Genomic DNA, 225,434 nt, shown 5'->3' with positions numbered 1-225,434 from the left:
AGCTGGCCTGCTCCGTTTCCTCTTTTGCTCTTACACGGTCACGACCTCCTTGCCCCAGCGAAACGCGCTGGCATCAATCCACATGCAATGCAGGACGGTGGCCAGCTTGCGGGCCAGCGCCACTTTCGCCCGTTTCATGCCCCGCCGTTTCGCGACACCCATCGCCCAGCCTTTCAGGGCGGAGAACCTCGAAGCACGCGTCAGCATGATATGCGCGGCCTCGTAGAGCGCGGTGCGCACCATGGCGTCACCGACCCTGGTGATGCCGCCGTCTCTGTCGGTCTCACCGGACTGGTATTTTCCAGGCGTCAGCCCGAAGTAAGCGCCGACAGTTCGGGACTTGGAAAACCGCTCCGGATCATCGACCGCCGAGCGATAGGTCAGCGCCACCAGAGCACCTACGCCGGGTACGTTCATCAACCGATGGCAGACAGGATCGGCCCGGGCGATCTTCAGCATTTCACGATGCAGCCGGGTGAATTCGTCCCACAGGGCGGCCCGGGCCTTCAGTATCGCACTGATCACCGTCGTCAGCATGTCATGGCCTTCGATGAGGTCGCGAATGCGGGCATCAAAACGACCGCGACTTACCTCGCCGACCTTGAGCCCGTAACCACGCAAAATGCCGCGAATGCTGAGTTCGACATCGCGCAGCTTGGCCTGCAGCAGTTTGCGGCCGACCAGCAATGCCCGCACGGCCTGAGCGTCCGCGGATTTTGCATGAACCGGGCGAAACCAGCCCATGCGCAGCAATTGCGCGATCCCACGGGCATCCTTGCGGTCCGTCTTCACGGTCATCGCTGACAACGCCGCCTTCACATGCCGCGTTTCCAGCAGCACCACATCAAAACCCGCGTTGACCAGGCCTTCGCGCAACCATTGAGACAATGGCCCCGCCTCGAGACCGATCCTGACGATCGGAAGCTCAAACTCGGCAAAATACCGAGACAACGCTGCCGGCTCACTCGCCACTTTCGTTTCGCGTACGATCTTGCCCGACGCATCCATCACGCAAACGCTGCACTGTTCCAGCGACACATCGATTCCTGCATAATACTCCATGGCTGTTCCTCGCTTGATGCCTGGGGCCGAAATCAGCGGACCCCGTTTCAACATCATCACTCTGGGGGACAGCCACCTTCATGGCCACCAGAGGAGCGCAGGCCCATAATGGCATCTAGTCGATGAAGGCCAGCATCCGGCCACAGATCAACACCACAAGCCAGATCAGGAGCGAGAGCAGCCCGACACGCCAAAGCCCGATGTTTGGCCGCGCGAAACTATTGGTTGAATGAAACCACACCGCATGGCCTGCACCGCAGGCGATCAAAGTCAGTTTCAGCAAGAACACCCGCATCTGCAGGTAATCCGCGGGCCCGGCCAGAAACAGAAGCAGCCCGGTCATCACGGCCAGCGTCAATCCGGTGGCGGCAACCGGCACGAGAACCTGTGCTAGATCGGGCACGGGAACGGTCGGCCACAGCCCGATCAGCCTTAGATCGAGACTGGCGATCGCGCCAACCAGCAGCGCAATGCCCAGCACATGCCCGGCGCTGACGGCAGCATAGATCCAGCGGCCAGTGCGCATCATCTGCGCTGGATCGCTGACCGCGAGCATCTCGATCAGTGGCTCCACGTCCTAGCTGCGGTCGGGATAGAGTTCGTGCAGATTGCCGTCGAACCAGATACGCTCGGCCTTGAGCAGCCGATCTTCCACCTCCGCCGCAGGCTCACCCTCGATGACGATCTCCCGGCCTTCGGCGAAATCGGCATCGGTCAGACCAGCGCGCTCATTACGCCAGGGCTGACCGACCTCGACCTGCCAGAGCTCACCCTCGACATCAATCTGCAACACGCCATGCGGATTGCCAAGCCGGGCTGATTGGATGATGCCGGTCAGTCGGATGTTTTCGCCGCTGGTCCAGCGCCAGCCGTGATGGGCCAGCGCAGGTGCGGCAAGTCCTGTGATGAGGATCGAGAGGGTCAGTCTGCGTCGCGTCAGCATGGGCATCTCCTTTCCCTGCGGTGAGGATAGACCATGCTGACCCGGCGCGGCAAGTCACAGCTTACGGCGTGAGATATTGCCCCCGCATCCGCAGCAAAACTTGTGGTGAGGGGACAGAGCGATTGTTTGAAGCATTGATGACCGCGCAATATTGGAGCCGATTATCGACCCTCTGCACATCACGCAAACGCCACGCAATCAGCGGGACGTCATCCCCGCTGATCGCAAACCACAGGCAGCTCTATGGGGCCAGAATGGCACTTCTCGGTGCCAAAATGGCAAAACTATGGGTGCAGGTACAAATCAAGCAGCAGCAGCTCACCCGCATTTGGAATGGCCACAGCTTGGACAGGTCATGCAGCCCTCGACCATGCGCATTCCATATTGGCCGCAGCTTGGGCAGGCGGGACCGCGCGGGCGTTCGCCCACGGCCATGACCTCGGCCTGCGGATCCGATTTCAAGCCAAGCCCTTCGCCTTCCAGAAAGCCGGTCGAAATCATGTGCCGTTCGATCACGCTGCCGATGGCGGCAAGGATCGAGGGAACATAGCGCCCCTGCATCCATGCTCCACCACGCGGATCGAAGACCGCTTTCAGTTCCTCGACCACGAAGGACACGTCTCCACCGCGCCGGAACACCGCCGAGATCATCCGCGTCAGGGCGACAGTCCAGGCGAAATGCTCCATGTTCTTGGAATTGATGAACACTTCAAATGGCCGCCGGTGGCCGCCCTGAACGATGTCGTTGACGGTGATATAGATGGCGTGCTCGCTGCCCGGCCATTTCAGCTTGTAGGTCGTGCCCTCAAGCGCGGCAGGCCGGTCCAGCGGTTCGGTCAGATAGACCACATCGGCGCCCTGATCGGCCTCGGGTGCGTCCTCGGTCTTTTCCGAGATCGACAGGACCGAGCCGGTCACCTCGTTCGGGCGATAGGTGGTGCAGCCCTTGCAGCCCAGGTCCCATGCCGAGAGATAGACATCCTTGAATTCCTCGAAGGAGATATCCTCGGGGCAGTTGATGGTCTTCGAGATCGAACTGTCCACCCATTCCTGCGCCGCCGCCTGCATGGCGACGTGATCCTTGGGCGCGAGGGTCTGGGCATTGACGAAATGATCCGGCAGGGGCGCATCGCCATGCAGATCGCGCCACATCTGCACGGCGTAATCCACGACCTCTTCCTCGGTCCGCGAGCCGTCCTTTTGCAGCACCTTGCGGCTATAGGCATAGGCAAAGACCGGCTCGATCCCCGACGAGACATTCCCGGCATAGAGGCTGATCGTCCCCGTGGGCGCAATCGAGGTCAGAAGCGCGTTGCGGACACCATGCTTGGCGATGGAGTCGCGCAAATCCGCGTCCATCTGCGACATGAAGCCGGATTTCAGGAATTCATCCGCATCGAAAAGCGGGAATGCCCCCTTCTCGCGGGCCAGATCGCTCGATGCCTGATAGGCCGAGTGGGCAATCGCCTTCATCCATTTGCGGGTCTGTTCGACCGCATCCGCCGCGCCATAGCGCAGGCCCAGCATCAGCAGCGCATCGGCCAGCCCGGTCACGCCCAGCCCGATCCGGCGCTTGGCCTGCGCCTCGGCTGCCTGCTGGTCCAGCGGGAATTTCGAGGCATCCACCACGTTATCCATCATCCGCACGGCGGTGCGCACCAGATCGTCCAGCGCATCCTTGTCCAGCCGGGCCGCATCCGTGAACGGGTCGGCCACCAACCGCGCGAGGTTGATCGAGCCCAACAGGCAGGCGCCATAGGGCGGCAGTGGCTGCTCGCCGCAGGGATTGGTGGCCGAAATGGTCTCGGCGTAATGCAGGTTATTGGCCTGGTTAATCCGGTCGATGAAAATCACCCCCGGCTCGGCATAATCATAGGTCGCGCGCATGATGCGATTCCACAGATCACGCGCCTGCAGGGTGTGATAGACCTTGCCGTCGAATTTCAGTTCCCATGGACCGTCGGCCTTCACGGCCTCCATGAAATCATCCGTCACAAGAACCGACAGGTTGAACATGCGCAGTCTTGCGCTGTCCTGCTTGGCCTCGATGAATTGTTCGATATCGGGGTGATCGCAGCGCATCGTCGCCATCATCGCGCCACGGCGGCTGCCCGCCGACATGATCGTGTGGCACATCGCGTCCCAGACATCCATGAAGCTCAGCGGACCGGAGGCATCGGCGGCCACGCCCTTCACCTCGGCCCCGCGCGGGCGGATGGTGCTGAAATCATAGCCGATCCCGCCGCCCTGCTGCATGGTCAGCGCGGCCTCTTTCAGCATCTCGAAGATACCGCCCATATTGTCGGGGATGGTGCCCATGACAAAGCAGTTGAACAGCGTGACCGCACGCCCCGTCCCTGCCCCGGCTAGGATACGGCCTGCCGGCAGGAACTTGAAATCCTCGAGCGCAGCATAGAAACGCTCTTCCCATTTCGCCGGTTCCTTCTCGACCCGCGCCAGATCGCGGGCGACCCGGCGCCAGCTATCCTCGACCGATGCATCCACCGGCTGCCCATCGGCGCCCTTCATCCGGTATTTCATGTCCCAGATCTGTTCGGCGATGGGGGCGGCAAAGCGGGTCATCGGGCATCCTTAGTGGCGTTAAGAGAGGGAAATACAATATATAGTTGAAGCGTGGCGGCATCAACCCCGATTATCGGATTCGAGCAGTGCCGTATCAAGTCCATTCCGCACCGATTCTCGGGTCTTTGCAGCCAATGTCTTGCGGGTCTCGCCCGCGACGGGAACCGGCCTGTGCAGCTTTACCTCGACACGGCCCTGTCGCGGCGCAGACAGCACCGCCAGCAGGTGATCGGCCAGGGCCATATCGCCCCACCAGCCGTAAAAACGCGGATCGCTGCCCTCGGGCGCATGATAGGTGACACTCATCGGCTGGATCGCCAGGGCATCGGGCAGCTCGGGATCGAGAAAGCCCTGGAACAGCGTCGGTTTGAAGGGCAGCACCCTGCGGCCATCGGTCGAAGTGCCCTCGGGAAAGAACAACAACCGGTGCCCGGCCCGGATGCGAGCGGCGAATTCCTCGGCCTGCGCGCGGGCGAATTTCGGGTCGCGGATGACGAAATGCGTATTGGTGACGGTAGTCAAGATATTGATGCCCGGCCAGCCGCGCACTTCGGCCTTGGAGACGAAGAATACCGGCAGGGCGGCATTCATCGTCAGTATGTCCAGCCAGCTCGAATGATTCGCCACGATCGCGCCGGGACCGCGCAGCGCCTGCCCCTCTCGCCGCCAACGCAAACCGATGCAGAACAGCACGAGCCGGCATACCATCTGCACATGCGGACCGCTCCATGGGCGGCGGGGGCCGTGGAACAGTTTTTCGATACCCCGCAGGGGCAGGATCAGGATCACACCGATCAGCAGGATCAGAATCGCGGGCAGGCCGCGCCGGATCACCCGCCACCAGCCGCCGATCCCCTTCGGGCGCGGCAATTCAGGGGCTTTGCCCTCGCGCCAGGTCGTTCCATCCCGGCGGGGGTCAGTCGGTGAGACGCGGGTCTCGTTCATTGTCCCTGCCAACGGCCTTCGTAGAATTTCCGGTGCTTTTCTGACATCGCCGCCGTATCCATGAGCAGGAACACATCCGTGGTGTTGAAATCGCGGTCGATATAGGCCCCATCGCCGACACGTCCGCCAAGCCTCAGATAGGCCTTGATCAATGCCGGCATGCCGATCAGCGCCTCGCGCCGCTCCAGGTTCTCGGCGGGGATCAGGTCCATCGGCTGATAGCCCTCTGGCAGGGCCTTGGGACGCAGCGCTTCGGCGGCCAGGTGATTGTGATGCAGCCAGCTGAGCGAAGGCGCCAGCGCCTGCGTATCGGTGCCATGAAAGCTGGCCACGCCGAATAGCAACTCGACCCGCAGATCCAGCACGTAATCGGCAAGGGCATTCCACAGCAGGAACATCCCCGAACCACCGCGATAGGCGGCATCGACGCAGGACCGGCCCAGTTCCAGAAGCGACCGCCCGGATCCGCGCAGCTTCGTCAGGTCATATTCGCCATCGCAATAGAACCGCCCGAACTCCTCGGCCCGCAGCCCCGGCAGCAGGCGATAGACACCCACGACATGATCCAGCTCCTCGGGCGAGCGCCTCGTGTCGATCAGGCAGAGATGATCGACAACCGGATCGAATTCATCGCGTTCCAGCCGTTTCTCGTGATCGACCAGGGCACCGTCGCCGCCCAGTTCCTCGACAAAGACCCGGTAACGCAGGCGTTGAGCCGCTTGCAGATCACGCTCGCAGGTTGCGATGCGGATATCGAAATAGGACGGGTCGGATTTCATCGGGCCTGCCGGGATTGCGGAGGTGAGCTTGGACCGATTGTCTAAGTGCGCAAATGTCGCATTGCAACCATTTGCGCAAATCGGTTACAAGCAGAGGAAGCTATTTACCGGCAGTTAACAACTTTAAATTGTATCATGCTGACCATGAAACCTTACGATTCGTTCCAGCGCAGGATCTCGAGCGTAACGCGCTTGCCATCGATCACCTGCTTGCCGGCCTCGGCAAAATTCACCGTGATGCGGTCGCCGATGCGGGATTGCACCTGCCCCTCGCCCCATTCCGGCGCTCCGGGATGGCGCACGATCATGCCTGGCTCGAGCAATTCATTCATATCCAACCCCTGATACCACGTTCAAAAGGTATGTTTTCATGAGTGCCCATACAATGCGTATCGATCCCCGCCAACTGGCCGCACTGGTCGGGTCACGGTTGTGCCATGATCTCGTGTCACCGCTTGGCGCGATAGGGAACGGCATCGAACTGCTTGAATTGTCGGACGAATTTTCCGGCCTAACGAAGACGCCCGAGATGCGGCTGATCGCGGAATCGGTCAATGCGGCGCGAAATCGCATTCAAGCATTCCGGATAGCCTTTGGTCCTGCGGGCAACAGCCAGCACATCACCCGCGCCGATCTCGAGAAACTGATCGAGGGAATGGCCGAGCAGCGGCAATTTCAGGTTGAACTGATTGCCTATGGCACCTTTCCCCGCATCGAGATCCGCATGGTCATTCTGGCGATGATGTGCATCGAGCACGCCGTGCCGCGAAAAGGGCGGGTTTCACTGCTGCACGGCCCCGCGGGCTGGAAGCTCATGGCACAGGGCGAGCAGATGCGCCCCGATAATGCCCTGTGGTCATGGCTCGATTACTCCGGCACGATCCCTGAACGCACCCCCGCCCCTTCCGAGGTGCAATTCGCATTGCTGCCCGAGGCCGCAGCGGAAGCCGGTCGCACAATCCACTGGAAACTCAACGGGAAAAGCGCCGAAATCACGTTCTGAGCACGGGCGGATCATCCGCCCGCCTCTTCCCGTTTACCGGCGGCGAGCGAGACAGGCTCAGTCCCGGACCGTGCCCTGCCCCGTGACCAGGTATTTGAAGCTGGTCAGTTGTTCCGCCCCCACCGGGCCGCGCGCATGCAGCTTGCCCGTGGCGATGCCGATCTCGGCACCCATGCCGAACTCTCCGCCATCGGCGAATTGAGTCGAGGCGTTGCGCATCAGGATCGCACTGTCGAGACCGGCAAAGAAGCGGTCGGCGGTGGCATCGCTTTCGGTCAGGATCGATTCGGTGTGCTGGCTGCCGAAATGGCGGATATGCGCGATGGCCTCATCCACGCCATCGACCAGCTTCGCGGCAATGATCATGTCCAGGAACTCGCGCCCGAAATCGTCGGGTTGCGCCTTGGTCGTGCCGGGGATTTTCGCCAACTCGCCCTCGGCGCGAACCTCGACACCGGCGGCGAGCAAATCCTCGATCACCGCAGCCCCGTGTTTCGTATAGAACTGCCAGTCGATCAGCAGGCATTCGGCCGCGCCGCAGATGCCGGTGCGCCGCGTCTTGGCGTTCAGCACCACCTGCCGCGTCATCTCGGGATCGGCATCGCGGTCCACATAGATATGACAGATGCCTTCCAGATGCGCGAAAACCGGCACCCGTGCCTCGCGCTGGACAAGCCCGACCAACCCCTTGCCGCCGCGCGGGATGATCACATCGATGAGCCCTTGCGCGCCCAGCATGGCGCTGACCGCCGCCCGGTCGCGCGTCGGCACAAGCTGGATCGATGCCTCGGGCAAGCCCGCCTGACGCAGCCCCTCGACCATGCAGCCATGGATCGCCTTCGATGAATGCAGGCTTTCCGAGCCGCCGCGCAAGATCACCGCATTGCCGGATTTCAGCGCCAGCGCGCCGGCATCAGCAGTCACGTTCGGGCGGCTTTCATAGATCACCCCGATCACTCCGATGGGCGTGCGTACGCGCTGAATATGCAGCCCGGTCGGACGGTCCCATTCGGTGATGACCTCGCCCACCGGGTCGCGCTGCTCGGCCACGGCGCGCAGGCCGTCCTCGATGCCGCGCAGCCGGTCCTCGTCCAGCCGCAGCCGGTCCATCATCGCGTCGGACAGCCCCTTTTCGCGCCCGAACTCAAGGTCGCTTGCATTGGCTTCGAGGATCTCGGGCAGGCGATTGCGGATTTCATGGGCCGCGCCGATCAGCGCCGCGTATTTCCGCTCAGCCGGGGCCTGTGCCAGCTCGACTGCGGCGGCACGCGCGGCGTCGCCCATCTTCGCAATCAATGCATCAGCTTCGACCATGTCCTTCATCGCCCATGACTCCGTTTATCGAATGAAACGCCCGATTTCAGCGCCCCAATATTCCGAGCCCCCTGCATAACCATTTTCGCATCGAAACAGGAGTCCCGAAATGCAGATCCGTTTTTGCCCCATTCCGTCCGATACCGCCCAAGCCTGGCGTGACGGCTTCCCCGACGCCTACGAGCTTGCGCCCGAACGAGTGGAAACCTCGACCGGCAGCGGCACCCCTTGCCGCCACTGCCTCGACCAGGTTCCGGCGGGCCAACCTTACCTGATCGCCGCGCATCGCCCGTTCAAGGGGCTGAACCCCTATACCGAGACCGGTCCGATCTTTCTGTGTGCTCAGGATTGCGTCGCGGGCGGACCCGACTTTCCCAAGCGCTTTCTGGCGTCGGAACAATATATCGTCCGCGGATACTCGGCAGATGAGCGGATCGTCTATGGCACGGGAGCCGTGACACCGACCGGCGAGATCGAGGACAGGTGCAAAGAGCTTTTCGCACGGGACGAGATCGCCTTCATCCATATCCGCTCGGCCAGCAACAACTGCTTTCACTGCCGGGTCGAGCGCGGCTGATCCTGCACGGCTTCCCGACGAAGCAGACAAAGGGTTCATTTCCATCCTGCCGCCGCCCGTGTTCTAATCGCTCGTGCGACCGCGATCACGCCCGGAGGCAGGATGAATTACCAGGATCTGGATATGGACCGGAACGTTCCGGTCATGTTGACAGGGGCAACCGGCTATCTCGCAAGCTGGATCCTGCATGATCTGCTGGAACTCGGCCTGACAGTTCACGCGACGGTGCGCGATCCCGACAGCGCCAAGGCGGCGGCGCTGCGCGACATGGCTACGGGGAAACCGGGCGAACTCAGGCTCTTTGCCGCCGACCTGGCCGATGCGGAAAGCTTCGATGCGCCGATGCAGGGCTGTGCGGTGGTGATCCACACCGCCTCGCCTTACAGGCTGACCGTCGATGATCCGGAAAGCGACCTGATCCGCCCTGCCATCGAAGGCACGCGGCACGTGCTGGCAGCCGCCAATCGCAACGCGGACATTCGCAAGATCGTGCTGACGAGTTCCTGTGCCGCGATTTTCGGAGATGTCGCCGATTGCGCGCAAGCGCCCGGCGGAATCCTGACCGAGGAGATCTGGAACAACTCGTCAGGCATCACCCATAATCCCTATGCCTATTCCAAGACGCTGGCCGAGAAAGCCGCGTGGGACATGCATGACGCGCAGGACCGCTGGTCGCTGGCGGTCATCAATCCCGCGGTGATTCTCGGCCCCGCCGTCGGCACCCCGCCCAAGGCGGAAAGCTTCGACATCATCCGGGGTTTCGGCAATGGCACCCTGAGGACGGGTGTCCCGCAGTTCGAGGTCGGAATGGTCGATGTGCGCGATGTCGCCATGGCGCATATTCTTGCGGGCTTCGGTCCTGCCACCGGGCGGCATATCCTGTCCGAGAAGACGCTGAGCTTTCTCGATATCGCCGAAACACTGCGCCCCCGATTCGGCAAGGATTTCCCCCTGCCCCGGCGGGAACTGCCGAAATGGCTTCTCTGGCTGGTCGGACCATTGGTGGACAAGCGCTTCACCCGCCGTTTCGTCGCGCGCAATCTCGGCCATCGCTGGCAAGCGGACAATCGCAAATCCCGCGAAGGCTTGGGGCTGACTTACCGCGGCGTCGAGCCGGGAATCGTCGAGATGTTCGCGCAGATGGTAAAGGCGGGTCAGTTCGGGAAAGCCGGAAACTGACGGCATAGGGCTTGATCCTGGCAGAAGCGCCCTGAAATCATTGCTTTCATCTGGGAAATGGCGCGGTTGACGGGGCTCGAACCCGCGACCTCCGGCGTGACAGGCCGGCACTCTAACCAACTGAGCTACAACCGCGCATATATCCGGGCGAAAGGGTGAAAGTGGCGCGGTTGACGGGGCTCGAACCCGCGACCTCCGGCGTGACAGGCCGGCACTCTAACCAACTGAGCTACAACCGCACACTTACCTTCCCCGGCTGATCGCCCGCCGGGTGAGCGGGGTTTAAGCGGGCCGTGAAGCCGCGTCAAGATAGCTGAAGAAAAAACATCCGCGCATCGGAGGACAATGCGCGGATGCCATTTGACACCCGCATGGAGGAGAGGCGGGTCATGCCATCCTTTCACGCCACCCGCAGGCGCAAGAGCATATTCCCGACATGTTTCGACCGCATGACGACAGGAGCGGCCCAAGCCCGGAAAAATGAGCCTAACGCGGATGGCTGATCCGTCCGCCGCAGACCGGTGCGGGCACGCCGGTGGTCATTGGTCCCGATATCGGCAGGCCCCGCTGCACGCGCACCGCCAGCCATCCGAAAGCCTGCGCCTCGAGCATGTCACCATCCAGTCCCGCCGACTCGACCGGGCGCACATCGGCCGCGATGGCCGTGCCGAGCGCCTGCATGATGGTGCCGTTATGCCGCCCACCGCCGCAGACCATCAGAACGGTCGGCATCGAGGGCAGCCAGCGCATTCCCGCTGCGACCGATCCCGCCAGCGCCGCGACCAGGGTGGCCGCCGCATCGGCATCTGGCAAAGATGCCACCGCGTCGCTCAGCCCGGTGAACTGGTCCCGGTCCAGCGATTTGGGCGGGGGACGATCGAAATAGGGGTGCCGCAGAAATTCGGCGACGATGCCTTGATCCGCTTTGCCAGAGGCGGCCAGCGCGCCGCCCTCGTCTCTGGCCTGCCTGCGGCGCGCGCGCATCAGGTCATTGATCGGCGCATTCGCCGGGCCGGTATCGAAAGCGACACAGGCACCGGGGGCTTCGGGCGCCGCTGACGCGGTATCCACCCAGGTGATATTGCCCACCCCGCCAAGGTTCAGGAAGGCCACCGGCGCAGGGGGCAGCTTCCCCTCCCTGACCGCCCATTCGGCACAGGCCCAGTGAAAGAACGGGGCAAGCGGTGCGCCCTCGCCGCCCTGCCTGACATCCTCGCTACGGAAATCCCAGACAACCGGGCGATCCGACACACGCGCCAGCGCCGCCCCGTCCCCGGCCTGATGGGTGCCGCGCCCCTGCGGATCATGCGCAAGCGTCTGGCCGTGATAACCGATCAGCTCTGCCTCGGGGAAACCTTCCGCCAGGGCCGCATGGCTGGCCACGGAAATCTCTGCGGCATCCGCCACGCCTTCCTCGCCCGGCCAGCGCCCGAGCGCCGCGTGCAGCGCCGCCGCCTCGTTATCCGAATAGGCGCGGAAAGCGCTGCGGCCGAAACCACCGATACGAACCCCGTCGGTTTCGATCACCGCCGCGTCCACCCCGTCAAGCGAGGTGCCCGACATCATTCCCAAAGCTCGGATCATCATGCCTTTTCCTTTGCCTTCTCAGCCGGTATATCCGCCCCGCACAAGAGGAAACAGCCCATGACCTACCAGCCGAAATCCGATTTCCTGCAAATCATGCTCGAGCGCGGCTATCTGGCCGATTGCACGGATTACGAAGGGCTGGACAAGGCACTGCTGGCCGGGTCGGTCACCGCCTATATCGGCTATGACGCGACGGCGGCCAGCCTGCATGTCGGGCATCTGCTGAACGTGATGATGCTGCGCTGGTTCCAGAAGACCGGCAACCGCCCGATCACGCTGATGGGCGGCGGAACGACCAAGGTCGGCGATCCCTCCTTCCGCTCCGACGAGCGTCCGCTTCTGGACCAAGCCGCGATCCAGGCCAATATCGACGGAATGCAGAAGGTCTTTGCCCGCTATCTCGATTACCGCGAGGATGGCGGCGCGATGATGCTGAACAATGCCGAATGGCTCGACGGGCTGAACTACCTGGAATTCCTGCGCGATATCGGCCGGCATTTCAGCGTCAACCGGATGCTGTCCTTCGAATCGGTGAAATCGCGGCTGGATCGCGAGCAATCGCTGTCCTTCCTCGAATTCAACTACATGATCCTGCAGGCCTATGATTTCCTCGAGCTGCATCGGCGTTACGATTGCAGCCTGCAGATGGGCGGCTCGGATCAATGGGGCAATATCGTCAACGGGATCGACCTGACCCGTCGTGTCGATGATGCGACCATCTGGGGGCTGACCTCGCCCTTGCTGACCACCAGCGACGGGCGCAAGATGGGCAAATCGCAGGGCGGCGCGGTCTGGCTGAACGGCGAGATGCTGTCGGCCTATGATTTCTGGCAGTTCTGGCGCAATACCACCGATGCCGATGTGGGCCGCTTCCTGAAGCTCTACACCGAGTTGCCGGTCGCCGAATGCGAACGGATGGGCGCGCTGGAGGGATCCGAGATCAACGAGGCGAAAGTGCGGCTGGCCAACGAGGTGACCACCCTGCTGCATGGCGCCGAGGCCGCGGCAAGCGCCGAAGCGACCGCGCGCGAAGTGTTCGAGCAAGGCGGCGCAGGCGGCGACCTGGAGGTGGCCCTGCTGCCGTCGAATGCGCTGAGCGACGGGCTGACGGTGGTGCAGATGCTGGTCCAGACCGGCATCACCGCCAGCGGCAAGGAGGCCAAGCGCCTGATCGCCGAGGGCGGCTTGCGCTTGAACAACGACGCCGTGAACGATCCGCAACTACCGGTCGATGCGGCGTTGATCGGCGATGGGCTGAAGGTATCGGTCGGCAAGAAGAAACACCGGATGGTGCGGGTCGGCTGACCGGAAGCAGCTGATTGTTGCGTCCCGCGATGGCCGGGGGCTCCGCCCCGTCGCCGGCAGGTCTCTCGAACCAGTGGCGCACCAACCGGCGATCCCGAGGTATTTTTCCCAAAGAAGAAGAGGAAGCGGGTTCAGGTTTTGCCTGCGCGATCATCCATTCCGATAGGAAAGCAATTAGCCGCATATCAGAAAGATCATCCAGCGAATGGAATCTGTCCCCGCGCCTTGATACGCGAAATCACCGTCGAACCCATCGCCAAGTTTCGTAGCCCTGTGTACGCCCTGTGTACAGGTTGTGCACGCGCGGTGCACGGGTTGTGCAGACGAAAACCCAGCATTTGTTGGGTGAAACGCATCCGCGTTGCGTGGGGTGACAGATGCAGCGCACGCAGGCGTTGCAACTTATAGCGTGATGACCGAGATCAACCGTCCGTAATCCACCTGCCCCTCATGCGTGGAGCGGCGATAGCTGAAGAAACGCTCGGGATCGGAATAGGTGCAATGCCCGGACCATTCCGCCTCGACGCCCGCCCCACGCAGCCGCGACAGGCCGAAAGACGGCAGATCGAACATCGGGTGGCCATTCGGGCCACCGCTGAAAAACCTCGTATGATCAGGATCTTCGAGAAGGAAGTCCTCCATGAAATCCTCGCCGACTTCGTAGGCGCGCTGGCTGATCGTCGGCCCGATCACTGCCCGGATGTCCTGTGCCCCAAGCGCCCGCATCGCCTCGACCGTCGCCTCGATGATGCCGCCCAGTGCGCCACGCCATCCCGCGTGACATGCCCCGACGATTCCGGCCTCCGCATCGGCCAGAAGGATCGGCTGGCAATCCGCGGTCAACACCGCAAGCGCCACGCCACGCCGCATGGTGACCAGCCCATCCGCCTTGATTTCGCTGATCTTTTCCAAGTCATCGCCGTCGTTCAGTGTGACCACATCCGCCGAATGCACCTGCTTGACCGTGGCCAGCCCATTCGCCGGCACGCCCATCGCCTCGGCGACTCTTGCCCGGTTCAGCGAGACCATGTCGCCTTGATCGCTGCTGCCGCGTCCACAATTCAGCCCCGCGAAAAGCCCCGAGGAAGCCCCGCCCTTTCGCGTGAAAAAACCGTGCCTTACATCGGCAAGCAACGGGTTTGTCAGGATCTCAAGCGTCGTCTGCATGATGCCTCAGCGCGTCAAATCCGGGCACCGGCAGCGCCCCTTTCGGCCAGATGGCCATCGCCTTGAACAGGTGACCCATTTCATCCGGGCGGGTCAAGCGCCGAAGCGCATCCATCGCGCCCGCGTCGCCGGCATCCGCCAGCCGCCGTGCCCGTGCCTCGGCCCCAAGCGACAACAGCCAATCGCCCTGATGCAGCGGCCGCGACACCTCTGCCCCGGCCCGGATCGCGGCGGCGGCCAAAGGCGCGAAATCGACATGCGCGGTAAGATCGGCCTCGCCGGGATGGGCCAACGGGTCCTCGGGCGCATGCGCACGCAGCGCCTGAAAGGTGTCGCCATAACCGTTCCAGCCGCCGTAATCGACGATGATCGCCGCCCCGCCACGCGCCGCGATCCGCCCCGCTATCGCCTCGATGATGGCGACAGCGGCAGAGCAATCCTCGACGATATCGCCGATCCGCCCCGCGCGCGGCAGATCGACCGGCGGGGCCAGTCCCATACGCAACCCGTCCTTGTCCAGACCGACGACGCGCTCGGCCCAACCTTCCTCGACCCGCTGGAACTGCCGGACCGGTAAAGCATCGAAAAACTCGTTTGCCATCATGAACAGGGGCTTATCCGGCAATTCCTCGATCCCGTCGAGATGCCGGACATCGCCAAGATTCTCACTCTGCACGCCGCGCAGATGCGGTGAAGCCTCGATCAGCGTGACATCGGCGGCTTTGAACATCCCCGGCACGGCCCGCATGGCCCGCAGCATATCCGCCATCAGCGTGCCGCGCCCCGGCCCCGGCTCGGCCAGCGTGAAGGGCGCAGGGCGGCCCTGATCCATCCAGGTTTGTGCAAGAGCAAGACCGCATAACTCTCCGAAAATCTGCGAGATTTCCGGCGCGGTAGTGAAATCCCCGGCCTGTCCGAAAGGATCGCGGGTAGCGTAGTAACCATAGCGGGGATGGAGCAGGCAAAGCTCCATGTAATCAGCCAGCGTGATCGGCCCGGTGGCCCGGATGCGCTGCGCGATGATCTCGGCTAGCGGGGTCATGCAGCGGTGGCGACCGGGGCACGGCGCCATGCGCGAAGGATAAAGAACAGCCCGACCAACAGCATCGGCAGTGACAGAACCTGTCCCATGGTCAGCCCGATCACCGGCCCGCCGATGACATGGCCAAGCGGGTTGTCGGGGGTGATGAACTGCGCATCAGCAAGTCGGAACAATTCCACGAATATGCGTGCAAGCCCGTATCCGGAAAGGAAAATCCCGAATGCGAGCCCGGGACGGTGCAGTCCTTTGGCCCGCACCACGGCCCAAAGAATCAGCCCCAGAAGCAGCCCTTCAAGCCCCGCCTCGTAGAGCTGGCTTGGATGGCGAGCGCAAAGCCCCTCGATACCGGGGCAGGATTGCGCGGCCTCGCCGGGGAAGATCACCCCCCAGGGCAGATCGGTCGGACGGCCCCACAGCTCGGCATTGATGAAATTGGCGATACGGCCAAAGAACAGCCCGATGGGCGCGACCACCGCCATCGCATCGGCCAGGCGAAGCGGGGGAATCCCGCGCGACCGGCAGAACAGCCATGCCGCCACGATCACCCCGGCAAAACCGCCGTGAAAGCTCATCCCGCCCTGCCAGACCTTTGCGATCTCGGCGGGATTGGCGAGGTAATAGCCCGGCTCATAGAACAGCACGAAGCCCAATCGCCCGCCGAGAATCACCCCGAGGATCACCCAGGTCAGCAGGTCATCGACGGCCTCGCCCTCCATCGGCGCCTTGTCGCCCCAGATGGCGTCGCCCCGCATCATCCGAACCATGATCCGCCAGCCGATCAGCAACCCGGCCAGATAGGCCAGCGCGTACCAGCGCAAACTCAGCGAAAACCCTCCGATCTGGATGGTGAAAATCTCGGGCGATATATCGGGAAAGGGGATCATGCTGCCTCTGGGCCGGTTGTCGAGGCGCACGCTAGCGCCGCGCCCGGCGGTGTCAATATTGAACCCCGGCGCGGCGCGGCCCATATAGGGGGCAAGCAAAGCAAGGGATCAGGCTAAATGGCGACACAGAACAAGTTTTTCGACGATGTCTCGCAATTGATGACAAATGCGATGGGTGTGGCCCAGGGCGCCAAGACCGAGGCCGAGACGGCGATGAAAGGCTGGGTTGACCGCTGGCTGGCGGATCGCGACTTCGTGACCCGCGAGGAATTCGACGCCGTCCGCGAGATGGCCATCAAGGCCCGCACCGAGAATGCCGAGCTGAAGGCCAGGCTGGACGCGCTCGAGGCCGGGCGTCAGGGCGACTGAATCCGATCCTTCAGGCTACCCTCCCGGGTGTAGAGCAGTATCTCTCCGCCATCCGTGACCACCACGATCCAGTCGCGGGCGAAGGTGACGGCCTCGGCCGTCGCGCCTTCGGGCAGGGCTATGCTGTCGGGCAGTTCCGGCAGCATCGGCTGGCCGAGCCGGGTCCATAGCAGCACGACGATCGCCACCATCCCCAATCCCATCACCAGCGTCAGCCCGGTAACCAGCGTTTTCAGGAAGCGCAGTTCGGGAACCGCTTTCGCTGCCTCTTTCCAGTCGCTATCATCATCGCTCATGTCGAACCTTGTCATCACCATCCCGGCCAATCCGCCTGAACGGCTTGATAAGGCCCTTGCGCTGGCAGTGCCAGAGGAAGCGGCGCTGTCGCGGTCCCGGCTTGCCCGGCTGATCGCCGATGGCGCGGTCAGCGGGCCCGGTGGCGTGGCGCGGGACGGCAAGGCGAAAGTGGCCGAGGGGCAGGAATATCTCATCACCCTGCCCGAGCCGGAACCGGTCGAGACCCGACCCGAGGCGATTCCGCTGAATATCGCCCATGAGGATGGCGACCTGATCGTGATCGACAAGCCCGCCGGGATGGTCGTCCATCCCGCGCCGGGATCGCCCTCGGGCACGCTGGTCAACGCGCTGCTGGCGCATTGCGGCGAGACGCTCTCGGGGATCGGGGGCGAACGGCGCCCCGGCATCGTGCACCGGATCGACAAGGATACCTCGGGCCTTCTGGTCGTAGCGAAATCCGACCGCGCCCATCACGGGCTTGCCGCGCAGTTCGAGGCGCATAGCGCGCAGCGCCGCTATCTGGCGCTGGCGCATGGGGTGATCGATGCCGCCGATCCGCGGCTGCGCGGAACCCCCGGTGTCAGCTTCGAGGATGGCGGCGTGCTGAAGATCACCTCGCGCCTGACCCGCCATGCCAGCGACCGGCAGAAACAGGCGGTCTATTTCGACAGGGGCCGACATGCGGTGACACGGGCGCGGATGGTTGAGAGCTTTGGACGCCCTGCCTCGGCCATGCTGGTCGAATGCCGGCTGGAGACCGGGCGAACCCATCAAATCCGCGTGCATATGGCCCATGCAGGGCTGGGCCTGATCGGCGATCCGGTTTATGGTGGGGCGCGGCGGGCATCGGCAAAGGCGCTTGGCGAGGCGGCCCATGCGGCGACGGCATTCCCCCGGCAGGCGCTGCATGCCGCGCATCTGGGCTTTGAACATCCGGTCAGCGGTGTTATGATGGAATTCGACAGTCCGCTCCCCGCCGACATGAAATCCCTGCTGGAAGCGTTGCGGATCGCGAAGACTTGACATGAACGTGAACCGTTCCCACGTTACCATTCCGCAAAATCCAGCCAGAGTAATTTCAAGCCCCAACCTGCCCCACGAAGGGCAAGCGCAATCTCTCGTCGCGGAACCGTGACCGCCTCGTCTGCGTTATCTTTATCTCTGCGAAAGGCCACCGATATGGCTAATTATGGCAATCTTCCCGCCCCCAGTCCCGAGCAGGGTCTGAACCGCTATCTTCAGGAGATCCGCAAGTTCCCCCTGCTGGAACCCGAAGAGGAATACATGCTGGCCAAGGCATGGGCCGACCACGAGGATTCCGAGGCCGCGCACAGGCTGGTGACCAGTCACCTGCGGCTCGCCGCCAAGATCGCCATGGGCTATCGCGGCTATGGCCTGCCCCAGGCCGAGGTGATTTCCGAGGCGAATGTCGGCCTGATGCAGGCGGTCAAGCGCTTCGATCCCGAAAAGGGCTTCCGGCTGGCCACCTATGCGATGTGGTGGATTCGCGCCTCGATCCAGGAATATATCCTGCGGTCCTGGTCATTGGTGAAGATGGGCACGACCAGCGCGCAGAAAAAGCTGTTCTTCAACCTGCGCAAGGCCAAATCCCGCATCGGCGCGCTGGAAGAGGGCGACCTGCGCCCCGATCACGTCGCCCAGATCGCCAATGATCTGAACGTGACCGAGAAGGAGGTGACCGACATGAACCGCCGCCTTTCGGGGGGCGACGCCTCGCTGAACGCGACGGTCGGCTCGGCCGAGGGGGATTCGACGGCGCAATGGCAGGACTGGCTTGAGGACGAAGACGCCAACCAGGCCGATTCCTATGCCGAATCCGAAGAGCTGGACACCCGCCGCCAGATGCTGATCGAGGCGATGGACGTGCTGAACGACCGCGAGAAGGACATCCTGATGGAGCGCCGCCTGCGCGACGACCCGATGACGCTGGAGGATCTGTCCGGTCGCTACGATGTCTCGCGCGAGCGGATTCGCCAGATCGAGGTGCGCGCCTTCGAGAAACTGCAGGACCGGATGCGTGTCCTTGCCCGCGACAAGGGAATGCGGGTGCCTGAAACGGTCGAATGAAGATGGCAAGGCGCCCGACAGGGCGCCGTCATCGGATCACAAATCGACAGGCGACCGGTGGGCACCCCTGCCGGTCGTCAAACCCAATAAAATTATAAAATAAATTATATTCAGCTCATTACTGCAATATACTCGAAAAATTCTTCGCAAGAATATACCGCCCATCCTCCCTTCCGAGCATATCCCGGGCATTGACCAGCCCCGCCACCACGCTATGGTCGTGGAAAACAACAGGCATGACCCAACCCCATGACGGCGCTGACGGAATTCGAACGCCTGGAGGCGCAGGGCTCGTGGCGCGAAACGCCCGAGGCGCGGCTGCGCGAGGTGATCGTATCGGTGGGCGACGCGACGCTCACGCTTTCGGATCCGAAATCCGACCAGCCACTGTCGCATTGGTCTCTACCCGCCGTGACCCGGCTCAACCCCGGCAAGATCCCGGCGATCTACAGTCCCCGCGCAGACGGACCCGACGAAACGCTGGAAGTTGACGATCCGCTGATGATCGACGCGATCGAGCGGGTCGAGCGCGCCATCGCCTCGCGCCGCGCCCATCCGGGGCGGCTCAGGGGCGGGCTCATGCTGATCGCGGCACTGGCCATGGCAGCGGCAGCGGTGATCTGGCTGCCCGACGCCATGACTCGCCACGCCGCCAAGATCGCCCCTCCGGCGCAGGCCCGTGCCATCGGCAAGGCGGTTCTGGCCGATATGACCCGCAGTACCGGCACCACCTGCGAACGCAGTTCGGGGCGGGCGGTGCTTGACTGGATCGCCCCCAAGCTCATCGCCGAAGGGGCAGAAATCCATGTCGTCCCCTCGCCCGTCAATGGCGCCCGCCGCCTGCCCGGCCAGATCTATGTCCTTGGCAATGACATGCTGCTCACCGCCCCCGGCCCCGAAGCCGCCGCGGGCCACCTGATCGCCGCGCAGATGGCCGTCTCGGACCGGGATTTGCTGCTGGACGCGCTGGAATATGCCGGCACCGGCGCGGTCCTGCGCCTGCTGACGCTCGGCACCCTGCCCGAAGATGCGCTCCGCGGCTATGGCGAACGGCTTCTCCAGCGACCCGCCCCCGCCCCGGACGACGAAACACTGTTGGGCGCTTTCGAGGAAAAGGGCATATCGAGCGAACCCTATGCGCGCGCGCTCGATCCCACCGGAAGCTCGCTCATGGCCCTGATCGAGGCGGATCCGTTCCGTGACACCCCTCCCCCGGACCCGCTGCTGACCGATCAGCAATGGCTGGCCCTGCAACAGATTTGCGCGGGATAAACCATCACCCGACGGAACGGAGCCCCGATGACCGACCCCACCCGACTTGACGCCGACGCTCTCTCCCATGCGATGGCAGATCGCAGCCTCAGCGCCGTAGAGGTGATGGAAGCGCATCTGGACCGGATCGAGACGGTCAATCCGCAAATCAACGCCATCGTCAGCCTGCGGCCCCGCGACGAATTGCTGGCCGAGGCACGGCAGGCCGATCAAGCCCCGCGCAAGGGCTGGCTGCATGGCATGCCCGTGGCGGTCAAGGACCTGGCGGCGGTGAAGGGAATCCGCACGACCTGGGGCTCGCCCATCTTCCGCGATCACGTCCCGCCCGCCGACGATGTGGTCGTGGCACGGATGCGGGACGCCGGGGCGATCTTTATCGGCAAGACGAATACGCCCGAATGGGGGCTTGGATCGCATAGTTTCAACGAGGTCTTCGGGGCAACCCGCAACCCCTATGACCCGGATCGCAGCGCCGGTGGATCCTCGGGCGGGGCGGCGGCGGCACTGGCGGCACGGATGGTGCCGGTGGCGGATGGCTCGGACATGATGGGAAGCCTGCGCAATCCGGCAGGTTTCTGCAATGTCTATGGTTTCCGGCCAAGCTGGGGACTGGTGCCGGGCGAGCCTGCGGGCGAAAGCTTCATGTCCAGCCTGGCGACGCTCGGCCCGATGGCGCGCAGCCCGCGCGACCTGGCGCATCTGCTGTCGATCATGGCCGGACCGCATTCGTCCCTGCCCTTCAGCCGCCCCGGCGGTGATTTCGCCGCCACGCTCGACGCCCCGGTGAAGGGAACCCGGATCGGCTGGCTGGGCGATTGGGGCGGCGCCTATCCCTGCGAGGACGGCATCCTGCCGCTTTGCGAGACCGCGCTGGAGAAACTGCGGGAAATCGGCTGCGAGATCGTTCCCCTCTCCCCGCCCTTCCCGGCCGAAAGGCTGTGGCAAAGCTGGATGACCCTGCGCGCCTTCCTGAATGCCGGGGCGAAACGGGCACTTTACGAGGACCCGGCGAAGCGCGCCCTGCTGAAGCCCGAAGCGGTATGGGAGATCGAGCAGGGGCTGAACCTGTCCGCCGCCGAGGTTTACGAGGCCAGCGCGATCCGCAGCCAATGGTATCGCCGCGCCGCCCGGATCTTCGAGCAGGTGGATACCATTGCCCTGCCCAGCGCGCAGTTCTGGCCTTTCCCGGTCGAATGGCGCTGGCCCGAGACCGTGGGCGACAAGCCCGCCGACACCTATCACCGCTGGATGGAAATCGTGGTGCCGGTCAGCCTCGCCGGATTGCCCTGCCTGTCGGTGCCGGTCGGATTCGGCGCGAATGGCCTGCCGATGGGGATGCAACTGGCCGGGGGGGCAGGCAGCGATGCGGCGATCCTGCACCTGGGGCAGGCATGGCATGAGGCCACCGGCTGGACCGACCATCTTCCGCCCGGGCTGTAGCCGGGTGGTTCCTTGCGTCCCGCGCTGGCCGGGGGGCTGCCTGCCCCCCGGTCCCCCGGGGATATTTGCATGAAGAAGAAGAGACAGGTCCGGGTTTTCCCGCCTGGCCGGGATTCTGTCGATGATCACTTATTCCATTATGGAAATAATCAGGCGCGTTGTCGAAAGATTGTGCTTGAAATGGAACCCGTCTCCTGCGCCTCGACGCGTAAAATCACCCTCGAAGCTGCGTAATGCAGGCTGCCGGTGTGCGGGCGGTGTACAGGTTGTGTACGCGCTGTGCGGGCGAAAATCCAGCATTTGCTGGCTGGATCGCGTCCCTGTTGCGGATGGTGCAGATGCGGCGCACGGTGCCGTTGCATGAGGCCCTAGACGAATTGCTCGCGGATCAGCCGTTCCTCCAGCCCGTGCCCCCGGTCGAACAGCAGCCGGTGCGAGATCTCGGCGGCGCTGTGGATATGCACCCGCGTCACATGCCGGATCGAACCCGAATCGGCATCGGCCATGACCGGGCGGCGTTCGGGGTTCAGCACCTCGATCTCGACCTGCGCATCCTTCGGCAAGAGCGCCCCCCGCCAGCGGCGGGGCCGGAAAGGCGCGATGGCCGTCAGGGCCAACACTTCGGAATCTATGGGTAAGATCGGGCCATGCGCGGAATAGTTATAGGCGGTGGACCCGGCCGGGGTCGAGACCAGCGCGCCGTCGCAGACCAGTTCATCCATGCGTTTCTTGCCGTCCACATGGATGCGCAGCTTGGCGGCTTGCGGACCTTCGCGCAGCAGGCTGACCTCGTTGATGGCCAGCGCCTCGTGCAGCGATCCGTCCTGGCAGGTGGCGCTCATCCGCAGCGGGTTGATGATCGTTTCCTCGGCCTCGGCAAGCCTGCGCGGCAGATCGTCCATGCTATAGGCGTTCATCAGGAACCCGACTGTACCCCGGTTCATCCCGTAGACCGGCAGGGCACGCCCTTCCATGGCATGCAGCGTCTGCAGCATGAAGCCGTCTCCGCCAAGCGCCACGACCAGATCGGCGTCATCCGCATCGGCGCAACCATATCGCTCTGAGAGGCTGGCCAGCGCCTCGCGCGCGATATCGGCCTGGCTGGCGGTGAAGTGGATTTTCGGCATCATCTGCTACGGCTGGCTCCTCTTGCCGGGCAGCATCGGCGCTGAATGGGTCGAAGACAAGCCCCGTCGCGCCGCAAGCGGTCCCGAAGCGGTCGTTTTGTTGCTTTTAGCCTGGCCGGGCTTGCGTTATGAGGGCAACATCCCTGCCGCAGCTTAGCCAGAAAGGACGCGTGACAGATGAACGCACCCACCCGCGACAACGGATTTTTCACCGAAGCCCTGACCAACCGCGACCCCGAGATCGCCGGCGCCATCGGTAAGGAACTTGGCCGTCAGCGCGACGAGATCGAACTGATCGCGTCGGAGAACATCGTCTCGAAGGCGGTTCTCGAGGCTCAGGGCACGGTCCTGACCAACAAATATGCCGAAGGCTATCCGGGCAAGCGCTATTATGGCGGCTGCCAATATGTGGACATCGTCGAGAACCTGGCCATCGAACGCGCCAAGAAGCTGTTCGACTGCGAATTCGCCAATGTCCAACCCAATAGCGGCAGCCAGATGAACCAGGCCGTGTTCCTGGCGCTGCTGAAACCCGGCGACACCTTCATGGGGCTGGACCTGAATTCCGGCGGTCACCTGACCCATGGCTCGCCCGTCAACATGTCGGGCAAATGGTTCAACGTTCTCAGCTATGGCGTGCGCCAGCAGGATCAGCTGCTGGACATGGAGGCGGTTGCCGAGGCCGCGCGCCAGCACAAGCCCAAGCTGATCCTGGCTGGCGGCACCGCCTATAGCCGCATCTGGGACTGGGCGGCATTCCGCAAGATCGCCGACGAGGTGGGTGCCTACCTGATGGTGGACATGGCCCATATCGCCGGGCTGGTCGCGGGCGGACAGCATCCCTCGCCGCTGCCGCATGCGCATGTGGTGACCACCACCACGCATAAATCGCTGCGCGGTCCGCGTGGCGGGATGGTGCTGACCAATGACGCCGATATCGCGAAAAAGATCAATTCGGCGGTCTTCCCCGGCCTGCAGGGCGGTCCGCTGATGCATGTGATCGCCGCCAAGGCGGTAGCTTTCGGAGAGGCCCTCGAGCCCAGCTTCAAGGATTACGCGGCACAGGTCGTCACCAATGCCCGCGCCATGGCGGACGAGCTGATGAAGGGCGGCATCGACATCGTGTCGGGCGGCACCGACAACCATCTGTGCCTCGCCGACCTGCGTCCCAAGGGCGTGACAGGCAAGGCGACCGAGGCCGCCCTGGGCCGCGCGCATATCACCTGCAACAAGAACGGCGTGCCCTTCGATCCCGAAAAGCCCTTTGTCACCTCGGGCATCCGCCTTGGTACCCCCGCAGGCACCACGCGCGGTTTCGGAGAGGCCGAGTTCCGGCTGATTGCCCGCTGGATCGTCGAGGTCGTCGATGGCCTTGCCGCCAATGGCGAAGAGGGCAACGGCGCCACCGAGGACAAGGTTCGCGCTGAAGTGGCCGAACTCTGCGCGCGCTTCCCGCTCTATCCGGATCTGTGAGGCCGACACGGCGCCTTGAACGCAGTCTTGGTGACTGGGCGCGGACCCGGCTGCCCCATTGGGCAGTCGAGTTCTCCATGTTCGTGCTCAAACAGGGATGGGCCTGCCTGTTCGGCGGGCTCATGCTGCTCGCGATCCTTGTCACCCGTGCCGTCTGGTCGCCGGACTGGGCGCTGCAACGCTATGACGCGCTGTTCCTGTTCGCGCTGCTAACGCAGGCCGCTTTCCTGATCTTCCGGCTGGAGAGCCTGACCGAGGCCCGCGTGATCCTGCTGTTCCACCTGACCGGCACCGCGATGGAGATCTTCAAGGTCGGTGCCGGATCATGGGCCTATCCCGAGGCGGGGCTGTTCAAGCTATGGGGTGTGCCGCTGTTCTCGGGCTTCATGTATGCCTCGGTCGGGTCCTACATGGCGCGGGTGATCCGTATCTTCGACATGCGATTTTCGCCCTATCCGCCATTCGCCCTGACGGTGCTGCTGGCCGTCGCGATCTATGTCAATTTCTTCGCGCATCATTTTCTGCCCGATATAAGGCTGGTCCTGTTCGCGGCAACGGTCCTGCTTTTCGGCCGGACGCGCATCTGGTTCAGGCTGAACGGCTGGTACTGGATGCCCCTGCCCGTCGCGGCCTTCCTGACCAGCCTGTTCCTGTGGATCGCCGAGAATATCGGCACCCTGACCGGCACATGGATCTATGCCGGGCAGTCCGCGCTGGACCATGTCTCATTCGCCAAGATCGGGTCGTGGTACCTGCTGCTCTATGTCAGCTTCGTGACCGTGACCATTGCCGCGCGAGATGCGATCCGCTCCGCTGCCCCCGAACGCCCGGAACGCACCACGCAGGCCGATCATCCGACCCCGTCCCCGGAAGCCCTCAGCTCTGCCAGCCCGGTTTACGTTTCTCGAAGAAGGCGCTGATGCCCTCGGGGGCCTCCTGCCCTTCCCAGACCGCGACCAGCCGGTCGATGCTGTCCTCGATCTCGGCTTCCGTGATGCGCGGACCGAGAAAGCGGCACTGCGCCTTGGCCGCCGCGATCGCACCTGGCGCGCCAAGAAGGAAAGGCGCGATCTCGGCCTCGACCGCCTTGTCGAGATCCTCCGGAGCAACGACCCGCGCGACAAGGTTCAGCGCCAGCGCCTCGGACGCATCGAAGATCCGCCCGGAAAAGAACACCCGCCGCGCCCGGTCCTCGCCCATCCGGGCCAGCACATAGGGGCCGATGGTCGCCGGGATCAGGCCAAGCTTGACCTCGGTCAGTCCGAATTTCGCGGTCTCGGCGGCGATGGCGATATCGCAGACCGACATCATCCCGATTCCGCCGCCAAAGGCATTGCCATGCACCCGCGCGATCAAGGGCTTGGGCAAAAGGTTCAGCGCCGAAAGCATCCCGGCCAGAACCCGTGCGCCCGCCCGCCTTGTCCCGGCATCGGCGGCGATCTGCTGCTTCATCCAGCCCAGATCCCCGCCGGCGCAGAAGCTGGCCCCCTCGCCCGCAAGCACCACGACCCGCACCGCCGGATCGGCGCCAAGCTGCGCCGCCGCCGCCGTCAGATCCTCGATCAGTTGCTGCGAGAGCGCGTTATGCTTGTCGGGGCGCGCCATCCATAATTTGGCGACGCCGCGCGCATCGGTCTCGATCCGGATCGTCTCAAACATCTTCATCCTCCCGCATGGCACGCGCCATTGCCGCGGCCCTTTCGATCACCTCCATGTCCAGCCCGGTCGCATGACCGACCGCCGCCAGATGCGCCGCCACAGCCTCGGTCGCGACATTTCCCTTGGCACCGGGCGCATAGGGGCAGCCGCCCAATCCCCCGACCGCCGCATCGAACACGCGCAGCCCGCGTGCCAGTGAAGCGTCGATATTCTCGAGCGCCCGGCCAGCGGTGTCGTGATAATGTCCGGCGAGCCGTTCCGGCGGCAACTCGTTCAGAACCGCCGACAGCATTGCGTCGATGGTTTCAGGGCGGCCCTGGCCGATCGTGTCGCCAAGGCTGACCTCGTAGCAGCCCAACTCGCGCAGCGCCGCCGCCACGCGGGCCACATTGGCCGGGGGCGTAGGGCCGTCAAAGGGGCAATCCGTCACGACGCTGATATAGCCGCGCACGGGAATTCCGTCGGCCTGCGCGGCCTCGGCCACAGGGGCGAAGCGTTCCAGCGACTCGGCGATCGTCGCGTTCAGATTGGCCTTGCTGAAGCCCTCGGATGCGCTGGCGAAGATCGCCACCTCGCTGGCCCGCGCAGCTTTCGCCCCCTCGTAACCCTTCATGTTCGGCGTCAGTACCGCATAGCTGACTCCGGGCCTGCGGGTGATCCCGGCCATGACCTCGGCGGCGTCGCCCATCTGCGGCACCCATTTCGGAGAGACGAAGCTGGTCACCTCGATCCGCCGGAAACCGGCCGTCGAGAGCAGATCGACCAGCGCGATCTTTTCCGCCGCCGGGATCAGGCGCTTTTCATTCTGCAGCCCGTCACGGGGGCCCATCTCGAATATCTCGACCGTCTCAGGCATCGGGCACCTCGTAGAATTCCTTGGCATAGATCAACTGATCGCCCGGTTTTGGCAGGGTCGCACGGAAAGCCGGACGCGCCTTGCAACGCTCCAGATAGGCGATCAGCGCGGGGCGGTCATCGAAGCGCACGAAACGCGCGGCGATATAGACGGAATAACCCACCGCGCAATCGACGCCCGAGAAACCCTCGGGCATCAGCCAGTCCTGCCCGGCGACGGTCTGCGCCACCAGCCCGAGCGTGCGCGACAGGCGCGCCGCCTCCAGCCGCATCACGGTGGGCGAGCGCATGTAATCCTCGCGCAGCACGATGTGATGCTGGGTCAGGTTGGCCAGATGCTGTCCCAATGTCTCGGCGAAATGCAGCCAGTTCAGCCAATCGGCCCGCCCCTCGGCGCCGGGCGCGCGCATCAGTTCAGGGGCGCGGGTCTCGCAGAGATACTCGATGCAGGCGCCGGATTCGCGGATCAGGTGCCCGTCCACCTGCAGCGCGGGAACACGCCCCGCCGGATGGATATCGCTATAGGGAGGCTGGCGCATGGACTTGTCGAAGAACGACAATTCGCGCAGCTCGTAATCGCAGCCGATTTCCTCGAGCAGCCAGCGCACCCGCATCGAGCGCGACAGCGGCACATGCCACAGGACGGGATTATCGCTCATTCCTCTTCCTCCTCCAGCCGGATCAGCGGCGCGCCCGCCTCGACCTGATCCCCGGCGCTCGCCATCACCTCGGCCACCACGCCGTCGCGCCATGCGGTCAAGCTGTGCTCCATCTTCATCGCTTCCAGCACGGCGAGCCGGTCGCCCGCCTTCACCGCCTGCCCGGCCTTCACATGCACGGATTTCACCAGCCCCGGCATGGGCGCCAGCGTGACCTCGTCACCCGCGGCGGCGGCATCGCGGGCCAGCGGGTCGAGCGGCACCAGATGCACGGTGCGGCCCCCGAAGACGCTGACCCCGGCATCATGGCTGACGATCCGGTGACGCATCAGGGTCTCGTCCACCCACCAGCGCCCGCCCTGCCAGCGCACCTCGTGGCCGGTGCCGTCCAGCGTGACCCGAGCGGCACCGGGGCCAAGCACCTCCAGCACCGCCTCGCCGCCCTCCCACGCGATTGTCCGGCGCAGCGGCTGCCAGAGCGTCGCCCCGCCCTTCACCTGCGGGTCGGCCAGCCCGGCCAGCCCGACCACCGCCAGCGCCCTGACACGGGGATCGGCTTCGGCGGCGGCGACCAGAGCATCGAGGTCGCTGCCGATCAGCCCGGTATCCACCTCGCCCTCGCGAAAGCCCTCATGCCGGGTCAGCGCGATCAGGAAATCCAGATTGGTGACCGAGCCCGCCACCTCGGTATCGACAAGGGCCGATTCCAGCGCTCGCAAGGCGACCGCGCGGGTCGGGCCATGGGTCACGATCTTGGCGATCATCGGATCGTACCACGGGCTGATCGCATCGCCCTGCCGCACGCCGGTCTCGATCCGCGCGGCATCGGGGAATTGCAGATGCGCCAGCCGTCCGGTCGCGGGCAGGAAACCCGCAGGGACATCCTCGGCATACAGCCGCGCCTCGAAGGCATGGCCGGTGATCCGCAGATCCTCCTGCCGGGCGGGCAAGGGCTCGCCACTGGCGACGCGCAGCTGCCATTCGACCAGATCGATGCCGGTGATCGCCTCGGTCACGGGATGCTCGACCTGCAGCCGGGTATTCATCTCCATGAACCAGAAACCATCGGGCCGCAGCCCCTCGCTGCCATCGACGATGAACTCGATCGTGCCCGCGCCCTTGTAGCCGATCGCCTCGGCGGCGCGGGTGGCGGCGGCGCCCATGACCTTGCGCATCTCGGGCGTCATGCCGGGGGCCGGGGCTTCCTCGATCACCTTCTGGTGGCGGCGCTGCAGGGAGCAATCCCGCTCGAACAGGTGAACCGCGCGATGCCCGTCGCCAAAGACCTGCACCTCGATATGGCGGGGCTGCAGGATGTATTTCTCGATCAGCACATCGGGATTGCCGAAAGCATTCCTCGCCTCGGATTGCGCCGAGGCCAGCGCATCGGCGAACTCGCCGGGATCGTCCACCCGGCGCATCCCCTTGCCGCCACCACCCGCAACGGCCTTGATCAGCACCGGGTAGCCGATCCTCCCGGCCTCCTGCGCCAGGTGGGCGGGGTCCTGATCCGCACCGTGATAGCCCGGCACGACCGGCACCCCGGCCTCTTCCATCAGTGCCTTGGCGGCATCCTTCAGCCCCATCGCCCGGATCGCCTTGGCCGATGGGCCGATAAAGACCAGCCCTGCTGCCTCGACCGCATCCACGAAATCGGGATTCTCGGACAGGAAACCGTAACCGGGATGGATCGCCTGCGCCCCGGTGGCCTTGGCGGCTTCGATGATCCGGTCACCTTGCAGGTAACTGTCAGCCGGAGCGGGTCCGCCCAGATGCACGGCCTCGTCAGCCATGGCGACATGGCGGGCGGCGCGGTCGGCATCGGAATAGACGGCGACGCTTGCAACGCCCATGCGGCGGCAGGAAACAATGACACGGCAGGCGATTTCGCCGCGATTGGCAATCAGGATCTTCTGGAACATGGCAGGTCCTTGGCTTGGCGGCCGCCGGGGGCTTCGCGCCCCCGGACCCCCGCGGGATATTTGCATGAAGAAGAAGAGGTCATCCGAGCGCCTCTTCGAGATACCGGGCAGCAGCGTGGTCAAAGGCGACCAGCGTCACCTGAAAGGATTCGCCATGTTCCCGGATCGTCTCGACGGCGATACGAGCGGCGCGGTCGGGTGGAAAACCGTAGATGCCGGTCGAGATCGCCGGGAAGGCGATGCTGGCGAACCCGTGCTCGCGGGCCAGCATGAGGCTGTTGCGATAGGCCGAGGCAAGCAGGTCGTCCTCGCCCTGATCACCCCCTCGCCAGATCGGGCCGACCGTATGGATGACATGCCGGGCGGGCAGATCGTAGCCGCCGGTGATGCGCGCCTCCCCCGTCGGGCAGCCACCGATCCTGCGGCATTCCTCCAGCAAGCCGGGCCCTGCCGCGCGATGGATCGCTCCATCGACACCGCCGCCGCCAAGCAGCGTCTCGTTGGCCGCGTTGACGATGGCATCAACGGTCAATGTGGTGATATCTCCCTGCCAGACCCGTATCATTCCGGCCCCTTCTTCTTCATGAAAATATCCCCGCCGGAGGCATCCATCATCGCCACAATCACATCCGGAAGACACCGAAGCGCGTCGGTTCAATCGGCGCGTTCAGGCTGGCGCGCAGCGACAGGGCCAGCACCTCGCGGCTTTTCCGCGGGTCGATGATGCCGTCATCCCAAAGCCGCGCCGAGGCATAGAGCGGGTGCGACTGGCGCTCGAACATCTCGATCGTGGGGCGCTTGAATTCCGCCTCTTCCTCGGCGGACCAGCTGCCGCCCTGCCGCTCGATCCCGTCGCGCTTGACGGTGGCCAGCACGCCCGCCGCCTGTTCCCCGCCCATCACCGAGATCCGGCTATTGGGCCATGTCCACAGGAAGCGGGGCGAATAGGCGCGGCCCGCCATGCCATAGTTCCCCGCCCCGAAAGAGCCGCCGACCAGCATGGTGATCTTGGGCACCGAACTCGTGGCGACCGCCGTCACCATCTTGGCGCCGTGGCGGGCGATGCCCTCGTTCTCGTATTTCCGGCCGACCATGAAGCCGGTGATGTTCTGCAGGAACACCAGCGGAATGCCGCGTTGCGAGCAAAGCTCGATGAAATGCGCGCCTTTCTGCGCTGCTTCCGAGAACAGCACGCCGTTATTGGCGACAATGCCGACCGGGCAGCCCTCGACATGGGCGAAACCCGTCACCAGCGTCTCGCCGAAACGCGCCTTGAACTCGTCGAAGCGCGAGCCGTCCACGGTGCGGGCTATCACCTCGCGGATGTCATAGGGTGTACGCAGATCGGCGGGCACCACTCCGAGGATCTCGTCGGGGTCATAAGCCGGGGGTTCGGGCGATTGCCAGAGGACGCTTTCGGGCATCCGGCGGTTGAGATTGCCGATGGCGCGACGGGCCTGCGCGAGCGCATGGGCATCGTCCTCGGCCAGATAATCGGCGACGCCGGACAGGCGGGTATGGACGTCGCCGCCGCCCAGATCCTCGGCCGTCACGACCTCTCCGGTGGCGGCCTTGACCAGCGGTGGACCGGCGAGGAAGATCGTGCCCTGATCGCGGACGATGATCGTCACATCCGACATGGCGGGCACATAGGCGCCGCCCGCGGTGCAGGAGCCCATGACCACGGCGATCTGCGGAATGCCCTTGGCCGACATCTGCGCCTGATTGTAAAAGATGCGTCCGAAATGATCGCGGTCGGGAAAGACCTCGTCCTGGTTGGGCAGGTTCGCGCCGCCGCTATCCACAAGGTAGACGCAGGGCAGATGGCATTCCGCCGCGATCTCTTGGGCGCGGAGGTGTTTTTTCACCGATATCGGGTAATAGGTGCCGCCCTTCACCGTCGCGTCATTGGCGACGACCATCACGTCCTGGCCATGAACCCGCCCGATCCCGGCAATCACACCGGCACCGGGCGCCGCGCCATCATACATGCCATGCGCCGCCGTCGCGCCAATTTCGAGAAAGGGCGAGCCGGGATCGAGCAGGTTCGCCACCCGTTCGCGCGGAGGCATCTTGCCGCGGCTGACATGGCGCTCCATCGACTTGGTCCCGCCCCCGGCGGCGGCTGCCTCGGCGGCCTCGCGAGCGGTGGCGAGCAGGGCCACATGCGCTTCGCGATTGGCCTTGAATGCGTCGGACGTGGTCAGGGCTGCGGATTTGAGTTTCATACGCGGCGGGCTCCGATCTGGAAAAATTCGGTCGTCATCTGGCGTCGGTTGCAGGGACATGCGCTATCCATCGCTGCCTCCCTCGATTTCGGCAATCGCCAGATTCCGCAATTCCCGCCGCATCACCTTGCCGGTCACGGTCATCGGAAGGGCGTCGAGAAAGGCGATCTCGCGCGGGTAGGAATGCGCGGCAGAAAATCGTTTGGCGTGGGATTGCAACTCGGAGGCCAGATCTGTCGATGGATCGAACCCGTCCCGCAACACGATGTAAGCCTTGACGATTTCCGTTCTTACGGGATCGGGCTTGCCGACGACCCCCGCCTGCGCGACCGCGGGATGTTTCAGCAGGCAATCCTCGATCTCGGAGGGGCCGATGCGATAGCCCGCCGATGTGATCACGTCATCGTCGCGTCCCACAAAGCGGATATAGCCATCCTCGATCACGCCACGGTCACCGGTCACCAGCCACTCGCCGCGGAATTTCTCGGCCGTCGCGTCGGGGCGGTTCCAGTATTCCAGCATCATCGACCCGGCCCCGCGCCGCACGGCGATATCGCCCTCGGCATCGGTCGGCTGGCCGCTTTCGTCGATCACCTGCACATCGAAGCCCGGCACGGCCTTGCCGATCGACCCCGGACGGGCGGCGAACATCGACGCGGTCGAGGAAGCCACCATGTTGCATTCGGTCTGGCCGTAGAATTCGTTGATCGTCAGGCCAAAGGCCTGCCACCCCCAATCCAGCATCTCGGCCCCGAGCGTCTCTCCGCCGGATGCGACCGAGCGCAACCCGGTGATGGAGATATCGGCGGCCTTCAACATTTTCAGCGCGGTCGGTGGGAAAAAGATGTTCCGCACCCCGCAATCGGCGATCAGCCGGGTCATTTCGGAAGGATCGAATTTGGGCATCCGGACCGCCACCACCGGCACGCCAAGCGCGAGTCCCGGCATCAGCACGTCGAACAATCCGCCGATCCATGCCCAATCCGCAGGCGTCCACAGGCAATCGCCGGGCTGGCCGAGCAGGTCGTGGCTCATCTCGACGCCCGGCAGATGGCCGGTCAGCACGCGGTGACCATGCAGCGCGCCCTTGGGTGCCCCGGTCGTGCCTGATGTATAGATGATCACCGCAGGGTCTTCAGGGCCCGTCGGCAGGGGGGCGAAGGGGCCTGCCTCAGGCAACCCGTCTTCGGGCACGATCACCCGAAGATCGGGGAAACTGCGCAGCATCTCGCGCCCCTCGGCATCGGCGATCACCGTGCGGACACCGGCATCGCGCAGACGCAGTTCCAGCGCCTCGGGACCGAACAGCTTGAACAACGGGATCGAGATCGCCGCCGATTTCCACACTGCCAGATGCGCCGCCGCCGTCCAGGCCGATTGCGTGCGCAGAACCGCCACCCGCTCGCCCCGCTGCGCCTGCAATGCATGGGCCAATGTCGCGGCCATTTGCGCCAGTTCCGCATAGGTCACGGGATGCGGCGTGCCGTCATATTCGATGATCGCCACGCGCGATCCATGATGCGACAGGCATTGATCGGCCATGTTCAGACGGGCGGGGAAATCCCAACGGAAATCGCGCCGCAGTGCCGGATAGTCATGGCAGGTCAATGTGGTCATTCCCGCATCCCCTCCAGACGGGTATTCAGCAGTGCCCAATGCCGCGCGGCCTCGTCCCTTTGGCATTTCAACCGGGCGAGATCACCGCCTGCCTCGCGCGCTTTGGCCGCTTCCATCGCATAATTGCACAGGCTATCACGGAAACCGATCCAGGCATGCTCGGTCTGGCGCAGCATTTCCTGGGGTTTGATCCCGGCGTCGCCCTCTTTGTCCAACAGCGCCTGATAAATATCGCTCAACTTGGCTTCCCAAGCCTGATGCGAGGCGTCGAGACAGTTCTTCTCGACGAAATCGGGATCGTCCCCAGTATATTTCGTCTCTGCATATTCACGGCAAGCCTGCATTCCGGCATCCGCGCAATCGCCGCCCTCTCCCGCCTCGATGCATTGGTCGATCGCCGCCGGGTCCAACCCCGAGGCATCGCCGGCGAAGACAGGCAACGCGTTGAGGTTGATGGCGAAAGCGGCAATCGTGATCGATCTCGTCAGCTTCATGATGTCCTCCAAACGGCTATGCTCCCCCAACCCCGCCAGACCGCGGGCGTTCAAGCAAAGCCTCGTGAGGCGAGGTCAGTTTCCACCATCCTCACGGCGATACTCCTCCAGCCAGAGCGCCTGCCTTGCGGTCAGGATCATATGGCAATTCTCTCCGGCGGGAATCCGGCCCGAGCCCATGCCCCACCGCGAATATTCATAGGCACAGGCGGCGTCACGAAACTCGATCCAGCGCCGCTGCATATCCTTCAGCAACGGTGCCTGCTCGCCAGCGGGAGAGTCCCCCTCGGCGGCTTCGCGATCCATGTTCTCCGCCGATGCCATCAACGCGGAATAGGAATCGTTCAGACGCGCGTCCCACCAATCCGATTCTTGCTGCAGGCATTGGAACATCCCAGAGGTCGAATAACCGCCCTCTCCTTCCATGCATTGCTCGGCGGCCACGCCGATGCAGCTTTCCGCGTCCTTGTCGTCGCCTTGCTCGGCGCGTAGCGAGGCGTTGTCGAGGCAGGTCTCCAGCAGAGTCGGGTCAAAGGCAGGCAGCTCGGCATCCTGCGCCATCGCCCCACCCGCGATCACCGTGAATGCAATGACGAGTCCCCGCATCAGACCAGCCCCATCAGCTCTCGCCCGATCAACATCCGGCGGATTTCGCTGGTGCCCGCGCCGATCTCCATCAGCTTGGCATCGCGGAACAGGCGGCTGACCACGCTGTCATTCAGGAAACCGGCACCACCAAGGGCCTGCACCGCCTGATGCGCCTGAACCATCGCCTGCTCGGAGGCGTAAAGCACCGCGCCCGCCGCGTCCTGCCGCGTCACCTTGCCCGCGTCGCAGGCCCTGGCCACCTCGTAGACATAGGCGCGCGCGGTGTTCAGGGCGACATACATATCGGCGATCTTGCCCTGCATGAGCTGGAACGACCCGATCGGCTGGCCGAACTGCTTGCGCTCGGCGACATAGGGCATCACCTCGTCCAGACAGGCTGCCATGATCCCGGTGCCGATGCCCGACAGCACCAGCCGCTCGTAATCGAGGCCCGACATCAACACGCGCACGCCACGGCCTTCCTCGCCCAGAACATTCTCAAAGGGGATCTCGCAATTCTCGAAGATCAACTCGCCGGTGTTCGAGCCGCGCATTCCCAGCTTGTCGAAATGCGGGCTGGTCGAGAAACCCTGCATCCCGCGCTCGACGATAAAGGCGGTGATGCCCTTACTGCCGGCATCCGGGTCAGTCTTGGCATAGACCACCAGCGTCTGCGCATCCGGCGCGTTGGTGATCCAGTATTTGTTGCCGTTCAGGACGTAGCGGTCATTCTTCTTCTCGGCCCGCAGCTTCATGCTGACGACATCGCTGCCCGCCCCTTCCTCGGACATGGCCAGCGCGCCGACATCCTCGCCACTGCACAGCCGGGGCAGGTATTTCGCCCGCTGCTCATCCGTGCCGTTCAGCTTGATCTGATTCACACACAGGTTCGAATGTGCCCCATAGGACAGGCTGACCGAGGCCGATGCCCGGGCGATCTCCTCGACTGCGACCACATGCGCCAGATAGCCCATGCCGGAGCCGCCATATTCCTCGGATACGGTCATGCCCAGAAGGCCCAATTCGCCCATCTCGGTCCAGAGCTCGTTGGGAAACTCGTTCTTGCTGTCCACCTCGCCCGCCAGGGGCTTGACGCGTTCCTGCGCCCAACGATGCACCATATCGCGCAACGCGTTCACATCCTCGCCAAGATCGAATTGCATTCCCTGGGTGAACATCGCGCCCCTCCTCCCATTTATTGAACATACGTTCATTTAATATGATTATGCCAAGCGGATGCCTTCCGTCAAGCAAAGCCTGCGCCCGATCCCCCTGCAGGTCAATATTGCAGCTTTTGGACATGACCGGATTGCGCTAGTCCTGCCTGCATTGTGGAATACAGGGATACGGATCCATGCGGCTGAAACTTCTGCGCCATGCACCCCCGGTGACCGGAGGACGGCTGGCCGGGCGCCGCGACGTGGATGCCGATTGCAGCGATTCGACCGTCTGCGCGCGGATGCGGCACATGATCGGCGATCCCGGTCAGGTGATCTGCAGCCCGGCGCAACGATGCCTGCAGACCGCCGCCGCGTTGGGGCTGGACATCGCCGGAACCAATCCCGCCATATGGGAACAGGATTACGGCGATTGGGAAGGGCTGCGCTACGAGGATTTACCCGATCTCGGCGATCTCTCCCCAGAGCAGATCGCCGCCCATCGGCCCGAGGGGGGCGAAAGCTTCGACGACATGACCGCCCGCGTCTTACCCGAGTTGCAGGCTTTGACGGATGATACCTTGATCGTCGCCCATGCCGGAACGGTCCGCGCGGCATTATCGCTGGTCGTGGGACCGGCGGCACTGTCCTTTTCGATCTCCCCGTTATCACTGACGATCATGCGAAACACCGGCAGTGGCTGGGCGGTCGAGGCAGTGAACCTGACGGCGGAGGCAGGATGTTCCCCCTGACCGCCCTGATCGCATTGCTGGTCGATGCGCTTTTCGGCTGGCCCGATGCGATCCATCGCCGCCTTGGCCACCCGGTCGTCTGGATCGGCAACCTGATCGCGCGGTTGGACAACCAGATGAATCGGGGCGCACAGCGCTTCGGCAAGGGAATGGCGGCCAGCCTGATCGTCATAGCTGCGGCGGTCTTGCCCGCGCTGTTTCTGCAATCCTTGCTGGGGCCGGTCATCGCCGGATTGCTCGCATGGCCGCTGGTCGCGGCTCGATCCCTGCATGACCATTTGCGGGCGGTCGAGAGGCCGCTTCTGGCCGACAATCTCGGTGCCGCCCGCGAGGCGACCTCGATGATCGTGGGACGTGATGTCACCCGTGCGGACGAAGCCGCGCTTGCGCGGGCCAGCATCGAGAGCCTGGCAGAGAATGCCTCGGATGGTGTGGTTGCGCCGCTGTTCTGGGCTGCGGTAGCCGGGCTGCCGGGGATCGCCGCCTACAAGGCGATCAACACGCTGGATTCGATGATCGGGCACCGAACGCCGCGCCACGAGGAATTCGGCCGTTTCGCGGCGCGATTGGACGATGCGGCGAACTGGCTGCCGGCCCGGCTGACGGCATTGCTGTTTACGCTCGCTTCGGGTTCGCTGCATCCTTGGCGGATTGCAAGACGCGATGCGGGTGCCCATCGCTCGCCCAATGCGGGCTGGCCCGAGGCCGCAATGGCCGCCGCATTGCGCGTGCGCCTGTCGGGGCCACGCGCTTATGGTCAGCGGATCGCCCAAGAGCCCTGGCTGAATGGCGAGGATCGCGACCCCGTGGCCCAGGATTTCGAGCCGGCACTGGCGCTCTATCGCCGGGCAATCATCGCGGGCGGAATCATGCTGCTGGTGATGGTTTTGCTTTGAGTAAAAATAACGAATATCCGCTGTTTTAGCCGGACTTTCGACCCGCCACTCCGGATACTGGCTCTCGCCATCGCCCCGGTTCGAGGGGCATCACTTGAAAATACCGGCATTTTCGTCGATGAACCCCGTATCAACGGCCACGCGGGGCACGAGACATGGTCGGGCAGCCCCTGCCCGGTTTCGTTGAAGAATACCGAGCGATGACATGTCCGGCCACCAACCACCGGGCAGTTTTCAAGGGAAAACCGATCATGACCGAACATGCCATCATCATGCGCGCCGTGAACAAGTTCTACGGTGATTTTCATGCGCTGGTCGATATCGATCTGACTGTCGAGCGGGGCGAACGGATCGTCATCTGCGGCCCGTCCGGCTCGGGCAAATCGACGCTGATCCGCACCGTCAATCAACTGGAGGCGATCCAGTCCGGCACCATCACCGTGGACGGGGTCGAGCTGACCGCGGGCGGCGACAATGTCGCCAAGGTGCGCCAGGATGTCGGCATGGTCTTTCAAAGCTTCAACCTGTTCCCGCATATGACCGTGCTGGAAAACTGCATGCTCGCCCCGATGAAGACCCGCAAGATCCCGCGCGCCGAGGCCGAGGAAACCGCGCGGCACTATCTGGAGCGGGTGAAGATCCCCGAACAGGCGGAAAAATATCCGGCGCAACTATCCGGCGGACAGCAGCAGCGCGTGGCCATCGCCCGCGCCCTGTGCATGAAGCCCCGCATCATGCTGTTCGACGAGCCGACCTCGGCACTGGATCCCGAGATGGTCAAGGAGGTTCTGGACACGATGATCGATCTTGCCCGCGAGGGAATGACGATGCTTTGCGTGACGCATGAGATGGAATTCGCCCGCGCCGTGGCCGACCGGGTGATCTTCATGGACAAGGGCGTGATCGTCGAGGAAAACGCCCCCGACAGTTTCTTCGGCGCTCCGAAAAATCAACGCCTGCAAAACTTCCTTGGACAAATCGCATGAGCCTTCCACGCATTCTGAGCCTTGCCAAACTCGAACCGCAGGACGTGGCTGATCGCCTGACCACGACTTACCAGGTCATCCGCGACATCGCCGCAGCGACGGATGTCGAGGTGGTGCTGACCACCGGCGGCCTCGGGCTGTCCGCCAAGCAGATGGCGGCGCTGCCTGCCCTGCGGCTGATCGCGGTGAACGGTGTCGGCGTCGATGCCGTCGATCTGCCCGAGGCGCGCCGCCGCGGCATTGCCGTGACCACGACCCCCGACGTGCTGTCCCTCGCCGTGGCCGAAATGGCGCTTGGCCTGGCATTAGCCGCCGGTCGCCGCATCGCCGAGGGAGATCGCTTCATCCGCTCCGGGGCCTGGGCTGACAAGAACAAGCTGCCCCTGGGCATGTCGGTGCTGGAACGCCGGGCGGGAATCCTCGGTTATGGGCGGATCGGGCGCAAGCTGGCCGATCTGCTGCGCGGCATGGGGATGGAGGTTCTTTATACCGCCCGCTCCGAAAAACCGGGGGTGCCCGACAGCTATCGTCCCGACCCGCTTTCCCTGGCGCGCGATTGTGACCTGCTTTTCGTCACCGCCGCCGGAGGAGCCGAAAACCGTGGCCTCGTCGATGCGGAGATCCTGACGGCGCTCGGGCCTCGGGGGGTCGTGGTCAATGTCGCCCGCGGCCCGGTGGTCGAGACCGCCGCGCTGGCGCATGCGCTGCAATCCGGCCAGATCGCCGGTGCCGGGCTGGATGTCTTCGATGACGAGCCGAATGTGCCGCCCTCCCTGCTGGAGGCGCCGAATTGCGTTCTGGCCCCGCATATCGGCTCGGCCACCACAGAGGCGCGGCGCGCGATGGCACAACTGGTGCTGGACAATATCGACGCCTATTTCGCGGGCCGTCCCCTGCCGACGCCTTACGAGCAAGGCTGACATCTGCGGAAGATCGGTTGGCGGGACACCTGCGACCTCATGGTGAAGCGGAACCGGCGCATAGCGGCCAAATCTCGTGTTTCGATCACAGATGACGCATGGAAACGGGTGAACCGAAATTCCCGCCCATCGGTTTGCATCTGGTCGAACAACGCACTAGGCTGGGGTTGAAAGGATGATGAGGCCGTTGCCCTCATCCTTACCGCCGGCGCGCCCCCGGCCGCCCATGTGGCGTCCTTGCGCCACCTTCTTCTCACACAAAAACGATCGAGATATAGACATGAGCCAAGTAAGCAGCGGCGATGTTGTCCGTATTCACTATACCGGCAGACTGCCCGATGGCACCCAGTTCGATTCCTCCTCCGGGCGCGAACCCCTGGAATTCAAGGTCGGCGGTGGCCAGATCATTCCAGGCCTCGACCGCCAGATCGAGGGCATGGCTGTGGGCGAGAGCGGAACGCTCACCATTCCCGCAGACGAAGCCTATGGCCCGCGCGACGAAAACCAGATCCAGACCGTGTCTCGTACAACGCTTCCGCCGGATCTCGAGCTTTCCCTCGGCACCAACCTTCAGGCGACGACTCAGGACGGTGGCCAGATCGCCCTTACTGTCGTTGATCTGACCGAAGAGGAAGTGACGGTCGACGCCAACCATCCGTTGGCCGGCCAGGATCTGATCTTCGACGTCGAAGTGGTGGAAATCGTCGAAGCCTGAACCATTTTGAAACAAGGTGGGCGCGGATTGCGCCCGCCTTACCACCATCCCAACGAGAAATTCGGAGGGGCTTTGCTGTCGTTTCAAGCGGCAAACGCCTGCGATTGCGAGATTGGCCTGGTGATTTCGATCACACCTCCTTCACGCATTTCCTGCATTTTGCCCGACTGCCGACCGAGGCCGCCCCGAGTACATCGGCGGCCTTGGGCTATGGCCGATCCGTTTTCGGCGGGCGAAGGCGACAATCTTGTGTCCCAGGATGCGCCGGAAAGCTGCAAGGCACTGTCGATACCTAGAGCCTGTCGCGTTGGTTCGGAAATGTCGGGCATTTGCGTCCCGCGATGGCCGGGGGCGCTGCCCCGTCGTCGGCAGGTCTCTCGAACCAGTGGCGCGACCTCCCGGCGACCCCCCGGGGTATTTGGATGAAGAAGAAGGGATCGAATCCGGATGAGCGCAACACGCTCTAAAAGACATCGCCCGGATGCGACATTCGGGGCGTGGCTGTAACAGATCGCCGTTTATTAACGTATCAGCAAACAGTCGGCACGAATTACCCGGCCGCGCGTTTATGAACGGGACAGCCCATGATCGAACAAAAATCGGAATCTCATATCTTCACGATACTCGCCGCAGGTGCGCTTGCCACGCTTGCCTTCGATTCATATGGTCAGGCGATCAGCCCCCTGATCGGCATGTCGAAACTGGCACCGGTGCCGCTGGCGACCCAAACTATCCAGGTGTTGACCGGATTCAGGTCCCCCGAGCTCGGCTATCTTCTGCATGTCATCACCGGACTGATCTTCTACCCGCTCGGCTGGTATCTGATCGCCCGGCCCATCCAGCAGAAACTCATGCCCGCCCTGCCATGGATCGTGACGGCTCTTGCCTATGGCGTGGTGCTCTGGGTCTTTGCGCTTTACATCATGGCGCATCTGGTCGCGGGCAACCCGCCCTTCCTGGGCTTTACCGGAATCACATGGGTCGCGCTTATCGGCCATGTGCTCTTTGCCGTTGTCGCTGCGTGGATCATGGAAACACGCGAAGCCGTCATGGTTCGCTGAGACGTTTCCGGGGGCTTTTCAGCCCCCGTATTTCCCGTCAGGCGAACGCGCCCCTTACCCTTCGGGGAAGAAGGCGAAGCGGATCACGAACAGCGCGGCGACGATCCATGTCGCCGCGTGAACCTCGCGCGCACGGCCGGTCAACAGCTTCAGCACCGCGTAGCTGACAAAGCCAAAGGCCAGCCCGTTGGCGATGGAATAGGTGAAGGGCATGGCAATCGCGGTCAGCACGGCTGGCGCGGCCTCGGTCACGTCGTCGAAATCGACCTCGGTCAGTTCCCGCACCATCAACGCCGCCACGTAGAGCAATGCCGGAGCGGTCGCGACAGCGGGCACCGCGCCCGCAAGCGGCGCAAAGAACATCGCCAGCAGGAATAATGCCGCGACAACCAGCGCCGTCAGACCGGTCCGGCCACCCGCCTGCACGCCCGAGGCGCTTTCGGCATAGGCGGTGGTCGAAGAGGTCCCCAGCATCGAGCCCGCCAGGATCGCCGATGAATCCGCCATCAGCGCACGGCCGAGATTCTTGTTCTTATGCGTCGGCCCCTCGGTCAGAAGCCCCCCGCGCTTGGCGACACCGATCAGGGTCCCGGTAGCATCGAATACCTCGACCAGCACCATGACCAGGATCACGTGGAAGATGCCGAAGCTCAGCGCGCCCAGCAGATCGAGCTGCATGAAAGTCGGCGCGATAGAGGGCGGTGCGGACATCACGCCGCTGAACTGGGTCACGCCCAGCAGCATCGCCGCCACGGTAATGACGAGGATGCCGATCAGGATCGATCCGGGAACCTTGAGCGCATCCAGTGCCGCGATAATGAAGAAGCCGGCAATCGTCAGCAGCGTCCCCGTCGAGGTCAGGTCGCCAAGCATGACGAAGGTCGCATCGCTGGCCACGACAATCCCCGACGATTTCATCGCGATGATCGCCAGGAACAAGCCGATCCCGGCGGCAATCGCGCTGCGCATCGAGGTCGGAATGCCCGAGATCAGCCAGCGACGGATTCCCGTCACCGACAGGATCAGGAAGATGATCCCGCTGACGAACACCGCGCCGAGCGCCTCTTGCCACGTAAAGCCCATCGCCCCCACGACGGTAAAGGCGAAAAACGCGTTCAGCCCCATTCCCGGTGCCATGCCGATGGGCCAGTTCGCCCACAGCCCCATGATGGCCGAGCCGATTGCGGCCGCAAGGCAAGTCGCCACGAAGACCGCGTCCCGGTCCATGCCGGTCGAGGACAGGATGTCGGGATTGACGAAAATAATATAGGCCATTGTCAGGAAGGTGGTCACGCCTGCGATCACCTCGGTCCTGATACTGCTGCCATGCTCGGCCAGCTTGAAGTAACGTTCCATGAATTCTCCCTCCGCGCGGCCAGCGAGGCCGCCATGCCGCAGCTTATTGGTGTCGCGATCCGTCCTGCAATCTGCCCGAAACCGGAAGTCTTTCAATGCTGGATTGAAACCGCAACCGATCTTCGCCGTTTCATTGATACAGAATTTCACTCTTGCCCGCTTGCCGGGCCATGCCCCGCGATGTTTGTTGTAGACTGATGAGCCAACCGGAGGACAGGCACGATGCGCTACAGCCGCGACATGCGAGGATATGGCGAAAACACCCCGGATCCGCAATGGCCCGGAGGCGCGAGAATCGCCATCCAGATCGTCGTCAATTACGAGGAAGGCGGCGAGAACAGCATCGAGCATGGCGACGCCGCCTCGGAAGGCTTCCTGTCGGAAATCCCCGGCGCACAGCCCTGGCCCGGCCAGCGGCACTGGAACATGGAAACGATCTATGAATACGGCGCCCGCGCCGGGTTCTGGCGCCTGCACCGCATCCTCAAGGATATCCCCGTCACGGTCTATGGCGTCGCCACTGCCCTGCAGCGCAGCCCCGAACAGACCCGTGCCATGATGGATGCCGGGTGGGAAATGGCCACCCATGGCTATAAATGGATCGAATACAAGGATGTCTCGCGCGAGACCGAGGCCGAGCATATCGCCGAGGCGGTCCGCATCCATACCGAGGTCACCGGCAGCCGTCCCCTGGGATTCTACCAGGGCCGCGCCTCGATGAACACGGTGGCGCTTGGTTGTGAAGAAGGCGGGTTCGAGTATCTTGCCGACACCTATGCCGACGAACTGCCCTTCTGGCATATCCATAAGGGCAAGCCGCAGCTGATGGTGCCCTATACGCTGGACGCCAATGACATGCGTTTCGCCAATGGCGGCTTTACCAATGGCGAGGAATTCTTCATCTACCTGCGCGATGCATTTGACAACCTGTATCGCGAAGGGCTCGAGGGCGCACCCAAGATGCTGTCCATCGGCCTGCATTGCCGGTTGGCCGGACGCCCCGGGCGGGCCGAGGCAGTGCGCCGCTTCATCGAACATGCCCGTGCGCATGAGGGCGTGTGGTTTGCGACCCGCCTCGATATCGCGCGCCACTGGAAGCAGGTGCATCCCTACCAGGACCGCACCCGCCCCTCGCAAATGGACCGCGCCGCCTTCGTCGAATCCTTCGGCGGTATCTACGAGCACTCTCCCTTCATCGCGGAACGTGTCTGGGATGGGGAAATGGGGGCCGTGCATGACAGCGCGGCGGGGCTTGCCGCCCGGATGGCTCAGGTCTTCCGTGCCGCCAGCGACGAGGAACGGCTTGGCGTGCTGACCGCCCATCCCGACCTGGCGGGCAAGCTGGCCGCCGCAAAGCGCCTGACCGCCGAGAGCACCGCCGAACAGGCCAGCGCCGGGCTGGACGCGCTGACCGATGCCGAGCGCACGGAGTTCACCCGCCTGAACGACGCCTACACGGCCAAGCACGGTTTTCCCTTCATCATCGCCGTGCGCGACCATGACAAGGCAGGCATCCTCGCCGCCATGCAGGCGCGGGCGGATAACGACACCCCTACCGAACGCGGAGAGGCCGAGGCGCAGGTCATGCGTATCGCCGAACTTCGGCTCAAGGAGGTCCTGAAATGAGCGATCAGCCGCCAAAAGGTGCTCCGACCGGCGATCCCGCCTCCGTGCCCCGTAGCACGCATCCGACCGGCTCTTATGCCGGTCCCGTGGCGGGGCTGCCTCCACAGGCCGGGCTGACGACCGATACCGCTGTCTTCACCGATGCCTATGCGATCATCCCACGCACGGTGATGCGCGATATCGTCACCAGCTACCTGCCGGGATGGGAAGGAATGCGGATGTGGGTGCTTGCCCGCCCGCTTTCCGGTTTTGCCGAGACCTTCAGTCAATATATCGTGGAACTGGCCGAGGGCGGCGGCAGCGACCATCCCGATGACGATCCCGAGATCCAGCACGCGATCTTTGTGACCGGCGGCAGCTTGCGCGTCACCATCGACGGCACCGCCCATGACCTGACACCGGGCGGTTTCGCCTATGTGCCGCCGGGAACGGCATGGTCGCTGCGCAATATCACCACCGGCGAGGCCGGGTTCCACTGGTGGCGCAAGCGCTGGCAGCCTGTCCATGGCCTCAACCATCCCGACCCGATCGTCGCGCAGGAGCAGGATATCGCCCCCTCGCCCATGCCCGATACCGACGGGGCCTGGGCCACGACCCGCTTCATGGACCCGGCCGATCTGCGCCACGACATGCATATCACCGTGGTCACATTCCAACCCGGCGGCTCGATTCCCTTCGCCGAAACCCATGTGATGGAACACGGGCTCTTCGTGCTGGAAGGCAAGGCCGTCTATCGCCTCAACCGCGATTGGGCCGAGGTCGGACCCGGCGATTTCATGTGGCTGCGCGCCTTCTGCCCACAGGCCTGCTATGCGGGGGGACCGGGACGGTTCCGCTATCTGCTTTACAAGGATGTGAATCGCCACGCGGCATTGTGGCCAAATCGCTGATATCCTCAAGCGAATGGCTGAGGATCGATACTGCCCTGCAATCGTAGCGCCGCGGCCCGTGCGAAATCACGCGTGACCTTGGCGCGCCTCGCCCCGGCAAGGCGCGTCTCGGGGGCCATGCGCTGGATTTCGGCATCATAGGGATCGGCGAGGATCAATCCATGATCCGCGGGCAGCAGGTCGGTCGGGAAATCCGCATCCACCGCCCAGAAATATCGATCGCACCATTCCAGGTAGCCCTGCCATTTCCGATCACTCGAGAAATCCGCCCGGCTGCTCTTGCATTCGACGATCCACAGCTCCCCCTTTGGGCCAAGGCTGATCACATCGACACGCAAACCCCGTATCGGCACGAATTCGGTCAGCACCGCATGATCCATGCTGCGCAACAGCCGCGCGACGCCGCGAGCCAGTCGTTGCCCCGGCAAGGAAGGCAAAGTGTGTTCCATATGAGTAGATATAGAACGAAACAGAAACATCTGACAAGTCGCCCGTTCCATAGCTTTTATGCCCGCGCCGCTTGAAAGCCGGTCCGCCACGGCTTATCTGTCCGTCTTGGCGGGCTTCTGTTCTTCTCGCGAGCGGCCATTTTTCCACTGGCCTATAATTTTTCCGAGGGAGCTGGCTCTGTCGGGGCCTTGGTCTCGTTATCTGGCGCCCACCTGATCGTTCAGGCTTTCGGGAAATCTCAAGCTGCCGCGGTCGCTGCGGTTCCCGCCACCAGATACCCCGCCCCGTCTGTGATGCGTGGCGGGGTTTTCATTATTCCGGTCAAACAAAAAAGAAGGACGGGTTTGCACCCGCCCTTCCCAGAGAGACTACTGATCAGAGGGAACGGATCAGAAGCCGTAAACGACCGCAACACCAAGCGTGTTGTCGGTGCGGATTTCACGATCCGACTGGTACTCGGTGGTGTAGCTGAGACGGGTTGCCAGCTGATCCGACATCTTGAAGTTGACGCCGAATTCGTTGGTCAGAACGTCTCCGCCCTCGCTCGAGGTCAGGTAGTCGGTATCGTTGGTCACGAACACCGTTTCGTTGAAGCGGTGATAGACACGCGACGAGGCGATGTAACCGACTTCGGTTTCCGACTCGTCCTGCAGGTGCTGCAGACCAGTCTGGGTGTAGCGAACGCCGACACCGGCCTGAACGCGCCAGGTGGTCGTGTCGGTGTTGATCACGCGGTAACCCGGACCGAAGCCGAGGAAGCCGTCGCGGCGCAGATCGTCATCCTCGTCAAAATCGCGAACACTCTCATCGGTGTTGTCATAGCCATCGACCAGACCGTCGATATTGATGCGGCCCAGGGCGAAGGCATAGAAGCGATCGTTGAAGTAGTACTGCGCGTCATAGATCGCGCTGACTTCTTCCTTGTCCTTGTTGCCATCGTCATCCTCGCCGAACTCGATCGCGAGACCGATGCTCTGCGCGAAAGGCGCCTGGTTATGCTGAAGACGGCCGGCCAGGGCGAAATCCTGATTCTCGGTGTTGCCGGTACGGCCGGTATAGCTCAGGGACATGTTGCCGAACAGACCCTGACGGCGGTCCGAGGGGCCAAAACGGTCGGGATCGGCCGAACGCTCGAAGCTGTCTTCCACGGCGTCTTCGATATCCGTGATACCGTCATTCACGTCTGCGACGCCGGTCGCGCCGGCACCGGTTGCGATTTCGGTTTGGGCAAAGGCCGGAACCGACAGAGCCGTCAGAATGGCGGTCGCACCGCTGAGAAGGGTAATCTTTTTCATCTGTGAATCCTCATTGGCTGAGTTTCAAATTCCTGACCCCCATCCGGGTGCCAGTGCATCTCTGCTGGAGATCAAATAACGCCGCCTCATTCGGGTTCAAAGCCCTTCGGACGACATCGAATTTTCTCGAAAAAGTGATGCTGCGTGACCGCCAGTGAGGATGGCAGAAAGGTGCCGAAATATTCTTGTGATGGAACAAAAACAGAATTGTTCAGAATGCTTACCAAGCCACTGCCTGACAGTCGATTTTTCTCGGAAGCAAACAAAAAAGTACAAAACGGCTTGTTTTCAAAGTAGAAATATTTTTGTTACCGCCTAAAAAATAGGCAATCACAACCGGAAATACTCTCACCAAGACTGTTGCGCAATCGACACGCAACCATCCGTTACCATGTAAAAATGAACTAAACACGACTGTTTCCGCGAAGGACATATCCTTGTCCGCAAGAAATGACGCGACTCGGCAAGACACATGAAGCACTTTGATTGTGCTTCAGGGAAGCCGCTCATGCAAATCACATCGGGCCATCGGACAATATCCGTTCAGACAGCCGCCCCGCCAAAGGCCTCGGGCCGCAGGCCGCGTGCAACGTGATCGAGAACCGCGTTGACGAATTTCGGCTCACGCCCTTCCGGAAAGAACGCTTCGGCCAGGCGGACATATTCGCTGATCACGACCTTGGGCGGAGTTCCCGATGTCGCCAATTCAGCACCCGCTGCACGGAACAAGGCCCGCAATACCGGATCTATCCGGTCTATCGGCCATTTGGCCACCAATCCGCGATCCGTTGCCTGATCAATCTTGGATTGCCAAGTCACCGCGTCGTCGAGGATGCGAGAAAACAGCGCTTGATCGGCATCGGGGTGAGTACCCTCGTCATCGCTCGCGCCTATCCGGAAATCACGGAACTCACCCATCACCCGATCGATGGACTGCCCGGCAGCCTCCATCTGGAACAATGCCTGCACTGCATAAAGTCGTGCAGCACTGCTCAATGCGCGTTTGTCGGGCCTGCTCATGTCCGTGTCGATCCTTCCAGTTGTCCGGCCAGACGGATTACGTCAAGATCCGTGTCATGGCCACCCGGAACGCTGCGTTTTCCCCATTTGCGGGCGAGCGCGACCAGATGCAGGGCTGCGGCAGCCGCTCCGCCACCCTTGTTCTGCCCTGCCGGATCGGCCCGCACCTCTGCCTGGGTCACGTTCTCGACCGTCAGGATACCGTTGCCGACCGCCAGACCCTGCAGGCCCAAAAGGGTCAATCCACGCGAACTGTCATTGCAAACAGTGTCATAATGCGTTGTCTCGCCCCGGATCACGCAACCAAGCGCGACATAACCGTCATAATTCGCCCCCCGACTGGCCATGCCGATTGCGGCGGGAATTTCAAGCGCACCGGGCACCTCGACCAGATCGACGGCTGCTCCGGCCTCTTCCGCCGTGGCACGGGCGCCCGCCACCAGGTTGTCGGCGATTGCCTTGTAGTAAGGGGCAACAACGATCAACAGTCTCACGGGCGCATCGAATTTCGGCAGGTCGAGCTGGTAATGCTGGGTGTTCGAGGCCATCGGTTCAATCCTTGGGAATAGGCCGGGTGGAATGGATCGAAAGGCCATAGGCATCGAGCCCCACGATCTTTACCGGTGTCGAATTGGTCAGCAGGATCAGTTCCGACAGCCCGAGCGCCGACAGGATCTGTGCGCCCAGACCGTATTGGCGCAAGGTGTGCGGCCCGGTCTCGCCCGGCTGAGGCAATGCATTGCTCAGATCGCGGATCAGCACGACAACTCCCCGCCCCTCTTCGGCGATGGCCTGCATGGCAGAACCAAGGCTACCGGCCTCCTCGCGGCCGACCCCCAGCACATCGTGCAGCGGATCGAGAGCATGCATCCTGACCAGCACCGGCTCGGACCCGGTCAGATCGCCCTTGGTCAGCACGATATGCTCGGCGCCCTGCGTTTCGTCGGCAAAAACCCGCATCATCCAGTCGCCACCGTGGATCGAGCGCACCGCACGCTGCGTGCGCTCGGCGATCAGGTTGTCATGGCGGCGGCGATAGCGGATCAGGTCGCTGATGGTGCCGATCTTCAGGCCGTGCCGCTGCGCGAAGGCCACCAGGTCGGGCAACCGCGCCATGCTGCCATCCTCGTTCATGATCTCGCAGATCACGCCCGAAGGGTTCAGCCCCGCGAGGCGCGCGATATCGACTGCCGCCTCGGTATGTCCCGCGCGGACCAGCACCCCGCCCTCGCGGGCGCGCAGCGGGAAGACATGGCCGGGCGTCGCGATATCCGATGCACCCTTGGCCGGATCGATCGCGACGCTGACTGTCCGGGCGCGGTCATGCGCACTGATGCCGGTCGTCACGCCTTCTCGCGCTTCGATGGACATGGTGAAGGCGGTTTCGTGACGCGACGAGTTCCGGGGGCTCATCAGCGACAATCCCAAGGCATCGATCCGCTCGCCCAACAGCGACAGGCAGATCAATCCGCGTCCATGGGTCGCCATGAAATTGATCGCATCCGGGGTGGCCATCTGCGCGGGGATGACCAGATCCCCCTCATTCTCGCGATCCTCGTGATCGACGAGGATGAACATGCGCCCGTTGCGCGCATCCTCGATGATCTCCTCGATGGGCGAGACCGCCTCGGACAGTTGATTTTCAACCGGGCCGGGCTTTTCATACTGCATGACGCTCTCCCGTGAAATATCGCGTGCCGGTGATGAACCCGGCGAGACCGCCTGCCGCCATCAATTCGCGCTCGTGATCGGTTTCCCCGATCATCAGGACGGCGTCGCCCGGCAGACCCTGTGCCCGCAACCACGCCTTGGCTTCCGCCCGCATCTCGCCCCAATGGCTGCCGAAAGGAGGCAGGCTACGAGCCGATTCTGCCGCGATTCGCTGACCCAAGGCTTCGGCATCCAATCCCGGCCCGACCCCCAGATGCCGGTCTGCGGCCAGGGCGATCAGCTTGTCCCCCCGCCCTTCGGCAAGGGGATGATCGTCACGGAACACCCCAAGCGCGTTGGAGGAAAACAGGAAGGCAATCAGATCGCGTCCGGTCGTGGCACGCACACCGGCATAGGTCTTGTAATCCAATCCCAGGGACTTGGCGCGCCGAACCCGCGTCCGAACGACCTCAACCGGCAGGACCGGCAGCAACTCTGCCCGTGCCCGACGCCAGCAATGCACACGCCATCCGACCGATTTCATCGACGGGCCGCGATTATGTCCGATTCCTGCGTTCATCTTCTTCTTTGCCTAGATCCCTGCCGCATTCGCCTCTGCCAGACGCGCCACATAGCGGGCCAGCGTATCGATCTCGAGATTCACCGCGTCCCCCACTGCAATCTCTCCCCAATTGGTCACCTGCCGGGTATGTGGGATCAGGTTAACGCCAAATCGGCGATCCTGCACCTCATTTACGGTCAGCGAGGTTCCATTCAGCGCAACCGACCCCTTCTGCGCGATGAACCGTGCAAGCGTATCGGGAGCGGCAAATGTCACGCGCAGGCTGTCGCCCTCGTCATGGATCTCCTCTATCATGGCGATACCGTCGACATGGCCGCTGACGATATGACCGCCCAATTCGTCCCCGACCTTCAGGGCCCGTTCGAGATTCAGCCGCCGCCCGACCTGCCAGCCATTCGCCCCGATATTGGTCTTCGAGACCGTCTCGGCCGAGATATCGACATCGAACCAATCCTCGCCCTTGGCGATCACGGTCAGGCAAATGCCGTCGCAAGCGATCGAGGCGCCGATATCCACACCGGCCATATCATAGCCACAGCCGATCCGCGCGCGCATATCGCCGCGCATTTCAACTGCCCGCACCTGCCCGATATCGGTGACGATGCCCGTAAACATGCAATGCTCCCGTCTTTGTCGTGCCTCGCAGTATGGTATCAAATCCGCTCACGCAAGATAAGGAAACAGCAATCCTTCGCCTGAGCCGATTTTCACGCCTCAGATTTCACTGGCATTCAGTCACGTGACATGCAAAATGCAGCTCAGCTAGTTTTACCAAGTTATCTTTTTACTGATTTTGGGGTCGAAATGCTTCACGTCAACCTCGAGCAACCTTTGCCCGACAGAGAAAATATGAAGAACCCCCAGTTGCCAGCATCCCCAGCACAAAGAGTTTTCCTGCTGCTTCAGGGTCCGCATGGCCCATTCTTCGATCGCCTGAGCCGGATTCTGCGGGCATCCGGGGCCGATGTCTGGCGCTGCGGCTTCAATGCCGGCGACGAGTTCTTCTGGTCCGACAAGCTTCGCTTCATCCGCCATACCGGAACGTCAGAGGACTGGCCTGCCCATCTCGAGCAGATCCTGAGCGAGAAGAATGTCACCGATATCGTGCTCTACGGCGATGTCCGCCCGATACATGCGACGGCACGCAAGCTTGCCTCGCAGCGCGGGCTGCGCATTCATGTCTTCGAGGAGGGCTACCTGCGCCCCTATTGGATCAGCTACGAGCGCGGAGGTTCCAACGGCAATTCGGCGCTGATGCATATCCCGCTGGCCGAGATGCGCACCGTGCTACGTGACACGATGAACGAGATCCGACGTCCCCCCGCGCGTTGGGGCGACATGCGCCATCACAAGTTCTATGGGGCTTTCTATCATTTCCTGGTGTTGGTCGCAAACCGGGCCTATCGCCATTATCGCAGCCATCGCACCGTTTCCGTGATGCGCGAATTCCGCCTGAACCTGCGGCGCTTCCTGCTGGGGCCGGTGCATAACATCGCGACCTCCACACAGTGGAACAAGTTCCGCCGCGCGGGCTGGCCCTATTCCCTCGTGCTGATGCAGCTCGAACATGACTCGAATTTTCTCGGCCATTCATCCTTCAGCAGCAATGCCGATTTCGTCGAAACGGTGGTGGAAGAATTCGCCCGCAGCGCGCCGCAGCACCATCATCTGCTATTCAAGGCGCATCCGCTCGAAGATGGCCGGGCCGACAATCGCGCCGCGATCCGCGACGCTGCCGCACGTCACGGAATTTCAAACCGGGTCCATTACTTGCGCGGCGGCAAACTTGCCATGCTGCTTTCTCAGGCCCGCTCGATCGTGACGGTCAACTCGACGGCCGCGCAACAGGCTCTGTGGCGCAGCCTGCCGGTCAAGACCCTTGGAAAGGCCATTTATAACAAACCGGGCCTCGTATCGGAGCAGACGCTGGCCGATTTCCTTGCCCAACCCGATCCCCCGGACCCGAACGCCTACAGAATACTCAGGGATTACCTGCTGCAAACAAGCCAGATCCCCGGGGGATTCTATTCGGAACGTTCGCGCGCCCATGCGCTGCGAATCGTCAGCGATCTGATCCTCGCACCTGAGGATCCTTATCAATCGCTGGCCTCCGGCCCTATTACTCTTCGGCAACAAATAACCGATATAGACAATTAAACCACAACTCATTGTGGTCATGAGTCGGCATAAACGCTAGATTATTAACAAATTCGCATTAATGGCGGAATGAAGATAAGAATACAGGAGCTATCGAGGTGACAGGTCTCACTCTACGCAAACCGACAATGCGCGTCCTCGTGATCGCGGCACTTGGCCTGTTGACGGCCTGCGGCTTGCCGCGATCCGGTCCGAGCAAGAATGAAATCTATGCCGGCGCGGTCGAGCGGGGTGGAAACGCCCAGATCATCTATGTCAACGAACATGTTGCGCGCGCGGCCAATTTCAGCCCGAGCTACGGGTTTTCGCAGGCGTTCCGTTCTACAGCAACCGTCGGCGCCGATGAAATCCGTCCCGGCGATGTCCTGGGACTGTCGGTCTGGGAAAACGTCGATGACGGATTGCTTGCTTCGCTCGGGTCGAGCTCGACCCAATTGCAAGAGATCCAGGTCGACAGTGCGGGATATATCTTCGTGCCCTATGCCGGGCGCGTTCGCGCGGCAGGAAACAGTCCCGACCAGCTTCGCCAGATCATCACCGATCGCCTGAGCGAGCAGACCCCCGATCCGCAGGTCACGGTCGCCCGAGTCGCAGGCGATGGCGCCACGGTTTCCGTGATGGGCAAGATCGTCTCGCAAGGGGTCTATCCGATCGAACGTCCGACCCGCACCCTTTCGGCCATGCTGGCCAAGGCCGGCGGCGTCGCCATCGAACCCGAAGTCGCGGTGGTGACCGTCAAGCGCGGCGGCGAGAGCGGCAAGGTCTGGCTGACCGATCTCTATTCCGCGCCGTCGAACGATATCGCCCTGCGTCCCGGAGACATCATCCTGGTCGAAGAGGATCAGCGCAGCTTCACCGCGCTTGGCGCACTTGGCGGACAGACCCGTGTGCCCCTGGGCAACGAGATGATCAATGGTGTCGAAGCCATCGCGATGGTTGGTGGTCTCAACTCGAATCTTGCCGATCCGACGGGCGTTTTCATCCTGCGCGACGAACCGGCATCGGTTGCGTCCAAGGTTCTGGGCAAACCGGTCCACGGCACACAGCGCATGGCCTATGTTCTGGACCTGACGCGCCCCAACGGGCTGTTCCTGGCGCGCGATTTCCTGATCCGCGACGAGGACACCGTCTATGTCACCGAGGCACCCTATGTGCAGTGGCAGAAAACAATCGGGGCGATTACCGGGGGCCTGAATTCGGCGAATTCCGTTGAGAACCTCTCGAATTGATCTGAACGATGGCACAGCCTGACATGACAGCCGCCGGGGACAATCCCCGGCGGCTTTTCGTCTATAATGGCGGATTCTGGTTCAAGCCACGGTTGAAGCGCATCCTCGAGCTCTCCGGGTGGCAGCTGGCTCTCGGCCTGCCCGGTCCGGGTGACAGGATCGGCATCTGGGGTGCAAGCCCTACGGCATGGCGAGGGCGCATAATCGCCGGACGCCGGGGCGCGGGAGTTGTGACCGTGGAGGATGCGTTCCTGCGCTCTGTCCTGCCGGGCCGGGCGAAAGGCCACCTTGCCCGGCGCGGCCCAATGGGCCTGCTGATCGATACGGATGGTTTGCATTTCGACCCGGCCCGCCCTTCGCGGTTGGAAATGCTTGTGGCCTCGCCGGAGGCCGCCGGGCTGAGCGATGCAGCCCGCGACGGGATCGACCGGCTTCGTCGGTTGGACATGTCGAAATATAACAGCCATCGCCACGATGCCGATCTGCCCAAGGCAGGTTATGTCCTGGTGATAGACCAGACCTGCGGGGATGCCTCGCTGATGGGGGCGGATCGGTCTCGCTTCCTGGAAATGTTGCACGCCGCCCGGGACAAACATCCCGGAGCCCGGATCGTGGTTCGCACCCATCCCGAGACATCCGCCGGGCTGCGTGCAGGCCATCTGACCGCCGGGGATCTCCGCCCGGACGAGCAATTCTGCGACGGGCCGGTTTCCCCGTGGCGGCTGATCGACAATGCCGATGCGGTATACGCTGTCAGTTCGCAGCTTGGTTACGAGGCCCTGCTGGCCGGGCATCGCCCGGTGCTTTTCGGCCAGCCATTCTATGCCGGATGGGGACTGAGCGATGATCGCGCACCGCTGCCTGAAACCCGCAGGGGCATGGCCACGCGTGAGGCGTTATTCGCCGCCAGCCATCTGATTGCCCCGGCCTGGTACGATCCCTGCCGCGACCGGCTGACGGATTTCAACGGTGCCGTGGATCAGCTCGAGGCCGAAACACGCGCCTATCGGCAAGACCGGGATGGCCATCTGGCCTATGGCATGCGGCTGTGGAAGCGGCCATCCATCGCCCGGGTGTTCGGGAACGGGCGGGGGGTCCGCTTCACCGACAAGTCATCGGGGGATGTCACCCTGTCCTGGGCGGGCAAGGCGGAACCCGTGCCACAGGCGATCCGTGTCGAGGACGGGTTCCTGCGTTCGCGCGGGCTTGGCGCCGCACTGGTTCCCGCCCTTTCGCTGGTCGCAGATGATCTGGGCATCTATTACGATCCGACCCGTGAAAGCCGGTTGGAACGGCTGATCGCCGAGGGACCTCCGCCCGAGGGAGAAAGGCGGGCCCATGACCTGATCTGGGCGATCCGGGCGGCAGGGTTGTCGAAATATAACCTGAGCGGGACCGCCCCCGACCTGCCGCGCCGCATGGGCAAGCCGGTGATCCTGGTCCCCGGGCAGGTCGAGGATGACGCATCGATCCGTCTCGGCGCCGGTAAGGAGCGCAGCAATCTTGCCCTGCTGGAACGGGCCCGGGCGGAAAACCCCGAAGCGGTGATCGTCTACAAGCCACATCCCGATGTCGAGGCGGGGCTGCGTCCCGGCATCATCCCCCAAGCGGAGCTATCGCGGCTGGCCGATGATGTCGCCCTGAACGCCGATCCCATCGCCCTGCTGGACAAGGTCGACGAAGTCTGGACGATCACCTCGACCCTGGGCTTCGAAGCCCTGCTGCGCGATGTTCCGGTCACGGTACTTGGCGCACCCTTCTATGCCGGTTGGGGACTGACGCGCGATCTTGGGAATATCCCGGCGCGGCGGCAAGCCCGCCCCAACATCGCCGCATTGGCCTATGCCTGCCTGATCGCCTATCCGCGCTATCACGATCCCGCTTCCGGTCTGCCCTGCCCTGTCGAGGTCACGATGGAACGCCTGCTGGAGCCGCAGGCCAACCCTGAAGGCCCCTTTCTGCGAATTCTGGCCAAGGCACAGGGGGCATTGGCAGGATATTCATGGATCTGGCGGCGATAGGTTCCCCGGCGCCTATTGCCCGGCGCGCCGCCATCGATGGAATAGATCTTCTCCTACCCGGCGGGTCTCGACCAGCCGGAACCTTGCTCCATCCGCGAGGCGCTGCATATCCAGCGAACCAATCGCCGGCCGGCTATCGCCGCCAAGGATCAGCCCTGCGGTATAGCCGACAAGCTGGTCGACAAGCCCCGCGCGCAGCAAACCCGCTGCAAGCTGTCCTCCCCCCTCGCAGAAAACCCGCGTGATGCCAGCTTGGGCAAGTTCTTTCATCACGTCATCGACCGGACCGGCCATCTGCCAGAGTGGGCCAAAATCCGGCCCTTCAGGAGGAAGATCGGGGATCGGGCCATTCGAGACGATGACGCGCACCGGCTGCCGGACCGCGCCCATGCCCCGAACGTTCAGCGAGGGGCGATCCGCGCGCGCGGTTCCGCCACCGACCATGACCGCGTCATGGACCAGGCGTAATCCATGGGAGTGAATGCGGGCGGCGGGACCGGTGATCCACTGGCTCTCACCATTCGCCGTCGCGATGCGGCCATCGAAACTGGTCGCCAATTTCAGCGTCAGGAAAGGCCTGCCCCGCTGTACCCGCATAAGGAAACCGGACTGCATGTGACGGGCCTCAGTTTCGCCGATCCCTTCCGTCACCTCGATGCCCGCCGCCCGCAGGATCGCGTGGCCGCGCCCCGCGACACGCGGGTCAGGGTCGGTATGGGCCGTCACGACGCGGGAAATTCCGGCCTCGACCAACGCCTCGGCGCATGGAGAGGTACGGCCATGATGCGCGCATGGCTCCAGCGTCACATAGGCTGTCGCGCCATGCGCCAAGGGCCCGGCCTGCGCCAGGGCAACGCGCTCGGCATGCGGGCGTCCCCCGGGTTGGGTCCAGCCACGGCCAACCACCCGGCCCTCGCGTATCAGCACACAGCCGACGGCCGGATTCGGCCAGACATTCCCCAATCCGCGCCGCGCCAACCGCAGCGCATGCGCCATATGGATGCTGTCCTCGGGATGTTTCAATCGTTCAGAAGATCAGGACGAAGCTCAGATACGAATTTATCGAAATCGTCGGCATCCTGAAAATTCTTGTAGACGCTGGCAAAACGTACATAGGCGACATTGTCGATCCGGGACAGCGCCTCCATCACGATTTCGCCGATCATCTTGGAGGGGATATCCGTCTCGCCGGTACTTTCCAGCCGCCGCACGATCCCCGAGATCATCTGTTCGATACGCTCGGGCTCGACCGCGCGTTTCTGCATGGCGATGCGGATCGAACGAGCCATCTTGTCGCGGTCGAAATCCTCGCGCTTGCCGTTGGACTTGACGACAATCAGATCGCGAAGCTGAACCCGTTCATAGGTGGTAAAACGACCGCTGCAAGCAGGACAAAACCGTCTGCGTCGGATCGCGGCATTATCCTCGGCCGGACGCGAATCCTTCACTTGCGTATCTATATTTCCGCAAAACGGGCAGCGCATATTGTGGTCCCCTCGGCCCCTGTTTCGCATCCACTATAGGGAACATGGCAGAGCTTGGGTAGCGTTATCCACAGACCACAAAATACGGAAACACGCAACTGTGACACGAAAGCCGCGCTCAGGCCGAAAATTCATCTCTATTTCAAGCGCCTCCATCTTCTGGCAGGGCCTGGCGCGAACCATCCCGGCGGTGGTTCAGCTTGCCTGGAAAATGGCCGCGACCTGTCGTGAATGCGGCGCGGCTCGGTGTTCTACCAGATAGATCCCCTGCCATTGTCCCAGCTGCATTCGCCCCCGCACCACAGGGATTTGCAGGCTGACCGGCAGGATGGCGGCTTTCAAATGCGCAGACATATCGTCGGGCCCCTCATGGCGATGCGTGATCCAGCTCATCGAGGGATGATCGGATGGCGGGGCGAGCCGCTCCAGCCAGGCAAGCAAATCCCGCTGCACATCAGGATCGGCATTTTCCTGTATCAGGAGCGAACAAGAGGTATGCCGCACCATCAAGCTCAGCACGCCGTCACAGGGCGGCAATTCATCGAGCCATGATCCAACCTCGTCTGTGAACTCGTAACATGCGGGCCCGTCGGTCCGGATCATGAAAGCCCGGTTCATTCCGCTGCCCGCCTGTCCATGTCAGGTGCCTCCAGTGCCGCGGTATCGTCACGATCGTGGTCGAGCTCGATCTTCTTTTGCGCCCTGGCCCCGAGTTCGCGCAACATCTCGACCTGCCGGATGACATTGCCGGGACCACGGGACAGACGGTCCATCGCCTGACCATGAGCGCGGGCAGCCTGATCCAGGGATTTCCCGACCGTTTCCATGGAGTCCACGAAGCCGGCGACCTTGTCATAAAGCTGTCCGGCGCGGCGCGCGATTTCCAGCGCATTGGTTTCGCGCCGCTCCACCGCCCAGATATGCTCGACGGTGCGCAGGGTCAGCATCAATGTGGTCGGGGTCGTCAGCCCTACCCCGCGTTCCAGCGCGAAGCTGGCCAGGTCGGGATCGGTGCGCAATGCCTCGGAAAAAGCGCCCTCGACGGGAATGAACATCAGCACGTAATCCACCGAATGATCGTCCATCCGGTGATACCCCTTTTCGCCCAAGGTCGCGATATGGGTGCGGATCGCCGCGACATGGCGGCGCAAGGCGGCCTGAACCTCGACCGGGTCCTCGCTGTTCACCGCCTGCTCGTAATCGTTCAGCGAGACCTTGCTGTCGATCACCATGATCTTCTGGCGCGGCATCTTGACCACGACATCGGGTCGCCACAGCTTGCCCTCTTCGTCGCGCCAACTTGCCTGGATATCGTAATGCGTTCCCGCCTCCAGGCCCGATTCCTCGAGAATACGTTCAAGGATCATCTCGCCCCAGGCACCCTGGCGCTGTTTTTCCCCCTTGAGCGCACGGGTCAGGTTCACCGCCTCGCGCGAGATTTCCTCGGATCGCTTGTGAAGTGAGGCGATCTGCTCGCGCAGCCTTGCCCCCTCTTCGTCGAGGACCTTGTTCCGGGCCTGCAATTCCGTCTGGAACCGATGCACCTGGTCGCGGAACGGGGTCAGCAAGGTGCTGAGTTGCTCGCTTTGCGTCTTCTGCATATCCGCACCCTGAACGCGCAAGGTTTCGGCGGCCAGCAGCTTGAACTGCCCGCTCATCTCGTCGCGCAATTCGCGCAGGGTCTTGATTTCACGCTCAGCCGCTTCACGGTCCTTTTCCGCACGCAGATGCGCCTCGGCCAGTTCCGTCCTGCTATTCGACAACTGTTGCCGGGTCTGGTGCAGGGCATCGGTCAACTCGTCGCGTTCCTCGGCCAGTTCGGCCATGCGGGCGCCCTGCCCTTCCAATCGGACATCCTGCTGACCAAGACGCAATTCCAGCGCGTGGAGCCGTTCGCCCAGATCGGATCGCTCCTGCTCCAACCCGGCGATCCTATCGGCATCACGCCGCGTGGATTGCCGCAGAGCCCCGGTCTCGCGCCGCCAGCGAGCCGCCAGAAGGGCCAATAGCAGCAAGACGACGACCACCGCCCCCAGCAACATCTGAACCTGCCCAAGATCGCTGAACCAGAGACTTATTTGCGCGCCCAAGCCTTGCGGCATAATTCCCCCTGTTCGTGAATGCGAGCCTCTCGGCAGTGTTCACTTTTTGTGCCCGTCACGCAACCCGACAGCTACATAAAATTGAAACGACCGGATGCCTTCACATCCGGTCGTTCGCAATGATAACCGTCGTCACTTGCCATCGCGACGAAACAGCCGCAGTCGCCCCCGCTACTGATCCAGGAAGGACCGAAGCTTGCGGCTGCGCGAGGGATGTTTCAGCTTGCGCAACGCCTTGGCCTCGATCTGCCGGATACGTTCGCGCGTCACGCTGAACTGTTGCCCGACCTCTTCCAGCGTGTGATCGGTGTTCATGCCGATGCCGAAACGCATCCGCAAAACCCGTTCCTCGCGTGGCGTCAGGCTGGACAGAACCCGTGTCGTGGTTTCCTTCAGGTTCTCCTGAATGGCGGAATCGAGCGGCAGGACGGCATTCTTGTCCTCGATGAAATCGCCAAGCTGGCTGTCCTCTTCGTCGCCGATCGGCGTTTCCAGGCTGATCGGTTCCTTGGCGATCTTCATCACCTTGCGGACCTTCTCCAGCGGCATCTGCAGCTTCTCGGCCAGTTCCTCGGGCGTGGGCTCGCGGCCGATTTCATGCAGCATCTGGCGGCCGGTGCGGACCAGCTTGTTGATCGTTTCGATCATATGCACCGGAATGCGGATCGTGCGGGCCTGATCGGCAATGGAGCGAGTGATCGCCTGCCGGATCCACCAGGTCGCATAGGTCGAGAACTTGTAACCGCGGCGGTACTCGAACTTGTCCACTGCTTTCATCAGGCCGATATTGCCTTCCTGGATGAGATCAAGGAACTGCAAGCCGCGATTGGTGTATTTCTTGGCAATCGAGATCACCAGCCGCAGATTCGCCTCGACCATTTCCTTCTTGGCCTGCCGCGCCTCTTTCTCGCCGCGCTGGACCTGGCTGACGATGCGGCGGAATTCCTGGATGTCCACGCCGACATATTGGCCGACCTCGGCCATGTCGTTGCGCAGCTTTTCCACCTTGTCGCGGGAACGTTCGAACAGCGCCTGCCAGCCGCGGCCGGATTGTTGCGACATGCGGTCGACCCAGGTCGGGTCCAACTCGGCACCTCGATAGGTCTCGATGAATTCGCGCCGGTTGATGCGGGCCGCGTCGGCCAGCTTGACCATGCCGCTGTCGATGGTGACGATACGGCGATTGATCCCGTAAAGCTGATCGACCAGCGCCTCGATGCGGTTGTTATGCAGATGCAGCGAATTGACCAGCGTCACGATCTCGCTGCGCAACTTCTGATAGTCGGATTCCGCGACTTCCGAGAAACTGTTATCCTCGTTCAGCGTGGCGGACATGCGCAGATCCTGCATGTTTGCCAGCTTTTCGTAATCGCCGGCAATGATGTCCAGCGTCTCCAGGACCTTGGGCTTTAGGCTGGCCTCCATCGCGGCGAGGGACAGGTTGGCGCCATCGTCCTCCTCATCATCATCGTTGACGATGGGATTGCCGTCGGCATCCAGCTCTTCCTGCGGCTTTTCGGCGGGCTGATTGGACGCGGTCGCGTTCTCGGCGGCACGTGCAAGTCCCACCACATCCTCGCCGTCCTCATCCTCCATCGACTGGCCGAAGGTGGTTTCCAGATCGATCACGTCGCGCAGCAGGATCTCTTCCTCGAGAAGCTCGTCGCGCCACATGGTGATGGCCTTGAAGGTCAGCGGGCTTTCGCACAGCCCCGCGATCATGGTGTTGCGGCCGGCCTCGATGCGCTTGGCGATGGCGATCTCGCCCTCGCGGCTAAGCAGTTCGACCGAGCCCATTTCGCGCAGATACATCCGGACCGGGTCATCGGTGCGGTCGAGTTTCTCGGTCTCGGTCGCAGCGACCGCAACCTCGCGTGAGCCCGAATCGGTCGTCACGACGGCCCCGCCTTCGCCCTCCTCGGAGCCTTCCTCGTCCTCGATGACGTTGATGCCCATCTCGGAGAGCATCGACATCACATCCTCGATCTGTTCGCTACTGACCTGATCGGGCGGCAGGACGGTATTCAATTGATCATAGGTGATAAAGCCACGCTCTTTCGCCTCGGCGATCATCTTCTTGACCGCGGCCTGGCTCATATCCAGCGAATGGGCGTTCTCATCCTTGTCGGTCTTGTCTCGTTCTTCGTCCTTGGTGGCCATCCATGGCTCCTTCTCAGGGCGGTCTTTCGCGGGGCCTGTCCGCGAATCGGGGAATAGAATCGGTTACTTTTATCGCGCTTGGCGGGCGAATCATAGGCGGGGTTGGTTAACGATTCGCTGACCTGATTCGTGTGATTCGCGACAAAGGTCAACGGCGCGGCGGTTTGCGCCAGATCTGCCCGCTGAGAAACTGTTCGAGCTGGGCGGACAAGGCATCGCGATCTTCGTTCAGATCTCCGGTATCCTCCATATCGGGGCGCTCGGCACGGTGCCGGGCGCGGGTAATCTGTTGCATGCGCCAGGTCAGCCCTTCGTCGACCTCGCCCTGGATCTCTGCTTCGGCCCGGGCAAGTTCGGCACCTGCGGCACGTTGCGCCTCCAACCGGTCGAAAAGATTGCTCAGGATCGCCAAGACATTCTCGGCCTCCTGACTTTCGATCAGACTGGGGGTGAGGCCCAAATGGGCGTCGGCGCGCAGCGTTTCAAGGGCGCGGCGACCAGCATCGCTATCGGTTCCCGTCAGCAGGTCATGCAGCAGCGCCGCCCGGTCGGAATCCTGGGGCAAGAGCCGTTCCAGCCGCGTTTCGATCGTCGCCAGCAATTCGGTTCGCAGGGCACATATCAGCAGGCAAGCCCCTTCGAGAAATGTGCCTGTCGCATTGGGTCCGTCTAGCGGAACGGTCGGGAGAGGGGTGAACGAAGCCGGCACCCGACCTGATCCGCGTCGGTCCATTCCGCGACCACCCTTGCCGGGCTTTCTCTGGTCATGCTGGGTGCCACGTTTCCAGTCGCCACTGAACAGGTCACGGCGCTTGCGGCGGATTTCGTCGGTGTAGTGACGGCGGGTCAGTTCATCGGGGATTTTCGCGATCGCCTCTTGCAGGCGGCGATCCAGCGCGGCCTTGCGTTCGGGACTGTCGAAGCTCTGGCCCTCGGTTTCACGTGTCCAGAGCAGGTCGACCAGCGGGCGGGCCTGATCCAGCAATGCGGCCATCGCGCCCTGCCCCGCGGATTTGATTAGATCGTCGGGGTCCTGGCCGGCGGGCAGCAGCACAAAGCGCAGCGCCTGCCCCGGACCGGTCAATGGCAGCGCCAGATCGACCAGCCGCTGCGCGGCGCGCTGCCCGGCAATGTCGCCATCCAGCGCAATGACCGGCTCGGGGCTGATCCGCCACATCAGGCGAAGCTGATCTTCGGTAACCGCCGTGCCAAGAGGGGCAACGGCGCCCTCGAACCCTGCCAGCGCTAGGGCGATCACGTCCATATAGCCTTCGGCCACGACCAGCGGCTGCCCCTTGGCGACAGCAGCACGGGCCGGGCCGATATTGTAGAGATTGCGGCCCTTGTCGAAGAGCGGGTTTTCAGGGCTGTTGAGATATTTCGCCCGCGCATTCGGATCCATCGCCCGGCCGCCGAAGCCGATGCAGCGATCCCGCCCGTCGCGGATCGGAAAGATGATCCGGTCGCGGAATCGGCTATAGGCCGCCCCGCCATCGTCGGGCTTGGCGGCCACCCCCGCCTCGATGATCCGCGCCTCGTCATATCCCTTTTCGCGCAGTGCCTGGATCAGAGCATTTCGATTTCCCGGGGCAAAGCCGATTTCAAAGCGATCCTGCGCCGCCTGGTCCAGCCCCCGGCGGGCCAGGTAGTCGCGCGCCTCGGCGGCTGCCCCGGTCTGGAGTTGCAGGCGGAACCAGCGGCAGGCGGCCTCGGTCACCTCCAGCAACTGGCTGCGGCGGTCGCTGCGCTGGCGTTCGCGGGGATCCTGTTCGGGCATCGTCATGCCAGCCTCGGCCGCCAGATGCTTGACCGCCTCCATGAACTCCATCCCGTCCGCTTCGCGCAGGAAGGTCAGCGCGTCGCCCTTGGCATGGCAGCCGAAGCAATAATAGAAGCCCTTCTGGTCGTCACAGTGGAAGCTGGCTGTCTTTTCCTGGTGGAACGGACATGGCGACCACCAATCCCCGCGCGCCTGATTGGATTTGCGCTGGTCCCAAACCACCTTGCGCCCGATCACGCGGCTGATCGGAACACGGGCGCGAAGTTCATCGAGGAAACCGGGGGGCAGACTCATGGGGTGATTATCGGGCCAGAAGCGCGTGCGGGCAAGCGGTGGAATTTGGATATTTGATGGCCTGTGAGGCAACGGGATTGGGCGGACGGGCGCTGTTGCAGTGAATGGCTTACCATTTGCGTATTGTTCGCGTCTCGCTTCAGCACATGGGTTCGCCGCGCGTATGGATATCGCGCAGTATCGCTCGCACTACGTCGAAGTCTATGTCATCGGCATTGCGATAACGTACGCAGCCTTTGCCACAATCGATGCCGGCAAGCCGTTCTTGGAACCGCTCGATCGCCGTCGGGCCAGCGTAGAAGGCGATGTGCCGCTTTTGCGCATTGAAGCTGACGGCATTGTCCTGACCGGGTGGCCCGTAGCCGGGCATGCCCCATTGCATTCGCTCTTCCCAATTAGGCAATTCCTGCAGGCATGCTGCGCGCAAATGCTTGAAGACCTGCTGGTCGGACGCCGCAAGATCGCTCAGCCAATCATCGACGGTCGCAGCTTTCGATTGCACCATCGCCGGTCCTTTCGATTGTTTGTGACTGTAGCAGTGGGCGCGGCCCTGATCGACCGCCGATGTGAAGAAGAAGCCATCATGCCGCACCGACAGCGCCACGGGCAAGACCCCAATAGATGTCGCCTATCCGCTGGCGGTCGAGGCGCCCGCCCTCGCGATACCAGTTCGTGACGCCCGTCAGCATGGCGATCAGGGCCATGGTCGCGAGTTTCGGATCGTCGACGAACATCATCCCCGACTCGATCCCGTCGCGGAGGATGTTTTCCAGCGCCGTCTCGTAGCGCCCGCGCAGATCGGCGATCCGGGCGTGATTGTCGGGTGTCAGGTTGCGCAACTCCATATAGGACAGGAACACCGCATCGGAGTGATCGAGACTGAAGCCGATATGGAAGCGGACGAAATTCTCCAGCCGTTGAAGAGGATCGGCCGCGGGTTCGTCCTGCCACGCGGCAAGCAGATCCCGCATATGGCTTTCCATGAGATCAAACAGCAGCGCCTGCTTGTCGGGCGTATAGGCATAGAGCGCCCCGGCCTGCACTCCTACCGCCGAGGCGATCTGGCGCATCGACACGGCGGCATAGCCCTGTCGCGCGAAGAGGCGGCGGGCGTGGTCACGGATGAGCGGACCGGTAATATCTGCACGGGATCCTTGGGTGCGGGCCATGGGTCCACTCTTACGAGGAAGGCGACCGATGTGGAAGCGGTGATCGGCCGTTGTGGCCGAGCCCCGGCAGGCCTAGTCTAGCCTCATGACACGAATTGCCCAGATCGCGCTTTGCGCCGCATTGCCCCTTGTGTCGGCCTGCGCCGATCAGGGCGGAGATTACCCGCAGCTTCTGCCCATGGAGCAATTGCTGGCCGAACCGGAGCTTCCCCCCGACGGCACGGATCCAGCCGCCGTGGCCGAGGCTACGCAGTCCAGGGCGGAGGCGTTGCGGGCGCGGGCCGAGGCGCTGCGGCACCCGGTGATCGAACCCGAGATCCAGCGCCGGATGCAGCGGAACGGCGGCTGATTGTGCGGCACCGGAAAGGCTGGTAAGCAAAATTTACCAATTTATCGGAGCGTGCCATGCCTGTCATAACCTGCATCGAGGACCTGAAGGCCCTGCATCGGGCCCGGACCCCGCGGATGTTCTATGATTACGCCGAATCGGGCAGCTATACCGAACAAACCTTTCGCGAGAACACGAGCGATTTCGCCAAGATCCGGCTGAAGCAGAAAGTGGCGGTCGACATGTCGAATCGCAGCATCGCCTCGGACATGGTCGGGCTGCCGGTCAGCATGCCGGTCGGGCTGGCACCGGTGGGACTGACCGGCATGCAACATGCCGATGGCGAGATACTCGCGGCCAAGGCGGCCGAAGCGGCCGGCGTGCCATTCACCCTGTCCACCATGTCGATCTGCTCGATCGAGGATGTCGCAGCGCATATCTCCAAGCCTTTCATGTTCCAGCTTTACGTGATGAAGGATCAGGATTTCGTCGCCGGCATGATCGAGCGGGCCAAGGCCGCCGGGTGCAACGCACTGGTCCTGACGCTGGATCTGCAGATCCTCGGGCAGCGGCACAAGGACCTGAAGAACGGGCTGTCGGCACCTCCCAAGCTGACCCTGCCGACGATGATGAACCTGGCCACGAAATGGCGCTGGTGCATGGGCATGGCACAGACCAGGCGGCGTTCCTTTGGCAATATCGTCGGCCATGCGAAAGGCGTCGGTGACATGTCGTCGCTAAGCAGTTGGACCAACGAGCAATTCGACGAGCGTCTCGATTGGGACAAGATCGCGAAAATCCGCGACATGTGGGGCGGCAAGCTGATCCTGAAGGGCATTCTCGACCCCGAGGACGCGCGCATTGCCGCCGATTTCGGCGCGGATGCGATCGTGGTCTCGAACCATGGCGGGCGGCAATTGGACGGTGCGCTGTCCGCAATCAGGATGCTCCCGCATATCGTCGAGGCGGTGGGCGACAAGGTCGAGATCCACATGGATAGCGGCATCCGCAGCGGTCAGGACGTGCTCAAGGCGCTGGCGCTCGGGGCGCATGGCACATGGATCGGGCGCGCCTTCGTCCACGGGCTGGGCGCGATGGGCGAGGCCGGGGTAAAGGCAGCGCTGGAGGTGATCCGCAGCGAGCTGGACACCACCATGGCGCTGTGCGGCGAGCGCGACATCCACGCGGTCGGCCGCCATAACCTGCTGTTGCCGGAAGGGTTCCTGAGCGAATACGGAGCGTGACGAATCCCCCTTCACAACCCGGCTGTCCTGCGCTATAGGCCCCACCTTGCCGCCATGCACCCTTGGAGGATGGCGGTGTCAACAACTGTTAGGATAGATATCATGGCCAAAGAGATCCCGGATCTGGTGGCCGAGGCACGCGCGGGGACAGGCAAGGGGGCCGCCCGCCAAGCTCGCCGCGAAGGCAAGGTGCCCGGCATCGTATATGGCGACCACAAGGACCCCGTTCCAGTCGCCTTCAACTTCAACGACCTGCTGACCAAGCTGCGCGCCGGGCGTTTCACGTCCACGCTGTGGAACCTGAAGGTCGACGGACAGGAAGACGTCCGCGTCATCTGCCGTGGCGTTCAGAAGGATGTCGTCAAGGATCTGCCGATCCATGTCGATTTCATGCGCCTGCGCCGCACCTCGAAGGTAAAACTGTTCATTCCGGTCGAATTCACCGGCCATGATGACTGCCCCGGCCTGCGCAAGGGCGGAACGATCGTGACCGTCCGTTCGGAAGTCGAACTGATCGTGACCGCGGGCGACATTCCCGAACAGATCACCGTCGACCTGTCGGGGCTGGAAATCGGCGACGGCGTTCATATCGAGGACGTCAAGCTGCCCGCCGGTGCCAAGCCGACCATCGACCGCAACTTCGCCATCGCCAATATCGCCGCGCCTTCCGCGCTGCGCTCCAGCGATGACGAGGAAGAGGACGAAAGCGCCGCGACCGAAGAGGAAGCGACCGAAGAGGCCGCAGAAGAATAATCGCCCTGTCCCATCGTGGACATGGATCGAGGGCGGTGCCACTGCGGCGCCGCCCTTTCCTTTTCGCCCGGTCACTGCTAGCCAAGCAGCCTGTCGAACTTATCGCAAAGAGGACCGCATGGAGCCCGTCAACATCATCGGCGCCGGCCTCGCCGGATCCGAGGCCGCATGGCAAGCGGCCCGCAGCGGCGTCCCGGTGATCCTGCACGAGATGCGCCCGGCTGTCGGGACCTTCGCCCACAAGACCGGCGATTGCGCCGAGATGGTCTGCTCGAACTCTTTCCGCTCGGACGACGACGTGATGAACGCCGTGGGGCAGTTGCACTGGGAAATGCGGACGGCGGACGGGTTGATCATGTCCATGGCCGACAAGCATCGCCTGCCCGCGGGCGGCGCGCTGGCCGTGGACCGAGAGGCTTTCTCGCAAGCGGTGACAGAGGCGCTGCAAGCCGAGCCGCTGATCGAGATCCGCACGGGCGAGATCGACGATTTGCCCACCGAAGGAAGTTGGATCGTCGCCACCGGGCCGCTGACATCCGACCGGCTGGCGGGCTCGATCCGGGCGGTGACCGGCACCGAGGCGCTGGCCTTCTTCGACGCCATCGCCCCGATCGTCCATGCCGACACGATCGACATGGGTGTGGCATGGGAGCAGAGCCGCTACGACAAGGGCGAAACCGAGGCCGAGCGCCGCGCCTATATCAACTGCCCGATGAACCGGGACGAATACGAGGCCTTCATCGACGCGCTGCTGGCCGCCGACAAGACCGAGTTCCGCGAAGGCGAAACCGCCGGTTACTTCGATGGCTGCCTGCCCATCGAGGTGATGGCCGAGCGTGGCCGCGAAACCCTGCGCCATGGGCCGATGAAGCCGGTGGGGCTGACCAATGCCCACAAGCCTGAGGAAAAAGCCTATGCGGTGGTCCAGCTTCGGCGCGATAATGCCTTGGGAACGCTTTATAATATCGTAGGCTTCCAGACCAAGATGAAATACGGGGCACAGACCGAGGTGTTCCGGATGATCCCGGGATTGCAGGATGCCAGCTTTGCCCGGCTTGGTGGCATCCATCGCAACAGTTTCCTGAACTCGCCCACCCTGCTGGACGACCGGATGCGGCTACGCAAACGCCCCAATCTGCGTTTTGCCGGACAGGTCACCGGCGTCGAAGGCTATGTCGAAAGCGCCGCGATGGGGCTGCTGGCCGGACGCATGGCCGCAGCGCAGGCACGTGGAGACGACCTGGGGCCGCCGCCCTTCACCACGGCGATGGGCGCGCTGGTCAATCACATCACCGGCGGGGCGGAGGCAAAGACCTTCCAGCCCATGAACGTGAATTTCGGGCTGTTTCCGCCGCTGGAAGAGATGCGAAGCGGACGCAAGGGACGGAAAGACCGCTACCCGGCCTATACGCAGCGCGCCAAGGACGATTTCCGGGCATGGCTGGCGACACAGTAAGACGCGGCCGCTTCGCCCCTTCGCCGACCGGGCTTTTGCATCTGGGCCATGCCTATGCCGCGCTTGTCGCCGCCCGCGAAGCCTCTGAAGGACAGTTCCTGCTGCGGATCGAGGATATCGACCGCGACCGCTGCAAGACCGAATTCGAAGCAGCAATATACGAGGATCTGGCATGGCTGGGCCTGGAATGGCAGCGCCCGGTCATGCGGCAATCCGAGCGGATGGAAGCCTATCGTGCCGCCTTGGCACAGTTGGCGCCCTTCTCATATCCGTGCCGCTGCCGCCGAGGCGATATCCGCGCGGCACTGTCAGCCCCGCAGGAAGGCGCCCTGCCCGCCGGACCTGACGGCCTGATCTATCCCGGAACCTGTCGGGGGCGTCACCTGTCCAAGGCGGCGCCCGATGATGTCATCAGGCTGGACACCGCCCGCGCCTTTGACGCCCTCGGACTGGATCGGTTGAGTTTTCGCGACGAGACCATCATGCCCGGACATGACCACAGCCTTACCCGCGACGAGTTCCTGGACGGGATCGGCGACGTGATCCTGTCCAGGCGCGGCATGGGCACATCCTATCACCTGGCGGTGGTCGTGGATGATGCGGCGCAGGGCATAGATATTGTCACACGCGGAAAAGATTTGTTCGATTCCACGTGGATACATACTCTTCTTCAGAAACTGCTGAAGCTGCCGACGCCCCTTTACCACCATCACCGGTTGATCCGGGACGATACCGGCAAGCGGCTGGCCAAGCGCGACGATGCCCGCACCATCCGCCATTACCGCGACGAAGGCACCAGCCCCGCTGACCTTCGCCGCCTGGTCGGATTCTAGGCCATCGGCCGCATGATTTCGACCTCTTCCCCTTCGCGGATCGCCGTATAGAAGCAGCTGCGCCTGTTGGTGTGGCAGGCCGGGCCGGTCTGCCGGACCAGCGCCAGCAGGCAGTCGCGGTCGCAATCGACGCGCAGCTCGACCAGCTCCTGCACATGGCCCGAGCTTTCCCCCTTGATCCAGAAGGACTTGCGGGAACGCGACCAATAGGTGACGCGCCCTGTCTGCAATGTTCGGGCGATGGCCTCGGCATTCATCCAGGCCATCATCAGCACCTCGCTACTGGAATCGTCCTGCGCAATGACCGGGATCAGGCCGTTCGCATCGTACTTCAGGCTGGCCGGGTCGAACATCGGGTTTCCTTTCGCAATCGGGACACCTATCTAGGACGAATGGACCGCGCGGGGAAGACCGATGAGCGATAGCGATCTGATGCAACTCTACTCGCGCCGGATTCTGGCGCTGACCACCTCGATCCCGCATCAGGGGCGGCTGACCGCCCCCGAAGGCAGCGCCATGCGCCGCTCGCCCCATTGTGGGTCCTCGGTGACCGTGGACGTCATCGTGCAAGATGATCAAATAGCTGAATTCGCTCAACAAGTCCGCGCCTGCGCCCTAGGGCAGGCTTCAGCCTCCGTGCTCGGCTCGGCGGTCATCGGCCAAACGCGCGAGCAAATCGAGACGACCCGCGACCAGCTGAAATCCATGCTGAAACAGGGTGGAGAGGCGCCGGGCGCGCCCTTTGCTGAACTCGAGGCATTGCTGCCGGCGCGGGAATACCCGAACCGCCATGCTTCGATCCTGCTGGCATGGGAAGCGACACTCGCGGCCATGGACGAGGCGCAGGCAGGGGCCTGACCCTTCCCGCAGCGCATTCGGAAAACACCACGCAACGGTTACGAGCGTTGCGCCCCGTTGTCATGTGCAACGGCGGCCGCCGCCTGACATAGTAAATGCCGGATTTCGGGCTGCACAACCGGTACACCAGATATGCACAGGGCGTACACAACCCGTACACAGGCAACGCACGCTTCCCTGCCGTCTTCACCTTTGCGTGACGCCAGTGCAATCGATCTCGGCAAAGAAAAAACCGGCCCGCGATGGGGCCGGTCAAGTTGCGCGTGCAGGGAGACAGTGACGGCGCACAGGCGCGGCGCCGATGATGCAACGCGGGGCAGTAGGTCAGGCTTGCAGGATGGCTGGCAGCCAGAGAATGACGATGGTGGTCACGGACAATGCGGCAACGCCGAGCAGATCGGAAACGAATTCGCGGTTCATGATGGCAACTCCTTCGTGTTGCTGCTTTGTTCTCATATCCGCACCCGCCTGTAAAGAACTTTATGAGAACATTTTGAATTATCGAAGCGCCCAGAAATGATCCAGGGGGCCGTGTCCCTGCCCGACCCGAAGCCGGTCAGCGGCAATCAATGCCCTGTAAACATATGATTTTGCGGCTTCCACGGCTTGTCCAACCTCCTCCGACAAGGCCAGCTGCGTGGCCAGTGCCGAAGACAGCGTGCATCCTGTTCCATGGCTGTTGCGAGTCGCGTGGCGCGCGCTCTCCAACCACTGTATCCGATTCGCGCTAACCAACAGATCCGGCGAGTCGGCCCCTCCCAGATGCCCACCCTTCAGCAGGACCGCCTGCGGCCCCAGGTCCATCAAAGCACTTGCCTGCGCCTCCATCCCCGCGCGATCCCGCGCTTCGGCGCATCCAAGCAGATCGGCGGCCTCGGGCAGGTTCGGGGTGATGATCGTGGCGCGCGGGATCAGCAACTCGCGCAGTGCCGCAACTGCATCGACCGCCAGCAGCCGGTCGCCACCCTTGGCAACCATCACCGGGTCCAGCACGATGGGACAACCCCGCCCCTCCAGCGCCCGCGCCACGGCAGCGATCACCGCCGCATCCCCCAGCATGCCGATCTTGACGGCATCGACGCGGATATCGTCGAAAACCGCCCCGATCTGCGCCGCCACGAAATCCGGCGGCACCATCTGAACCGCGCTGACGCCCTGCGTGTTCTGCACGGTCAGGGCAGTGATCGCGGCCATGCCATAGCCGCCATTGGCCGAAATCGCCTTGAGATCGGCCTGGATTCCCGCCCCGCCCGAAGGATCGGAGCCCGCGATCGACAGAATATTCGGAATCATCTTGCCTCCCCCGGCGCGGCACGCGGGCGACATGTGAAGGCCATGACGGCAACGCGACTTCCTCCGCCAGCATGATCTGGTTCAGGTTCAAAGGGTGCATCTCAGCCCGGATGGGCGCCCCCGTCACGGCTCACAAGACCAGATCCGGGCCATGGGCGCAACCTTCGGGATTGTGCCGGGCTCGTCCCATTTCTTCTTCATGCAAATATCCCGGGGTCTGGGGCAGAGCCCCAGCCATCGCGGGACGCAATGAAGCCGGACTCACCCCACGGAAATCAGTCGGATCGCCTGATCCTGCTGCATCAGCCACATCAGGAAACGCACTGCTCGCCCCCGCGCCGAATCCAGCGCCGGATCGCGTTCCAACAATGCGCGGGCATCTTGCCGGGCCACGGCCATCAACGCGGGCTGATGCTCCAGATCGCCGATATGAAAGCGCGGCAGTCCCGATTGCGCAGTGCCGATCACGTCGCCCGCGCCGCGCATCTCCAGATCCACCTCGGCGATGCGGAACCCGTCCTCGGTATCGCGCAGCGTGGTCAGCCGGCGGGCGCCGGTCTCGCCCAGGGGCGGGTGATACATCAGCAGGCAGGTCGAGGCCCCCTGCCCGCGCCCGACCCGCCCGCGAAGCTGGTGAAGCTGGGCGAGGCCAAAGCTCTCGGCCCGCTCGATCACCATGATCGTGGCTTCAGGCACATCCACGCCGACCTCGATCACCGTGGTCGCGACAAGAATCCGCGCCCGGCCCGATGCGAAATCCGCCATGGCGGCGTCGCGCTGATCGGCGGGCATCTGACCATGGATCAGCCGCACATCCTCGCCGAACTGCGCCCGCAGCGACTGGAACCGCGCCTCGGCGGCAGTCAGGTCGCTGAGTTCGCTTTCATCGACCAGCGGGCAGACCCAATAGGCCCGCGCCCCCTGTTCAAGTACGGCATGCAGGCGCGCAGTCACCTCGTCCAGCCGCTGGTCCGAGATCATCACGGTCGTAATCGGCTGCCGCCCCGGCGGTTTCTCGTCCAGCACCGACAGGTCGAGATCGCCATATTGCGTCAGCGCCAGCGAGCGGGGGATCGGCGTCGCGGTCATGATCAGCATGTCGGGGGGCACGTCGCCCTTGGCCGACAGTTCCAGCCGCTGCGCGACGCCGAAACGGTGTTGTTCGTCGATGATGGCAAGGCGCAGATCGTAAAAATGCACATCCTTCTGGAACACCGCATGGGTGCCGACAAGGATATCGACGCGGCCCTGCGCGAGGTCTTCGAGCAGCTGCGCCCGCATCTCGCCCTTGTCGCGACCGGTCAGCGCGGCCAGCCGAACGCCCGCCGCCCGCGCCAGCGGCTCAAGCGCACGGGCATGCTGGCGGGCGAGAAGCTCGGTCGGGGCCATCAACACCGCCTGCCCCCCTGCCTCGACCGCAACCAGCGCCGACAGCATCGCGACCAGCGTCTTGCCCGAGCCGACATCGCCCTGCAGCAGCCGGTTCATGCGCCGGTCGCTGGCCAAATCGGCAGAGATTTCTTCGACCGCACGAGTCTGAGCCCCGGTCGGCGGCCAGGGCAGGCTGGCCAGCACCGCCTGACGCAAGCGACCATCGCCCTGCGTCGGCCTGCCCCTCAACCGCCGTTTCTCGCGCCGCACCAGCGCCAGCGTCATCTGGTGGGCGAGAAATTCATCATAGGCCAGCCGCGCCCGCGCCGGGCTGTCGGGCGACAGGTCCCGCGGCGATTCGGGCGCGTGGGCCTGTTGCAACGCATCAGTGAAGCCGGGCCAGCCGCGATCTTTCAGAAGCTGCGGATCGATCCATTCCTCGACCTCGGGCATGCGTTCCATCGCGGCAGTCACGGCCTTGGACATCATCCGTTGGGTCAGGCCCTGTGACAGCGGATAGACCGGCTCGAACGCGGCGGGCAATGCCTCGCCCTCGCGCAGCATATGGTCGGGATGGACGATCTGGGCGAGACCGTCGAACAGTTCCAGCTTGCCGCTGACGATCCGGCGCGCATCGGTGGGAAGCTGGCTTTCGATCCAGTCGCGGCGGGGGTGAAAGAAGACCAGCGTCAAATCGCCGCCATGCGCATCGGTGCAGTGCACGCGCCATGGGCGGCCGCGAGAAGCGGGCGGGAAATGCCGGGTCACAGTGACCGCGATGGTGACGATTTCAGGCGGCCGTGCATCGGAGATCCGGTCGATCTGGCGGCGGGTGATGCCACCGGTCGGAAGGGTCATGACCAGGTCGCGCGGACGCTCTATCCCCATCTGCGCCAGCGCGTCCCGGCCCTTGGGCCCGATCCCCGGCAAGGTGTCGATCTCCGCAAACAGCGGAAACAGCGACGGGGGTCTGCCCTTCGCCCCGCTCATTGCCCGGCGATCCGCATCCATTCATCCTCGTCGATGATACCCACGCCCAGGTCGGCGGCCTTCTTGGCCTTTGATCCCGCGCCGGGCCCGGCGATCAGCAGATCGGTCTTGGCACTGACCGAGCCCGCGACCTTGGCCCCCATCGCCTCGGCCCGCGCCTTGGCCTCGGCGCGGGTCATGCGCTCCAACGTGCCTGTGAAGACCAGCGTCTTGCCACTGATCTCGGTTTGCGCGGATGCCGGGGTTTCGGCAGGCAGGATGGTCAGCATCGAGGTCAAGCGGTCGATGCTTTCACGCTCGCGCGGTTGCGTGAAGGTGGTGACCAGCGATTGCACCAGCACCGCGCCGATCCCGTCGATGCCGGTCAACTCGGCCCAGTTGGGGCTGTCTTCCAGCACGGCGCGGCGGGCCTTGTCGTCCTCGGCGGTGAAGGCGGGTTCTGCCGCTGCGCCGTCGATGGTGGCGATCAGCGCCTCCCATGTGCCGAAATGCCGGGCCAGGGTCGTCCCCGCCACTTCGCCCAGATGCCGGATGCCCAGGGCAAAAAGGAAACGCGCCAAGGGGATACGTCGCTTTTCCTCGATCGCGGCGAAGAGTTTCTCGGTGGATCGCGCGCCGAAACCGTCGCGGTTCCTCAGCTTGGGCAGGTTCGCCGCGTCGCGCTCGGCCAGGGTGAAGATATCGGCGGGCTCGCGGATCGGCAGGGCGTCATCGGCAAAGAACATCTCGATCTGCTTTGCCCCCAGCCCCTCGATATCGAAGGCCGAGCGACTGACGAAATGCTTCAGTTTCTCGATGGCCTGCGCCGGGCATATCAGGCCGCCCGAACAGCGGCGCACGGAATCGCCCGGTTCGCGGATCGCCTCCGAGCCGCATTCGGGGCAATGTGTCGGGAACTGGTAGGGCATGTCGCTGATGCGCCGCGAAAGGTCCACATCGGCGATCTTGGGAATCACGTCGCCCGCGCGGTAGACCTTGACCCAATCGCCCTCGCGGATATCGCGGCCCTCACGGATCAGGTTGCCGGCATTGTCGCGACCGGCAATGTAATCCTCGTTATGCAGCGTCGCGTTCGAGACGACGACCCCGCCCACCGTCACCGGCTCCAGCCGCGCGACCGGGGACAGGGCGCCGGTGCGGCCAACCTGGATCTCGATCCGGTCAAGGCGGGTCCAGGCGGTCTCGGCGGGGAATTTATGCGCGATCGCCCAACGCGGCGTGGTCGAGCGGAAGCCGAGCCGGGCCTGGTAGCCCAGGTCATTGACCTTGTAGACCACCCCGTCGATGTCATAGCCAAGCGTGGCGCGCTGCTGTTCGATCTCGGCCCAGACCGCGATCATCCCGGCAGCGTCGTGGCAGAGCCGGGTGAGCGGATTGGTCGTGAAACCCAACTCGGCCAGCCGTTCGACCGCGCCCATCTGGGTTTCGGCCAGCGGCGCGGTCAGTTCGCCCCAGCTATAGGCAAAAAATTTCAGCGGGCGGCTGGCGGTGATCTTGGGATCAAGTTGGCGCAGCGAGCCTGCGGCGGCATTGCGTGGATTGGCAAAGACGCGCCCCGTATCCCCGGCATTGAGGCGGGCGAAATCGTCATGCGACATGTAAACTTCGCCCCGGATCTCGACGATGCCGGGAGCGTCGGCCTTCAGCTTCTGGGGAATATCGGCGATGGTGCGGGCATTGGCGGTGACATTCTCGCCGACCGTGCCGTCGCCGCGCGTGGCCGCCTGCACCAATTCGCCATCCTCGTAGCGTAGCGACAGCGACAGCCCGTCGATCTTGGGCTCGGCGGTGAACGCCAGTGGCGCATCCTCAGGCAGGTTCAGGAAGCTGCGGATTCGGGTCACGAAATCCTGCACATCCTCTTCATTGAAGGCATTTCCCAGAGACATCATCCGTTGCGAATGGGTGACCTTGCCGAAACCCTCGGCCGGGGCGGCGCCTACCTTGCCAGTCGGGCTGTCGGCAGCGCGCAGATCGGGAAAGGCTTCCTCCAGCGCCGAGAGGCGGAGTTTCAGCGCGTCGTAATCCGCATCGGAGATCTGCGGCTTGTCCCTGCCGTGGTAATCCTCGTTCGCCTGCGTGAGGCGTGCCGAAAGATTGGCGATCTCGTCAGCGGCCTGCTGCGCCGTCAACTCGCTTACCTGCACCGCGCCGCCGCCCGGAGCCTCATCATCCAACTGTCGTTCCGCCATTCCGATCCGTTCCGTCATGCCATCTTGCCGCATCGCCCGGGCCGGGCGATGCCGGCCCCTTATACGACGCAGCAGGGGCCGTCGCCCAGAGTGGAAGCAGCAATATTCGCGGCTGGCAAGAGGAGAGACGACGACACCGCCCGCCAACGCGGGCAGCATCGTTCGCGGCGGTCCGCGAGATCAGCCTCCGACGGCTACCTTCCTCTCTTCCACGGGAGCCGGGTCACGCATCACATAGCCGCGCCCCCAGACCGTTTCGATCGGGCTGTCATAGCCAAGCGCCTCGAACAGCTTCTTGCGTAGCTTGCAGATGAAGACATCGATGATTTTCAACTCGGGTTCGTCCATGCCCCCATAGAGATGGTTGAGGAACATCTCCTTGGTCAGCGTGGTGCCCTTGCGCATCGCCAGAAGCTCGACGATCTGGTATTCCTTGCCGGTCAGATTAACCGGCCTGCCCCGCACCTCGACCGCGCGGGCATCAAGGTTCACCGTGATCTCGCCGATCTGGATGATCGCCTGACTATGCCCCTGCGAACGGCGCACGATGGCGCGGATACGGGCCTGCAACTCCTCGCGGTTAAAGGGCTTGGTCATGTAATCGTCAGCCCCGAAGCCGAAACCGCGCAGCCTGTCTTCCATGTCATCCGAGCCGGTCAGGATGAGGATCGGCGTATCGATCCGGGCGAGGCGGATATTCCGCACGACCTCCATGCCATTCATGTCGGGCAGGTCCAGATCCAGGAGGATCAGATCGTAATCGTAAAGCTTTGCCAGATCGATGCCTTCCTCACCCATATCGGTGACGAAAACATTGTAACTGGCGGAAACCAGCATCAGTTCGATGGCGCGGGCGGTGCTGGGGTCATCTTCTACTAGCAAAATTCTCATGACATCCGTGGTCCTGGTCGATCTATGATTCCGGTAAGGTTACTTCAGATTGTATTTAAGGAATCTTAATGCACCTTAAAGTTGTTTCCTCCGAGATCCACTATTTTCTGTAACGCTGCAGTAACGTCACCTTCAATGCAGCAGGTCCGTGCTCGATCATCGCACGGCACCAGCTATCGAACTCCTCCTCGGAGAGGCCGTATCGCTCCAGTGCCTCTTCGCGTGAGATCAACTCGTAAGCGACTGCATTCACGACAGTTTCCTTGCGAGATGCAACCCAACGGGTCGAAGGTGGCGGCAAATCCGCAACCGTCAGGATCGTCCCATCCGGCAAGGTCGCGGTCAGAGGGCGGTCTTTCTTCGTCACGACTCTGTTCCCTGTTCTTGATAAAGTCAGGGAATTCTGGTCACAAAAAGCTTAATTCCGGGTTAGCCCGATGCATTGTTCGGGTTGAGAATGCTTGGCATTTGCCTATATTTCTACGTAAATCGATGATGGCCACTTGGCCCGGAGCCCATCCATGATCTTTCTTGCCCCCGATCGCGCCCCGGCGCGCGATGCCGAATTGAACAGCCTCGGCTTTGCCAAACCGCCCGCGCAGACGCGCGTGGTGGTGGCGATGTCGGGCGGCGTCGACAGTTCGGTCGTGGCTGCCAAGCTGAAATCAGAGGGTTATGACGTGATCGGGGTCACGCTGCAGCTTTACGATCACGGCGCGGCGCTGGCCAAGAAAGGCGCCTGCTGTGCCGGGCAGGATATTCACGATGCCCGCCGGGTGGCCGAGCGGATGGGCTTTCCGCATTACGTTCTGGATTACGAGAACAAGTTCCGCGAATCGGTCATCGACGAATTCGCCGATGCCTACCTGGCCGGGGCGACCCCGGTGCCCTGCATCCGCTGCAACGAGCGGGTGAAGTTCCGCGACCTGCTGGAAACCGCGCGCGACCTGGATGCCGATTGCATGGCGACCGGACATTATATCCAGCGCAAACCCGGTGCCGGGCGGGCCGAACTGCACATGGCCGCCGATCCGGCCCGCGATCAAAGCTATTTCCTGTTCTCGACCACGCAAGAGCAGCTGGATTACCTGCGCTTTCCGCTCGGCCATCTGGTCAGCAAGGCAGAAACCCGGGCGCTGGCCACCGAATACGGCCTGTCGGTTGCCGACAAGCCCGACAGCCAGGATATCTGCTTCGTGCCGAATGGCGATTATGCGAGCGTGATCGAAAAGCTGCGCCCCGGCGCCGCCGATCCGGGCGAAATCGTGGATATGGAGGGTAACGTGCTGGCCCAACATCGCGGCGTGATCCATTACACGGTCGGCCAGCGCCGCGGGCTGGGCATCGGTGGATTGGGCGAACCGCTCTATGTCGTCCGCCTCGATCCCGAAACCCGGCAAGTGATCGTCGGCCCGAAATCCGAGCTGGCCACGACCATCGTTCCGGTCTCCGAAGTCAACTGGCTGGGCGATCAGCCATTCACGGGCGAGATCCCCTGCTCGGTCCGCATCCGCTCGACCCGGCCTCCGCGCCCGGCGATCCTGCGCCCATTGGAAAATGGCCGTGCCGAGGTCGAATTGCTGGATGCCGAGGAAGGTGTCAGCCCCGGCCAGGCCTGCGTGTTCTATGAAACCGACGGCACCCGCGTGCTGGGCGGTGGCTGGATCACGCTGCGGCGGCAGCGAGCTGCCTGATCCGCACCACCATGGCGCGCAAACCGTTCGAGCGCTGCGATGACAGATGCTCGTCCAGTCCAAGCCGCGCCAGTTCGGCCTGCGCATCCACCTGCCCCACCTCTGCCACGGTCAGGCCGGAATAGAGCGCATGCAGGATCGCGATCAGCCCGCGCACGATCATCGCATCGCTATCGCCCATGAAATCGAAGCGCCCATCCTCGATCCGCGGCATGATCCAGACCTGGCTGGCGCAACCCTCGACCTTCGTCGCGGGCACCTGCAGCGCCGGTTCCATCGGGGGCATGGCCTTACCCAGCTCGATCACATGCCGGTAGCGCTCCTCCCAGTCATCCAGGAAGTCGAAAGTGTCAGCGATGTCTTCGAATGCGGGACTGGCCATTGGGGGCTCCTTTTTTCGATGACGGATTAACGCGGGCGGGGGCGAAGGTCAAAGAGGCTTTAACGACGCGTCACTTTCCCCTAACAATCGGGCAAAACCTTCGGGGGAAGCCAAATGACGAAACTGACCGCACCTCTGCTGATCTCTGCGCTGCTGCTGTCCGGCTGTGGCGGCCGATTCAGCGACAGCGGCTGGAACCCGCTTGGCTGGGGAGGCGGCAGCAGAGACCAAGCCACTACGCTTGCCCCCGAAGGCGGCTATGAAGCTGCGGGCGATCGCCGCGCCGGCATCCCCCAGATCCTGTCGGCAAGGTGGGAGCCACTGAACGAAGGGCGTCTGCTCGTGGTCACGGGCATCGCTCCGACCAAGGGTTATCACGATGCCGAACTTGTCACCCTGCGCCCACAGCCGCGCGGACGCATATCGCCCGACCCCGATGGCGTGCTGCGGCTGCGTTTCGTGGCGGTTCCACCGCCTCCAACGGACGAAGCGGCCCGGCTCCCCACCAATCCGGCTGTCGATTCTATCACGGCAGCATTGTCCTTGTCGAATACGCAGCTTGCCGGCGTGACCCGGGTCGAGATTGCCGGAGCCTCGAACGTGGTCACATTGCGCCGCTGAGTTGCGCCGAGAGATTGCGCCTGCCCACGCGGCAAGATAATCGAGCATGCCTCGGGGGTGGGGCAGTGTGGTTTAGTGCACCGGCCTTGAACCTGCGTCACGACGGGCCCGAATCTGGTAGAAGAGCTGGTGTTACTCCACACTGAGTGGATACCCCCCGATAGTAAGGGGCTGGATAAGCGGGGCTTTATCGGCAAGTTGAACGAGGAGATCGCCGATCTGCTTGCCGGTCTGACCGGTGCCCGCAAGGCTAGGTCATCGAGATCGACTTTTCGCGGCTTGCAGAGAGAGTTATTCGAAGCCTGGATCGAATCATCGAAGAGGCTCAGGATCACGCCACACAACGGTTCTGGACTTACAACAACGACCGCCCGAACCTAGGCATCGGCGGCATTACCCCCGCCAAAAAACTGAAAAAGACTGTATAAGTTCTACGAATGCACCCGCTAAAAACAGGGAAGATTATCCTCACTCTGCCTTGGCAAATCCCAAAGTAGCAAGTAGGTAGACGGGCGGAGCAGTGGTCGAGTGGTCTAAGGCAGCCGACTTGAAATCGGCCGGGCCAGAGATGGTCCCGTGGGTTCGAATCCCACCTGCTCCGCCATAATTTTTCTTCCAGTTGAAATAGGTCGCCTGGCTTATCCCCGCCTTGCGGTAAATCTCGGCCACGGGCATCCCGTCTTCGCCCTGCTTCAGAATGAACGCCTTCTGTGCGCCCATGAACTTCGATGCTTTTATGCGTTTCCGCTCCTCTCCCAGCCAAGAAAGAGTAGCCGAGAACTCTAACCTCAAACGGTCCCGTTTTCAGTAGGCAGAGCACGCTGAGACCAGCGGCAACCGCCGCGATCAGATCAAGCCTTCGGCCCGGAAATCCGCCAGGATATCCCGCTCGGGCCGCGGCCCGACATGGCCGATCACTTCGGCCGCGGCGATGCAACCCATTCGTCCGGCAATTTCCAGCGGTGCGCCCGTGGCCAAGCCGTGGATCAACCCGGCGGCGAACTGGTCCCCTGCCCCCGTGGCATCCACCGGCACCACCTTATGCACCGGTGCCAGAACCCGTTCACCATCGCGAATCAGGATCGCGTCCTCGCCCGAACGGGTGCAGATCACCGTGCCGCAATCCGCCACGGCCTGCGCCAAAGCGACCTCGAGATCCTCGGTCTGATAGAGCGAGGTCCATTCATGGACATTGCCGATCACGTAATCCATCGGCCCCGCCACGAGCCGCCGGAAATCCTCGCGGTGGCGATCCACGCAGAACGGATCGGACAGGGCAATGCCCGCTAGCCCGCCGGCTTCATGACAGCATTTCGCGGCCTTCAGAAAAGCCTCTTTCCCCTTGGGTTTGTCGAAGAGATAACCTTCGAGGAACAACCAGCCAGCGCCCTCGAACACTTCGGGCGCGACATGTTCCGGACCCAGTTCGGTCGAGATGCCCAGATAGGTATTCATCGACCGTTCGCCATCCGGCGTCACAAGGATGATGCTGCGCGAAGTGGGCAGGACATCGCCCTTGACCGGCGGGTTGACGAAACGCGTCCCCGCCGCCTCGGTCTTGTCGGCATAGGTCCGGCCCAGGCTGTCATCGGCGACCCGCCCGATAAAGGCTGTGCGCAGCCCCATCGCCCCGATCCCGGCCAGTGTATTGGCCACCGATCCGCCCGGCACCAGCCGCGCCTCGGCCTGCCCCGGCCCGTGATCGTCGGCCTGCGCGGCCATCAGGTATTCCGACCGCTCACGCTCGATCAGTTGCATGATGCCCTTCTCTATACCCAGGGCTTGGAGCCGATCATCGTCCGTGGGAGAGATAACATCCATCACCGCATTGCCGATGCCGATCACGTAGGGGGTGGTCATTCGGTCTTCTCCTCATAGGGGCACAGGTCGGCGATGGTGCAGATCCCGCAGCGCGGGCGGCGTGCCTGGCAGATATAGCGGCCATGCAGGATCAGCCAGTGATGGGCATGGTTCTGGAACCGCACCGGCACATTATCCTCGATCGCACGCTCTACCGCGTTGACATCACGTCCCGGAGCCACGCGCGTGCGATTGCCGACGCGAAAAATATGCGTATCCACCGCCTGCGATGGATGGCCAAAGGCGCAGTTGAGCACCACATTCGCGGTCTTGCGCCCCACTCCGGGCAGGCTCATCAGGGCAGCACGGCTATCGGGAACCTCGCCGCCATACTCATCCACCAGTATCTGCGACAAGGCGATGACATTCTTGGCTTTTTGTCGGTAAAGCCCGATCGTCCTGATATGTTCGGTCACGCCTTCGAGTCCCAGTTCCAGCATCTTGGCCGGCGTATCGGCCACGGCAAACAGCCCCTTCGTCGCCTTGTTCACCCCCACATCGGTCGCCTGCGCCGACAGGGCCACTGCCACGACCAGCGTATAGGGATTGGTGAATTCCAGTTCGGTCTCGGGATGCGGATTCGCCTCGGCCAATCGCGAGAATATCGCGATCTGATCGACAAAGGGCAGCGCAGAGGGCAAACGGCGAGATTGAACCATGATCAGCCGGTTTTGACCCCGCCCGTGCCGCAATGCAAGCCGCCGATGTCTAAAATTCGGTGGAAAGCGCGCTATTCCTGTTGAGATTATTTCTGAAGCGGCAAGATCATCTCGACTTCAGGCTCGCCCCGGCTATTGGTTACGCTCGTACGTCCGGTTTCGCGAAATCCCATGCGCCGATACAGCGCCTGCGCCGCCCAATTCGACGCCAGCACATGCAGCCCGACCGAGCGCATTCCCGCCATTGCCGCATCCTGCAGAACCGCCCGGATCGCCGCCTCGGCATAGCCGCACCCGCGCGCCTCGGGCCGGGCAAAGACCGATAGCAGCCAGCCGCGTTCCGCATCGTGCGGTTCCAGTCCTGCCTGCCATGACGCGACTGCCAAAGCGCAGCCGATCTCGTCCCCCGCCGCGAATGTCGGAACCGTTTCAAGCCGCGCCGCGAAATCTGCCAGCGGCCGGTCCCGCCATTCCGAAAATGTCGCATCGAAGGCCTCGGGTGCGTCGCGCAACGAGGCCAGCCGGATCTCGCGCCACTCGGCAGCGCACCCAGGATCGAGGTGCCAGACCTTCACCATGGCAGTTTCTTCTTTGCGATAAATACCTGAATCACCCGGCCAGATCACTCGGGATGCGACGGCACCTTACCCGATGGAGCGAGATAAGGCTGCGTCACGTCCCGCAGATCAAGGTTGATGCATTCGACCTCGGCCGCCAGCGTGCCATCCCCGGCGAATTCCAGCGACAATCGCCCGGTGCCATCTTCGCCGGGTGCCCAGCTCAGCGCCAGCAGTTCCAGCACCGTATCGCCATCGCGATCTATTCCGTCGCTGTGCAGATCCAGCACGTCATTCACAATCAGAAGCGCCCGGACCCGCTCGAATCCGCGCCCTTCGGCCCGCGCCTGCTCGGCATCCTCCCAACGGAAGCGGTTCAACAGCAGGGCCAGACGCCGCGCCTTCGGATCGAAGCTGATTTCCGAGGCAGGCAGGATCGCGTCCTGCACCAGCGCCGAGAATATCCGCAGATCGGCCTCATCCTCGGCCTTCAGCGTCATCGGACGCGGATCGGCATCGGCAAAACGGGCGTCTTCGACCATTCCTTACTCCTCTTTCACACGCTCGATATGAGCGCCTACCCCACGCAGCTTTCCCACGACATGTTCATAACCGCGATCCAGATGGTAGACGCGGCTGACCGTGGTCTGCCCCTCGGCGGCCATCCCTGCAAGGATCAGGCTGACAGAGGCGCGCAGATCGGTCGCCATGACCGGAGCCCCGCGCAATTCCTCGACCCCTGTAACCTTCGCATGACCGCCATGCACCTCGATCTGCGCACCCATCCGGGTCAGCTCCGGGGCGTGCATGAAGCGGTTCTCGAAAATCGTCTCTTCCAGCGTGCTGGTGCCCTCGGCCAGGCACATCAGCGCCATGAATTGCGCCTGCAGATCGGTGGGAAAGCCCGGATAGGGTTCGGTCGTCACATCGACCGCCCGCACCCGGCCATTGCGCCGCGCCACCACGAGGCCGCGCGCAGTTTCCTCGACGCTGATCCCGGCCTCGTCCAGCTTTTCGCAAAAGGACGCCAGCAGATCGATGCGACCGCCCAGCAGTTCGACCTCGCCGCCACACATGGCGGGGGCCAGCATATAGGTGCCGAGTTCGATCCGGTCGGTCACCACCGGATGCGTCGCCCCCCCCAGTGAATCGACCCCCTGAATGGTGATCGTGTCGGTTCCCTCGCCGTCGATCTGTGCACCCATGCGGCGCAGGCATCGGGCCAGGTCAGAGATCTCGGGCTCGCGGGCGGCGTTCTTCAGCACTGTGGTGCCCCGCGCCAGCGTCGCGGCCATCAGAGCGTTCTCGGTCGCGCCGACAGAGACCAGCGGAAATTCCACGACCGCGCCTTGCAGCCCCCCGGAAGGGGCTTTCGCATAGACATAACCGTCGCGCAAATCCAGTTCGGCGCCCATCGCCTCCAGCGCCCTGAGATGCAGATCGACCGGACGCGCGCCGATCGCGCAACCACCAGGCAGCGAAACCTCGGCACGGCCATCCCGTGCCAGCATAGGGCCGAGCACGAGGATCGAGGCGCGCATCTTGCGCACGATGTCATATTCGGCGCGATGGCTGTCCAGCGCATGGCTGGAGAGCGACAATACCTTACCCTCCTGCAGGCTGGCGACTTCGGCGCCAAGACTTTGCAAGAGCTCGGTCATGGTGCGGATATCCGACAGCCGCGGCGCATTGGTCAGCGTCAGCGGCTGATCCGTCAATAGCGTCGCGGGCATCAGCGTGAGGCAGGCATTCTTTGCCCCCGCAATCGGAATTTCGCCCTGTAGGGGGCCGTTCCCCTGAACGATGATCTGGTCCATTCTAGCTGTCGTCTCCGCCTGTATCCTTGCCGCGCTCAGTCTCGCCGCTTCCGGTCTCCGGCACATTCCGATCCGAACGAGCCCGCGCCTGCGCCTTGCGGCGCGCCAGATTGGCGCGCAATGCCGCCCGCAGCCTGTCCTCGCGGGAACCGGCCTCGCCTTCGTTCTTGCCCGTGCCGGGCCTGCGCCTATCCTTTGACCGATCTGCCATCCGATCCTGTTATCGCCCCCGTGCACGACAGTCCAGCGATGCCGCGATCCTCCTGCAGACGAATGCCTTCGGGATTTTTGTGGCGCCCCCCTTGCGCGACCCTTCAGCTTTGTCTAAACGCCCTGCACGGCGCTGCTGTAGCTCAGTGGTAGAGCACTCCCTTGGTAAGGGAGAGGTCGACAGTTCAATCCTGTCCAGCAGCACCAGTCAATCCCTTATGAGTATTAAGGAAAATTCATCCGCGCGTGATATGTGGTTAGGTTGCTCTATGGCAGAACGTGGCAAGAACACGCATAGCTATGTGGCACAGAATTGGCACAGCGATTCACGGCCTGTTCTCGCGCGAATCGTTCCCGCCCTCTTTGGTGAGTGTCGTGATGGGCGTTTCACCGAAGAAGCTGCACACTGCGCTTGTCTGTTATTGGTCTGCATCACCACGCAGCGCCTCAAGCGCGACCTTCGCCTTGAATTGATCTGTAAATTTCCCGCGTTTCGCCATCTCGTATCCCTTCAACAGGTTCGGGATACACCTTAGGGTCCAGGCGACCAGCAACAACATTCGAAATCAGGGGGCGGTTGAGAGTCGCGGCACTTGCTTGACGTCAGGGCAACAAAATGCCGACCAGACTGTCACTTTGAGCAGAATCGCGGTAAACATATAAGCTATATTATCTCAATTTCATGGAGGCCATGGATGAATGCCCCCTTCAAGCAGATTGAACGTACTGGCCGGCTGCACACGGCACTTGGACAGGATGAATTGGTCCTGTTGCGCTTCAGTGGAACGGACCGTCTGAATGAGTTGTTCGAATACCAGGTCGAAGCCTTGTCCACCCGGGACAATCTTGATTTCGATGCATTGATTGGCACCCATGCCACGGTGGAAATCGAGGCTCATGACGTGATGCGTCCCTTCGATGGAATCGTGACCAAGGCCAGATGGGTCGGCGTGGGAGAAAACGGACACCGCTACGATTTGACGCTACGACCCTGGTTTTGGCTTGCAGGGCAGCGGCGCAACCAGAGGATCTTCCATAACAAGTCCGTGGACCAGATTCTTCAGGAACTGTTCCTAGATTACGTCGTTACCGGCGACGTGGATTTCGAGATGAAACTATCCGAAGTGTATCCCATCTTGGAATACACTGTTCAATATCGTGAAAGCGATCTGGATTTTGCCCGCCGCCAGATGGAGCGGCACGGGATCAGCTTCCATTTCCGTCACGAACCGGGCAAGCATGTTCTTGTGCTCACCGATGATGTCATTACCCATGAGAATATTGGGCCACGCGAATTCAGGCGCTATGACAGGCACCATCAGGCGCCAGGGGAGCATTTCTGGGAATGGTCACCCGAGCGGAACCTGACCACCGGAGCCGTGCGATTGATCGATTACAATTTCAAGACTCCGACAGCCACGATGGAATCCGACCATGTCGGGGACGCGATTCATGCTTTCGGCCAGCTTGAAAGCTATGAATATCCTGGTGATTTCGCTGATCAGGACAGCGGCAAGATGACGGCTCGTCTGCGTACGAAGCAGGAGCGCGGTAGCGATCGGCGCAACCGGGCCGTGGGAGACTGTGTAAGTCTTGGTTCAGGGATGGTGGTGATACTCGCCGGAGAACCGGTGCCTGGAACGGGCGAGCGCTATCTCTGCCTGAGCGCCTCGCATAATTTCGTCAGTGAGGCATATGGCTCGGGTGGAGCCGAGGACGACGGCTATGCCTTTACCGGCTCTTATACTCTGATGCCCGACACCGCACCGATGGCACCGCCGAGGCGGACGCCGGCGCCGATCGTGCAGGGGCCGCAGACCGCAGTGGTGGTCGGTGACGGAGAGATCGACTGCGACGAATTCGGGCGTATCCTTGTCCAATTCCACTGGGATCTTGAAGGCGCCCGATCTATGCGCTGCCGTGTGTCGCAGAACTGGGCCGGTAACGGGCTTGGCGGCGTCGTCATCCCACGCATCGGCATGGAGGTGGTGGTTGATTTCATTGATGGCAACCCCGACAAGCCAATCGTAACTGGCTGCGTGGTGAACGGCAAGAACGGCAATATCTACGGCCTGCCGGCCAGCAAGACGAAAAGTGGCTTCAAGACCAAGACGCATGGCGGATCGGGCTTCAACGAACTGAGCTTCGAGGATGCCGGTGGCGCCGAAAAGATCTTCATGCATGCCCAGAAAGACATGGAGCGGGTCATCAAGGACAATGAATCCACTATGGTCGAAGGCGGCAATCGCAGCATCACCGTGCAGTCCGGAGACGAGGCCAAGGCGGTCGCAAGCGGCAATCTTGCCGAGACAGTCGCGCTGACGCGCAGCGTCAAGGCAAACAAGGTCACCGAGACGGCTGTTGCGGGCGATGGTGGGCCGGGAATCATATCCTACAAGGCAGACAACGATATAGAGATGGCCGCCACGGTAAAGGTTCATGTCGAATCGCATGACGTCATGGAGCATTTGTCCACCAACAAGATGAGCATGGGTTCGAAAGTCATCGAGGCCGAAGCGACCGAGAAGCTGACGCTGAAGGTGGGCGATGGCTCACTGACGATGACGACGGATCAGGTCGTGCTGCAGTTCGGCGACGGCTCCAAGATTATTTTCAACAAGAACGGGTTGGATCAATCCGGGCCGGAAATTCATCTGAACAAGGGTGTAGGGGGCTGATGTACCGCATCAACGAAGGCGTGTTTGACCTGCCGGACGGTTGGCGCGACCGAACTGTCAACGTCATGGCGTCAGACAATTCACCGACACAGATGGCGCTGACGATCACCCGCGACGACAGGGCATGGGGCGTCAGCTTTCCGGAATATCTGGAAGATCAAATGAAACGCGTCGAGAAAGCGCTCGAGGGTTTCGAATTGCTGGGTCGTCGTGAATTTCACGTCTCCGGCCTACCAGCGCATGAGATGGAAGGCCGCTGGATGCGCAACAAGACTCCTGTCCATATGTTGAGCACGATCATCGATATGGGCGATAGAGCGCTGATCGTCACAGCCTCCACTGACGGCCAGATGAGCCCCAGCCAGAAGGCCGAGATGCAAAGGATCGTGGAGAGTTTCAGGGCGAAAGAAAAAACCCATTGCCGAGCCGGGATACAGGATGATGTGCATATGAGCCGGATCAATTCATGAATCACAATCCTTGAAGCAAGGTAGTTTATTCTCGCGGCAGAATCGTTCAACTTCGGAAACAATTCCTTCTGGTGAATCATCTGCTCCTTCCTCAGGCCAAAACATTATGTCTGTTCCTTTTGGATGAGGTTCAACAAGTTTGGCAAAATGATCCACCCATTCGTCATTCTCTTTTTCCGTTGCCCCCTCCGCACGCGAAATCCGTTCAACAAAATCCAGAAACTCCGCGCGTGTGAATTCAGACAAACTATGCTTCGTCAAGGCATCAACCATGGTGTGTCTCCGTCAGTCAGTTTTACACTACCCAGCACCGGGACATGGGCCATTGTTCCTAGGAAGATTATTATCAATCCCTGTTTTTTCTATATGCGCACGAGGCGTCATAACCTGCAAGTTATCAACATCGTACACGGCGCCTCCTTGATATATTGGTCGAGCATGGTCTAGTTCGAACGATTTGCGGCCGCCTATTTGTTCGGTTCTGGGCGCAATTGGCGCAAGTCCTTTTGCCATCCTAGCGCGATTTGCCGCGTTAAACTGACTCGCTAGCTTCGGGTCAGTTGCGACTTCTTGCCAGAACGCTGAACGGAAATCATCAAACGTGGAGAAATGCCGTCCACGCAGCTTATCAGCAATGGTATTAGGTATTGGCCCTCCACTTTCATTGACAACCCTGCGCATCCAATCTGAGCTAACTGGCTGGCCGCCACCGCTGCCGGATCCAGGTTCATAACGGGGTCCTTGACGGTCCAGGCCCAACGGATCCACCCAACCATTCGGATCGGTCACATAACCCTGTGGCCGGAGCCCGCCTTCCAATCCAATCGGGTCCGGCGACAGATACTGGGTCGCATCCGGATCGTAGTAACGGTGCCGGTTGTAATAGAGCCCGCTTTCCGGATCCTCCCACTGCCCCTGGAACCTGATCGGGCAGGCCACCGGCGGTTGGTCGTCATTCGCGGTCTGCTCAAGATGGTCCAGCTTGCCCCACAGGCCCAGTTCGGCGCGCCAGAGAACCTTTCGACCATCCTCGGAAACAAGTTCGCGCGGAGTGCCCAGGTGATCTGTGACCACATGGGCGATATGATCCTGATATACGCGGGCCAGCGGGCGGAAACTGCCCGGCTCGTAGATCCAATGCTCTGCCTGATCCCAGGCAACCGTACCATCGGCATAGACCGGAGCCTCGGCCGCGATACAGTCGCCGTCCCACTGATAGGCGCTGCCAATGCGCCGGAGGGCAACCCCGCCCGGATCGTCTGCAGAAGACCGATCCTGCGCCGGGGCACTCTCGGGCAGGCTCCAGTCATCGGGCGCGCGATTCTGCCTAGCATGCGATTTCACGCCCCCCTCGAGTACTCGCAGGCGGCGGATGCGGCGACCCAAGGCGTCATATTCATAGCACCAGACCGACCCGTCCGGCGTCCTGAGCCGCACCAGCTGGTCATGGGCGTCCCAGCTCATCTGCCAGATACGCGGGCGGAAACCCGGTTCCTCATGGCGTTTTTCGATGACCCGGCCACAGGCGTCGTGTTGATAGGTGATATTGCCGCGGCGGCGGATACGACCGGCATGCGCTTCGATCTGCTGCGAATGCATGTTCTCGATCAGCTCGGCAAGGTTCCGGCTCGGATCGTAATCGTATTGATGCAGGATCGGGGACGATCCGTCGGGGCGCTGTTGTGAGATGCCGGTGACGAGGCCGCGCGCATCGTAATGAATATTGGTCACCCCGGCAGACCGATCGGCAATGGAGATAACGCGTCCGGCGCGGTCCCAGTTATAGCCGCGTTCAATCCGAGCGGCTGACGGACGGCCGTTCATCGCCTCAGGTCCGACCAGTTGTCCGCCGAGGCGCCGCATGACGTCCCAGCCTTGCTCATGCGTGAAGCCGCCGGTTGTGCGGCGCTGGATTTCCAGACCGCGCGCATCACGTTCAAAGCAAAGCTCCGTCCCTGCAAAACGCATGGCAGACATGCTGCCATCCAGCGAATACGCCAGTTCCAGCTCAAGCCCATCGCCGCCACGAGCAACAGGCGCAGCAGAGCCGGTTTCATAGGCATAGGTCATCTGGCGACCGTTGACCGTTTCGCTGATCATCCGTCCCGCGGCATCATAGGAGCGGGTCACCACTCCGTCATCGTTTCGAATCTCGACCAGTCTGCCGGCCGCGTCATATTCCGATGTAGTGACAGCAACTTTTTCGCCAGCGGCCACCTCGACCCGGACAAGGCGACCTGCAGGCGACCATGTATAGCGGCTTTCGACGCCATCAGGGGCGATCCGGCGACACACCCGCCCGGCAATATCGTAGTCATAGCGCGTGACGAGTCCGGAATAGTCTCTCTCGGTGATAAGGTGACCAACGGCGTCGTAGGTTAACTCATACCGCTGTCCTGACTCGTTGATGATAGCGGTCAGGCAAAGCGCGTGATCGTGCTCCAGCCTGACGCGGTTACCCTGTGCGTCCCGTGTCTCCAGCGGCAGACCGAAGGCACCGTAACGGAAGTGACGCGTATCTCCGACACCGTTTCTGACTGCAGCAACAAGACCTTCGCCATCATAGGCGGTATCGACGACCGTGCCATCGGGTAGCGTAACCTGCGCCAGATCGCCACGCGGGTTCTGGGGGCCACGCGCGTAGTCAAAGCAAGTTTCCGCACCAATTTCATCGATTTGACGGATCAGCCGGCCTTCCGTATCATGTATCAACCTGATCACTTCCCCGGAGGGGGTCTGCAGGCGAGAGGGGCGGTTCAGCGCATCGTAATAGATGCGCGTCTGTCGCATTTGCGGCAGGTCGATCCGCATAATCTTGCCCTGTTCGTCGCGGCGATAAAGCCGCTCGGTGCCGGTCGGATCGATGACTGCAACAAGCTTTCCATTCTTGTTATAGCGGAATTCGGTGCGTGCGCGAGTGGCGTCGATATGAGCGATAGGCAGCCGGTCGGCATTGTATTCCCAGCTATCGATATTGCCATCTGGATCAGTGGTGCGCACCAAGTCGCCAACACCGTTATAAGAAAACGCCCAACGGTTCCCTAATGGATCCTGCCATGCCCGGACTTCACAGGCAGATCCCCATTCGGTAAGCCATTCGCCGCCCAACGCATCGATCTCGCGCCAGACCAGCCCGCGTTCGTTCCAGTCAAAGAAGCTGACGCAACCCGCAGCATCGGTGACACGGGTGCGCCTTGCATCGACATCATAGGCAAGTTCGACCGACAGATGACCACTGTCGCTCCAGTTGCGGATGACCCGATCAGCACGATCATAAGCGAAATGTGCCCGGGTCAAGCCGCTATCGGCCCACATGTTAAGCCGCCCCTGCTCATCATAGCCGTAGCGCAGCTGTCCTGTTTGCGCCGAGTCCACGCGGGTCAGGCGACCTGTCCGGTCATATTGCCAGGTAAAGACACAATCGCCCGCATCGTGGCCGATCAGTGCGGCGTGATGAATCAGCATGCGCCGGCTGTCCACGGCCAGGCCGAAACCGTCGCTGTGGTTGACCGATTTCAGCCCCTCTTCACCATAATGAAATGTGATCTCGTTCCCATTGCGATCCTGTATCGCACTCAGCAACAGCCGGTTTTTGACCCGGTGGTTGAAGATCGTGAACAGCTGGCTGCGATAATCGTAAAGATACATCAGGCCCGAACGGCTCCCCAGCAGCGCAATGTGAGGGCAGCGAAGGTTGACAGACCAGACATTGTCATCCGGTGTGTCGAAGGTGAATTCGACACCGTCGGGATCCTGCCAAACGGTGCGACCCGCCTCGATTCTCAGATGTTGCGCCCACGTACCAGACCAGTCATTGCCCTGGATACCGGTCGCGCCGCGCCGGTAGCTGCGATCAAGACGCAATGGAATGGTTCCGGGGATCGTGATATCGATACGGCACTCGCTGACCTGTCCAGACGCCACGTCGACGGGATCGCCAACTCGATTTTGCGCATTTGTATTAATCCCATCTGACTCTGCGCTCTCCCTGGGCCTGGTTGGCGGCGCTGGAGTCGAGTCATCAGGTTTCGGCCTCGGTGGAGTACTGTCTCCTGGGCGGGGTTTCGCACTGCGCGGAAACGGTAAAAAGTCCGAAATGGCAACGCCGGTCCGGACGATGCGATTGAGCCAGCCCCCGTCGATGTCCAGTTGATCGGCGGATGTCGTCATATCAAGCTTGATCGTTTTCCGTCCGGTCTGGATCGTACCGTCACAGGTCGTCTTGTGCCCTTTTCGAGATAGCGGAAATCCATTGACATAAACGGTGTCCGAACCCTGTGCGCATTGTTTCTCCATGCCATGGTCCCGACAATCGATGAATGCGCTCACATGAGCGACCGCCTTGTTTTCGAATAAGACGTCTGGTGAACCTTTGCGTATCTCACCTTTCTCTTCGCCCTGCTGGCCCAGGGAACTCGCAGCACCGAACAGTGTCCCTCCAACCAGGCCACCCGCAATGAAACCCACGGTAGCTACCAATAGCGGCGCTGCGGCTCCTCCCGTCGCAGCTGTCAGGGCAGCCATAGCACCTATTGCAGCGACAGCGCCCAGAACGATAGCCGCGCCCATCAGTCCGGCCACGAGCCCTGAGGGAGCGTGATAGATCTTGTCCCCGACAACGGCAGGTTCTTCGCTTGGGCCGGAAAGAGGTTCCAGCCCCATTGCCGATCCGACCCAATTGCCGATATGACCACCCGCCCAATTGCCTATCAATCCCGCACCGACGCCGGCAGCTAATGGTATCAGGGCCGACCCGGAAGCGATTGCGATAGAACTTGCCGAGGCGGTTGCGCAAGCGGCCGCTCCCAATCCAGCGTTGGCCATGACAGCCGCCGCTCCAACACCCATGGCTGAGTACTGAACGGTCGGGCTTTCCATGAAGTCCAGTGTGGAATCCCATCCACGTTCAAGGTCACTCCGGGCATCTGTCTGGTTTGAAATTGCCTCGCGCATCTCCGGGGTTGATCCAACGGGTTCGGTGTTATCCCCTCCGGATCCCCAGCCCATTTGCCGTGCGGAAGTTTCCGCACCGATATTCATGGCTTGGTGAAGCAACCCCATACCGGTCCAGGCCTCCTTCGTCACGCTCTCCGGAACTTCAAGGTCCCAACAATTCGCCTTATCTCTGCGCACTGGCTACCAGTCATCTCACCCGGCATGGAAGCAGTAACGACCATTGCCCGTCCGCCAGGAGTCGGGAACATGTAGATGAGCTGGTGAAGCCGGACATCCTTGGCCAACCAACTGCATTCGATCTCTGCTGCCTTTACCCCGTCAAGCATGACCGACTTCCTTCCACGCATACTAAAATCGATCATGGACTTGCTCACCTGATCGACCTGATCTTCCAGGTACTCCTCAAATGACATACCGAACGGCAAATCGTCCCTTGTGATCGTCACAGTGAGGCCCGGAGCCATTGGGGAGTTAGAAGAAACAACGTTGATCGACTGGTCATTCCACTCCTTGGGCAGTTGAATTGAACACTCGTTCATATGAAACATCTGCAAGCCTTCTCGAAATCGCAACCAGCGCTTACGGCAATGATATTACAAAATTAATTTTTCAATCGTTATGATCTCTGCATTAGATAACAGAAGAGAATCGGTCAACGGATGGTTTTAAGTTCATAAAATTTATGATGAGATGCAACCTGAAGCTTGCCTCTTCTAAAATCTCCGTAAGCTGGTTGCTGTTTGTTTGATTGCCAAGTGCAAATACAACCTCCTTCCAATAGCGAATGGGCACAGCAGATCGTCGTTGAACGGGCCGGACCAATCAGATGGGGCGGGTCACCCCCGCGCGATAGGCGGCAGCAGCCACCGCGCCGCGTCCCGCCTTGCGGGACATGACCTGAACGGAGAGGCGATAGATCGCCATGATGACAGGTGATCTATGCCGTCTTGGCGCACGTCGGAACGACGTATAAGCGCGCCCTTCCTCGAAAAATCTCGGGCGGGACCGCGCCGTCCCGCTGCGTCCCGGCGGCGTTGTTACACAAGCGGAGGTTCTTGCGTAGCAGCCCCATTCGTCGGTTGTTTTTTTGCGTCACACTAATGCAAGATCTTTCGACGCAGGGCACCTAACCCGCAACGTTCTTCGATTGTGCAACAACGCCGCTCACAACTACCGACACCGATATTCGATACAAGCTGCTGTTTAGTATAAAGAATATACTTTCTTTACTCCAGTCAATGCCAATCCAAGACGATAGGACAGATTATGAAGGTCTCTCGCACCGAGCATTCGCCTGCACTATCCGATGAACGCCTCGCGGAAGCCGGCGCATTGATCGCGGGATCGCAACCCGGCGGCGACCTTCCAGATACGAATGATGTCCGGACATGGCCATAGCCGCCATAGTCAGCCCGGCGTCACCATCTGGCTAAACGCCGTTGCGCTGCACCGGTAACCCCTCAGCCGAGGCGCAACAAGCGAGGCATTGAAAACTGATGCAAACCAAAACCGCCGCGAGGCGATTGCTGAAGTGAGCTATCTAAATCGGTGATGTACCGTGTCTCGGCATATTGACTATGTTTCCTGACACCGAGGCAAGCCGAAATGGACATCAAACGCAGCATGCTCGCTGTCCATGTAATTTTCCTAATCCAAGGCCCAACGAGCCACTGAATATGCCCCGTAATATCTTGGTTGAGCAAACCCGCTCGCCATGCTTCAATTCTCCAGCCCACAGCGAGAATTTATCATGAGAAATTACCTGTCGCATTCTGGACAAAACAGAAACCTGACGATGGTCGGAGGCGGGTTTTCACTTGCTTTCCTGCTGGCCTGTTCGACGTCCTCCCTTGCCCAAGAGGGCATCAGCTCCAGCCGGATCGATGGCGTTACGTTGTCTTCTGGCGGACTAGCCGAAATTCATCGTAGCGCCGCCATCGACGGCTCCACGAGTCTGAACATCGACATTCCCCTTGATCAAGTGGATGACTTCCTGAAGACACTCGTCATCCGCGATCCTTCCGGACGAGTTGGCGCGATGACACTGGACGGCCTGTCGCCCGTCGAGGAAACCTTTCGCCGCCTGCCATTCGGCCCGGAACAAATGGGTTCCTTGCCGAGCCTCGCGGCCTCCCTGCAGGGAATCCGGGTCCGCGCATCATCAGGCGGTCGCACGATAGAAGGCGCGGTACTCGGTGTCGGCCGCTACGAGATTTCGCAGGACGACATGCCGCGACAGCAACAGGTCCTGTCCGTTCTCGCTGACAGCGGCGAGATCGAGGCCTTGCCACTTGGAACGGATGCCGCCCTCACCATTCTTGACGAGAACATGCGCGACAAGCTGCGGGAAGCCGCCGCAGTCAGTGGCCGGGGCCGTATGGACGACATCCGGACCGTTGAGATCGAGCTTGCGGGCGAGAGCAGCAGGGAGATCGAGTTGACCTATCTCGCCCCCGCTCCGGTCTGGAAGACAGCCTATCGCCTGGTGACTGGGCCGGAGGGAACCGCGCGTCTTCAAGCCTGGGCGGTAATCGAGAATGCGACCGGGGAAGACTGGGATGGTGTTTCACTGACACTTTCTTCTGGCGCCCCCGTGACATTGTCGCAAAAGCTGCATCAAAGATATTGGCATGACCGTCCCGAAATTCCGGTAACGGCGGGCACGACCGCGCCGCCGCGTCCGGACGATTCCAGCGCCAAGGCAGTTGGCGCCGGTGATGGACAGTCACGGGTCAGTCGCTCGATAGCGCCAGCCGCTAAGGCCGAACCCGCGATGGAGATGGCCGACATGGCGTCGTTCGAACCCGCCGCACCAGCTAATCCGGCTGTTGCACAGGAAGGGCTGACAACGGCAACATATCGTATTCCATCAGCGGTTGACCTGCCGGCGGGTCGGACAGTGTCCATTGCCTTCATCGACAAGGAAATCCCGGCCGAGCGGATCTCTCTTTTCCAGCCCGAGCGTGGCGATCCTTATCCTATCGCTGCATTGTTTCTTGAAAACGATACCGGGGCCAGCCTGCCTCCAGGGCTGCTGACTGTCTATGACGAGGCGGATGGTTATGTGGGGGATGCTCAACTCACAGGGCTTCCGGCAGGCGAAAACCGCATGGCGAGCTTCGCTGCTGACCGGAAGGTCGAGATCACGACCGAAACCCGATCACAGGACTCGGTCGAACAGATCATCATCGTCGATGGCAATCTTCGTGCGACCCGGTTCTCGCGCAAAACCACCACCTATTCGATCGAGGGAGCGCCGGATGCAGCACGCACCATCATCATCGAACATCCCCGCGATGAGGGCTGGCAATTCTCATCCGATGCGCTCGACAGTGAAACGCCGACCCATCATCGGTTGCGGGCCGAGATTCCTGCGGACGGATCGGCCACGGTGACAGCCGTCTCCGAGAGACGCGAGGGCGAAACCTACGCCCTCATCAATACCGACGCGGACATGATCATCCACTGGTCGGGCATGGCTACCGATCCCGAAACCGCGGCAAAGCTCGACGATCTGGCAGAGATCAAACAGCGGGAAACCGAAAGCCGCGATACGGTCGAGAAGATCCGGCACGACATTGAGCGCGCATCCGAAAACCAAGCCCGCATCCGGGAAAACCTCGGCGCGGTTCCACCGGACAGCTCCCTGGGGCAACGCTATCTCAAGATGCTCGAAGAAGAGGAAAACGCGATTTCCGAGCTCGATGAAAGTCTAAGCGCCGCCGAGATGACACTCAACGAGCAGCGGCGCAATGTTGCGGACTTCATCCGCAACTTGTGATCGCGGCGGTCTGGCGGTCGGGATCTTGTGACATGATCCTTTCGCCGAAGAGTTTCAGGCAGTGCATACCTGCCTCGATTCGACTTCGGACATGGTATCCTGCCCATCTCCTCCAGAGTGCTCGGCCCAGATGTCGCGTGCGTTTCCCAACTACATGGGGAGAGCCGCGGGGGTGAGATAGGTGCCCTGCCCCGCGTTGTTACGGGGCAGAGCCAATCGATCTCATGCCGTCAACAGGTCCTCGATGCGGATCGGAAAACGGCGGATACGTTTGCCGGTAGCATGCCTGACAGCATTCGCGATCGCGCCCACGGTACCGGTTATGCCGACCTCGCCCACCCCCTTGATGCCAAGCGCGTTCACATAGGGATCATCCTCGTGAACGGTGATGACCTCCAGCCCGCGCACATCTGCGTTCACCGGCACGTGGTATCCTGCAAAATCCGCATTCACGATGTGTCCTGTTCGGGGATCATGCCGGGCTTCTTCGTGCAGGGCAAAGGAGATGCCCCAGATCATCCCGCCCATAAGCTGGCTTTCCGCCAGCCGCGGGTTGATGATCCTTCCCGCCGCAAAAGCGCCGACCAGCCGCGTCACGCGCATCTGGTACAGATCGGGGTCCACCTTCACCTCGGCAAAGACCGCGCCATGCGAGCTCATGGCATGCTTCTCGGCATCCTCGGGCGGTCGAGAAGCACTGCCGTTCCCGGTGATTCCGGCCCCGCCGGCGCGGCTGATGATATCGGCGAAGGCCTCGCTCCGGCTGTCGTCATCCGCAACGTGAAGCCGCCCGTCCCGCGCCACGAACCCAGCATTTCCCGAGCCATGTAGTGGCGACGCGGGATCTGCCGCCGCAATTTCTCCCAATTGCCGAATTACGTCAATGCCTGCCGCATGCAATGCACCACCCGCTGTCGCGGTGTGGCCCGAACCTCCCGCGACACCGGCATCAGGCAGCCCGGAATGACCGGCACGGAACTCCAGCTTGTCCAGCGGCAGGCCCAGGCTATCCGCCGCGATCTGCGCCAGCGCGGTCCAGGCGCCCTGCCCCATATCGGCGGCCGAGGTTTCAACCAGGGCGGTGCCGTCCGGATGCAGCGTGGCGCGGGCTTCGGCGGCAAACATCGGGCATGGGAAAAGCGCCGTCCCCATACCCCACCCCACGAGCAGCCCGTTATCGTCGCGCATCTGGCCCGATTCCAGAGATCTTCCGGCCCAACCAAAACGCTCGGCGGCTTGCGCGTAGCACTCGCGCAGCGCCTTCGAGGAATAGCGCCGCCCGGTTCCCGGTTCGGTTTCGGCGTAATTGCGCAGGCGGAATTCGAGCGGATCGATCCCGATTTTCTCGGCCATCTCGTCCATGGCGCATTCGAGCGCCGCCGAACCCGACGCCTCCCCCGGTGCACGCATCGGACCGGGGGTTCCGATGTCGAGACGTACCGCCCGGTGGGCGGAGCGTAGCGCCCGGGCCGCATAGAGTCCCTGCGAAGCTCCCGCCGCAGGCTCGACGAAATCGTCGAAACTGGATGTTTCCGCCAGCCCCTCGTGATCGATGAATGTAAGGGCCCCATCACCATCGACCCCGAGGCGGAGCCGCTGACATGTCGCTCCGCGATGGCCGACGGGACCGAACATCTGTTGCCGCGTCAGCATCAGCTTGACCGGCCGGCCCGTCATGCGCGCCGCGAGAATCGCCAGCACCTGCGGCCCGGTCGGAAAGGCCTTGGAGCCAAAACCGCCCCCAAGATAGGGACTGCGGATCGTGACATTCTCGGCGGGAATACCGAAGAAATGGGCATAGCCTGCACAGGAGAGCGCAAGCGCCTGACTTGGCATGTCGAGCGTAAGCCGGTCGCCGTCCCATTCGGCTACGACGGCATGGGTTTCCATCGCGTTGTGATATTGCGATGCGGTTTCATAGGTAACATCGATCACCTTTTCGGCGGCCCTGTGCCCGCCCTCGACATGTTCGACATCGGCGGGCAGGCCGAAACCTACCGGGTCGAACGCGTAGGGTACGCTGTCGTCAAGCCGGACGCGCGCCGGTTCCGCATCATAGCGGGGGGCCAGAAGGCGAGCGCCTTCCGTGGCCGCCTCCAGCGTTTCGCCAAGCACCATCGCGACGGGCTGTCCGGCATAACGAACCGTATTGTCTTGCAGCACTTCAACGCGGAATGAGAACATCGTGGGTTTTTCGGAAGGATCGCCCTGAAGCGGTGGGCGGTTTTGTGGCGTGATGACATGGGTCACGCCGGGATGCGCCTGTGCCGCCTCGGTATCGAGATGGGTGACACGTCCCCGGGCGATTCTGGCAGGCACGAAGACGGCATGCAGGAAGCCGTCCGGCGCATTATCGGCGGCAAAGATCGCGCTGCCCGTCACCTTGGCGATACCGTCGCGGCGGGTGACTGGCTGGCCGGAATTGGAACCGAAACGGGCGGGTCGGGAAAGAACGTCAGACATGGGCGGGTTCTCCGGTTTGGTCCCCGAAGGGAGAAGCGGGAAGAGCGGGTATCCGTGCCGGTGTGCCGGCAGCGGCCATTGTCAGCGCGCGGGTGGCAACACGCCGGGCCAAGTCGATCTTCCAGGCATTGCTCCCTGACGGCGTGGCATCGGCAAGGGCGGCGTCTGCGGCACGCTCGAAAAGCGCGGGCTCCGGCGCCCGTCCAGTCAGCAGTGCTTCGGCCTCGGTCACACGCCAGGGCTTGGCGGCAAGCGCGCCCAAAGCCAGCCTCGCTTCTGAAATACGCCCGCCCTCGATCCGCAACGCAGCCGCGGCGGAGGCGATGGCAAAGGCAAAAGACGTCCGATCACGGAGTTTCAGATAGCGCGCATTGGCGGCGAAGGCCGCCGCCTCGGCGGGTAGGCGAAGCGCCAGGATCAACTCGCCGGGTTCCAATGCGCTTTCACGTTCCGGCGCGTCACCCGGCAGGCGATGAAAATCGGCGAAAGCGATCTCCCGCCTGCCCGCCGGTCCCTGCACCTCGACTACGGCATCGAGGGCGGCGAGAGGAACACAGAAATCCGAGGGGTTCGTCGCGATGCAGGCATCGCTCCATCCCAGCACTGCAAGGTTGTCGTTTTCGCCTTCCTGTGCATCGCAACCCGAGCCCGGCGCGCGCCGGTTGCAGGCCGCGTTTGGGTCCTGGAAATAGGCACAGCGGGTTCGCTGCATCAGATTTCCCCCAACCGTCGCCGCATTGCGAAGCTGACCGGAGGCACCGGACAGCAATGCCTCGGCGACCATCGGGAAGCGGCGCAATATCCCGGGATCATACGCAAGATCGCTATTGTTCACCAATGCACCGATCCGTGTCGAACCATCCGGCAGAGTTTCGATATTCCCCAGCCCTTGCAGGCGCGTGATATCGATCACTAACTCCGGTTGCAGCGCACCGGTCTTCATCAGGTCCACGAGATTGGTGCCGCCCCCCAGCCATGCCGCTTCGGGCGTCCATGCCGCGATAGCTTCCTCGATCGTGGCGGGCTGGATGAAATCGAAGCGCTTCATGCCACCTCTCCCTTGTCCTCTGCCGCCATCCGGCGGGTCGCCTCGCGCACGGCAAGCGTGATCCCGTGATAGGCGGCGCATCTGCAAAGATTGCCACTCATGCCTTCCCGGATACGTTCGAGATCCTCACCCGCGTGACCCTCAGCGATAAGGCCGACGGCGCTCATGATCTGTCCGGGCGTACAGTAGCCGCATTGGAAACCGTCATTCTCGATGAAGGCCGACTGGACCGGATGCAGTTCGCCGCCCTCCGCGAGTCCTTCGACGGTGGTGATCTCGGCGCCGTCAAGCGTTGCGACCAGCGTCAGGCAGGAATTTACCCGCCGTCCGTTGACAAGCACCGTGCAGGCTCCGCATTGACCGCGGTCGCAGCCTTTCTTCGTTCCGGGCAACGCCAGGCGCTCCCGTAGCAGATCGAGAAGGGTCACACGCGTATCGTCAAGTACGATCTCGCGGGCAACCCCGTTGAGTGTAAGGGTAATGGAGATTGACATGCGTCTTCCCGTTATCTGGCGATGTGCTGGATGTCGGGCGGTCGCGCCCGGGCGAAGAATTCGGTAAGGTTGGTAGCTGGTGCAATTACATGCTACGCACTCATTATACGGAGGCATCCTCCGCTTATCAAGAAGAAGGTGAATACTTCGGTGGAAAACCGCAAACGCAAACCGCGCTCGGACGCATTGAGAAACCGTGACCGCCTGATCGAGGCAGCAAAGGATGTGCTTGGCAATGGCGGTCCGGAGGCTAGTCTGGAGGCAGTGGCACGGCAAGCCGGTGTGGGCATCGGGACGCTCTACCGGCATTTTCCAAGCCGCGAAGAGCTGTTCCATGCAGTGTTCCGCAAGGAGTTGGAATTGCTTGTCGAGACGGTCGAGGGACTGGCGGACGAGCCCGAGCCGGTGGCCGCACTGCGCGGCTGGCTGCACGATTATGTTGCTTTGGTCGAAACCAAGCGCGGTATGCTTGGAGCGCTTTCAATGGTGATGGCAGAGGAGTCCAAGCAGACCTATAGTGAACTTTCCGAGCGCATTTCCACTGCAATAAACCGTATGCTGCATAAAGCGGCAGATGTCGGCCATGCCCGCGAGGACGTGACCGCCGAAGAATTGCTGCAAGTCGTTTATGCCCTGTGTTACGCTCGCGAACCCGGCCCCGGCTGGCGCGCGCAAGTCCTGCATCTGCTCGACATTTTCGTGGAGGGACTTAAGCGGTAAGATTGCGGCGTTCAGGCACATCGGGACCGCAGTCCAAAAAGTTCAAGCACGCGAATCATGGTCAACGTCTTGGATTGGGTGCGCGGCATAGCTATCTTCTTGCCTTGAGATTTCGCCCAAGCATAAATCCGGAACCCATGCTCACCCGCCGCAGCTTCACCGCACTTGCCACCATGAGCGTCGCCGCACCATTTGCACGTCCGGCCCAAAGCCAGAACGCATCGGTTCTGGACAGCGCCTTCGAGCGGCTGGAGCAACTGCACTCGATACAGGTCCAGCGTGGTGACGATCTCGTTTATGCGCGCGCTGCCCGGGGACCGGGGCTGGACGAACTGGCGAATATCAAATCTTGCTCGAAGAGTATCGTCGCACTACTACTGGGCACATGCATCGCGCGAGGCGAGATTTCATCGCACACTGCCCGTCTTGCTGACGTCGCCCCTGCCCTCCTTCCCGAAGATGCGACCGAGGGTGCAGCCGATATCACGATAGAAAATCTGGTTACACTTCAGGCCGGGCTGGAAGGTACATCCGGCAGCCGATATGGGGGCTGGATCGCCTCCGGCAACTGGGTTGCAGACGCGTTACGACGACCAATGATCGCCGAGCCGGGCAGTCGCATGATCTATTCGACAGGGAGCACCCATATCCTCGGGGCCGCGATGACGGAGGCCTCCGGACAGAGCCTGCTTTCGCTGGCAAGGCAGCGTCTGGGCGACCACATGGGCTTCGAGATACCGCCATGGGTGCGCGATCCTCAGGGATATTACCTGGGGGGCAATGAAATGGCGCTCACACCGCGCGCCATGCTTTCGCTCGCTTTACTGATGCGTGATGATGGTACTTTCAGGGGAACCCGGATCGTACCGAGCGATTGGATCAGGGCGTCGACCATAAGCCGGGGCCGCTCGCCCTATTCGGGCATGGGTTACGGCTATGGCTGGTTCCTGACCCGCTCCGGCTATGCATTGGCACGGGGATATGGCGGCCAGGTCATCGCGGCTCACCGTGATCTCGGCCTCGCCGTTGCCATTACCTCGGACCCCAATCGTCCGGCTCGTTCAGGCGGTTATTTCGGAGATCTGATCGACCTGCTCGACAACCCGATTCTCACCTTCGCAGAGGCTGCCTGAGCATGACGCTTGATTTTTCTTCTTCGCGATTTCAACCAGAACTGCGAGCCGCATTCCCGACGGACCGGCCCGAAGAGATCTTCGGGTTTCTCCAGACCGAAATGAAAAGCGGTCGACGCTGTGCATTGGTCACGCTTGTGGAAATCATCGACGGCGGTGCCCGGGCATTGGGCACGCATATGGGGGTCAGCGAAGATGGCCGTTATTGCGGCTTCGTATCGGGCGGCTGCATTGAAACTGCGGTCGCGCGGGAGGCAATCATGGCGATCTCCGAAGGCGCGGACCGCGAATGCCAATTCGGAAAAGGATCGCCCTATTTCGACATCGTGCTACCCTGTGGTGGAGGACTTCGCCTGAACATCCATGTTCTCAGGGAAACAGCCCCCATCGACGCGATACTGACAGCAATCGCCGATCGCAAGACCGCGAGCCTGATCTACAATCCAGACCGGCAGGTTCTCTCCGTTCACGAGGGAGATGCGTCAACGGGCTGGGACGGTGACGTCTTTGTCTCCGTGCAGCGGCCCGAACCCCAGTTCCTGATATCGGGCCGGGGGGTCGAAAGCATCGCGCTCGCCGCGATGGCCTCAGCTGCTGGATTTCGCGTCTTGCAGGCTGATAATGGCAGGATAGATGCAACCACCGATCGGGAAACGGCCGTTGTCCTTTTGCACCACGACGTAGATACTGAACTACTCATGCTTAAAGCCGCCCTGGACACGGATGCATTCTACATAGGTTGCCTCGGCAGCCGCCGAACTCATGCAAAGCGTATAGAACTCCTTGAGAACGAGGGGATTTCATCCGGCCAGATCGCCCGCATCCATGCCCCTATCGGCATATTCGGACCCGCCCGCGTCGCGCGATCAATCGCTGTCTCGGTGCTTGCCGAGGTGATTTCGAAATTCGACCTGTGGAAGCGAAACAGCGTATGAACCTACGCTGAGCCACATAAGAAAGGTAGGCCGATCAGACCTTCAGCTATCGGTGACACGCGTACGGTGACGATATCACCTGCGTCGCGCGGAAAGAATTCGACGATCTTCTCGGCAAGATTCTCCGGCGACACCTTCACGCCCTTGTAATTTTCGCCGATTTTGCGCTGTAGCTTCCTTTCAACTGCTTCCGATTTGCTTCCGGGAGGCGGTAAGGTTAAATGCAGGAAGCCTCTCGATTAAGATATGAACAGGCGTGGGGTCTCGACGCTAATAGGCGTCATAAGTCGTTGGATACCTAGATGGGGTCGCCTATTCACAGCCTGAGTAACTTGACACCAGCCGACGCCTACTTCGGCAGGGCCGACACCGTCATCAAACAACGCGAAAGGATAAAGCGAAAGACCATCGAACAGCGGCGTTTGCACCACCGCAAGCTCGCCGCATAATATCAAACCAATGACGAGTCCAACTCTCCGTTAATTAGTCGATCCTGAACAAAACGTTTAGGCTGCACAGCCGACGGGATTACGGCACGGGCCGATTGGTTGGGCGTAGCTGACGATCAGAAGGATGAGGAGCCAAAGGGCTCTGAGGTGGGCGAGGAGCTTCCGGATGTTGTATCCGCAGGCGCAAAGCACGGCGAAGAGCGCTTCTCCCGCGCTTCCCTTCAGTGGTGAGAACAGCGGTGCGGCCGTGTAGATTTCCGCCAAAACCTCGTCCATAACTTCCAGTTCTTCCAACATGGAGGCCATTGCGTTCCGGTCTCCCATCGCGACGGTCCAGACATTGTGGATCATCGGGAAGCTGCTTTTCGCGACCTCGACCTCATCCCGGCTATTGCAATGATGGAGGCTGCAGAAGCCTCAAGCCCCAGAACGCGAACCTTGCCCTCATGCTCTCGCAGCAGGTGGTAGATCATCAGGCCCTCGAAGAAATCACCACCGGGAGAGTTGATATCGACAACCACATCCTGATTGCCAATCCAGCGCAGAGCCATCGCAACCCATCGTCAATGCCGAGCGGAGATGTCCATATCCGGCGATTTGCCACGAGGATGACCCCGATCACGAGATATGCGAAACCTCGCTCCCGCGCCCGGAACCGATCGCGCCAGCACCGGAAGCGGAAATCGTAGCTTCTACTCGACCGGCCCCGCAGGATTTCCGTCCGTCCTGCTCGCTGCCGATGACGCGACGACCCCCGGCAGCCGCAGTCGGATGCGCTTGATGCGGCGCGGATCGGCCTCGACGATCTCGAATTCGGCCCCCGAGTCATGTGTAATCACCTCACCGCGCAAAGGCACGCGGCCGGCCAGCATGAAGATCAGGCCTCCAAGCGTGTCGATATCCTCGTCCTCGTCTTCTTCCAACAGGCGCAGGCCGGTTTCCGCCTCGACCTCGTTCAGGGGCGCGCGCGCCTGCATCAGCCATTGGCCGGGCTTTTCCGAGTTCCACAGATCGCCCTCTTCCTCGTCATGCTCGTCCTCGATCTGGCCGATCACCTGTTCGATCAGGTCCTCGATCGTGACCAGCCCATCCACGCCACCATATTCATCGATGACCAGAGCCATATGGGTTCGCTTCTGCCGCATCTGCTGCAACAGCACACCGATGGGCATCGAGGGTGGAACATAAAGCAGAGGACGCAGCATCGGACGCAAGGTGAATTTGCCGCCCTTGCCGAAACCATGCTTGAGCGCCAGGTCCTTCAGATGGATGAGGCCAAGCGGACTGTCCAGGGTGCCGCGAAAGACCGGGATGCGCGAAAAGCCGTGTTCGCGAAACATCTCGACCAGGTCATCCAGCGATACCGTCAGCGGCGCGGCGACGATCTCGACCTTGGGAATGGCCACATCATCGACCCGCATCCGACGCAGATTGACCATGCCCGGTGCGGGATGGGCCGTGGGCCGGTCCTCTTCCACGACGCTTTCGGAATCCTCGTCATGTCCGGTCAATGCCTCGAAAACACGGCCGAAGAAACCGCGTGAGGCCGGCAGGTCACGACCCTCACCTCCTACGCCGTCAGCCGCCGTAGCGGGTTCGTCGCCGAGATGAGGGGCGGATAATCGAGACTCGGAATTCATGACACTTTCTCTTGATATGGGTCGGGGATCTGGAGGATTTGCAAGATAGAACGCTCGGCCGCCTCCATGGTTTCGGCATCGAGATCGTTTTCGTGATCATAGCCCAGCAAATGCAGGACAGCATGGATCAGCAGATGGGTGACGTGATCCGAGAAAGGCTTGCCCTGCGCCAGCGCCTCGGCCTCGCAAGTATCGAAAGCGATGGCGATGTCACCCAATTCCTCGACCTCGGGAAGCAGAGGGCGGGCGCCTGGATCACGTGAAATATGTTCAACCGCGGGCCATGACAGCACGTTGGTCGCGCGCGGTTTGCCCCGAAAATCGGCGTTCAGCGCCGCGATCCGGGCATCGTCGCAACCCAGCACCACCACCTCGCCGCCGATGCCGTGCCATTCCAGCGCGGCAGTGACGGCGCGCTCGGCCAGGCTCTCAAGCCCGGCCTCCTCCCATCGGTCGTCTTCGATAACGCTGTCGGTGGATATCTCGTCAGGCATCGTTTCGTGTTGCCCGGCGCGGAACATAACTGCCCCGGGTCTCTCCGGTTGCGCCACGGGCCAATGCCGCCTGATCCTCGACGTCATAAGCCTCGATGATGCGGGCAACCAGCGGGTGGCGGACCACATCCTTGGCGGTGAAGTAACTGAAGCTGATCCCCTTGACGCCGTCAAGAATCCGCTCGGCATCGGTCAGGCCCGACTGCACCCCACGCGGCAGATCGATCTGAGTACGGTCGCCCGTGATGACCATGCGCGACCCCTCGCCCAAGCGCGTCAGGAACATCTTCATCTGCATGGTCGAGGCATTCTGCGCCTCGTCCAGAACCACGAAAGCGCTGGACAGGGTGCGCCCGCGCATGAAGGCCAGCGGCGCGATCTCGATCCGCTTTTCCTCCATCAGTTTCTGCATCTGCTTGCTCGGCAGGAAATCGTTGAGCGCATCGTAGAGCGGCTGCATGTAGGGATCGACCTTCTCCTTCATGTCGCCGGGCAGAAAACCAAGGCGTTCGCCCGCTTCCACCGCGGGGCGCGACAGGATGATGCGATCGACCTGCCCGCCGATCAGCATGGTCACACCAACGGCAACCGCAAGATAGGTCTTACCGGTGCCCGCCGGGCCGATGCCGAATGCCAACTCGTTCTCGAACAGCGAGCGGACATAGGCTTTCTGCGCCTCAGTGCGCGGCTCGACCGATTTCTTGCGGGTCCGCAACTCGTAATTCCCCGCGGCGAACATCTCGAGCTGTTCGGATGTCGTGGTCTCGGTCGTGCTGTCCACGCCCATGCGCAAGGCAGCATCGATCTCGGCCATTTCGACCGGACGCCCCTGTTCCAGCCGGGCATAGAGACCCTGCAGCAGTTGTGCGGCCTCGGTCTGCGCCTCGGCCTCGCCCACGACGGCAAGCTGGTTGCCGCGGCGAAGGATATGGACGGACAATGCCTCTTCGATGCGGGCAAGATGCCGGTCATTGGCACCGCACAGATCGATCAGCAGCCGGTTGTCGGGAAATTCCAGCAGAGTTTCGCTAGGCGATGTGGCAACGGGGGGCGTTGGGGTCAGGCCCAAATTTCTCTCCTGCTTGAGACTATGTCCTTATGGTGGCGATCCAATGGGATTCGCACAAGGTCATGACGCCATTTTCTGCGGCAATCCTGCGACAAGAATGTGACAATTCGGCGCAAAATATGCCGAAGCAAGGTCACAGGTAGGCCCGCTTGTATCGATGCCGAAGGGATGTGAGGATTTCATAGCCGATCGTTCCCGCATATCCGGCCACGGCATCGATAGGCTGTTCGGGGCATATCAGTTCCAGCTCGGCAGGAATCTCGTCCAGATGCGTCACATCGGCAGTGACCAGATCCATAGAGACCCGGCCGACGATTGGACAGGCCTTTCCATCGGCATAAAGGCTGGCTCCGCTGGAGGACAGCATCCGCAGGATTCCGTCGGCATAGCCCGCCGCGACCGTGGCGACCCGGCGCGGGGAATCGGCGGTCCATGTCGCCCCGTAACCCACGATCTCGCCAGCCTGCACCTCGCGTGTCTGGATCACCGGCAGGGACAGGCGCACCACCGGCTTCGCATCGGCGAAAGGCATGCCTCCGTAAAGGCCGACACCGGGACGCACCATGTCGAAATGGAAATCCGGGCCAAGCAGGATTCCCCCTGTCGCCGCCAGCGAGAGCGGCACCCCCACCCCTTCCGTCATTTCCCGGAAAGCCTTGAGTTGCAAGGCATTGGCCGGGTGCTCCGGTTCATCCGCGCAAGCCAGGTGCGACATGATGAACGCGGGACCGGCGGCCAGCGCCTCGTCACGGATACCGGCCCATTCCGCCGCCTCCATCCCCAACCGGTTCATACCGCTGTCGAGCTGGATCGCGAAGGGTTTTTCGGGGCGCATGGCGCGATCACGGAAGAATTGTTCGGGGTTGTTGATGACCGGAACGAGTCCCTCCAGATCCGCGCCCTCCATATGTCCTGACAACACATTGATAGTTGCGTCATCCGGAAGAGATGCTCGGATCGCCTGCCCCTCATTCGCCAGCGCAACGAAGAAATCGCGCGCCCCGGCCTCGTAAAGCGCGGGAACGACTTTCGCCGCGCCGAGCCCGTAACCGTCCGCCTTGACCACCGCTGCCGCACGCGCAGTGGGCGCCTTTGCCGCCAGCGCTTTCCAATTGGCCACGATGGCCGCAATATCGATCTGCAATCCCATGGCTTTGCTTTCCTCCAAGCTCTGCCTCGCGTCAAGGCCCCGATAAGTAATAAGAGCTCACTCCCCTAGGGCAGCATCTCCCGACAGATTCATCTATCCGAATATCCCCAAGGGCCCCACCATCGCCCCAGTGGGAACCCTGTCGAAACGACGCCATAATGTCTGCCACAAGTTTGACAGTCGCCATCTCGCCGTCACCGCATCCAGGCGAAATAGCTGTAAATTCTTGATGTTCAATGGTTTTATTGGTGCCGGTTGCAGGAGTCGAACCCGCGACCTTCTGATTACAAATCAGCTGCTCTACCAACTGAGCTAAACCGGCCCTGCGGGACTACCCCGCTTGCGACACTCCGATAGCGCGTGGCGCGACTTTACGCAAGCCGGGGTTGGTATGTGCCAGCAAGATCACCGCAAGCAATCCGACCGCCATGACCAAAAGCGCGGCCGGAGCCGCATTACCCAGGTCTTCGAGGCTGGCCTTTTCATGCACGCGGGTCGCCAGGGTCTCATAGCTGAACGGGCGTAGCAACAATGTGGCGGGCAGTTCCTTGCAGCTATCGACAAAGATCAACAGCAGCGCCGAGCCGACCGAGCCGCGCATCAGTGGCATGAAAACATCGCGTAACACTCCGGTATTGCTGCGCCCCAGGGACCGGGCCGCCATCGGCAGCGATGGCGCGACCCGCGTGAAAGCGCCGTCAATGGCGCCCTGCCCGATGGCGAAGAAACGCACCATATAGGCAAGCACGATCGCCGCCCCGCTGCCGGTCAGGATCAGCCCCGGATCGGTGCCGGTCAACGCCAGCCAGCCATCGGCGACCCGATGATCCAAAGCCGCCAGGGGAATCAGGATGCCGACTGCCAGCACCGCACCGGGCGCGGCATATCCGATCATGGTCGCCGGCAGCAGCAACCGGGGCAGGCTGCGCCCGGACAGGCGCACCCCGTAAACCATGGTCAGGGCCATTCCCACGGTCAGGAAGGCCGCGATTCCGCCCAGGCTGACCGTGTGCCAGACGGCAAGCCCCAGCCCGGGCGTTATCCACCCCTCGGGATAGGCCAGCGCATAATTCAGGATCACCCCGACCGGCAGCAGGAAGCCCAGGGCGAAGGGAATCGTGCAGGCGACCGTCGCGGCCCCGGCGGGCACTCCCCTCAGCAACTGGCGGCTGATCGGGCGGGGCTGGCGCGCGCTTTGATGGAAACGGGCATTGCGGCGTGCAAAACGCTCCCACAACGCCAGGACCAGGACCACCAGCAGGATGACACAGGCGATCTGCGCCGCGCCACCGGCATTGCGGCGTTCGAGCCATGTGGTGAAGATACCGGTATTCAGCGTCTGCACCCCGAAATAGCTGACGACACCGTAATCGGCGACCGACTCCATCATCGCGATGGCCGAACCGGCGACGATGGCAGGCCGGGCTAGCGGCAGGCCGACACGGCGAAACAACCCCCAAGGACCAGCCCCAAGGGCGCGCGCAACCTCGTAGGCGCTGCCCGATTGCTCATGCAGGGCCGCCCGGGTCAGCAGGTAGACATAGGGATAAAGCGCCGCCGACAGGACCAGGATCGCCGCCTCGATCGAGCGTATGCGGGGAAACCAGTAATCACCCGCATTTGTCCAGCCGAACCAGCCGCGCATGGCGGTCTGAACCGGGCCGGAATAATCCAGGAAATCCGCCAGCGCATAGGCGCCGATATAGGCCGGCACGGCCAATGGCGCCAGCAGCAGCCATTGCAGCCATCGGCGGCCGGGGAACTCATACATGCTGACCAGCCATGCGGACCCCGCCCCCATGCAGGCCGACAGCAATCCGGTTCCGACCGCAAGGATCACCGTATTAGACAGGTAACGCGGCAGGACCGAGTTCAGCAGATGCGGCCAGATGTTCTCGGTCGGGTTCAGCGCCATCCAGGCGACCGCAGCAACCGGCATCAGAACCAGCGCGGCAATCAGCGCCGCCATGATGGACCATGCACGTCCGGAGCCTGTCCGCAGGCTGTTTTCACGGCTGCCCCGCCGCCGTCCGGGCATGTCAGAAACGCTCATATCGGGCCGATAGCGCAAAGCGGTTTGACTGTCTATCTTTGCCGGGTAATGTGCGCCGTGATTTGCATCTCGTAGATTTTGATGTGCAAGGTTTATCGTATTCAAGAGGACAAACCACATGCAGATGGTATTTCATATCGGCGTACATGGAACGGATGACGACCGGTTACTGAAAACGCTGCTGAACAATCGCGAATGGCTGCTGAAGAACGGGACGGAGATCGTACCGCCCAGCAGGCATAGCGGGCTGTTCGAACAGGCGCTGATGCCGCTCAAGGGCGGGCCTGCCACCGTCGAGATGGAGGAAGTCATCCTCGACGCCCTGCTGACCACGGACGATCCGGAGCGGGTGATCTTCTCCACGCCCACCTTCATGGGTGCGGTCGGTCGAATCGTCGGGCGAGAGGGGCTGTATCCGCAGATCGGCAACCGGGTGGCCGCGCTGGCCAACCTGTTCCCCAAGTATGATTCCGAATTCTTCATGGCGATCCGGAACCCCGCCACATTGCTCTCCGACATGCTGCCGAAGTTCAAGACCGGCGATTACAATGTGCTCATGCAGGGACGCCATCCGCTGGATCTGCGCTGGCGCGAGGCTGCGCAGCGCATGGTTCAGGCAGCCCAGGGACGGCGAGTCGTCATCTGGTGCCACGAGGATGTTCCGCTCGTCTGGCCCGAGGTGGTCCGGCTCGTCGGTGACATCGCCCCCGATGCACCGCTTAAGGGAGGGATGCTGTACATGGATGAATTACTCGACAGCGCCGGCACCGAAAAACTGCGCGATGCGATGAGCAGTCGCGATCAGCTTTCCATCGCCGACCGCCGTGCGCTCTGCACCCAGATGTTGCAGGGGCATTCCGCAACAGAAGCCCTTGATCAAGACATCAAACTGCCCGGCTGGACCCAGGAACTGGTCGACGAGGTAACGGACAATTATTATCGCGATGTCGCGGAAATCGCGGCGCTTCCAGGGGTTGAGTTCATCCTGCCATAGAGGGCCCTGGCGACGACGGGCGGGATTGTCTTGCGGGGCTTTGCCCCGTCGCCGTTCCGGCGACTCCCCGAGGTATTTGGACAAAGAAGAAGAGGCAGGGAAAAGCAGACTTCGCGAATGGCGGTCATGTCGAGAACTATCACGAGAGGCCGTTGCACAGAAGGACAAGACAGCCCGAGCTCCTACATCCCGGCGAGATCGGCGCCCCCTGCCGCGCGGAACCAGCGGATCACCTTGGCTCGTTCCTCATCTTCCATGAAGCTGACATTGGCAGGCGGCATGGCATCGGTCAGCCCCGCTTGCACATAGATCTCGCGCGCCGCCCGGGCGATGTCCGAGGGCGCTTCGAGGAACAGCCCCTTGGGCGCATGGTAGATACCCTCATAGACCGGCTCGCGCGCGTGGCACATGGAACAGCGCCCCGCCACGATGCTGGCGACCTCGTCGAAACCCGCCGCCTCGGCGTAACGGGTCTCGACCGGGGTCAGGGCACGGGTCTCGGCATTTTCCAGCGTATCTTGGTTGAGACCGATGGAGCTCAGCCACATGATCATGATGAACAGCACCGTGGTTACCGCCCATGTCCACCACAGCTCGCCCTTGCGGGCATGCATGGTGTTGAAGAAATGCCGGATCGTCACCCCCATCAGGAAGATCAGCGCCGCGATCAGCCAGTTGTAGTCGCTTGCGAAGGCCAGCGGGTAATGGTTCGACAGCATCAGGAAGATGACCGGCAGGGTCAGGTAGTTGTTATGCGTCGAACGCAGCTTGGCGATTTTTCCGTATTTCGGATCGGGCGCGCGTCCGGCCTTGAGATCGGCCACCACGATGCGCTGGTTCGGCATGATGATCAGGAACACATTCGCGGTCATGATGGTCGCGGTGAACGCGCCCAGATGCAGCAGCGCCGCCCGCCCGGTAAAGACCTGGTCATAGCCCCAGCCCATGACGACCAGCGCCGCGAACAGAAGCAGCATCAGCACTGTTGGGCGTTCCCCGAGCGGCGATTTGCACAGCGTGTCATAGATCAGCCAGCCGATCGCCAGCGATGCGCCCGAGATCAGGATGGCCTGCCATTGCGCCAGTTCCATCTTGGCCGGATCGACCAGGTACAGGTTCGCCCCGGCCCAATAGGTCACCATCAACAGTGCCGCGCCAGAAAGCCATGTCGCATAGCTTTCCCATTTGAACCATGTCAGGTGCTCGGGCATCCGCTCCGGCGCGACGAGATATTTCTGGATATGGTAAAAGCCGCCGCCATGAACCTGCCATTCATCGCCATGCGCGCCCTTGGGCAAGCCGGGTGACTTTTGCAACCCCAGGTCCAGCGCGATGAAATAGAAGGAAGAGCCGATCCAGGCGATGGCCGTGATAACGTGGACCCAACGGACGGCAAAGCTCAGCCATTCCCAGATGACGACATAATCGGGAATCATCGCTCAACTCCCCCGATAGGTCGAATAGCCGAAGGGCGAGATCAGCAGCGGCACGTGGTAATGGTCCTGCTGCGACATACCGAAACGGATCGGGATCACGTCCAGGAAACGCGGGGTTTCCGCCGGGATTCCCGTCGTATCCATCCACGCGCCGGCATGGAATTCCAGCTCGTAAACGCCGGTTTCGAATTCGCTTTCCGGCAGGATTTGCCGGTCGGTGCGGCCATCGGCATTGGTTGTCAGCCGTGCCAATTCGACCCGCTGCCCGTCCTGCAGACGATACAGCACCACCTCCATCCCCTCGGCAGGCTTGCCGCGGGCGGTATCGAGAACATGGGTTGTCAGGTAACCCGGCATCTGCGCCTCCCCTGATTATCACTAATTCATTGATAACCGATCCTGCCGGTAAGACGAGAGGGCGTGAAGGCAAGGCAGTCTATAATTTTCATAGAAAATTGGTGGGGCGGGCTACGTGACAGCCGTCAGTCCCGGTGACATCGGATGTCCTCCCAAGGGTGGCTCCGAGGTTGCACCCATATGGATGCGACAGGTCCGTAAAATGTTTAAAGGTTTGTTCATTAAGTATAAATCTCTGATTTCATGTGCTTCCCTCATGCTCCGAAACAAATCATCCGGATTGTCGCGGATCAAGGAAGCAGGTTATCAGTTATGCCAGATATTTACGGGATCAAGTCATTCATCATCAGGGATGTATTCCCCGACACGGAAATGAATTCCAACCCTATCCAACCGCCTGATGAATTAGAGAACCCGACTTTCAATGTATCGGAAACTCTCACCCATTTCGACTTTAAAGACGGCAATCAGAACGAAGGAATCCTTTGGGACAACATAGTCATGGAATACGAAGCGCCACATGACTCCACCAAGGGCACGCGCGTCGTGGTGGATGGCGTGTCTCATTCCGTACAAGCGTTTAGAGAGGCGGCAATAACCCTGCATTTCGATGACGATCACGAGGTAGTTCACCCAAAAGGTGCCCAGTTATTCTTCCTCGGGACATCCGATCGCGAAATGTTGACGGGCGACATCCTGGTGAACCCGATCAACCATCTCCGACTGAAAATTGCTGGCTATATCAAGGATCATCCCGGTGTGCGCCTGACAAGCTACACGATCGGCAAAATTGACAATGGGTATTTGTATGGTGGTACCCTGCTAAGCAGCCAGAACGCCCCCTTCCCCATCTGTTTCGCTGCCGGAACCTTCCTTGACACCGCCGATGGCCTGCGCGACGTGCAGGATCTACGGATCGGGGACCTGCTTCTGACATTCGACAATGGCTACCAGCCCATTCGCTGGATCGGGTCCCGATCGATCTCTGGGTCGGAACTTGAAGCCAACCCGAAACTTCGCCCTGTGACCATCCAGGCCGGGGCTCTTGGCGATAACCGGCCCTCGATACCGCTGACATTATCGCCGCAGCATCGCGTCATGCTCCGATCCTCGCAAGCAATCGATCTGTTCGGCACCGACGAAATCCTGGTGCCGGTCAAGAAGCTGACCGAACTCCCGGGAATCGATGTCTCCGATCTCGCAGAGATCACCTATTATCATGTCCTGCTGGACGAGCATGAAATTCTCTGGAGCAATGGATGCCTTTCAGAAAGCCTGTATCTTGGAAGCCAGGCATTGCAGGCAATCACGCAAGAAGGACGCGATGAAATCGCCGCCATCTTCCCCGGGATCGCCGACGGAAACTTTCAGGCAGCGCCGGCAAGACCATTCGCGGAACGCAAAAAACATATCCGGCATATTTTGACGGGCTGAACATCCGCCGGTCGAGATCATGGGTATCCACAAGGGTTCTGGGCGGCATGCTAGCGGGTTTCGGCCACGATCACCGGTCCGCTGGAACCGATCATGCCTGCGGCGAGGTTCCCGATCACGAACATCTGATCCTCGCTGCGCAACGCACGCTGCCTGTGTACGCCCTGTGTACAGGTTGTGCACGCGTGGTGTACGGGCTGTGCAGCCGAAAACCCGGTATTTCCCGTGTCAAGCCGGGCATGGCGTTGCGCGTCTCACAGGGACGCAACGCACGCCGCTGTTGCGCTATCCTGCCAGCCGGGCCACAGCCTTCTGCGCCCGCGTCCGCAAGTCACGCGGATCGGCGGTCAAAAGCTGATGGTCCGCGACCACCGCCCTGCCCCGCACATAGACCGCCCTGGGCCGGATCGGGGCGCAGAACACCAGCGTCGCGACCGGATCCCATTGACCGGCGGCAGGTAACTCATTGATATCCCACAGGACCAGATCGGCCTGCATACCCGGACGCAAGGCGCCGATATCGCTGCGTCCCAACACCCGGGCACCACCAAGCGTAGCGATCTCCAGCGCCTCGCGCGCCCCCATCGCCGCGGGGCCGTCCTTCAGCCGGGCAACCAGCATCGCCTGTCGCGCCTCTGCGCCCAAGTGACTGGAATCATTGGAGGCTGAGCCATCTACGCCCAACCCCACCGGCACGCCCCTGTCACGCATCGCCCGCACCGGGGCGATGCCGCTGGCCAGCCGCGCGTTCGAGCAGGGGCAATGCGCCACGCCGGTTCCGCTCCGGGCGAAAAGATCGATCTCCGGGTCCGACAGTTTCACGCAATGGGCATGCCAGACATCATCCCCGGTCCAACCAAGACTTTCCGCATAATCCCCTGGCAGCATTCCGAAATTATCCAGAGAATAACGGACATCCTCGTCATTCTCGGCCAGGTGGGTATGCAGACGCACGCCCTTTTCCCGCGCCAGCACCGCAGCATCGCGCATCAGTTCCCGGCTGACAGAAAAGGGCGAACAGGGCGCCAGCGCCACCTGCACCATCGCTCCCTCGCCCGCATCGTGAAACGCATCCACCACCCGCTCGCTGTCGCGCAGGATCGCGGGCTCGTCCTCGACCAGCGCATCGGGCGGCAAGCCGCCCTTGCTCTCGCCGATTGACATGGCCCCGCGCGTGGCGGTGAACCGGATGCCGATATCCGCCGCGGCCTCGATACTGTCATCCAACCGCGAACCATTTGGAAACAAATACAAATGATCCGAACTGCAGGTGCAGCCCGACAGCGCAAGCTCGGCCAGGCCGACCTGCGCCGACAGGCGGATATCCTCGGGCCCCATCCGCGACCAGATTGGATAGAGCGTCCGCAGCCAACCAAAAAGCGCAGCATCCTGGGCGGCTGGAACGGCACGGGTCAGGGTCTGGAACAGGTGGTGATGGGTGTTCACGAGGCCGGGTGTGACAACACAGCCCCCGGCCTCGACGATTTCGGCATCATCGCGCGGCAGGCCCTGGCCCACCGCAACGATTTTTCCGTTCTCGACCAGCACATCGCCGCCTGCGATCTCTTGCCGTGCCTCGTCCATGGTGACGACGGCATCGGCGTTGCGGATCAGCAGCTTAGTGGGCATCCGATGCATGTCCTGCCTCGCGTACGCTGTCTTCATCGACATGCGGCGCACCATTGTAGAACCAGTTCAGGAGCACCGCCGAGATCGCCGCCAGCAGGATGCCGGAATGAATCAACGGGTGGATCGCATGCGGCATCCACTGATTGAAATTGGGCGCGATCATCGGGATCATCCCGATCCCGACCGAGATCGCGACGATGAACAGGTTATGGCGATTGTTCACGAAATCGACCCGAGCAAGGATGCGCACACCAGTCGCCGCGACCATGCCGAACATCACCAGCCCGGCCCCGCCAAGAACTGTCGTCGGCAGGCTTTCCACCAGCGCACCCATCTTGGGGATGAGCCCCAGCACGATCATGATCGCGCCCCCAGCCACGCAGACAAAGCGCGAGCGGATGCCGGTGACGCCGACAAGGCCGACATTCTGGCTGAAGGAGGTATAGGGGAAGGTATTGAACAGCCCACCGATCGCCGTGCCCAACCCGTCGGCCCGCAGACCGGCGGCCAGCGATTTCTGGGTCAGCGGCTTCTTGCAGATATCACTGAGGGCAAGGAACATGCCGGTGGATTCGATCATCGTGACCAGCATGACCAGCAGCATGGTGACGATCATGATCGGATCGAATATCGGCATGCCGAAATGCAGCGGCTTGATCAGGGCGAACCAGCTTGCCTCTCCGACCTTCTCGAAATGCATCATGCCCAGCATCGCTGCCACCACGCCGCCGACAGCGATGCCGATCAGCACCGCGATATTGGCGAGGAAGCCCCTGGCATAGCGCGACACGATCAGGATCGTACCCAGCACCAGGACCGCGATCAGGATACTCTGGGCCGAGGCATAGGCCGGGTTCTTCACCGTCGGGGCAAGCTGCACGCTCTCGGGCACGCCACCCGCCGCCATCGCCTGGTTGAGCCATTCCTGTGCTTCCGGCGCGACGATCTTGGGCGCGGTCGGTCCGACCGGCAACCCGAAGATCCAGTTGATTCCGATGGGCATCAGGCTGATACCGATGGTCAGGATCAGCGTTCCCGTCACCACAGGCGGAAAGAAGCGCAGCATCTTGCTGACCAGGGGCGCAAGCAGGATGCCAATCAGGCCCGCCGCGATGATCGAGCCGAACAGCGCCCTTGCCCCTTCATGCCCCGGAGTGGCCGAGGCAATCGCCACCATCGGCCCGACAGAGGCGAATGTGACGCCCATCATCACCGGCAGCTTGATGCCGAAATATTGTGTCGTGCCAAGGCTCTGGATGATCGATACGATCCCGCAGACGAACAGGTCGGCCGAGATCAGGAATGCGACCTCCTCGGCCGACAATTGCAGCGCCCTGCCGACGATCAGCGGAACCGCGATCGCACCCGCATACATGACCAGCACATGCTGGAACCCTAAAGTGATGAGCTTTGGCGCGGGCAAGATCTCGTCAACGGTATGCACCGCCCCAAGCTTCCCGGCCTCAATGCTTGCATCAGACATTGCGGACCTCCCTTTCCACTACTGTCGGAACTCTATCAGATCTCGACCTCGACGGCTTTTCCCTGCTGCCGGGCAAGATCGACGACGGCTCCCGCGACCGCAAGATCCTGCAGCCCGACACCGGTACCGTCGAAAATGGTGATCTCCGCATCGCCGCGTCCCTCGTGATTGCCAGTGATGACCTGGCCTATCGCGGTGACATCGCCGTCGGAAATGCTTCCGGCCGCGCTGGCGTGCTGAAATTCACCTATGCTGAGCGATTGGGCAATCTCGTCGGTAAACAGGCGCGCCCGCGCGACCAGCGCCGGGTCGAGTTCCTGCTTGCCCTTGGTATCGGTGCCCATCGCGGCGATATGGGTGCGCCCCTTGACATGGGCGTCCATCAAAAGCGGCTCGAAAGCCGAGGTGATCGAGATGATCACATCCGCCTCTGCTCCAAGACGGGGCAGCTCCACCGCCTCGAAAGGCAGGCCCAGTTCGGCGGCTGTATCGGCCAGACGGGTCAGCATCTCGGGATGCGGGTTCCAGCCGATGACGCGTTCGAAATTGCCCACGCGGGCAGCGGCCTTCATCTGGAACGCCGATTGATGGCCCGCACCGATCATGCCCAGCACCTTGGCCCCCTCCGGCGCAAGATGCTTGATCGAGACGGCGCTTGCCGCGGCGGTGCGCAGGGCGGTCAGCAGGTTGCCCCCGACCGCTGCCGAAACCCGCCCGGTATCCGGGTCGAACAGAAACACGGTGGACTGATGATTGATCAGGTCGCGTTTCTGGTTGTTCGGCCAGTAACCTCCGGCCTTCAGCCCCAGGTTCAGGGCGCTCTTGTCGAATCCGCCCTTGAAGCCGTAAAGCGCATCCTCATGCCCGATCGCCTCACGCACGACGGGGAAGTTATTGGCTTCCCCGCTCGCCATTGCGGCGAACACCGCCTCGACGGCATCGAATGCCGCTTCGGGGGTCATCAGACCGGCGATCTCTTTCTCAGGAACAACCCACATCAATAAGCCTTTCCGCGCGCGCTGACAGGCCAGACGGTTTCCACCTTCCCGTTCCGGACACCCACATACCAGTCATGGACATTGCAGGTCGGGTCGCAATGGCCCGGCACCAGCCGCAGCTTCTCATTGACCTTCAGCACGCCGTCAGGATCGTCGATCACGCCATGCTCATCGCTGCATTTGATGTATTTCACATCCTCGCGGCCATAGATGAAGGGCAGCCCGCTATCGACCGATTGCGCCTTGAGACCGGCATCGCAGATCGCCTTGTCGGATTTCGCGTGGCTCATGACGCTGGTCAGGATGAACAGCGCGTTTTCCCATTCGCCCTTGTCGATGCGGTTGCCGTCCTCATCCAGGATGCGGCCATAATCTGCGTCCATGAAGGCATAGGAGCCGCATTGCAACTCGTTGTAAACGCCCGAATTGCTTTCGAAATAGTAAGACCCGGTGCCACCGCCCGAGACCAGCTCGGGTTCCAGCCCCGCGGCCTTGAGCCCGTCCACGGCGTCTTTCACCTGCGCGATGGCGGCGTCCAGCTTGGCCTTGCGGTCATCAAAGCCGTCAATATGCTGCATCGCGCCCTGATACGCCTGGATACCGCTGAACTTGAGACCCTCGGCGGCGTCGATGGCCTTGGCGATCTCGACCACCTCCTCGGTCGTCTTGACCCCACAGCGCCCGGCGCCGCAATCGATCTCGACAAAGCATTCCAGCGTGGTGCCGTGCTTTTTCGCGCCAGCCGACAGATCGGCGACATTGGCCAGATCATCGACGCAAACGATGATCTTCGCGCCCAGTTTGGGCATCCGCGCCAGCCGGTCGATCTTGGCCGGGTCGCGAACCTGGTTGCTGACAAGGATATCCTTGATCCCGCCACGCGCAAAGACCTCGGCCTCGCTGACCTTCTGGCAGCAGACACCGATGGCGCCGCCCAGCTTTTCCTGCAGCTTCAGCACATCGACCGATTTATGCATCTTGCCGTGGGCGCGGTGACGCATGCCATGTGCCTTGGCGTAATCGCCCATCTTCCTGATGTTCCGCTCAAGCGCGTCCAGATCGAGGATCAGGCAGGGGGTTTGAATATCCGCCTCATCCATCCCCGGCAGGGCCGGCACGTCGAAGCCAACTTCCAGTTCGTCCATATTCACAGGTGCGTTCATGGTTTCCTCCCTCAATTCCAAGGCAGCTTGTCGAGATCGACATTGCCGCCGGTAATGATGATGCCGACCCTTTGGCCGGCAAAAACGTCGCGGTTCTTCAGGATGGTGGCCAGCGGCACAGCGCTCGATGGCTCCATCACGATCTTCATGCGCTTCCAGATCAGCTTCATCGCCTCGACGATCTCGGCGTCCGAGGCGGTCAGGATGTCGGTGACATGGCGCTGCACGAAATGCCATGTCAGTTCCTTCAGCGGCACTTTCAGCCCGTCCGCCACCGTGTCCGGCGCATCATCGGCGATGATATGACCGGCCTTGAAACTGCGCATGGCGTCATCGGCCTGCTCGGGCTCGGCGGCATAGACCTTCACGTTCGGCGCAAGGTTCGACAGGGTCAGGCAGGTGCCCGACACCATCCCGCCGCCACCGATAGGCGCGATCACGGCATCCAGCCCCTCGACCTGCTCGATCAGTTCGGCTGAACAGGTGCCCTGCCCAGCGATCACCCGCGGATCGTTATAGGGATGGACGAATTCCGCCCCGGTCTCTGCCACGACCTCGGCAAACACCGCCTCGCGGCTCGTGGTGGACGGTTCGCATTCCACCACGCTCGCGCCATAACCCTTGACTGCATCCTTCTTGGCCTGCGGCGCGGTACGCGGCATGACCACGGTGCAGGGAATGCCGCGCCGCCCGGCCGCGTAGGAAAGGCAGCTGCCGTGATTGCCGCTGGAATGGGTGGCAACGCCCTTCGCGGCCTGCTCGTCCGACAGGCCGAACACCGCGTTAGAGGCTCCGCGCGCCTTGAACGCCCCGGCCTTCTGCAGGTTCTCGCATTTAAAGAACAGCTCGGCCCCGGTCAGCTCGTTCAGCATCCGCGAAGTCAGCACCGGTGTCAGATGCACATGCCCGGCGATCCGTTCCCGCGCCGCCTGCATGTCCTCCAGCGTTGGAATATACATGGTCTGATCCTTCATCATGCGGCCTTTTCCAATGCGGCGGCGCTTTGACGGTAATGCTCCTGTGCGGCGGCAACGCCGCTGCCGAGCGCCACCGGCAAACCAAGATCGGCCATGACCATCTCGGCTGTGGCAATGCCGGACAGCGCCATGACATCGGTCAGGCTGCCCAGATGGCCGATGCGGAAAACCTTGCCCGCGACATCGCCCAGGCCTGTCCCGAAGGCCACGCCGTAAGCTTCCAGCGCGTGACCGACGACCTTGTTCGCGTCGAAGCCTTCAGGCACCCGGATCGCGCTGACACTATCGGAATAAAGCTCGGGCCGGGCGGCGCAAAGCTCCATCCCCCACGCCGCGACGGCCTTGCGGACACCTTCGGCGATGCGGTGATGGCGGGCAAAGACATTCTCCAGCCCCTCCTCCAGCAGCATCTGCGTGGACAGGTTCAGCCCGTTGATCAACCCGACCGGAGGCGTATAGGGAAATCCATTCGCCGCATAACCCTTGGCCATGTCGCGGATGTCAAAGAAGGTGCGCGGCAATTTCGCCGTCTCGAGTGCCGCCATCGCCTTGGGCGAGAAACCGATGATCGCCAAGCCGGGCGGCAGCATGAAACCCTTCTGCGACCCGGTGACGGCGATATCGACGCCCCATTCGTCCATGCGGAAATCCATGCTTCCGATAGAGCTGACGCCATCGACGAAAAGCAGTGCCGGATGCCCCGCGGCGTCCATCGCGCGGCGAACGGCGGCAATATCGGATTTCACGCCGGTCGCGGTCTCGTTATGCGTGGCCAGCACGGCCTTGATCTGATGCGCCTTGTCGGCGGTCAGGATTTCCTCGAACCGATCCGCGGGAACGCCCTCGCCCCATTTCTGATCGACGACCTCTACATCCAGCCCGTGGCGCTGGCACATGTCGATCCAGCGATGGCTGAACATGCCGTTGCGCGTGGCCAGCACTTTGTCGCCCGGCGACAGGGTATTCGAGATCGCCGTCTCCCACCCGCCGGTGCCGGTCGAGGGAAAGACGAAAACCTGCCCCTCGGCGGTCTTCAGCACTTTCTTCACCCCTTCCAGTGCGGGGTGAAGGATCTTGCCGAAAACCGGGCTGCGGTGATCGATCGTGGGCATGTCCACGGCCTTGCGCAATATCTCGGGGATATTGGTCGGGCCGGGAATGAAAACGGGATTCTGGCTTGTCATGGCACTCCTCCTGCAGGTTATCTCCAATCTATCGCACGGGTTGCAATGCTGCAATTTTTCTGGAAAATATTTCCGATCAGCGGAAATATGCCATAATATGGCGTCTTTACAGCCAGTTGGGATTTTCCACTTGCTGAAGTCGATTTTCGCCGCAATGACAATGCATCATCAAGCGGAGGTAAATAATGGCCGAACCGACTCGCAAACGGGGTCGCCCGCGCAAGGACGCGCCCGAAACATCCGGCACCATTCAGGCACTGGATCGTGCATTGGACATGCTGGACCTGCTGGCCGCCCATCCCGGCCTGACGCTCAGCGAAGTGGCCGAGCAGATGAAGCAATCGCCCTCGACCGTGCATCGGGTACTGCATACGCTGGCTGCGCGCGGTGTCGCCGAAAGCGATCCGGCCACCCAGACATGGCATATCGGCCCCGCGACCTTCCGCCTTGGTTCGGCCTTCATGCGCCGCTCGGGCATCGTGGAACGCGCTCGCCCCATCCTGCGCACCCTGATGGAACATACCGGCGAGACCGCCAATCTCGGCATCCTCAACGGCGACGCAGTGCTGTTCGTCAGCCAGGCCGAAACGCATGAGACGATCCGCGCCTTCTTTCCGCCCGGCACACGCTCGCCCCTGCATGCCTCGGGCATCGGCAAGGCGCTGCTGGCCTTCGGCCGACCGGAAATCCTGCGGATGCTGCTCGACAAGGCTGAGCTTCCCCGCTTTACCGACAAGACGCTGACCACCGCAGAAGCCCTGCAAGAGGATACGATCCGTATCCGCGCCCGCGGATTTTCCTTCGATGACGAGGAACGCACGCGCGGAATGCGCTGCATCGCCGCCCCGGTCTTCGACCTGACGGGAGAGGCCGTCGCCGGGCTCTCGGTCAGCGGACCGACTCACCGGATCGGGCATGAGCATGTGAAGACCCTTGGTGCAGCGGTGGCCGCCTCTGCCCAGGAACTGACACAAGCCTTGGGTGGCTGACCCGCCCGGCTCGGCCTTCTTCTTTGCTCAAACGCTGTGTGACCGCCGAAATCATCGCGACATTTTCAGTCTCGAAACGGCAGAATTGCGCATTATAGTTGCGCCAAGAACGCGAAGGCTCTAGCAATGCTGCAATGCCGCGAAAGGACGAATCGATGAAAGACATGCAGCACCGGACTGAAACCGTCCTGCCCGAGATCGAGGATTTGCAGAAGCGCGCGACCGAGGCGTTGCGAGGCATGGTTGCCCCCGAGGGCAAACCCGATGCCGAATTGCTGGAACAACACCAACATGCCGCCCATGCGTTGTCATGGCTGACAACCTATGTCGAAGCCCTCAAGCAGCTCGCCGCTTGGGCGGACCGGGTCGAAGGCGAGATGGAGGAACTGATCCTGCAGATCGGCTTTGGCGAATACCTCGCCCAGATCGCCGGCGGCATCCCGATGAGCCAGAACGAGTTCGCCCGCCTCTCGGATCTGGGGATCGACTGGCATCCGTCCGACGCGGCACGCGCCCTGATGGCCGGGAACTCGCCCGAGACCCGCGCCCGGCTGGCCGCCCTGATCGCCGAGAACCGGGGCAGCGCGACTTTCGGGACCACCGGTCTGGACGAGGACCTGGAAATGATCCGCGACCAGTTCCGCCGCTGGTCCGACGACAAGGTGGTGCCGCACGCCCATGAATGGCATCTGAAAGACGAGCTCATCCCGATGGAGATCATCGAGGAACTGGCCGAACTGGGCGTCTTCGGTCTGACCATCCCCGAAAATCTGGGCGGATTGGGCATGTCCAAGGCGGCCATGGTCGTGGTCAGCGAGGAGCTCTCGCGCGGCTATATCGGCGTGGGTTCGCTCGGCACCCGCAGCGAAATCGCGGCGGAACTGATTCTCGGCGGCGGCACGGATGCACAGAAGGAACATTGGCTACCCCGGCTGGCGAGTGGCGAAATCCTGCCGACCGCCGTGTTCACCGAACCCAATACCGGCAGCGATCTGGGAAGCCTGCGGACCCGTGCGGTCAAGGATGGCGAGGATTGGAAGGTCACCGGGAACAAGACCTGGATCACCCATGCTGCCCGCACTCATATCATGACCCTGCTGGCCCGCACCGATCCCGAGACCACGGATTACCGCGGCCTGTCGATGTTCATCGCCGAAAAGACTCCGGGCGACGATGGCGATCCTTTCCCCACCCCCGGCATGACCGGCGGCGAGATCGAGGTGCTGGGTTATCGCGGCATGAAAGAATACGAGCTCGGCTTTGACGGCTTCGAGATCAAGGGCGAGAACCTGCTTGGCGGCGTCACCGGGCAAGGCTTCAAGCAGCTGATGCAAACCTTTGAATCCGCACGCATTCAAACCGCCGCCCGCGCCATTGGCGTCGCCCAGAACGCGCTGGAGCTGGGGCTGCAATACGCACTGGATCGCAAGCAGTTCGGCAAGTCACTGGTCCATTTCCCGCGCGTTGCCGACAAGCTGGCGATGATGGCAGTCGAGATCATGATCGCCCGGCAGTTGACCTATTTCAGTGCATGGGAAAAGGATCACGGCCATCGCTGCGACCTCGAGGCCGGGATGGCCAAGCTGTTGGGCGCCCGCGTCGCATGGTCGGCGGCTGACAACGCGCTGCAAATCCATGGCGGCAACGGTTTCGCGCTGGAATACCAGATCAGCCGGGTCCTGTGCGACGCGCGAATCCTCAATATCTTCGAGGGCGCAGCGGAAATTCAGGCCCAAGTGATCGCGCGGCGTCTTTTGGGTTGATCGGAATTAGACTAGAAGTCTGGAACCAAAGCGGATTTACCGCGTTTCAAACCGAATTAGACTGCCCTAGGAGATTTGCCATGTCCCGACTTGCTCGCCTCGGCCTTCCCGTCGCTGTCGCTACAGCGGCGCTCGCGCTTGCCGCCTGTGAACCGACCACCCCACCTGCCTCGGCGGGGGAGGAGGATCGCGGCTTCATCCCGGGCGGCGATTACGTGCTGGTCGGCATGGATGGCGAAGCGGTTCCCCTGCGTGACGTCACGCTGCGGGTCGAGGAAAAGCGCATTTCGGGCAAGGGGCCATGCAACGGCTATTCGGCTCAGAACCAGGCCGAACTGCCCGCGCTGGCGCTGGCGCCGATCGTTTCGACGAAGGCAGCCTGCAAGAACCTTCAACTGGAAAATCGCTTCATGTCGGTGCTGCAATCGGCGACCGAGATGGAATACTACGGCGGTGTCCTGAAGGTGAAATCGCCCTCGACATGGCTGATCTTCGAACGTGGCGTTCGCGCGGATAGCGCAGTGAACGCATTGGATGCCGTTCGCGGGGGTCAATAACTTCCAACGGACCCGGCGGCCCTTGTCAGCCGCCGGATCAGGCGTTCCCGGGCAGCAGGCAGCGGACGACCAACCAGTTCCGCTGCCAGCCTTGATTCCAGGAAATGCCCGGTGATGGCCAACCCCTCGGCAAGACCATTGCCGCGATTGTCACCTGCGCCTCCCAACAGCGCGGGCAGTGGCAACAATCTCTCGGCCCACTCCCCCGCTCCTTCCCGGCTGACCGCCCGGCCGGAACGCGGGCTGACATAGGCAAGCCCTTCCTCCGCGCCGGTCACCGCGCATGTGCTCAGATCAAGGCCAAAGCCCATCTCGTCGAGCAATCGCATTTCCCAATGCAGGTAATCCTCGGCCCAATCCTCTCCGGCCTCCATCCTGTCCAGCATGGCCTCGGTCATCGCGGTCAGGGCCGGATGCGGATCGCGTTCGGGCAGAGCGAAGCACAACAGCGCGCAAACCGCGTTCAGCCCCGCCAGCCCCAGGGGATCACTCAGCAGCGAAACGCGCTGCCTGAGCGACTCGGCGGTAAAATGCCCCAGATGATCCTCTTGCCGCGCCCGCCAGCGCAGGTCCAGCCGGGCACCGGGCTGCAGCATGGCCGCCCGCTTGCGCGATGCTCCTCCGGGGACCAGCCCGGCATGGCGGCCATGCTGCATTGTCAGCACCTCGATGATCACCGCCGTCTCGCCATGCGGACGCCGGGCGATCACCGTGCCTTCGGCTTGCCATTCCATCGCCATGTCAACCGGGATCGGGCAAGGTCAGCGCACCATCATCGGCCAGCGGCCAGAAGGGGTTGGTGGCGATTTCCCAGACATGCCCGTCAGGAACGGCGAAGTAACCAGAATAGCCGCCCCAGAAAACCTTCTCCGGCTGCTTGAGGCAGACCGCTCCCGCGGCCAGCGCAGCGGCGAAAACCTCGTCCGTCTCGACATCATCGGCGCAGTTCTGGGCCAGCGTCATCGCACCGGTCCCCAACTCATCCTCTGCCCGCCCCTGATCAGCGGCCAGATCGGCCTTGCCGAACAGCGCCAACACCGCCCCGTTCATCTGGTAGAACGCCACCCCTTCCTGCGAGGCATCGTGCGGCTGCCACCCCCAAGCGGCATAGAACTCCTGCGCCCGCGCCAGGTCGGCAACACCAAGCGTGATCAGCGTCACGCGCTGTCTTGGAAGCGCCATCTCAACCTCCCCTCGGATACATGCGCGAAAGCTGACACGCGGAACCATTTCCGGCAAGCCTTATCCGGGTTCCCCGTATCTCCCCGCTCTTTTCTTCTTCAGGCAAATATCCTCGGGGGGTCGTCGGGTGGTGCGCCACTGGTTCGAGAACCACCCGGCGACGGGGGCGAAGCGCCCCCGGCCATCGCCGGACGCATGATCGAACTGCCGCCTCTACTGGATCCGATGCGCCGCGACATCGCGGCGGTTGCGGCGGCGTTCCCCCGCCTCGCGGAACAGCGAGACGGAATAGATCGCCAATGCCGCCCAGATCATCGGAAAGGCGATCATGCGAGCCGGACCGAATGGCTCGTTGAACATGAAGACCGCCGTCAGAAAGATCATTGTCGGGGTCAGGTATTGCAGGATACCGATGGTCGAAAGCCGCAGCAACTTGGCGCCATTTGCATAGAACAGCAGTGGAATCGCCGTCACCGGCCCGCAGCCCAGCAACATCAGGATATCGAACGCGCTGCCATCGCCGAAGGCGCCCTGCCCGGTTGCACCCAACCAGACCAGATAGGCGAGCGCGAAGGGACTCAGCAGCAGAACTTCCAGTGTGAAACCCTGGTTGGGCCCAAGCGGCAGGCTTTTCTTGCAATAGGCGTAGAATCCCCAGCTAAGGGTCAGCCCCACGGCGACCAGCGGCAGGCGTCCGGCCTGCACGGTCAGGACCACCACCGCCGCACATGCCAGGGCGATGGCCACCATCTTGGTGCGGCTCAGCTTTTCGCCCAGCAACAGCGCCCCCAGGAACACGCTGAACAGCGGGTTGATGTAATAGCCAAGCGCCGCGTCCAGCGCGTGATCATTGGTGACCGCCCAGACATAGATCGTCCAGTTGGCCGTGATCAGTATGGCGGTCAGCCCGGCCATCGCCAGAAGGCGCGGAGTCTTCAGCGCGGCCAGCACATCGCCGCCGCGGCGCTGCCAGATCAGGACCACTGCCGCGATGGGCAGCGCCCACAAGGCGCGATGGGCGATCACCTGCATGGCCGGGATATGCGCCAAGGCCTTCATGTAAAGCGGCAACACGCCCCACAACACATATGCGCTCAGGGCAAAGGCAAAACCTTGTGGCGAATCGCCGTTCGTGGAGGCAGGGCTGCTCATATCCTGTGCATAATCTGCAAATCATGCAGGCACCAGAGGCCGTTTTACCGTTCAGCCCAGCCCCTCTTCATCCAGCAGGGTGCGGCCATCGCGGCTTTCGATCTCGATGACCCAGATATCCGGGTCGAAACTGCGCTGCCGACGGATCGCCTCGTCGATCTCGGGTTCGGCTCCATCAGCCACGGCTTTCCATGACCGGATATCCGTCTCGAAATCCCATTCGCGGGCGTAAAGCTGCGCGGTGCCGTCCAGGCGGGCGCATTTGACCAGCACAGCCCCTGCCGTGTCATCGCCATGCGCAACGACATAGGCGGGGATATTCGCCAACCCCAATCGGGCCAGATAGGCCGAGACCCAGACACCGCTTGCCAGCCGCGCCTCAGCCATGGCAGTCAGCCACCATCGCGAAAATCGAGGCCGATCTCGCTATAACGCTCTGCCTCGTCCTGCCAGTTCTCGCGAACACGGACCTGCAGGAACAGGTGGATGCGGCGGCCCATGAACTCTTCCAGCTCAATCCGGGCGGCCTGCCCGACCGCCTTGATCGTCTCGCCCCCCTTGCCCAGCAAGATGCCCTTGTGGCCGTTGCGGGCCACATAAACGACCTGATCGACACGGGCTGAGCCGTCCTTGCGCTCTTCCCAGGCCTCGGTTTCCACCGTCAGCTGATAGGGGATTTCCTCATGCAGCCGCAGGGTCAGCTTTTCGCGGGTGATCTCGGCGGCGATCATGCGCATGGGCAGGTCGGCGATCTGGTCCTCGGGATAGAGCCACGGCCCCTCGGGCAGCGCACCCGCCAGCCAGCCACGCAGATCTTCGCAGCCATAGCCCTTTTCGGCCGAGATCATGAAGGTATGCTCGAAGTCGAAAGCCTCGTTCAGTTTCTGCGACAGCGCCAGAAGGGCTTCGGATTTCACCCGGTCGATCTTGTTGATGATCAGTGCAACCGGAGTCTTGCCCCCAAGTTCCTTCAACGAGCCAAGGATCGCCTCGACTCCCTCGGTCATGCCGCGATGCGCCTCGACCAGAAGCAGGATGACATCGGCATCCGACGCACCACCCCAAGCGGCGGCGACCATGGAGCGGTCCAGCCTGCGCCGGGGGCGGAAAATGCCGGGAGTATCGACGAAAACGATCTGGCTGCTGCCCTCGATCGCGATGCCGCGAATGCGGGCGCGGGTGGTCTGGACCTTATGCGTCACGATCGCGACCTTGGCCCCGACCATCCGGTTCAGAAGCGTGGATTTGCCCGCGTTGGGCTCTCCGATCAGCGCGACGAAACCGGCGCGGGTTGTGGTATCGGTCATTTGCGGCCCTCCAGCCGGTCCAGCAGGATCTGTGCGGCTGCCTGTTCGATGCTGCGCTTGGTGCCAGCGCCACTGGCCTCGGCGGATTGGCCATCGGCCAGACGCACGGTGATAAAAAAGACCGGCGCATGATCCGGGCCGCCGCGTTTGGTTTGTTCATAGGCCGGCGGTCCCATCCCTTGGGACTGCGCCCATTCCTGCAGCGCCGTCTTGGGATCGCGGGGGTCATCGTCGATGCTATCCAGCCGATCCGCCCAAAGCCGCAGGATCACCTTGCGCGCGCTATCGAAACCGGCATCCAGATAGATCGCGGCCAGCACCGCCTCCATCCCGTCCGCCAGAAGCGCCTCCTTGCGGCGCCCGCCCGACAGCATCTCGGAGCGGCCCAGCTTCAGCACCTCGCCCAGGCCGATCTCGCGCGCGATGGCAGCGCAGGTTCCGCCCCTGACAAGGGCGTTGAAGCGCGGCGCAAGCTGCCCTTCGCTGGCCTGCAGATCGGCGGAGAACAGCGCCTCGGCCATCACGAGCCCAAGTACCCGGTCGCCAAGAAACTCCAGCCGCTGATTGTCGGGGCGGGTCGGCGTCGCGACCGAACCATGGGTCAGCGCACGGATCAGCAGCTCCGGATGCGCAAACTCATGGCCGAGCCGGATCATGAAGGCACGGATATCGGCCCCGGGCGTCAATTGACCGCCTTGAAGAAACGATCGGCCCGCCATGTCCAGAAATACAGCAAGGACCGTCCGGCGGACGAGAACATGATGCGGTCGGCCCGGCCGATCAGATATTCGGCGGGGACGAAGCCGAGGCCGCCGACTTCCTGCGGGAAACGCGAGTCCTCGGAATTGTCGCGATTATCGCCCATGAAGAAATACTGGCCTTCGGGAACGGTGAAACTTGCCGTGTCATCCGCGACCCAGCCATCGGTGATGTTCAGGATGCTGTGGCTGACACCATTCGGCAATGTCTCGGTATAGCGCTCCTTGACGCATTCGCCGCCTTCCGGCACCGGATCATTCGCGCAGCGCGGGATCAGCCCCTGCGGGCCTTGCTGTTCCTTGATCTCGATGAAATCCTCTGCGCGGTCCATGGCGACTTCTTCACCGTTGATCCACAGGCCTCCGCCTTTCATCTGCAGCTCATCACCGGGCAGGCCAACCACTCGCTTGATGAAATCGACCCCGCGCGTGGGATGGCGGAACACCACGACATCGCCGCGCTCGGGCTCGGATCCCAGGATGCGGCCCGAAATCGGGCAAAGCGAGAAGGGGCAGGAATATTGCGAATAGCCATAGGCCATCTTGTTGACGAAGAGGAAATCCCCGATCAGCAACGTGTCTTTCATGCTGCCCGAAGGAATCCAGAAAGGCTGAAAGAACAGCGTGCGGAAGATACCCGCGATCACCAGCGCCCAGAAGATCGTCTTGATCGTCTCCCAGATACCTTCCTTCTTCTTGCCGGCCGTGCTGTCAGCCATGGTCCATGTCCTTCCGAGCATTGCGCGAGTGATACCCCGCATTCGCGCGTTCATGGTCTGGTGCGGGGGGCAAAGTCAAGCCGAGGGGCGCGTTTTGGGCCTTGCCTCGATCACCACGAAAGCCTGCGCCCAAGGGTGATCGTCGGTCAGGGTGACATGGACCGTGGAATCATGGCCGGAAGGCGTCAGTTGCGCCAGCCGATCCGCTGCCCATCCGGTGAGTTCCATGACCGGCTGACCGCTTGCCAGATTGCTGACCGCCATGTCCCGCCAACTGATCCCCATTGCCAACCCGGTGCCTAATGCCTTGGAGCAGGCCTCCTTCGCGGCCCATCGCTTGGCCAGGGTTCCGGCCTCGTCCTTGCGGCGGGCGGCCTTGGCGAGTTCGGTCTCGGTAAAGACGCGATTGCGGAAGCGGTCGCCAAAGCGGTCCAGCGTGCCCTGGATCCGGTCGATATTCGCGAGGTCGGTGCCAATACCGAGAATCATGCGCCAAACTGCCCTGTCGGAATTCTGGATATTTTCATGAAGAATGAGGGGAACCCGCCGGTCATTTGAAACCCTGCGTGGTGATTTCACCGCTTTGCTGATTTATCATGATAAAAAGCTGGAACCATCCGTCATCCCCACCCTGATCGCTTTCGGGTAGATATTGCCGGGCGGGCATGGCGATTGTCAGACCGCGCTGCGGGTCGTAGCTGGCTTCCCGCTGCGCGAAATCGATATCGTAGAACCCCATGCCGTTGCTCAGGCTGACCACGCGGCACTGGCGCAAGCCAAGCTCGTCATGGGGCGGGCTGAGGACCAGAAGCTTCACCGCCGCCGCGGCTGGTTCGGTGAAGTCCAGGCGCGCAATGCGGATGGCACCATCCGAATAGGTGGCGGTGTTGTCCTCCCAAGGCTCGGCAATGGTATCGGCGCGGGTCGCATCGTTGCAGTTGTGAACCATGCCATCATTCGGAACTTCCTGAGACAATGCCGGAGCCGCAGCAAGGACCAGGGGCATAAGAGCGGCACGGATCATTTGCGGGCCTCCTCCATGCGGCGGCGCATTTCACGAATGGCTTCACCGAGACCGGTGAAAACGGATTCGGAGATCAGGAAATGACCGATATTCAGTTCGGCGACCTGTGGCAGCGCCGCGATGGGGCCGACGGTGTCGAAGGTCAGGCCGTGACCGGCATGCACCTCGAGCCCGAGATCGGCGGCAAGCCGCGCGCCCTCGGTCAGGCCGGCAAGTTCTGCATCCCGCTCGGCAATCAGGCCCTCGGTGTCGAGATCGCAATAGGCGCCGGTATGCAGTTCCACGACCGCCGCGCCGATCCGGGCAGCGGCCTCGATCTGGGCAGGTTCGTGGCCGATGAACAGCGACACGCGACATCCTGCCTCCCGCAAGGGCGCAATGAAATCGGCCAGCATATTGTCATTGCCCGCCACGTCGAGCCCGCCTTCGGTCGTGCGTTCCTCGCGCTTTTCGGGAACAAGGCAGACCGCATGCGGCCGGTGGCGCAGGGCGATGCGCTGCATCTCCTCGGTCGCGGCCATTTCCAGGTTCAGCGGCAGATCGAGATGCTCCATCAGCGCATCGATATCGGAATCGCTGATATGGCGGCGATCCTCGCGCAGATGGGCGGTGATCCCGTCCGCCCCCGCCTCTGCAGCGATGCGGGCGGCACGCAGCGGATCCGGCCACGGGGTGCCGCGCGCGTTCCGGATCGTGGCAACGTGATCGATATTGACGCCGAGACGCAGCATGACGGTCCTCCGATGGTTTGTGGGCAGCTTAGCCGGGTGCGGGCGGTTGCGCCAGTTCCGTTGCCACCACCCACCAGCCATGCCGCCCCAGAATTCCGGCGGCTTCCGCCGCCTGACGGGCGGTATCGAAAATGCCGAAACAGGTCGCCCCCGAGCCGGACATGCGCGCGAACCCAGCACCCGTGGCGTTCAGCGCCGCCAGCACCTCTCCGATCACCGGGGCGAGACGGCGCGCCGGGGCCTCCAGATCGTTCCTCGTGCCACGCAGCCACTGGATCAGCGCCTTGGCGGTTGCGAAATCGGGGATCTTCGGCAGGGCCGGGTTTTCATGCTGCTCCATCGCCGCGAAGACCTGCGGCGTGGACAGTGCCACGGTAGGATTGACGAGCACCAGATACAGGGGTGGCAGGGTGGGAAGCGGGGTCACCTGCTCTCCGATCCCCTGCATCCGGGCTGGTGTGGAGGCAAGACAGACAGGCACATCGGCCCCAAGTCGCTGAAGATCGGCGGGCAACTCATGGCCCATTCGCAAGAGACCACGCAGCACCGCTGCCGCATCGGCCGAGCCGCCCCCGATGCCGGAGGCAACGGGCAGGTTCTTGGTCAAGCGGATCGCAACCTCGGCACCGGCAAGGCCCGCCGCACGCAGGCAGAGATTGTCATCATCCGATGCAAGGCCCTCGCTGAAAGGGCCGTCGATAGACAGGGAAAGCGGACCGGGTGACAGATGCACCTCATCCCCGATTGACGCAAAACAGACCAGTGAATCGAGCAGGTGATACCCGTCCGCCCGCCGCCCGGTCACATGCAGCGCCAGGTTCAACTTGGCCGGGGCCGGTTCGACCAGGTTTGTCATCGGCATCGGCGATCAGTCGGCGGGCGCAGGTTCGGCCTCTGCCTCGGCTTGCGGTTGGGGAAGCTGCTCACTCTCGCCCGATTCCTCTTCTTCGGCGAGAACGGCATCCAATCCGCGCTTCAGCTTGGCACGGATGCGGTCGGCTTCCACCTCGCCGCTTTCGCCGGGTTCGAGCGACAATGCGCGCTGCCATTGAACCTCTGCTTCGCGCTTGCGGCCGACTTTCCAGTAGATGTCGCCCAGATGGTCATTCACCAGCGGATCCGAGGACATCCTGGCGACCGCCTGTTCCATCGGTTCGACCGCCTCGTCATAGCGGCCAAGCCGGTAATAGGCCCAGGCCAGTGAATCGAGGATATAGCCATCCTCCGGCGACAGCTCGACCGCCTTGCGGATCATCTCGAGCGCCCGGTCCAGGTTCTCGTTCCGGTCGATCCAGCTATAACCCAGGTAATTCAGCAAGCTGGGCTCTTCCGGCTGGATTTCGATCGCGGCCAGCAAGTCTTCCTCGGCACGGTCGAACTGGCCTGTCCGTTCCAGCGCGATGCCGCGGGCATAAAGGGCAAACCAGCGTTCTTCTGGATTCTCTTCGGACACCAGCGACAGCGCCTTGTCATAGGCCGGGACCGCCTGCGAGAATTTCTCCTGCTGGCGCAACAGATCGCCAAGCGCGACCCATGCTTGCGGCAATTCGGGATAGGCGGCAGTCAGCGACAAGGCGGCGCTTTCAGCCTCGTCCTGGCGGCCCGCACGGGAGAGCGCATCGATCCGCGACAACTCGGCCACCGGACGCATTTCCCCCATCCGGCGCATCGCCTCGAATTCCCGTTCGGCGAGATCGAATTGCCGCCGTTCCTGCAACAGTTGCGCCACGGTCAATCGCGCCGCCCCAAGATCGGGAGAAAGCCACGCCGCCAGCCGCGCATGAATCAAGGATAACGGTTCGGGGTTGGGATTGGGACTGGAGGCCAATGCGCTTGCGAATGTCAGCAAGAGCTGCGCCAGCCCGTCGGCCGGGTTTTGCACCGCATCAAAAGTGATCTGCTCGTCCGATTCCAGCTTTTCGCGCAACTCGACAAGCTGGGGCTCGGCCTCGATCCCCTGTACGCTGTCCAAGAGTGCGATCGCCTCGTCCCGGCGCTCCAGCTGCGCCAGGATCTGGACGCGCGCGGTCAGGCCAAGAAGATGATCGCCGGCCTGCCGATTGGACAGCAGGCTTTGCGCCCCCTCGTAATCGCCCACCATCGCGCGTGCCAGGGCAAGGTGATACTGAACCATGGGCGCCACGTCGCGGGCCTTCGCCATATCTTCGAAGGTGGCCAGCGCGTCCGAGGCGTTTCCCGTCCCCAGAAGCGCCCATGCCCGCATCAGCCCGTCGAGAAGATTGTTGTCCTTGGTATTGCTGTCGGCGGCATCGGCATCCAGCAATTCCAGCAATCCGGTCCAATCGCCCTTCTGGGCCAGGTTGACCCTGCGCACCAGTGCCGACAATTCGGTCCCACCGCCCTGTGTGGCCATCTGATCCGCCAATTCGATCGCGCGTTCGAGATTTCCCGCCGAGATGAGCGCGACGAGGGCACCGTCCTGCAAGTAGCGGTCATTCGGGTCCTGGGCGACGGCCTGCGAGAAATATCGCGCTGCCGCCCGGTAATCGTTCAGAACCGTCGCCATGCGCGCCGCAAGGAATGGCCCCGCGAGCCCCTTGGTCAACGGTGCGGGCGGGCTGTCATCGGATGACGCCTCGGATAGCGACGCCTCGTGATTATCGGGGCGCGGCGGCGGCGGCTCCTGCGCGGCGGACGATGTCGCCAAAGGCAGGAAAATTCCTGCGATCAGCGCGGCGATCAGGGCCTGGTTCGGTCGAGTCGTGTTCACGTCATCCATCGAAAAAGTAATATTGTTGTTGACGCGAGCCTAACGCCCCGAATCGCTCGGGGCAATGTCGGCATCCTCGCCCCGTCATCACATATTCGGGTAATTCGGCCCGTCGCCCCCCTGCGGGGTGGTCCAGTTGATGTTCTGGCTTGGGTCCTTGATGTCGCAAGTCTTGCAATGGACGCAGTTCTGGAAGTTGATCACGAAGCGCGGATCGCCACCATCCTCGACCACCTCATAGACCCCGGCAGGACAGTAACGCTGTGCAGGCTCTGCGAATTCCGGCAGGTTGACCGAGATCGGCACCGCCGAATCCTTTAGTTTCAAGTGGCAGGGCTGGCTTTCCTCGTGATTGGTGAAGGAAAAAGCGACATTGGTGAGCCTGTCGAAGCTAAGCTTGCCATCGGGCCTGGGGTAATCGATCGGATCGTAATCGCTGGCCTTTCCGGTCGCCTGCGCATCCGTCTTGCCGTGTTTCCAGGTACCAAGCGGATTCCAGCCGGTCAGGTTCGCCACCCACATGTCGAAGCCGCCAAGCGCCAGCGACCACCACAGGCCCATTTTCGACCAGATCGGCTTGACGTTGCGGACGCGTTTCAGGTCCTTGCCGACATCACCGCTGCGAAGCGCCGCGTCATAGGCCTCCAGCCGGTCGCCTTCGCGTCCTTCGGCCAGGGCCGCCGCCGCCGCTTCCGCAGCCTCGATGCCCGAGATCATCGCGTTGTGGTTGCCCTTGATCCGCGGCACGTTCACCAGCCCGGCCGAGCAGCCAAGCAGCACGCCACCATCGAAGGACAGCTCGGGGATCGACTGCCAGCCGCCTTCACTGATCGCACGGGCGCCGTAAGCCACGCGCTTGCCGCCCTCCAGCAGTTCGGCCACCATCGGGTGATGCTTGAAGCGCTGGAATTCCATGTAGGGATACAGATGCGGGTTCTCGTAATTCAGGTGGACGACGAAACCGACAAGCACCTGGTTATCCTCGAAATGATAGATGAAGCTGCCGCCGCCCGCGTTCTTGCCCAAGGGCCAGCCCATCGTGTGCACGACGCGGCCTTTCTTGAATTTCTCGGGTGCGACCTCCCAGATTTCCTTCATCCCAAGGCCGAATTTCTGCGGCTCATGGCCCTCCGAGAGGTTCAGCTTGGCCATGATTTCCTTGGCAAGGCTGCCCCGGACACCCTCGGCGATGAAGACATATTTGCCATGCAACTCCATCCCCGGCTCGTATTGCGGGCCGGGGGTGCCATCGGCATTCAATCCCATCTCGCCCGCCACGACGCCCTTGACGCGATTGCCGTCCCAGACCACCTGGCTGGCGGCCATGCCGGGAAAGACCTCGACGCCAAGCTCTTCGGCCTGCTCGGCCAGCCAGCGGCAGACATTGCCCATGCTGACGATGTAATTGCCGTGATTGTTCATCAGGGGCGGCATCGGCCAGTTCGGCACCTTCATCTGCCCGGATTCGCCCAGAACGAAGAAATTGTCGTCCACGACCTCGGTCGCGACCGGCGCGCCCTTCTCTTTCCAGTCGGGGATCAACCGGTTCAGCCCGCTTGGGTCCAGCACCGCGCCCGAGAGGATATGCGCGCCCACTTCCGAGCCCTTTTCCAGAACCACAACCTCGATCTCGGGGTTGATCTGCTTGAGCCGGATCGCCGCCGACAGGCCTGCAGGCCCTGCCCCAACGATCACAACATCGTATTCCATCGATTCGCGAAGGGTCTGGGTCTCGTCGGTCATGGCTGGAAGTCTCCCCTTTCTCTGGCTGACACAGCACTACATGGCGTTTTTCTCTCGCGCAATCGTGACGCAGCGAATTCGCAAGCCGAAAACTGCCGTCACGGCCGTCCTCGCCCTTGCAAAGCCCATGAATTTGGAGTCACGATGCCAGTCAGGATTTCGCGCCCCTGTCATTTCGAATGGCGGGGGCGTTCGGTTAGCATCGACACAATAACGCAACCCAGGACAGGACAGGGCAGCGATGGACAAACTACCCATAACGCGCAGCGGATTTCAGGCGCTGGAACAGGAACTCACCCGGCTGAAATCGACAGAGCGCCCCGCCATTATCCGTGCCATCGCCGAGGCACGCGAACATGGCGATCTGTCGGAGAACGCCGAATATCACGCCGCCCGTGAAAAGCAGGGCTTCATCGAAGGCCGCATCAAGGAGCTGGAATCGGTCCTGTCGCGCTCCGAGGTGATCGATCCCGCCAAGCTGTCGGGTTCGGTCAAGTTCGGCGCCACCGTCGATCTGATCGACGAGGATACCGAGGAAGAGCGCAGTTATCAGATCGTCGGCGAGGCCGAGGCCGATATCGAACGTGGCCTTCTGAACATGCGCTCACCCCTGGCCCGCGCGCTGATCGGCAAGGAGGAAGGCGACAGCGTCGAGGTGAACACGCCGGGCGGGCAACGCAGCTACGAGATCGTTGCCATCCGGTATGAATAGGCAATGGCCCTGAACACCCATGACGCCATGATGACGGATCGCAACACGGAAATGATCATCGGCCTCGCCCTGAGCGTGGCCTGGCTGCTGTTGCTGCTGTTGTTCTGGCTGCTGATCCCCGGAGAGACGCATCCGGAATCCGGTGGCATGACCCGGATCCTGACGATCACAGGGGTGGTCATGCCCTTCGCGCTGATCTGGATGGCGGTCGGGATCGCCCGCGCCATCAACAAACTACGCGAAGAGGCCGCGGAATTACGCGGAAACCTGTCGCAATTGCAGGAACTCGCGGCGAAACGGCCCAAACCGGCATCTGCCGAACCCATCGTCACCGGCGCGCAACCGCTGCGGCAACCTGCCGCCAAGGCCCCGGCGCGCGCCGCTAAACCGGTGCCGCCAGCGGCGCGGCCCGCGCATCCGGCCTCTCAGCCGCAGCAGGCGAGCCTGCGCTTCGACGCCCCTGAACCTGTTGAAATACCCTCGGAAATTCTGATCCGGGCACTCAATTTTCCCGATGATGCGAATGACCAGGAAACCATCGCGGCCCTGCGCATGGCATTGAAGGACCACGAGACCGCGCGGGTCCTGCGAGCCGCGCAGGATGTCGTCACGCTGCTGGCCGAACATGACGTCTATATGGACGAGCTGCCGCCCGACCCCGTTCCGCCGGCGATCTGGCGCCGCTTTGCCGAGGGGGAACGCGATGAAATCGCAGCGAAAATCGGTGGAATTCATGATGAAATCGCGCTTGAGACCGCCACGGCACTGCTGCGCGGGGACGAGATTTTCCGCGACACCGCCCATCATTTCCTGCGCCATTTCGACGTGCTGCTGACCCGTGACACCCCAAGGCTGGACGATGAACAACTGGCGGCGCTGGCCGATACCCGCTCGGCGCGGGGCTTCATGCTGATCGGACGTGCGGCGGGCGTGTTCGGCTGAACCACGCGCAACGGCAGCGAACGTTGCGCAATGCAACAGATCGGCGCACGCTACGATCTTGGCCAGCATTTGCTGGATTTTCACCTGCACAACCCGTGCACAGCGCGTACACAACCCGTACACAGGACGTACACAGGCAACGCGCGTTGCACGGCAAATCAGGGCCATGCGCGGCGGGAGCCGGACAATCAGGGCAGCATCCAAAGACCAGGCCGTCCATTCCAGTACGAAAAACATACTGGATTACCGCTCCGCTGGACCGCCTTCCCCAATGGACCTCTCGCCCCCCCTTCTTCTTTGTCCAAATACCTTTTGTCCGAACCTCGCGGGAATCGCCCCCGGCCCGGTCCCTTGCGCGACGCGATCCCCTCCGCGGCTCAGACCGGCTTGCGCATCACCGCAACCTTTCCCGACCAGGGCCAGCCGTATCGGCCGCGTGTTTCCTCGACGAAACCGAGACTACGATAAAAGGCGACGGCGCCACGATCCCGCAGCCGTACCTCGGCCCGCAGACCGTGACGGCGTCGGCGGCGTGCCTCGGCTTCGGCCGCGGCAACCAAGGCCCGGCCGAACCCTCGGCGGGATTGGCGTACGACGATGCCGTCGAGAACCAGGTCAGCGGTAGGCGGAGCGGGACGGAACAGCAGGCGCATCAAGGGCGGCGTGACTGCCAGGAACCCACCGCGATCATCGCGAAGCCCGACGATTCCCTCGATCACCTCCCCACGCATCACCGCGATGGCGTTCTCGGCGCGGGCAGGTATCGCAGCTTCCCTGCCACCGAAAGCGCTGCGCCACAGCGACACCGCCTGAGGCAGCACGGCGTCGGGAACCGGAGCGCAAATCTTCATGGGGTTCTTGCCTCTCGCTGCACATCATGCAAGCAAGGGGCCCGCACGCTTTACAGGAATACCCTCGCCATGGCCCCGTCGCCAGCCTCGCAACCAGAGCCTCGGCAAGCGGCTGCCGAAGCGGCCAGCGCACGCGCCCTGGCCCGCAACCCGGCACAGGCGTTCCGCTTTGGCATGATCCAGAGCCTGCCCTTCCTGATCGTGATCGTCCCCTTTGCGATGCTCTTCGGAGTCGTGGCGCTCGAAGCCGGAATCGATATCGCCCAGATCCTCGGGTTCTCGGTGCTGGTCCTGGCGGGAGCCTCGCAATTCACCGCCGTGCAGCTTTTATCGGATCACGCGCCCACATGGGTGGTGATCCTGTCCGGCCTTGCCGTCAATCTGCGGATGGCGATGTATTCGGCATCGCTGGTGCCCTGGCTGAAAGGCGCCACGGGCCGGCAGAAGGCATGGATCGCCTATACGCTGATCGATCAGAGCTATGCGCTGGCGATCCAGCATTACGAACACCATCCGCGCCTGACCCTGCAGCAGCGGCTGGCCTATTTCTTTGGCGCGGCGGTGGCGATGTGCATCCCCTGGATCGCGGCAAGCTGGCTGGGCGCAACGCTTGGCCGGGCCATTCCCGATGATATTGCGCTGGATTTCGCGATGCCGATCACCTTCCTCGCGATGATCGCCCCGATGCTGCGCACCCCCGCGCATATGGCTGCCTGTTTCGTCTCGATCGTTGCGGCGCTGCTTTTGGCCGGGTTGCCGTCCGGGCTGGGAATGATGATCGCCGCCCTTTTCGGCATGGCAACCGGCGCCCTGCTGGAGGTCTGGACCGAACGGCGGCAGGAGGCCGGATCATGAACGAGGCCCATTCGGACCTGTCCATCTGGGTGGTGATCATCCTGCTGGGGATCGGCACATTCCTGATCCGCTGGTCATTCCTTGGCGCCCTGGGGAATCGCGATCTGCCGCAATGGTTCATGCGCATGCTGCGCTATACGCCTGTCGCGGTCCTGCCGGCGCTGGTCGCACCGCTGGTCATGTGGCCCGCTGCGACCGGCGGCCAACCAGAGCCGGCCCGCCTGTCGGCAGCGATCGTGACGGTGGCCATCGGCGTCCTGACCAAGAATGTCATCCTTGCCATTCTTGGCGGTGCGATCACCCTTTTCGGGATGCTCTATGTCCTGGGGTAGCCGGTCATCTGGCCGTTTTTCTGGCGGATGAGGACATTGTGGTTATTCGCCGGATCCCCGTCCCGGTGGCGTTTCGAAGTCACGCCCGGCAAGGTCAGAAACCATTTCCGCATCTTGATCGGAGAAAAGCCGGTCGGCGCATTCTCGAATCCCGGAACGCCCCGGAGGACGCTGCCGGTCTCGACCGCACAGAAGCTTTTATTCGCGGCCCCGTTCGCCTCGGCCCGGCGAATCGCGATATCTGCGACCTGTCGGGATACGGGCACGGTTTCCTCGGCGACCCAATAGGTCTCGCGCGCGTGGTAATCGATGTAGAAGTTCTTGAAATTGTCGGTGATCCCGTAGAGCACGTCATGCCGTTCGGGGATCTGCGGGTGGTTCCAGCTTCCGGCGGGATCGAACATCACCCGCTGGCTGCCATTGATCATCAGCGCACTATGGCCACCCTCGCCGCGCGGAATGCCGATCACCGTGAACAGGGTGATCGAGGGCGGTTCGTTTGACACGAAACGTGCCGCCCGCACTGCCTCGTCGCTGGCCCAGATGTTGTCGGCACCGCAGGCGGATAGAGCCAACGGCAAGGCCGCCGCAATGAAAACGCGTCTTTTCATGTCAGTTTCCCGCGCCGGTCATCAAGCGTTTGTCAGCGCCATGAAGATCAGGATCAGGATCGATATCACCGAAACCCAGATGGCAGCCCGGATGAACCCGGCGAAGGTTTTCCTGTGTTGGGTGATGTCCATGGTGCCATGTTCGTGTTCGGTAATCTCGTGATGATCGGCCATGCCTGTGCCCTCCGGTTGTCCTTGGCTCTCCGATAGCCGAAAGAGACCGCGCTGTCACGCCCCCCAAAGCGCCGCGCCATCCCTTTCGCCGACCGCGCGGATCGCGCCCCTGAAGCGCAGATGGTTCACATGCGCTACCGCCTCGACCAGGGCGAGGCCAAAGACCGATTCGTCGATGCGGCGCTTGAACAGGATGTCGAAGCATTCCACGGCGCTGCGAGGGGCCTTGCGCAAGGCGGCCTCCATCCGGCCAAGGGCGCCGTGGTGATTGTCGATCAACTGCCGCAGCCTGTCGGGCAGGCCGGTAAAGGGCAGCTTGTGGCCCGGCAGCACGAAATGCCGGGGCTCGGCCAGCTCCAGCATGCGGGTGCAGCTTGCCAGCCATTCGCCGACCGGATCGGCCTCGGGCTCGGTCGGGTGAACGCCGAGATTGGGAGAGATCGAGGACAGCAACTGATCGCCACCGATCACCAGATCATCATCCTGCGACCAGAAGGTGGCGTGGCAGGGCGCATGGCCATGCCCCATCGCGACCGTCCAGTTGCGCCCGCCGAAACGGATCGCCTGCCCATCGGTCAGCCTTGTGTAGCCAAGCGGCATCGGCGCGACGACATCGGCGAAATTGAAGGGCCGTTGTTCTGCGCGCTTTGCCAGCAGTTCAGGCGGCATGCCTGCCCAACGCCAGAAGGCCAGCGCCTCCCTGGTCGGGCGTTCCTGCAGGTCGAGTTGCAGCATCCGGGCCATGAGCCACGCGGTCCGGCTCATCAGCAGCTCGGCACCGTCGCTGTCCATGAACCAGCCCGCGAGGCCGATATGGTCAGGGTGGTGATGCGTGCCGATGATGCGCCGGATCGGCTTGCCGCCAAGCGGGCCGCTGCGCAGCTTGCCCCATATTTCGCGCGTCAGGCCGGTGTCGAAACCGGTATCGACAATGGTCCAGCCATCGCCTTCCTCAAGCGCATAGATATTCACATGATCCAGCGCCATGGGCAGAGGCAGACGCAGCCACAGCACCCCGTCCGCGACAGAAATGGCTTCGCCCGCTTCGGGCGGTGTCTCGAACGGGGTGGAGATCAAGCGCCGACCTCCCCGGCCAGGGTTTCGTCGCTGATGGCGGTCAAATCTTCCAGCCCGGCCAGCGCCTCGTCCAGATCGGTGCTGAAACGTGGCAGGACCCGGCGGATGAAGACCCGTGCCAGCGCATGCTGTGGCTCGCCCCCTGCCCGTGCCGCGAGCAGATGATAATATCCACCCAGCACCCGTGCGAAAGCCGAGAGATAGGGCACAGCGCCGGCAAAACGCTCGGGCAGATCGCGTTCCAGCATGGTCTGCGTCGCCTCGCGCAGGGTTTCGGCGGCCTGCCAGACCTCGTTCGCCAGTTCGGGATGATCGCCCTGCGCGGATTTGGCCCCGTCAAGGATCTCGTCGAGCAGCCTCGCCGCCGCCTCTCCCCCGTCTGAGAGCTTGCGCCCCACCAGGTCCATGGCCTGGATACCGTTCGTGCCCTCGTAGATCTGGGTGATGCGGACATCGCGCAAATACTGGGATACGCCAGTCTCCTCGATATAACCCATGCCGCCATGCACCTGCACCGCCGTATCGGCCACGCGCCAGCCGGTATCGGTGCCGTAGGCCTTGGCAATCGGGGTCAGGAAAGCCGCGCGCGCGGCATGATCGGCGTCGCCGGTCGCCCGTTCGAGATCGATCGCGGTGGCGCAGGCCAGGGCGATGGCGCGGGCGGCGAAAATCTCGGCCCGTGCGGTGGCCAGCATCCGCCGGACATCGGGATGGCGGATGATCGGGCCCATCTGGTTGCGCTCTTGCGCGTAAGCGACGGCCTGCTGCAGCGCCGCCTCGCCCACGCCGATCCCCTGCATCCCGACACCAAGCCGGGCGCAGTTCATCATCGTGAACATGGCCGCCATGCCCTTGTGCTCTTCACCGATCAGCCAGCCGGTCGCGCCCTCATAGCTCATGACGCAGGTCGGGCTGCCGTGGATGCCGGTCTTTTCCTCGAGGCTGACGACCTTGAGGCTGTTGGCCACGCCGGGATTGCCGTTCTCGTCGGGGATGAGTTTTGGCACCATGAACAGGCTGATCCCTTTTGTGCCCTTGGCCCCGTCCGGCAGCCGCGCCAGGACCGCGTGACAGACATTTTCGGTCACGTCGCTGTCGCCCCAGGTGATGAAAATCTTCTGCCCGGTGATCGAATAGCTGCCATCCTCGTTACGCTCGGCCTTGGTGGTCAGGGCGCCGACATCGCTGCCCGCCCCCGGCTCGGTCAGGTTCATTGTGCCGGACCATTCGCCGCTGTTCAGCTTGGGCAGGTAAAGCGATTTCAATTCGTCGCTGGCGTGATGTTCCAGCGCCTCGATCTGGCCCTGCGTCAGCAGCGGGTTGAGTTGCAGGGACAGGCAGGCCCCCGACATCATCTCGGCCACGGCCATGTTGAGCGCCTGCGGCAGTCCCATCCCACCATGTTCCGGATCGGCGGCCAGTCCGACCCAACCGCCTTCGGCGATCGCGCGGAAGCCTTCGTCAAAGCCGGGCGAGGAGCGCAGCTTGCCGTTTTCCAGCCGCGCCGGGGTCTCATCGCCATTGCGGTTCAGGGGCGCGAGCACATTGCCGGCCAGTTTGCCCGCCTCTGTCAGAATCGCGCTGGCCGTGTCGAAACCGGCCTCGCTGAAATGTTCCGTCGCAGCGACCTGACCGTAGGGCACGACATGATTCAAAATGAATTCGATCTGCTCGACTGGTGCCTTGTAGCTCATCCGATCCTCCCTCCGGAACGGCAATCCGCCCCGGCATGTTTTCCTGACTGATCCAGCCACCATCTTAAGACCAGCCTTGCCGGTCACAACCGAAACCCCGCGTCACAATCGGAGACAATACCTCCGCCGGGCGGAAGAAGTGCACTCATGAAGAGAAACAAGAACAAATTCCGCCCCGGTTCAGAGGGCGGAATTCACACGGGCTTTCGCCCCCTATTCACATGTCACAGCCCCAGGGAACCGTAAACATTGGAAATCCTGCGGATCGCGACCACATAGGCGGCGGTGCGCATGTCATCCACCTTGCTATTGCCAAGCCAGACCTCCTTCATCTTGCCGAAGGCCTCGCGCATGGTGTCGTCCAGCCCCGAGCGGACCAGTTCGAGTTCATCGGCGCCGGTCAGGAACGCCTCCTTGAAGCCCTTGGAGAGCGTCCAGTTCAGGCCGGTATCGGCCGACAGACGTTCCAGTTCCTCGACCAGCATGCGGGCGCGGGCCTCTTCATGGCGACGCTCCAGACGGCCGAGGCTGATCTGCGACAGGTTCTTGACCCATTCGAAATAGGACACCGTCACACCGCCGGCGTTGGCATACATGTCGGGGATGATGACGACGCCCTTGCGCTTGAGGATCTCGTCGGCATCGGCGGTCACGGGACCGTTCGCGGCCTCTATGATGAGTTTGCACTTGATCCGGTCGGCATTGCCGCCATGGATGACGCTTTCCACGGCCGCCGGGATCAGCACGTCGCAATCGTCTTCCAGCGCGGCGAGACCTTCGGGGCGGAAGTCGCCACCCGGGAAGCCCTCGACCCCGCCAGTCGCGGCGATATGCGCCTTGAGCGCCCCGATATCGAGCCCTTTCGGATTGCTGATCACGCCATCTCGCTCGATCACCGCGGTAATCAGCGCCTTGTCCTCGGAGGCAAGGAACAGCGCGGCGTGATAGCCCACATTGCCCAGACCCTGCACGATGATCCGCTTGCCAGCGAGCGTTCCCTCCAGCCCGGCCCGCTTCATCATGTCGTCATGGCGGAAGAATTCGCGCAACGCGTATTGCACGCCCCGCCCGGTCGCCTCGACCCGCCCGTCGATGCCGCCCGCGGTACGCGGCTTGCCGGTCACGCAGGCCTTGGCGTTGATGTCGTCTGGATGCAGGCGCTTGAAGGCATCGGCCATCCACGCCATCTCGCGCTCGCCCGTGCCCATGTCGGGGGCCGGGACGTTCTGGCTGGGCGAGATCAGGTTGCGGCGCGACAATTCATAGGTGAAACGGCGGGTTATCCGCTCCAGCTCGTCCTCGTCCCATTGCCGCGGATCGATGCGCAGCCCACCCTTGGAGCCACCGAAGGGCACCTCGACCAGCGCGCATTTATAGGTCATCAGCGCGGCCAGCGCCTCTACCTCGTCCTGGTTGACATCGAGCGAATAGCGAATCCCGCCCTTCACCGGCTCCATATGTTCGGAATGGACCGAGCGATAACCCGTGAATGTCTGGATCTGGCCGCGCAACCGGACGCCGAACCGCACCGTATAGGTCGAATTGCAAACCCGAATCTTCTCTTCCAGGCCGGGGGGCAAGGCCATCAGCCCCGCGGCATGTGTGAACATCCGCTCTACAGATTCACGAAATGAAGTATGCGTGTTGGCCATTGCAGGCTCCTTTTTCACACTGACGATTCGACTTGCACTTCTTCGAGGCTAGGCGAAAGCGCCGACGGCTTCCACGCAGTTCGTGCCAAATTTTCAGGCAAAATTGAATCTTTCTTTACATCTTCGGCAGACAAACGCTTCAGCGCCCCCGATGCAACTATCGGGCGTCGACATACATTGTATATGCAAGGATGTTTTATCGGGACGAGTGATCATGGTTAGACTGAAAAACAGCAGGAATGCCGTATTGGGACGCAAGATCAATCAGGTGCTGGACGGCGCATGGCGGATTTTCCAGCGTGATGGATATGCCGGTGCCGGAGTCGACGACATCGCCCAGGCCGCCGGTGTATCGAAAGCAACCCTTTATGCCTATTTTCCGGACAAGCGCTTGATGTTTCAGAAAACCATGCAGGCGGCCATGGAACGCTATCAAGCCAAGCCGCTGGATTCGATCCCGCTTGATCTGCCTGCCGCCAGCGGCCTGCCCCGCATGACGACAGAGATCACCGGCTGGCTGAACTCGGATCATGAGATACGACTGTCCCGGCTCGCGATCGGAGAGGCGAACCGTTTTCCGGCAATCGCCAGGAGCTATCACCAACGGTTCGAGACATTGCTGGGGCACCCCCTTCGCGACAGGCTGGAAATGTTCGTCAACCGGCGCGAGCTGGAGATGGAGGATACGGCAATGGCCGCCCGGCAGTTGATCCGGCTTTGCGGGCTGGCAGTTCACGATCGCGCTGCGGCAAGGGCTACAGGCACCGACGAGGCAACAATTCACCGCTCTGCCGCGATGGCCGCCACGATGTTCCTGCGCGCCTATGGTCCTGATACGCGCATGGCCGATCAGCGCTCCGGTCAGCGGAACGCCGATGTTGCGCCGATGCGCTGATGGAATAGTGATCGCTTGCTCAACTTCTCAACCGGGATGCCGAGCCGTATAAATCATGTTACAAATCACGATAAATGCCCGATCCGGGCGCATGAGGGACCCTGATACAATGATCAAGACGACGATCCTGCCCATCGCCGCGACGACCGCGTTGCTGGCTGGCTGCATGCCTGCGCCTCAGCCCGCCCCGGCTCCCGCGGCTCCACCCGCTCAGCCTGTGGCACCCACACCTGCCCAAGGCATTTCCGGCCTCGAAGAACGTGAACCCGATCTTTGCGGCGCCAAGGAATATACGCCATACCTGTCGCAGCCCGGCAGCGTCATTCCCACGCTCGGCCTGTCCAAGGAATATCGCGTCGTCGAATATCGCGGGATCGAGCCGCAGGATTACGACCCCAATCGGATCGTCTTCCGGCTCGACGGCTCGGGCAATATTTATAATATCGATTGCGGATGAGGTTGATGATGCGTGGTCCGCTGATCCTTTCACTGATGTCTGGCCTCGCGCTGGCTGCCTGCGAGCCCGTGCCCGAATCCTCGACACCCGAACTTGACCTGCCCCAGAATTGCGGGGCTGAAGAATTGCAGGACCTGGTCGGTCAGCCGAAATCGGTTCTCGATTCAAAGGACTTTCCGGCTGGCACGCGGATTATCGGACCCGGCGACGCGGTAACGGCCGATTACCGCGCCGACCGACTGAACATCGAGATCAATCGCGATGACCGGATCGAAAAGATCGGCTGCTTCTGAGCCGGGTTCCCGAAATGGCGGCGGCCCTTGGCCGGGCCGTCGTTTTTCATTGATTTGCGCTCGGCACAATGTCACCATCCTGTCATGATGAACGCCGCCCCGCCGTTTGCTACCGATCCCGACCGGGTGGTTTTTGACCGGGCCGAACTCGGGACTATCCTGACCGTATATGGCCGATTTGTCGCCGCCGGTGAATGGCGCGATTACGCGATGTCGTTCCTGCGCGATGCCGCTGTGTTCAGCGTGTTCCGCCGCGCTGCCGAACATCCGCTTTACCGGATCGAGAAGCGGCCGAAACTGCGCAACGCACAGGGGGCCTATGCGGTGATCGCGATGGATGGCCGAATTCTCAAGCGCGGTCATGATCTCGCGCAGGTGCTGAAGGTCTTCGACAAGAAACTGATCCGCGCCGTCGATTGACGAAGGGCTGCCTTCCCCGCATCACAAGGCATGCGTGTAAATCTTCAGCACCGCCTCACAGGTCATCTCGCGCGGGTTGTTGATCGGCAAACGCCCCTGTTTCATCGCATCCGCCGCAAGTATCGGCAGGTGATTATGACTGATCCCCATCTCGCCCAGCCTGCTTGTCATGCCAAGCGCGGGGCTCAGTTCCACGCCAGCTGCGACTGTAGGGAGCTGACGCATTACAGATCAAAAGACCGGTTCATCGCAGGGAGCATGATGGTCCGGCCACGGGCTCCGGGCCTCCTCATTCCAGGAACACATCGACGCTCGCCGTACGCCCCGCCGCATCTATGACCGTAAGTGTCGAGGCGCCGCTGCTATCGGGAACCCATGACGCCTTGCGCCGCCGGAACATCTCTGGCAGCGGCTCTCCATTGGCCAGCCAGCGAAACGGCGCACGCCCCCCGTTGATCTTGAGGGCAAGCGGTGTGGCCCTGTCACCTCGATCGAGGCCGAGATCGACGCGCGCCCCCTGCGGCGGAAAGACGATCTCGGGCGCGGGCTCGCCCGGTGCGCCGGTCACGAGTCTGCCATCCGGCGACGCGTAACGCCGCAACGAGAATGGCAATTCAGAGGCCGCCAGCCGCAGCGCACCCGGTGGTGCCGAGGGAAATGGCTCTATGCCGGTGCCCGATTTCGAGAACCCCTCGAACAGGATCGGCGCCGCCGCCATGTACCCGGTCAGCCCCGGCACCGAACCGCCATCGGCCCGCCCCACCCAGACCCCCAGCACGTGACGGCCATCATAGCCCACCGCCCACGCGTCGCGATAACCGTAGGAGGTGCCGGTCTTGTAGGCGATGCCAAGACGCGGTGCGCCCTTGGGTGGCACCACACCGGACAGGATATCGGCGATCTGCCATGTGGCTTGCGGCGTCAGCACCGAAACCGGCCGTTGCACGGGTTTCGACCCGGCAAGATAACGCAGGGGCTGGACATGACCGCGATTGGCCAGACCGCCATAAAGCTGCACCAGCCCTTCGAGCGTGAGCCCCGCACCGCCCAGCCCGATGGCCAGCCCCGGCGTCTCGCCCGGTGGCAGGACCGGGGGAACACCCGCCTGCCGCATTCGGGCGACAAGCCGCACCGGACCGATCGCGTCCAGCAAGCGGATCGCGGGCACGTTGAGCGACATCTGCAAAGCGGTGCGCACCGATACATCGCCCTGATAGGCCATGTCGAAATTCCGGGGCCGGTAGCCCGAGAAATTACCGGGCCTATCCTCGATCATGGTTTCCTGCATCACCAGCCCCTCCTCGAAGGCAAGGCCATAGATGAAGGGTTTCAGCGTCGAGCCGGGCGAACGTTGGGCGCGACTCATATCGATCCATCCGGCACGCGCGGCGTTGAAATAACCCGCCGATCCGACGCGGGCGAGGACCGCGCCGCTACGGGCATCGGCAAGGATCATCGCCACCGAGACATGCTTGCCCAACCGGCGCGCGGACCGGGCAGCGACGGATTCCAGATTGGCCTGGGCGCTGCGGCTGATGAGCAATTGGTGTTTTCGCGCGCCGGGTTCGGCCCGCATCACCGCATCGGCCAGATGCGCGGCATATGCGGGCATCGGCAGGCGTCTTGCGGCCACCTTCGCCCCCGAAGCCCGCTCCACCTCGCTTGCAATGATGACCCCGGCGCTCGACATGCGGGCAAGCACCCGGTCCCGCGCCTCCTTCGCCGCCTGCGGATGGCGGTCGGGACGACGGGCCTCGGGCGATTGCGGCAAGGCGACCAGCAGCGCCGCCTCGGCCAGTTCCAGCTTCTGCGGCTCCTTCCCGAACCAGGCGAGACTCGCCGCCCGCACCCCCTCCAGGTTGCCGCCATAGGGGGCCAGCGTCAGGTAGCGTTCGAGGATCTCGCTCTTGGACAATCGCCGCTCGATCTGTATCGCCCGCGCGATCTGCCGGAACTTGGCAGCAAAGCTGCGTTCCACGCGCGGCTCGGTCAGGCGGGCAAGCTGCATGGACAATGTCGAACCGCCCGAAACGATGCGCCCATTGGTGACCAGCTGCCACGCCGCCCGGCCAAGCGCCCGGATATCGACGCCCGGATGCGACCAGAAGCGCTTATCCTCGTAGGCGATGAGCATGTCGAGGAATTGCGGGTCGAGATTGTCGATCTCGACCGGCAGACGCCATCGCCCGTCAGAGGCCGCATAGGCGCGCAGCAACGCTCCGTCCCGGTCCACCACCTCAGCCGAAAGCGGCGCGGGTTCGAGCGGCGGCGGCCAAGCCGTATCGAGCCGCTGCAGCAGGACACCACCGGCGGCGAGGATGACGGCCAGCACCGACAGGGCAATCGCGCCCCGCCTGATCCAGCGGCGCCCTCTGATACCGGCGCGTGCCATCGTCAGTTCCCCATGATCTCCATGAAGCCGGATGCGGTTCGGGCCGAGAATTGCGGACGATACATATCCTCGACGCTGGCCGCCGGATGCATGAAGACCCCCGGCGTCACCGCCCGCACCACATAGGCCAGCCGCAGCTTGTCCTTGCTGCCCTCGCCCCGATCGAAGGCGGCGATGAAGCGGTCGTCGCGGAACTCGGTATGCACCGCGCCGGTGCTGCCCAGCCAGCCGAAATTATCGAGTTGGGAACTGCCTACCAGGCGCGGATTGTCAATTTCGAAACCCGCCGGCAACAGGTCCGAGACCAGCACCCGCGACGGCCAGTCACGTTCCTCCGTCACCTCCAGAACCACGACGTAGCGTTCGTTCTGGCGCGCATTCGTGATATTGGCCTCCTCGCCGTCCAAGGTGTAATAGCGCCGCTCGATGGTGAAGCCCTCACCGCCCGCGGGAAGTGGTTGGCGCGGGGCGGCATCCGTCGTGATCACCGCCGTGATCGGCTCGCTTCCACGGTTGGCGATGGTCAGCGGGGCGGCAGTGAGCTCGGCGCCCGGTATCTGCCGGGCGAAGGCGCCGCTTTGCGTTGCGCCGTCGATGGCGAGGCTGATATCGTCATTGGACCGGCTCAGCGCACGCGCGGCCAGCAGCATCCATGCCTCGTCCTGCGTGCTCATGTAACGGGTCTTGCTGCGCATCTCCGATACAAGGCCGACCATCTGCGGCACCAGGCTCGGCTCGGGACGGCTTTCCACCGCGAGGGCAAGCATCGCCGCACCGTCGCGCAGATCGGAACCGTAATCCGAACGCGCCCTTGCGCCGCCGCTCAGCCCCTGCGCAAGGCGGAATGCCGAGGCAAAGCCGGTTTCGGCCCGCTCCGCATCGCCGTAAAGCGCCATGCTGGCGGCAAGCTGGGCACGGGCCAGCGGCGTCTCGAAATCACCAAGCCGCGTATCCAGGTAATAGCGCAGATCCCCCGCCGATGCCTTGCGATTGCGCGCCAGCACGTAAAGCGCATAGGCGATCTCGCTGCCGCGGGACTCGACATCCGTGTCATAGGCCAGCGAATTCTGAAGATTCCGCAAGGCCTGCTCCATCGCCTCCCCCGGCACCGCGAATCCCTGCTCGCGGGCACGGGTCAGGAAATCCGTCACATAGGCATCAAGCCAGAGATCGCCCGAACCGGGTCGCCACAACCCGAAGCTCCCGGCGGAGGACTGATAGGACAGGACACGCCTGATGGCGTCTTCGATTCGGCCCTTCACCGCCGGATCGTCCTTGAGACCGGCTGCCTTGGAGAGTTCATTGACATAAAGCAGCGGCAGGGCGCGGCTTGTCGTCTGTTCCGCGCAACCATAGGGATAGCGGTCCAGCGACATCAGCAGCGCGGGAATATCGAAACCCGGATTGCGCGAGATATTGACGCTGACCGAGGCCCCTTCCGCGAAACTGTCCGACAGAAGAGCGCCGTCCAGCGTCACGCTGCCGCCATTGGCCGCCAATATTTCCTGATGCTGGGTGGCGACCGGCATGACGCCCGGACGCACCGGCAGGCTGACGCTTTTCTCGACGCGCAGCCCGGATTCATGCGCCAATGTCACGGTGATCCCGGCCTCTCCGGTGCCGCCCGTGGCCGAGATGGGAACCGACAATGCCGTCCTCGCCCCGGCATCCAGTGTCAGGCTGTCGGGGGCTGCGCCCTGATCGATCGTGACCGGACCAATGCCCGCGAGCGTCAGGCGATAATCGCCCGGCGGTCCATCGGTATTGGCCAGTTCCAGCAGCATGCGCGCCTGATCACCCGGTGCAAGAAAACGCGGCTGGCTGGTGGTCAGCACCACCGGATCGCGGATGATCACGTCCTTGACCGCATGCCCGACTGCCTTTTTCGACCAGGCAACCGCCATGACCCGGGCTGTCCCGTTGAATGGCGGGATATCAAACGTGACCTCGGCTTTTCTATCCTCATCGACGCGGACGACCCCGGAATGAAAGGCGAGCAGTTTCTGGGTCGGCGGGCTGCCACTGCTATCCATGCTGGCGCCGTCGCCACCGGTCCGAAGCCGGCCCGCCGCCCCGAGAGAGCCGTCTATCAGGCGGCCATAGATGTCGCGCATCTCGAGCCCCAACTCGCGCTGGCCGAAATACCAGCTTTCCGGATCGGGCGGCTCGTAACGGGTGAGGTTGAGAATCCCCACATCCACCGCAGCAACACTCACATAGGCTTCCTCTCCGGGTTCCAGCCCGCCGAGACTGACGGGAATGGAAAGCGGCGCGTCCGACCGGATCTGGGCATCCGCGCCAAGATCGACCGCAAGACGGCGCCCGGCCGGATCGATCTGCAGCCAGCGAATACCGATGGCCCGCATGGGCAGGCGGTTCTCCGCATCATTGCCGGGCCGGAACAAGGTTGCTGTCACATAGGCACCCGCACCGAATTCTTCGGTTACCGGGATGTCGATGGCCGCGCCGGTTTCGGGAACATTTGCGGTAAAGCTTTCCAACAGGCTTTCCGATCCCACCGTCACCAGAACCTCGCCCGCGAAACGGGGCGAGATCTGCAGCTTCGCCGTGTCGCCCACCGCATAGGCGTCGCGATCAAGTGCAACCTCCAGCCCATCGGGCGTCTCGGTCGAGTTTGCCTCGACATACCAGCCGGAATCAAACGCGGCGCTGGTGATCGGCCCGCCTGCATCCGGGCTTTCGACTTCGAGACGATAGCGACCCCAATCGACGGCCACACCGATCTGCGGCTCGCTATCCGCCCGCGCATCAACCACGCCTTCCCGAACGAGGCTGGTCGTGGTGATCGGCTCGTAATTCCACGAGCCGCCGTCACGGTACCATTGATAGTGCCGGTCGATCCTGAGCAGCGACCATTTGAGACCGTCCATCGCGATGCGCTGACCCTTTGGGTCCACGGCAATCACCCGGAAATTCGCCGTACCACCCTCTTCCACGCGGCCGCCGTCGAATTCCGGCCTCAGGCCGATCATCGCGCCTTCGGGTTCGATTTCGAGATCCAGCGCCCGTTCGACGGCACGCCCGCCCGCCTCGCGCATCCGCACGCTGACCTTTGCCGATAGCAGCCGGGTCGTCGCAGGCGCGGTGTCCAGTGCAACGGGGAAAACCGCATCGCCGTCTTCGTCCGTCGGGGGCAGTCCCGTCAGCGGGACGCGCATGGTCTCTACGTCCTCCTCGTCATCGAGACCAAAGACATAGCCCGGGAACGCCCCCCATTCGCGGGCCGGGGCCACGGTCAACTCGCCGTCCAGTGACAGTCCCGCTGCCGGTGCGCCATAGAGATAACGCCCATCGACCGAAACATCGGTCCCGCCGCCCAACGGGATCCTGTCCTCGGTGCTGGCAAGTTCGATCTCGGTGCGGTCGGGAACGAAATCCTCGACCAGGAACATCTCTTCCGCCAGCGCCGCCTTGTCGGGATCGGTATGGATGGCGAGCCGCCAAGTGCCGCGCATGGCATTTTCCGGCACGGCGAGTTCCACCGCATGACCGCCAAGCTGCGCACCGTCCGACACGATCCGCTTTGCCTCTACCCCGTCAGGGCGACGAAAGATGAATGTCAGCGGCAGGTCGTCCTCGGCATCCGAGGCAGGGCTGCGCACAAGGGCCGAGGCGTGAACCGTTTCCCCCGCGCGATAGATACCGCGCTCGGTCCAGGCGTAGATATCGAGCGGCCCCGGAGCCGGGCGCCCCGTCACCCCACGATCCGAAAGATCGAATCCCGCGCGGGTCATGTCGAGAAAGACGAAATCCTCCCCTTCCTTCTCGGCGATGATGGCGGCCGGGGCCAGTCCTTCGGCTCCGCGGGCAAGGCCCGGATCGAACTGCGCGCGACCATCCGCATCTGTCCTCGCCTCGCCCAATATCTCGTTATTGCGGGCCAGCAGCTTGAGGGCCACCCCTTCCATCGGTTCGGCCGTCGCCAACGATCTTGCGAAGACGGACAGGCCATCCTGGCCGGTAAAGGTCGATAACCCGATGTCGGAGACAAGGAACCATTGCGTCGCACGGTTGTCTGAATGACGGTTCTGCTCATCCGCTGGCTCTGCCGTCATCAGGTAGACACCCGGTTTACGCTCGGGCACCGCCTCGTCGATGGGGATGCTGGTGACGATATCCTTGTTCAGTTCCGTGTCGATATCGACCACGCCTTCCCAGATCGGTTCTCCCATTTGCCCGGACACATGATCCAGGGAATAACCGTTCAACTGCCGAAGGAATTCCGAGCCGGTCAGAAGACGTGTCAGCGCCCGGTCGCCAATGCGATGGACCGAGAGCTTCGCCTCTTCGGCATTCACCGAGACCAGCGGGATACCACGCCGGGCGGATGACGGAAGAACGAAATTATCGCCGGTGAAACGCAGGGTCGGGGCGCGGTCGCGGACATAGATCTCCAGCGGTATCGGCTGCGCGATCACCTCGCCGATGGCCGAGGGCAGCCCTTGGCGAAGAACGATGCGATATTGTTCGCCATGTTTCAGCCCGGTGACACAAAGCTCGGCATCGCTGCGATCAATGGCAAAGGAGCGGGCATTGTCCACCGTCACGAATTGCACGTAATCGACGCCGCTTTTCACCAGGTCCTCGGAAAACTGAATGCAGGCGCGGGGCGTGACGCTGTCGGAATCCACCGAATGGTCCAGCACCCGGAACCCCTTGCGGCGCTTGAGATCGGCATATTCCTCTTGCACATCCGGCGAGTTCCTCAACTCCAGGCTTGCCTCGTAGGCGCTGATCGCGGGACGAAAGAGGCTGCGCCGCTCCAGCGCCTTCGCAAGGGCCACAAGGGCATGGGCGCGATCATCCCTGCTGCGCGACATCTCGTAGGCATTGACCGCCGCGCCCGTTCCGGCCCGTTCCAGCTCGTTGGAACTCATTTGCCCACCGGGCTCCGTCGCCGCAACCGCGCGTGCCAGCCCGGTCCACAGGCCGGCATCCTGCGGCTGCATCGCGACCGCCTCTGCATAGGCTCGCATCGCTGCTCGCGCATTGCCACTGTTTAGCGCCTGTCCGGCCATGGACACGAAGGACAGGAAACCGGTGTCACCGGGCCTGGCATCGCGCATAAGCTTGCCGCGATACTGCTCGGCCTCGCGGAGCACATGTTCCGGCACAAAACGCAAGGCTGGGGGCGCGCCCAGATCCGGCGCCGCCGCCTCCACGACGACCCTGCCCGCCACGGCCCCTTCCGAAGGATTTGGCCGGGTGAAATCGGATTTGAGAAAGCACCACTGCGCCTTGCTGTTATAGGTAAAGGCACGGCATTGCTGATCTTCGAGGCAGATGGCCTTGCATTGATCCAGCGAGACGTTCTTTTCGGTACGCAGATCGAAACCGAAATAATCGGCATTCTCGGTCGTCACGATACGCTGCCCGTCCTGCGCCATCCCGAAACCCGGCAGGCCCAAAAGGAAAAGGAAGAGTAAGGTAAAATCGCGTGCAATCCGCATGAAAATCCTCCGGGCGTGACCGACATCCTCCGCACGAATATGGCTCAGCTTTGTAAAACTCTGTCAATACTCGGCAAATGCGCATCGCAGGACGGCTCAGGTTCAATCCTACGCCATTTCTTTGGGTTTGCCCCCGTTTCTTTTGAGCGGGTCTCCAAGTTTGACTCACCTGCCCGCATTCGGATTATCGTCGTCTTGCGCATTATGCTGGCCCGATCCGCTTCGAGGATGGGCAGCATATGATGCAAGCCGCCCTCCCCTTTCCTGCCATATCCTCAAGCCGTCAGGATATCCGTGGCCCGGTGATCCGCATCGACCCCATCCATAAGAAAAACCGTTCCTTCGGAATTCTCCAGGCGATGATGAAGGATCGCCTGATATTGCGGCGATTGATACCAGTTTCGGGCCTTCTCCATATCCGGAAAGGCAATCACGATCAGGTCGCCGTCGATTTTCCCTTCCAGCATGTGCTTTGGTCCGCCATGAATGATGAAGCGCCCATCGAAGGGGGCAAGCGTCGCATCGATATTTTCAAGATAGGCCGTGATTCCAGCGCCCATTTCGACATTTTGCAGATAACCGATTGCATAGCAGGTCATGACATTTCTCCTTCAATGAACTTCGGCTCGCCGGAACGGCAAGGCGATACCCGTTCATCGCGAATCGGTTGCCTCAAATCGATTACCTTGCAGGTAATTGTTTCCAGATAACTGGCGCGTTAATTATGTCGGCATGAGCAACATGGCCCCAAATGCCGGAGAACTGCTGCGGCAATGGCGGCAGAGGCGCAGGCTCAGCCAGCTAGCGCTGGCGAGCGAGGCGGATATTTCCCAACGCCATCTCAGTTTCCTGGAATCGGGCCGGTCCCGGCCAAGCCGGGACATGGTGATGCATCTCGGCGAACGTCTCGAGATCCCGCTGCGCGAGCGCAACCTGATCCTGACCGCTGCGGGACATGCCCCGCATTACCCGCATCGCGGGCTGGACGCACCCGAACTTTCCGGGGCTCGCCGGGTGGTCGAGGACGTGCTGCACGGTCATCTGCCGCATCCCGCGCTGGCAGTGGATCGTCACTGGACATTGATTTCCGCGAATGCAAGCGCACAGGCGTTGATGGCCAATGCCGCGCCGCATCTGTTGGAGGGAGACATCAATGTCCTGCGATTGAGCCTTCATCCCGAAGGGCTGGCCCCGCGCATTCTCAACCTGCCGGAATGGCGATCCCACCTGCTAACCCGGCTCGACCACGAGATCAGGCAATCGGCGGATGCAAAGCTGGCGGCACTCCGCGATGAAATCGCTGCCTTTCCCTTTCAGGCAAGCACAGCACCGGCAAGATCCGATCCGGCGCGGGAAGGACGTATCGCGGTGCCGCTCAGGTTGAAAAGCGATGCAGGGCCGCTGACCTTTCTCAGCACTACAACGGTGTTCGGCACGGCCACCGATGTCACGCTGTCAGAGGTGACGATCGAAGCGTTCTTTCCGGCGGATGAGCGAACCGCCAAGGCGATGGCGGACCGACCCGGTGGTTGATCGGCAGACATTCGCGGCACCGGCTGATCCGGGACAGCTTGCCCAGTTGCCTTCACGACCCGCCTACTCCGCCGGAACCTCTCGCGCCTTGTTCAAGCCGATCCGCCGCCCGAACCAGCCAAAGACCCGGCCTTGCCCGCCATGAATGAGCGAGAACAGCGACGGTACGAACAGCAGCGACAAGAGCGTCGAAAGAAGCAGCCCGCCAATCACCGCAATCGCCATCGGCGCCCGGAACTCGCCGCCCTCTCCGGTGGCCAGGGCCGAGGGCACCATCCCCGCCGTCATCGCGATGGTCGTCATCACGATGGGCCGGGCGCGCTTGTGCACCGCATCCAGGATCGCCTCGCGCTTGGGCGTGCCTGCCACCATCGAGGTCAGCGCGAATTCGACCAGCATGATCGAGTTCTTGGTGACGATACCCATCAGCATCAGGAAACCGATCACCACCGCCATGCTGATCGAATTGCCGGTCACGAATAGCGCGAGGATCGCCCCGCCGATAGCCAGAGGCAGCGACAGAAGGATCGTCACCGGCGTGACGAAATTGTGGAACAACAGCACCAGCACGACATAGACCAGCATGATCCCGGCCCCCATGGCCGTGCCGAAAGCGGAGAACACCTCGCCCATGATTTCGGCGTCGCCGGCCGGTTGAATCGACGTGCCGGGCGGAAGTTCGACCTCTTGCTGCAGGTTCGTCACCTCGGCACTGACCGGCCCGAGCAATGCGCCATCCGCCAGATTCGCGCTGACCGTGGTGCGGAACTGCCTGTCATAGCGACCGATTTCCGTCGCACCTGCCGACAGCGTCACATCGGCGACCGTCACCAGGGGAATCTGCCCCGAAGAGCTGGGCACCCGCAGGTTCTGCACCTGCATCAGGTTGTTTCGCGACGCCTCGTTCAGCCGCACGACGATCGGCACCTGTTCGTCCCCTGCATTGAACTTGGCCAGGTTCGCCTCTGTATCACCAAGCGTCGCGACGCGCAGGGTCGTCGCCAATGCGCTGGCCGTCACGCCAAGCTGCGCGGCGATATCCGATTTCGGAGAGACCTGGATCTCGGGCCGCTGCAAGCTCGCCGACGAGGTCACCCCCTCCAGCGTCGCAAGTTCGTCCATGGCAGAGGTCAGACGTTCAGCCGCCTGTGCGGATGCCTCTTCGGTTTCTCCCAATACGCTGATCGACAGGTCGTTCTGCCCGGCCTCGTTCTGGAAATTGATGCGCATGTCCGGAACAGTGGAGAGCCGTTCCTTCAACTCTTCTTCCAGGTCGAATTGCGACCGTTCGCGATCATCCTTCTTACCGTAATTGATCATCAGTCGGGCCGAGGTCACATCCGAACCGTCGCTATAGGCGAAGACCGATTTCACCTCGGATGTCTCGGCAACGCGCGCATTCAGGTTGCGCACCGAATCCTCGGTTTCATCTATGGTCGAGCCGGGCGGCATCTCTATTTCGATCTGGCTGCGACCGATATCCGAGGCCGGGACGAACTCGGTCGGCAGCAAGGTCGCGGAATAGATCGATCCCGCGAAGATCCCCAGCCCTGCCAGCAGGGTCAGCCCGCGATGCCGCATCGTCCAGCGCAGGACGGACATCAACACGCGCATGACCAGACCATCGGGACGATCCGCCTCATGCTGCTTGCCGCGGATGAAATAGGCCGCCAGCATCGGTGTGATGATCCGCGCAACCAGAAGCGAGAACAGCACCGATACAGCGACAGTCAGGCCGAACTGCTTGAAATACTGGCCTGCGATGCCGCCCATGAAACTGACCGGGGCAAAGACCGCGACAATCGAGAAACTGATAGCGATCACCGTCAGGCCGATCTCGTTGGCGGCCTCTTCGCTGGCCTCGTATGGGGGCGAGCCCATGCCGATATGGCGGACGATATTCTCGATCTCGACGATTGCATCATCAACGAGGATACCGGTCACCAGCGTGATCCCTAGCAGGCTGATACCGTTTAGCGTGAAGCCCAGCCAATGCATGACGAAGAAGGTTGGAATGATCGACAGCGGCAGCGCCACGGCGGCGATCAGCGTCGCCCGCCAATTGCGCAGAAACAGGAACACCACGAGCACGGCCAGCGCCGCCCCTTCATAGAGCGTCTCCATCGCGCTGTGATAGCTGGCGGCGGTATAGGTCGTCGCATCGTCGATCAGGGTGATCTGCGTATTCGGGTAACGCTCGCGGATCTCCTCCAGCCGTTCCTTGGTGCCGTCGCCTGCCGAAAGATCGGATTTGCCGGTCGCCCGATATACGCCGAAGGCCACGACCGGTTGTCCGTCCAGCAGGGCAAAGCTGCGCTCTTCGCTGGCACCGTCGATGACATCGCCCAATTGGTCCAGCCGGATCGTCCGGCCATTGGCAATCGCGATCGGCGTCGCCGCAAGCTGCGAGATCGTATCGGCAGACCCCAATGTGCGGATAGAATATTCGGTGCCGGCCAGGTCGCCGCGCCCGCCGCCCATGTCGATATTCTTGGCGCGAAGCTGGTTCGAAACCTCTGCCGCCGTCAATCCATGTGCCAGCAGCCGGTCGGGATCCAGCTCGACCTTGATCTCCCGCTCTGCTCCACCGATGCGTTCTGTCTTACCGACTCCATCCACGGTGGAAAGTTCGCGACCGATCACGTCATCGACGAATTTCGACAATCCCTCGATAGACTGGGTCGGGTCGCTGACCGCATAGGTCAGGATCGGATAGCCCGTCACATCCACCCGTTGCACGATGGGTTCGCTGATGCTTTCGGGCAGTTCCGCCCGGACATTGGAAACCGCGTCCTTGACGTCATTCACCGCCCGGTCGCTGTTGGTTTCAAGCTCGAACTCGACGGTGATCGACGCCATGCTGTCTGTCGCGGTCGAGCTAATATGCCGCACCCCGGTGACAGAGGAGATACTGTCCTCGACCGGCTGGATGACCTGCGTCGTCAACTCGGACGGGGCAGCGCCCGGCTGAGCGATATTCACGCTGACGATGGGCAGATCGATATTCGGCATCGCCGTAACCGGCAGCTTGGAAAAGCTGAACAGCCCGACGACCAGCAGCACCAGGAACACCGCGATCGGCGGAACCGGGTGCCGGATCGACCAGGTGGACATATTCATGGCCGGCGCGTCCCTTCAGCGGGCGCAGCGGCGCTGGCGGTTTCGTTTTCCGTTTCCGCTTCGGATTGCGCAGCGCTGATTGCCTTGACCATGTCGCCATCGCGGAAAAAGGCTCCCGAGCGGGCGATTACCTGCTCGCCTTCTTCGATGCCTTCGACGATCTCGCGCCGCCCTTCCCACAGCAGACCGGCCTTGACCGGATGGGACCGCACCACGCCATCCTCGACGACCTGCACGCGGTCCCCTTGGTCATCCGACAGGACGGCGGTGGCTGGCACGGTCACGGCATGGCGTTTCGCGGTAATCACCCAACCGCTCGCGAAGAGTCCCGTTCGCAATCCCGGCGCGCTATCCAATGAGATCCGCATCTTCCCCAAGCGCGTCACGGGATCGACCGAAGCCGGAATCAGCCGCACCTCGCCGGTGATGTTCCCCAGACCCGCAACTTGGATCTCGGCCGGGTCACCGATCGAGAGGCTCTGCAGGGCGGTTTCGATCACTTCGGCGGACATCTCGATCTCGCCATCGGCAAGCAGCGTGAACAGCGGGCCACTGCCACCGCCGGCCAAGGCGCCCAGAATCGCGTTACGCTCCACCACCAGCCCGGAGACCGGGGCAACGATCTCGGCCCGGTCAAGGTCAAGTCGCGCAATCCGTCGCGCCGCATCTGCCTGTGCAAGTCCCGCCTGCGCATTCGCCTCTGCCGCGACCGCATCATCGAGCGTCGCCTGCGAGGCATTGTTCGAGGCACGAAGACGTTCTGCCCGCTCCAAACTCGTGACAGCCTGTTTCAAGGCTGCCTCGGCCTGTTGATACCCGGCATCGGCCTGCGCAAGCTGTGCCGCCAGCGTATCCGTGGACATTCGCGCCAGCACCTGCCCCTTTTCGACAGTATCGCCTGCCTCGACCAGGATCTCGGTGATCTCGTGGCCCGATACCTGAGAATAGATCTGCACCTCCTGCCGGGCTATCAGGGAGCCGACAACTGGCACCCTTGCCTGCACCTCTGTCGTCTCGGCAGAGGTCACGGTGACAGATGGAACAGAACGCTCGACCGCAGACTCTGCGGGAGCATCCGAGGAAGCGCTATCCTCAGCGACGGCAGGCAGTGCCAAGCCGGCCACGAGCAGAGCAATGGACAGGATGCGCATCGCGACCGCCTGTAACGAAAAATATAATCCGCGAAACATAAACATTCATGCGATTAGCGACAATCCTGCCGCGACGTCAAGAAGCCGTGACGATCGTCAGAAACTGACGCTGACTCCCGGCAGAGCCAGCGTGGCGATCAGGTCGCGCAATTCCTGCCGGGCGGCAATGTTCGACATGTTCAGGCTCTCGGTGCCGATTTCCTTCAGATCCAACAGCGTCAGCCCGCGCGGGAACAACTCGCGGAAGATTACCCGCTCCGAGAAGCCCGCGGTAACGCGAAAGCCGATCCGCTTGGACAAGGTGGTCAGCGCGCCGCCGACCTTGCGCTTGTTGTGCATCGCCTGCGTGCCCAAACGGTTGCGCAGCACGATCCAGTCGATCGCCCCCGCCCCGGCCTCTGCCCGCATCTGCCGGGCGGCCCAGACCATCTCGGCATAGATCGAAGGCCCCAGCACCTTGCCCTCGGGCGACATCCGCGCCAGCAGGTCGAAATCGACGAAGCTGTCATTCATCGGCGTGATCAGCGAATCGGCCAGCGTATGCGCCATCTGGCTGAGTTTCGTATGCGAACCGGGGCAATCCAGCAGGATGAAATCGCATTCCGCCTCGAGCGCGTGAAGTGCCGGGGTCAGCGGATCGCTCCCCTCGCCCAGCTCTCCCAGCATGGGCGTGGGCAGGTCCAGCCCTTCGCGTTGGATAAAGGCCATCCGATTCTCGAGGTAGCGACCGAAACTGCGTTGCCGCACGTCCAGGTCCAGTCCGCCGACCTTGTGGCCCATCCGCGCGAGGGCGGTCACCACATGCATCGAGGTCGTCGATTTCCCGGAACCTCCCTTTTCGTTGCCCACAACGATGATATGCGCCACCGACTGCCTCTTTGCCTCGTTTGTCCGCGCGGAACCTAGCGGCTGCGCGAGGGGATGAAAAGCTGCCTCGTCGGATAGCAGGTCAGCCATCATCGCCCTCCAGCAATAGCCACAAGGCCAACAGCGTCACCGCCACGCCGGGCAGCACGATACCACCGGGCAGGCCCTGCCCCAGCAAGGCCTCGAGCGCGATCACCCATGCGGGAGTCAGGTAGGTATAGGCCATGACCTTGGCGGCTGGCAGCCGCAGGGAGGCGAATTGCACCAGCACGAAAGTTGCCGCACTGGCAAAGAGAGAGACGTAGAACAGGGTGATCCAAACGATGGGTGGCAGATTCGTCCAGGCCGTCGCTCCGATCGCCTGCCATCCCCATATGAGCAACACGATAGCCCCCGCGACCAATGTGCCCAGGGTAAACACGACCGGGTTTTCGCCCCGGTTCAGCCTTCGCACCAACGGTATGTAGAGCGCATGCGCCACGCATCCCGACAGGTAAACCAGCTCACCACGCCCCAGTTCCAGCCGCAGCATGGCGGCCAGATCGCCGCGAAAAATCACCCATAGCGCACCCACGGCGCCAAGAGCCATCGCCAGTGCCATCCGGCTGGTCATCCGCTGCCGCATGACCAGCCAGCCGAAACCGGCGGCAATCAGCGGCGTCAGCGTGAAAACCGCGCTGGCCGAGACCGGGCTGGCGGTCTTGAGCCCCTCGAACATCAGCACGAAATAGCTGGAGAAGATACCGCCGAGCAGCAGGTATCTCCATGGTGCATGAAGCCCCCTTCGCGGTATGCCGGGACCGGCCAGCGCGACTGCTCCGATCACCCCGGCGGCGATGACGAAACGCATCGCGGTGATCGCCGCCGGATCGATCAGGTTGGCCGCCCGCGCCCCAAGCGAAAACGACCCCGCCACCAGCGCCGAGAACAGCAGCATCGCCGCATGCCCGCGCAGGGCCTCCTGTCGCGGAACGGCGACGCTCATTTGCGCCCCGCAAGCAGGCGCCCATCGATCAGCACCAGCCCCAGTGCGATCAGGGCGACTCCAAGCAGATGCGCCGGTCCCAGGGTCTCGGCGAGGAACAGCCATCCCAAGAAAACTGCGGAGACCGGTACGAGAAATGTCACCAGCGAGATATTCGTGGCCCCTGCCCGTGCCAGCACGCGGAAATACAGCACATAGGCCAACCCGGTGCTGACCACGCCCAACACGATGGCGGCCAGCCAAACCTGTCCGGGCACTTCCGCGCCGGGCCAGCCATCGACCGACAGCGCCAGCGGGACCAGCAGCGCGCTCGATCCCGTGACCATCCCCGCAGCCGTGACCACCGGATCGAGCCCCATGGACCGGAACCGCCGCCCGAAGACATTGGCGAAGGCATAGGACAGCGCCGCCCCGAGAATGGCCAGTTGTGCCCAGATCGCATGCCCCAGCCCTGCCAGCGTATCCAGCCCGATCATGACGGCCACCCCGCCAAGCCCCAGCACCACGCCAACCAGCTTGCGTGCACTGAAGCCCTCATCGCTCAACAGCAGCCCGGAAACGATCACCGTCCAGAGCGGCGTGGTTGCGTTCAGGATCGAGGCCAGCCCCGAAGGGATCGAGGTCTGACCCCAGACAATCAATCCGAAGGGGATGGCGTTGTTCAAGATACCCATGACAAGGAAAGCCGCCCAGATCCCCGGGGCGCGCGGCAGCTTGCGCCCCGTCATCAGCACGATCAGCCACAGCACCATCGCCGCGACGCCCAACCGGATGGCGACGACGCTCAGCACCGGCAGCCCGGTGACCGAAACGGCGATCAGGAAGAACGAGCCGCCCCACAGAACCGACAGCAGCAAGAGCTGCGCCCAATCCACCGGCTCCATTCGCGTATTGATCTCGGGCCGGACCAGTCGCGGTTCGGGAGCAAGCGGTGCCCTCATTCCCGCCCCAGCATGTAGAATTCATCATTGGGCCGGATATCGCCCGCATTCACCAACCGGTTCGACATGCCGAAAAACGCGGCAATCGCACCGATATCCCAGATTTCATCCTCGCTGAAACCGGCCTCGGCCAGCGCCCGGTGATCCTCTTCGCCGATCTCCTGCGCGTTCAGTGCCACTTTCTCGGCATAGGTCAGCATGGCCCGTTCCCGGTCGGTCAGGTCGGCCTTGCGCCAGTTGACCGCCACCTGATCGGCGATGAACGCGTCCTTCGCCCGGATGCGCAGGATCGCCCCATGCGCCACCACGCAATACTGGCAGCGATTGAGCCCGCTGGTCGCGACCACGATCAATTCGCGCTCGGCCTTGCTGAGCCCCTCGTCACTGTCCATCAGTGCATCATGATAGGCGAAGAAGGCGCGGAACTCGGCCGGACGATGGGCCAGCGCCAGGAAGACATTGGGAATAAAGCCCGATTTCTCGGCAATCTTCTCGATGGCCAGCCGGATATCCTCGGGCAGGTCGTTCAGATCGGGAACGGGAAAGCGGCTGATCGGCGGCACGGGTCTGTTCATCTGTCGGCTCCTCTTCCGGCGCAGTCTGCGTCATGGCCAGCGCAGATGGAAGGGAGCAGATGGCATTTCGGCAGCCGGGTTTCATGGCACCCCGCCCTTCCGCATTGCGATGACCGGCATGGGTTATAGCCGCGCGATTGCGTGACCGGGCGTACAAATCGGGCGCGGCATTCAATCGCCTTCCGCGGTCCGCTTCTTTCCATCGCCCCGCAACGCCTCTAGCGCGGCCTGCACCTTCGGCGTGCGGTGCAGATCGACATGGGTCACGAGCCAGAGATGCGAATCCCATTCCGCGGGGGCCATGACCTCGATCAGCCCTTCCGCGCGCGCATCCATCAGCACGCCAAGCGCCAGACCGTCGCGCACGACAGCCTCGATAGCGTCATGATCGTTGCTGACAAAGACCAGGCATTCTTCGGACACGCGTTCCTGCAGCCAGCGCATATAGGGCGCACGTTCGCCCCCGGCGCCCGGCAATGGGATGGCAAAACGATGCTGTGCCAGATCATCCACCGGACCATGGGCCTCCAGATAGGCAGGCGCCGCGTAAAGCCGGGATGGCAGCACGGCAAGCCGCTGAACGACATAATCCGGCTCGTCCGGCTTCTTGCCCGCGCGAATCGCGATATGCGCCTCTCCCGTCGACAGCCGGTAAAGCCGGGCGTCAGTGACATAGCGCAGCCGCAATCCCGGATGCTGCCGCAACAGCGCAAGCATTCGCGGCATGACAAGTTCGGCGAGTTCGGGCAGCGAGGTCACCACCAGTTCACCCTCGATCCGGTCACCCGCACCCGCAATGTTGGATGCCATCTGCGCAAAGCGCTCTTCGGCCTCACCCGCTGTCCGCAGCAAAGCTTGCCCGGCCTCGGTCAACGCATAGCCGCGGGCATGACGCTGGAACAGCTTGGCGCCAAGTTGGCTCTCCAACGTATCCACACGGCGGATTACCGTCGCATGATGCACGCCCAAAGCCTCGGCCGCGCCGCTGACGGTTCCCGTGCGGGCCACGGCCAGAGCGGTGCGGATATCGTCCCAGCTCTCAATATTCATGTGCACCTCCGCACAGACATTGCGCGTTTATCGCCATTCCGTTCATCCATGCAAAGAGCTATCTTTCTGTCAACGCCAAACCCAGAGGAACCACTGACATGCATATTCTTCATCTCGACAGCGCGGTCACCGGCGAAGAATCCGTCTCGCGCAAGCTCACCGCCGATATCGTCTCGAAACTGAAAGGCGACAATCCGGCCGCAACCGTCACCTATCGCGACCTGAACGAAGGTGTTCCCGCGATCGATACCGACTGGTACGAGGCCGTCCGCCTCGCCCCCGAGAACCCGACGGCAGAACAGCAAAAGCTGATCGACATTTCGGACGCCTATCTGAAAGAGGTGCAGGACGCAGATGTATTGGTCATCGGCTCGCCCATCTACAATTTCGCCCTGACGGCACAACTGAAGAACTGGATCGACCAGATCGCCCGCGCCGGAATCAGCTTCCGCTATACAGAGGCAGGCCCCGAAGGGCTGCTGAAAGGCAAGCGCGCCATCGTCGCCTACAGCTCGGCCGGCACGCCCATCGGTTCGGATATCGATTTCGCCTCGGACTACCTGCGCCACATCCTTGGCTTCCTCGGCATTACCGATGTCGAATTCGTGGCCGCCGACCGCCTCGCCATGGATCGCGATGCAGGCCTTGCCCGCGCGCAAGAAGCGGTGAGCAAGCTGGCTGCCTGATTCCACCGGCCCACTGCTCGTCACGAGATGCACCGTTGCATACACGATAACGGTGCATCTCTGCCCTCGCGTCCCGGATTGACAGCAGATACTATTTTCCGGTCAGGGTCACCCGTGGTTAATCAGTTGTCAGTTCAAGGGGACGTTCGAATGCCGATCACCGTTTTCCGCTCTCGTGTTCACGAGGAAACCCGCCAAGCTTACGCCGAAACCGGAAAGAAGATGGCAGAGATCGGCAGTCAGATGCCGGGCTTTATTTCCTTCAAGCAATTTCATGCAGCAGATGGCGAACAGGTCACCATCGTCGAATTCGACACGGATGAACATCAAAAGGCCTGGGCAGAGCATCCGGAACATCTCGAAGCCAGAAAGCATGGCCGCGAAACCTGGTTCGACGAATACGACATCGCGGTCTGCGAAGTCATCCGGCGCTACAAGAAGCCGTAAAACCGCAGGTACGATCGGGTGAGTCGGGCTGGAGCGCTGCATCGTCCGGCTTTGACATTCTTCGTAGCCTGACCCCGATCCGGATCGGCGTGACAGAGGTCAAGCCGATCCGCCATATATCAAGCTGACAGGAATGCATCGCCTTGGCGGCGATCTGGCCATAGAATGATGACCTCGAATTCATTCGAAACCGTGCGATAAAAGGTCATCCATGTTACAAAAAACTCTGCCGGCCATTGCCCTGTTTCTGACGATCTGCGCAGTTCCCGCCCTCACTCCGACCGCTGAAGCCCAGACATCTTTCGGCAGCAACGCTGGCGCTGCTCCGGCCAATTCCCGTGAATGGGCCGACATGCTGAGCGACGAGCTGATGCGAAACATCCGTGCGGCCGATTCATCCCTGGCCGTCCATGGCATAACAAGCAAGCTGTCAGCGACCCTCGGGATTACCGTTGCCCGGAATGGACAGATCGCGGACATTCAAATTCTGGAATCTTCCGGCAAAGCGGTCCTGGACAAGGCCATCATCCGGGCAGCCTCGCGTACGAAACAGGTCGCGCCCTTCACCGCCGACATGCAGGGACAGGCGATCAATTTCACGCTGCAACTGGGCACGGTCAAACGCTGATTTCGATCAACGGCCCAAAGCCCGGCCCTCCTCATTGACTCGGGGGCCGTTTTTGCATATCTCCTTCTCGAATTCCCGGAAGGACTGCCCTTCCGGTCCCCGTACGTTGCGGGGATCGCCCCCCGTCAGCGCGTTGCGCCCACGGGGGCATTCGTGTTTTGCACCGGCCCGTCGGGCCATAGATCGGACCTCAGGAGGCCTGGCCCATGTTCGAGAACCTATCCGACCGCTTGGGCGGTGTCTTCGACCGGCTGACCAAGCAGGGGGCGCTGTCCGAGGAGGACGTCAAGACCGCCATGCGCGAGGTGCGGGTCGCGCTGCTGGAGGCCGATGTCTCGCTGCCGGTTGCGCGCGGTTTCGTGAAATCGGTAACGCAGAAGGCCACTGGCGCCTCCGTCACCAAATCCGTTACCCCCGGCCAGCAGGTCGTCAAGATCGTCCATGACGAGCTGATCAGGGTCCTGCAGGGCGAGGACGAGCCCGAAGCCCTGCGCATCGACAACCCGCCCGCGCCGATCCTGATGGTCGGCCTGCAAGGCTCGGGCAAGACCACCACCACCGCGAAACTCGCCAAGCGCCTGATGGAGCGCGAAAAGAAGCGGGTTCTGATGGCCAGCCTCGACACCAACCGCCCGGCGGCAATGGAACAGCTTGCGATCCTCGGCCAGCAGATCGGCGTCGATACCCTGCCCATCGTGCCGGGCGAAACCGCGACCCAGATCGCCAAGCGCGCCAAGCAACAGGCGGCGCTCGGCGGCTATGACGTCTTCATGCTGGATACCGCGGGCCGGTTGCATATCGATCAGGTGCTGATGGACGAGGTGCAGGCCGTCCGCGACATTGCGCAGCCGCGCGAGACGCTGCTGGTCGTCGATGGCCTCACCGGCCAGGACGCGGTCAATGTCGCCACCGAGTTCGACGGCAAGATCGGCGTCTCGGGCGTCGTGCTGACCCGGATGGACGGCGATGGCCGCGGCGGCGCGGCCCTGTCCATGCGCGCCGTCACCGGCAAGCCGATCCGCTTTGTCGGCCTCGGCGAAAAGATGGATGCGCTGGAAGGCTTCGACGCGCAGCGCATCGCGGGCCGCATCCTTGGCATGGGCGACATCGTCTCGCTGGTCGAAAAGGCGCAGGAAGTGCTCGAGGTCGAACAGACCGAGCGCATGATGAAGCGCTTCCAGAAAGGTCTGTTCAACATGAACGACCTGAAAAGCCAGCTTGAACAGATGCAGAAGATGGGCGGCATGCAGTCGATCATGGGCATGATGCCCGGCATGCAGAAAATGGCCAAGCAGGCCGAACAATCAGGCATGGACGACAGCGCGGTCCGCCGCCAGGTTGCCCTCATCAATTCGATGACCAAGAAGGAGCGCGCCAATCCCGCGATCCTGCAGGCCAGCCGCAAGAAACGCATTGCGGCGGGCGCCGGCATGGATGTGGCCGAGTTGAACCGGCTTCTGAAGATGCAGCGCCAAATGGCTGATACGATGAAAAAACTTGGCAAGATGGGCAAGGGCGGCATGCTGAAGCAGGCGATGCGCGCCATGACCGGCAAGGGCGGCGGGTTGCCCGATGTGGAAAATGCCGATCCGGCGAAAATGGCCGAGGCGACCAAGATGCTTCAGGATCCCAAGGGCCTTGGCGGTGATCTTGGCAAGGCCGGGCTGCCCGGCGGCCTTTCGGGGCTGTTTCCCAAGAAATGACCAGGCTTTCCGTCGATATCCCGGTTCTCGAAACCGAACGCCTGATACTGCGCGAGCCGCGCATGTCGGATTTCGAGGCACATGCGGCCTTCGCCACTTCGGAACGCGCCCGCTTCGTCGGCGGTCCGTTCGATCGTTGGGGTGCCTGGCGCAGCTTTTCCTCGGCCGTCGGCCATTGGGTGCTCTTCGGTTACGGTTTCTGGGTTGTCGAGGACAAGGCCACCGGCACGACAGCGGGCCGCGTCGGGGTGATCAAGCCCGAAGGCTGGTCCGAGCCCGAACTCGGCTGGCATATCTACGAGGGTTTCGAGGGCCGCGGCCTCGCCCACGAGGCCGCGCTCAAGGCCCGCGATCATGCCCAGGGTCCGATGGGATTCTCTCCGCTGATCTCGCATATCGATCCCGAGAACACCCGTTCGCGCGCGCTCGCCGAACGCCTCGGCGCGAGCATCGAGCGCGAAGGCGAGCTCATGGGACATTCCGTGCTGATCTATCGCCACGTGAAGGGCGCAGCATGACCCCGGTCCTGACGACAGATCGCCTGACCCTGCGCGCACCCATCGCCGAGGATCTCGACGCCTATGTCCGCTTTTTCGCGGATGCCGAGGCATCGCATTTCTATGGCGGCCCACTGCGCCGCGATCAGGCCTATGGCGTGCTCTGCCGCGATATCGGTCATTGGGCACTGAAGGGCTTCGGCAAATTCGCCATCACTCGTGACGGCGCGACGCTTGGTGGCTGCGGCATCGTCCATCCCGAAGGCTGGCCGGGCCACGAACTCACCTGGTGGCTCCTGCCCGTGGCACGTGGCACCGGCATCGCGCAGGAAGCCTCCCGCGCCGTTCTTGCATGGGCACGGGACCGGCTTGGCCGGGACGTGGTCGAAACCCATTTCCGCGACGGGAACACAGCCGCGCGACGGCTGACCGAGACCCTGGGCGGCAAGAAACTCCGTCGCGAGACCTTCCCCGATGGTATTGCCCGCGACATCTATGCCATCCCCACGGCTGAGGTACCGGCATGATCCTGCTGTCCCCTTCCCCGGTCCTGTCCACCGATCGGCTTGACCTGCGCGCACCAACCGCCAGCGACTGGCCGCATTGGCGCGAATTCCACCTGTCCGAACGCGCCCGGTTCATCGGTGGCGGAACACAGATCAAGCCCTCGGACAGTTGGCGCGCCTTCGGTCACGTGATCGGCCATTGGGTCATGCGTGGCTGGGGTATGTTCGTCTTTACCCTCAAGGGCGACGATACTCCGCTCGGCATGACCGGACCATGGTTTCCCGAGGGCTGGCCCGAACACGAACTCGGCTGGACGATCTGGTCCCCTGCCGCCGAAGGCAAGGGCTATGCGCGCGAGGCCGCACTGGCCGCCCGCGATCACGCCTATCAGGCACTCGGCTGGAGCAGCGCCGTCAGCTATATCCATCCGGACAACGCGCGTTCCATCGCCTTGGCCGAACGCCTCGGCGCAACGCAGGACGGCACCGCGCCCGTGCCGGATTTCGACGAGCCCTGCCTTGTCTTTCGCCATCCGGATCCCGATCAGTGCAAGGAAACAGCCGCATGACCGATCCCGTCACCCGCGCCGCCGAACTGCTGAAAGAGCATCGCGCCAGCATCGACCGGCTGGACGCGATCCTGGTCTACACGCTGGCCGAACGCTTCAAGCACACCCAATCCGTCGGTCGTCTCAAGGCCGCCCACGACCTTCCTCCCTCCGATCCGACGCGCGAAACGCAACAGATCGAACGGCTGGAACGCCTCGCGCGCGAGGCCGATCTCGACCCGGAATTCGCGCGCAAATTCCTGAATTTCGTGATCGCCGAAGTGATCCGGCACCACGAAGGACTGCAACCGTAGACTGCGCCCTGTCGCAGCGAACACGCCATTTCAAAGGAGAAAACCAATGGCAATGAAAATCCGTCTGGCCCGTGGCGGCAGCAAGAAACGCCCCCATTACGCCATCGTCGCGACCGACTCGCGCATGCCGCGCGACGGCCGTTTCCTGGAAAAGCTGGGCACCTATAACCCGCTTCTGCCGAAAGACAGCGAAGACCGCGTCAAGATGGACATGGAGCGCATCCAGTACTGGCTGGGCCAGGGCGCACAGCCGACCGACCGGATCGCCCGCTTCCTCGAAGCCGCTGGCGCCAAGGAAAAGGCCGAGCGCAAGAACATGAAGAAGGCCGAGCCCGGCGACAAGGCGAAGAAGCGCGCCGAGGAGAAGGCCGCGAAAGCTGCGCCTGTCGAGGCTCCGGCTGACGAATCCGCCGAGTAATCGCCAGTGCGGGCCCGGAGGAATCATCCGGGCCCGCCTGCTGCGGCCATCGCATGTTCCGATTGTTTCGCCTTGTTTTCTTTGGCCTTGCCGTTTTCGTGGCCGGTATGATGTTCGAGCGTTCGCATCAAAGGGATTTGTGCGAGACTTCCGGCGGCATCTGGCTGCGCGCCGGGTTTTGCGGGGAGAAATAGGCCATGTCCGATAAGATCTGTGTCGGAGCCATCGCCGGAGCCTTTGGCGTCAAGGGCGAGGTGCGGCTGAAAAGCTTTTGTTCCGAGCCCCGCGACATCGCCGGTTACGGCCCGCTCACGACCGAGGACGGGAAACGGTCCTTTACCGTCAAGCTGACCCGTCCTGTCACCGGCGGCATCGGCGCGCGCCTTTCGGACGTCTCGACCCGCGAACAGGCCGAGGCGCTGCGCGGCACAACCCTCTGGGCTCCGCGCGAAGCCCTGCCCTCGCTGCCGGACGATGAATTCTACCACGCAGACCTGATCGGGCTGGATGTGTTCGACACCGGCGGCCGATCCTTGGGGCGCGTACACGCGATCTATGATCACGGCGCGGGCGACATCCTCGAGATTACCGGCCGTGAGCAGCTTTTGCTGCCCTTCACCCGCGCCGTCGTCCCCACCGTCGATCTCAAGGCGGGCCGGATCATCGCTGATCCGCCCGACTCGGACGAATGACCCGAGTCCTGCTGCATCTGGGATTGCACAAGACCGGCACCACCAGCGTGCAGAAATTCCTTGAAGACAATCGCGCCGCTATCGAACCGGCTACGGAAGTGTTGTTACCTGACCGAACGCGCGAAATCTCGCGTTGGGTCTGGCGCTTCTATCAATTGGGCGATCCCGACGTGCTGCAGGTGATCCGCGAGGATTTGCAGCAGCAATTGGCGGGTCTGCAGCTTTCCGGTCGAGATCTTGTCATCAGCGACGAAAACCTGCTGGGGCCGATGCCCCGCGCGGAAGACTCCGATCCTTACCCCGCCGCCGCCACGCTGATCGGCACCTACCGGGAGGCGATGCAGGTCCTGCCGGAACCGCTGCAACTGACTGTCTGCCTGACGACACGCACCCCGCAAGACTGGGCCACCAGCATCCACGCCCATCTTGCCCGCAAGATCAGGGCGGTCCGGCTGACCGAAGATCGAGACAGTTTCACCGCCCGCCTGACCCGGAACGGGTTCGCCCGAACATTGGCCGCGATCCGCGCCGAACTGCCTGATCTCGATCTGCACGTGAACGAGATGGAGACACTGATCGATCAGCCCTTCGGCCTTGCACAGGTTTTCGTCGATTTCCTGAACCTGCCGGACAACCGGATGCTGCGCCCTGCCACGCATCGGCATCGCAGCCCCGCGCCCGGGCTGATCGACCGCCTGATAGCGCTGAACCGCAGCGATCTGGACGAGGACGCCTTGGCGACAGCCAAGCAGGCGCTACTGCTTGACGCGTCTGAAGGTGCGCCTGCAAAGGAATACCAGCGATGAAATCTCATGGCCGCCTGACAGCGAAACCCAGCCTCCGCCCGCGCGAATTGATGACCGAGCCGCAGGTCAAGGATGTCTGGACCGCCAGGATCGTCACGCTCTTCCCCGAGGCCTTCCCCGGTATTCTGGGCCTGTCGCTGACCGGCAAGGCTCTGGCACAAGGGCTGTGGAACCTGCAGACCATTCCGCTGCGCGAATTCGGGGTCGGCCGTCATCGCAATGTCGATGACACCCCGGCGGGCGGCGGTGCGGGCATGGTGATCCGCGCCGATGTCATGGATGCGGCACTGCGCGAGGCGAAACAGGGCAGTTCCGCCGCCCCGGTCATCTACATGTCCCCCCGTGGCCGCCCCCTGACGCAGGCCCGCGCCCGCGCCTTGGCGGAGGGTCCCGGCGTCACGCTGATATGCGGGCGTTTCGAGGGCGTTGACCAGCGCGTTCTCGACGCCCATGATGTCGAGGAAGTCAGTATCGGCGATTATGTCCTGACCGGAGGAGAGATCGCCGCTCAGGTCTTGATCGACGCAACGGTTCGGCTTATACCGCGCGTGCTGGGGAATCAGGATTCGCTGGCCGAGGAGTCCTTTTCCATCGGCAACCGGGGTCTACTGGAACATCCGCAGTACACGAAGCCCGCCCAATGGGAAGGCCGCGAGATACCGGAGGTTCTGCTGTCCGGCAATCACGCAGCCATTTCAGATTGGCGGCAAGCAGAGGCCGAAAGGCTGACCAAGGAACGCCGCCCCGACCTGTGGCGGGCATGGGCCGACGCATCGAGTGCGGCGGACATGGACCCGACAAAGGACCGACAGCTCTCGGGCGCATCAGACCAATCGCGGGGCCACCGCGAGCCAGAAAAGGAATAAAGCGATGAACCTGATCGCAGAACTCGAAGCCGAGCAAATTGCAGAGCTCGGCAAGACCATCCCGGACTTCAAGGCCGGCGACACCATCCGCGTCGGCTACAAGGTGACCGAGGGCACCCGGACCCGTGTGCAGAACTATGAAGGCGTCTGCATCTCGCGCAAGGGCGGCAACGGCATCGGCGCCAGCTTCACCGTCCGCAAGATCAGCTTCGGTGAGGGTGTGGAGCGTGTCTTCCCGCTCTATGCGACCAATATCGACGCGATCACGGTCGTACGCCGCGGTAAAGTCCGCCGCGCCAAGCTGTATTACCTGCGCGATCGTCGCGGCAAATCCGCCCGTATCGCCGAGAAAACCAACTACAGGCCCAAATCGGGCGCTGGCGCGAACGCTTGAACGAGGTCACCCGATGAAAAAAGACATCCATCCCGACTATCACATGATCGAGGTCAAGATGACCGACGGCACCACCTACCAGACCCGCTCCAGCTGGGGTTCCGAAGGTGAGACCATGACGCTCGACATCGATCCGACCTCGCATCCCGCATGGACCGGCGGCAATTCGCGCCTCATGGATGCCGGTGGCCGCGTGACCAAGTTCAAATCGAAATATGCAGGTCTGGGCTTCTGATCCCGCCGCATTGTTGCACGACCAGACGCCGCCCTCCGGGGCGGCGTTTTCGTTTTGACGGATCGGACCCTTGTTTGCGCGAGGACAATGCCCCGGCCCTGCAGGATCGGCAATCGGATCAAAGCGTGCTCCTAGCCTTGCGGGCGGCTTTCTTACGGTCCACATCTAGGGCAATCTAGAAAGGACCCAAGATGGCAGGACATGTGACATTCGATTCCAAGGACGCGGTGAAAGGCAATGAATTCGGGCAGCTTCCCGAATGGGACCTGAGCGATCTCTACCCTGCCCCGGATTCGCCGGAACTGACCACCGATATCAAGCGCCTGACAAAGGATGTGCAGGAATTCGCCGCGCGCTACCAGGGCAAGCTGGCCGATCTGTCCGCGCCCGAAATGCTGACTTGCATCCAGGCCTATGAGCAGATCGACATCACCGCCGGACGGATCATGTCCTATGCCGGGCTGCGCTATTACCAGAACACCACGGATGCGGATCGGGCCAAGCAACTGGGCGACCTGCAGGGGCGGCTCACCGATATCACCACGCCGCTGGTCTTTTTCAGCCTGGAGTTCAACCGTATTCCCGACGAGACCTATGAAGCGGTCTTTGCCGCCGCTGACGGCCCGGCCCGATACAAACCGGTTTTCGACCGGATGCGGGCCATGCGCCCACACCAGCTTTCCGACGAATTGGAGCAGTTCCTGCATGACAACTCCGTCGTGGGTGCGGCGGCATGGAACCGGCTGTTCGACGAAACCACGGCGGCGCTGGAATTCGACGTGGATGGCGAGCGGTTGGGGATGGAAGCCACCCTGAACCTGCTGACCGAACATGACCGCGCCAAGCGCGAAACTGCCGCCCATGCGCTGGCCAAGGTCTTTGGCGACAATGTCAAGCTGTTCGCGCGCGTCCACAACACGCTGGCCAAGGAAAAGGCCATCGAGGACAAGTGGCGCAAGATGCCCACACCGCAATATGGCCGGCACCTGTCGAACCATGTCGAACCCGAAGTCGTCGAGGCGCTGCGCGATGCCGTGACCAAGGCCTATCCGCGCCTGTCGCATCGTTATTACGCGCTCAAGGCAAAATGGCTGGGGCTGGACAAGCTGCAGGTCTGGGACCGCAATGCGCCCCTGCCGACCGAGGCGCCCCGGACCATCGGTTGGGACGAAGCACGCAGCACTGTACTGGACGCCTATGCCGGCTTCTCTCCCCGGCTGGCCGAACTGGCCGAGCCGTTCTTCGACAAGGGCTGGATAGATGCGGGGGTCAAGCCCGGCAAGGCTCCGGGCGCCTTCGCACATCCGACGGTGACGAGTGTGCATCCCTATGTGCTGCTGAACTACCTGGGCAAGCCGCGCGACGTGATGACCCTTGCGCATGAGCTGGGCCACGGCGTCCATCAAAGGCTGGCGGCGGATCAGGGCGAATTGCTGGCCTCAACGCCGCTGACACTGGCCGAGACGGCCTCGGTCTTTGGCGAGATGCTGACCTTCCGGGCCTTGCTGGCCAAGACCACCGATCCGGCGCAGCGAAAGACCCTGCTGGCAGGCAAGGTCGAGGACATGATCAACACCGTCGTCCGCCAGATCGCCTTCTACGATTTCGAATGCAAGCTGCATGCCGCCCGTGCCGAGGGCGAACTGACGCCCGATGACATCAACGCGCTTTGGATGTCGGTGCAGCACGAATCCCTGGGGCCGGTATTTGAATTCATGCCGGGCTATGAAACCTTCTGGACCTATGTGCCGCATTTCGTCCATTCACCCTTCTATGTCTATGCCTACGCTTTCGGCGACGGGCTGGTGAACGCGCTCTACGCCACCTATGAGGACGGCCTGCCGGATTTCCAGGAGAAATATTTCGAGATGCTGGCCGCCGGTGGCTCGAAGCATCACAAGGAATTGCTGGCTCCGTTCGGCCTCGATGCCTCGGACCCGGCATTCTGGGACAGGGGGTTGTCGATGATCGAAGGATTCATCGACGAGTTGGAAGCGCTGGAGTGACGATCTCGCTGCATCCGCTGGACCGGCGGGATGCCGGCCGGTTCGCGCATATCGCGGTCCGGCCGGGTCAGGAGCGGTTCGCGGGCACGGTCGATGCGGCTTTGGTCGAGCCCGAGGCAACGGTCGATCTGCACGAGATTCGGGAAGCTGGTGGGGTGGTCGGTCTGTTCAAGATCGACCGCGCATATCATCTGCGCCATGATTTTGCGCAAGCCGATCATCTGGGCCTACGTGGCGTGATCCTGGATCAAAAGCGGCAGGGACGCGGCCTCGGAACGGCTGCCATGACGGCGCTGAAGGGTTATCTGCCGCCTGCCTATCCGGGCAAGGCGCGGGTCTGGCTGACCGTCAACATGGCCAATCCACCTGCGATCGCCGCCTATCGCAAGGCAGGCTTCGTCGAGACCGGGGATATCTGGCCACATGGCAGCGCCGGGCCGCAACTGATCATGTTCATGCCATTGGGGTAAGGGGGCTGCCGCCCCCGGCCACGCCTTGCGGCGCGTCCTCCCCCGCGGATACTTGTATGAAGAAGAAGGGCCATCTTGAGCCGGGCTGAGGGGAGCGGAGAATGCTGAAGCGGATTTTACTGGGAATTGTCGCGCTGGCCATTTTGGCGACAGTCGCTTTCTTCATTTTCGCGCCGGGCTATGTCGAGCGCAGCATGAACCCGGTGACCATGCCCGAAGAGGGCTGGCCGGTCTCGGAGGAGGCCGAAGCCTTGCATCGGGAACTGGCGATCGGCGACTGGCACGCCGACTCGCTGCTTTGGGACCGTGATCTGTTGAAGCGCGGGACACGGGGTCATACCGATATTCCCCGGCTGCTGGAAGGCAATGTCGCTTTGCAAGTCTATACGACCGTGACGAAAAGTCCGCGCGGGCAGAATTACGACCAGAACAGTGCCGGGGCTCCGGACAATATCACGCCGCTGTTCATGGGGCAGTTGCGGCCCATCCGGTCGTGGTTCTCGTTGCGCGAACGTGCACTGGTGCAGGCCGAAGATTTGCAGCGAATGGCAGAAGAGACGCCCGACCGGCTGCGCATCATTCGCACGCGCGAGGATCTGGCAGATCTGCTGAAGGACCGGGCCGGAGGTGAACAGGTCCTGGGGGTGATGCTGGGATCGGAGGGCGGGCATCCGCTGGAAGGCGAGCTGGCCAATCTGGATGCCTTGTATGACGCGGGTTTCCGGCTGATGGGGCTGACGCATTTCTTCGACAATGAGCTTGGCGGCAGCCTGCATGGCGAAGGCGGCGGCGGTGCCGGGCTGACCGAATTCGGGTATCAAGTGGTCGAGGCGATGATCGCGAAGGGCATGGTGATCGACCTTGCCCATGCCTCGCCGCAGATGGTCGAGGATGTGCTGGCTATCGAGGGCGCGCGACCGATCCTGTCGCATACCGGCATTCAGGGGCATTGCGACAGCCATCGCAACCTGGATGACGCGCTGGTGAGACGGATTGCCGACAAGGGCGGGGTGATCGGCATCGGCTATTGGGCCGATGTGGTCTGCGGTCGGACCCCTGACGATATTGCCTCTGCCATTGAGGCCGCGATTGCGCTTGTGGGCGAGGATCATGTCTCACTGGGCTCGGATTACGATGGCTCGGTCGATGCGCCCTTCGATGCGGCGCATCTCTCCGCCTTGACGCAAGCACTGATGGATGCGGGATTGAGCGAGGCCCGGATCGCCAAGGTTATGGGTGGCAACATGATGCGTTACCTGGCGGATGTTCTGCCAAGCGGAACTTGAGGAGGCGCAGGATGAAACGCCGAACATTGCTGAATGCGGAACTGTCGGGGCTGATCGCGGCGATGGGGCATGGCGATCTGCTGGTCATTGGCGATGCCGGCCTGCCTGTCCCGCCAAGGGTGCGCTGTATCGACCTAGCCGTCACCGGCGGCGTGCCCGGCTTCTTCGAGGTGCTGGACGCGGTGCTGTCGGAACTGGTCGTCGAACGTTCCGCCGCCGCGGTTGAGGCCGATCCGGAGCTGATCGACCGTTTCTCTAAGCGGCAGATCGGGGTGCTGGAACGGCTGCCGCATGAAGACCTGAAGCTGGCCAGCAGGGACGCGCGGGCCATCGTCAGGACCGGCGAGTTCACGCCCTATGCGAATATCTGCCTCTGGTCCGGCGTGGCGTTCTGAGTGGCACTGGCTCTGATGGAAAGGGCATCCAGATGAATACCGTCACCCTGCTGATCGGAAAATCCGCGCTCCTTGCCGGAAGCTATCATCAGAGCGGGATCGCGAAATCTCCTGCAAGTGCCCCGCTCATGCTGGAGCCGAACGGTTTCACCGGTGACGAGCAGGCAGATCGGCGCGTGCATGGCGGCCCCGAAAAGGCCGTGCATCACTATCCGCGCGAACATTATCCGGCCTGGCGCGACGAGATCGGGGCGCATCCCCTGCTGGATGCCCCGGGCGCGTTCGGCGAGAACATCTCCACGACAGGATTGACCGAAGAGAATGTGGCGGTGGGCGACATGTTTCGCTTGGGCGGGGCGCTGATACAAGTCTCGCAGGGCCGCCAGCCCTGCTGGAAGCTGAACCATCGTTTCGGAGTCAGCGACATGGCGCGGCGCGTGCAGGGCAGCGGGCGCACCGGCTGGTATTATCGCGTGCTGGAACCCGGATCTGTCGCACCGGGCGACGAGCTTTCCCTGGTCGAGCGCCCTGCCCCGGACTGGACCATTCACCGCCTTTGGCATGTGATGTATGTCGACCGGATGAATCTCGACGATCTGTCGCGAATGGCATCGCTCGATGTCTTGGCCGAGGGCTGGAAACGCTACGCCAGACGCCGCCTGGACAGCGGCCGGATTGAGGACTGGCGCAAGAGGCTGGAGGGTACGGAATGACGCAGATAGAAAGACCGCCATTGGTGATCTCGGTTCAAAGCCAGGTGGTGCATGGCCATGTCGGCAACTCGGCGGCATTGTTCCCGATGCAGGCCGCCGGACTGGAGGTCGCTGCCATCCCGACGGTGATTTTCTCGAATACGCCTGACTATCCGACCCTGCGTGGCGCTCCCGTCCCGCCCGATCTTTTCGCCGACCTGCTTCTGGGGGCCGAGGAACGCGGCCTGCCGCAGCGGGCGACCTACCTGATGTCGGGTTATATCGGCTCGGTCGAGGTCGCGCAGCTGGTGGCCGAGTTCGTGGCGCGCTGCAAACAGGCCAACCCCGCGCTGATCTATATCTGCGATCCGGTGATGGGCGATCATGCGCCGGGCCTTTACGTCCCCGAGGAAATCGCCGGGGTGATGCGGAACGGGCTCTTGCCGCTGGCCGATATCGCCACGCCAAATTCCTTCGAACTGGGTCACCTGACCGATCGCCCCATTGCCACGTTGGAGGATTTGCGTCAGGCGGCAGCGGAGTTGCGATTGGCCCCGAAAGCGCGGCTGATCGCCACCGGCTGCGAATTGGAAGACACGCCCAGGGGAGACCTGGAAACCGTGATCCTCGGGCCGGACGAGATGACCCGCCACGCGACCCGGCATATCCCGGTCGCCCTGCCCGGCACCGGCGATCTCTTTGCCGGTCTGGTCGTGGCGGCGCTCGGGCGGGGCCGCTCCATGCCCGAGGCCGTCGAATTGGCCCAGGCGTTGACGAGCCGGGCGCTGGATCATGCGCGCTGTCTTGAAGCGCGCGAGGTCGTTCTGTTCGAGCCGGAATTCCGCCGGGCATTGCTGGAAATGTGAGCTTTTCAACATCATGGACTCAAGAAGGATATGCAGATGGAGATCGGCGAAGACCTGAACGAGGACATCACCCGCCGGGTGCGCGACAGCTTCAACCGCCAAGGATTGATGGCGCATCTGGGTGCCAAGATGACCGAAATCCGGGCCGGGCTGGTGACATTGATCCTGCCCTTCCGGTCGGAAGTCACCCAGCAACACGGATATTTCCACGCGGGCGGCAGCTCGGCCATCGCCGACACCGCGGGCGGCTATGCGGCCTATACGCTGTTTCCCGAGGGCAGCGCCGTTCTGACGGTCGAGTTCAAGCTGAACCTGATCAACCCGGCCCGGGGTGAGAGGCTCGAAGCGACCGGGCGTGTGATCAAGCCGGGCCGCACGCTGACCGTGTGCCAACTTGATGTCTGGGGCGTCGATGGCGAGCAGCGCGTCCATGCCGCAACCGGGATGCAGACCCTGATCCGGGTAAAGGGCGAGCAGTGAAACAGGGCAAATGCCCGGCTTACCCAGACTGCTTCCGCCCCTTCTTCATGTAAAATATCCCGGGGTCCGGGGTGGAACCCCGGCCTTCGCGAGATGCAGGCACAGCATTTCCGTCAGAGCGTGGCGCGCTACGCCCCGGTGACACGCCAGATGACATTCCCGACATCATCCGCCATCAACAGGGAGGATTTGTCCGGCCCGATGGTCACGCCAACCGGGCGCCCAAATGACGTCTTTTCGTCCTCGGACAGGAAACCCCACAGGATGTCACGCGGTTCACCGGCGGGCTGGCCGTCGCGGAACGGCACGAAAATCAGCTTGTAGCCGCTGAGAGTCGAGCGGTTCCATGAACCATGCTGCCCGATGACCATGCCATCGGGAAAGCCGGGCAAGGTCCCCTCGGGCATCCAGCAAAGACCGAGCGAGGCGGTATGGCCGCCAAGCGCGTAATCCGGCTTGATCGCCCGCGCCACCAATTCCGGATTCTGCGGCACGCGATCGTCGACGGTCTGGCCCCAGTAGCAATAGGGCCAGCCATAGAAGCCGCCGTCCCGAACCGATGTCAGGTAATCGGGCGGGGTCTCATCCCCCAAGCCATCGCGTTCGTTGACCACCGTCCAGAGCTTGCCGGTCACCGGCTCCCATGCCAGGCCGACGGGATTGCGCAGACCCGAGGCAAAGATCCGCGCCTCCCCGCTCGCCAAATCCAGTTCCCAGATCGCGGCCCGGCCTTCCTCGGCCTCCATTCCCTCGTCGCCTATATTCGAAAGCGAGCCCACGCCGGCATAGATCCTGCTGCGGTCCGGCGAGACGATCAGGCTGCGGGTCCAGTGACCGCCGGGCTTGAACTCCACCAGCCGCTCACCGGGGCCGGTCAGTTGCGTGGCGCCTTCCTCATAGGGAAATCTGACGATGCCATCGGTATTGCCGACATAGAAACTGCCATCGACCAGCGCCATGCCAAAGGGTTGCCGCTGCCCCTCCAGGAAGGCCTCGCGGATCTCCGCCTTGCCGTCGCCGTCCTGATCGCGCCACAGCGAAATCCGGTTCGCGCTGACCCCGATGGCATGGGCGCGCCGCATGGTCGCCTGCATCGCGCGTTCGAACAAGCTTTTCGGAGGTCCGGCCTCCAGCAGCGATTCCGCGACCAGTACATCGCCATTCGGCAGCACCTCGATCCAGCGCGGATGCTCCAGCCCCTCGGCGAAGGCGTTGACCTTCAAGCCCGGTGCCGCCTTGGGAACCTGTCCCGGCTCCCATCCCTTCGCAGAGGGCATCTTGAGAGTCATGATGCCCTGGGCCTGGGCGTCGGGAATCGCGGGCTCAGCGCCGACTGCCTGATCGCGCGGGGCGCTTGCCCGCCGCATCTGAACCATGATCCCGCCCACGATGGCTGTGGCTTTTGCCATGAGATCCATATTGTTCTCCCTCATATTTCAGTTCGCAGGTTAAGGCAGGAAAACCGCGCCGGATACCGCATATCGGCAAGACGGACGCCGTGCCTAAGATCGGGAACGTTTCCCTTTCGTCCGTTTTTTCGCCCGGTCGTCCGCTCGCTCTTCCGATTGCACATCGGCACCGGAAAGACGGCTGGAAAGCAGGTCGCCCGTCCGGGTCAGGATGGGATAGCCGACCATCGTGAAAGAGGTATTCACCTGCTTCAGCGCCCGCAGCGTCTCTTGGTGAATGCTGCTCGTCTCGATACTTTCCGCCAGTCCCTCGCGCAGACGGCCAAGATGATTGCGCTGCATCTGCTGCTCCACGTCACGGACCTTATCCTTGGCCGCAACAAGTTCCCGCGCTTCTTCCGGGTTCTGGGTCATCATGACATTCAGCGCCAGCTGCACATTGCCCAGCACCCGGTCGTGGAAATCGCTGATCTCCTCTTGCCCGGGCTTGGAGAAGGCAACGCCTTGCGCGTGCAATCGCTTCGCCAATTCCACGAGATTGCGGGAAACCAGTTCTGCCGCGGCATCGAAGCTGACCGCGAGCGAGGCAAGTTCCATGGAGCGCCCACTTCCCTCTTCATCCAGTTCGCGGCGATTGAGCCGCGCAAGGAACAGCTTGAGATCGAAATGCATCTTGCGCACGGTTTCGCCGCGCTTCCTGATCCCCTCTGCCGTGGCCGCATCCCATCTCTCGTAAAGGCCGCCGACAGCGCGCAGCATGATCTCGATGGCCTGCCCCATCGCCAGGATTTCGCGCGCGGTACAGACCAGCGCCTGATCGGGCTTGTCGAGCGCGGAATCGTCCAGCGCCGTTGCTGGCCCAAGCTCTCCCACCGGATCGGACCGCTCGGGCATCGCGAATTCCGCGAGTTGTGCGATCGGACCGAGCAATGGCAGCGACAGCAATGCAAGCACCAGGTTGAAGGCAAGATGCAGGTTGATCACCTGCCGCGCCTCGGCCTGACCGAGCCAACCGAGCGCAGCCGCATTCAAGGTCAGGCCGATCAGGACAAGCGCGGCCAGCCCGCCCCGCAGGACAAGGTTGAACACGACCATGCGCCTTGCCGGAATAGGGCTTGCCAATGTCAGGACATAGGCGATGAAAGCACCACCCAGATTTGCCCCCAGGACCATGGCCGCCGCGCCATATGCCGGCAGAAGTCCCTGGGCGACAAGCGTCACCACCAGCAGGATGGCTGCGACGCTGGAATGGACGACCCATGCAAAAATCGCCCCGATCGCGAATGCCGTCAGCCCGTCGCGGCCAAGATATTGCATCACCGCCAAGGTGCTGGTGCTGTCCAGCAGCGGAGCCGTGGCGGCGCGGATCATGTCGAGCGACACAAAGATCAATGCCAGCCCGATCAGGATGCGCCCCACCTGCCTGCTTCGCGGCTGGTCCCCGCGCAGGAACAGCGCCACGCCGACAAGCAAAAGCAGTGGAACAAGAAAGTCCTGCCGCAACAGCAGGATCTGCGCCACGATTGCCGAACCGACATCCGCGCCCAGCAAGATCGCCAGCCCGACCGCAGTGGCGATGCTGCCGCGCGAAACGAAATTCGAGACCATGATCGCGACTGCGGTGGAGCTTTGAAGAAAGACGGCCGCCGCCGTTCCCATGCCCGCCGCAAGGAACCGGCTTTTGGTCGAGCGGCGCAGCCAAAGTCTCAGTTGCGTGGAAAACGCCCGTTCAACCCCGGTCCGGACAAGGCGAACCGACCAGATCAGAAGGGCTGCCGCCCCGGCGATGTGAAGCATGAAAAGGATGATCTGGGTATCCTGCATCTTGCGTGCGACCTTCCTTTACCGGGCGTGACGTGTGCGATTTGGCCACGGAAATTCCCGAAGAGGAACATCCCGGACCTTGGAACCGCCGGGCGCGTGAAACCAGCCGGAGGGCATGACTAGGCGAGCATGAAAGCCAGACATGCCTACCGGTTAGCACCTCTTGTGGAAGCGGGGCCAGAGGTTTTTACGGCTCACCCTGCCACCGCAAGGTATAGCGACAACGTGCCGACTGACAGAACAGTTGTGATCAGCACCACGCGCCCCGTCAGCAAGGCCTCGCGCTCGTAGAATTCCGCCAGCATGAAGGGGCCGGTGCCGGTCGGGAGCGCAGCCAGGAGCACCACGACATGCGCCATTTCAGATGGAAGTCGCAGGACCGGCACGGCGATGATCCATGTGACTGCGGGCTGGGCGATCAGCTTCAATGCCACCAGAACATTCTGAACTCGCGTTCCCGCACGCGGCTGCCGCCCTGAATTATCCGCAAGGAACAGGCCCAAGGCGATCAGCGCACAGGGAGAGGCTGCTCCGCCAAGCAGCTTCAGATAGGTGTTCAGCGCATCCGGCAGCCCTACACCGTTTGCCATGACGACCCCGCCCAGCACCGGCGCGATGAGCAACGGGTTCTTGACCAGTGAAAGGCAAATCTTCCGGGCAATGTCGCGACGGCGTGTCTCTGTCTGCAGGCCGCTTTCGATCAGGATGATGGCAACCGCAAAGAGGATGCAGGCAGTAACGATCGTCGCGACCAATGTCGCCGCCATTGCCGATTCTCCGATCACGGCCAGAAGCAGCGGAAAGCCCATGAAGCCGGTATTCGCATAGCTCGTGTTCAACCCGTCGATGGCGGCATCCGCCAGCTGCGCCCCTTGCCGCATCCGCATCCAGATCGTGACGGCGAAAACCACCGCGCACCCCGCCGTGAATGCTGCAAGAAAACCCGGCTGCCAGATTTCGGAAGGAACGGCATTCGCCGTGATGTCGAAAAGCAGCGCCGGCAACGCCAGGTAGACGACCACGCGATTGACCTCGCGCGTGGCATTCGGCCCAAGGGCGCCGAGACGGCGCGCCAGCCAGCCGGTCAGGACGAGGGCAAAGATCGGCAGCACGATCAGCAGGTTGGAAAGCATGAGGGCTGAACTCGTTGTGGAATGGGCCTTGCTCGAAACATTTCACGGAAATTTCGGCTACGTGCCCAGAGAATGCCTTCCTGCGTCCGGGTGCAAGGGCCAAACCGAATGCCCGGCGGAATGCAGGATGCATTGTTTGATCCCGCGCTTTGATGGTGCAATCCTTCCTCGGAAATGGAAGAAAGTCTTATGGGACAAGTTGGTCACGGAAGCACCCGATGCCAAAAATACTGACTGTCGGGGAAATCCTCGTCGAACTGATCGCCACCACGAAGGGGGACGGATTCCACGAGCCGCAGCCCCTGATCGGCCCCTACCCCTCGGGCGCCCCTGCAATCTTCGTGAACCAGGTCGGGCGTCTCGGCGGGGATGCCGCGATCATCGGCCGGGTCGGAGATGACAATTTCGGCCACCTGAACATTGCCCGCCTCGCGCGGGACGGGATCGATGTCTCGGGGATAGAGGTGGCGCAGGGCGAGGTCACCGGCTGCGCCTTCGTCCGCTACCGCGAGGACGGTTCCCGCAGTTTCGTCTTCACCATGGCACAGAGCGCAACCGCGGCCCTGTCGATCACCGGGGCCGGTGCGTCACTGATGGAGAGCTGCGATCATATCCATATCATGGGCACCGCCCTCTCCGCCTCGGGCATGGCCGAGGTGGCCATGGAAGCCGTGGTCCGGATCAAGGCGCGCGGTGGCTCGCTGAGCTTCGACCCGAATATCCGGCCCGAGATCCTTGATACACCGGGGTTGCGCGCACGTCTGGACGGGGTCCTCGATCAGACCGATATCTTCCTGCCCTCGGGAAACGAATTGTTCATGCTAACCGGTGCCCGCGACGAGGCATCCGCGATCCGGGTGCTTCTGGAGCGCGGCATCCGCGAGATCGTCCTGAAGCGCGGCGCGGAAGGGGCGAGCCATTTCGATGCGGATGGCCGAACCGATATCGCGCCCCTGACAGTCGAGGAGATCGACCCGACCGGAGCCGGAGATTGTTTTGGCGGCGCATTCGTCACCCTGCGCCTCGCCGGTGCCACCCCGTTCGAGGCGTTGCGCCTCGCCAATGCTGCCGGAGCGCGTGCCGTGACCCGCACCGGCCCGATGGAGGGCAGTTCGACGCGAGCCGAACTTGACCGGTTCCTTGCGGATCACGAGACGGATTACTGATTTCACATGCCCCGGCCTGTCTCGCGATCCAAGGAAGGGCCAGGCGCCTAAAACCACGTCAGGCCGGTTCAGCCTCCGATGAAGCCCTGGTTGCAATCCGATCGGTCATCCTAAACGCTTCCTTCGGCACCGTAGGATTTCAGGAACGTCGCGGCTGCCGCCAGGATATGAACCTCCGTCGCACGGGGTGACCAGATTGGCATCTCGTTTTTCGTTCCTTGACCAAAACCTGCACATACTGCAATATACTTATGGTCAATATTGTTTACTCTCAGTAAGCAATTTGACAACCTCCCTGTTGGACTTGGCCTCGCGCTCATTGGCGCGAGGTCTTTTTCTTGAGGATCGGTAAATTACCAAGCGGCAATATTACTGCTTCTTTGACTTCTGCGCCTTTTTGCGGAGCGGAGGCGGGGCCGACGCTTCAGCGGCCTCTTTCTCAAGGCGGGCAGCCTTAAGCTTGGCGGTCAGATCAAGTTGCCGTTGCTGTTCATCCGCTATGATCTGCTTGGCTGCGGCAGCAGTGCGATCATGGGGCGTCTCAGTTGGTTTGAACATCTGCCCGTATGGAGATTTCGGGAGTTGTTTCCGTGTCATCTGACCTCCGTGTCTACGGCGTTTCGAGCTTTCGTTAAATCGTGGAAGCGCCGTAACTAGTTGTTCCTGCGCATTTCCGGGCCAAATCGGCACCTGTTTTTCTGGAAATGCTCTGAATTTCACCAAATGCTGTTACTCATAAAGGATCGGCGGGTTTTATCCCGCCGCTCCGCCTTCCGGCTATTTCCTGGTGGCAGTCAGCCAAACTATCAAGCCGCCAAACCAGCACACCAATCACGCCGGAAAATCCTCGGTTGCCACTGTAGTCACTCACCCTTTCCACCGCGGCTCTGGAGGATGTTATTTCCAGCTTTTTGACTTCTGACTAAAAGAGGATTTCTTTTCGTCATTGTCTCCCTGCTGCTTTTGGGGTTTTACAGGTTCCGTTTGCTCGGGCTGTGGCGAGGCATTCTGTTCGGGAACTGTCTTTTCCGGGGCGCTCATAAGCGTGCCCTCCATATCACCGCTCAGAAATACCGAGCGGGTACAGTTAAGATGGGGGCTCCGCAGGGAAAATACATCATGCGCCGAACGACAATCGTACAAGACCAGAGAAATGTTCCAAAGAATCCGTTCTCATCCCCTGCCGCAAGAGCGACACTCTTCTTCATGATGAGGAACAGTTCCTTCAGCCGCTCAGCACCACGCCAATGGCCATTGCGACCGCAGCCTGGGTCGGATCAATGACCGGGCGGCCCAGCCTGGTCTCCAGCACTGCGCGATGGCGGGCCATGCCCGCGCAGCCGAGGATCAGCACATCGGCTCCGTCAGCGACCAACTCCTGGCCGACCTCGCTCAGCCGCTCAAAAGTGCCTTCCCCCCGCGCACTTTCATCGACACTCATGTTGAGCGCCCGTTCTCCGGCGAGGCGTTCGATGACACCCATCCGCCGCAGATAGCGCAGATGCCGCGGGATCGACGCCTCGGCGATGGCAAGAACGCCAAAGCGATCGCCCCGGGCAAGTGCCGTCAGCACGCCGGATTCCTGGATGCCGAAAACCGGCACCGAGGCCGTGGCGCGGCAAAGGTCCAACCCGGGGTCCGAATAACAGGCGATGACAAAGGCCGAGGCATCGGGACGGCTTTTCACAAGCGCAGCCAGGGGCAATGCGACCTGATCGACATCATATTGGCTTTCGATACCGAACGGGCCTTCGGCCAGGGTCACGCAGTCGATCTCGACCGCCTTGTGAAATGCGGCCAACGCCTGCTCCAGCCCGTCGGTCACCACCTGGTTGGAATTGGGATTGATAACAACGATGGGACCGCTCATGGCGCGATATCCGCGCCAAAATTCCGTGCGGGGTCCAGCTCGGGCGTGCGTGTCCCCGGATAGCCGGTAAAATCCGGTGGGCGACGGGCAATAAAGCGGCCCCTGCCCGGCTTGGCCACCAGCTTGCCGCCATCCATCACCGTCTCTCCCCGTGACAGGACAGTGACCGGCCAGCCGGTGATCTGCTGGCCCTCGAACGGGGTGTAGTCCATGTTGTCATGCTGATCCTCGACAGTGACCGTGCGGGTCTCCTCAGGATCCCAGATGGCGATATCAGCATCCGATCCGATGGCGATTGTGCCTTTCTCGGGATGCATACCATACAGCTTGGCGGCATTGGTCGAGCCGAGCGCCACGAACTGGTTCAGCGTGATCCGCCCGGCCCTGACACCTTCCGAGAACAACAACGGCAGGCGCAGCGCAATCCCCGGCATGCCATTGGCGATCTGCTTGAATGTCGCATCCGGGCCATTCGCCAACTTGCCGCTTTCGTCAAAACGATAAGGCGCGTGGTCCGAGGAAAAGACCGAGAAGGTCCCCGCCTGAAGGTGTCGCCACAACGCCTCTTGGGTCCCGGCGTCACGAACCGGGGGCGAGCACATGAACTTGGCGCCTTCCATGCTGGGACGGTCGAGGTCTCCCTTGGTCAGAAACAGGTATTGCGGGCAGGTCTCGCCGAAGATTTTCGCGCCTTCCAGCCGCGCCTGCGCCACCATCCCCGCACCCTCGGTGGTCGAGACATGGACGATCAGCAGGGGCGCATCGACGAAACGCGCCAGCGTGATTGCCCGGTTGATTGCCTCGGATTCCGCCGCCGCCGGATGGCTGACGGCGTGATAGCGCGGCTGCGTATGCCCCGCCGCCACCAGCCGGTCCGAAATCCACCTGATGATGCCGGAATTCTCGGCATGGACCATGGTCAGCGCGCCATGGGTTTTCGCCACCGACAGGATATCGAGGAACTGGCCATCGTCGATCTTCATCAGGTCATAGGTCATGAACACCTTGAACGAGGTGATCCCGCGGGCAAAAGCCTGCGGCAATTCATCACGCAGAACCTCTTCGGTCGGATCGGCGACGATCAGGTGATAGCCGTAATCGATCACCGAATTGCCCTCTGCCCGGCTGTCGTAAAGATCCAGCGTCTCGGTCACGCCCACGCCGCGATGTTGGGCGGCGAAGGGGATGAAGCTGGAATTGCCGCCGAATGCCGCCGAGATCGAGCCGCTGCGGTAATCATCCGCCGTCATACCGCCGGTCGCACTTTCCTGCGCGATATGGCAATGCGCCTCGACCCCGCCGGGCAGGACCAGCTTGCCGCTGGCGTCGATTTCACGCGCGCCGCTCAGGTTTTCGGCAATGGCGGCGATGCGCCCGTCGCGGATGCCGATATCGGCGCGGAACGTATCCGATGCGGTGGCCACGGTGCCGTTCGTGATGACGAGATCAAGTTCCATGGTCACACCGATCTGATCGAGCCGCCATCACAGCGCACGAGGCTGCCAGTGATGTAGCTGGCGGGTTCCGAGACAAGGAAGGCGGCGGTCTTGGCGAACTCCTCGACCCTGCCGTAACGGCCCGCCGGGATGGTTTTGGCCGAGGCGGCGCGCACGTCGTCCACCGGGGTTCCCGTGCGCTTGGCCGCGGCGGCGTCCAGTTCGTCTGTCCGTTGGGTATGGATGCGGCCGGGCAGCAGCATGTTCACGGTGATACCCTCGGCGGCAAGATCGTTGGACAGGGATTTCGACCAGCCCACCAGCGCCGCGCGCAGCGTGTTCGACATCGCCAGCGTCGGGATCGGCTGAACCACGCCCGACGACCCGACGGTCAGGATACGGCCCCACCCGGCCTTGCGCATGGCAGGCAGAAGCCGGTCGGTGATTTCCATGACCCGCAGCACCATCTGGTTGAACTGGGCGGAGAGCGCGGCAAGATCCGCATCGACCATCTTGCCCGGCGGCGGTCCGCCGGTATTGGCGACAAGGATATCCGCTGCGCCGAAATTTGTCTCGACCGCCTGCGCCATCTTGTCGGCGGCATCCTCTTGCGCAAGATCGCAGGCGACCCACTCGGCCCTGCCGCCTCCCTTGGCGGTGATCGCCTCGGCCTCCTGCGCCAACCTATCGGCGCTGCGCCCGGTCAGCAGCACATCGGCGCCTTCCTCGGCCAGAGTCTGCGCGATTCCCAAACCAAGCCCGCGCGACGAGGACATGACCAATGCGCGTTTGCCTTTCAGTCCCAGATCCATCAGCCCAACTCCTTCAGTCGTTTTTCCAGACGCGCGGTCAGCCGCGTCAATTCTCCATGATCGGTACTACTCATCACCGGTCCCGGCCCACGCACCCGGGCCGAGGCGATCACCCCGCGGCGGCGCAGGGTTTCCTTGCGGATGGCAAGCCCCAACCCCAATTGCTGCTCGTATCGAACCAGCGGCAGATAGGCGTCGAAGATATCCTCGGCCCGGTCGTGATCGCCCTTTAGCGAAAGTTCCACGACCTGCACCATCATCTCGGGAAAGGCGAAACCGGTCATTGCACCATCTGCGCCGCGCTGCATCTCTTGCGGCAGGAACAGCGCCGAATTCCCGGTCAGGATCGACAGGCGCGGCTGATCGGGGGTGCCGGTCTCGGCCCTGACGCGGGAAAGCTTGGCAAGACCCGGCCAGTCCTCGTGTTTCAGCATGACGATCTGCGGGTTGTCGCGGGCGATCTTGAGAATGCTGTCAACCGAGAAGCGGGCGCCGGTGGTCTGCGGGTAATCCTGCAGGCAGATCGGCACGTCACTGCCAAGCGCCTTGCAGACCTGCGCGAAATAACCCTCCAGCCGATCCTCCGGACCCATCCCTTGCATCGGAGCCACCATGACCCCCGCCGCACCGGCCACCATGACATCGGAGGTCAGGCTGCGCATCGGGTCAAGCCCGGCCCCCGAGACTCCGACGATAACCGGCACGCGCCCCGCCACGCGGGTCAGGACACGTTCGGCAAAGGTCCGAGACTCGGTATCCGACAGCTTAGGGGCCTCGCCCATGATGCCGAGGATGGTCATGCCCGTGACGCCGCATTCAAGGTAAAAATCGACCATGCGATCGGTCGATTCCAGATCGAGCGCGCCATCTTCGGTAAAAGGCGTGGCGGCGATCACGAAAACGCCGGAAGAGTTGCGGTGGATGAGTTCGGTCATGGCTGCTCCTTGGGTTGCGGAATGGGGTGCCGGGCGATCTCTTCAAGCCGCGCGTAGCGGTCGGCAAAAAGCCGGGCGAGCGGAAAGCCACCTTCCCAATCGACATGCATTCTATCGGTATCGATAAGCCCGTCACGGGCCGCGAGCGCCACCGCCTCCCCCACGACGATATCGCGCTCGTCCGAATAGCGTAGCGTATCCTTGAGGCGGCATTCAATCGCGACCGGCGCAGCGGCCAGGCGTGGCGGCGCGACTTGGCTCGAAGGTGCAAGCTCCAGACCCAGAGCTTGCGGTTCGCTGACATCGGGCGGATAGGCTGCGGCGGTTTCCACCATCGGGCCAATCAGATCGGGCGTGACGATATTGACGACGAACTCCTCCGTCGCCGCGATATTGCGGGCGGTGTCCTTGGGGCCGCTGCCGTCGCGGGCATGCTCCAGCCCAAGGATCACCAGCGCCGGGTCCTGCCCGAAAAGATTGAAGAATGAAAACGGCGCGGCATTGACCCGCCCGGATTTGTCCTGCGTGGTGACCCATGCGACCGGGCGCGGGATGACCAGCGCCGTCAACAACTTGTAGCGCTCTTGCGGCGCCAGCGCGGTCAGGTCGAGTTGCGTCATACGTTGCGCACCACCCCTGCCTGGCTGGTGATCAAGCCGTAATGCTCGATCCGGCGGTGGCGGGCAAAATCGAAGATCGTCTGTTTGCCGAAGACCGACAGATCCATGTCGCATTCATGAACCAGCAACTCGTCCCCGCTTGTCTTCGCCCGCGCCACGACATAGCCGTTGGGATCGACGATGATCGAGCCGCCCATTAACGGATGACCATCCTCGTCGCCTGCCTTCGCGACCCCGACCACCCATGTGGCGTTCTGATAGGCGCCTGCGGTCATCGACAGTTCTGAATGGTACAGCCGCTTGTCTTCCCCCTCGGCGCTGTCCTGGCTGTTCACCGAAGGCGTATTGTAACCAAGGATCACCAGCTCGACCCCCTGCAGCCCCATTACCCGGTAGGATTCTGGCCAGCGCCGGTCGTTGCAGATCAGCATGCCGACAACCGCATCCTGCGTGCGCCAGACCGGAAAGCCCAAGTCGCCGGGTTCGAAATAGCGCTTTTCCAGATGCTGAAAGGCGCGGTCGTTATCGTATTCGGAATGCCCCGGCAGATGCACCTTGCGGTATTTCGCGACGATATTGCCGTCCCGGTCGGTCAGGATCTGGGTGTTGAAGTGATGCCCGTCCGGTGTCAGTTCCGCATAGCCGAAGCTGATCGCGACCCGCAATTCCCGGGCCCTGTCGAAAAGCGGCTGCGTGGCGGCATTGGGCATCTCGGCCTCGAACCAGCGATCGACCTCGGCTTGATCCTCCATGTACCAGCGCGGGAAAAAGGTGGTCAGCGCCAGCTCGGGATAGACCACCATCGTGCAGCCCGCCTCTGCGGCTTGTTCCAACAGGGCAAGCATCCGGGCGACGATGGTTTTACGGCTGTCAGCCTTCTGGTTGGGGCCCATCTGGGCGGCTCCGATGACGATTTTTCGCATGTTCTTCCTTTCAGGCGACAAGACGGCGCTGGTAGCGGCTGAGCAGCCGCACCACCGGCCATAGCAAGACGAGATAGATCGCCGCCGCCAGCGTCAGCGGCGAGGCATTGTAGGTGACCGACCGGGCAAGGCCGGCGGCATGCAGCAGTTCTCCCAGGGACACGACCGAGGCGAGCGAGGTCAGCTTGACAACCTCGACCGTGTTCGAGATCAGGTCGGGCAGCACGTTGCGGGTGGCCTGCGGCAGGATCACATGGCTCAGCGTCTGGCGCTGTGTGAGGCCGGTCGAGCGCGCCGCCTCCCATTGCCCCGTCCCCACCGAGATCAGCCCGGCCCGGAAAACCTCGCCATAATAGGCAGAGTTGTTCAGCAGGAAGGCCAACGCCACGGCCACGAAGGGCGACAGGCGGATGCCCGCAAAGGGCAACCCGGCATAGACGAAGATCAGCAGGACTAGCGGCGGGATGGCGCGAAACAGGTCCACCAGCGCCATGGCGGGCCAGCGCAGCCAGCGCGACCGGGCGGTCGTCGCCAGCGCGGCCCCCAGCCCTCCGGCCAGTCCGAGCGGGATCACCGCGCAGCAGATCAGCAGGGTCATGCCAAGGCCGCGCAGGATGGTCGGCAGGGCCTTGGCCATGATGTCGAGATTGAAGAACTGGGCGATGAGTTGATCCATGGCTCAGCCCTTCTTCCAGGCAAAGCGGTTTTCCAGCCAGCGCGACAGGATCACGAAGGGCAGGAAAAGCACCACATAGGCGAATGCGGCCAGCGTCAGTGGCGTCGCGTTGCCCGAAAAGCTTTGCGCCGTGGTGGCCTGGTTGAGGATGTCGGGCACCCCGATCACCGTGCCCAAAGCCGTCATCTTGGTGATGGCGATGGCGCGGTTGGTCAGCGGCGGGATTACCATGCGCACCGCCTGCGGCAGCACAACGTACCCGAGGGTCTGGGTAAAGCCGAGGCCGGTGGAACGTGCCGCCTCCCACTGGCCCCTGTCGGTCGCGGTAATGCCGGCCCAGATGATCTCTTCCGTGAAAGCGCCAAGCGTCAGGCCGAGGATGACGAACAGCACAGCAAAGCTGGACAAGGTAACGCCAAGGCTAGGCAGGCCAAAGAAGACCAACAGGATCAGCACCAATGGTGGAAGGGCGCGGAAGATGTCGGCATAAATGACGATCAGGAAGGAAACCGGCCAGATCCGGTAGGCACGGATGCAGGCCAGCAATGCCCCCCAAAGCGTGCCCGCGACGACGATCAGCACCGACAACTCGATCGTCACCCAGACACCCTGCAGGATCGACGGTGCGTATTTCACCAGAACCGATCCGTTCAGGAAGGTTTCTATAAAACGGTCGAGGTTGGTCATTGATTGTAACGGGACAGAAAGGCTCGGGTGCGCTCATGTCGCGGGTTTCCGAACAGGTCCTCGGGTGGTCCCTCTTCGACGATCTCGCCATCGGCCATGAAGACGACGCGGTCGGCGGCCTCGCGCGCGAAGGCCATCTCGTGGCTGACGACCAGCATGGTCATGCCGTCCTGCTTCAGCTCGCGCATGACACCCAACACATCGCCGACAAGTTCGGGATCCAGTGCGGAAGTGGGCTCGTCGAACAGCATCACCGCGGGTTCCAGTGCGATGGCGCGGGCGATGGCGACACGTTGTTGCTGCCCCCCTGATAGCTGCAAAGGATAGTTCGCGGCCTTGTCGGCCAGCCCGACGCGAGTCAACGCGGTGACGGCACGCGCATCGGCCTCGTCGCGCGACAGTTTCAGCACCTTGCGCAGCGCAAGCGTGACATTTCCACGGGCATCGAGATGGGGGTAGAGATTGAAACTTTGAAACACCATGCCGATGCGGCGACGAAGCCGGTCGAGATTCACACCGCGCCCGGTAATCTTCTCGCCTTCCAGCAGGATGTCTCCCGAATTGGGCTCCTCCAGCCGGTTGCAGCAACGCAGCATGGTGGACTTACCCGAACCCGAACGGCCGAGTACGAAGACCATCTCGGATTTCGCCACCTGCAGGCTGACGCTTTTCAGCACCTCCACCGTACCAAAGGATTTCTTCAGCCCGATAACTTCCAGCGTGGGCCGCGCCTTGACGGCTGCGGCCCCGCCCTGATCCTGCCCCGGATTAAGCACAGCCGGGCGCGTGATCGTCAGCGACATGGCCGGGGAAGTCCGGTTCGCCCCAACCCGGGCGCGGGGTGATTGCAGCCGACTCGTCGGCAGGCTCGACACCGAACCATTTCACGTGCAATTCGGCAATCGTGCCATCGGTCTTCAGGCATTCGATGACGGCTTCCACACTCTCGCGCAGCTCATCATCGCCCTTGCGGAACGGCATACCCCAGACCAGCCCGGTCGAATGCAGGTAGCTGAGTTGCACCGCCGGGTTCTGCTTGGCGGCCCATGCGCTGACGGTATTGCCCGCCACGGTCGCGAAGGCCCGGCCCGATACCACCGCCTGCACCGCATCGGTCGCCGTGCCATAGCTTTCGATGGTCCAGCCGATCTCGTCAGTCAGCTCGCGTGCCCAACTGTCATAGACCGAGCCCTTGTTGACGGCGATCACCTTGCCTTCAAGCTGCTCCAGCTCGGTGATGTCCGGCCCACCGGCTTTCACCAGGAACTGGAAATCCGTATTCAGATAGCCTTCCGAGAAGTAATAGGCCTCGGCGCGTTCCTGCGTGATCGTGGTGGGCGCGATCACGAAATCATAGGTTCCGGCCTGCAGACCGGGCAGAATGCCAGAAAACTGCGTGGCGACGATCTCCATCTCGGTACCAAGGCGTTCGCCAATGGCATTGGCCAGGTCGATATTGAAGCCCTCGAGCCCGCCATCCATCGTCGGCATGGCATGCGGGGCAAAGGTTCCGTCCACTGCCACGACATATTTGTCTTGCGCCAGTGCGGGGCTGCCCAAAGCCAATGACAATGCCAGCCCGTTGATCAGATATTTCATTTTGCTTCCTCTCTGTTGGTTTGCCTTGGGGCCAAGGCGGTCCAACCGGTGATCAGGTCGGGAAGTATGAAACAACTCGATCCTGAACCCGCTACATGGAGTTCAGCACGGGCAAGACTCGTCACGCAATATAGTAAGTTATTAATTATTGGATCACTAAATAATATTATATTATACTGCTTTCAGGTTCGGCATTTCGGGGATCTTCATGTTCACATTGAGGCAATTGGAGATCTTTCGCGCGGTCGTTCGCGCCCGGACCACGGTCGGGGCAGCCAGGGCACTGAACGTGTCCCAACCCCTGGTCTCCAACATGATCCGGCAGATGGAGGCGCGCATCGGCTTTCCATTGTTCGAACGACTCGGAAACCGGCTGGTGCCCACGCCGGACGCGGATGAAATCCATCGGGACAGCGAGTCGATCTTTTCGCTTTACCAGGCCTTTACCCACCGTATCGAGGCGCGCCAGCGCAGCGAAAGCGGTCATTTACGGGTGGTCGGCACACCTCCATTGGCCAATGCCCTGATCCCTCGCGCGCTGAAGGAATTCGTATCGAAACGCCCGGCGGTGCGCGTACATCTGGACACGCGGCGGATCATCGGAGTGCTGGAATCGGTCGAGACCCGAATGGCGGATATCGGGTTGGGGCTGAACCCGCCCGAACGCGAAGGCTTGTCCTTCGAGGTGCTGGCGAGGGCGCAGATGGTCTGCGTGTTCGCACCGGGGCATCCGCTGGAGGACAAGCTTGCGGTGACGTCGCAGGATCTCGCTGGCCTGCCGCTGATCCTTTACGAGCCGAGTTCCAGCCTCGACATCGCGATTTCCCGTGACATTCTCACTCCCGAATTGCGGTCGCAGGCGATTGCCGAGGTACGCTATTCCTCGGTGGCATGTCTGATGGCCGAAGTCGGGATGGGCGTGGCTTTCGTCGACTCACTGACCGCATATGTCGGCGACCGATACCGCCTGTCGGCCCGGCCGCTCTATCCGAGCCAGCCGGTGCCAGTCTGTCTTATTACCCGCAAGGATGAGCCAGCCAAGCGCATACAGGCGAATTTTATCGCAGAGCTGAGGCACTCTCCAACGCTAACGGCAATCCGGGAGTTCGGAAACGACATGACCGATTTCGATGGCTGAGCCAGCAATCGAACCAAGCATGGCGCCGATGCCACCATACGCGGCAAGGGACGGATTTGCCCAAACATATGCAGGTCGCGAGTCATGCAGCCGAGAATGATTCACCCCCCCTTCAGACATGTCGGAAACGCAAGGGACGTGGTCAGAGCAGACGGCCCACATGCAAAGGGCGTGGCAAACGGACGCTCATGCCCAACGGCGACACAACACGACCCGCGCAGCAAGACCGCTATTCGTGCGATGGAACTCGAGCCTTCCGCCATGCTGCACGGCGATGGTCGATACGATGGCCAGCCCCAACCCCACACCGCTCGCGGTACCGACATTCTCGCCCCGCTGAAAGGCACCGGTCAGACGTTCGAGATCCGTTTTGGTCAGGACCGAACCGCGATCGGTGACCGTCAGCCAGACATCGTCCGCGTCCCCATCCGCCGTGACCTCGGCCTCTCGCCCGTATTTCAGGGCGTTGTCGATCAGGTTCGACAACGCCCGCCGCAAGGCAGTTGGCTGGCCGCGCATCAACAGCCGGTGCGAATCCGGGGCGGGGCGTGCGGCCTCTCGTGCGAACAGGGATCTTGCCCGGGTCTCGCGCGGAAGCGTCTCTGTCATGCGCACCGGCAGGTCGACATCCTGATAATCGGCGACTACCGCTTCGGCCAGCGAGACGAGCGACAACTGACGGAACGGCTCTGCCCCGATCTCGGCGCGGGTATAGGTCAGCACGCCATCGATCATCCCGGTCATTTCGTCGATGTCGCGCTCCAGCTTGGCACGCAGCTTCGGATCCTCGATCAGCGCGCTGCGCAACCGCAAGCGGGTGGCCGGTGTTCCCAGGTCATGACTGACGCCCGACAATACCATGGCGCGATTCTGCAGCGCCGCGCGGTCCTGGGCGACATAGGCATTGACTGCCTCTGCTGTCTGACGCAACTCGTCCACACCGCCCACCGGCAGGGCAGCTGTCCGGGCGCGATGATCGCGCAAGGCAGCGGTGAAAGTCCCGAAGGCACCGGATATCTCGGCCGCCCAACCAAGCAAAAGCAGCAATGCGCCGATAGCAATCCCGGCCGATAACAACCGCAGATCGCGTGGAGCTGCCGCGCAGCCCCAGACAGCCGTGCCATCGATGCGCATCCACGGCCCGTCTTCCAGTTGCACGAATAGCCGGGGGTCACTGCAAAATCGCGCCAATGTCCGGGTCACGGAAGCCAAGCCCGCAGCCTGTGAGCCGCCCCCCACGGTCTGAACTTCAGCGGCGGGATACTGGATATCGGGCGATTGAAGCCGCATCGACAGGCGTGCCCCTTGCGCAAGATCGGGACGGCCACCGGTCAGGGTGATACGTGTCTCCCTCCAACCATGAGGCAGTTGCGGCGGCTCACGCAACCGCATCAGGCTGAGCCCATCGGGCAGCGGACTGCCGCTTTCCAGGCTGTCATGTAGGGCCAACCCGGCCAGGTACGCGCGATCGAGATGCGCATTCCATGCCGCTTGCGACGACATCCAGACCCAGACAGAAAGACCGCCCGCAATCATCGCCAGCGCGATCCACAGGCTGGCCAACCAGCGCAGGCTGAGGCGGCTAGGCATCGCTACGTATGACCTCGGCGGTGAAAACATAGCCGATGCCGCGCTCGGTCCGGATCAGCGCCGCGTCGATCTTGTGCCGCAACCGGTTGACCAGCATGTCGATCGCACGTCCCTCCGCTGCCTCTTCGGCGTCCAGTGCCTCGGCAATCTCCTCGCGTGTCAGTGGGATCAGGGGGTTGGCGAGAAACACCCTCAACAAGGCCGTTTCACGCGCGGACAGTGCGACTTGCCAACCACCGGGCGCCGTGACGGCATCGCCGCGCGCATCGTAGCACCAACCCGCAAAACGATGCATGGTATCCCGACGACGATGGTTCAGGCTGGACGCACGATGCGCACGGCGAAGAACGGCCCGAACCCTCGCCAGCAAAAGCTCGGGATTGAAGGGCTTGGCGATATAGTCGTCGGCCCCGACCTCGTACCCCGCCATGCGCTGATGATCCGCGGACAATGCCGAGACCATGATGATCGGGACCTCTTGCGTTGCACGGATATCGGCGCAGAAATCCACGCCACTGTCCTCGCCAAGCGAAACATCCAGAAGGATCAGATCGACGCGACCTGCCGTCAGGGCCTCGATCGCCTCTGCTCGCCCGCTTGCGCGGGTGACGTGGAATCCATGCCGCTGCAGGTACTCGGCCATCATCGCGGCCATTTCGGTGTCGTCCTCGACAACCAGCAGCTTATGCAGGCTCATCTGTTGCCCTCCGTTCAGGGTCGGACTCTCGGCGAACAGCCGGTATCGTAACAACTTGTAACAAACACGACCGAAAAACTGCGGGCGCGGTGATGTCTTGTATTGCCTGCATGGCTACCGTCTTGGCAAGATGTCGCCACTCGCGAGCCTGACATCGCGCATTCAAGATCTGGGAGGATCCATGTATATGAAATCCGTTCTGGCGGCCTCGACCGCCGTGATGTTTGCTGCGCCCGCACTGGCGGAACCCACAGCCGAGGTCCTGCATTGGTGGACTTCCGGCAGCGAGGCAAAATCGATTGCGGTGCTGCAGGAAGAGTTCAAGGAAAATGGCGGCACCTGGACCGACATGCCGGTTGCCGGCGGTGGCGGCGACGCCGCGATGACGGCATTGCGAGCCCGGGTTCTCGCCGGAAACGCGCCGTCGGCGGTGCAGTTGAAAGGTCCCGCGATACAGGAATGGTACGAGGAAACCGGCCTGGCCGATATCTCTGCCGTGGCAGAAGAGAATGGCTGGGCCGATGTGCTGCCCGCGCAGATCGCCGATCACATGAAATGCGAGGGCCAGTGGTGTGCTGCGCCGGTCAACGTCCATCGCGTCAACTGGATCTGGGGCAACAAGCAAATCCTCGACGAGAACGGCATCGAAATGCCGTCCACCTGGGAAGAATTCAACGCGGCCGCTGACAAGCTCCAAGAGGCTGGCATCACGCCTCTGGCCCATGGCGGGCAGGCCTGGCAGGATGCGACGGTGTTCGAAACCGTCGTGCTGGGCCTTGGCGGACCGGAATTCTACAAGGCCGCGCTGGTCGACCTGGACCAAGAGGCGCTGAAATCCGATACCATGAAAGAGGTCTTCGACGAGATGCGCGTGCTGCGCGGATATGTCGATGACAATTTCTCGGGCCGCGACTGGAACCTGGCAACCGCGATGGTCATGAACGGCGAAGCCGCCTTCCAGATCATGGGCGATTGGGCCAAGGGCGAATTCCTGGCGGCCGGAAAGCAGCCGGGAACCGATTTCGTCTGTGCGCCGACTCCGGGTGAAGGGTTCCTCTACAATGTCGACAGCTTCGCCTTCTTCAATGTCGATGGCGATGACAAGCAGCAGGGGCAAGCGCTGTTGGCCGAGCTGATCATGGGGCCGAACTTCCAGAAGGTGTTCAACATGAACAAGGGTTCGATCCCGGCCCGCACCGATGTGCCGCTGGACGATTTCGACGATTGCGCCAAGGCCTCGAACGAGGACATGCAGGCCGATTCAGAGGATGGTTCGCTGCTGCCGTCCTTCGCCCATGGCATGGCGCTGCGCGGAGCACAGGCAGGGGCGATCACCGACGTCGTCACCGCGCATTTCAACAGCGAGATGAGCTCGGAAGACGCAGTGCAGCAATTGGCTGACGCCGTCGCCGCATCGATGTGATCACTGGTAATGACGTCGCGCCCCACAAACGGGCGCGACGTTGATTTTGGAGGAATCGGGAATGGAATGGCTTGAGCGCAACGTGCCCAAACTCGTCCTGGCACCGTCATTCGTCGCGATCCTGGTATTCGTCTATGGTTTTATTGGCTGGACAGCCTGGGTCAGCCTGACGAAATCCAAGCTGATGCCGCGTTACGAAATCGACGGGATCAGCCAATATACGCGACTATTCGCCTCGCCCCGATGGGATGTTGCGATGAACAACCTGTTCATCTTCGGGGCACTGTTCATCCTGCTGTCGATGGTGATCGGTCTGGTGCTGGCGATCTTCCTGGACCAGAAAATCCGATCCGAGGGGGTCCTGCGCACGATCTACCTCTACCCGATGGCACTATCCTTGATCGTGACGGGAACGGCGTGGAAATGGATTCTCAACCCCGGGCTGGGCATTCAGGAAATGGTTCGAGGCTGGGGCTTCACCGGCTTCACCTTCGACTGGCTGATCCGTCCCGAAATGGCGATCTACACGGTCGTCATAGCCGCCATCTGGCAAGCCTCTGGTTTCGTGATGGCGCTGTTCCTGGCCGGGCTGCGCTCGGTCGATACCGAGATCATCCGCGCCGCACAGGTGGACGGCATTCCGACTCACCGCATCTATTCGGCAATCATCATCCCGACCATGGCGCCAATCTTCCTGTCGGCCTTCATCGTGCTCGCCCATCTGGCCATCAAGGCCTTCGACCTGGTGATCGCCCTGACCAATGGCGGCCCCGGCTATGCGACAGACCTGCCCGCGACCTACATGTACGCGATGGCCTTCTCGCGCGGGGACCTGGGCCAGGCGGCGGCAAGCGCCATGATCATGATGATGGTGATCTTCGCGATCGTCGTTCCCTATCTCTACAGCGAATTGAGGCCACGCCGTGACCACTGAAAAGATCCTGCGTTGGGGCCTCTTTGCGGTCCTGCTCCTGTTCGCCCTGTTCTACTTGATGCCGCTTTTCGTGATGCTGACCACATCGCTGAAAAGTCTCGAGGAAATTCGCACCGGCGGGCTTCTGTCCCTGCCCCGTCAACTCACCTTCCAACCGTGGATCGAGGCATGGTCATCGGCCTGCGCCGGAACGCAATGCGAGGGGCTGCGGCCATTCTTCTGGAACAGTATCCTGATGGCAGTGCCGGCGGTCCTGATCTCGACGATGGTCGGAGCGATCAACGGTTATGTCTTCGCGCAATGGCGGTTTCCCGGCGCCAACCTGTTTTTTGCCGCGATCCTCTTCGGCTGCTTTATCCCCTTCCAGGTCGTGCTGATGCCGATGGCGCGCATGCTCGGCCTGATGGGATTGGCAGGAACCATACCGGGGTTGATCTTTGTCCACGTGATCTACGGGATCGGGTTCACCACGCTGTTCTTCCGCAACTACTATGTCACCATCCCGCAGGAACTGATGCGTGCGGCCAAGGTCGACGGGGCAGGATTCTTCCGTATCTTCTTTTCAATCTTTCTGCCGCTGTCTTTGCCGATCATCACTGTTTCGGTCATCTGGCAGTTCACGCAGATATGGAACGATTTCCTGTTCGGCGTCTCGTTCAGCGGAGCAGGCAGCCAACCCGTCACCGTCGCCCTGAACAATATCGTCAACTCCACCACCGGCGTCAAAGCCTACAATGTGGACATGGCAGCCGCGATCATCGCCGCTCTGCCCACGCTGTTCGTCTATGTCGTCGCCGGAAAATATTTTATCCGCGGTCTGACCGCCGGGTCCGTAAAAGGGTAATCACATGCCGATCCTGGACATCGAACATCTTCAGAAATCCTATGGCGACACGAAGATCCTGCATGACATCAATATCAGTATCGACGAAGGCGACTTCCTCGTTCTGGTTGGCCCGTCGGGCTGCGGGAAATCAACGCTTCTCAACTGCATCGCAGGGCTCGAGCCGATCAGCAGCGGCACGGTCCGCATCGGCGGACGCGACGTCACCGGGGTCACGCCCAAGGACCGCGACATCGCCATGGTGTTCCAGTCATATGCGCTTTACCCGACCATGAGCGTGGCGCGCAACATCACCTTCGGCATGCAGGTGCGCGGAGTGGACAAGGCAACGCAGCAGGAAAAACTGGCCGAGGTGGCCCGGCAGTTGCAGATCGAGCCATTGCTGAACCGCAAGCCGGGTCAGCTGTCGGGCGGCCAACGCCAACGTGTCGCCATGGGGCGAGCTTTGGTGCGCGACCCCAAGCTGTTCCTGTTCGACGAACCGCTGTCCAACCTGGATGCCAAGCTGCGGGTTTCGATGCGCACCGAGATCAAGAAACTGCATCAGGACCTGAACGCGTCGATCGTCTACGTGACCCATGATCAGATCGAGGCAATGACCCTGGCCACCAAGATCATCGTGATGAAAGGCGGGGTGATCCAGCAGATCGGCACGCCGGCGGAAATCTATAGCCGTCCGGCAAACATGTTCGTGGCCGATTTCATGGGCAGCCCGGCGATGAACCTGATCCCTGCCCGCGCGCATAGCGAAGGCAGTTCGACCCGGATCGAGATCGAGCGCGATGGCACCTCACCGCTGATCTTCATCGACCCCACGGCCCGCGATCTTCCCGCCGAGATCGTGCTGGGCGTTCGCCCCGAGGACATCCACGAAGCCACTGGTGCGACGCATCTGCCCGGCAGCGCCGAAAATGCGGGCGGTGAGGTCTTCATCGAGGTGGTCGAGCCGGCAGGCGCCGACACATTCGCCGTGACAAATCTGGGCGGCAAGCCCGTTACGGCGCGCCTGCGTGCCGAAACCGCGGTACAGCCCAAGGAAATGTTCCCGCTAGCGTTCGATCTTTCGAAACTGTCCTATTTTTCACCCGAAGACGGTAGCCGGCTGAATTGACTGCATGATACGGTCCGGCCTGGCGTGAGTCCCCGTTCGGGGAAAAAAGCGCGCCCGGGCCGGGGTTCCTGTATCGGCATGATGCGCCAAGATTGAAATTGAACGACCTGCCCGTTTCGTGGGGACAGCACGAATGAGAATCGCGGCGCGTGAATGCACCGCCCCTACAGATGTGGACAACCCAGCACAAAGGATTGCCACAGGGGAGCCGCAAAGCGAATCACCGTGCCACATCCAAGTGATTTGTTTCCTGGAAAATTTGGTGCGGTCGAGAAGACTCGAACTTCCACTCCGGTTAAGGAACAGCGACCTCAACGCTGCGCGTCTACCAATTCCGCCACGACCGCATCCGGGCAGTGCCGCGGGTCATAGCCGAGCCCGTCAAAAATGAAAAGAGGAATTCTGCACATTCCCGCATCAAGAACAGGCACAAGAACTCTTCTGCCGGGAACATTCCGCCGAGACTTGACGGCGCCGACACTTCGGTTCAGATCGCGGCATGGTGGAATGGATCATCAGCAGCGGCCAGACCGGCTATGAAGAGGCGGTAGCGTTCATGGAGGCGCGCGTCGCCGCAATCCATGCGGGAACGGCGGATGAGGCGATATGGCTGGTCGAGCATCCGCCTCTCTACACCGCCGGGACCAGCGCCAAGCCCGCCGATCTGCTGCAAGCGCGCTTTCCGGTCTTCGAGACCGGCCGGGGCGGGCAATACACCTATCACGGTCCGGGGCAGCGCATCGTTTACGTCATGCTGGATCTGAACCGCCGAGGCCGCGATGTCCGGCGCTTTGTGGCACGGCTCGAGGCATGGGTAATCGCGGCGCTCGCCGAATTCGGCGTGACTGGCGAGGTCAGGGACGGCCGGGTCGGTGTCTGGGTCTCGCGGCCCGAAAAGCCGCCACTGCCCGATGGAGCCCCATCGGAAGACAAGATCGCTGCGATCGGGGTCAAACTGCGTCGTTGGGTCAGTTTCCACGGCATCGCGATCAATGTCGAACCCGACCTGTCGCATTATGACGGCATCGTGCCTTGCGGGATCAGCGGGTATGGCATCACCAGCCTTGTCGACCTGGGGTTGCCGGTCACGATGGCGGATCTGGATACCACACTGCAAAGGACGTTTCCGGCAGAGTTCGATTGAAAGCCTGTTCAGAATGTCTCGTCCCGAGGACAGATGAACGGGTAGATATGTTGCGGCACCTCGTCCCATGGAATGAATGCGGGCATCCTTGAAATCTTCCGCAGATCGCGCCAGCCGCCCTCGACTCTCGTGATCAGGCAGCGGGTGATCCGGTTCCCATGATCCTGCTCGCTGCGCGCCAGGACCGAAATTCCCGTTGCGACCGATTCCAGCCCCAGTTCGACCACGCGAAGATGGATCAGTGAAATGGCACGCGAGGGCTCGCTATGAAAGAACAGCATCGTATAGCCTTCGCGTTGCCGCAGCACCATCCCGCGAAACTCACGCCGCCGACCGATCCCGCGGAGATGGCGCGGGCCAAGTTCACGCGCGTTGTACCCCCTGACCACCCGCGCGGCGGCAAGTGTATGCACGCGGATCAGTAACTGGACCGCACAGTCGCGGCGAGAATTCGCACCCCGCCAGAGCTGATAGACGCCATCGGGAAGCCCGTTGCCGCCATGGAAATAGTTCTGATCGGGTACGCAATAGCTGACAGCTTCCCGCATGGCGGCCATCTCGGGTGGCATGGTCGCGGTATGATACAGGCCCGCCGAGATCATGCCGAGCTGCTCCGGCGTCAGAAGATCCGTCAGGATTCGGGCATCCACGCCGAAATAATCGCATATCCGCTTGAGGACATTGGGTTTCGGGAACGATTCCGAACGCAGGTAGCGCTGGAACTGGACCCGGTTGATATCCAGGTCCTGGGCCACCGAAATCTGGGACCCCCGAAGAGCCGTCAAATTCCGCAAATTTTTACCGAAGACCCCGAGAACAGACATTTAACCACTGATAGCACGACCATTTGTCATGCCAGCATGGCATATCTGTCATTGCACGGCTAGCATTAACCAGCAAACTCACCGGAACGGCATGATCATGCCGTTCCGGCCAGGTCCATCGATCCAATTCGAAGCGAGGGGGAGAGTGCTGCTTCCTGGTATCGACGGATGACGGAACCATGCCCTCTCGTCGGGGGGAGCTGCGAGAGAATGCTGGTGCCCGTCCATTCTGTTATGTTATGTCCGCTTGCACCTGACGGCGTGTCGCTGTCCTTTTCTGCTCAATCCTGCACGCGAAAATTCTGGATTCGCGCGGCAAGCTCCATCAACTCGCCTGTCCGGCTGGCCGGGATACGATCCGCGAGCGCAAAGGCCACGGCTTCGATCTGTCTGCCAGCATCGCTCAGGACACGTTGTTCCAGTTCGAGCGGGGCATAAAGGACATAGACGTTCTGAGTTCGTTCGTCATCATGTCCGGGTTTTCGGCGCATTCCTGCGCTGACCATCGTATTCACATCACACACCATATGCTTGGGTTTTACGTCTTCGCGACGTTTCATGGGGTCATATTAACCAATTCGCACCACCCTGAGCAGATTCGCATTTGTGACTTTCAGCTACAGAATTGTTAACTGAAAAATGTGTTCCGTATACATTTTCATAAACTCAAAGCACCTCGAAATTACAGTTAATTTATTGAAATAACGTAAGTATACCTCAATTCGATCACAGTCCGCCCTGCCAGGGCGGCATCTCTGAAAAGGCGTTGGCGAGATGGTCGATGAACAACCTGACCTTGCGCGGCATCGGCTTGACCGGCGGCCAGACGACGCTGATCGGCAGCGGGTGCTGAGGTAGTTCGGGCAGCACACGGATCAGCCGCCCCTCGCGCAATGCATCATGCGCGATGAACAGCGGCAAAAGCGCCAATCCAAGCCCGCCAATGGCCAGGTCCCGCATCGCCTCGCCATTATTCGCCGCAATCCTGCCCGAACGCGGCAGGGGAATCTCGGGGCCGAAGGGCCATATCTCGCCAAGCCGCGCATTCAGATAGCCGATGACCTCGTGCCGGGGCAGGTCTGCGGGGTCGCTGAGCGGGCCGTGCATCGCCAGGTAATCGGGGCTGGCGACCAATGCGCGCGGATCCTCGCAGAGGCGGCGGGCCATCAATGTGCTGTCCTTCAGATGACCGATCCGCAAGCCGATATCGAAACCCGATCGCCCCAAATCAGTCAGTTGATCGTCATATTCCAGCACGATCTCGAGCCCCGGATGGGCGCGCGCGAATCCCGCGATCACCGGCCCAAGATGGCGAATACCGAAACTCATCGGCGCGGCGATGGCCAGCCGTCCACGTAATTCGACCTCTGGCCCGGCGACGCTCTCGGTCGCGGCAACCAGCTCGGCCAGCGCGGGGCGCAATCGCTCGGCAAGTGCAAAGGCGTTGTCGGTCGGCGCGATCCGCCCGGCATGGCGCGTGAACAGCGGCACGCCCAGGGACGCCTCGAAATCGCTGATCCGCTTGCTGACGACGGATTTCGACAGATCGGCACGCGCTGCCGCTCCCGAAATACTGCCCGCATCCAGAACCGCCAGAAATGTCTCGATATCATTGATCGACCAGCCCATAATCTGGACAATAACCCAGTTGCCGCCGTTCGCAATATCCGAACGCCGCTTTGCATCGACGCCGGGTGCCGCGAACGGCGGCGCTGCGCCATATTGCGTTCGGACAAGGGAAAAGGAGCCGCATCATGCAGCTGACAGGAATTCACCATCTGACCGCCATCACCGCCGATGCACCGGGAAACAACCGTTTCTATACCGATACGCTCGGCCTGCGGCGGGTCAAGAAAACCGTCAACCAGGACGATACATCCGCCTATCACCTGTTCTTCGCCGATGGCGCGGGCAGTCCGGGCACCGATATCACCTTCTTCGACTGGCCGGTGGCCCGCGAAAGCCGGGGCACGCATTCGATCAGCCGCACCGGGCTGCGCGTGGCCGAGGCCAGCCTCGACTACTGGGCCGGACGTTTGCGCGACCGGGGTGTCGATGTGGGCGAGATCACGACGCTGGATGGCCGCCCCAGCCTCGACGCCGAGGATCCCGAGGGCCAGCGCCTGCGCCTTGTCGCCGCGCCCGAGGGCAATTCCGTGGCATGGGAGAAAAGCCCCGTCCCGGCGGAACACCAGATCCGTGGCCTTGGTCCGATCACCATCTCTGTCCCCGATCTCGGCCCGACCGAGGCGGTGCTGACGCAGGTGATGAACATGCGCAAGAGCCGCGACTACCCCAGCCCCGATGGCGAGGGACAGGTCCATGTCTTCGAGATGGGCGATGGCGGCGCGGCGGCCGAACTGCATGTCGCGGTCCAGCCCGGCCTGCCGGTTGCGCGTCAGGGCGCGGGCGCCGTTCACCATGTCGCCTTCCGCGTGCCCGACAAGCCCGCGCTGACGGAATGGACCAAGCGCGTCGCGGGGTTCCGCGTTCCGAATTCGGGCGAGGTCGAGCGTTACTACTTCCGGTCGCTTTACTTCCGCGAGCCAGGTGGCAATCTGTTCGAGATCGCCACGGACGAACCCGGATTCGACGTGGACGAGCCGCGCGAAACCATGGGAGAAGGGCTGTCGCTGCCGCCTTTCCTCGAACCGAAACGCGCACAGATCGAGGCGGGGCTGAAACCCCTCGCCTGAACCGAACCCGCCGGGGGCCCCTGCCCCCGGCCATCACAGGGAGGAACCCATGCCCGTCATCCTTGGCCTCAGCGGCAGCCTGCGCCGCGCCTCGTTCAATTCCGGCCTGCTTCGCGCCGCCCGCGATGCCGCGCCCGAAGGCGTCGAAATCCGCATCGGCTCGATTGCCGAAGTGCCCCTTTACGATGGCGATGCCGAGGCCGCGCAGGGCACACCGCCCTCGGTGGCCGAACTGAACCGGCAACTGGCCGAGGCCGATGGGCTGCTGCTGGTCACGCCCGAATACAACAACGGCATTCCCGGCGTCTTCAAGAATGCCATCGACTGGATGTCGCGCGGCGATGGCGGCAAGAATTTCAAGGGCAAGCCTGTCGCTGTCACCGGTGCCTCACCCGGCAATTTCGGCACCGCCCATTCTCAAAGCCACTGGCTGCCCGTGCTGCGCACCCTCGGCACGCGGCAATGGCACGAGGGGCGCCTGCTGGTCTCGCGCGCGGGCGATCTGTTCGATCAGGACGGCAACCTGACCGACGACAAGACCCGCCAGAAGCTCGCCGATTTCGTCGCCGGCTTCGCCGCCAGCCTGTAATGGACCGCCTCGCCGCCGATCCCATGTTCGCGCTGATCGGCGTCGGTGCGGCCGCTGCCATCCCGGACTGCAATGACAGAGGATACCATGACCGGAAAATCCATAAATCACGTTGCCTTGACGGTGCGGGACCTGCCCGGCATGGCGGCTTTCTACGAGACGGCACTGGGCCTAACCCCGCTTGGCGGCGACGGCGAGACCCGCCGCCTCGGCGCGGGCGAGGAGATGCTGCTGGAACTGCGCGCAGACCCCGCCGCCACAACACGCGATCCGCGCCAGGCAGGACTGTTCCATACCGCTTTCCTGCTGCCCGAACGGGCCGATCTGGGCCGCTGGCTGCGCCATGCCGTCCAGAGCGGGCTGCGGCTGACCGGGGCCTCGGATCACGGTGTCAGCGAAGCGATTTATCTTGACGATCCAGAGGGTAACGGGATCGAGATATATCGGGATCGCCCCGAATCCGAATGGAAGCGCGATGGCGACCGGGTCGAGATGTTCACCATGCGACTGGACCTGAACGAGCTAAGCGCCTCGGGCAGCGGAGAGTGGCGTGGCGCGCCCTCGGGCAGCCGTGTCGGTCATGTGCATCTGCAGGTGGGCGAGCTCGCTCCGGCGGATGAATTTTTTCGCGAAACCATGGGCTTGACCCAAAGCTTCGAAGGACCGGGAGGGGCGTGGTACGGCTGGAACGGCTATCACCACCACCTTGCGGGCAATGTCTGGAACAGCCGGGGCGCGGGACCGCGCGACCCGAAGATGACCGGGCTGGCCGAGTTGGTGGTGAACGATCCCGACCGGGCGGGCGAGACCGTCACCGACCCCTGGGGCACGCTGTTCAGGATGGCCTGAGCCGCCCCCGCCCGGCCGCTTCTTCTTTGTTCAAATACCTCGGGGAGTCGCGCGGCACGCGCGGCGGGGCAGAGCCCCTGACCCGCCCTAACCCGCAGACTGGCATTCCTGCCTGCTTCCATCCTCCGTCAGATCGGTGAAGCTGGCCGTGTCGCCCTTGCTCCACCATTCGTATTTCCCTGCAACGTAACGCGCACCGGATGCCGAGATCACGTTCACGAAGACCCGACTGGTCCCCTCGACGGGCAGGATCGCCAGCCGGTTCTCCCCCGCATTCACATATTTCACCTGGAGGGCTTCCCCTTCGCCGCAGCTATATTCCACCGGGATGACGCTGCTTTCCCCGGTCAGCGGCAGCGGGATCGACAGCATGGGTTCTGCAGATAGCGGTAATGCGATCAGCGAGAGCGCCGCGCTGGCAAGAAATGTCTTCATCATGAATCTCCTCTGCGATGGATCAGGCGGCATCCATCCAGCCGCCCAGGAAGGCATGGATGTTGTGGGTCAAATCATCCGAGAGATAGCCCCCCTCCTGCACCATCACGGTGGGCAGGCCCGCCCCGGCGATCAGCGCCGCCGCGCGCCCGAAGCATCCGGTCGTCACCGACAGGCCCTTCAGCGGGTCGTTCTCATGCGCGTCCAGCCCCAGGGCCAGCACCAGCGCGCCGGGGTCGAATTCCCCGATCCTCTCCAGCGCGGTGGCGATGGCGGCCAGCCAGTCCTCGTCCCCCTGCCCCTGCGGCAAAGGCAGGTTCAGGTTGAAGCCTTCGCCCGCGCCGCGCCCGGTCTCATGCGCATAACCGACATAGAAAGGGTAGAAGGCCTCGGGCGAGGCATGGATGGAGACGGTCAGCACGTCAGGGCGTTCATAGAAAATCTCTTGCGTGCCATTGCCGTGATGCACGTCGATATCCAGGATCGCGACACGTTCGTGACGCGCGAGCAGGGCCTGCGCCGCGATGGCGGAATTGTTGAGGAAACAATGCCCTGCCGCGGTATCCGCATCGGCGTGATGCCCCGCCGGCCGGCAAAGCGCATAGGCCGCCCTTTGGCCGTTCATGACCGTTTCCGCCGCCGCCAGGGTCGTATCGGCCCCGCGCAGCGCCGCCCTGTAGGTATCGCGCCCGACCGGGCAGGCGGTGTCGGCCATATGCCATCCCGCGCGGCCGACAATGCCCCGGGGATAGGTTTGCGTCGCCTTTTGCGGATGCAGGTTGGCGACTACCTCGGCCCCCGCATCGGGGAAGGACTGCCATTCTTCCCAGCAATGTTCCAGGAAATCCAGGTATTCCGGCGTGTGGATCGCCCGCATCGCCTTGCGGTCGGTTTCGGGCGGGTTCACGGTCGCCAGCCCCAGTTTGGACAGCCCGGCCAGCAGGCGGCGGGCGCGTTCGGGCAATTCCTTGTTCGCGGTGGGCACGCCGCGCAGCATCCAGAAACGCGGATCATGGGCCTCGGTCTCGGGGGCGTAAAAGCAAGGCAGGGCGGTCATCGTTTCTCCTCTCGTCGCGCACGCGCGAGACTAGGAGGTTTCGAGACCGGGCGAAAGTCATGGCGCAATCTGTCCGGCGTTGTGGGGGCTGCCCGCCCCCGCCGCGCGTTCCGCGCGCCTCCCCCGGGGATATTTGCATGAAGAAGAAGGCGGATTTTGGCTGTCTTGCGGGGCGGGGAGGCGGAAGAATCCGGCAATCGGGGCCGTCAGAAACCCTGATGGGTTTTGAGGAACTCGGCCTCTTCGGGGGTGGATTCGCGGTCCAGCACGGCGTTGCGATGCGGAAAGCGGTCGAAGCGGGCGACGATATCGCGATGCTCGCGGGCGAAATGCAGGGAATGGGCGTTGCCAAGGGCTTCGTAGAGTTTTACCGAGCGCTCCTGGTCGGCGAGTTCCTCGCTATGCATGAAGGGCAGGTAGAAGAATTGCCGCGTGGTCTCGTCCAGTTCCTGATCGAAGTCGCGATCAAGCGCGGCGCGGGCATGGGTCAGCGCGAGATCGTTGCTTTCGAAGGACCGGGGCGAGCCGCGGAACATGTTGCGCGGGAACTGGTCCAGAGCGATGATCAATGAGAGCGCGTCCTGCGCATTGACGCCCCAGTGATCCAGCCGGCCGGCATGGGCGGCCTCGTAGGTGGCGCCGAAAAGCTGGATGATCTGGCGGTCGATCTCTTCTGATTTCTTGAACCAATAGGGCTGCATCTCAGCCGAGAACCAGAAATCGTGGATATCCTGCGGGGTTTTGACGGTCATGCTCTGTCCTTTGCGTGATACGTGATGATTCCGAAGCCGCCTCGATGCTACGGGTGCGCGGCTTCGGGTTTGCTGATGGGAGTTGCCGGGTGCTCAATCGGGCAGCGGAATGAACTCCTCCCGGTCATCGACCGGCAGGTCGAACAGCCCCTGTCCCCATTGCTGCGCCTGCCATTCGCGTTTCGCCTCTTCGATCTTTTCCTTCGAGGAGGCGACGAAGTTCCACCAGATATAGCGGGGTCCGTTCAAGGTCTCTCCGCCAAGCGCCATCAGCCGCGCGCCGCGATCCCCGGCCGACACGGTGATCTGGTCGCCGGGGCGGAAGACCATCATCTGCCCAGCCTCGTATTCCTGTCCGGCGATGTGGATCGAGCCTTCGGTAATGTAGATCCCGCGATCCTCGTGATCGGTGGGCAGCGGGAAACGGGCGCGCGGCGCCAGCGTCACATCTAGGTAGAACGTATCGGAATAGAGCTTGGCAGGCGCGGTCTCGCCATAGGCGCGGCCAAGGATCAGCCGCGCCTCGATCCCCTGGTCGCGGATCTCGGGCAGGGCCTGCTTGCCGTGATGCTCGAATGCCGGGGCCATGTCCTCGTGGCTTTCGGGCAGGGCGATCCAGGTCTGGATGCCGAACAGGCTGTTCGGTCCCTGTCGCGCCGTGGCAGAGGTGCGTTCGGAATGCGTCACCCCCTTGCCCGCGACCATCCAGTTCAACTCGCCGGGGCGGATGACCTGATCGCTGCCGACGCTATCGCGGTGATGGAAGTCGCCGCGATAGAGATAGGTGACGGTGCCAAGTCCGATATGCGGATGCGGGCGCACATCGACACCCTGCCCGGTCAGGAACTCGGCTGGACCGGCCTGGTCGAAGAAGATGAACGGGCCGACCATCTGCCGCTTGGGCGCAGGCAGGGCGCGGCGCACCTCGAATCCGCCGATGTCGCGGGCGCGGGGAATGATCAGTGTCTCGATGGCGTCCGGGCCGATCTCGTCAGGGCAACCGGGGGCGAGTGCGGGGTTCCAGCTCATGGTGATCCTCCATTGGCTTGTGGCTTGGTGACAGGATGGTCCGAAACTGCCGAACAGCCAAGCCTTGATGCGTTCGGCAAACGCGAACGCCGGGTTGGGCCGGGGATTGCTGGTGTCGGGCTGGCACCTGCCTCATCTTTGTCACCAAGCAACAAGGAGTCATATCATGACCAGCGGAATTCATCATGTGACCGCCATCACCCGCGATGTGCAGGCGAATGTCGATTTCTGGATGGGCTTCCTGGGCCTGTCTCTGGTCAAGCAGAGCGCCGGTTTCGAGGATGCCGAGCAGCTTCATCTGTTCTATGGCAATGCCACCGCCGATCCCGGCACTTTGGTCAGTTTCCTTGTCTGGCAGGACGGTGCGCCCGGCCGGGTGGGTCATGGGCAGGTGGCCGAGATCTCGCTGGCCATTCCCCGCGCCCGGATCGGCGACTGGCTGACCCGCGCCATGCAGCGCCAGCTGCGGATCGAGGGGCCGTCGCGCGAATTCGGCGAACCGGTGCTGCGCCTGAAGGATCCCGATGGGATCATCGTCAAGCTGGTCGGCGCGGATGTTGCCGATACCGGTTGGCCCGCCGCGCCGCATGGGCTGCGCGCGGTCACGCTCTGGTCCGAGTTGCCGGAGCAGACCGCCGCCTTCCTGTCCCGGTTCGGTTATCGCGCCGAGACGGTCGCGGGCGGTGTGACGCGGCTGGTCTCGGACAGCGATGCGCTGGATATCCGCGATGCCTCGGGATTCGTGGCGGGTGTTCCCGGCACGGGCGTGATCGATCATGTCGCGCTGCGGATGCCGGACGTGGCCGCAATCGAGGATCACCGCGCCGCCTTGGCGCGTCTGAACAGCGGCGGGGTCACGGTCCATGACCGCAAGTATTTCACCTCGCTCTATATCCGCGAGCCGGGAGAAATCCTGATCGAACTGGCCACGGACGGCCCCGGTATGGGCATTGACGAGGCTCCCGGCCATCTGGGCGAGACGCTGATGATCCCGCCGCATTTTGCCGACCACGCCGATGATCTGCGCGTGTCGCTGCCGCAATTCGCCCGTCCGGGCGAGGAAAGGACCCCGATGAGAGATCTTCCCTTCACCCACCGCATACACCGGCCCGATCAGCCCGATGGCTCGACCCTGCTGCTGTTGCACGGCACCGGCGGCAACGAGGCCGACCTGATGCCGCTGGCCCATCACGTGAACCCGAACGCGACCCTGCTGGGCTTGCGCGGGCGATCCAGCGAAGAGGGCGTCACGCGCTTTTTCCGGCGCCTGTCGATGACGAGTTTCGACCAGGAGGATATCCGCGCCGAGGCAGCTGCCTTCGACGCCTTCATGAGCGGGGCGATTGCCGCCTATGAGCTTGACCCCGAGCGGATCACCGTGCTGGGCTATTCCAACGGCGCGAATTTCGCGGGGGCGGTGATGGCGCTTTATCCGGGGCTCTTGCGCCGGGCGATCCTGATCCGGCCCATGGCGGTGCTTGAGGACTTGCCGAGTCCCGATCTGACCGGCACAAGGGTGCTGACGCTGGCCGGTGCGCATGATCCTTACGGCGCTTATGCCCCGCGCCTGAACGATTGGCTGCGGGCCAGTGGCGCCGATCTGGACGACCGAACCACAGAGGCCGGGCATGAACTGGCGCAGGCCGATCTGGCCGCTGCGCAGGACTGGCTGAAAGGAGCATGAGATGACCGAGATCACCATCACCCGCGAGGAAATCGACGACCGCCATGGTCGCTACGTGGCGCGCGTCGCGGGCATCGATGCCGAGGCCGAGCTGACCTTTACCCGCCGGGCCGGCGACCGGATCAGCGCCGATCACACCGGCGCGCCCGAAGAGTTGCGCGGCACCGGCGCGGCGGGCGCATTGGTCCGGCACATGGTCGAGGATGCCCGGGCGAGCGGGTTCAGGATTATCCCGCTCTGCCCCTATGTGCAGGCGCAATATACCAAGCATCCCGACTGGTCGGATGCCTTTACCAACGCGCCGGGGGAGAAACCGAAACTGCCGGGATAGGGGCCAGAGGGTGTAACAACACCTATTTCCCGTCGTCCCGCACCGTGGCAATGATATGGGGCAGCACGGTTTGGCTGACAGGCCGGAAAAAACGGGGCGGCGGATGAACAGGATTGCCATCGCGGAAGGGGCGGCGGATGTCGCCCTGGTGCTTGGGGCGCTGGAAGCACATGGGTTCTCCCCCATCGCGACCGACAGGCATAGCGGCCTGACCCTTTCGAACTGGTTGCAGGCTCTGGGCGGCGTGAAGATTTTCGTTCCAGCCGTTGAGGCGGATGAAGCCACCACGCTTTTGGCCGGGCTCGGCATGCCGCGATGGCGCGCCCCTAGCCTCTGGGTGATCTTCGCATTCGCGTTTGCCTGGCTTATGGCAAGCGTCCCTCCGCCCGGGCTCGGCAATTACCTGATCCGTCGTCCCGGCATGGACGTCTCCGCCTTGGACGGTCCCTGACCGAGAGGGCAAGGGCCGCCCAAGAGCCGGGCAAGCACCCGCCGGTTATCCCGGGCAGGCCGCGCCAGTGTCGATCCAGGCTTGAGTCAGCTGGCCGAACTGTTCCTGCGAGCCCGGTGCGGGGGTGCGGCCCTCGCCCGGTTCCCAGCCCCAACCGACCAGGCCGTCCTCGGCCATATGCTCGTGCAGTTCCTCCAGCGAGCGGTCGCCATTGCGTTCCGGATCCTTGAGCTGCTCGCAGATCTCGCCAAGGCCAAGCCCGACCCATGCCATCTCGACCGGGGCGAGCGACCACGGCTCGTGGCCGGGGATGCTTTCGACCCCGCCGACGCCGGTGGTCTCGAAATTCTCGGCACCGTGGCAGGTGTTGCAGGTCATGCCGGGTGCGCCGAAATCGGCATCGCCGCGCACCACCGGAGGCTCATGCGGCTGCATGTCGTCGCCCTGTGTCGGGCCGTCCTTGGGGTGACAGTTCAGGCAGCGCGGATGGGTCAGGACCTTGCCCATCTCTTCGAAGATCGCCGCCGAGCGTTCGGTCTGATCCTCGATGCTCTCGAAATCGGCGGGCGCACGCAGATCCTGCGCCGCCGCCGGGACGGCCAGCACCACGGCCAGCGCAAGCGAAAGGGGGAAGCGTTTCATGCGGGTCTCCTTTCTCATGCGACCGGGATGATGGGCAGGCGGCGATAGGCATTGCCGGTCATCCGGCGCCACGCATTGGCGATGGCCGGGGCGATCGGTGGGGTGCCGGGTTCGCCCACGCCGGTGGGCGCCTCGGCAGAGGGGATGATCGCCACCTCGATGGCGGGCATCTCGGGGATGCGCAGGATGCGGTAGCTGTCCCAGTTTTGCTGCCGGATCAGGCCGCCCTCGTCCAGCGTGACCTCGCTGTAGAGCGCGGCGGACAGGCCGTAACCGATGCCCCCCTCCATCTGCGCGCGCACGACATTGGGATTGACGGCCAGCCCGCAATCGACCGCGCACCAGACGCGGCGGACATGGGGAATGCCGCCGCGATCCTCGATCTCGGCGATCTGGGCGACATAGCTGCCGAAGGATTTCACCACCGCCACGCCATAGCCGTAATCGCCGGACTGATCGGCCATCTCGGCCACGCGCTCGAGCACGGCCCTCTCGCGGGGATGGTCGTCGCCCATCAGCGCGAGGCGGCCCTCGATCGGATCCTTGCCGGCTTTTTCCAGCAATTCGTCGATGAAACATTCGACCGCATAGCCGGTATGGGTATGCCCGACCGAGCGCCACCATAGCGTCGAGACCGGCGATTCCATCTGCGCCCAACGCAGCCGGTGATTTGCCGTGGCGTAATGCAGCTCGTTCGCGCCCTCGAAGGCGGTGAAATCGGGACCGCCCTGCAGCATCGCCTCGAAAGGCGTGCCCATGACCACCGATTGCGCGGCGATGCCGTGATCCCATGCCTTGATGCCGCCCTGGTCGTCCAGCGCGGCGCGCATGTGATGGACCGTCAGCGGCCGGTAATAGCCGCCCTGCACGTCATCCTCGCGCGTCCACATCAGTTTGACCGCGCCCTTGCCATTGGCCTTCGCGACCTCGGCCGCCTCGGCGGCGAAATGTGAATCGGGCGTGGCGCGGCGGCCAAAGCTGCCGCCTGCCAGCATGGTGTGCAGGCGGACATTCTCGACGCCCAGAACCTTGGCGATGGTGCCCTGATCGCCGGTCTGCATCTGGCTGCCCATCCAGACCTCGGCCTCGCCGTCGCGCAGCTCGACCACGGCATCCAGCGGCTCCATCGGGGTATGGGCGAGATAGGGGAAGACATAGGTGGCCTCGACGATCTCGGAGCCCTCAAGCGCGGCCTCGACATCACCGGTGTTGGTAACCTCCCATTTTCCGCCTGCCTTGGCGGCGGTGGTCCATTCCTCGATCATCGCATCGCTCGAACGGGTCTCGGCCTCTGCCTCGTCCCATTCGATTTCCAGCGCATCGCGCCCTTTCAGAGCGGCATAGGTGTTATCGGCATAGACCGCGACGCCGGTCGGAACCTGCGCGACCTTTTGCACCCCCGAGACCTGCAAGGCGGCACTATCGTCGAAACTCGCGACCTTCGCCCCGAATTTGGGCGGATGGGCGACCACGGCGGTCAGCATGCCGTCGCGATAGACGTCCAAGGTGAATTGCGCGGAGCCATCCGTCTTGGCGCTGCTGTCCACCTTGGGAAGATCGGTGCCGATCAGCTTGAACTGGTCGGGCTCCTTCACCGGCGGATCCTCGGGCGCGGTCTGCTGCGAAGCGGCCTCGGCCAATTCGCCGAAGGTTGCGGATTGATCGCCCGCGCTGACGATGCCCTTGTCGATGGTGATCTCATCGGCGGCCACTCCGAAGCGCTCGGCAGCGGCGGCGATCAACATCGCCCGCGCACCGGCCCCGGCCTTGCGCATCTGCATGAAGCTGTTGGCCATCGCCGTCGAGCCACCGGTGCCCTGCATCCCGAAGGCGGTATTGGCGTATTTCTCGACATCGGCAGGGGCGGCGGCGGCGCGCATCTGCGACCAGTCGGCATCCATCTCTTCGGCCACAAGGGTGGTCAGGCCGGTATAGGGGCCCTGCCCGAACTCGATATGCTTGATCAGGACGGTCACGGTATTATCCGGGGCTACGCGGATGAAGGCATTAGCCGACATCTCGCCCGAGCCCTCGGGAAGTTCGTTGAAAAAGGCGGCCGCGCCGGATTTCTGCTGTGCGCGGGCAAGCCCCGGCAGGGCGACTGCAACGATCAGCCCGCTCAGGAAGGCGCGGCGGCTGGTATGGATATTCATGGCTCAGCCCTCCAATGTCTTGGCGGCGTCATGGATCGCCTGCCGGATGCGGACATAGGTGGCGCAGCGGCAGATATTCCCGGCCATCGCGTTGTCTATATCCTCATCACTGGGCGAGGCGACCTGCTGTAACAGCGAGGTCGCGCTCATCACCTGCCCGGACTGGCAATAACCGCATTGCGGCACGTCGATGGCACGCCAAGCGGCCTGCACCGCCTCGGCTTCGGGGCCGCTCAACCCCTCGATCGTGGTGATATCCGAACCTTCAACCATGGAAACCGGCGTCACGCAGGAACGGCGGGTCATGCCGTTCAGATGCACCGTGCAGGCACCGCATTGCGCGATGCCGCAACCGAATTTCGTTCCTGTCAGGCGCAATTCGTCCCGCAGAACCCAGAGCAGCGGCGTATCGGGATCGACATCGACGCTGCGCTCTTCTCCATTGACTGTAAAGCTGATTGTCATGCTGGCATTCCTCTGCTGGCACCGGCAGAGTAACGCGAAAACGGCCCGTTTGCGAGTTCTTGAAATCTGCGCGTAAGATCCCATGTCGGTTAATCATGCCATCGACGACGAATGCGTCGATCAGCCCCCTTCCCCACTTTGACGCCCGCCCTTCCCCGGCCTATGAGGCAAGAGGCGGTAGCGAGGGAAACGGCCATGAAGATCTGCATTCTCAACACCGGCGGCACGATCAGCAGTGTCGGCTCACCCCTGGCGCCCATGTCCGCCGCCCGTTTCGCTGAGGCGGCCGAGGCCATCCTGGCGCCGATGATCGCGGCTTCCCTACCGGGAATGGAGCTGCATTTCGACAATTCCCTGCGCTTTTCCGATCATGGCACGGGCGCGCTGGACAGCACCAATCTGCAGCCCCGCGACTGGTGCCGGATCGCGGATGCGGTGCTGAATGCCTATGCCGATCACGACGGTTTCGTGATCCTGCATGGCACCGATACGATGGATTTCACCGGCGCGGCCCTGCCGCTTCTGCTGAACGTCACGGACGAATACGGTTTCGGCCGTGCCGTCCTGTCCAAGCCGGTGATCCTGACCGGGGCGCAACTGCCGATGTTCCGGGACACGCCCGAGGGGCTGGTCCTGAACGCGGGCAGCGACGCCTTCGCCAATTTCTGCGGGGCGCTGGCCTGTGCCCGGTTGCGCATCCCCGAACTGGCGCTGTTCTTCGATGGCAAGCTGCTGCGCGGCAACCGGGCGGTCAAGGTCTCGACCACGCGCTTCGCCGCCTTCGAGTCGCCGCATCTGCCGCCGCTGGCCGAGACCGGGATCGAGGCCTGGCACGGTCATGCCACCGCCCTGCCCGGCCCCGCCGCGCCGCATCTGTCGCTGGACGATCCGGAGGCGCGGCGGATGGCGCACGAGCGGCTAAGCGCCATCGACGCCGCGATGGACAGGCATCCGGTGATCCAGCTGAATGCCTTTCCGACGCGCTTCCAGGGGGACAGCCCCCTTGCCCGCATGATCGGGGATGCCGTCGCAGCCGGGATCAGGGGGATCGTGCTGGAATCCTATGGCGAGGGGAATTTTCCTTCGGGCGATACCGATGATGCCAGCCAAGGGGCAATCTGCAAGGCACTGAAGGCCGCCACGCAGGCCGGGGTGGTGGTGGTGGATGGCACCCGCGTCATCGGCGGGCAGGTCGGGGAGTTCCATTACGCGGCAGGCGCATGGATGGCCGAGGCCGGAGCGATCAGCGCGGGTGACATGACCCCGATGGCGGCATTCGCCAAGACCATGATCCTGTCCGCCGCCGCGGAATATCACGGCTGGAACGCGGCCACGCTACGCGCGATGATCCGGCGCAGCCTGGCGGGCGAGTGCAGCTCTGCCGACCGATTGGACAGCCGCCTGAACCCGGTGTTGAACCCCGGGCAGTCCCTGTCCGCCGCGGATGGCGCTGCGCGGCTGGTCAATGATCCCGATCACGGCATCGCATTGACCGGTGCGGATGGAAAAACCCTCTGGTCCCCGGCGCCGGACCGTCCCGGGCGCCTGGTTCTGCCCCCCAACGGCAGGCTTGCCTGTTTCACACCGGACGGGACTGCCTTGTGGCAGCAGGCCGCGCCGGAAAAGCCGATGGCGGATGCCTGCCTGTTGTTGCGCTGTGACCCGCAGGGACAGCCGGTGCTGGAACTTCGCGGCGCCGACGGCGTCCTCGCGACCAGCATCCCGCGCTGAGCCGTTACTGGACAGCACCCGGCGCAATGCCTAAACCGGCTGGAACGTCTTGCCATCCGATCAATCCGGGAAACCGCCATGCCACCGCGCCAGAACATTCCGATCGCCGTTGCCGGGCTTGGCTATGTCGGGCTGTCGAATGCCGTCCTGCTTGCCCAGAACCACGAGTTGCGCGCCTTCGATATCGATACGACGCGGGTCGAGATGGTCAATGCACGCCGCTCGCCCATCGAGGACAACGAGATCTCCGAATTCATGGCCGAAAAGCCCTTGCAGCTGACGGCCACCACCGATGCGCGGGAAGCATTGGAGGGGGTCGAATTCGTGGTCGTGGCAACCCCGACCAATTATGACCCGCGCACGAACCGCTTCGACACCTCGACGGTCGAGGCGGTCATCGCCGATGCGCGCCGGATCGCCCCCGAAGCGACGATCATCGTCAAATCCACCGTGCCGGTTGGCTTCGTGACACGGATACGGGACGAGACCGGCTTCGACGGCATCATCTTTGCCCCCGAATTCCTGCGCGAAGGCCGGGCGCTATACGATAACCTGCATCCCTCGCGCATCGTGATCGGGGATCATGGCGAGGCCGCGCATCGCTTTGCCGATCTGATGGTCGAGGGGGCGATCCGCAAGGACATGCCGGTGCTGTTCACCGGCCCGGTCGAGGCCGAGGCGATCAAGCTGTTCTCGAACACCTATCTCGCCCTGCGCGTCGCCTATTTCAACGAATTGGACAGCTATGCCCTGCAGCACGGGCTGAGCACGCATGAGATCATCACCGGCGTCAGCCTCGATCCGCGCATCGGCGATCACTACAACAATCCCAGCTTCGGTTACGGCGGCTATTGCCTGCCCAAGGACACCAGGCAGTTGCTGGCCAATTACGAGGACGTGCCACAGAACCTGATCTCGGCCATCGTGCAGTCGAACACGACGCGCAAGGATTTCATCTCGGAACGGATCGTCGCGCGCAAACCGCGCGTGGTCGGGATCTACCGGCTGGTGATGAAGGCGGGCTCGGATAATTTCCGCGACAGTTCGATCCAGGGGATCATGAAACGGATCAAGGCCAAGGGGATCGAGGTGATCGTGTACGAACCGGTGCTGAAGGACGACCTGTTCTTCAATAGCCGTGTCATCCGCGACCTGGGCACCTTCAAGGCCGAAGCGGACCTGATCCTGGCCAATCGCCGGACCGAGGATCTTGCCGATGTGGCCGACAAGGTCTTTACACGCGATCTTTTCGGGGCAGACTGACGGGCAAGGCGAAACCGGGGCGGAGAACGACAATGGCGATCATCTATGTGCTGAACGGGCCGAACCTGAACCTGCTGGGCAAGCGCCAGCCCGAGATCTACGGGCGCGAGACGCTGGAAGATGTCGAGTTGCTGTGCCGTGACGCGGCGGGCGGGCACGAGATCCGTTGCCTGCAATCGAACTGGGAAGGCCAGATCGTCGACTGGATCCACGAGGCGCGTGAAAAAGCAGCCGCCATCGTCATCAACCCCGCCGCGCTGACCCATACATCGGTCGCGGTGCTGGACGCGCTGAATAGCTTCGACGGCCCGGTCTTCGAGGTCCATATCAGCCAGGTCCACAAGCGCGAGCCCTTCCGCCACCATTCCTATGTCTCGCTGCGCGCCGACGGGGTGATCGCGGGCCTCGGCATCGAGGGTTATGCCGCAGCGGTCCGGCGTGCGGTTTCGCTGCTCGGGGAGTAGGAACCGCGCAGAATGGATTGCCGCTGTGGGCAGCTCGCGCTATCGCTGTGTCATGACCGGTTTTCATCTCGACAATGCGACGGCGCGGCGGGTCTTTCTCGACCGTCACGCCCTTGCCGAACCGCCGACCGGCCCCGCCGGGCCGAACGAGATCCAAGCTTTGATCGAACGCTTGGGATTCGTGCAAGTCGACAGCGTGCAGACCGTCGCCCGCGCCCATCACATGATCTTGTGGTCGCGCAGGCAGCGCTATCGCCCCGCCACCCTGTCGCGGCTGCTGGAGCGTGAACGCAGCCTGTTCGAGAACTGGACCCATGACGCCGCGATCATCCCGACCCGGTTCTTTCCCTATTGGCACGAGAAATTCCGCCGCAGCCGCAAGCGGATGGAAGAGCGCTGGCCGAAATGGCAGGGAGACGCCTTCCTGGGCGAATGCGACGACGTCCTGTCGCGGATCGCCCACGCGGGGCCGCTGACGGCGGGCGAGGCCGGCGACGGCAAGGCCGGGAATGGTGGTGGCTGGTGGGAATGGCAGCCCGCAAAGGCGGCACTGGAATTCCTGTGGCGCGGCGGCGATCTGGCCATCGCCCGGCGCGAGGGGTTCCGCAAGTTCTACGATCTCACCGAGAAGGTGATCCCCGAAACGCATCGCGGGCCCGCCCCTTCGGACCAGACGCTGGATTGGGCCTGCAACGCAGCGCTGGACCGGCTCGGCTTTGCCACTCATGGCGAGATCGCGGCATTCTGGGACCTGTTTTCCCCGGCGGAAGCCCGCGACTGGTGCCTTGTCGAAATGGCGGCCGGACGGCTGGTCGAAGGTCGGATCGAAGCGGCGGATGGCCGCGCCTACCGCGCCTATGCCCGCCCCGGGATGGCCGAAACAGCCGGGCTCATCGCCGAACCACCCTCGGGCCGCATCCGCATCCTGTCGCCCTTCGACCCCGCCCTGCGCGACCGCAAGCGCACCGAGCGGTTATTCGGTTTCCGCTACCGGATCGAGATCTTCGTCCCCGAGGCCAAGCGCGAATACGGCTATTATGTCTTTCCCGTCATGGAAGGCGCGCGCCTGATCGGCCGTCTCGATGCCAAGGCCCTGCGCGATTCCGATTGCCTTTCCGTCCGCGCCTTCTGGCCCGAACCCGGCCTGCGGATGGGCAAGGCCCGTCTTGCCCGGCTGGAGGCGGAACTCGACCGGCTGACCCGGTTCGCAGGCTGCGCGCTGGTCGAATATGCCGATGGCTGGCTGCGCGAGGCGATACCCGGATAGGACATGATCCGGCCACCATGACGGCCCGAGCTCAGCGAAAATCGTGATCCCGCGCATTTTCTTCTTCATGCAAATATCCTCGGGGGGTGCCGGGGGGCGAAGCGCCCCCGGCTGTCGCGGGACGCGATCCCACCGCCATCTCAGGCGGCGGGCATCCGCGTCTCGACCATCCCGGCATACCAGCTCGAACCGGCCGGGATCGCATCGTCGTTGAAGTTATAGGCCGGGTGATGAACCATCGCCGTGTCCCCATTGCCAACGAAGATATAGGCGCCGGGACGCTCGTTCAGCATGTAGCTGAAATCTTCGCCGCCCATCATCGGCTGCATGGTCAGATCCACGTCTCCGGCGATCTCGCGCGCCACATCGGCAGCCCAGACCGTCGCTTCTTCGTTGTTCATCGTCACCGGGTAGCCACGATGGTAATCGATCTCGACGCTGGCTCCCATGGCGGCGGCGACATTGGTCGCGACGCGCTTGATCCCCTCTTCCAGCTGGTCGCGGACCTCAGGGGCAAGGCTGCGCGCGGTACCTTTCAGTTCGACCACCTGCGGAATGACGTTATGCGCCGTCGAGTCGGTCGAGACGACGCAGACCGAGATCACCGCGTTCTTCAGCGGATCGATATTACGCGCCACGACGGATTGCAGCGCCACGATGATCTGGGATGCGGTCAGGGTCGTGTCGATGCATTCATGCGGCTTGGCGGCATGGCCGCCCTTGCCGGTCACGGTGATGTCGAACTGATCGGCGGCGGCCATCATCGCACCGGGACGGATCGCGAATTCACCGACGGGAATGCCCGGCATGTTATGCATGCCATAGAATTCCTGGATTCCCCAACGTTCGGCCAACCCGTCCTTGATCATCGCGTCGCCACCCGCGCCACCCTCTTCGGCGGGCTGGAAGACGACCACCGCGGTGCCGTCGAAATTGCGCGTCTCGGCCAGGTATCGCGCCGCACCCAACAGCATCGCCGTATGGCCGTCATGCCCGCAGGCATGCATTTTGCCCGGCGTTTTCGAGGCGTATTCCACCCCGGTCTGCTCATTGATCGGCAGGGCGTCCATATCGGCGCGCAGGCCGATCACCCGCCCCTTGCTGTCGGTCTTGCCCTTGATGACGCCGACGACGCCGGTCTGGCCGATGCCTTCGGTCACCTCGTCGCAGCCGAACTCGCGCAGCAAATCCGCGACCTTTCCGGCGGTGCGGTGGACGTCGTAAAGCAATTCGGGATGTTCATGGAAATCGCGTCGCCACGCGGTGATTTCGGGCAAAAGCTCTGCAAAGCGGTTCTTGACTGGCATGATGTTCTCCTTCGCCGCACAGGATGCGGACTTTGTGCAGAGTCTGCAAGGGGCCGAAGGGGTGCCGGTGGATCACAATTCGGGGCCGAGCGTGACCGGCGAGCCATCCGAGAATCGTGCGAAGCGGAAACGCTCCAGGTCGAAGCCGGATTCTCCGCCGCGGATCAGATCGGCCATGACCCGCCCCACTCCGGGCCCGATGCCGAAACCATGGCCGGACAGGCCCGTGGCGATGAAGAAACCCCGGATCGTGGTTTCATCCAGCACCGGCACCTGGTCGGGCGTAGTGTCGATCATCCCCGCCCATGCTGCCCGCAAGCGGGGGCGTCCTATCGCCGGAAATGTCGCCGCGAAATCCTCTTGCAGCCGGGCCAGCGCGGTGGCGTTGGGCTCCGGGTTGAGCATCCGCATCGCCTCGAAGGGCGAGGCGCGGTCGGCAGACCATCGGCGCGGTGTCCCCCATGCGTCCGGATAGCCTTTCGGGGCACGAATTTGCAGCCGGGTCTGGCTCAGGTCGCGGCGGATCAGCGGCAGGTAGCTGCGCGAGTGGCGGAAAGCGGCGGGACCGATCCAGAAATCATGCGTGGTGCCGGGGGCCAGCGTATAGCCACCATCGGCACGGCGGCGGAAGGCGAACTTGGAATCGGCGGCCGCGCCGCTCCAGAATTCGGGAAGCGGTTCGGTCGCGGCCACGGTGGCGCGAACCGAAAGCTGCGGCAGGGATATCCCGGCATTGCCCGCGAACAATCCCGACCACGCCCCTCCGGCGAGCAGCACGCGATCTGCGCGGACGGGACCGTCCTCGGTGATCACGCCGGAGACATGACCGGCCGAGATATCCAGCGCCCGGACCGCGCAATGTTCCCGGATCGTGACACCCTCGCCCACCGCCAATCTCGCGATGGCCGGAACGGCGACACCCGGTTCGGCGCGCATATCCGAGGGCGTGACCAGCGCGCCCTGCCAGCCCGCATCATTGGGCAGCAGCCCGTCCAGTTCCGCCCGCCCCATGATCCGGCTGTCCAGGCCATGGGCATGGGCTATTGTCAGCCATGCCTCGTATCGCGCCAGCGCCGCCTCGTCGGAGGCGAGATAGCTGACCCCGCAGGTCGTCAGGCCCAGTTCCTCGCCGATCTCCTGCGCCAGTCCCCGCCATTGCTGACGGGCCATCATCATGATCGGCAGTTCCGCCTCGTCCCGGCCCTGCGCCCGGACCCAGCCCCAGTTGCGAGAAGATTGCTCGCCCGCGATCAGTCCCTTTTCGCATAGCACCACCGACAATCCGTCGCGGGCAAGGTAAAGCGCCGTAGTCACGCCCGCGATGCCGCCACCGATAACGACCACATCCGCGGCCTCGGGCAGATCGGCGCGGAATTGCGGCGCGCCGCCCGGAGCGATAGGAGGATCGGCCCTCACGAATGGGTC

The 225,434-nt window shown here is 62.6% G+C and carries 222 protein-coding genes, 6 tRNA genes, 3 pseudogenes and 1 riboswitch (1 of these 232 only partly in view); of the genes and pseudogenes, 92 read left to right on the top strand and 139 right to left on the bottom strand.

Features of this window, described 5'->3' with window-relative positions:
- Positions 1-30: 30 nt before the first annotated feature.
- The 7 genes from JHX88_RS06455 to JHX88_RS06425 all read right to left on the bottom strand — a co-directional run bounded on the left by JHX88_RS06455 (position 31) and on the right by JHX88_RS06425 (position 6,644).
- A complete protein-coding gene (locus tag JHX88_RS06455; RefSeq protein WP_076529219.1) occupies positions 31-1,062 on the bottom strand; it encodes an IS110 family RNA-guided transposase in 1,032 nt (343 codons plus the stop codon).
- A gap of 115 nt (positions 1,063-1,177) precedes the next feature.
- Positions 1,178-1,636: a hypothetical protein gene (locus JHX88_RS06450; protein WP_084203022.1), complete on the bottom strand. Its 459-nt coding sequence runs from the start codon at positions 1,634-1,636 to the stop codon at positions 1,178-1,180.
- Positions 1,637-1,639: 3 nt separating this feature from the next.
- Complete coding sequence (locus JHX88_RS06445; RefSeq protein WP_141225801.1) at positions 1,640-2,005, bottom strand: DUF6152 family protein; 366 nt, start codon at positions 2,003-2,005, stop codon at positions 1,640-1,642.
- 318 nt (positions 2,006-2,323) lie between these two features.
- Positions 2,324-4,588 (bottom strand): adenosylcobalamin-dependent ribonucleoside-diphosphate reductase, encoded by a 2,265-nt coding sequence (locus JHX88_RS06440; RefSeq protein ID WP_076525040.1) that lies wholly within the window; start codon positions 4,586-4,588, stop codon positions 2,324-2,326.
- Positions 4,589-4,648: 60 nt separating this feature from the next.
- Complete coding sequence (gene olsA / locus JHX88_RS06435; RefSeq protein ID WP_076525042.1) at positions 4,649-5,533, bottom strand: lyso-ornithine lipid O-acyltransferase; 885 nt, start codon at positions 5,531-5,533, stop codon at positions 4,649-4,651.
- The gene (olsB, locus tag JHX88_RS06430; protein WP_076525044.1) at positions 5,530-6,312 is read right to left on the bottom strand and encodes an L-ornithine N(alpha)-acyltransferase; all 783 of its coding nucleotides are present in this window, start codon (positions 6,310-6,312) and stop codon (positions 5,530-5,532) included. Before olsB ends, olsA begins: the two co-directional genes overlap by 4 nt.
- Positions 6,313-6,464: 152 nt before the next feature.
- Complete coding sequence (locus tag JHX88_RS06425) at positions 6,465-6,644, bottom strand: DUF3553 domain-containing protein (RefSeq protein ID WP_076525046.1); 180 nt, start codon at positions 6,642-6,644, stop codon at positions 6,465-6,467.
- A 38-nt stretch (positions 6,645-6,682) separates the two neighbouring features.
- Here JHX88_RS06425 and JHX88_RS06420 point away from each other — a divergent pair, with 38 nt between their 5' ends.
- Positions 6,683-7,315 carry a histidine phosphotransferase family protein gene (locus JHX88_RS06420; protein ID WP_084203024.1) on the top strand — a complete coding sequence of 211 codons (633 nt, stop codon included), beginning with the start codon at positions 6,683-6,685 and terminating at the stop codon, positions 7,313-7,315.
- A gap of 57 nt (positions 7,316-7,372) precedes the next feature.
- On the opposite strand, the gene JHX88_RS06415 is transcribed toward JHX88_RS06420, so the two are convergent.
- Entirely contained in the window at positions 7,373-8,638 is a 1,266-nt protein-coding gene (locus JHX88_RS06415; RefSeq protein ID WP_076525050.1) for a glutamate-5-semialdehyde dehydrogenase, read from the bottom strand.
- Between the two features lie 100 nt (positions 8,639-8,738).
- Between JHX88_RS06415 and JHX88_RS06410 the strand changes: the two genes are divergently transcribed.
- Together JHX88_RS06410 and JHX88_RS06405 are read left to right on the top strand one after the other, a co-directional pair.
- Positions 8,739-9,206, top strand: coding sequence for a DUF1203 domain-containing protein (locus JHX88_RS06410; protein WP_076525052.1), 468 nt, complete (start codon positions 8,739-8,741; stop codon positions 9,204-9,206).
- A gap of 102 nt (positions 9,207-9,308) precedes the next feature.
- Complete coding sequence (locus JHX88_RS06405; protein ID WP_076525054.1) at positions 9,309-10,385, top strand: NAD-dependent epimerase/dehydratase family protein; 1,077 nt, start codon at positions 9,309-9,311, stop codon at positions 10,383-10,385.
- 58 nt (positions 10,386-10,443) lie between these two features.
- Here JHX88_RS06405 and JHX88_RS06400 read toward each other — a convergent pair.
- The 3 genes from JHX88_RS06400 to JHX88_RS06390 form a co-directional block, all read right to left on the bottom strand.
- Positions 10,444-10,520: transfer RNA gene (locus JHX88_RS06400), tRNA-Asp, on the bottom strand.
- 27 nt (positions 10,521-10,547) lie between these two features.
- Positions 10,548-10,624 (bottom strand) — tRNA-Asp (locus JHX88_RS06395).
- Between the two features lie 247 nt (positions 10,625-10,871).
- The gene (locus JHX88_RS06390; protein WP_076525056.1) at positions 10,872-11,972 is read right to left on the bottom strand and encodes an anhydro-N-acetylmuramic acid kinase; all 1,101 of its coding nucleotides are present in this window, start codon (positions 11,970-11,972) and stop codon (positions 10,872-10,874) included.
- A gap of 57 nt (positions 11,973-12,029) precedes the next feature.
- Between JHX88_RS06390 and tyrS the strand changes: the two genes are divergently transcribed.
- Positions 12,030-13,277: a tyrosine--tRNA ligase gene (gene tyrS, locus JHX88_RS06385; protein WP_076525058.1), complete on the top strand. Its 1,248-nt coding sequence runs from the start codon at positions 12,030-12,032 to the stop codon at positions 13,275-13,277.
- Between the two features lie 402 nt (positions 13,278-13,679).
- Here the strand turns inward: tyrS and pgeF are convergent, their stop codons facing one another.
- From pgeF to lgt, 3 genes are read right to left on the bottom strand one after another with little or no spacing between them, the layout of a single operon-like run.
- Complete coding sequence (pgeF, locus tag JHX88_RS06380; protein ID WP_076525060.1) at positions 13,680-14,444, bottom strand: peptidoglycan editing factor PgeF; 765 nt, start codon at positions 14,442-14,444, stop codon at positions 13,680-13,682.
- On the bottom strand, positions 14,428-15,486 hold the full coding sequence (locus JHX88_RS06375) for a class I SAM-dependent methyltransferase (protein WP_076525062.1): 1,059 nt from the start codon (positions 15,484-15,486) through the stop codon (positions 14,428-14,430). Before JHX88_RS06375 ends, pgeF begins: the two co-directional genes overlap by 17 nt.
- On the bottom strand, positions 15,483-16,370 hold the full coding sequence (gene lgt, locus JHX88_RS06370; RefSeq protein ID WP_076525451.1) for a prolipoprotein diacylglyceryl transferase: 888 nt from the start codon (positions 16,368-16,370) through the stop codon (positions 15,483-15,485). The genes JHX88_RS06375 and lgt overlap by 4 nt, the downstream gene beginning before the upstream one ends.
- Before the next feature lie 117 nt (positions 16,371-16,487).
- Here lgt and JHX88_RS06365 point away from each other — a divergent pair, with 117 nt between their 5' ends.
- On the top strand, positions 16,488-16,739 hold the full coding sequence (locus tag JHX88_RS06365) for an accessory factor UbiK family protein (RefSeq protein ID WP_076525064.1): 252 nt from the start codon (positions 16,488-16,490) through the stop codon (positions 16,737-16,739).
- On the opposite strand, the gene JHX88_RS06360 is transcribed toward JHX88_RS06365, so the two are convergent.
- Complete coding sequence (locus tag JHX88_RS06360; RefSeq protein WP_076525066.1) at positions 16,727-17,035, bottom strand: DUF6476 family protein; 309 nt, start codon at positions 17,033-17,035, stop codon at positions 16,727-16,729. The genes JHX88_RS06365 and JHX88_RS06360 overlap by 13 nt on opposite strands.
- On the opposite strand from JHX88_RS06360, the gene JHX88_RS06355 reads away from it, so the two are divergent.
- The 4 genes from JHX88_RS06355 to JHX88_RS06340 all read left to right on the top strand — a co-directional run bounded on the left by JHX88_RS06355 (position 17,034) and on the right by JHX88_RS06340 (position 21,836).
- Positions 17,034-18,059, top strand: coding sequence for an RluA family pseudouridine synthase (locus JHX88_RS06355; protein WP_076525068.1), 1,026 nt, complete (start codon positions 17,034-17,036; stop codon positions 18,057-18,059). The two genes, JHX88_RS06360 and JHX88_RS06355, sit on opposite strands and share 2 nt — an antisense overlap.
- 156 nt (positions 18,060-18,215) lie before the next feature.
- Positions 18,216-19,124 (top strand): RNA polymerase sigma factor RpoH, encoded by a 909-nt coding sequence (gene rpoH / locus JHX88_RS06350; protein ID WP_076525070.1) that lies wholly within the window; start codon positions 18,216-18,218, stop codon positions 19,122-19,124.
- 249 nt (positions 19,125-19,373) lie between these two features.
- On the top strand, positions 19,374-20,396 hold the full coding sequence (locus tag JHX88_RS06345; protein ID WP_076525072.1) for a hypothetical protein: 1,023 nt from the start codon (positions 19,374-19,376) through the stop codon (positions 20,394-20,396).
- A gap of 27 nt (positions 20,397-20,423) precedes the next feature.
- Positions 20,424-21,836 carry an amidase gene (locus JHX88_RS06340; RefSeq protein WP_076525074.1) on the top strand — a complete coding sequence of 471 codons (1,413 nt, stop codon included), beginning with the start codon at positions 20,424-20,426 and terminating at the stop codon, positions 21,834-21,836.
- Between the two features lie 368 nt (positions 21,837-22,204).
- Here JHX88_RS06340 and JHX88_RS06335 read toward each other — a convergent pair whose 3' ends face one another.
- Complete coding sequence (locus tag JHX88_RS06335; protein ID WP_076525076.1) at positions 22,205-22,966, bottom strand: NAD kinase; 762 nt, start codon at positions 22,964-22,966, stop codon at positions 22,205-22,207.
- Positions 22,967-23,140: 174 nt separating this feature from the next.
- Between JHX88_RS06335 and glyA the strand changes: the two genes are divergently transcribed.
- A complete protein-coding gene (gene glyA / locus JHX88_RS06330) occupies positions 23,141-24,436 on the top strand; it encodes a serine hydroxymethyltransferase (RefSeq protein WP_076525078.1) in 1,296 nt (431 codons plus the stop codon).
- Positions 24,437-24,513: 77 nt separating this feature from the next.
- Positions 24,514-25,356: a DUF817 domain-containing protein gene (locus JHX88_RS06325; protein WP_084203026.1), complete on the top strand. Its 843-nt coding sequence runs from the start codon at positions 24,514-24,516 to the stop codon at positions 25,354-25,356.
- On the opposite strand, the gene JHX88_RS06320 is transcribed toward JHX88_RS06325, so the two are convergent.
- From JHX88_RS06320 to JHX88_RS06275, 10 genes are all read right to left on the bottom strand, one after another.
- Entirely contained in the window at positions 25,313-26,095 is a 783-nt protein-coding gene (locus JHX88_RS06320) for a crotonase/enoyl-CoA hydratase family protein (protein ID WP_076525080.1), read from the bottom strand. The genes JHX88_RS06325 and JHX88_RS06320 overlap by 44 nt on opposite strands.
- The gene (locus JHX88_RS06315; RefSeq protein WP_076525081.1) at positions 26,088-26,951 is read right to left on the bottom strand and encodes a hydroxymethylglutaryl-CoA lyase; all 864 of its coding nucleotides are present in this window, start codon (positions 26,949-26,951) and stop codon (positions 26,088-26,090) included. The genes JHX88_RS06320 and JHX88_RS06315 overlap by 8 nt, the downstream gene beginning before the upstream one ends.
- On the bottom strand, positions 26,944-27,609 hold the full coding sequence (locus JHX88_RS06310; RefSeq protein WP_076525083.1) for a glutathione S-transferase family protein: 666 nt from the start codon (positions 27,607-27,609) through the stop codon (positions 26,944-26,946). Before JHX88_RS06310 ends, JHX88_RS06315 begins: the two co-directional genes overlap by 8 nt.
- Complete coding sequence (locus tag JHX88_RS06305) at positions 27,606-29,531, bottom strand: acetyl-CoA carboxylase biotin carboxylase subunit (protein WP_076525084.1); 1,926 nt, start codon at positions 29,529-29,531, stop codon at positions 27,606-27,608. The genes JHX88_RS06310 and JHX88_RS06305 overlap by 4 nt, the downstream gene beginning before the upstream one ends.
- A gap of 79 nt (positions 29,532-29,610) precedes the next feature.
- The gene (locus JHX88_RS06300) at positions 29,611-30,096 is read right to left on the bottom strand and encodes an O-acetyl-ADP-ribose deacetylase (RefSeq protein WP_076525086.1); all 486 of its coding nucleotides are present in this window, start codon (positions 30,094-30,096) and stop codon (positions 29,611-29,613) included.
- Between the two features lie 58 nt (positions 30,097-30,154).
- Positions 30,155-31,759, bottom strand: a complete 1,605-nt coding sequence (locus JHX88_RS06295; RefSeq protein ID WP_076525088.1) for a carboxyl transferase domain-containing protein — start codon at positions 31,757-31,759, stop codon at positions 30,155-30,157.
- Between the two features lie 63 nt (positions 31,760-31,822).
- Positions 31,823-33,376: an AMP-binding protein gene (locus tag JHX88_RS06290; RefSeq protein WP_076525090.1), complete on the bottom strand. Its 1,554-nt coding sequence runs from the start codon at positions 33,374-33,376 to the stop codon at positions 31,823-31,825.
- A complete protein-coding gene (locus JHX88_RS06285; protein ID WP_084203064.1) occupies positions 33,373-33,870 on the bottom strand; it encodes a lysozyme inhibitor LprI family protein in 498 nt (165 codons plus the stop codon). Before JHX88_RS06285 ends, JHX88_RS06290 begins: the two co-directional genes overlap by 4 nt.
- Positions 33,871-33,945: 75 nt before the next feature.
- On the bottom strand, positions 33,946-34,476 hold the full coding sequence (locus tag JHX88_RS06280) for a lysozyme inhibitor LprI family protein (RefSeq protein ID WP_076525092.1): 531 nt from the start codon (positions 34,474-34,476) through the stop codon (positions 33,946-33,948).
- Positions 34,476-35,636: an isovaleryl-CoA dehydrogenase gene (locus JHX88_RS06275; protein WP_076525094.1), complete on the bottom strand. Its 1,161-nt coding sequence runs from the start codon at positions 35,634-35,636 to the stop codon at positions 34,476-34,478. The genes JHX88_RS06280 and JHX88_RS06275 overlap by 1 nt, the downstream gene beginning before the upstream one ends.
- A gap of 176 nt (positions 35,637-35,812) precedes the next feature.
- Between JHX88_RS06275 and JHX88_RS06270 the strand changes: the two genes are divergently transcribed.
- The 6 genes from JHX88_RS06270 (at position 35,813) to JHX88_RS06245 (ending at position 40,945) form a co-directional block, all read left to right on the top strand.
- Positions 35,813-36,367: a histidine phosphatase family protein gene (locus tag JHX88_RS06270; RefSeq protein WP_076525096.1), complete on the top strand. Its 555-nt coding sequence runs from the start codon at positions 35,813-35,815 to the stop codon at positions 36,365-36,367.
- Positions 36,355-37,263, top strand: coding sequence for an adenosylcobinamide-phosphate synthase CbiB (gene cbiB / locus JHX88_RS06265; RefSeq protein WP_076525099.1), 909 nt, complete (start codon positions 36,355-36,357; stop codon positions 37,261-37,263). Before JHX88_RS06270 ends, cbiB begins: the two co-directional genes overlap by 13 nt.
- Before the next feature lie 251 nt (positions 37,264-37,514).
- Positions 37,515-38,249 carry an amino acid ABC transporter ATP-binding protein gene (locus JHX88_RS06260; protein WP_076525455.1) on the top strand — a complete coding sequence of 245 codons (735 nt, stop codon included), beginning with the start codon at positions 37,515-37,517 and terminating at the stop codon, positions 38,247-38,249.
- Entirely contained in the window at positions 38,246-39,169 is a 924-nt protein-coding gene (locus JHX88_RS06255; protein ID WP_076525102.1) for a 2-hydroxyacid dehydrogenase, read from the top strand. Before JHX88_RS06260 ends, JHX88_RS06255 begins: the two co-directional genes overlap by 4 nt.
- Before the next feature lie 280 nt (positions 39,170-39,449).
- Positions 39,450-39,884, top strand: a complete 435-nt coding sequence (locus JHX88_RS06250; RefSeq protein WP_076525105.1) for an FKBP-type peptidyl-prolyl cis-trans isomerase — start codon at positions 39,450-39,452, stop codon at positions 39,882-39,884.
- Between the two features lie 584 nt (positions 39,885-40,468).
- Entirely contained in the window at positions 40,469-40,945 is a 477-nt protein-coding gene (locus tag JHX88_RS06245; RefSeq protein WP_076525108.1) for a hypothetical protein, read from the top strand.
- Positions 40,946-40,999: 54 nt separating this feature from the next.
- Here the strand turns inward: JHX88_RS06245 and JHX88_RS06240 are convergent, their stop codons facing one another.
- A complete protein-coding gene (locus JHX88_RS06240; RefSeq protein WP_076525457.1) occupies positions 41,000-42,301 on the bottom strand; it encodes an NCS2 family permease in 1,302 nt (433 codons plus the stop codon).
- Between the two features lie 33 nt (positions 42,302-42,334).
- Here JHX88_RS06240 and JHX88_RS06235 point away from each other — a divergent pair, with 33 nt between their 5' ends.
- The 3 genes from JHX88_RS06235 to JHX88_RS06225 are packed head-to-tail and all read left to right on the top strand — an operon-like array spanning position 42,335 to position 44,817.
- On the top strand, positions 42,335-42,499 hold the full coding sequence (locus JHX88_RS06235; RefSeq protein ID WP_176011423.1) for a hypothetical protein: 165 nt from the start codon (positions 42,335-42,337) through the stop codon (positions 42,497-42,499).
- A gap of 24 nt (positions 42,500-42,523) precedes the next feature.
- Positions 42,524-43,927 (top strand): allantoinase PuuE, encoded by a 1,404-nt coding sequence (gene puuE, locus JHX88_RS06230; protein WP_076525110.1) that lies wholly within the window; start codon positions 42,524-42,526, stop codon positions 43,925-43,927.
- A complete protein-coding gene (locus JHX88_RS06225) occupies positions 43,924-44,817 on the top strand; it encodes a bifunctional allantoicase/(S)-ureidoglycine aminohydrolase (protein ID WP_084203027.1) in 894 nt (297 codons plus the stop codon). The genes puuE and JHX88_RS06225 overlap by 4 nt, the downstream gene beginning before the upstream one ends.
- 5 nt (positions 44,818-44,822) lie before the next feature.
- Here JHX88_RS06225 and JHX88_RS06220 read toward each other — a convergent pair whose 3' ends face one another.
- The 7 genes from JHX88_RS06220 to JHX88_RS06190 all read right to left on the bottom strand — a co-directional run bounded on the left by JHX88_RS06220 (position 44,823) and on the right by JHX88_RS06190 (position 50,430).
- Complete coding sequence (locus JHX88_RS06220) at positions 44,823-45,266, bottom strand: MmcB family DNA repair protein (protein WP_084203029.1); 444 nt, start codon at positions 45,264-45,266, stop codon at positions 44,823-44,825.
- Between the two features lie 390 nt (positions 45,267-45,656).
- Positions 45,657-46,562, bottom strand: a complete 906-nt coding sequence (locus JHX88_RS06215; RefSeq protein ID WP_076525113.1) for a DUF481 domain-containing protein — start codon at positions 46,560-46,562, stop codon at positions 45,657-45,659.
- 543 nt (positions 46,563-47,105) lie between these two features.
- Positions 47,106-47,582, bottom strand: a complete 477-nt coding sequence (nusB, locus tag JHX88_RS06210; RefSeq protein WP_076525115.1) for a transcription antitermination factor NusB — start codon at positions 47,580-47,582, stop codon at positions 47,106-47,108.
- Positions 47,579-48,130 (bottom strand): 6,7-dimethyl-8-ribityllumazine synthase, encoded by a 552-nt coding sequence (locus JHX88_RS06205; RefSeq protein ID WP_076525118.1) that lies wholly within the window; start codon positions 48,128-48,130, stop codon positions 47,579-47,581. The genes nusB and JHX88_RS06205 overlap by 4 nt, the downstream gene beginning before the upstream one ends.
- 4 nt (positions 48,131-48,134) lie before the next feature.
- Positions 48,135-49,253 (bottom strand): 3,4-dihydroxy-2-butanone-4-phosphate synthase, encoded by a 1,119-nt coding sequence (ribB, locus tag JHX88_RS06200; protein ID WP_076525120.1) that lies wholly within the window; start codon positions 49,251-49,253, stop codon positions 48,135-48,137.
- Positions 49,243-49,812, bottom strand: a complete 570-nt coding sequence (locus JHX88_RS06195; protein ID WP_076525122.1) for a hypothetical protein — start codon at positions 49,810-49,812, stop codon at positions 49,243-49,245. Before JHX88_RS06195 ends, ribB begins: the two co-directional genes overlap by 11 nt.
- Before the next feature lie 12 nt (positions 49,813-49,824).
- Positions 49,825-50,430 carry a riboflavin synthase gene (locus tag JHX88_RS06190; RefSeq protein WP_076525124.1) on the bottom strand — a complete coding sequence of 202 codons (606 nt, stop codon included), beginning with the start codon at positions 50,428-50,430 and terminating at the stop codon, positions 49,825-49,827.
- Positions 50,431-50,664: 234 nt separating this feature from the next.
- On the opposite strand from JHX88_RS06190, the gene JHX88_RS06185 reads away from it, so the two are divergent.
- From JHX88_RS06185 to JHX88_RS06175, 3 genes are all read left to right on the top strand, one after another.
- Positions 50,665-51,972 (top strand): capsule biosynthesis protein, encoded by a 1,308-nt coding sequence (locus JHX88_RS06185; RefSeq protein WP_076525463.1) that lies wholly within the window; start codon positions 50,665-50,667, stop codon positions 51,970-51,972.
- A 128-nt stretch (positions 51,973-52,100) separates the two neighbouring features.
- A complete protein-coding gene (locus JHX88_RS06180; protein ID WP_076525125.1) occupies positions 52,101-53,201 on the top strand; it encodes a polysaccharide biosynthesis/export family protein in 1,101 nt (366 codons plus the stop codon).
- Positions 53,202-53,209: 8 nt separating this feature from the next.
- Positions 53,210-55,222, top strand: a complete 2,013-nt coding sequence (locus JHX88_RS06175; RefSeq protein WP_076525127.1) for a capsular polysaccharide biosynthesis protein — start codon at positions 53,210-53,212, stop codon at positions 55,220-55,222.
- 12 nt (positions 55,223-55,234) lie between these two features.
- On the opposite strand, the gene ribD is transcribed toward JHX88_RS06175, so the two are convergent.
- From ribD to JHX88_RS06135, 8 genes are all read right to left on the bottom strand, one after another.
- Entirely contained in the window at positions 55,235-56,218 is a 984-nt protein-coding gene (gene ribD / locus JHX88_RS06170) for a bifunctional diaminohydroxyphosphoribosylaminopyrimidine deaminase/5-amino-6-(5-phosphoribosylamino)uracil reductase RibD (RefSeq protein ID WP_076525129.1), read from the bottom strand.
- A 23-nt stretch (positions 56,219-56,241) separates the two neighbouring features.
- Positions 56,242-56,706, bottom strand: coding sequence for a transcriptional regulator NrdR (gene nrdR / locus JHX88_RS06165; RefSeq protein WP_076525131.1), 465 nt, complete (start codon positions 56,704-56,706; stop codon positions 56,242-56,244).
- Between the two features lie 195 nt (positions 56,707-56,901).
- The gene (locus tag JHX88_RS06160; protein WP_076525133.1) at positions 56,902-57,324 is read right to left on the bottom strand and encodes a secondary thiamine-phosphate synthase enzyme YjbQ; all 423 of its coding nucleotides are present in this window, start codon (positions 57,322-57,324) and stop codon (positions 56,902-56,904) included.
- Positions 57,321-58,808: a DNA recombination protein RmuC gene (locus JHX88_RS06155; RefSeq protein ID WP_076525135.1), complete on the bottom strand. Its 1,488-nt coding sequence runs from the start codon at positions 58,806-58,808 to the stop codon at positions 57,321-57,323. The genes JHX88_RS06160 and JHX88_RS06155 overlap by 4 nt, the downstream gene beginning before the upstream one ends.
- A gap of 171 nt (positions 58,809-58,979) precedes the next feature.
- Positions 58,980-60,968, bottom strand: coding sequence for an RNA polymerase sigma factor RpoD (gene rpoD, locus JHX88_RS06150; RefSeq protein ID WP_076525137.1), 1,989 nt, complete (start codon positions 60,966-60,968; stop codon positions 58,980-58,982).
- 148 nt (positions 60,969-61,116) lie between these two features.
- Entirely contained in the window at positions 61,117-63,042 is a 1,926-nt protein-coding gene (gene dnaG / locus JHX88_RS06145) for a DNA primase (RefSeq protein WP_076525139.1), read from the bottom strand.
- Between the two features lie 139 nt (positions 63,043-63,181).
- Positions 63,182-63,646 (bottom strand): iron chaperone, encoded by a 465-nt coding sequence (locus JHX88_RS06140; RefSeq protein WP_084203031.1) that lies wholly within the window; start codon positions 63,644-63,646, stop codon positions 63,182-63,184.
- Positions 63,624-64,211, bottom strand: a complete 588-nt coding sequence (locus JHX88_RS06135; protein ID WP_076525141.1) for a TetR/AcrR family transcriptional regulator — start codon at positions 64,209-64,211, stop codon at positions 63,624-63,626. Before JHX88_RS06135 ends, JHX88_RS06140 begins: the two co-directional genes overlap by 23 nt.
- 85 nt (positions 64,212-64,296) lie before the next feature.
- On the opposite strand from JHX88_RS06135, the gene JHX88_RS06130 reads away from it, so the two are divergent.
- The 5 genes from JHX88_RS06130 (at position 64,297) to gluQRS (ending at position 68,825) form a co-directional block, all read left to right on the top strand.
- On the top strand, positions 64,297-64,560 hold the full coding sequence (locus JHX88_RS06130; protein WP_076525143.1) for a hypothetical protein: 264 nt from the start codon (positions 64,297-64,299) through the stop codon (positions 64,558-64,560).
- A gap of 56 nt (positions 64,561-64,616) precedes the next feature.
- Positions 64,617-65,783, top strand: a complete 1,167-nt coding sequence (locus JHX88_RS06125; RefSeq protein WP_076525145.1) for an alpha-hydroxy acid oxidase — start codon at positions 64,617-64,619, stop codon at positions 65,781-65,783.
- 102 nt (positions 65,784-65,885) lie between these two features.
- Positions 65,886-66,536: a 50S ribosomal protein L25/general stress protein Ctc gene (locus tag JHX88_RS06120; protein ID WP_076525147.1), complete on the top strand. Its 651-nt coding sequence runs from the start codon at positions 65,886-65,888 to the stop codon at positions 66,534-66,536.
- 118 nt (positions 66,537-66,654) lie between these two features.
- Positions 66,655-67,992 carry a methylenetetrahydrofolate--tRNA-(uracil(54)-C(5))-methyltransferase (FADH(2)-oxidizing) TrmFO gene (gene trmFO / locus JHX88_RS06115; protein ID WP_076525149.1) on the top strand — a complete coding sequence of 446 codons (1,338 nt, stop codon included), beginning with the start codon at positions 66,655-66,657 and terminating at the stop codon, positions 67,990-67,992.
- The gene (gluQRS, locus tag JHX88_RS06110) at positions 67,974-68,825 is read left to right on the top strand and encodes a tRNA glutamyl-Q(34) synthetase GluQRS (protein ID WP_076525151.1); all 852 of its coding nucleotides are present in this window, start codon (positions 67,974-67,976) and stop codon (positions 68,823-68,825) included. The genes trmFO and gluQRS overlap by 19 nt, the downstream gene beginning before the upstream one ends.
- On the opposite strand, the gene hisI is transcribed toward gluQRS, so the two are convergent.
- Entirely contained in the window at positions 68,822-69,178 is a 357-nt protein-coding gene (hisI, locus tag JHX88_RS06105) for a phosphoribosyl-AMP cyclohydrolase (RefSeq protein ID WP_076525153.1), read from the bottom strand. The genes gluQRS and hisI overlap by 4 nt on opposite strands.
- A gap of 61 nt (positions 69,179-69,239) precedes the next feature.
- Between hisI and JHX88_RS06100 the strand changes: the two genes are divergently transcribed.
- Positions 69,240-69,683, top strand: a complete 444-nt coding sequence (locus tag JHX88_RS06100; protein ID WP_076525155.1) for an iron-sulfur cluster assembly scaffold protein — start codon at positions 69,240-69,242, stop codon at positions 69,681-69,683.
- 498 nt (positions 69,684-70,181) lie between these two features.
- Here JHX88_RS06100 and thiD read toward each other — a convergent pair whose 3' ends face one another.
- The 5 genes from thiD to sciP form a co-directional block, all read right to left on the bottom strand.
- Positions 70,182-70,976, bottom strand: a complete 795-nt coding sequence (gene thiD, locus JHX88_RS06095; RefSeq protein ID WP_076525157.1) for a bifunctional hydroxymethylpyrimidine kinase/phosphomethylpyrimidine kinase — start codon at positions 70,974-70,976, stop codon at positions 70,182-70,184.
- 41 nt (positions 70,977-71,017) lie between these two features.
- A riboswitch (TPP riboswitch) is annotated at positions 71,018-71,108 on the bottom strand.
- A gap of 129 nt (positions 71,109-71,237) precedes the next feature.
- Positions 71,238-73,358, bottom strand: a complete 2,121-nt coding sequence (recG, locus tag JHX88_RS06090) for an ATP-dependent DNA helicase RecG (RefSeq protein ID WP_076525159.1) — start codon at positions 73,356-73,358, stop codon at positions 71,238-71,240.
- Positions 73,334-75,529 (bottom strand): NAD-dependent DNA ligase LigA, encoded by a 2,196-nt coding sequence (gene ligA / locus JHX88_RS06085; RefSeq protein WP_076525467.1) that lies wholly within the window; start codon positions 75,527-75,529, stop codon positions 73,334-73,336. The genes recG and ligA overlap by 25 nt, the downstream gene beginning before the upstream one ends.
- 180 nt (positions 75,530-75,709) lie before the next feature.
- Entirely contained in the window at positions 75,710-76,420 is a 711-nt protein-coding gene (gene ctrA, locus JHX88_RS06080; protein WP_076525161.1) for a response regulator transcription factor CtrA, read from the bottom strand.
- Positions 76,421-76,520: 100 nt separating this feature from the next.
- Positions 76,521-76,787: a CtrA inhibitor SciP gene (gene sciP, locus JHX88_RS06075; protein WP_076525163.1), complete on the bottom strand. Its 267-nt coding sequence runs from the start codon at positions 76,785-76,787 to the stop codon at positions 76,521-76,523.
- A 154-nt stretch (positions 76,788-76,941) separates the two neighbouring features.
- Here sciP and mnmA point away from each other — a divergent pair, with 154 nt between their 5' ends.
- Complete coding sequence (gene mnmA / locus JHX88_RS06070) at positions 76,942-78,114, top strand: tRNA 2-thiouridine(34) synthase MnmA (RefSeq protein ID WP_076525165.1); 1,173 nt, start codon at positions 76,942-76,944, stop codon at positions 78,112-78,114.
- Here the strand turns inward: mnmA and JHX88_RS06065 are convergent.
- Positions 78,086-78,496 carry a SufE family protein gene (locus JHX88_RS06065; RefSeq protein ID WP_076525167.1) on the bottom strand — a complete coding sequence of 137 codons (411 nt, stop codon included), beginning with the start codon at positions 78,494-78,496 and terminating at the stop codon, positions 78,086-78,088. The two genes, mnmA and JHX88_RS06065, sit on opposite strands and share 29 nt — an antisense overlap.
- Before the next feature lie 114 nt (positions 78,497-78,610).
- On the opposite strand from JHX88_RS06065, the gene JHX88_RS06060 reads away from it, so the two are divergent.
- Both JHX88_RS06060 and JHX88_RS06055 read left to right on the top strand, forming a co-directional pair.
- On the top strand, positions 78,611-79,117 hold the full coding sequence (locus JHX88_RS06060; RefSeq protein WP_076525169.1) for a hypothetical protein: 507 nt from the start codon (positions 78,611-78,613) through the stop codon (positions 79,115-79,117).
- A gap of 514 nt (positions 79,118-79,631) precedes the next feature.
- Positions 79,632-79,721: transfer RNA gene (locus JHX88_RS06055), tRNA-Ser, on the top strand.
- On the opposite strand, the pseudogene JHX88_RS06050 reads toward JHX88_RS06055, so the two are convergent.
- The 7 genes and pseudogenes from JHX88_RS06050 to JHX88_RS06020 all read right to left on the bottom strand — a co-directional run.
- Positions 79,715-79,855: pseudogene (locus tag JHX88_RS06050) on the bottom strand (transposase); the annotation flags it as partial. The gene JHX88_RS06055 and the pseudogene JHX88_RS06050 sit on opposite strands and share 7 nt — an antisense overlap.
- A gap of 108 nt (positions 79,856-79,963) precedes the next feature.
- A complete protein-coding gene (locus JHX88_RS06045) occupies positions 79,964-80,977 on the bottom strand; it encodes an adenosine kinase (RefSeq protein WP_076525171.1) in 1,014 nt (337 codons plus the stop codon).
- Positions 80,974-81,636 (bottom strand): endonuclease III, encoded by a 663-nt coding sequence (gene nth / locus JHX88_RS06040; RefSeq protein WP_076525173.1) that lies wholly within the window; start codon positions 81,634-81,636, stop codon positions 80,974-80,976. The genes JHX88_RS06045 and nth overlap by 4 nt, the downstream gene beginning before the upstream one ends.
- An 86-nt stretch (positions 81,637-81,722) precedes the next feature.
- Positions 81,723-82,214: a GNAT family N-acetyltransferase gene (locus JHX88_RS06035; RefSeq protein ID WP_076525175.1), complete on the bottom strand. Its 492-nt coding sequence runs from the start codon at positions 82,212-82,214 to the stop codon at positions 81,723-81,725.
- A 44-nt stretch (positions 82,215-82,258) separates the two neighbouring features.
- Positions 82,259-82,735 carry a DUF2948 family protein gene (locus tag JHX88_RS06030; protein WP_076525177.1) on the bottom strand — a complete coding sequence of 159 codons (477 nt, stop codon included), beginning with the start codon at positions 82,733-82,735 and terminating at the stop codon, positions 82,259-82,261.
- 3 nt (positions 82,736-82,738) lie between these two features.
- Entirely contained in the window at positions 82,739-84,010 is a 1,272-nt protein-coding gene (gene murA, locus JHX88_RS06025; protein WP_076525179.1) for a UDP-N-acetylglucosamine 1-carboxyvinyltransferase, read from the bottom strand.
- 1 nt (position 84,011) lies between these two features.
- Positions 84,012-84,221 carry a hypothetical protein gene (locus tag JHX88_RS06020; RefSeq protein ID WP_076525181.1) on the bottom strand — a complete coding sequence of 70 codons (210 nt, stop codon included), beginning with the start codon at positions 84,219-84,221 and terminating at the stop codon, positions 84,012-84,014.
- A gap of 131 nt (positions 84,222-84,352) precedes the next feature.
- Between JHX88_RS06020 and JHX88_RS06015 the strand changes: the two genes are divergently transcribed.
- The 3 genes from JHX88_RS06015 (at position 84,353) to JHX88_RS06005 (ending at position 87,368) form a co-directional block, all read left to right on the top strand.
- Positions 84,353-84,427: transfer RNA gene (locus JHX88_RS06015), tRNA-Thr, on the top strand.
- A 488-nt stretch (positions 84,428-84,915) separates the two neighbouring features.
- Positions 84,916-86,898 carry a type VI secretion system Vgr family protein gene (locus tag JHX88_RS06010; protein WP_076525183.1) on the top strand — a complete coding sequence of 661 codons (1,983 nt, stop codon included), beginning with the start codon at positions 84,916-84,918 and terminating at the stop codon, positions 86,896-86,898.
- A complete protein-coding gene (locus JHX88_RS06005) occupies positions 86,898-87,368 on the top strand; it encodes a DcrB-related protein (RefSeq protein ID WP_076525185.1) in 471 nt (156 codons plus the stop codon). The genes JHX88_RS06010 and JHX88_RS06005 overlap by 1 nt, the downstream gene beginning before the upstream one ends.
- Here JHX88_RS06005 and JHX88_RS06000 read toward each other — a convergent pair.
- From JHX88_RS06000 to JHX88_RS05990, 3 genes are read right to left on the bottom strand one after another with little or no spacing between them, the layout of a single operon-like run.
- Entirely contained in the window at positions 87,363-87,641 is a 279-nt protein-coding gene (locus tag JHX88_RS06000) for a bacteriocin immunity protein (RefSeq protein WP_084203033.1), read from the bottom strand. The genes JHX88_RS06005 and JHX88_RS06000 overlap by 6 nt on opposite strands.
- Before the next feature lie 27 nt (positions 87,642-87,668).
- Entirely contained in the window at positions 87,669-92,453 is a 4,785-nt protein-coding gene (locus JHX88_RS05995) for an RHS repeat-associated core domain-containing protein (RefSeq protein WP_141225802.1), read from the bottom strand.
- Positions 92,450-92,872: a DcrB-related protein gene (locus JHX88_RS05990; RefSeq protein WP_084203037.1), complete on the bottom strand. Its 423-nt coding sequence runs from the start codon at positions 92,870-92,872 to the stop codon at positions 92,450-92,452. Before JHX88_RS05990 ends, JHX88_RS05995 begins: the two co-directional genes overlap by 4 nt.
- A gap of 1,166 nt (positions 92,873-94,038) precedes the next feature.
- Here JHX88_RS05990 and JHX88_RS05985 point away from each other — a divergent pair.
- The gene (locus tag JHX88_RS05985; RefSeq protein ID WP_084203039.1) at positions 94,039-96,105 is read left to right on the top strand and encodes a DUF4139 domain-containing protein; all 2,067 of its coding nucleotides are present in this window, start codon (positions 94,039-94,041) and stop codon (positions 96,103-96,105) included.
- Here JHX88_RS05985 and JHX88_RS05980 read toward each other — a convergent pair.
- From JHX88_RS05980 to JHX88_RS05965, 4 genes and pseudogenes are all read right to left on the bottom strand, one after another.
- Positions 96,104-96,250 (bottom strand): annotated as a pseudogene (locus JHX88_RS05980) (IS5/IS1182 family transposase); the annotation flags it as partial. The gene JHX88_RS05985 and the pseudogene JHX88_RS05980 overlap by 2 nt on opposite strands.
- 77 nt (positions 96,251-96,327) lie before the next feature.
- On the bottom strand, positions 96,328-98,568 hold the full coding sequence (locus tag JHX88_RS05975) for a xanthine dehydrogenase family protein molybdopterin-binding subunit (RefSeq protein ID WP_076525191.1): 2,241 nt from the start codon (positions 98,566-98,568) through the stop codon (positions 96,328-96,330).
- The gene (locus JHX88_RS05970; protein ID WP_076525192.1) at positions 98,561-99,616 is read right to left on the bottom strand and encodes an FAD binding domain-containing protein; all 1,056 of its coding nucleotides are present in this window, start codon (positions 99,614-99,616) and stop codon (positions 98,561-98,563) included. Before JHX88_RS05970 ends, JHX88_RS05975 begins: the two co-directional genes overlap by 8 nt.
- Positions 99,613-100,110, bottom strand: coding sequence for a (2Fe-2S)-binding protein (locus JHX88_RS05965; RefSeq protein ID WP_076525194.1), 498 nt, complete (start codon positions 100,108-100,110; stop codon positions 99,613-99,615). The genes JHX88_RS05970 and JHX88_RS05965 overlap by 4 nt, the downstream gene beginning before the upstream one ends.
- 150 nt (positions 100,111-100,260) lie before the next feature.
- Between JHX88_RS05965 and JHX88_RS05960 the strand changes: the two genes are divergently transcribed.
- From JHX88_RS05960 to JHX88_RS05950, 4 genes and pseudogenes are all read left to right on the top strand, one after another.
- Positions 100,261-100,830, top strand: a complete 570-nt coding sequence (locus JHX88_RS05960) for a TetR/AcrR family transcriptional regulator (RefSeq protein WP_272848202.1) — start codon at positions 100,261-100,263, stop codon at positions 100,828-100,830.
- Positions 100,831-100,967: 137 nt separating this feature from the next.
- Positions 100,968-101,963 (top strand): serine hydrolase domain-containing protein, encoded by a 996-nt coding sequence (locus JHX88_RS05955; RefSeq protein ID WP_076525198.1) that lies wholly within the window; start codon positions 100,968-100,970, stop codon positions 101,961-101,963.
- Between the two features lie 2 nt (positions 101,964-101,965).
- A pseudogene (locus tag JHX88_RS22300) lies at positions 101,966-102,196 on the top strand (XdhC family protein); the annotation flags it as partial.
- A gap of 27 nt (positions 102,197-102,223) precedes the next feature.
- Positions 102,224-102,898 (top strand): XdhC family protein, encoded by a 675-nt coding sequence (locus JHX88_RS05950; RefSeq protein ID WP_272848201.1) that lies wholly within the window; start codon positions 102,224-102,226, stop codon positions 102,896-102,898.
- A gap of 506 nt (positions 102,899-103,404) precedes the next feature.
- Here the strand turns inward: JHX88_RS05950 and JHX88_RS05945 are convergent.
- The 8 genes from JHX88_RS05945 to JHX88_RS05910 all read right to left on the bottom strand — a co-directional run bounded on the left by JHX88_RS05945 (position 103,405) and on the right by JHX88_RS05910 (position 109,738).
- A complete protein-coding gene (locus JHX88_RS05945) occupies positions 103,405-103,698 on the bottom strand; it encodes a Clp protease/crotonase-like domain-containing protein (protein ID WP_076525202.1) in 294 nt (97 codons plus the stop codon).
- Positions 103,695-103,898: an ATP-dependent Clp protease proteolytic subunit gene (locus JHX88_RS05940; protein WP_076525204.1), complete on the bottom strand. Its 204-nt coding sequence runs from the start codon at positions 103,896-103,898 to the stop codon at positions 103,695-103,697. The genes JHX88_RS05945 and JHX88_RS05940 overlap by 4 nt, the downstream gene beginning before the upstream one ends.
- 141 nt (positions 103,899-104,039) lie before the next feature.
- Complete coding sequence (locus JHX88_RS05935; RefSeq protein ID WP_084203041.1) at positions 104,040-104,987, bottom strand: transporter associated domain-containing protein; 948 nt, start codon at positions 104,985-104,987, stop codon at positions 104,040-104,042.
- Complete coding sequence (ybeY, locus tag JHX88_RS05930) at positions 104,984-105,481, bottom strand: rRNA maturation RNase YbeY (protein WP_076525474.1); 498 nt, start codon at positions 105,479-105,481, stop codon at positions 104,984-104,986. The genes JHX88_RS05935 and ybeY overlap by 4 nt, the downstream gene beginning before the upstream one ends.
- The gene (locus tag JHX88_RS05925; protein WP_076525206.1) at positions 105,474-106,550 is read right to left on the bottom strand and encodes a PhoH family protein; all 1,077 of its coding nucleotides are present in this window, start codon (positions 106,548-106,550) and stop codon (positions 105,474-105,476) included. The genes ybeY and JHX88_RS05925 overlap by 8 nt, the downstream gene beginning before the upstream one ends.
- A gap of 133 nt (positions 106,551-106,683) precedes the next feature.
- Positions 106,684-107,700: an alanine racemase gene (gene alr / locus JHX88_RS05920; protein ID WP_076525208.1), complete on the bottom strand. Its 1,017-nt coding sequence runs from the start codon at positions 107,698-107,700 to the stop codon at positions 106,684-106,686.
- Between the two features lie 246 nt (positions 107,701-107,946).
- Positions 107,947-108,022, bottom strand: a tRNA-Thr gene (locus tag JHX88_RS05915).
- 9 nt (positions 108,023-108,031) lie between these two features.
- Positions 108,032-109,738 carry an ABC transporter permease gene (locus JHX88_RS05910; protein WP_076525475.1) on the bottom strand — a complete coding sequence of 569 codons (1,707 nt, stop codon included), beginning with the start codon at positions 109,736-109,738 and terminating at the stop codon, positions 108,032-108,034.
- A gap of 133 nt (positions 109,739-109,871) precedes the next feature.
- Here JHX88_RS05910 and JHX88_RS05905 point away from each other — a divergent pair, with 133 nt between their 5' ends.
- On the top strand, positions 109,872-110,747 hold the full coding sequence (locus JHX88_RS05905; protein WP_076525210.1) for a hypothetical protein: 876 nt from the start codon (positions 109,872-109,874) through the stop codon (positions 110,745-110,747).
- Between the two features lie 182 nt (positions 110,748-110,929).
- Here JHX88_RS05905 and JHX88_RS05900 read toward each other — a convergent pair whose 3' ends face one another.
- Together JHX88_RS05900 and uraH are read right to left on the bottom strand one after the other, a co-directional pair.
- Positions 110,930-112,183 (bottom strand): urate hydroxylase PuuD, encoded by a 1,254-nt coding sequence (locus JHX88_RS05900; protein WP_419182360.1) that lies wholly within the window; start codon positions 112,181-112,183, stop codon positions 110,930-110,932.
- Between the two features lie 3 nt (positions 112,184-112,186).
- Complete coding sequence (gene uraH, locus JHX88_RS05895) at positions 112,187-112,540, bottom strand: hydroxyisourate hydrolase (protein WP_076525212.1); 354 nt, start codon at positions 112,538-112,540, stop codon at positions 112,187-112,189.
- 312 nt (positions 112,541-112,852) lie between these two features.
- Here uraH and JHX88_RS05890 point away from each other — a divergent pair, with 312 nt between their 5' ends.
- Complete coding sequence (locus tag JHX88_RS05890; protein WP_176011426.1) at positions 112,853-113,974, top strand: Hint domain-containing protein; 1,122 nt, start codon at positions 112,853-112,855, stop codon at positions 113,972-113,974.
- 285 nt (positions 113,975-114,259) lie between these two features.
- On the opposite strand, the gene JHX88_RS05885 is transcribed toward JHX88_RS05890, so the two are convergent.
- The 6 genes from JHX88_RS05885 to bhcA are packed head-to-tail and all read right to left on the bottom strand — an operon-like array spanning position 114,260 to position 121,408.
- Positions 114,260-115,603, bottom strand: coding sequence for an 8-oxoguanine deaminase (locus JHX88_RS05885; RefSeq protein WP_076525482.1), 1,344 nt, complete (start codon positions 115,601-115,603; stop codon positions 114,260-114,262).
- Positions 115,593-117,086, bottom strand: a complete 1,494-nt coding sequence (locus JHX88_RS05880) for a nucleobase:cation symporter-2 family protein (RefSeq protein ID WP_076525214.1) — start codon at positions 117,084-117,086, stop codon at positions 115,593-115,595. The genes JHX88_RS05885 and JHX88_RS05880 overlap by 11 nt, the downstream gene beginning before the upstream one ends.
- A 35-nt stretch (positions 117,087-117,121) precedes the next feature.
- Positions 117,122-118,084: an iminosuccinate reductase BhcD gene (gene bhcD / locus JHX88_RS05875; RefSeq protein ID WP_076525216.1), complete on the bottom strand. Its 963-nt coding sequence runs from the start codon at positions 118,082-118,084 to the stop codon at positions 117,122-117,124.
- Positions 118,084-119,247 carry a 3-hydroxy-D-aspartate aldolase BhcC gene (gene bhcC, locus JHX88_RS05870; protein WP_076525218.1) on the bottom strand — a complete coding sequence of 388 codons (1,164 nt, stop codon included), beginning with the start codon at positions 119,245-119,247 and terminating at the stop codon, positions 118,084-118,086. Before bhcC ends, bhcD begins: the two co-directional genes overlap by 1 nt.
- An 11-nt stretch (positions 119,248-119,258) precedes the next feature.
- Positions 119,259-120,221 (bottom strand): beta-hydroxyaspartate dehydratase BhcB, encoded by a 963-nt coding sequence (bhcB, locus tag JHX88_RS05865; RefSeq protein ID WP_141225811.1) that lies wholly within the window; start codon positions 120,219-120,221, stop codon positions 119,259-119,261.
- The gene (bhcA, locus tag JHX88_RS05860; protein WP_076525220.1) at positions 120,221-121,408 is read right to left on the bottom strand and encodes an L-aspartate--glyoxylate aminotransferase BhcA; all 1,188 of its coding nucleotides are present in this window, start codon (positions 121,406-121,408) and stop codon (positions 120,221-120,223) included. Before bhcA ends, bhcB begins: the two co-directional genes overlap by 1 nt.
- A 185-nt stretch (positions 121,409-121,593) precedes the next feature.
- Here bhcA and bhcR point away from each other — a divergent pair, with 185 nt between their 5' ends.
- From bhcR to JHX88_RS05845, 3 genes are all read left to right on the top strand, one after another.
- Positions 121,594-122,397 (top strand): HTH-type transcriptional regulator BhcR, encoded by an 804-nt coding sequence (gene bhcR, locus JHX88_RS05855; protein WP_076525222.1) that lies wholly within the window; start codon positions 121,594-121,596, stop codon positions 122,395-122,397.
- Between the two features lie 155 nt (positions 122,398-122,552).
- Entirely contained in the window at positions 122,553-124,160 is a 1,608-nt protein-coding gene (locus JHX88_RS05850; protein WP_419182359.1) for an acyl-CoA dehydrogenase family protein, read from the top strand.
- An 80-nt stretch (positions 124,161-124,240) separates the two neighbouring features.
- Positions 124,241-124,717 (top strand): META domain-containing protein, encoded by a 477-nt coding sequence (locus tag JHX88_RS05845; RefSeq protein ID WP_076525226.1) that lies wholly within the window; start codon positions 124,241-124,243, stop codon positions 124,715-124,717.
- Here the strand turns inward: JHX88_RS05845 and recO are convergent.
- The 13 genes from recO to JHX88_RS05780 form a co-directional block, all read right to left on the bottom strand.
- Complete coding sequence (recO, locus tag JHX88_RS05840) at positions 124,711-125,451, bottom strand: DNA repair protein RecO (RefSeq protein WP_076525487.1); 741 nt, start codon at positions 125,449-125,451, stop codon at positions 124,711-124,713. The two genes, JHX88_RS05845 and recO, sit on opposite strands and share 7 nt — an antisense overlap.
- 7 nt (positions 125,452-125,458) lie before the next feature.
- A complete protein-coding gene (locus tag JHX88_RS05835) occupies positions 125,459-125,899 on the bottom strand; it encodes a VOC family protein (RefSeq protein WP_076525228.1) in 441 nt (146 codons plus the stop codon).
- 213 nt (positions 125,900-126,112) lie between these two features.
- Complete coding sequence (rarD, locus tag JHX88_RS05830) at positions 126,113-127,051, bottom strand: EamA family transporter RarD (protein ID WP_076525230.1); 939 nt, start codon at positions 127,049-127,051, stop codon at positions 126,113-126,115.
- A gap of 51 nt (positions 127,052-127,102) precedes the next feature.
- Positions 127,103-127,438, bottom strand: coding sequence for a DUF1491 family protein (locus JHX88_RS05825; protein ID WP_076525232.1), 336 nt, complete (start codon positions 127,436-127,438; stop codon positions 127,103-127,105).
- Between the two features lie 5 nt (positions 127,439-127,443).
- Positions 127,444-128,358 (bottom strand): GTPase Era, encoded by a 915-nt coding sequence (gene era / locus JHX88_RS05820; protein ID WP_076525234.1) that lies wholly within the window; start codon positions 128,356-128,358, stop codon positions 127,444-127,446.
- Positions 128,355-129,044, bottom strand: coding sequence for a ribonuclease III (gene rnc, locus JHX88_RS05815; RefSeq protein WP_141225803.1), 690 nt, complete (start codon positions 129,042-129,044; stop codon positions 128,355-128,357). Before rnc ends, era begins: the two co-directional genes overlap by 4 nt.
- Positions 129,041-129,835, bottom strand: coding sequence for a signal peptidase I (lepB, locus tag JHX88_RS05810; protein WP_076525238.1), 795 nt, complete (start codon positions 129,833-129,835; stop codon positions 129,041-129,043). The genes rnc and lepB overlap by 4 nt, the downstream gene beginning before the upstream one ends.
- 75 nt (positions 129,836-129,910) lie before the next feature.
- Positions 129,911-130,324, bottom strand: coding sequence for a holo-ACP synthase (acpS, locus tag JHX88_RS05805; RefSeq protein WP_076525240.1), 414 nt, complete (start codon positions 130,322-130,324; stop codon positions 129,911-129,913).
- A gap of 61 nt (positions 130,325-130,385) precedes the next feature.
- Positions 130,386-130,859 (bottom strand): hypothetical protein, encoded by a 474-nt coding sequence (locus tag JHX88_RS05800; RefSeq protein ID WP_076525242.1) that lies wholly within the window; start codon positions 130,857-130,859, stop codon positions 130,386-130,388.
- Positions 130,856-131,590, bottom strand: coding sequence for a pyridoxine 5'-phosphate synthase (locus tag JHX88_RS05795; protein WP_076525244.1), 735 nt, complete (start codon positions 131,588-131,590; stop codon positions 130,856-130,858). The genes JHX88_RS05800 and JHX88_RS05795 overlap by 4 nt, the downstream gene beginning before the upstream one ends.
- Positions 131,591-131,618: 28 nt before the next feature.
- Positions 131,619-132,452 (bottom strand): 4-(cytidine 5'-diphospho)-2-C-methyl-D-erythritol kinase, encoded by an 834-nt coding sequence (locus JHX88_RS05790; RefSeq protein WP_084203045.1) that lies wholly within the window; start codon positions 132,450-132,452, stop codon positions 131,619-131,621.
- 6 nt (positions 132,453-132,458) lie between these two features.
- Positions 132,459-134,330: a tetratricopeptide repeat protein gene (locus JHX88_RS05785; protein WP_084203047.1), complete on the bottom strand. Its 1,872-nt coding sequence runs from the start codon at positions 134,328-134,330 to the stop codon at positions 132,459-132,461.
- Between the two features lie 78 nt (positions 134,331-134,408).
- On the bottom strand, positions 134,409-136,064 hold the full coding sequence (locus tag JHX88_RS05780) for an electron transfer flavoprotein-ubiquinone oxidoreductase (protein ID WP_076525246.1): 1,656 nt from the start codon (positions 136,062-136,064) through the stop codon (positions 134,409-134,411).
- 241 nt (positions 136,065-136,305) lie between these two features.
- Here JHX88_RS05780 and greA point away from each other — a divergent pair, with 241 nt between their 5' ends.
- Positions 136,306-136,776, top strand: coding sequence for a transcription elongation factor GreA (gene greA, locus JHX88_RS05775; protein WP_076525248.1), 471 nt, complete (start codon positions 136,306-136,308; stop codon positions 136,774-136,776).
- Positions 136,777-136,779: 3 nt separating this feature from the next.
- The gene (locus JHX88_RS05770; protein WP_141225804.1) at positions 136,780-137,718 is read left to right on the top strand and encodes a hypothetical protein; all 939 of its coding nucleotides are present in this window, start codon (positions 136,780-136,782) and stop codon (positions 137,716-137,718) included.
- 377 nt (positions 137,719-138,095) lie between these two features.
- Here JHX88_RS05770 and JHX88_RS05765 read toward each other — a convergent pair whose 3' ends face one another.
- Positions 138,096-138,569: a GNAT family N-acetyltransferase gene (locus JHX88_RS05765; protein WP_076525250.1), complete on the bottom strand. Its 474-nt coding sequence runs from the start codon at positions 138,567-138,569 to the stop codon at positions 138,096-138,098.
- A gap of 69 nt (positions 138,570-138,638) precedes the next feature.
- On the opposite strand from JHX88_RS05765, the gene JHX88_RS05760 reads away from it, so the two are divergent.
- Positions 138,639-139,424, top strand: a complete 786-nt coding sequence (locus tag JHX88_RS05760; protein ID WP_084203049.1) for an AzlC family ABC transporter permease — start codon at positions 138,639-138,641, stop codon at positions 139,422-139,424.
- Entirely contained in the window at positions 139,421-139,756 is a 336-nt protein-coding gene (locus JHX88_RS05755) for an AzlD domain-containing protein (protein WP_076525252.1), read from the top strand. Before JHX88_RS05760 ends, JHX88_RS05755 begins: the two co-directional genes overlap by 4 nt.
- On the opposite strand, the gene JHX88_RS05750 is transcribed toward JHX88_RS05755, so the two are convergent.
- From JHX88_RS05750 to JHX88_RS05730, 5 genes are all read right to left on the bottom strand, one after another.
- Positions 139,741-140,367, bottom strand: a complete 627-nt coding sequence (locus JHX88_RS05750) for a hypothetical protein (RefSeq protein WP_076525254.1) — start codon at positions 140,365-140,367, stop codon at positions 139,741-139,743. The two genes, JHX88_RS05755 and JHX88_RS05750, sit on opposite strands and share 16 nt — an antisense overlap.
- Positions 140,368-140,388: 21 nt before the next feature.
- On the bottom strand, positions 140,389-140,541 hold the full coding sequence (locus JHX88_RS05745; protein ID WP_076525256.1) for an aa3-type cytochrome c oxidase subunit IV: 153 nt from the start codon (positions 140,539-140,541) through the stop codon (positions 140,389-140,391).
- Between the two features lie 54 nt (positions 140,542-140,595).
- The gene (locus JHX88_RS05740) at positions 140,596-141,615 is read right to left on the bottom strand and encodes an MBL fold metallo-hydrolase (protein ID WP_272848254.1); all 1,020 of its coding nucleotides are present in this window, start codon (positions 141,613-141,615) and stop codon (positions 140,596-140,598) included.
- On the bottom strand, positions 141,615-143,312 hold the full coding sequence (locus tag JHX88_RS05735; RefSeq protein WP_076525259.1) for an acyl-CoA dehydrogenase: 1,698 nt from the start codon (positions 143,310-143,312) through the stop codon (positions 141,615-141,617). Before JHX88_RS05735 ends, JHX88_RS05740 begins: the two co-directional genes overlap by 1 nt.
- A 224-nt stretch (positions 143,313-143,536) precedes the next feature.
- A complete protein-coding gene (locus tag JHX88_RS05730) occupies positions 143,537-144,964 on the bottom strand; it encodes a Glu/Leu/Phe/Val family dehydrogenase (protein WP_076525261.1) in 1,428 nt (475 codons plus the stop codon).
- Between the two features lie 214 nt (positions 144,965-145,178).
- Here JHX88_RS05730 and JHX88_RS05725 point away from each other — a divergent pair, with 214 nt between their 5' ends.
- The 4 genes from JHX88_RS05725 (at position 145,179) to JHX88_RS05710 (ending at position 147,029) form a co-directional block, all read left to right on the top strand.
- Positions 145,179-145,859, top strand: coding sequence for a TetR/AcrR family transcriptional regulator (locus JHX88_RS05725; RefSeq protein WP_176011427.1), 681 nt, complete (start codon positions 145,179-145,181; stop codon positions 145,857-145,859).
- Positions 145,860-145,968: 109 nt separating this feature from the next.
- Positions 145,969-146,316 carry a hypothetical protein gene (locus JHX88_RS05720; RefSeq protein ID WP_076525265.1) on the top strand — a complete coding sequence of 116 codons (348 nt, stop codon included), beginning with the start codon at positions 145,969-145,971 and terminating at the stop codon, positions 146,314-146,316.
- A 5-nt stretch (positions 146,317-146,321) separates the two neighbouring features.
- The gene (locus tag JHX88_RS05715) at positions 146,322-146,609 is read left to right on the top strand and encodes an I78 family peptidase inhibitor (protein WP_272848199.1); all 288 of its coding nucleotides are present in this window, start codon (positions 146,322-146,324) and stop codon (positions 146,607-146,609) included.
- An 87-nt stretch (positions 146,610-146,696) separates the two neighbouring features.
- Positions 146,697-147,029 (top strand): DUF2794 domain-containing protein, encoded by a 333-nt coding sequence (locus JHX88_RS05710; RefSeq protein WP_076525497.1) that lies wholly within the window; start codon positions 146,697-146,699, stop codon positions 147,027-147,029.
- 21 nt (positions 147,030-147,050) lie between these two features.
- On the opposite strand, the gene JHX88_RS05705 is transcribed toward JHX88_RS05710, so the two are convergent.
- The 4 genes from JHX88_RS05705 to JHX88_RS05690 all read right to left on the bottom strand — a co-directional run bounded on the left by JHX88_RS05705 (position 147,051) and on the right by JHX88_RS05690 (position 155,491).
- Complete coding sequence (locus tag JHX88_RS05705; RefSeq protein WP_141225805.1) at positions 147,051-147,224, bottom strand: iron-containing alcohol dehydrogenase; 174 nt, start codon at positions 147,222-147,224, stop codon at positions 147,051-147,053.
- 94 nt (positions 147,225-147,318) lie between these two features.
- Positions 147,319-149,421: a penicillin-binding protein 1C gene (gene pbpC, locus JHX88_RS05700; RefSeq protein ID WP_076525269.1), complete on the bottom strand. Its 2,103-nt coding sequence runs from the start codon at positions 149,419-149,421 to the stop codon at positions 147,319-147,321.
- A gap of 2 nt (positions 149,422-149,423) precedes the next feature.
- The gene (locus JHX88_RS05695; RefSeq protein ID WP_141225806.1) at positions 149,424-154,892 is read right to left on the bottom strand and encodes an alpha-2-macroglobulin family protein; all 5,469 of its coding nucleotides are present in this window, start codon (positions 154,890-154,892) and stop codon (positions 149,424-149,426) included.
- Positions 154,893-155,167: 275 nt separating this feature from the next.
- Entirely contained in the window at positions 155,168-155,491 is a 324-nt protein-coding gene (locus JHX88_RS05690) for a DUF1330 domain-containing protein (protein WP_076525273.1), read from the bottom strand.
- A gap of 142 nt (positions 155,492-155,633) precedes the next feature.
- Here JHX88_RS05690 and JHX88_RS05685 point away from each other — a divergent pair, with 142 nt between their 5' ends.
- On the top strand, positions 155,634-156,425 hold the full coding sequence (locus JHX88_RS05685) for an MmyB family transcriptional regulator (protein WP_272848198.1): 792 nt from the start codon (positions 155,634-155,636) through the stop codon (positions 156,423-156,425).
- Between the two features lie 63 nt (positions 156,426-156,488).
- Here the strand turns inward: JHX88_RS05685 and JHX88_RS05680 are convergent, their stop codons facing one another.
- The 7 genes from JHX88_RS05680 to JHX88_RS05650 all read right to left on the bottom strand — a co-directional run bounded on the left by JHX88_RS05680 (position 156,489) and on the right by JHX88_RS05650 (position 165,114).
- Positions 156,489-159,545, bottom strand: a complete 3,057-nt coding sequence (locus JHX88_RS05680; RefSeq protein WP_076525277.1) for an efflux RND transporter permease subunit — start codon at positions 159,543-159,545, stop codon at positions 156,489-156,491.
- Positions 159,542-160,696, bottom strand: a complete 1,155-nt coding sequence (locus JHX88_RS05675; protein WP_141225807.1) for an efflux RND transporter periplasmic adaptor subunit — start codon at positions 160,694-160,696, stop codon at positions 159,542-159,544. Before JHX88_RS05675 ends, JHX88_RS05680 begins: the two co-directional genes overlap by 4 nt.
- Positions 160,697-160,792: 96 nt before the next feature.
- A complete protein-coding gene (locus JHX88_RS05670) occupies positions 160,793-161,563 on the bottom strand; it encodes a division plane positioning ATPase MipZ (protein ID WP_076525499.1) in 771 nt (256 codons plus the stop codon).
- Positions 161,564-161,645: 82 nt separating this feature from the next.
- The gene (locus JHX88_RS05665) at positions 161,646-162,548 is read right to left on the bottom strand and encodes a DMT family transporter (protein ID WP_076525281.1); all 903 of its coding nucleotides are present in this window, start codon (positions 162,546-162,548) and stop codon (positions 161,646-161,648) included.
- Positions 162,545-163,489, bottom strand: coding sequence for a DMT family transporter (locus tag JHX88_RS05660; protein ID WP_272848197.1), 945 nt, complete (start codon positions 163,487-163,489; stop codon positions 162,545-162,547). The genes JHX88_RS05665 and JHX88_RS05660 overlap by 4 nt, the downstream gene beginning before the upstream one ends.
- Positions 163,486-164,064 carry a peroxidase-related enzyme gene (locus JHX88_RS05655; RefSeq protein ID WP_076525283.1) on the bottom strand — a complete coding sequence of 193 codons (579 nt, stop codon included), beginning with the start codon at positions 164,062-164,064 and terminating at the stop codon, positions 163,486-163,488. Before JHX88_RS05655 ends, JHX88_RS05660 begins: the two co-directional genes overlap by 4 nt.
- A 171-nt stretch (positions 164,065-164,235) precedes the next feature.
- A complete protein-coding gene (locus tag JHX88_RS05650; RefSeq protein WP_076525285.1) occupies positions 164,236-165,114 on the bottom strand; it encodes a LysR family transcriptional regulator in 879 nt (292 codons plus the stop codon).
- 98 nt (positions 165,115-165,212) lie between these two features.
- On the opposite strand from JHX88_RS05650, the gene JHX88_RS05645 reads away from it, so the two are divergent.
- The 21 genes from JHX88_RS05645 to JHX88_RS05545 all read left to right on the top strand — a co-directional run bounded on the left by JHX88_RS05645 (position 165,213) and on the right by JHX88_RS05545 (position 180,049).
- Positions 165,213-165,800: an FMN-dependent NADH-azoreductase gene (locus tag JHX88_RS05645; RefSeq protein ID WP_076525287.1), complete on the top strand. Its 588-nt coding sequence runs from the start codon at positions 165,213-165,215 to the stop codon at positions 165,798-165,800.
- Positions 165,801-165,950: 150 nt separating this feature from the next.
- Positions 165,951-166,247 (top strand): antibiotic biosynthesis monooxygenase family protein, encoded by a 297-nt coding sequence (locus tag JHX88_RS05640; protein ID WP_076525289.1) that lies wholly within the window; start codon positions 165,951-165,953, stop codon positions 166,245-166,247.
- 211 nt (positions 166,248-166,458) lie between these two features.
- Positions 166,459-166,875: a TonB family protein gene (locus JHX88_RS05635; protein ID WP_076525291.1), complete on the top strand. Its 417-nt coding sequence runs from the start codon at positions 166,459-166,461 to the stop codon at positions 166,873-166,875.
- Positions 166,876-167,081: 206 nt separating this feature from the next.
- On the top strand, positions 167,082-168,578 hold the full coding sequence (gene ffh / locus JHX88_RS05630) for a signal recognition particle protein (RefSeq protein WP_076525293.1): 1,497 nt from the start codon (positions 167,082-167,084) through the stop codon (positions 168,576-168,578).
- Positions 168,575-169,096 carry a GNAT family N-acetyltransferase gene (locus tag JHX88_RS05625; protein WP_076525295.1) on the top strand — a complete coding sequence of 174 codons (522 nt, stop codon included), beginning with the start codon at positions 168,575-168,577 and terminating at the stop codon, positions 169,094-169,096. The genes ffh and JHX88_RS05625 overlap by 4 nt, the downstream gene beginning before the upstream one ends.
- The gene (locus tag JHX88_RS05620) at positions 169,093-169,602 is read left to right on the top strand and encodes a GNAT family N-acetyltransferase (RefSeq protein WP_076525297.1); all 510 of its coding nucleotides are present in this window, start codon (positions 169,093-169,095) and stop codon (positions 169,600-169,602) included. Before JHX88_RS05625 ends, JHX88_RS05620 begins: the two co-directional genes overlap by 4 nt.
- Positions 169,599-170,150 carry a GNAT family N-acetyltransferase gene (locus JHX88_RS05615; protein WP_076525299.1) on the top strand — a complete coding sequence of 184 codons (552 nt, stop codon included), beginning with the start codon at positions 169,599-169,601 and terminating at the stop codon, positions 170,148-170,150. The genes JHX88_RS05620 and JHX88_RS05615 overlap by 4 nt, the downstream gene beginning before the upstream one ends.
- The gene (locus tag JHX88_RS05610) at positions 170,147-170,443 is read left to right on the top strand and encodes a chorismate mutase (protein WP_076525301.1); all 297 of its coding nucleotides are present in this window, start codon (positions 170,147-170,149) and stop codon (positions 170,441-170,443) included. The genes JHX88_RS05615 and JHX88_RS05610 overlap by 4 nt, the downstream gene beginning before the upstream one ends.
- A 46-nt stretch (positions 170,444-170,489) precedes the next feature.
- Complete coding sequence (gene rpsP / locus JHX88_RS05605) at positions 170,490-170,861, top strand: 30S ribosomal protein S16 (RefSeq protein ID WP_076525303.1); 372 nt, start codon at positions 170,490-170,492, stop codon at positions 170,859-170,861.
- Positions 170,862-171,058: 197 nt separating this feature from the next.
- Positions 171,059-171,553 (top strand): ribosome maturation factor RimM, encoded by a 495-nt coding sequence (gene rimM / locus JHX88_RS05600; protein WP_076525305.1) that lies wholly within the window; start codon positions 171,059-171,061, stop codon positions 171,551-171,553.
- Positions 171,550-172,359 carry a hypothetical protein gene (locus JHX88_RS05595; protein ID WP_076525307.1) on the top strand — a complete coding sequence of 270 codons (810 nt, stop codon included), beginning with the start codon at positions 171,550-171,552 and terminating at the stop codon, positions 172,357-172,359. Before rimM ends, JHX88_RS05595 begins: the two co-directional genes overlap by 4 nt.
- Positions 172,356-173,225 carry a tRNA (guanosine(37)-N1)-methyltransferase TrmD gene (trmD, locus tag JHX88_RS05590; protein ID WP_076525309.1) on the top strand — a complete coding sequence of 290 codons (870 nt, stop codon included), beginning with the start codon at positions 172,356-172,358 and terminating at the stop codon, positions 173,223-173,225. Before JHX88_RS05595 ends, trmD begins: the two co-directional genes overlap by 4 nt.
- 4 nt (positions 173,226-173,229) lie before the next feature.
- A complete protein-coding gene (gene rplS, locus JHX88_RS05585; protein ID WP_076525311.1) occupies positions 173,230-173,619 on the top strand; it encodes a 50S ribosomal protein L19 in 390 nt (129 codons plus the stop codon).
- A gap of 13 nt (positions 173,620-173,632) precedes the next feature.
- Positions 173,633-173,854, top strand: a complete 222-nt coding sequence (gene rpmE, locus JHX88_RS05580; RefSeq protein WP_076525313.1) for a 50S ribosomal protein L31 — start codon at positions 173,633-173,635, stop codon at positions 173,852-173,854.
- A gap of 191 nt (positions 173,855-174,045) precedes the next feature.
- Positions 174,046-175,860 carry a M3 family oligoendopeptidase gene (locus tag JHX88_RS05575; protein ID WP_076525315.1) on the top strand — a complete coding sequence of 605 codons (1,815 nt, stop codon included), beginning with the start codon at positions 174,046-174,048 and terminating at the stop codon, positions 175,858-175,860.
- Positions 175,857-176,330 (top strand): GNAT family N-acetyltransferase, encoded by a 474-nt coding sequence (locus JHX88_RS05570; RefSeq protein ID WP_076525317.1) that lies wholly within the window; start codon positions 175,857-175,859, stop codon positions 176,328-176,330. The genes JHX88_RS05575 and JHX88_RS05570 overlap by 4 nt, the downstream gene beginning before the upstream one ends.
- A 101-nt stretch (positions 176,331-176,431) precedes the next feature.
- Complete coding sequence (locus JHX88_RS05565; RefSeq protein WP_076525320.1) at positions 176,432-177,616, top strand: dipeptidase; 1,185 nt, start codon at positions 176,432-176,434, stop codon at positions 177,614-177,616.
- 11 nt (positions 177,617-177,627) lie between these two features.
- Positions 177,628-178,011 (top strand): D-ribose pyranase, encoded by a 384-nt coding sequence (rbsD, locus tag JHX88_RS05560; protein WP_076525323.1) that lies wholly within the window; start codon positions 177,628-177,630, stop codon positions 178,009-178,011.
- A 32-nt stretch (positions 178,012-178,043) separates the two neighbouring features.
- Positions 178,044-178,724, top strand: coding sequence for an MOSC domain-containing protein (locus JHX88_RS05555; RefSeq protein ID WP_076525325.1), 681 nt, complete (start codon positions 178,044-178,046; stop codon positions 178,722-178,724).
- Between the two features lie 5 nt (positions 178,725-178,729).
- The gene (gene pdxY / locus JHX88_RS05550) at positions 178,730-179,569 is read left to right on the top strand and encodes a pyridoxal kinase (RefSeq protein WP_076525503.1); all 840 of its coding nucleotides are present in this window, start codon (positions 178,730-178,732) and stop codon (positions 179,567-179,569) included.
- Positions 179,570-179,605: 36 nt separating this feature from the next.
- On the top strand, positions 179,606-180,049 hold the full coding sequence (locus tag JHX88_RS05545) for a PaaI family thioesterase (protein WP_272848196.1): 444 nt from the start codon (positions 179,606-179,608) through the stop codon (positions 180,047-180,049).
- Between the two features lie 128 nt (positions 180,050-180,177).
- Here the strand turns inward: JHX88_RS05545 and JHX88_RS05540 are convergent, their stop codons facing one another.
- The 3 genes from JHX88_RS05540 to JHX88_RS05530 all read right to left on the bottom strand — a co-directional run bounded on the left by JHX88_RS05540 (position 180,178) and on the right by JHX88_RS05530 (position 184,415).
- A complete protein-coding gene (locus tag JHX88_RS05540) occupies positions 180,178-181,467 on the bottom strand; it encodes a PQQ-dependent sugar dehydrogenase (RefSeq protein WP_076525331.1) in 1,290 nt (429 codons plus the stop codon).
- A gap of 84 nt (positions 181,468-181,551) precedes the next feature.
- The gene (locus JHX88_RS05535; protein ID WP_076525334.1) at positions 181,552-183,282 is read right to left on the bottom strand and encodes a Na/Pi cotransporter family protein; all 1,731 of its coding nucleotides are present in this window, start codon (positions 183,280-183,282) and stop codon (positions 181,552-181,554) included.
- 194 nt (positions 183,283-183,476) lie between these two features.
- Positions 183,477-184,415, bottom strand: a complete 939-nt coding sequence (locus JHX88_RS05530) for an AEC family transporter (protein ID WP_076525337.1) — start codon at positions 184,413-184,415, stop codon at positions 183,477-183,479.
- 218 nt (positions 184,416-184,633) lie between these two features.
- Here JHX88_RS05530 and JHX88_RS05525 point away from each other — a divergent pair, with 218 nt between their 5' ends.
- A complete protein-coding gene (locus JHX88_RS05525; RefSeq protein WP_076525340.1) occupies positions 184,634-185,581 on the top strand; it encodes a tagatose kinase in 948 nt (315 codons plus the stop codon).
- A 369-nt stretch (positions 185,582-185,950) separates the two neighbouring features.
- Here JHX88_RS05525 and JHX88_RS05520 read toward each other — a convergent pair whose 3' ends face one another.
- From JHX88_RS05520 to JHX88_RS05470, 11 genes are all read right to left on the bottom strand, one after another.
- On the bottom strand, positions 185,951-186,178 hold the full coding sequence (locus JHX88_RS05520; RefSeq protein ID WP_076525343.1) for a hypothetical protein: 228 nt from the start codon (positions 186,176-186,178) through the stop codon (positions 185,951-185,953).
- Positions 186,179-186,806: 628 nt separating this feature from the next.
- On the bottom strand, positions 186,807-187,451 hold the full coding sequence (locus tag JHX88_RS05515; RefSeq protein WP_076525346.1) for an aspartate/glutamate racemase family protein: 645 nt from the start codon (positions 187,449-187,451) through the stop codon (positions 186,807-186,809).
- Positions 187,448-188,908, bottom strand: coding sequence for a dihydropyrimidinase (hydA, locus tag JHX88_RS05510; protein ID WP_076525349.1), 1,461 nt, complete (start codon positions 188,906-188,908; stop codon positions 187,448-187,450). Before hydA ends, JHX88_RS05515 begins: the two co-directional genes overlap by 4 nt.
- A gap of 2 nt (positions 188,909-188,910) precedes the next feature.
- Entirely contained in the window at positions 188,911-189,699 is a 789-nt protein-coding gene (locus JHX88_RS05505; protein WP_076525352.1) for an SDR family oxidoreductase, read from the bottom strand.
- Positions 189,699-190,634 (bottom strand): dihydrodipicolinate synthase family protein, encoded by a 936-nt coding sequence (locus JHX88_RS05500; RefSeq protein WP_076525355.1) that lies wholly within the window; start codon positions 190,632-190,634, stop codon positions 189,699-189,701. The genes JHX88_RS05505 and JHX88_RS05500 overlap by 1 nt, the downstream gene beginning before the upstream one ends.
- Positions 190,631-191,254 carry a flavin reductase family protein gene (locus tag JHX88_RS05495; protein WP_076525358.1) on the bottom strand — a complete coding sequence of 208 codons (624 nt, stop codon included), beginning with the start codon at positions 191,252-191,254 and terminating at the stop codon, positions 190,631-190,633. The genes JHX88_RS05500 and JHX88_RS05495 overlap by 4 nt, the downstream gene beginning before the upstream one ends.
- A complete protein-coding gene (locus JHX88_RS05490; RefSeq protein WP_076525361.1) occupies positions 191,251-192,177 on the bottom strand; it encodes an N-carbamoyl-D-amino-acid hydrolase in 927 nt (308 codons plus the stop codon). The genes JHX88_RS05495 and JHX88_RS05490 overlap by 4 nt, the downstream gene beginning before the upstream one ends.
- Before the next feature lie 10 nt (positions 192,178-192,187).
- The gene (locus JHX88_RS05485; RefSeq protein WP_076525364.1) at positions 192,188-192,853 is read right to left on the bottom strand and encodes an amino acid ABC transporter permease; all 666 of its coding nucleotides are present in this window, start codon (positions 192,851-192,853) and stop codon (positions 192,188-192,190) included.
- A gap of 3 nt (positions 192,854-192,856) precedes the next feature.
- Complete coding sequence (locus JHX88_RS05480; protein WP_076525367.1) at positions 192,857-193,540, bottom strand: amino acid ABC transporter permease; 684 nt, start codon at positions 193,538-193,540, stop codon at positions 192,857-192,859.
- Positions 193,537-194,343 carry an amino acid ABC transporter ATP-binding protein gene (locus JHX88_RS05475; protein WP_084203056.1) on the bottom strand — a complete coding sequence of 269 codons (807 nt, stop codon included), beginning with the start codon at positions 194,341-194,343 and terminating at the stop codon, positions 193,537-193,539. The genes JHX88_RS05480 and JHX88_RS05475 overlap by 4 nt, the downstream gene beginning before the upstream one ends.
- Positions 194,309-195,139: a transporter substrate-binding domain-containing protein gene (locus tag JHX88_RS05470; RefSeq protein ID WP_076525369.1), complete on the bottom strand. Its 831-nt coding sequence runs from the start codon at positions 195,137-195,139 to the stop codon at positions 194,309-194,311. Before JHX88_RS05470 ends, JHX88_RS05475 begins: the two co-directional genes overlap by 35 nt.
- Positions 195,140-195,347: 208 nt before the next feature.
- Between JHX88_RS05470 and JHX88_RS05465 the strand changes: the two genes are divergently transcribed.
- Positions 195,348-196,277, top strand: a complete 930-nt coding sequence (locus JHX88_RS05465; protein ID WP_076525371.1) for a LysR family transcriptional regulator — start codon at positions 195,348-195,350, stop codon at positions 196,275-196,277.
- Between the two features lie 186 nt (positions 196,278-196,463).
- Here the strand turns inward: JHX88_RS05465 and JHX88_RS05460 are convergent, their stop codons facing one another.
- Together JHX88_RS05460 and JHX88_RS05455 are read right to left on the bottom strand one after the other, a co-directional pair.
- The gene (locus JHX88_RS05460) at positions 196,464-197,867 is read right to left on the bottom strand and encodes a sensor histidine kinase (RefSeq protein WP_076525373.1); all 1,404 of its coding nucleotides are present in this window, start codon (positions 197,865-197,867) and stop codon (positions 196,464-196,466) included.
- The gene (locus JHX88_RS05455; RefSeq protein ID WP_076525375.1) at positions 197,860-198,564 is read right to left on the bottom strand and encodes a response regulator transcription factor; all 705 of its coding nucleotides are present in this window, start codon (positions 198,562-198,564) and stop codon (positions 197,860-197,862) included. The genes JHX88_RS05460 and JHX88_RS05455 overlap by 8 nt, the downstream gene beginning before the upstream one ends.
- Before the next feature lie 181 nt (positions 198,565-198,745).
- Here JHX88_RS05455 and JHX88_RS05450 point away from each other — a divergent pair, with 181 nt between their 5' ends.
- The 4 genes from JHX88_RS05450 to JHX88_RS05435 all read left to right on the top strand — a co-directional run bounded on the left by JHX88_RS05450 (position 198,746) and on the right by JHX88_RS05435 (position 202,876).
- Positions 198,746-199,987: an ABC transporter substrate-binding protein gene (locus tag JHX88_RS05450; RefSeq protein ID WP_141225808.1), complete on the top strand. Its 1,242-nt coding sequence runs from the start codon at positions 198,746-198,748 to the stop codon at positions 199,985-199,987.
- 61 nt (positions 199,988-200,048) lie between these two features.
- The gene (locus JHX88_RS05445) at positions 200,049-200,921 is read left to right on the top strand and encodes a carbohydrate ABC transporter permease (protein ID WP_076525377.1); all 873 of its coding nucleotides are present in this window, start codon (positions 200,049-200,051) and stop codon (positions 200,919-200,921) included.
- Entirely contained in the window at positions 200,911-201,765 is an 855-nt protein-coding gene (locus JHX88_RS05440) for a carbohydrate ABC transporter permease (RefSeq protein ID WP_076525379.1), read from the top strand. The genes JHX88_RS05445 and JHX88_RS05440 overlap by 11 nt, the downstream gene beginning before the upstream one ends.
- A gap of 4 nt (positions 201,766-201,769) precedes the next feature.
- Entirely contained in the window at positions 201,770-202,876 is a 1,107-nt protein-coding gene (locus tag JHX88_RS05435) for an ABC transporter ATP-binding protein (protein ID WP_076525381.1), read from the top strand.
- A 260-nt stretch (positions 202,877-203,136) separates the two neighbouring features.
- On the opposite strand, the gene JHX88_RS05430 is transcribed toward JHX88_RS05435, so the two are convergent.
- Positions 203,137-203,223 (bottom strand) — tRNA-Leu (locus tag JHX88_RS05430).
- A 152-nt stretch (positions 203,224-203,375) separates the two neighbouring features.
- On the opposite strand from JHX88_RS05430, the gene lipB reads away from it, so the two are divergent.
- Positions 203,376-204,020 (top strand): lipoyl(octanoyl) transferase LipB, encoded by a 645-nt coding sequence (gene lipB / locus JHX88_RS05425; protein WP_076525383.1) that lies wholly within the window; start codon positions 203,376-203,378, stop codon positions 204,018-204,020.
- Between the two features lie 8 nt (positions 204,021-204,028).
- On the opposite strand, the gene JHX88_RS05420 is transcribed toward lipB, so the two are convergent.
- The 3 genes from JHX88_RS05420 to JHX88_RS05410 form a co-directional block, all read right to left on the bottom strand.
- A complete protein-coding gene (locus tag JHX88_RS05420; RefSeq protein ID WP_141225809.1) occupies positions 204,029-204,775 on the bottom strand; it encodes a hypothetical protein in 747 nt (248 codons plus the stop codon).
- Positions 204,776-205,125: 350 nt separating this feature from the next.
- Complete coding sequence (locus JHX88_RS05415; protein WP_141225810.1) at positions 205,126-205,404, bottom strand: hypothetical protein; 279 nt, start codon at positions 205,402-205,404, stop codon at positions 205,126-205,128.
- Between the two features lie 166 nt (positions 205,405-205,570).
- A complete protein-coding gene (locus tag JHX88_RS05410) occupies positions 205,571-206,473 on the bottom strand; it encodes a LysR family transcriptional regulator (RefSeq protein ID WP_076525389.1) in 903 nt (300 codons plus the stop codon).
- A gap of 125 nt (positions 206,474-206,598) precedes the next feature.
- On the opposite strand from JHX88_RS05410, the gene JHX88_RS05405 reads away from it, so the two are divergent.
- The 3 genes from JHX88_RS05405 (at position 206,599) to JHX88_RS05395 (ending at position 208,978) form a co-directional block, all read left to right on the top strand.
- On the top strand, positions 206,599-207,540 hold the full coding sequence (locus JHX88_RS05405) for a ring-cleaving dioxygenase (RefSeq protein ID WP_076525391.1): 942 nt from the start codon (positions 206,599-206,601) through the stop codon (positions 207,538-207,540).
- A 49-nt stretch (positions 207,541-207,589) separates the two neighbouring features.
- On the top strand, positions 207,590-208,129 hold the full coding sequence (locus JHX88_RS05400) for an NADPH-dependent FMN reductase (RefSeq protein ID WP_076525393.1): 540 nt from the start codon (positions 207,590-207,592) through the stop codon (positions 208,127-208,129).
- Between the two features lie 87 nt (positions 208,130-208,216).
- Positions 208,217-208,978: a VOC family protein gene (locus JHX88_RS05395; protein ID WP_076525395.1), complete on the top strand. Its 762-nt coding sequence runs from the start codon at positions 208,217-208,219 to the stop codon at positions 208,976-208,978.
- 87 nt (positions 208,979-209,065) lie between these two features.
- Here the strand turns inward: JHX88_RS05395 and JHX88_RS05390 are convergent, their stop codons facing one another.
- The 4 genes from JHX88_RS05390 to JHX88_RS05375 all read right to left on the bottom strand — a co-directional run bounded on the left by JHX88_RS05390 (position 209,066) and on the right by JHX88_RS05375 (position 212,251).
- Positions 209,066-209,413, bottom strand: a complete 348-nt coding sequence (locus tag JHX88_RS05390; protein WP_176011428.1) for an MliC family protein — start codon at positions 209,411-209,413, stop codon at positions 209,066-209,068.
- 22 nt (positions 209,414-209,435) lie between these two features.
- Positions 209,436-210,470: a histone deacetylase family protein gene (locus JHX88_RS05385; protein ID WP_076525399.1), complete on the bottom strand. Its 1,035-nt coding sequence runs from the start codon at positions 210,468-210,470 to the stop codon at positions 209,436-209,438.
- Between the two features lie 206 nt (positions 210,471-210,676).
- Positions 210,677-211,222 carry a DUF924 family protein gene (locus tag JHX88_RS05380; RefSeq protein ID WP_076525402.1) on the bottom strand — a complete coding sequence of 182 codons (546 nt, stop codon included), beginning with the start codon at positions 211,220-211,222 and terminating at the stop codon, positions 210,677-210,679.
- A 93-nt stretch (positions 211,223-211,315) separates the two neighbouring features.
- Positions 211,316-212,251 (bottom strand): pirin family protein, encoded by a 936-nt coding sequence (locus JHX88_RS05375; protein ID WP_076525404.1) that lies wholly within the window; start codon positions 212,249-212,251, stop codon positions 211,316-211,318.
- Between the two features lie 166 nt (positions 212,252-212,417).
- On the opposite strand from JHX88_RS05375, the gene JHX88_RS05370 reads away from it, so the two are divergent.
- The 3 genes from JHX88_RS05370 (at position 212,418) to JHX88_RS05360 (ending at position 214,717) form a co-directional block, all read left to right on the top strand.
- A complete protein-coding gene (locus JHX88_RS05370; RefSeq protein ID WP_076525406.1) occupies positions 212,418-213,935 on the top strand; it encodes a VOC family protein in 1,518 nt (505 codons plus the stop codon).
- 1 nt (position 213,936) lies between these two features.
- Positions 213,937-214,266: a GNAT family N-acetyltransferase gene (locus tag JHX88_RS05365; RefSeq protein ID WP_076525408.1), complete on the top strand. Its 330-nt coding sequence runs from the start codon at positions 213,937-213,939 to the stop codon at positions 214,264-214,266.
- Between the two features lie 103 nt (positions 214,267-214,369).
- Positions 214,370-214,717 carry a hypothetical protein gene (locus tag JHX88_RS05360; RefSeq protein ID WP_076525410.1) on the top strand — a complete coding sequence of 116 codons (348 nt, stop codon included), beginning with the start codon at positions 214,370-214,372 and terminating at the stop codon, positions 214,715-214,717.
- Between the two features lie 45 nt (positions 214,718-214,762).
- On the opposite strand, the gene JHX88_RS05355 is transcribed toward JHX88_RS05360, so the two are convergent.
- The 3 genes from JHX88_RS05355 to JHX88_RS05345 are packed head-to-tail and all read right to left on the bottom strand — an operon-like array spanning position 214,763 to position 217,977.
- The gene (locus JHX88_RS05355) at positions 214,763-215,359 is read right to left on the bottom strand and encodes an Isoquinoline 1-oxidoreductase subunit (protein WP_076525412.1); all 597 of its coding nucleotides are present in this window, start codon (positions 215,357-215,359) and stop codon (positions 214,763-214,765) included.
- Between the two features lie 14 nt (positions 215,360-215,373).
- On the bottom strand, positions 215,374-217,512 hold the full coding sequence (locus JHX88_RS05350) for a xanthine dehydrogenase family protein molybdopterin-binding subunit (protein ID WP_076525414.1): 2,139 nt from the start codon (positions 217,510-217,512) through the stop codon (positions 215,374-215,376).
- Between the two features lie 3 nt (positions 217,513-217,515).
- Positions 217,516-217,977 carry a (2Fe-2S)-binding protein gene (locus JHX88_RS05345; protein WP_076525416.1) on the bottom strand — a complete coding sequence of 154 codons (462 nt, stop codon included), beginning with the start codon at positions 217,975-217,977 and terminating at the stop codon, positions 217,516-217,518.
- Between the two features lie 195 nt (positions 217,978-218,172).
- Between JHX88_RS05345 and JHX88_RS05340 the strand changes: the two genes are divergently transcribed.
- From JHX88_RS05340 to JHX88_RS05325, 4 genes are all read left to right on the top strand, one after another.
- Positions 218,173-219,708 carry an asparaginase gene (locus tag JHX88_RS05340; protein ID WP_076525418.1) on the top strand — a complete coding sequence of 512 codons (1,536 nt, stop codon included), beginning with the start codon at positions 218,173-218,175 and terminating at the stop codon, positions 219,706-219,708.
- A gap of 96 nt (positions 219,709-219,804) precedes the next feature.
- Positions 219,805-220,971: a nucleotide sugar dehydrogenase gene (locus tag JHX88_RS05335; protein WP_076525509.1), complete on the top strand. Its 1,167-nt coding sequence runs from the start codon at positions 219,805-219,807 to the stop codon at positions 220,969-220,971.
- A gap of 32 nt (positions 220,972-221,003) precedes the next feature.
- Positions 221,004-221,435 carry a type II 3-dehydroquinate dehydratase gene (gene aroQ, locus JHX88_RS05330; protein ID WP_076525420.1) on the top strand — a complete coding sequence of 144 codons (432 nt, stop codon included), beginning with the start codon at positions 221,004-221,006 and terminating at the stop codon, positions 221,433-221,435.
- A gap of 52 nt (positions 221,436-221,487) precedes the next feature.
- Positions 221,488-222,702, top strand: coding sequence for a winged helix-turn-helix domain-containing protein (locus JHX88_RS05325; protein ID WP_076525511.1), 1,215 nt, complete (start codon positions 221,488-221,490; stop codon positions 222,700-222,702).
- Between the two features lie 140 nt (positions 222,703-222,842).
- Here the strand turns inward: JHX88_RS05325 and JHX88_RS05320 are convergent, their stop codons facing one another.
- The 3 genes from JHX88_RS05320 to JHX88_RS05310 all read right to left on the bottom strand — a co-directional run.
- Complete coding sequence (locus JHX88_RS05320; protein ID WP_076525422.1) at positions 222,843-224,009, bottom strand: M20 aminoacylase family protein; 1,167 nt, start codon at positions 224,007-224,009, stop codon at positions 222,843-222,845.
- Between the two features lie 72 nt (positions 224,010-224,081).
- On the bottom strand, positions 224,082-225,425 hold the full coding sequence (locus JHX88_RS05315; protein ID WP_272848195.1) for an NAD(P)/FAD-dependent oxidoreductase: 1,344 nt from the start codon (positions 225,423-225,425) through the stop codon (positions 224,082-224,084).
- On the bottom strand, positions 225,422-225,434 hold the 3' end of the coding sequence (locus tag JHX88_RS05310; protein WP_076525515.1) for an ABC transporter ATP-binding protein. It continues 1,820 nt past the right edge of the window; the window shows 13 of its 1,833 coding nt (coding positions 1,821-1,833); its start codon lies off the right edge, out of view — the gene reads right to left on this strand; its stop codon occupies positions 225,422-225,424. Before JHX88_RS05310 ends, JHX88_RS05315 begins: the two co-directional genes overlap by 4 nt.

This window comes from Paracoccus saliphilus (assembly GCF_028553805.1).
Taxonomy (GTDB): domain Bacteria; phylum Pseudomonadota; class Alphaproteobacteria; order Rhodobacterales; family Rhodobacteraceae; genus Paracoccus; species Paracoccus saliphilus.
Note: the sequence above shows the minus strand (reverse complement) of the source record. Positions and strands in the feature narration are given on the sequence as shown.

Coding starts and splice junctions, on each gene's coding strand:
- JHX88_RS06455 (WP_076529219.1), bottom strand. CDS start 1,062: ATGGAGTATTATGCAGGAATCGATGTGTCGCTGGAACAGTGCAGCGTT.
- JHX88_RS06445 (WP_141225801.1), bottom strand. CDS start 2,005: ATGCTGACGCGACGCAGACTGACCCTCTCGATCCTCATCACAGGACTT.
- JHX88_RS06440 (WP_076525040.1), bottom strand. CDS start 4,588: ATGACCCGCTTTGCCGCCCCCATCGCCGAACAGATCTGGGACATGAAA.
- olsA (WP_076525042.1), bottom strand. CDS start 5,533: ATGAACGAGACCCGCGTCTCACCGACTGACCCCCGCCGGGATGGAACG.
- olsB (WP_076525044.1), bottom strand. CDS start 6,312: ATGAAATCCGACCCGTCCTATTTCGATATCCGCATCGCAACCTGCGAG.
- JHX88_RS06425 (WP_076525046.1), bottom strand. CDS start 6,644: ATGAATGAATTGCTCGAGCCAGGCATGATCGTGCGCCATCCCGGAGCG.
- JHX88_RS06420 (WP_084203024.1), top strand. CDS start 6,683: ATGAGTGCCCATACAATGCGTATCGATCCCCGCCAACTGGCCGCACTG.
- JHX88_RS06415 (WP_076525050.1), bottom strand. CDS start 8,638: ATGAAGGACATGGTCGAAGCTGATGCATTGATTGCGAAGATGGGCGAC.
- JHX88_RS06410 (WP_076525052.1), top strand. CDS start 8,739: ATGCAGATCCGTTTTTGCCCCATTCCGTCCGATACCGCCCAAGCCTGG.
- JHX88_RS06405 (WP_076525054.1), top strand. CDS start 9,309: ATGAATTACCAGGATCTGGATATGGACCGGAACGTTCCGGTCATGTTG.
- JHX88_RS06390 (WP_076525056.1), bottom strand. CDS start 11,972: ATGATGATCCGAGCTTTGGGAATGATGTCGGGCACCTCGCTTGACGGG.
- tyrS (WP_076525058.1), top strand. CDS start 12,030: ATGACCTACCAGCCGAAATCCGATTTCCTGCAAATCATGCTCGAGCGC.
- pgeF (WP_076525060.1), bottom strand. CDS start 14,444: ATGCAGACGACGCTTGAGATCCTGACAAACCCGTTGCTTGCCGATGTA.
- JHX88_RS06375 (WP_076525062.1), bottom strand. CDS start 15,486: ATGACCCCGCTAGCCGAGATCATCGCGCAGCGCATCCGGGCCACCGGG.
- lgt (WP_076525451.1), bottom strand. CDS start 16,370: ATGATCCCCTTTCCCGATATATCGCCCGAGATTTTCACCATCCAGATC.
- JHX88_RS06365 (WP_076525064.1), top strand. CDS start 16,488: ATGGCGACACAGAACAAGTTTTTCGACGATGTCTCGCAATTGATGACA.
- JHX88_RS06355 (WP_076525068.1), top strand. CDS start 17,034: ATGTCGAACCTTGTCATCACCATCCCGGCCAATCCGCCTGAACGGCTT.
- JHX88_RS06360 (WP_076525066.1), bottom strand. CDS start 17,035: ATGAGCGATGATGATAGCGACTGGAAAGAGGCAGCGAAAGCGGTTCCC.
- rpoH (WP_076525070.1), top strand. CDS start 18,216: ATGGCTAATTATGGCAATCTTCCCGCCCCCAGTCCCGAGCAGGGTCTG.
- JHX88_RS06345 (WP_076525072.1), top strand. CDS start 19,374: ATGACGGCGCTGACGGAATTCGAACGCCTGGAGGCGCAGGGCTCGTGG.
- JHX88_RS06340 (WP_076525074.1), top strand. CDS start 20,424: ATGACCGACCCCACCCGACTTGACGCCGACGCTCTCTCCCATGCGATG.
- JHX88_RS06335 (WP_076525076.1), bottom strand. CDS start 22,966: ATGATGCCGAAAATCCACTTCACCGCCAGCCAGGCCGATATCGCGCGC.
- glyA (WP_076525078.1), top strand. CDS start 23,141: ATGAACGCACCCACCCGCGACAACGGATTTTTCACCGAAGCCCTGACC.
- JHX88_RS06325 (WP_084203026.1), top strand. CDS start 24,514: ATGTTCGTGCTCAAACAGGGATGGGCCTGCCTGTTCGGCGGGCTCATG.
- JHX88_RS06320 (WP_076525080.1), bottom strand. CDS start 26,095: ATGTTTGAGACGATCCGGATCGAGACCGATGCGCGCGGCGTCGCCAAA.
- JHX88_RS06315 (WP_076525081.1), bottom strand. CDS start 26,951: ATGCCTGAGACGGTCGAGATATTCGAGATGGGCCCCCGTGACGGGCTG.
- JHX88_RS06310 (WP_076525083.1), bottom strand. CDS start 27,609: ATGAGCGATAATCCCGTCCTGTGGCATGTGCCGCTGTCGCGCTCGATG.
- JHX88_RS06305 (WP_076525084.1), bottom strand. CDS start 29,531: ATGTTCCAGAAGATCCTGATTGCCAATCGCGGCGAAATCGCCTGCCGT.
- JHX88_RS06300 (WP_076525086.1), bottom strand. CDS start 30,096: ATGATACGGGTCTGGCAGGGAGATATCACCACATTGACCGTTGATGCC.
- JHX88_RS06295 (WP_076525088.1), bottom strand. CDS start 31,759: ATGAAACTCAAATCCGCAGCCCTGACCACGTCCGACGCATTCAAGGCC.
- JHX88_RS06290 (WP_076525090.1), bottom strand. CDS start 33,376: ATGACCACATTGACCTGCCATGACTATCCGGCACTGCGGCGCGATTTC.
- JHX88_RS06285 (WP_084203064.1), bottom strand. CDS start 33,870: ATGAAGCTGACGAGATCGATCACGATTGCCGCTTTCGCCATCAACCTC.
- JHX88_RS06280 (WP_076525092.1), bottom strand. CDS start 34,476: ATGCGGGGACTCGTCATTGCATTCACGGTGATCGCGGGTGGGGCGATG.
- JHX88_RS06275 (WP_076525094.1), bottom strand. CDS start 35,636: ATGTTCACCCAGGGAATGCAATTCGATCTTGGCGAGGATGTGAACGCG.
- JHX88_RS06270 (WP_076525096.1), top strand. CDS start 35,813: ATGCGGCTGAAACTTCTGCGCCATGCACCCCCGGTGACCGGAGGACGG.
- cbiB (WP_076525099.1), top strand. CDS start 36,355: ATGTTCCCCCTGACCGCCCTGATCGCATTGCTGGTCGATGCGCTTTTC.
- JHX88_RS06260 (WP_076525455.1), top strand. CDS start 37,515: ATGACCGAACATGCCATCATCATGCGCGCCGTGAACAAGTTCTACGGT.
- JHX88_RS06255 (WP_076525102.1), top strand. CDS start 38,246: ATGAGCCTTCCACGCATTCTGAGCCTTGCCAAACTCGAACCGCAGGAC.
- JHX88_RS06250 (WP_076525105.1), top strand. CDS start 39,450: ATGAGCCAAGTAAGCAGCGGCGATGTTGTCCGTATTCACTATACCGGC.
- JHX88_RS06245 (WP_076525108.1), top strand. CDS start 40,469: ATGATCGAACAAAAATCGGAATCTCATATCTTCACGATACTCGCCGCA.
- JHX88_RS06240 (WP_076525457.1), bottom strand. CDS start 42,301: ATGGAACGTTACTTCAAGCTGGCCGAGCATGGCAGCAGTATCAGGACC.
- JHX88_RS06235 (WP_176011423.1), top strand. CDS start 42,335: ATGCCGCAGCTTATTGGTGTCGCGATCCGTCCTGCAATCTGCCCGAAA.
- puuE (WP_076525110.1), top strand. CDS start 42,524: ATGCGCTACAGCCGCGACATGCGAGGATATGGCGAAAACACCCCGGAT.
- JHX88_RS06225 (WP_084203027.1), top strand. CDS start 43,924: ATGAGCGATCAGCCGCCAAAAGGTGCTCCGACCGGCGATCCCGCCTCC.
- JHX88_RS06220 (WP_084203029.1), bottom strand. CDS start 45,266: ATGGAACACACTTTGCCTTCCTTGCCGGGGCAACGACTGGCTCGCGGC.
- JHX88_RS06215 (WP_076525113.1), bottom strand. CDS start 46,562: ATGAAAAAGATTACCCTTCTCAGCGGTGCGACCGCCATTCTGACGGCT.
- nusB (WP_076525115.1), bottom strand. CDS start 47,582: ATGAGCAGGCCCGACAAACGCGCATTGAGCAGTGCTGCACGACTTTAT.
- JHX88_RS06205 (WP_076525118.1), bottom strand. CDS start 48,130: ATGGCCTCGAACACCCAGCATTACCAGCTCGACCTGCCGAAATTCGAT.
- ribB (WP_076525120.1), bottom strand. CDS start 49,253: ATGCAGTATGAAAAGCCCGGCCCGGTTGAAAATCAACTGTCCGAGGCG.
- JHX88_RS06195 (WP_076525122.1), bottom strand. CDS start 49,812: ATGAACGCAGGAATCGGACATAATCGCGGCCCGTCGATGAAATCGGTC.
- JHX88_RS06190 (WP_076525124.1), bottom strand. CDS start 50,430: ATGTTTACGGGCATCGTCACCGATATCGGGCAGGTGCGGGCAGTTGAA.
- JHX88_RS06185 (WP_076525463.1), top strand. CDS start 50,665: ATGAAGAACCCCCAGTTGCCAGCATCCCCAGCACAAAGAGTTTTCCTG.
- JHX88_RS06180 (WP_076525125.1), top strand. CDS start 52,101: ATGCGCGTCCTCGTGATCGCGGCACTTGGCCTGTTGACGGCCTGCGGC.
- JHX88_RS06175 (WP_076525127.1), top strand. CDS start 53,210: ATGGCACAGCCTGACATGACAGCCGCCGGGGACAATCCCCGGCGGCTT.
- ribD (WP_076525129.1), bottom strand. CDS start 56,218: ATGGCGCATGCGCTGCGGTTGGCGCGGCGCGGATTGGGGAATGTCTGG.
- nrdR (WP_076525131.1), bottom strand. CDS start 56,706: ATGCGCTGCCCGTTTTGCGGAAATATAGATACGCAAGTGAAGGATTCG.
- JHX88_RS06160 (WP_076525133.1), bottom strand. CDS start 57,324: ATGAACCGGGCTTTCATGATCCGGACCGACGGGCCCGCATGTTACGAG.
- JHX88_RS06155 (WP_076525135.1), bottom strand. CDS start 58,808: ATGCCGCAAGGCTTGGGCGCGCAAATAAGTCTCTGGTTCAGCGATCTT.
- rpoD (WP_076525137.1), bottom strand. CDS start 60,968: ATGGCCACCAAGGACGAAGAACGAGACAAGACCGACAAGGATGAGAAC.
- dnaG (WP_076525139.1), bottom strand. CDS start 63,042: ATGAGTCTGCCCCCCGGTTTCCTCGATGAACTTCGCGCCCGTGTTCCG.
- JHX88_RS06135 (WP_076525141.1), bottom strand. CDS start 64,211: ATGGCCCGCACCCAAGGATCCCGTGCAGATATTACCGGTCCGCTCATC.
- JHX88_RS06130 (WP_076525143.1), top strand. CDS start 64,297: ATGACACGAATTGCCCAGATCGCGCTTTGCGCCGCATTGCCCCTTGTG.
- JHX88_RS06125 (WP_076525145.1), top strand. CDS start 64,617: ATGCCTGTCATAACCTGCATCGAGGACCTGAAGGCCCTGCATCGGGCC.
- JHX88_RS06120 (WP_076525147.1), top strand. CDS start 65,886: ATGGCCAAAGAGATCCCGGATCTGGTGGCCGAGGCACGCGCGGGGACA.
- trmFO (WP_076525149.1), top strand. CDS start 66,655: ATGGAGCCCGTCAACATCATCGGCGCCGGCCTCGCCGGATCCGAGGCC.
- gluQRS (WP_076525151.1), top strand. CDS start 67,974: ATGGCTGGCGACACAGTAAGACGCGGCCGCTTCGCCCCTTCGCCGACC.
- hisI (WP_076525153.1), bottom strand. CDS start 69,178: ATGTTCGACCCGGCCAGCCTGAAGTACGATGCGAACGGCCTGATCCCG.
- JHX88_RS06100 (WP_076525155.1), top strand. CDS start 69,240: ATGAGCGATAGCGATCTGATGCAACTCTACTCGCGCCGGATTCTGGCG.
- thiD (WP_076525157.1), bottom strand. CDS start 70,976: ATGATTCCGAATATTCTGTCGATCGCGGGCTCCGATCCTTCGGGCGGG.
- recG (WP_076525159.1), bottom strand. CDS start 73,358: ATGGATGCGGATCGCCGGGCAATGAGCGGGGCGAAGGGCAGACCCCCG.
- ligA (WP_076525467.1), bottom strand. CDS start 75,529: ATGGCGGAACGACAGTTGGATGATGAGGCTCCGGGCGGCGGCGCGGTG.
- ctrA (WP_076525161.1), bottom strand. CDS start 76,420: ATGAGAATTTTGCTAGTAGAAGATGACCCCAGCACCGCCCGCGCCATC.
- mnmA (WP_076525165.1), top strand. CDS start 76,942: ATGATCTTTCTTGCCCCCGATCGCGCCCCGGCGCGCGATGCCGAATTG.
- JHX88_RS06065 (WP_076525167.1), bottom strand. CDS start 78,496: ATGGCCAGTCCCGCATTCGAAGACATCGCTGACACTTTCGACTTCCTG.
- JHX88_RS06060 (WP_076525169.1), top strand. CDS start 78,611: ATGACGAAACTGACCGCACCTCTGCTGATCTCTGCGCTGCTGCTGTCC.
- JHX88_RS06045 (WP_076525171.1), bottom strand. CDS start 80,977: ATGACCACCCCCTACGTGATCGGCATCGGCAATGCGGTGATGGATGTT.
- nth (WP_076525173.1), bottom strand. CDS start 81,636: ATGGTTCAATCTCGCCGTTTGCCCTCTGCGCTGCCCTTTGTCGATCAG.
- JHX88_RS06035 (WP_076525175.1), bottom strand. CDS start 82,214: ATGGTGAAGGTCTGGCACCTCGATCCTGGGTGCGCTGCCGAGTGGCGC.
- JHX88_RS06030 (WP_076525177.1), bottom strand. CDS start 82,735: ATGGTCGAAGACGCCCGTTTTGCCGATGCCGATCCGCGTCCGATGACG.
- murA (WP_076525179.1), bottom strand. CDS start 84,010: ATGGACCAGATCATCGTTCAGGGGAACGGCCCCCTACAGGGCGAAATT.
- JHX88_RS06020 (WP_076525181.1), bottom strand. CDS start 84,221: ATGGCAGATCGGTCAAAGGATAGGCGCAGGCCCGGCACGGGCAAGAAC.
- JHX88_RS06010 (WP_076525183.1), top strand. CDS start 84,916: ATGAATGCCCCCTTCAAGCAGATTGAACGTACTGGCCGGCTGCACACG.
- JHX88_RS06005 (WP_076525185.1), top strand. CDS start 86,898: ATGTACCGCATCAACGAAGGCGTGTTTGACCTGCCGGACGGTTGGCGC.
- JHX88_RS06000 (WP_084203033.1), bottom strand. CDS start 87,641: ATGGTTGATGCCTTGACGAAGCATAGTTTGTCTGAATTCACACGCGCG.
- JHX88_RS05990 (WP_084203037.1), bottom strand. CDS start 92,872: ATGTTTCATATGAACGAGTGTTCAATTCAACTGCCCAAGGAGTGGAAT.
- JHX88_RS05985 (WP_084203039.1), top strand. CDS start 94,039: ATGCTTCAATTCTCCAGCCCACAGCGAGAATTTATCATGAGAAATTAC.
- JHX88_RS05975 (WP_076525191.1), bottom strand. CDS start 98,568: ATGTCTGACGTTCTTTCCCGACCCGCCCGTTTCGGTTCCAATTCCGGC.
- JHX88_RS05970 (WP_076525192.1), bottom strand. CDS start 99,616: ATGAAGCGCTTCGATTTCATCCAGCCCGCCACGATCGAGGAAGCTATC.
- JHX88_RS05965 (WP_076525194.1), bottom strand. CDS start 100,110: ATGTCAATCTCCATTACCCTTACACTCAACGGGGTTGCCCGCGAGATC.
- JHX88_RS05955 (WP_076525198.1), top strand. CDS start 100,968: ATGCTCACCCGCCGCAGCTTCACCGCACTTGCCACCATGAGCGTCGCC.
- JHX88_RS05950 (WP_272848201.1), top strand. CDS start 102,224: ATGGCGATCTCCGAAGGCGCGGACCGCGAATGCCAATTCGGAAAAGGA.
- JHX88_RS05945 (WP_076525202.1), bottom strand. CDS start 103,698: ATGATCCACAATGTCTGGACCGTCGCGATGGGAGACCGGAACGCAATG.
- JHX88_RS05940 (WP_076525204.1), bottom strand. CDS start 103,898: ATGGCTCTGCGCTGGATTGGCAATCAGGATGTGGTTGTCGATATCAAC.
- JHX88_RS05935 (WP_084203041.1), bottom strand. CDS start 104,987: ATGAATTCCGAGTCTCGATTATCCGCCCCTCATCTCGGCGACGAACCC.
- ybeY (WP_076525474.1), bottom strand. CDS start 105,481: ATGCCTGACGAGATATCCACCGACAGCGTTATCGAAGACGACCGATGG.
- alr (WP_076525208.1), bottom strand. CDS start 107,700: ATGGGATTGCAGATCGATATTGCGGCCATCGTGGCCAATTGGAAAGCG.
- JHX88_RS05910 (WP_076525475.1), bottom strand. CDS start 109,738: ATGCCCGGACGGCGGCGGGGCAGCCGTGAAAACAGCCTGCGGACAGGC.
- JHX88_RS05905 (WP_076525210.1), top strand. CDS start 109,872: ATGCAGATGGTATTTCATATCGGCGTACATGGAACGGATGACGACCGG.
- JHX88_RS05900 (WP_419182360.1), bottom strand. CDS start 112,183: ATGATTCCCGATTATGTCGTCATCTGGGAATGGCTGAGCTTTGCCGTC.
- uraH (WP_076525212.1), bottom strand. CDS start 112,540: ATGCCGGGTTACCTGACAACCCATGTTCTCGATACCGCCCGCGGCAAG.
- JHX88_RS05890 (WP_176011426.1), top strand. CDS start 112,853: ATGCCAGATATTTACGGGATCAAGTCATTCATCATCAGGGATGTATTC.
- JHX88_RS05885 (WP_076525482.1), bottom strand. CDS start 115,603: ATGCCCACTAAGCTGCTGATCCGCAACGCCGATGCCGTCGTCACCATG.
- JHX88_RS05880 (WP_076525214.1), bottom strand. CDS start 117,086: ATGTCTGATGCAAGCATTGAGGCCGGGAAGCTTGGGGCGGTGCATACC.
- bhcD (WP_076525216.1), bottom strand. CDS start 118,084: ATGTGGGTTGTTCCTGAGAAAGAGATCGCCGGTCTGATGACCCCCGAA.
- bhcC (WP_076525218.1), bottom strand. CDS start 119,247: ATGAACGCACCTGTGAATATGGACGAACTGGAAGTTGGCTTCGACGTG.
- bhcB (WP_141225811.1), bottom strand. CDS start 120,221: ATGAAGGATCAGACCATGTATATTCCAACGCTGGAGGACATGCAGGCG.
- bhcA (WP_076525220.1), bottom strand. CDS start 121,408: ATGACAAGCCAGAATCCCGTTTTCATTCCCGGCCCGACCAATATCCCC.
- bhcR (WP_076525222.1), top strand. CDS start 121,594: ATGGCCGAACCGACTCGCAAACGGGGTCGCCCGCGCAAGGACGCGCCC.
- JHX88_RS05850 (WP_419182359.1), top strand. CDS start 122,553: ATGAAAGACATGCAGCACCGGACTGAAACCGTCCTGCCCGAGATCGAG.
- JHX88_RS05845 (WP_076525226.1), top strand. CDS start 124,241: ATGTCCCGACTTGCTCGCCTCGGCCTTCCCGTCGCTGTCGCTACAGCG.
- recO (WP_076525487.1), bottom strand. CDS start 125,451: ATGGAATGGCAAGCCGAAGGCACGGTGATCGCCCGGCGTCCGCATGGC.
- JHX88_RS05835 (WP_076525228.1), bottom strand. CDS start 125,899: ATGGCGCTTCCAAGACAGCGCGTGACGCTGATCACGCTTGGTGTTGCC.
- rarD (WP_076525230.1), bottom strand. CDS start 127,051: ATGAGCAGCCCTGCCTCCACGAACGGCGATTCGCCACAAGGTTTTGCC.
- JHX88_RS05825 (WP_076525232.1), bottom strand. CDS start 127,438: ATGGCTGAGGCGCGGCTGGCAAGCGGTGTCTGGGTCTCGGCCTATCTG.
- era (WP_076525234.1), bottom strand. CDS start 128,358: ATGACCGATACCACAACCCGCGCCGGTTTCGTCGCGCTGATCGGAGAG.
- lepB (WP_076525238.1), bottom strand. CDS start 129,835: ATGGCTGACAGCACGGCCGGCAAGAAGAAGGAAGGTATCTGGGAGACG.
- acpS (WP_076525240.1), bottom strand. CDS start 130,324: ATGATTCTCGGTATTGGCACCGACCTCGCGAATATCGACCGGATCCAG.
- JHX88_RS05800 (WP_076525242.1), bottom strand. CDS start 130,859: ATGATCCGTGCCGCTCTTATGCCCCTGGTCCTTGCTGCGGCTCCGGCA.
- JHX88_RS05795 (WP_076525244.1), bottom strand. CDS start 131,590: ATGCTGCGTCTCGGCGTCAATATCGATCACGTTGCCACGATCCGGAAC.
- JHX88_RS05790 (WP_084203045.1), bottom strand. CDS start 132,452: ATGCCGATGACAAACCTGGTCGAACCGGCCCCGGCCAAGTTGAACCTG.
- JHX88_RS05785 (WP_084203047.1), bottom strand. CDS start 134,330: ATGGATGACGTGAACACGACTCGACCGAACCAGGCCCTGATCGCCGCG.
- JHX88_RS05780 (WP_076525246.1), bottom strand. CDS start 136,064: ATGACCGACGAGACCCAGACCCTTCGCGAATCGATGGAATACGATGTT.
- greA (WP_076525248.1), top strand. CDS start 136,306: ATGGACAAACTACCCATAACGCGCAGCGGATTTCAGGCGCTGGAACAG.
- JHX88_RS05770 (WP_141225804.1), top strand. CDS start 136,780: ATGGCCCTGAACACCCATGACGCCATGATGACGGATCGCAACACGGAA.
- JHX88_RS05765 (WP_076525250.1), bottom strand. CDS start 138,569: ATGAAGATTTGCGCTCCGGTTCCCGACGCCGTGCTGCCTCAGGCGGTG.
- JHX88_RS05760 (WP_084203049.1), top strand. CDS start 138,639: ATGGCCCCGTCGCCAGCCTCGCAACCAGAGCCTCGGCAAGCGGCTGCC.
- JHX88_RS05755 (WP_076525252.1), top strand. CDS start 139,421: ATGAACGAGGCCCATTCGGACCTGTCCATCTGGGTGGTGATCATCCTG.
- JHX88_RS05750 (WP_076525254.1), bottom strand. CDS start 140,367: ATGAAAAGACGCGTTTTCATTGCGGCGGCCTTGCCGTTGGCTCTATCC.
- JHX88_RS05745 (WP_076525256.1), bottom strand. CDS start 140,541: ATGGCCGATCATCACGAGATTACCGAACACGAACATGGCACCATGGAC.
- JHX88_RS05735 (WP_076525259.1), bottom strand. CDS start 143,312: ATGAGCTACAAGGCACCAGTCGAGCAGATCGAATTCATTTTGAATCAT.
- JHX88_RS05730 (WP_076525261.1), bottom strand. CDS start 144,964: ATGGCCAACACGCATACTTCATTTCGTGAATCTGTAGAGCGGATGTTC.
- JHX88_RS05725 (WP_176011427.1), top strand. CDS start 145,179: ATGGTTAGACTGAAAAACAGCAGGAATGCCGTATTGGGACGCAAGATC.
- JHX88_RS05720 (WP_076525265.1), top strand. CDS start 145,969: ATGATCAAGACGACGATCCTGCCCATCGCCGCGACGACCGCGTTGCTG.
- JHX88_RS05715 (WP_272848199.1), top strand. CDS start 146,322: ATGATGCGTGGTCCGCTGATCCTTTCACTGATGTCTGGCCTCGCGCTG.
- JHX88_RS05710 (WP_076525497.1), top strand. CDS start 146,697: ATGAACGCCGCCCCGCCGTTTGCTACCGATCCCGACCGGGTGGTTTTT.
- pbpC (WP_076525269.1), bottom strand. CDS start 149,421: ATGGCACGCGCCGGTATCAGAGGGCGCCGCTGGATCAGGCGGGGCGCG.
- JHX88_RS05695 (WP_141225806.1), bottom strand. CDS start 154,892: ATGCGGATTGCACGCGATTTTACCTTACTCTTCCTTTTCCTTTTGGGC.
- JHX88_RS05690 (WP_076525273.1), bottom strand. CDS start 155,491: ATGACCTGCTATGCAATCGGTTATCTGCAAAATGTCGAAATGGGCGCT.
- JHX88_RS05685 (WP_272848198.1), top strand. CDS start 155,634: ATGGCCCCAAATGCCGGAGAACTGCTGCGGCAATGGCGGCAGAGGCGC.
- JHX88_RS05680 (WP_076525277.1), bottom strand. CDS start 159,545: ATGAATATGTCCACCTGGTCGATCCGGCACCCGGTTCCGCCGATCGCG.
- JHX88_RS05675 (WP_141225807.1), bottom strand. CDS start 160,696: ATGCGCATCCTGTCCATTGCTCTGCTCGTGGCCGGCTTGGCACTGCCT.
- JHX88_RS05665 (WP_076525281.1), bottom strand. CDS start 162,548: ATGAGCGTCGCCGTTCCGCGACAGGAGGCCCTGCGCGGGCATGCGGCG.
- JHX88_RS05660 (WP_272848197.1), bottom strand. CDS start 163,489: ATGAGGGCACCGCTTGCTCCCGAACCGCGACTGGTCCGGCCCGAGATC.
- JHX88_RS05655 (WP_076525283.1), bottom strand. CDS start 164,064: ATGAACAGACCCGTGCCGCCGATCAGCCGCTTTCCCGTTCCCGATCTG.
- JHX88_RS05650 (WP_076525285.1), bottom strand. CDS start 165,114: ATGAATATTGAGAGCTGGGACGATATCCGCACCGCTCTGGCCGTGGCC.
- JHX88_RS05645 (WP_076525287.1), top strand. CDS start 165,213: ATGCATATTCTTCATCTCGACAGCGCGGTCACCGGCGAAGAATCCGTC.
- JHX88_RS05640 (WP_076525289.1), top strand. CDS start 165,951: ATGCCGATCACCGTTTTCCGCTCTCGTGTTCACGAGGAAACCCGCCAA.
- JHX88_RS05635 (WP_076525291.1), top strand. CDS start 166,459: ATGTTACAAAAAACTCTGCCGGCCATTGCCCTGTTTCTGACGATCTGC.
- ffh (WP_076525293.1), top strand. CDS start 167,082: ATGTTCGAGAACCTATCCGACCGCTTGGGCGGTGTCTTCGACCGGCTG.
- JHX88_RS05625 (WP_076525295.1), top strand. CDS start 168,575: ATGACCAGGCTTTCCGTCGATATCCCGGTTCTCGAAACCGAACGCCTG.
- JHX88_RS05620 (WP_076525297.1), top strand. CDS start 169,093: ATGACCCCGGTCCTGACGACAGATCGCCTGACCCTGCGCGCACCCATC.
- JHX88_RS05615 (WP_076525299.1), top strand. CDS start 169,599: ATGATCCTGCTGTCCCCTTCCCCGGTCCTGTCCACCGATCGGCTTGAC.
- JHX88_RS05610 (WP_076525301.1), top strand. CDS start 170,147: ATGACCGATCCCGTCACCCGCGCCGCCGAACTGCTGAAAGAGCATCGC.
- rpsP (WP_076525303.1), top strand. CDS start 170,490: ATGGCAATGAAAATCCGTCTGGCCCGTGGCGGCAGCAAGAAACGCCCC.
- rimM (WP_076525305.1), top strand. CDS start 171,059: ATGTCCGATAAGATCTGTGTCGGAGCCATCGCCGGAGCCTTTGGCGTC.
- JHX88_RS05595 (WP_076525307.1), top strand. CDS start 171,550: ATGACCCGAGTCCTGCTGCATCTGGGATTGCACAAGACCGGCACCACC.
- trmD (WP_076525309.1), top strand. CDS start 172,356: ATGAAATCTCATGGCCGCCTGACAGCGAAACCCAGCCTCCGCCCGCGC.
- rplS (WP_076525311.1), top strand. CDS start 173,230: ATGAACCTGATCGCAGAACTCGAAGCCGAGCAAATTGCAGAGCTCGGC.
- rpmE (WP_076525313.1), top strand. CDS start 173,633: ATGAAAAAAGACATCCATCCCGACTATCACATGATCGAGGTCAAGATG.
- JHX88_RS05575 (WP_076525315.1), top strand. CDS start 174,046: ATGGCAGGACATGTGACATTCGATTCCAAGGACGCGGTGAAAGGCAAT.
- JHX88_RS05565 (WP_076525320.1), top strand. CDS start 176,432: ATGCTGAAGCGGATTTTACTGGGAATTGTCGCGCTGGCCATTTTGGCG.
- rbsD (WP_076525323.1), top strand. CDS start 177,628: ATGAAACGCCGAACATTGCTGAATGCGGAACTGTCGGGGCTGATCGCG.
- JHX88_RS05555 (WP_076525325.1), top strand. CDS start 178,044: ATGAATACCGTCACCCTGCTGATCGGAAAATCCGCGCTCCTTGCCGGA.
- JHX88_RS05545 (WP_272848196.1), top strand. CDS start 179,606: ATGGAGATCGGCGAAGACCTGAACGAGGACATCACCCGCCGGGTGCGC.
- JHX88_RS05540 (WP_076525331.1), bottom strand. CDS start 181,467: ATGGATCTCATGGCAAAAGCCACAGCCATCGTGGGCGGGATCATGGTT.
- JHX88_RS05535 (WP_076525334.1), bottom strand. CDS start 183,282: ATGCAGGATACCCAGATCATCCTTTTCATGCTTCACATCGCCGGGGCG.
- JHX88_RS05530 (WP_076525337.1), bottom strand. CDS start 184,415: ATGCTTTCCAACCTGCTGATCGTGCTGCCGATCTTTGCCCTCGTCCTG.
- JHX88_RS05525 (WP_076525340.1), top strand. CDS start 184,634: ATGCCAAAAATACTGACTGTCGGGGAAATCCTCGTCGAACTGATCGCC.
- JHX88_RS05520 (WP_076525343.1), bottom strand. CDS start 186,178: ATGACACGGAAACAACTCCCGAAATCTCCATACGGGCAGATGTTCAAA.
- JHX88_RS05515 (WP_076525346.1), bottom strand. CDS start 187,451: ATGAGCGGTCCCATCGTTGTTATCAATCCCAATTCCAACCAGGTGGTG.
- hydA (WP_076525349.1), bottom strand. CDS start 188,908: ATGGAACTTGATCTCGTCATCACGAACGGCACCGTGGCCACCGCATCG.
- JHX88_RS05505 (WP_076525352.1), bottom strand. CDS start 189,699: ATGGATCTGGGACTGAAAGGCAAACGCGCATTGGTCATGTCCTCGTCG.
- JHX88_RS05500 (WP_076525355.1), bottom strand. CDS start 190,634: ATGACCGAACTCATCCACCGCAACTCTTCCGGCGTTTTCGTGATCGCC.
- JHX88_RS05495 (WP_076525358.1), bottom strand. CDS start 191,254: ATGACGCAACTCGACCTGACCGCGCTGGCGCCGCAAGAGCGCTACAAG.
- JHX88_RS05490 (WP_076525361.1), bottom strand. CDS start 192,177: ATGCGAAAAATCGTCATCGGAGCCGCCCAGATGGGCCCCAACCAGAAG.
- JHX88_RS05485 (WP_076525364.1), bottom strand. CDS start 192,853: ATGGATCAACTCATCGCCCAGTTCTTCAATCTCGACATCATGGCCAAG.
- JHX88_RS05480 (WP_076525367.1), bottom strand. CDS start 193,540: ATGACCAACCTCGACCGTTTTATAGAAACCTTCCTGAACGGATCGGTT.
- JHX88_RS05475 (WP_084203056.1), bottom strand. CDS start 194,343: ATGTCGCTGACGATCACGCGCCCGGCTGTGCTTAATCCGGGGCAGGAT.
- JHX88_RS05470 (WP_076525369.1), bottom strand. CDS start 195,139: ATGAAATATCTGATCAACGGGCTGGCATTGTCATTGGCTTTGGGCAGC.
- JHX88_RS05465 (WP_076525371.1), top strand. CDS start 195,348: ATGTTCACATTGAGGCAATTGGAGATCTTTCGCGCGGTCGTTCGCGCC.
- JHX88_RS05460 (WP_076525373.1), bottom strand. CDS start 197,867: ATGCCTAGCCGCCTCAGCCTGCGCTGGTTGGCCAGCCTGTGGATCGCG.
- JHX88_RS05455 (WP_076525375.1), bottom strand. CDS start 198,564: ATGAGCCTGCATAAGCTGCTGGTTGTCGAGGACGACACCGAAATGGCC.
- JHX88_RS05450 (WP_141225808.1), top strand. CDS start 198,746: ATGTATATGAAATCCGTTCTGGCGGCCTCGACCGCCGTGATGTTTGCT.
- JHX88_RS05445 (WP_076525377.1), top strand. CDS start 200,049: ATGGAATGGCTTGAGCGCAACGTGCCCAAACTCGTCCTGGCACCGTCA.
- JHX88_RS05435 (WP_076525381.1), top strand. CDS start 201,770: ATGCCGATCCTGGACATCGAACATCTTCAGAAATCCTATGGCGACACG.
- lipB (WP_076525383.1), top strand. CDS start 203,376: ATGGTGGAATGGATCATCAGCAGCGGCCAGACCGGCTATGAAGAGGCG.
- JHX88_RS05415 (WP_141225810.1), bottom strand. CDS start 205,404: ATGAAACGTCGCGAAGACGTAAAACCCAAGCATATGGTGTGTGATGTG.
- JHX88_RS05410 (WP_076525389.1), bottom strand. CDS start 206,473: ATGGGCTGGTCGATCAATGATATCGAGACATTTCTGGCGGTTCTGGAT.
- JHX88_RS05405 (WP_076525391.1), top strand. CDS start 206,599: ATGCAGCTGACAGGAATTCACCATCTGACCGCCATCACCGCCGATGCA.
- JHX88_RS05400 (WP_076525393.1), top strand. CDS start 207,590: ATGCCCGTCATCCTTGGCCTCAGCGGCAGCCTGCGCCGCGCCTCGTTC.
- JHX88_RS05395 (WP_076525395.1), top strand. CDS start 208,217: ATGACCGGAAAATCCATAAATCACGTTGCCTTGACGGTGCGGGACCTG.
- JHX88_RS05390 (WP_176011428.1), bottom strand. CDS start 209,413: ATGAAGACATTTCTTGCCAGCGCGGCGCTCTCGCTGATCGCATTACCG.
- JHX88_RS05385 (WP_076525399.1), bottom strand. CDS start 210,470: ATGACCGCCCTGCCTTGCTTTTACGCCCCCGAGACCGAGGCCCATGAT.
- JHX88_RS05380 (WP_076525402.1), bottom strand. CDS start 211,222: ATGACCGTCAAAACCCCGCAGGATATCCACGATTTCTGGTTCTCGGCT.
- JHX88_RS05375 (WP_076525404.1), bottom strand. CDS start 212,251: ATGAGCTGGAACCCCGCACTCGCCCCCGGTTGCCCTGACGAGATCGGC.
- JHX88_RS05370 (WP_076525406.1), top strand. CDS start 212,418: ATGACCAGCGGAATTCATCATGTGACCGCCATCACCCGCGATGTGCAG.
- JHX88_RS05365 (WP_076525408.1), top strand. CDS start 213,937: ATGACCGAGATCACCATCACCCGCGAGGAAATCGACGACCGCCATGGT.
- JHX88_RS05360 (WP_076525410.1), top strand. CDS start 214,370: ATGAACAGGATTGCCATCGCGGAAGGGGCGGCGGATGTCGCCCTGGTG.
- JHX88_RS05355 (WP_076525412.1), bottom strand. CDS start 215,359: ATGAAACGCTTCCCCCTTTCGCTTGCGCTGGCCGTGGTGCTGGCCGTC.
- JHX88_RS05350 (WP_076525414.1), bottom strand. CDS start 217,512: ATGAATATCCATACCAGCCGCCGCGCCTTCCTGAGCGGGCTGATCGTT.
- JHX88_RS05345 (WP_076525416.1), bottom strand. CDS start 217,977: ATGACAATCAGCTTTACAGTCAATGGAGAAGAGCGCAGCGTCGATGTC.
- JHX88_RS05340 (WP_076525418.1), top strand. CDS start 218,173: ATGAAGATCTGCATTCTCAACACCGGCGGCACGATCAGCAGTGTCGGC.
- aroQ (WP_076525420.1), top strand. CDS start 221,004: ATGGCGATCATCTATGTGCTGAACGGGCCGAACCTGAACCTGCTGGGC.
- JHX88_RS05325 (WP_076525511.1), top strand. CDS start 221,488: ATGACCGGTTTTCATCTCGACAATGCGACGGCGCGGCGGGTCTTTCTC.
- JHX88_RS05320 (WP_076525422.1), bottom strand. CDS start 224,009: ATGCCAGTCAAGAACCGCTTTGCAGAGCTTTTGCCCGAAATCACCGCG.